This window comes from Erwinia billingiae Eb661 (genome assembly GCF_000196615.1).
Lineage (GTDB): Bacteria > Pseudomonadota > Gammaproteobacteria > Enterobacterales > Enterobacteriaceae > Erwinia > Erwinia billingiae.
In genome coordinates, this window is record NC_014306.1 from 3327054 (window position 1) to 3557739 (window position 230686).

Below are 230686 nucleotides of genomic sequence, written 5' to 3' on the forward strand. Positions count from 1 at the left end.
GAAATCGCTGCCGCATCGCCAGGTCGGTGTGGTGCTCGGTACGGCCAAATATTATCGCGGCGGCGGCATCAACCAATACTACCTGTATCGCATGCAGGGCGCGCTGAACGCCTATAACAGCGGCAAGGTCAATTACCTGCTGCTGAGCGGTGATAATGCCCTGCACAGCTACAACGAACCGATGACCATGCGCAAGGATCTGATTGCCGCCGGCGTCGATCCGGCCGATATCGTGCTGGATTATGCCGGTTTCCGGACGCTGGATTCGATTGTGCGTACCCGCAAAGTGTTCGATACCAACGATTTCATCATCATCACCCAACGCTTCCACTGCGAACGCGCGCTGTTTATCGCCCTGCATATGGGTATTCAGGCACAGTGTTACGCGGTTCCTTCGCCGAAAAACATGCTGAATATCCGGGTTCGCGAAGTCGGTGCCCGTCTGGGCGCGCTGGCCGATTTGTATGTGATGAAGCGCGAGCCGCATTTCCTCGGGCCGCTGATCCCGATTCCTGCACGGGTGGAAGTGCCGGAAGATACGCAAAGCTATCCGGCGGTCACGCCTGAGCAACTGCTGGAGCTGCAGGAGAAGCTTGAGGCTCAGGCGAAAGCTGCCGCCGCTGCCAAACTTCAGCAGCAGCAAACGCCGCCGCAACCGCCTGAAGACAGTGGCAAACCCGCAGAGCCCGACTCGCCAAAACCGGCGCCGCCCTCACCCGCACAGCCAGCCGAAGTCCCTTCCGGGCCGTAATAGCAGATTTAATCGAAGAGTCAGGGCACTGAGGCACCTTTTTGCTGAAATGGGGAGGGTTAAACGCCTTTCGCAATACGCTCAATCGCCACCTGAGCAAGGAAACCAGAACGGCTTTTAAACTCAGGGTGTGTGGCCACACAGCGATCTATACGGTCAATAAGTGACTTCGGTAAAGTCACGTTGATTTTCTCAGTGCCCCCTAAGAGCCGGGCCAGGTCCACATCGACAAGCGCCCAGGTATAGCCAGCATACTGACTATCGGCAACAAGAGCGCTCAGGGAGGATACGGCCGGAATATCGTCACCCAGCTCGATAAGCAATTCAATATGTCCAGTAATCGCCTCTTTGGCATTGTTCACGGCTTCTTCTAACGTTTCTCCGGCAGAAAAACAACCGGGCAAATCTGGCACGGTCACGCCGTAAGCATGGTGCTCGTCACCGTTCTCAATAGCAATTGGATATAGCATGAATTACCCTCTCTCGATGAAAACGAGGATTACATCCCCGCTTGTTTCTTAATACTCTTTATCGTTTTTATGGGTAAATCTTTCTTTGGATGGGGGACAGTCACTACCCCTTTTTTGGTAGGGTGCCTGAAATGATGATGACTTCCATTTACCCTAATCAGTTCCCAACCGTCAGCTTTGATTTCAGCGATTAACGTCCTGCTATCCATCCTTTTACCCCATTGCGTCCTGGCGCAAGAATAATAACTCCAATAACCCCAGCATGCAACGGCGTTACTGGGGTTATAAATTATTCTCATTCAACGCCATGGGCAAACTACGGTGAGGTTGAGATGCGCATTTGGTCAGATCAAACCCGGGCGGACTTACAGGCAATAAAAAAGGTCAGGCAGCTTGCGCTGCCTGACCTTTTGTCTGCCGGAGAAGGGTTACTTCTTACGGGCGTATTTCAGTGAATCCAGTGCCACGGCGAAGATGATGATGCCGCCCTTAATGATGTACTGCCAGTAAGGGTTGACGCCGATATAGGTCAGACCGTAGTTGATAACGGTGAAGATCAGCACACCGGTTACCACACCGGCCACGGTACCGACACCACCGGCAAACGACACGCCACCCACCACACAGGCTGCAATCGCATCCAGCTCATACATAAAGCCGAGGTTGTTGGTTGCCGAACCGATACGGCCCGCTTCCAGCATCCCGCCGAAGGCGTAGAACACACCCGACAGCGCATAAATCAGGATCAGGTTGAAGTTAACGTTAACGCCTGACACACGTGCCGCTTCCGGGTTACCGCCGATGGCAAAAATGTTTTTACCAAAGCGGGTTTTGTTCCACAGCACCCAGACAAAGAACACCGCAATCGCTGCATAGAAGGTGATGTAAGACAGCTTGAAATCACCTAAGCGCACAAAGCCCTGGGCAAAGGTCGAGAACTTCTCGTCAAAGCCGGCAATCGGTGAGGCACCGACAAAGTCGTAATACAGGGAGTTAATACCGTAAACGATGATCATCGTACCCAGCGTGGTGATAAATGGCGTCACCTTCAGGTAAGCGATGATCAGGCCGTTGACCAGACCAATGACGCCGCCGATCACGCAGACTGCCAGGATCACCAATGGAATTGGCACCGTGTCCATATGCGGGAAGACTTTGTTGGCATTGTCCATCGCCTGCAACAGCGTGGCGGCAACCACCGCGGCCAGACCCACCTGACGGCCGGCTGACAGGTCAGTACCCTGGGTGACGATTAACCCGGCCACGCCCAATGCAATAATAATACGCACGGAAGACTGGGTTAAAATGTTACTCAGGTTCATCAAACTTAAGAAAGTTGGGTCCTGGAAAATAATGATTGCCAGCAGTACCAGCAACACAACGTAGATCCCACCTTCTTTTAACCAGGTGAGTGCACTTTTTTTATTCACTGCTTTCATGGTAACAGCCCTTACCCTATTAAAGGTGCAACGATGCTAAACGTAAGATTTCGTTTTGCGTTGTCGTTTTTGTTTCTACTATGCCCGCAACCATGCCGTTACTCATTACCAGAATCCGGTCGGTAATGCCTAAGAGCTCTGGCATTTCAGAAGAGATAATAATGATGCCTTTATCCTTCTTCGCCAGCTCTGAAATTAACTGATAGATTTCGAACTTCGCCCCGACGTCAATACCGCGCGTCGGTTCATCCAGCATTAGTATTTCCGGCTGCGTTAATAACCAGCGACCGATAATCACCTTTTGCTGATTCCCTCCCGACAGTGAACCAATTGAGGTGTGATGGCCCGGCGTTTTTACGCGCATTGAGTCAATCACCCATTGGGTATCACTTTTCATCCGGTTATTATCCAGCAGGCCAATGCTGTTTTTATATTTACGGATATTGGAGATCAGCGAGTTAAAGCCGATATCCAGGAACGCGTAAATACCGGTCGCACGACGCTCTTCGGTCACCAGCGCAAAGCCATGGTTGATCGCTTCGTTAGCGCTGTGGTTATTGATCTTTTTGCCGTGCAGCTTGATGGTGCCGCCAGACTTCTCACGGATACCAAACAGGGTTTCAACGATGTCGGTACGCTTCGCGCCTACCAGCCCCGCTATGCCCAGAATCTCACCTTTGCGCAGGTCGAACGAGATATCCCGAATCGACGGCTGACGCAGAGAAGTCAGGTTACGCACTTCGAGGATAGTCTCACCCGGGACGTTGGTTTTATCCGGGAATCGCTGGTTCAGCGAACGCCCTACCATCATCGAGATGATCTTATCCATATCCAGCCCTTCAAGCGGCTGAGTCACGATCCACTGACCATCACGCAGGATGGTAATTTCATCACACAGCTGGAAAATTTCTTCCATCTTGTGTGAGATATAAACAATGCCGCAGCCACGATCTTTCAGTTTACGGATAATAGTGAACAGGTGGTTCACCTCTTTTTCCGTTAACGACGACGTTGGCTCATCCATGATCACGATTTTGGCATCATAGGAGAACGCTTTGGCGATTTCGATCATCTGCATCTGCGAGACGGAAAGGTTAATTACCTTGTCGCGCGGATCGATATCAATATCCAGTTCATCAAAAATGGCTTTGGTATCACGGTACATTTTATCGTGATCGACAAAGATCCCTTTACGTGGGTAACGTCCCAGCCACATGTTATCCATCACCGTGCGCTGCAGAACCAGGTTTAATTCCTGGTGAACCATTGAAACGCCGTTTTCCAGCGCCTCTTTCGAACTTTTATAATCGATTTCCTTGCCCTGGAAAAGGATGCTCCCCGTATCTTTACTGTAAATGCCAAATAAGCATTTTAATAACGTGGACTTCCCTGCGCCGTTCTCACCCATCAGGGCGTGAACAGAGTGGGGGCGAATTTTTAAATTCACATTGTCCAGTGCTTTAACCCCAGGAAATGACTTACTGACGTCCGTCATCTCCAGCAGATATTCGCGCTGTGTTGGCACTTTATCACTGCCCATAATTCTACCCGGCTGAAAGTGGCGTGAAATCAGGCGAGCCCGATAGCAAGCCTGGGAGTGGGCGCAGCACGCTGCGCCCGGTACAGGTAACGCTTATTATTTAACGAACTGAGACAGGTTTTCTTTATCAACCGGCACGTAAGCAACGCGAACCACTTTGCCGTCAAGCTTGTAGTTGGTGCCTTCGGTCGCAGGCTTGCCCGCTGCCAGGTTTTTCGCCATCTCGAAGGTCGCTTTGGCCTGGTTTTCCGCATCGTTCAGCACGGTTCCGGCCATTGCGCCCGATTTCACCATCGCCAGCGCTTCTGGCAAGGCATCCACACCGAATACCGGTACAGAAGATTTGTTGTGTGCTTTCAGCGCTTCTACCGCACCCATTGCCATCGCATCGTTGTTGGCGATAACCACTTCGATTTTGTTACCGTTCGGGCCAGACAACCAGGCATCCATCTTATCTTTCGCCTGAGCGGTGTCCCACATGGCGGTATCAAGATGCAGCTGCTGCGTTTTCAGGCCGTCTTTGTTCAGGGTATCAATAACGTATTTGGTACGGGCTTCCGCATCCGGGTGACCTGGCTCGCCTTTCAGCAGCACGAACTGGATCACGCCATCTTTGTTCAGATCCCAACCTGGGGTCGATTTCCAGTGCTTCTCAATCAGCTCGCCCTGCTTAACGCCTGACTCTTTAGAGTCAGTGCCGACGTAGTAAGCTTTGTCGTAGCTGGCCAGCGCTTTCGCGGTTGGCTCTTTGTTGAAGAACACGATTGGGATTTCGTTGGCTTTCGCTTTGCTGATCACCACGGCCGCTGCTGCCGGGTCAACCAGGTTGATGGCCAGCGCCTTCACGCCCTTAGCAACCAGTACGTCGATCTGGTCGTTCTGGGTAGACTGGCTGTTCTGTGAGTCATTCATCAACAGCTGCACACCCGGGCTGTCTTTCGCATCTTTCTCAATGTCTTTACGTACGACAGACATGAAGTTGTCATCGTATTTGTAGATGGTCACGCCGATACGGGTGTCCGCAGCGTGAGCTGTTGCACCAAACATCATGCTGGCAACCAGGGCAGTGAGCGTGAAAGCCTTCTTATTCATGGTATCTCCGGTTTTTTTGTAGGGTCTTACGCAACGTCCGGTGCGCTCCTGTAAGGGGAGGACCCGACGTTTATTTTTCCGGCAAGGCATAAGGTGGAAACGTTACGCAAAGCCGATTATTTGTTAAATCAAACCCGACTTCCCTGTACGGTAACGCTTCCTGAAAGCTGTGTAATAAACTGTTTCACAAGGGGTGAGGTTGCCGCTATAGCTGGCCCCATCAACGTTACATAATGTTTCACCCTTTGTAAGTTACTGTCATCATAGAGAAGCTGATGTTAATTAACTGTGAATTTACTCACAGATTGAAAACGGTTACACCGCAGAATCGGTTGAGTTAGTGATCGGGGCCACATTTTGCCGTGTGGCGACGGAATGACGGCGAACCAGCGTCGGCATAAAGCAGTGCTGTGCCGTTTCATCCAGTTCGCCCGCTGCACCCTTCAGCGCCAGCTCAGTGGCCAGTTTCGCCATAGAAACAATGGGATAGCGTACTGTCGTCAGCTGAGGGTCGGTGTAACGGGAAATTGGGATGTCGTCGAAGCCGACCACGGATAAATGCTGTGGCACCGCAATGCCGTTATCTTTCAATGCCGCAAGCGCACCGGCAGCCATGCTGTCGTTGTAAGCAAACACCGCCGTCAGGTGCAGATTGCGCCCTAACAGCTCAACCATCGCCGCTTCACCGCCCTGCATATCCGGCTCGCCGCTGGCGATCCAACTCTCGGAAGGCGTCACGCCCTGCTCTGCCAGCGCCTGCTGCCAGCCCTGGCGACGTTCGCCCACATCCTCAATCGGATGACTGGATCCCAGATAACCTATGCGCTGGTGGCCCTGCTGTTGCAGCATGCGGGTCGCCATCAGCGCGCCGCTGATATTGTCCAGACAGACGCAACGGTGGGCATAGCCGGGCACGGTTCGGTTGATCAGCACCATGCCGGGAACCTGATCCATTAATGAACCCAGTTCTTCATCGCCCAGCGCCTTGGCATGTACCACCAGCGCGTTACAACGCTGGCGGATCAGCACTTCAATCGCATGGCGCTCTTTGTCTGCCTGATGGTAGGAGTTATTGATAAGTACATGTTTTTGCATGCGTTGGGCAACGGTATCCACCGCTTTCACCAACGCACCAAAGAAGGGATCGGAAACGTCCATCACCACCACACCGATGGTGTCACTGACCTGGGTGGCCAGCGCCTGCGCATTGGCATTCGGCCGGTAGCCCAGCGTTTCTACGATATTCAGAACGATTTCGCGGGTTTCAGGGGTCACTGCGGCGCTGTTATTGAGCACGCGGGACACCGTTGCTACCGATACGCCGGCCTCTCGGGCCACATCACGAATGGTAATCATAGGGGATTACCGGTGGAGAATAAGATTTGCATAGCCCTTCCTGACACAGTGTTCTGGGGGCTATTCTGGCAGGGGTCAACGCGGGGCTACGTGAATCTCGTCACACTGATGAAAACGGTTACATACAAATCAGCAACATTTGTGACGGATGTCATCCTTCAGCCCGATTCAGCGGCTTACCGCCCGTCAGTTCGGTGAGTCGACGCCACAGCCATTCAACCGGGCCCTGACGGAAGTAACGCAGCCACAGCACTGACAACAGGATATTGACCGCCCACACTGCAGGCACCACCGCCAGCAACTGCAGTCGGTCCAGCTGGTTAAATAAGCCGAGACGATCGAACAGCGTGGTGCAAATCAGGGTTTGCAACAGGTAGTTGGATAAGGCCATCCGCCCCACGCAGCTGATGGCGTGAGTCATTTTCAGCCGGCTGAGCGTGGGCCAGAAGCCGTAACACAAGGCGGCATAACCGAGCGCCTGCAACGGCGCGCCGAGTTCGCGCGGCACCTGAAGGAAGAAAGCGGCCCAGCGGAAACTCCAGCCGGTGCTCCATTGCAGATACAAGCCGGGGAGTTGAATCAGCCACGAAAGGGAGATCAGCATTACCGCGCTGCGGCGATACTGTTGCAGGCTGCGCTCACCCTTCAGCCAGCCGTTGCCGATCAGCGCGCCACCTATCATCATCAGCCCGGCCAGTTGCCAGCCATATTGCGCCGCCAGCGCCATCAGGCTGCCGCTAAAGCGGTCCATCCGGCCCTGAATCGCCTGCCATCCGCCCTGAATATGCCAGAAGGTTTCGTACTGCACGTTGGCCATGCCGGGTAGCCACGAGCTGCTAGGCTCCGGCCCGGTGCCCAGCCCGAGGATCAGCAGCACACCGCTGCCGACGACGTACAGCATCACCCCGGTATTCAGCAGCAGTCGGGAAGAACTGACGTCGCGGATCATCCGCCAGACGGCCAGCCCGACCAGGCCGTAATCCAGCAGGATATCGCCATCCCATAACAGCAGATTGTGCAACAGCCCGATCGCCATCAGCCAGATCAGGCGTGACTGGAGCCAGCGCTTACCGCGTGGTTGTAACAGTTGCAGACTGGCGCCGAACAGCAACGCAAATAGCGAGAGGAATTTAACCTGGGCAAACAGATCGGTCGCGGCCCAGGTGATGATTTCGCTTAGCGGCGGCGGGGTTCCCTGCCAGGCAGGATTAAGATAGGCCGCCGACGGCAGCCCAAAGGCGACAATATTGAGAAGCAGGATCCCCAGAATGGCCAGGCCACGGATAAAATCCAGAGTATGAATACGTGGCATGCCGGGGATCTCTGTTTAAACCTTAGCTATGACGTACCGCACGCAAGAATTCCTGGCGGGTATTCTGGCTGGATTTGAACAATCCGCCCAGCGAGGTGGTCGTGGTGGCGCTGGTCGCATCACGGATGCCACGCGCCTTCACGCAGTAATGCACGGCATCGATGGAGACCGCGACATTATTGGTGCCCAGCAGGGTTTGCAGTGCCACCAGAATTTGCTGCGTCAGACGCTCCTGAACCTGCGGACGTGACGAGAAGAACTGCACGATGCGGTTGATCTTCGACAGGCCAATCACCGTGTCTTTCGGGATATAGGCCACGGTCGCCTTACCATCGATGATCACAAAGTGGTGTTCGCAGGTGCTGGTCAGCGTGATGTCACGCACTGTCACCATCTCATCCACCTTCATCTTATTCTGGATGACGGTAATTTTCGGGAAGTTGCCGTAATCCAGACCCGAAAACACTTCATCCACATACATCTTGGCGATGCGGTGCGGTGTTTCGGCCAGGCTGTCGTCTTCCAGATCGAGGTTGAGCAGTTGCATGATCTCGGTCATATGACCGGCAATCAGACGTTTACGGCTTTCGTCATCCATTTCACGCGCAGGTGGGCGTAACGGGGTTTCCAGTCCACGGGCTAACAGCGCCTGGTGAACGAGTGCGGCTTCCTGACTTAACGCAGCCATGGTGATTCTTCTCCAGCAGATGAAACTCCGGCCCCGAACGGGACCGGCATAAATTCTGAGGCGGTATTTTGGTACACAATGCGCCGTTAATCCAGTGAATCAATTTAAACAGCGGTGAAACAGTTTCACTCTGCGGCCGGATCGCGCCGCCAGACCAGCGCACCGGCGACCACCAGCCCTGCCCCGGCGACGTACAGCGCGGGCTCGAGCTGATGGGTCAACGCGGTCGAGATAGCCGACAGCAGCGGCCCCACCAGTTGCCCCACCGCGTAACCGGTGGTCAGCAGTCCAGCCATGTAGCGCGTATGGCGCGGTGCCAGCTCGCGGGCATACTGCAAAGAAAGCTGCACCACACAGAGGAAGCCGCCGCCGATCAACGCCGCGCCCAACGCCAGCCCGGTAATGCCTGGAATGATATCGGCACAGAATACGCCGATGGCCTGCGCCCACAGCGCCAGAGCCAACCGGCTGTTGGCGTTACCATAATGCCGGGTCGCAATGCCTAAGAGGATGCCGAGCACCGCTGCGCCGCCAAAAATCGGCCAGACGTACTGTGAAACCGGGCTGCCGGGAAAACGGGAAGCCGCCATCTGCGACAGAAAAGTGGCGGGCAGTATGTAGCCAAATCCGGCGAGGCTATAGCTCCAGACCAGCTTTTTCAGCCCTGAGGTCAGCACCAGCGGCTCCGGTGCCGTTTCCGGGCGATGAAGTTTTCCCCGGCGCGGCAGGTTACGGGCGATTAACAGCACCAGCAGCAGTGCCAGCACCCCATAGGCGCACCAGGCCCAGGCGGCATTGACCTGATGGGAATGCAGGATCACCGCCAGCATGCCGCTGAGGAAAATCCCGGTGCCCGGCCCGGCGAACACCGCCGCACTCAGGCCAGGGCGTCCCAGCTTGTGCAGCTGTTCATTGCTCCACGCCGCAATCAATACCATCGCCCAGCCGCTGGCCCAGCCGATAAAGAAGCGAATAATCCCATGCAGCCAGGGACCGGTGACGCAGGCCGACAGCAGCGTCAGTACTACTGCGCCCCAGATCCCCAACTTCAGGCGCAGCTCAACCTGTTGCGTTGCCCGCATGGCGTTCCACGAACCGCAGAGATAGCCAAGATAGTTAAAAGCGGCGACCACGCCCGCACTGGTCAGCGATAACTGATGTTCATCAATCATCAGCGGCACCTGTGGCGTAAAGGCGAACCGGCCGATCCCCATCGCCACCACCAGCGACAGAAACGCGCTAAACGCGACGCGAAAAGCCATAGTAACTCCCTTGATTCAGTTCAATCCGGCCTCAGTGCCGGGAAAGTGTTGCAGCTATCCTGCCTGATGGTTACACTCACGAAAAGTGAATAATAATCACCAAGTTGCTTACGGGAAGAGAAATAGTGGATCTGACCCAGCTGAAAATGTTCTGTTCGGTGGCCGAAACGGGTTCGCTGGCGCGTGCCGCGGAAGTGCTTCACCGTGTGCCGTCCAACCTGACCACCCGCCTGCGCCAACTCGAACAGGAGCTGGGTACCGACCTGTTTATCCGCGAGAAGCAGCGTTTACGCCTGTCGCCGATGGGCCACAACTTTCTCGGCTATGCGCAGCGGATTTTGGCGCTCAGCGAAGAAGCGATGAGTATGACCCATAGCGGCGAACCCGGCGGCAATTTTGCGCTCGGTTCGATGGAGAGCACCGCCGCCACGCGCCTGCCCGCGTTGCTGGCCGCCTACCATCAGCGTTTCCCCTCGGTGGCGCTGTCGTTGATTACCGGCACCTCCGGTGAAATTATCGAGCGCGTGCGCGAAGGCACCCTGGCGGCAGCGCTGGCCGATGGGCCGATCCGCGTTGATGAGCTTAACAGCTGCATCGCTTTCCATGAGCAGATGGTGTTGATCTCCAGCCTGGAGCATGCGGATATCCTCGAGCCAGCCGATGCCTCCGGCGACACCCTGTTCGCCTTCCGTCCCAGCTGCTCGTATCGCATCAGGTTTGAGAACTGGTTCCGCAGCACCGGCGTACAGCCGGGCACCTTTATGGAAATTCAGTCCTATCACGCCATGCTCGCCTGCGTCGCCAGCGGTGCCGGCCTGGCGTTACTGCCGGAATCGGTGCTGGAACAGATGCCGGCGAAAGATCGCATCAAGCGCCATGCCCTGCCGGCTGAGGTACGCGATGCTGCCACCTGGCTGGTCTGGCGGCGCGATGCTTTCACCCCTAACGTTGAAGCGCTGAAATACTTGATTATTGAACAGATTGACGATGCGCTAACAGGGGAAGACCTTCATTCCTGATGAAATTCGTCCATACTGACTTTTATCGTTTTTGATTTGACTAAACTCCCGAGCAGTAGCCGGATCACCTTCTAAGAGGAAAAATTAGATGCAAATGATTAAGACTCGCGCGGCGGTCGCCTGGGCTGCGGGTGAACCGCTTTCTATCGAGGAAGTGGACCTGATGCCACCGCAGAAAGGCGAAGTGCTGGTGCGTATCGTCGCGACCGGCGTGTGCCATACCGATGCTTACACCCTGTCAGGCAAAGATCCTGAAGGCGTGTTCCCGGCGATCCTCGGCCATGAAGGCGGCGGCGTGGTGGAAGCGATTGGTGAAGGCGTAACCAGCGTTGCCGTTGGCGACCATGTTATCCCGCTGTACACACCCGAATGCGGCCAGTGTAAATACTGTCTGTCAGGTAAAACCAACCTGTGTCAGGCGATCCGCGCCACCCAGGGCAAAGGCCTGATGCCGGACGGCACCACCCGCTTCTTTAAAGACGGTAAGCCTATCTTCCATTACATGGGCACCTCGACCTTCTCCGAATACACCGTTATCCCTGAAATCTCCCTGGCGGTGATCAGCAAAGACGCCCCGCTGGAAGAAGTCTGCCTGCTGGGCTGTGGCGTCACCACCGGCATGGGTGCGGTGATGAACACCGCCAAGGTGAAAGAAGGCGATACCGTTGCCATCTTCGGTCTCGGCGGCATTGGTCTGTCGGCGATTATCGGCGCAAAAATGGCGAAAGCCGGTCGCATCATCGGTATTGATATCAATACCAGCAAATACGACCTGGCGACCAAACTGGGCGCAACCGACCTGATCAACCCGAAAGATTTCGACAAGCCGATTCAGGAAGTGATTGTTGAGATGACCGACGGTGGCGTCGACTTCTCCTTCGAATGTATCGGTAACGTCAACGTGATGCGCTCCGCGCTGGAATGCTGTCATAAAGGCTGGGGCGAGTCGGTGATCATCGGTGTAGCCGGTGCCGGCGAAGAGATTTCTACCCGACCATTCCAGCTGGTGACCGGCCGCGTATGGCGGGGTTCTGCTTTCGGTGGCGTTAAGGGCCGCTCACAGCTGCCGGGCATTGTGCAACGTTACCTGGACGGCGAATTCCAGCTTAACGACTTTATTACCCATAATATGCCGCTGGAAGAGATCAACGACGCCTTTGAGCTGATGCATGAAGGCAAATCGATCCGTTCAGTGGTGCATTTTAAAAAATAAATCAGGAGGATTGATGCCATCCACTCTGGAGCTACTTGAAGAACACCGAATGTTTGGCGGCTGGCAGCAGCGTTATCGCCATCCGTCCACCTCGCTGAACTGCGCGATGACCTTCAGCATATTTCTGCCCGGGCCGAAGCGCGATGCGCCACCGCCGGTGCTCTATTTCCTGGCGGGTCTGACCTGTACCGACGAGAACTTCTCCACCAAATCAGGCGCTCAGCGCATGGCTGCGGAGTTAGGGATCGTACTGGTGATGCCGGACACCAGTCCGCGTGGTGAAGGTGTGCCGAACGATGAAGGTTACGACCTGGGCCAGGGCGCGGGATTCTATCTCAATGCCACCCAGGCGCCGTGGAATGCGCATTTCCGCATGTACGATTACCTGAATGAAGAGTTGCCTGCGCTGATCGCCGGTAACTTTAACGTCAGCGATCGTCAGGCAATAATGGGGCACTCAATGGGCGGTCACGGCGCGATTATGCTGGCGCTGCGTAACCCGCAGAAGTTCACCTCTGCCTCCGCGTTTGCACCGATTGTTAACCCGGCGGAAGTGCCGTGGGGACAAAAGGCGTTCAGCAGCTATCTGGGTGAGGATACTCAGGCCTGGTGTCAGTACGACAGCTGCTGGCTGATGCGTCAGACCACGGCGAAGGTGCCGATGCTGATCGATCAGGGTGACAGCGACCAGTTCCTCGCCGATCAACTGCATCCTGAGCGGCTTGATGATATTGCGCGTGAAAAGGGCTTCCCGCTGAACGTGCGCATCCAGCCAGGCTACGACCACAGCTATTTCTTCATCGCCAGTTTCGTTGAAGACCATCTGCGCTTCCATGCGCAGTATCTGCTGGCATAAAAAAAACAGCCGGGCATTGCCCGGCTGCTTATTCCTGTCATTCCGGCGATCAGAAGGTGTAATCCACCGCAGCAAAGTAACGACGGCCATCTTCGTTATAGCTGTAACTGTCTCGGTTCAAATCCTTATCCCCGAGGTTTAACACACCAGCCCGCAGCTTAACGGCTTTGCTGGCCTGCCACGATGCGCCGGTATTCCACAGCACATAGCCGCCAGGCGTTAAGCCATCATTATTCAACGTCCGCCGCTCGCCAGAATAGTTAGCCTGCAGATAGAACGACCAGTCCTGCACTGGCGTCCAGTCCAGCGTGCCGTTTGCGGTATGCAACGGCAGCTGCTCCAGCGGCTTATTGCCGCCGCCGCTGATATCACGCCCATCGGTATAGGTGTAATTCAGCGTCAGCTTCCAGGCATCATCAAACGGGATCTTCAGTTCCGTTTCCAGCCCGGTGATCCGCGCTTTGTCGACGTTGTAATAACGGAATACCGGCCGGCCACTGGCATCAAACCCAACAAAGTTGCTGTAGCCAGGTGCGAGGCTGACTGAAGACGTACGGGCGATATTGATCATATCGTCGATATTGTTCTGGAAAGCGGTAATGCTGCCGGTTACGCCATCCAGCAGTCCGTCTTCACCGGCGTAATAGATCCCCAGCTCGAAGCTTTCGCTGGTCTCGGGCTTCAGCTCAGGACTACCGACAATCGCGCAGCTGCCACGGCAGGAATTGGTCTGCCAGTCCGGGCTCAGCTGCAGCAGCGAAGGTGCTTTAAAGGCGTTGGCCCAGCCGCCTTTGACCGTCACGGTATCGGTGGCGTTATAGACCAGATACGCGCGCGGACTCCAGTGATCGCCATAGGTTTGGTGATCGTCCATACGTACGCCGGTGGTCAGCGCCAGCGAATCAAAGATCCGCCATTCATCTTCCACAAACAGCGCATACTGGCTGGCGGAGGTCGACCCGCTGCCGGACAGATTGACCGGATCCTGCAGTTTGTCGTGACGCACTTCCCCGCCAAAGGTCAGCAGCTGGTTAATTTCCGCCAACGGCAGGATCAGCTTGCCATCCAGCGAGTTGTTTTTAGCAATAATATTCTGCCCGCCGGTGTAGTTATCCACCTGGTCACCGTAAAAGCGCAGCTCGGTGTTGCCCCATCCCCAGCGGCCATCATGACCAACAGAATAGTTCTGCCGCTCCAGGCGGTTTTTGTCCAGCGAATCGGAATCACGATCCTGACGATCGAAGCCGTAACCGAAGGTCATGTTCTGGCTGTCGGTCGGCGTGAGTGCGAACTCCACGTTGCCATCACGGGCGGTGTAGCCTTCAATACGCGGGCTAAGGCCGGTGGCAGAGGTGGAAGACGGCTGCTGGGCATCCTTTTCACGCTTGCCCAGGCTGCCGTAAATTTTCACGCCCAGCAAATCATCAATCAGCGGTCCGCTGGTGAAGAAGTTACCGTTGTAGCTGTCGCCGCGATCGCGATGTTCCTGCACCGTGGTATCGGCGCTGAAGGTGCCATGCCAGGCTTTACCGACCTTGCGGGTGATGATGTTGACCACGCCGCCCAGCGCGTCCGAGCCATACAGTGAGGACATCGGCCCACGCACCACTTCGATCCGCTCAATGGCATCCGCGGGGATCCAGTTCAGATCGAAGTCGTTATGGCGGAAAACGGCATTGCGGGAATTGACGCGCTTGCCGTCAATCAGGATCAAGGTGTAGCTGCTGTCGAGGCCACGCAGGCTAATGCCTTTGCGGTTGTCCCCTTCGTTAGTGAGCTGAACGCCAGGCACATCACGCAATACGTCCCTGAGATTCTGCACCGGCCGGCGTTTTATATCGTCGGCGGTAATAACGCTGATACTGGCGGGAGCTTCTTTTAAATTCACTTCAACCGCAGAGGCCGTGACGACCATGGTGTCTTCTTCTTTCTTTTCCGCTTCTTCCGCGGCTACCGGAAAGGTGAAGGCCAGCGCAGACGCGCATAGCCCGCAGCGGACAACGGGATTCAACCTGAACATGCTATTCTCCATGAGGCGCATTTTAAAATAGTGTTATCAATACCTTTTGCTCACACGAAAACCGCAGAGTGTTCTCTGCTTAATCATCCCGGTATCTTCCGGTTTGTTTTTTATCTTTATAATAGTGGGCGGAAAGATTCCGCCCTTTGCAGGTGTCTTGCCAGACAGAATAATTACAGCATCGGTTCCGTCACCAGGCCATCAATCAGCACCTGCGGGGTTCCCCGCGTACAGCGCTCGATGCGCCCCTTGACGCCATAGACTCTGGCCAGGCTGGCCGGGGTGATCACTTCTTCCGGTAAGCCATCGGCAATTAACTCACCGTTTTGCAGCATTAATACGTGTTCACCGTGACGCAGGGCGATATTAATATCGTGCACCACCACCACCGTAATAATATTTCTTTTCTGCGTTTCTCTGCGCACCAAATCCATTACGTGAAATTGATAATTTAAATCCAATGCGCTGAGGGGCTCATCGAGTAATAACAGCTCCGGCCGACGAATTAAGGATTGCGCCAGACCGACCAGCTGTTTTTGCCCACCGGAAAGTTGATCCAGATAGCTTAAGGCCAGATGGGCAATCCCCAACTGCTCCAGCACCGACATCACTTCGGCTTCACTGGCGGCGCTGCTGCGACCACCGGAAGCACGCTGTGCCACGATGATTGATTCCAGCACATGCAGATGCACGCCGGCAGGCAGCGACTGCGGCAGATAAACCACCTTCTCTGCACGTCGGGCAAACGGCTGCGACATCAGTTCCGTGCCGTTCAGCCAGACTTCGCCTTCGGCGCGGTTGAGACCGGCCAGCGAGCGCAGCAGCGTGGATTTGCCACAGCCATTTGGCCCCAGCAGCACGGTGATTTTGCCTCGCGGCAACAGCGGCACGTTCAGGTCGCTGATAATTTTGCGTTTTGGGTAACCGGCGTGGAAACCACTGATACGTAAGCCTTCCATCAGACGGTCCCCCGGTGACGCAGAATAATACTCAGGAAGAACGGCACGCCCACCAGCGAGGTGACGATGCCCACCGGGATGATCACACCCGGGATCAGGTTTTTCGACACCACCGAAGCCATCGACAGGACCAGCGCACCGGTCAGCGCACTGGCTGGCAGATAGAAACGGTGGTCCTCACCAAAGATCATCCGTGCGATGTGCGGCGCGACCAGGCCGATAAAGCCGATCGGGCCAACAAAGGCCACCGCCAGCGCGGAAAGAATACTGATGCGCAGCAATGTCCCCAGACGCAGACGGCGGACATCAATGCCAAAGCTGACGGCGCGATCTTCACCCAGACGCAGCGCGGTCAGCTTCCAGGAACTCATCATTGAGAACGGCACCAGAATGGCAAAGGCCAGCGTCAGCACGCCCAGCTTATCCCACGAGGCTCTCGCCAGGCTGCCCATGGTCCAGAACACCAGGCCCTGAAGCGTGTCCTCGCTGGCGATAAACTGCATCATCGACACCAGCGCATTAAAGGTAAACACCAGCGCGATACCGAACAGCACCACCCCCGAGGTCGCTACCCGCGTCCAGCGCGTCACGCCATCCAGCATTAATGCGGCAAACAGCGCAAAGACAAAGGCGTTAGCCGAAATGAACCACTGATCGGGGATTCCCGGAAGACCGATACCCAGCACGATGGCCAGCGCGGCGCCAAAAGCCGCCGCTGAGGAAACGCCCAGCGTAAACGGGCTGGCCAGCGGGTTATTCAGGATGGTTTGCATCTCTGCACCCGCCAGACCCAGCGCCAGACCCACCACCACCGCCATCAGGGCATAAGGCAGACGAATGTCCCAGACGATAACGCGCGTGCCGGCATCAACCGATTCCGGTGACAGCAGCGTGTGCCACAAGGTGTCCAGCGTCAGGCCGGACGGACCGAGGGTAAAATCCAGCACCAGCGAGGCGAGGATTGCCAACACCAACACACTCATCATCAGCAGACGATGACGCAACATATGATGGTAACGGCCCATCACGCCTTCGGCTTGGGGCTTTTCGGCGTACTGCACCGGGTCGTGGGTCACACTCATTCTCAATACCTGTAATTACTCGGTTTCAGTCCAGTAAGTGCCCGTTGGTGGCACCGCCAGAAACTGCTGATACACCTGTTTCTCAGTAGCGGCCACATCGAGGTCAGCGAACTGCTCGGGGTATAACCATTTGGCAAACGCCTGGATAGCCAGGATGTTATACGGCGAATTGTAAAAATTATGCCAGATAGCGTAACTGCGTCCTTCTTTCACCGCGTCCAGCTGGTTAATGCCCGTGCGCTTCAATACGGTGGCCAGACTGGATTGCGCTTCTTGTTGGCTTACCTGCGCGCCAAGCTTAATGCCCGGTCCGGCAGCGCCCGGCGCTTTACCGCCGCTGGCGATATAAATCTTCGGCTGGCTGGCGATCACCTTTTCCAGGTTAACGGTACCCAGCGGGCCTGGTAACAGGTCGCGGGCGATATTGTTGCCGCCGGCGAGGTCAATAAAGTCGCCCATATTGCCTTTTCCTGCGGTACCGCAACACTCGGGCATCGAGGCCGCGCGCAGCTCAATAAACACCGAAGGCTTATCGGCCGCCGGGATTTTGCTGGTGATGTCGGTCACCCGCTTAAGGTTCTGCTGATAGAAGCTGATGTAGTTCTCGGCTTCCTTTTCGCGGTGCAACACTTTGCCGAGCACCCGCATGCTGGGCACGGTATTTTTAAGCGGATTTGCACGGAAATCGATAAACACCACCGGCACACCAGCGCTTTCCAGCTGACTGACCAGCTCGCTGCTGCGGCCCGGCCCATGGCCGGATAAGCCAAAAATGGCCACGTCCGGGTTCAGCGTCAGCACTTTTTCCGGGCTGATGCTGTCGGCGGTGGTGTGGCCAATCAGGGGAATATTATCAATTTTTGGGAATTTTTTGCGGTATTCCGCGTAAGTCTGGGTGTCCAGTTTACGGAAATCGCCCTGCCAACCCACGATGCGGTCAACAGGCTTCTGCCCTTCTAGCAGCGATACGGCGTAAAACAAACGCCCTTCGCCAAGCAGGATCCGGTCGGTTTTTTCCGGCAGCGTCACTTCACGTCCGGCAATGTCTGTGACGGTTGCAGCCCAACTGCTGCCTGCCGTCAGCGCCAGTAACGTCAACGATACTGCGATTTTTTTGATCACTAACCCGCTTAAATTTTCCACGCCTGATTCCTTAGCAAAGAAGAAAAAGTAACGGCGGTAACAATAAAGCAAATGATAATAGTTATCAATAATATTTGTAATAACTCCTTACAAACAAAAAAGGCGCGGGATCCGCGCCTTGTTCATTTTACGGCAACTACTTACCGGTATATTTCGGAAACTCCATTTCGCTGTATTTCACAAAACGGGTTTTCCGCGTCAGCTTGAAGCCGAACCAGATAATCAGGAACAGTGGAATACCGATGTAGGTCGCCGCCACGCCATACCAGTCAATGCGATCCGACAGGAATGCCTGATAGTTCTGCCCCAGCGTAATGATCAGGCACAGCACAAAGGCGAAGATCGGGCCCAGCGGGAAGAAGCCGGAGCGGTAAGGCAGATCGGCCAGATCAAGTCCCTGCGCAACATAGCCACGGCGGAAGCGGTAATGGCTGATGGCAATGCCTAGCCAGGCGATAAAGCCGGTCATACCCGAGGTGTTCAGCAGCCAGATATAGACGCTCTGGTTGCCAAACATCGAGGTCAGGAAGCACAACCCGGCAACCACCGTGGTGGCGTACAGGGCATTGCGCGGCACGCCGCCGGCGGACAGTTTGCCAAAGATGCGCGGCGCTTTGCCTTCGCGGGCCAGGTTAAACAGCATACGCGTGGAGGCATACATGCCTGAGTTACCGGCTGACAGCACGGCGGTCAGGATCACCGCGTTCATTACCGCAGCCGCAGACAGTAAGCCCGCGTGTTTGAACACCAGCGTGAACGGGCTGATGCTGATATCGGTCACGTTGTTACGCAGCAGGCTTGGGTCGGTATACGGAATGATCAGGCTGATCACCAGAATCGCAAAAACATAGAACAGCAGGATACGCCAGAACACCTGACGCACCGCCCGCGGGATGTTTTTCGCCGGGTCTTCAGACTCACCGGCGGCGATACCAATCAGCTCGGTGCCCTGGAAGGAGAAGCCGACGATCATCGCCACCCCGATCATCGCCGAGAAACCGCCGGCAAAGGGCGCATCACCAATCTGCCAGTTATGCCAGCCCGCCGTTTCACCGCCGCGCAGGATGCCAACAATCATCAGCACACCCACCACGATAAAGACGATAACGGTCACCACCTTGATTAACGAGAACCAGTATTCCGCTTCACCAAAGCCTTTTACCGAGATGTAGTTCAGCAGGAAGATTACGCAGAGGAATAACGCGCTCCAGATCCAGCCTGGGGTGTCCGGGAACCAGTAGGTCATCACCAGCTGCGAAGCCACAAGGTCAACAGCAATGGTCACTGCCCAGTTGTACCAGTAGTTCCAGCCCAGCGCGAAGCCGAAGCCCTCTTCCACATAGTTGGCGCCGTAAGTAGAGAAGGAGCCAGAGACCGGCATAAAGGCCGCCAGTTCGCCGAGGCTGGTCATCAGAAAATAGACCATCAGGCCGATCAGCATATAGGAGAGCAGCGCGCCGCCCGGGCCCGCCTGAGAAATTGTCGCGCCTGAGGCGACGAATAAACCGGTGCCAATGGATCCGCCGATGGCGATCATCGTCAGATGACGCGCTTTTAACTCACGCCTTAGCGCAGGTTGTTCTGTTGTTTTTGTGTCCTGAACCATCTTGAAATGCTGCGTCCTTGGAAAAATGAGGCGCGATTGTAGCAAACTGACCGGTCTCGCCTAGTGATTCCGCCACGTTATAAGATAGCTTCATGATTGCCGCCGGATTATTAGTTCCAGCGTCTTTTCCCCTGAAAAAGGCAGGCCAACTGGCTTTATCCCTTGGCTGAGCCGGGGACATAAGGGAAATTTTACTCGGTACAGTAACTCAAAAAACGCAGCAGCGACTTGGACAGATGCTTCTGCTTATGGTGAATGCGGTACAGCGTGCGCTTCAGTTTGGGTAACGGCACCGGCACTTCTTTTAAGGTGCCCACCGCCAGCTGTTCGGCAATCACCCGCCGTGAAAGACAGCTGATCCCCATTCCGTGGCGGACGGCATGTTTAATCGCTTCGGAGTTACCAAGTTCCAGCGCCAGCTTGAACTGCGGCAGGTGTGACAGCAGCAAATAATCAACGATTTCGCGCGTGCCGGAACCGTGCTCGCGTAAAATCCAGGCGGCAGCGGCCAGGGTTTCCAGGGTAACGGGTTGGGCAAAGATTTCCGCATCGGGCGCGGCAAACACCACCAGCTCATCTTCAAGCCAGGGTTCACTAATGATTTCACTCATATGGCACGGGCCTTCAATCAGGCCAATATCCACCCGGAAATCCGCTACCGCAGTGATCACATCCTGGCTGTTGCCAACGCTGAGTTCCAGCGGCAGATCGGGATAGTCCTTGCGCCAGCCGGCGAGCATGCCCGGCAGCAAATAGTTACCGATGGTGCTGCTGGCATACACACGCAGCGCCCCATTATCCTCGCGGAACAGCTGTTCGATTTCGGTTGCCTGCTCAAGCAGCGCCACGGTGCGGGGATACAGCAGGCGGCCATGTTCATTGACCACCAGCCGCTTACCCACGCGATCGAAAAGCTGTACGTTGAGCTGGCCCTCAAGATCGGCCAGTGCGGCACTCACCGCAGATTGCGACAGCGACAACACCTGGGATGCCTGGGTTGTCGACCCACTTTTCAGGACTTCGGCAAACACTTCCAGCTGCCGTAACGTAATGTGCATTGCTTCTCCTCGATCGCTGCCCTGCCCCGGCTGGCGGGTTATGCCCTTGCGCAACAGGGGGAAAGGTCATCTATCACTTATAGTGGTTAATTATAAATATATAATCAATTTCTCTTTTAAGCCACCTTTCTCCATGCTGTCCGTATTGAAAAGGAGCTTGCCATGACGACCCTGACGCTACACCACCCAAAACTTCAGCCTGGCCGTTATGCGGCCGGATTACTGTTAGCCTTAATGCTGGCAACGGGCGCAACCTGGCTGGGAACGGTGCCTTCCGTTGCCGCGCTCGGACTGGGTGCCCTGACGCTGGCTATTGTCGCCGGGATAGTCGCGGGCAACACCCTTTACCCGCGCCTCGCCGTCAGCTGCGATCCGGGCGTCATCCTCGCGAAACAGCAGCTGCTGCGATTAGGCATTATCCTTTATGGCTTCCGCCTGACGTTCCAGCAAATCGCCGATGTCGGTGTTAGCGGCGTGCTGATCGATGTGCTTACGCTGAGTTCGACCTTCTTTCTCGCCTGCTGGCTGGGACGCCGGGTGTTTGAATTAGATCGCGATACGGTGTGGTTGATTGGGGCCGGCAGCAGCATCTGTGGCGCGGCGGCGATCCTGGCCACCGAACCGGTGATCAAAGCAGAAGCCTCTAAAGTGGCGGTGGCTATCGCGACCGTGGTGATTTTCGGTACGCTGGCGATCTTTATCTACCCGCTGCTCTATCCCCTCGCGGCATCGCTGTTCACCAGCATTACGCCAGCCAGCTGGGGCGTGTTTACCGGCTCAACCATGCATGAAGTCGCGCAGGTGGTGGCGGCCGGACATGCGGTCAGCCCGGAAACGGAAAATACCGCGGTGATCGCGAAAATGCTGCGAGTGATGATGCTGGCGCCCTTCCTGCTGTTACTGAGCGCCAGAATGCGTCGCTCCGCTCCCGGTGGGAACAGCACCCTAAGCCCGTTACGCTTCCCCTGGTTTGCGCTGGTGTTTATCGCCGTGGCGATGTTCAACTCGCTGCACCTGCTGCCTCAGCCGGTGGTAAACACCCTGAACCAGATTGATAATATTGTGCTGGCAACCGCCATGGCCGCACTGGGCCTGACCACCCGACTCAGCTCGCTGAAAAAGGCCGGACTGAAGCCGCTGCTGTTAGGGCTGGTGTTGTTTATCTGGCTGATGGTCGGCGGTGGCGCGATTAACCTGCTGATCCCGCATTTGTTGTCATAACTTCCCACCGTTTCCGGTTATCATTGCCCGCTCGCGTCCTTTGATGCAGCCCAATAACAGGAGAACGGCATGAAATATATCGGTGCCCACGTCAGCGCGGCTGGCGGTGTGGATCAAGCGGTGCTGCGCGCACATGAACTCGAAGCCACTGCCTTTGCGCTGTTTACCAAAAATCAGCGCCAGTGGCGGGCAGCCCCGCTGACTGATGAGGTTATTTCCGCCTTCCGTGCGGCCTGCGAGAAGTATAATTACACTTCCGCGCAGATCCTGCCGCACGACAGCTACCTGATTAACCTGGGTCACCCGGTGACCGAAGCGCTGGAGAAATCCCGCGACGCTTTCCTCGACGAACTGCAACGCTGCGAGCAGCTTGGCCTGTCGCTGCTGAACTTCCATCCCGGCAGCCACCTGCATCAGATCGAAGAGGATGACTGCCTGAAGCGCATCGCCGAGTCGATCAATATTGCGCTTGATAAAACTCAGGGCGTGACGGCGGTGATCGAAAATACCGCCGGCCAGGGCAGCAACCTCGGCTTCCGCTTTGAACATCTGGCTGCGATCATTGATGGCGTGGAAGACAAGTCCCGCGTCGGCGTCTGCATTGATACCTGCCACGCCTTTGCCGGTGGTTACGATCTGCGTACCGAAGAAGAGTGCATCAATACCTTCGCCGAATTTGAACGTATCGTCGGTTTCCAGTATCTGCGTGGCATGCACCTGAATGACGCGAAAAGCGCCTTCGCCAGCCGCGTTGACCGCCATCACAGCCTCGGTGAAGGCAACATCGGCAAAACGGTGTTTAGCTGGATGATGAAAGATGCGCGTTTTGACGGTATCCCGATGATTCTGGAAACCGTAAACCCGGATATCTGGAAGGATGAGATTGCCTGGCTGAAGTCAGAGCAGCGTTCCGCCGGGTAGAAAAGGTGGATGTCACGGAGAAGCCGATTCTCCGTGAGCCAGAAATAAAAAAGCGCGGTCGCCCGCGCTTTTTTATTGCCTGTGGTTGAGTAATCAGGCTTTCGCTAATTCTGCCTCAGGGCGTTTCAACACCGCGTAAGACAGGCCAGCAACTGCCGTACCGATAATAATGGCCATCAGGTAACCGATCACCGGGGTAATCGCCCCTGGGATCAACAGGACGAACAATCCACCGTGCGGCGCCATCAGTTTGGCACCCACCGCCATGGAGATTGCGCCGGTCAGCGCACCACCAATGATACAACATGGCAGAACGCGCATCGGGTCACGGGCCGCGAACGGGATAGCGCCTTCAGAGATAAAGCACAGTCCCAGAACCAGCGCAGCCTTGCCGCCTTCCTGCTGACCTTTGTTGAACTTACGACGGGCCACCAGCGTTGCCAGCCCCATCGCCAGCGGTGGCACCATACCGGCCGCCATGATGGCTGCCATGGGTGCGTAGGTCTGCGAACTCAGTAAGCCAACACCAAAGGCATACGCCACTTTGTTCACCGGACCGCCCATGTCGGTACACATCATGCCGCCGAGGATTGCGCCCAGCAGGATGGCGTTCGCCGTCCCCATGTTCGCCAGCCAGTGAGTCAGGCCTTCCATGATTTTCGCCACCGGCGTACCCACCACGTAGATCATCAGCAGACCGGTGATCAGGCTGGCAACCAGCGGGATAATCAGGATCGGTTTCAATGCTTCCATACTTTGCGGAAGTTTGAGTTTGCTACTGATAAATTTCGCGGCGTAACCGGCAATGAAACCGGCGATGATCCCGCCGAGGAAACCGGCGTTGATGCTGGTGGCCAACATACCGCCGATCAGACCCGGCGTCAGGCCCGGACGGTCAGCAATCGAGAAGGCGATAAACCCGGCCAGCACCGGCACCATCAGCGCGAAGGCGCTACCGCCACCGATCTGCATCAGTGCGGCGGCCAGCGTGCCCTGCTCTTTAAAGGCAGTGATACCAAAGGCGAAGGACAGGGCGATACTCAGACCACCCGCAACCACCATTGGCAGCATATAGGATACGCCGGTCAACAGGTGACGGTAGGCACCCGCGCCCTCTTTCTTATCGTCAGAGGAAGAAGACTGCGCGCCGCCTTTCGGTTGATACGGTTTCGCTTCCGCGACGGCCTTATCCAGTTCCTGCGCGGTTTTCTTCAGCGCCAGACCGGTTGAGGTGCGGTACATCGGCTTACCGGCAAACTTCGCCAGGTCCACTTCGATGTCTGCCGCCACAATCACCAGATCGGCTTCTGCCACTTCTTCCGGTGTGATGGCGTTGCCAGCACCGACCGAACCCCGGGTTTCCACCTTCACCCACCAGCCGCGTTTTTTCGCTTCGGTATCGATGGCTTCAGCAGCCATAAAGGTGTGCGCCACGCCGGTTGGGCAGGCAGTCACCGCAACAATACGTTTAGGTCCTTTGGTGGCGACCGCGCTGGCCGGCGTTGCCGCTACCGCTGGCGCATGCCAGGGTTTGGCGTCGGTCTGCGCTTTCGCCAGTACCGCTTCCGGCTGACGCAGCAGCTGTTCAATGTCGGCCAGATAGATGGCTTTGCCATCCAGCGAGGCGTCCGCAGGGATGTTTTTCCCGGCCACAATTACCTGGTCAGCGTCGGCCAGGTTGTCGGTCAGCGTCAGGCCTTTACTGGCCGCCGCAGCCGTGGTGATATTTTTTGCCAGATAGCCCGTTGCCAGCCCCAGCGAAGAATCTATTATCAGCAGCGTTTTCATTATGCTCTCCTGCTGTCAGTTAAATGGTTGTAGGTCGACACGCGCCATCATCGCGGCCAACTGGGTACGGTCTTTAACGCCCACGTTGCTCTGGCTGACGGCCATGGCCGCCACTGCCGTTGCCAGACGCAGCGTGTGCTCGCTGGATTCGCGCATTAACAGGCCGTAAATCAGCCCGCCAACCATCGAATCCCCGGCACCTACTGTGCTGACGACTTCACAAGCCGGTGGTTTGGCGATCCATTCGCCTGAAGCATTGACCCACAGCGCGCCTTCAGCGCCCAGTGAGATCACCACGTGGGCAATACCCTGCTCGCGCAAGGCATGCGCCGCTTCAATCACGTCCTGCAAATCTGGCAGTTTACGTCCGGCCCAGATTTCCAGTTCGCGGCGGTTCGGTTTCACCAGCCATGGCGCAGCCTTCAGTCCGGCTACCAGCGCTTCACGGCTGCTGTCAAAGATGATGCACGGGCAGTGAGTGCGCAGCGCAGTCATCCACTCGGTAAAGGCATCCGGATCCACGCCCGCCGGCAGACTGCCGCTGACGCAAACCATATCGAACTGGCCCAGCCAGGTCAGAGAGTCGGTAGTGAAACGCTCCCAGTCCTGCGGCGTGACTTCAAAACCGGAGAAGTTCAGGTCCGTCACGTCGCCATCTTTTTCCGTCAGCTTGACGTTGATGCGCGTGCGGCCTTCAACCACCTGGAACCGGTTAGCAATGCCCAGCTCGCTGAACAGGTGCTGGAAGCCATCCTGATTCTCTTTGCCGAGGAAGCCGCCGACGGTGACATCAATGCCGAGGTCCTTCAGCACCTTGGCGACGTTGATGCCTTTACCGGCAGCGTGCAGGCCGGTGGTTTTCACCAGGTTGACTTCGCCCCGCTCAACTTCCGGGGTGTAACCCACCAGATCATAAGCCGGGTTCAGGGTAATGGTTGCAACGCGTCTGCTCATGATGCGCCCTCGCCCAGACCCGCTGAGATCGCCTCACCGATGGCGGTCAGGCAGGCTTGTGCATCTTCGCCACTGGCGGTGAAGCGCAGGCGGTGGCCTTTCTTCACGCCCAGCGCAACCACTTTCATCAGGCTGCGTCCGTTAGCCGGTTTGCCGCTGCCGTCGAGATTGGTGACGGTAACATCACAATTGAACTGTTTGATGACGGTGACCAGCGCGGTACCCGGACGGGCATGCAGACCATGCTCGTTGCGAATAGTGAACTCTTCGGTCAGCACGTCGGCCTGCTCGGAGACGTCGCTGGTCAGCAAGGCCAGAATGCCCGCCGCATCCGCACTCAACAGGCGATCGGCTTTCTGCTGGATCAGCAGGTCGCTGAGGTAATTCAGCACGCTCATTGGTTTATCGTCCGCCACCGCTACGGTCAGCAGCAGCGCGGCTTTCTCGCCATCAACATCAAAGGCATTCGCCACGCGGCTCACCGCCACTGCGCTACCCAGGTTGCCTTCGGTGCTGTCGCTGAGCCAGATGCCCTGTCCCAGATTCAGCGGCTTGCCAGAAATGACGCTGCTGACAAAGCTGGCATCAACCGCGCCAGCCTGCTGCAGACGACCGGCGTTCAGCGCCTGTAACGTCATTAAGTCGCTGGCCGCCACGTCGGTCGCAATCAATGAGGTGTCGAATTTAAATTCGGTACCCTGCTTTTCGCCCATTAACAGGGCACGCAGCGTTTCCGCAGAGTCGGTGGTTTTCAGCTCTTCAGCCACGCTGTCGTCACTGAGAACGTGCGTCAGCTGGCGAAGAAGCGCCAGGTGTTCATCAGATTTGGCGGCAATACCAATCACCACATACGCGGTCTGATCGTCACCCCAGGCAATCCCCTGTGGGAACTGGAATACCTGCACACCCGTTTGCAGCACCAGATCACGCGTGTCGGTGGTGCCGTGTGGGATAGCGATTCCGTTACCGAGGTAAGTGGAGGTCTGCTGCTCGCGGGCAAGCATCCCGTTGATGTACCCTTCCGCCACATTACCGGCTGAAGTCAGTGCAGCGGCAACCTGGTGGATGGCCTCTTCTTTATTACCGGCGGTGGCACCGGGATGAATGGCGTTCAATGCTAGCTGGAACATAGTTCTCCTCTCTGCTGAATTTGAATCGTTTCAGCTAATTTGAGAAAAAAAGCGCTGTCTGTGGAGTAACAAGCTGAACAGGCAACGCTGAAACGTTTCAATGAGTTTGGTCCCGATCCTCAATGGGTTGCAAGTTTTACCGCTAACGGCGTAGCATATTTTTGATGCTACGCACACTTTGCTGACCTTTTCAGGAAAATCCAGGCGGTTGCCGTTGCGTTTGCTGACGGCTGCTGAAATCGCCGTTTGCCTTAAGGAACTGAATTCAAACGGGAGGGTCTGCCAGGGACGCGTTTGGTGCAGAAAATGCGATTTTTGTCTGTGCTTTATTGGAACAAATGAAACGGCTTTTTAATTGCCTGTGCTGGGCGTAGAATTCAGCCGTTTTCCTTAAGATGAACAGGGTTTTTCATGCAAAATCCGCCGGTAAGAGTCCGCATTCTGCCCGATTCTCAGTCACTTGCCTTCCTTGTTGTTGCCTTTATTACCGGCCTGGCGAGCGCGCTGCAAACCCCGACGCTCAGCCTGTTCCTGTCTGGTGAAGTCCACGTGCGGCCGTTTATGGTGGGGCTGTTTTTCACCGTCAACGCCATCGCCGGGATCTTCGTCAGCCAGCTAATAGCGCGCTACTCCGATCGTCAGGGCGACCGCAAAAGCCTGATCCTGATCTGCTGTCTGGTCGGTGCCTTCGCCTCGCTGTTATTCGCCTGGAACCGCAACTACTTTATCCTGCTGCTGATTGGCGTGGTGCTGTCCGCCTTCGGCAGCACGGCCACGCCTCAGATGTTCGCGCTGGCACGTGAGCACAGCGATAAATTGGGCCGCAGCAGCACCATGTTTACCTCGGTGATGCGCACCCAAATTTCGCTGGCCTGGGCGATTGGCCCTCCGCTGGCCTTTATGCTGGCGCTGGGTTACGGCTTTAAGAACATGTATTTGTGCGCCGCCCTGGCCTTTATCCTGTGCGCGGTGATTGTGCGGGTAAAGCTGCCTTCGATGCGCAAAACCCGGCCGATCACCGCCACACGGTTACAGGCTCCCCGGGAAAATCGCCGTGACAGTTTGCTGCTGTTCGCCGGGTGCACCTTAATGTGGGCGTGCAACGGGCTTTACCTGATTGCCATGCCGCTGTACGTGGTCGGCACGCTGCATCTGTCTGAGAAACTGGCGGGGATGCTGATGGGCCTGGCAGCAGGCCTGGAAATTCCCATTATGCTGCTGGCGGGTTATTACGCTAAACGTTTTGGTAAGCGCCTGATGATGCGCATTGCGGCCCTGTCTGGGCTGCTGTTCTATTGCACCACGCTGCTGTTTACCAGCGAGATCCCGCTGCTGTTAAGCCAGATGCTCAACGCCGCCTTTATCGGCATTATGGCCGGGATCGGCATGATCTACTTTCAGGATTTGATGCCCGGACAGGCTGGCGCGGCAACCACGCTGTTCAGCAACTCCACCCGTATGGGCTGGATTATTGGCGGATCGCTGGCGGGTATCGTGGCCGAAATATGGGGATATGCTGCGGTGTTCTGGTTTGCGGTAGCGATGATGGTGCTGGCCACCGGCTGCATCTGGCGGCTGAAAGAGGTGCAGTCCGCGCAACCTCAGCGGGATCCAGCAGAAGCGACGCGGCCTTAAGGTGCCGTCTGGCGCTCAAGGTCCAACAGATAGACCATCGCTTCCTGATGGCTGGTTTTACACATCTCCCGCGAGGGCTTTAATCCGGCGCAAACCGCTGGCCGTAACGGAGAGTTAAAAATCTTGCAGCGGGACTGTTCGTCCAGCTCAATGCAGCGGGTATTCGCCGGTTTGCCGTTCGGCATCCCCGGCAAAGGCGATGAAATTGAAGGCGCGGTACAACAGGCCCCACAGGCAGCACGGCACTCCATTTCATATTCCCCTCAGCAATAAAGCGCGACAATAGCAGGCGGCGGTCAGGAAGGCTATTCTTTAGTGAAAGCCTGTGATGGCGCAAAGATCCGCGCTTTTTCTCCTGCATAAATCAGCTATGCACTTGCCTGAATTCTCAAGCCGGAGTAATTTGACGCGAGAATTTTTCACGGCCCTGTTATCGAGATAAAACCCATGCCAAGAGCAAATGAAATTAAAAAAGGGATGGCGGTCAGCCACAACGGCAAACTGCTGTTAGTAAAAGATATTGATGTGCAGAGCCCAAGCGCCCGCGGTGCTTCTACCCTGTATAAAATGCGTTTTACCGATATCCGTACCGGGCTGAAGGTAGAAGAGCGTTTTAAGGGCGATGAGATCATCGACACCATCTCCTTGAGCCGCCGCCAGGTCACCTTCTCTTATATAGACGGTGATGAGTACGTGTTTATGGATGATGAAGACTACACCCCGTACCTGTTTAAGTCGGAGCAGATCGAAGAAGAACTGCTGTTCCTGCCAGAAGGCGGCATTCCGGGCATTCAGGTATTAACCATGGATGGCCAGATTCTGGCGCTGGAACTGCCACAGACGGTGGATATGGAAATCGTCGAAACCACGCCGGGGATTAAAGGGGCGTCTGCCAGTGCGCGGACCAAACCTGCGACCATGAGCACCGGGCTGGTGGTTCAGGTGCCAGAATACCTGAGCAATGGCGATAAAATTCGCATTCATATCGCTGAGCGTCGCTACATGAGCCGCGCAGACTAACGATGTTAACCGGCGATGCGCAGCGCATCGCCGTAATTGTTATATTATAACAAATCAATTATAGTTGACGGTGAGTTCGCCAAACTTATGTGCCGGATCCAACCAGCGAAAATCCGATCGTCCCACCCCTTTCGGCAACGCCTGATTTGCCATCAATGAAGAGGTCGTCAGTTGGTTTTTTCCCTGCCGGTAGCAGAGGCTTTGAACCTGACTCTTCCGGACAGACATATCACAGCCAGACTCCACAATTGCGCCCTGGAATGTAATCACTCCTGAGGCGGTTCTCCCCGACGTCTCCTGTGCCAGAACATGACTCGTCCATGAGGTCAAAAGCACCATCACCACAACCGATTTAATGCCGTTCATAGAAACCTCATACTGTTGTTCTACGCCTGTTGAGCGTAGCTGGGCGTTGAGATAAACAGATCGGCACTATTGGCGAAAACTTAAATTTTTTAGTCTTAAATGTCTGGAGTGAGAGATGACCCGCGTAAACCTGATCACCGGCTTTTTAGGCAGTGGCAAAACCACAACCCTGCTGCACCTGCTGGCCAATAAACCCGAAAATGAGCAGTGGGCCGTGCTGGTCAATGAGTTTGGTGAAGTCGGCATTGATGGTGCCCTGCTGGCAGACAGCGGTGCGATCCTGAAAGAGATCCCGGGCGGCTGCATGTGCTGCGTCAATGGATTACCGATGCAGGTCGGGTTGAATATGCTGCTGAGGCAGGCGAAGCCCGATCGCCTGCTGATTGAACCGACCGGTTTAGGCCATCCCAAACAGATCCTCGATATGCTGTCCGCCGAGGTTTACCGTCCGTGGCTGACGCTGGATGCCTCTTTATGTGTGCTGGATCCTCGCCAGCTTGCCGACCCACGCGTGGTGGAAAATGAAAATTTCCGCGACCAGCTGGCGGCCGCGGACATTATCGTCGCCAATAAAGAAGATCGCTGGCAGCAGGCAGATAAAGACGCGTTGGCGCAGTGGCAGGCAGCCGATGAACATCAGCGGCCCGTTGTTACCACCCACTTTGGCAAAATTGATCACGCTCTGCTGGCCGAACCGCGCATCAATCTGCGTCAGCTGCCAGCAGGTCAGCATCACGCCCATTCGCGTTCACAACCGCAGTCGGGCCTCGCGGCGCTGGCACTGACCTCGGGCGCGCGTTGGCGGCGGTCGTTGAATGCTGGCCAGGGTTATCATGCCTGCGGCTGGATATTCGACGCGGATACGGTGTTCGACACCATCGGGCTGCTGGAGTGGGTCCGGCTGGCGCCGGTTTCCCGCGTGAAAGGCGTTATGCGCATTGCGGAGGGATTAGTCAGTGTGAACCGTCAGGGAGACGACTTTCATATCGAAACCCGCGCGTCTTCCCCACCGGACAGTCGTATTGAGATGATCCATGAAGGAGAAGCCGACTGGAATGAACTACAATCTGCCTTGTTGAAACTTCGTTTAACTTTCACGGGTTAATCTGCCCGGTTATTATTTCTTAATAAATCCTTAACACAAATGACCACTAAACGTTTACTGATGATCCTGCTGCTGAACGCGCTGGGATTTGCGCTGTTTTTCTCATGGTATCTGCCTGAAAACCATGGCTTTTGGTTCCCGATAGATAAAGACCTTTTCTATTGGTTCAACACCCATCTGGTGACCAGCAAGCCGCTGCTTTGGCTGTTGGCTATCACTAACTTCCGCGCGTTTGATGGCGTGTCGTTGTTAGCAATGGGTGCGCTTTACCTGCATTTCTGGCGCCGTGAAACGCCCGTCGGCCGTCGCCGCCTGTTGGCGATCGGCATTGCGATGCTTATTTGTGCCGTGGTGCTGAATCAGCTGGGCCATTTAATTCCGGTTTCCCATCCCAGCCCGACCAAATTCTTCCCGGATGTGAATCACGTGTCGAAATTAACCGGCATTCCGGCGAAAGATGCCTCGGCAGATAGTTTCCCTGGCGATCACGGTATGATGCTGATGATATTTGCCTGCTTTATGCTGCGTTATTTCAGCCGCAGGGCATTTATGCTTGCCGTGGCGATTGTGCTGATCTTTGCCGCGCCACGGATCATGATTGGTGCGCACTGGTTTACCGATGTGGTAGTCGGTTCGCTCTCAATCGTGCTGGTGGGCATGAGCTGGTGCCTGATGACGCCGTTAAGTGACTTTATTGTAAATGCGTTATATCGTCATTTGCCGGGTAAATATAAGCCTGTTCAGTCATCTTCTTAGCAATAACGCCAGCCGTTAATGGGATAACAGGAAATCGTCCTGCCATTAACGGCTTAAAAAATCGTTAGCATCCTAATTAAGTGACACTCAAAAGATTTCATTATGGTTACAGCCCTCTTAAAATGGTGACTTAACGCCATTGTCCAGCGTGATTAATCTCACTTTTTTAGCATAGCCTTTTTTTTACCCAATTTTTCTCATATTTCCCTCAAGCTTTCCTCACGATTGTCGATATTGTAGGCGCATTCTTACATTTCTGTTTCACATCATAAAATCCTATAAAAAAGTCGCTAAAACCCCTCGCCACGGGGCTTGTATTCGGGTAACCTCAATTTCCATTAGGCTGCATTCGTAGACTAATTCCAGGATTTACACTCAAAACTGTGCGCTTTTCCACAATTTCGGGTTTCAGGAATTGTCTTAGACTGTTGCGCTAATTAATCTCGTTCCGTTTTATCACTTATCTAGCGACCTCGTCGTTAAGGACCTCAAGGGATCACAAACATAATGGTCAAGTCTCAACCAATACTGAGATATATCTGGCGGGTGTTACCCGCGGTCGCGTTAGCGACAGTTTTATCAGCATGTAGCTCGACGAATACCAGCAATAATGCACAAACTGATACTCATGCAGTTAAGGGCCAGAACGGCTTTTTACTTCAAGCGTCTCAGGATGAATTCGAACAGATGGTCCAAAATGTGGATATCAAATCCCGCCTGATGGATCAGTATGCAGACTGGAAAGGCGTTCGCTATCGCCTTGGCGGTACCAGCAAGCGCGGCATTGATTGTTCGGCATTTGTACAGACCACCTTCCGTGAGCAGTTTGGACTCGATCTGCCTCGTTCAACTTACGAGCAGGAAGACACCGGAAAGAGCATTAATCGTGGCAAGTTACGCCCAGGAGATTTAGTACTGTTCCGCGCCGGTTCCACCGGACGCCATGTCGGTATCTATCTTGGCAACGATAACTTTGTACACGCATCGACCAGCAGCGGCGTGATGATTTCGAATCTGAACGACAGCTACTGGAAGACGCGGTATCGCGAAGCTCGCCGGGTCCTTAGCCATATGCCTGGCTGATTTCAATCCCTTGAAGTCCGCGGAAAAACGAGATAACAGAACGCTGCTTCGGCAGCGTTTTTTTTGGTTTACAGGGACATAAAAAACGGCGCTCCCCGGAGATCCCCACAATGCCACTGACAAAAACGATAACGCGGCATGTGACCAATCCGCGCAAGATTGCCCAGTTTAGTGCCGCTATTGGCGTCTTATTATTTTTTCTCTTTATTGTCATTACCCTGCTTTTGCTCTGGCACCAGCGCGCCAGAAATCATGACCGGCTGGCCAGCGAAACCCAAAATTACGTCATTCATTCTTTGACAGAGCTGCGGCAGACGCTGGCGCCGTTACTCTCAGTCACCACCCTTTCCTGCCCTGCGGTAAACAGCACGCTGACGCAGAAGGCCGCCTTTGCCGGTAATATCCGGGCCATTTTACTGGTCAGTGATAATATCGCCTTTTGCTCTTCCGCCACTGGCGCCATGCAGGTCGCCGTTTCCCGGCTGTCACCAGACACGCAAACCAGCCATGCGTCTGATATCCAGCTCCTTGCCGACACGCCAATGGTGCCCGGTAAACCGGCGATTGCCTTGTGGTTAAAAGGCCCCGGCGCGCAGGGAAGTGGTGTCCTGACCACGCTAAATATTAACCTCACAGATTATCTGCTGATGGCCGCAACGCAGCAGGAAGTCAGTGGTATGGCCATCGTGGCAGGGAATAACGCGCTGACCACCTGGCAGCGACGGGTCATTTCCGTTAAAGACCTCCCCGCTTCCCCACTTAAAACCATCGCCATTCCTGGCTATGACATGACCCTGCAACTGTATGGCAAAACCTTGCCGGCAAAGGATATCAATCTGATCCTGCTGGCGGGGTTACTGCTGGGTCTGCTCGGCGGCAGCGGCTGCTTCCTGCTGATGACGCTGAAAATAAAGCCCGGCAAGGAGATCCTGCTGGGTATTAAGCGCGGTGAGTTTCATGTGGAGTATCAGCCGGTGGTCGAAGTTTCCACCGGCAAAGCAGTAGGACTGGAAGCGCTGCTGCGCTGGACGCACCCAACGGAAGGCCCTATCTCGCCAGATACCTTTATCAGCTATGCCGAAGGGAAAAATATGATTATCCCGCTGACCCGTCATCTGTTTCAGCTGGTCGCCAGGGATGCGCACAAATTTCGCCATGCGGTGCCTGCCGGCGTGAGCCTGGGATTAAATCTTTCTCCTAAGCACCTTATTGATGCCGGTTTTATTCAGGACGTGAAAAACTGGCTGGCTTCGATGCCCGTTAACCACTTCAGCTACATTTTCGAAATTACCGAACGGACGATGGTGGAAAAGAATAATGCTGATGAAGTGTTCGACTGGATCCACCAGCAGGGGATCCGCATTGCCATTGACGACTTTGGCACCGGGCACAGCGCATTAATCTATCTGGAACAGTTTAAGTTCGATTATTTAAAAATCGATCGCGGCTTTGTGCAAAGTATTGGCCTGCAAACCGTTACCTCACCGGTATTGGATACCGTATTAACGCTGGGCAGAACGCTTAATCTGCGCACCGTTGCCGAAGGGGTGGAAACCCAGCAGCAGGTCAGGTGGCTGCTTCAGCACGGCGTCACCTATATGCAGGGGTTTTATTTCAGCCGCCCGCGTACGGTTTCCCAGCTGATTGAATATTTTAATGAAGAGCGGGCGCGGGGTCCTGTGTCCCTGCCGGCCAACGACTGTCTGGAAGCGTAAAGTGCGGGATTTACGCATTGCTTCGCCTGTTCTCCTGCTGCTACGCTTGCACAGTGCGTTTTTTTCTCCCGGAGCCGAATAACACCATGATATTGCGCTGGTTTACTTTTTTACTCTTCAGCGTGACGGCTGCCGTCGCCCAGGCTGAAAATATCAATGAGAGTTATGCCTTCGCGCAACTCGGTGAACCCAAATACGCCACCGACTTCACCCACTACGACTATGCCAATCCTGCTGCGCCCAAAGGCGGCAGCGTCACGCTGTCGGCGATTGGCACCTATGACAACTTCAACCGCTTTGCGATGCGCGGCAATCCCGGTGCCGGTACAGACACCTTATATGATTCCCTGTTCACCACCTCCGATGATGAAACCGGCAGCTATTATCCGTTGATTGCCGAGTTCGCCCGTTATCCGGATGACAGCCGCTGGGTGGAAGTGACGCTGAACCCGCAGGCGCGATTCCAGGACGGATCGCCGATCACCGCCGACGACGTTGCCTTCACTTTTCACAAATTTATGACCGAAGGCGTGCCGCAGTATCGCGTGTTTTATAAAGGCGTGACGGCGAAAGCCATTTCCCGCCTGACCGTGCGTTTTGAACTGCCTGAAAGCGATCGCGATAAAATGCTTTCCCTGCTCTCGACGCCGGTATTTCCAGAGAAATTCTGGAAGGATCACAATCTGGGCGAACCGCTCGCCAGCCCGCCGTTATCCAGCGGCCCTTATCGCATTACCGCGTATAAAGTGGGCCAGTCGATCACCTATTCTCGCGTGAAGGATTACTGGGCCGCCAATTTACCGGTGAATAAAGGACGGTTTAATTTCGATACGCTGCGCTACGACTATTACCTTGATGACAACGTGGCCTTTGAAGCCTTTAAAGCCGGTGCGTTTGATTTTCGCACCGAAGGGTCGGCCAAAAAGTGGGCAACGCAATATCGCGGCAAGAACTTTGAGAATCACTTCATTACCAAAGACGAACAGCCGAATGATGTGGCCACTGCCAGCAGCTGGCTGGCGTTTAACGTGCAAAAACCGCAGTTCAGCGATCGTCGGGTGCGGGAAGCGATCTCCCTCGCCTTTGATTTTGAATGGATGAATAAAGCGCTGTTCTACCATGCCTATAACCGTACCAACAGCTATTTCCAGAACACCGAATATGCCGCGCGAAACTATCCGGATGCCAAAGAGCTTGAGCTGCTGGGCCCCTTAAAAGGCAAAATACCGGATGAGGTGTTTTCACAAATTTATCAGCCACCGAAAACCGACGGCAGCGGCTATGACCGGGCGAATTTGCTTAAGGCGCTGGCGCTGCTGAAACAGGCCGGCTGGGAGCTTAAAAATCAGAAGCTGACCAATGTGAAAACCGGCAAGCCCTTTACCTTTGAACTGTTGCTGCGCAGTGGCGGCAACGATCAGTGGGTACTGCCTTTCCAGCATACGCTGAGCAGATTGGGCATCACGCTGAACGTTCGCCAGGTCGACAGCTCGCAGTATCTCGCGCGCCTGCGCAAAAGTGATTTTGATATGCTGCCCTCGCCCTACCCGGCGATGACCTTCCCGGACAGCAATCTGCAATTCTACTGGGCGTCCTCTTTTATCAGTTCCAGCTATAACCGCCCGCATGTGATGAACCCGGTTCTCGATGAGCTAATCGCCCAGATCAACCAGCATCAGGGCGATCGGGCCGCGCTTCTGCCGTTGGGTCGCGCGCTGGATCGGGTGCTGACCTGGAGTTATTACATGATCCCGATGTGGTATAACGCCACCAACCGGTATGCTTACTGGAATAAGTTTTCAATGCCATCGACCCGCCCGACCTATTCTCTGGGCTTCGATAACTGGTGGTATGATGTGAACAAAGCCGCGCAGCTGCCGGCCCAACGTCGTTAAGGAGTCAGGATTGGGCGCTTATTTACTCCGCAGACTGCTGCTGGTGATCCCCACGCTGTGGGCGATCATCACCATCAATTTCTTTATCGTGCAGATTGCGCCCGGTGGGCCGGTCGATCAGGCTTTGGCGAATATTGAGTTTGGCCAGACCACCGGCATGCCGGGCGGCAACAGCGGTGAAAGTCAGAGCCGGGCCAAACTCAGTGCTAATCCCGGTGACAGCCAGTATCGCGGCTCGCGCGGCTTAGACCCGGAAGTGATCGCTGAGATCACTAAACGCTACGGGTTTGATAAACCGCTGTATGAACGCTACTTCACCATGCTGTGGAACTATGCCCGCTTTGATTTTGGCGACAGCCTGTTCCGCAGCAGCTCGGTGCTCCAACTGGTCAAGGACAGCCTGCCGGTCTCCATCACCCTCGGGTTATGGAGCACGCTGATCATTTATCTGGTCTCCATTCCGCTGGGGATCAAAAAAGCGGTGCGCAACGGCAGCGCCTTCGATATCTGGAGCAGCACGCTGATCATTATCGGCTATGCCATTCCCTCCTTCCTGTTCGGTATTTTATTGATCGTGCTGTTTGCCGGCGGCAGCTATCTCGACTGGTTCCCGCTGCGCGGCCTGGTGTCAGCGCAATTTGATTCGCTGCCGTGGTACGGCAAGATTGGAGATTATCTCTGGCACATTACCCTGCCGGTGATAGCCACGGTCATTGGCGGCTTTGCCACCCTGACCATGCTGACCAAGAACTCGTTTATGGATGAGATTCGCAAGCAGTATGTGGTGACCGCCCGTGCCAAAGGGCTGGATGAGAAGAAAATTCTCTATCGCCACGTGTTCCGTAACGCCATGCTGCTGGTGATTGCCGGTTTCCCGGCCACCTTTATCAGCATGTTTTTCACCGGCTCGCTGTTAATCGAAGTGATGTTCTCACTCAATGGCCTGGGCCTGCTGGGCTATGACGCCACTATTCAGCGCGACTATCCGGTGATGTTTGGCACGCTGTATATTTTCACGCTGATTGGCCTGCTGCTGAATATCCTTAGCGATATCACTTATACGCTGGTCGATCCGCGCATTGATTTTGAGGGACGATAATGAGCCGCTTAAGCCCCGTTAATCAGGCGCGCTGGGCGCGATTCCGTCATAACCGCCGCGGTTACTGGTCGCTGTGGATTTTTGCCATGCTGTTTGTGCTCTGCCTGGGTGCCGAGCTGCTGGCCAACGACAAGCCGCTGCTGGTGCATTATCACGACCGCACCTATTTCCCGCTGGTCATCGATTATGAAGAAACCGATTTTGGCGGCCCGCTGGCCACCGCAGCGGATTATCAGGATCCCTGGCTGAAGTCGCGTATTGATAAGGAAGGGTGGGCGATTTGGGCGCCGATCCGCTTCGGTGACGGCACCATTAACTTTGCCACCACGGTGCCCTTCCCTTCCCCACCTTCAGCGCAGAACTGGCTGGGCACCGACGCCAACGGCGGCGATGTGCTGGCGCGCATCCTCTACGGTATGCGCATCTCCCTGCTGTTTGGCCTGATGCTGACGCTGATTTCCAGCGTGATTGGGGTGATTGTTGGCGCCTCGCAGGGCTATTACGGCGGCAAAGTGGATTTATGGGGCCAGCGCTTTATTGAAGTCTGGTCCGGGATGCCAACGCTGTTCCTGATTATTCTGTTGTCGAGCGTCATCCAACCGGGTTTCTGGTGGCTACTGGCAATTACGGTGGTCTTTGGCTGGATGCAGTTGGTGGGCGTGGTCCGGGTGGAGTTTCTGCGCACCCGCAACTTCGACTACATTCGTGCTGCGCAGGCGCTGGGCGTAAGCGACCGTAAAATCATGTCGCGCCACATGTTGCCCAACGCGATGGTCGCCACGCTGACCTATCTGCCGTTTATCCTCTGTGGCTCGATCACCACGCTGACCTCGCTGGACTTCCTTGGCTTTGGCCTGCCGCTCGGTTCGCCTTCGCTGGGTGAACTGCTGTTGCAGGGCAAAAATAATCTGCAGGCGCCCTGGCTTGGCATCACCGCCTTCTTCTCGCTGGCGATCCTGCTGTCGCTGTTAATTTTTATCGGTGAAGCGGTTCGCGACGCCTTTGACCCCAGTAAGGTGTACTGATGACGCTGCTGACCGTTAAAAATTTAAGCATTGCCTTCCGCCAGGCGGGCGTTGACCGCCAGGTGGTCAGTGACCTGTCGCTGTCGGTGGATGCTGGCGAAACGCTGGCGCTGGTCGGCGAGTCGGGGTCCGGCAAAAGCGTGACCGCACTGTCAATGATGCGTCTGTTGCCCACGCCGCCGGTAATTTACCCGCAGGGGGAAATCCTGTTTAACGGCCAGGATGTGCTGAAGGCCGATGAACGCACCTTGCGCGGGCTGCGTGGCAACCGCATGGCAATGATATTTCAGGAACCGATGATCTCGCTGAACCCGCTGCACAGCATTGAGAAACAGCTGTACGAAGTGCTGTCGCTGCATCGCGGGATGCGTAAAGAGGCGGCGCGCGCGGAGATGCTGAGCTGTCTCGATCGGGTTGGCATCCGCCAGGCGGCGAAACGGCTGAATGATTTTCCGCACCAGCTTTCCGGCGGCGAGCGTCAGCGCGTGATGATCGCCATGGCGCTGTTGACGCAGCCACAGCTGTTGATTGCCGATGAACCGACCACCGCGCTGGATGTGACCGTGCAGGCGCAAATCCTGACGCTGCTGCGCGAGTTAAAGCAGGAGCTGAATATGGGCCTGCTGTTTATTACCCATAATCTGCGGATTGTCCGGCAGCTGGCAGACAATGTGGTGGTGATGCGCAACGGCCAGGCGGTGGAAACCAATAGCACCACACAACTGTTCAGTGCGCCGCAACATGCCTATACCCAGGCGCTGCTGAACGCCGAACCGGAAGGTCGACCGGAGCCGGCAGACGTCGATGCTGAGCCCTTGCTGCGGGTTAAAAATTTGCGGGTGGCCTTTCCGATCAAACAGGGCTTTTTACGGCGCATCACCGGCTACCATCATGCATTGAAGTCGTTAAGCTTTACCCTGCGGCCCGGCGAGAGTCTTGGGCTGGTAGGCGAGTCTGGCTCCGGTAAAAGCACCACCGGGCTGGCGCTACTCCGCCTGATCCAGTCCGAAGGTGAGATCTGGTTTAACGATCGGCCGCTTCATCAGTGGGATCGTCGTCAGATGCTGCCGGTTCGTCGTCAGGTGCAGGTGGTTTTCCAGGATCCCAACTCGTCGCTGAATCCGCGCCTTGACGTGCTGCAGATTATTGCCGAAGGCTTGCAGGTGCATCATCCCGATCTGAACGCGGCCCAGCGCGAAGCTAGAGTGATTGCGGCGATGGAGGAAGTGGGGCTGGATGCGGAAACGCGCCACCGCTATCCGGCAGAATTCTCCGGTGGCCAGCGCCAGCGCATTGCGATTGCCCGCGCGCTGATCCTTGAACCGCAGCTGATCATTCTGGATGAACCGACCTCTTCCCTCGATCGCTCGGTGCAGAAGCAGATTCTGGCCCTGTTGAAAAAACTGCAAAACACCCACCGGCTGGCGTATATCTTTATCAGCCACGATTTACAGGTGGTGCGCTCGCTCTGTCATCAGGTGGTGGTGTTGCGGGAAGGAGAAGTGGTTGAACAGGGAGAGTGCGAACAGCTGTTCGCTGCCCCGAAAGCCGACTATACCCGCCAGCTGCTGTCACTGGCCTGAGTCACTCTCTGCCTGATACGTTCAGGCAGAAGAGTCTTTAAGGGTTTCTGCAATGCCCACGCCGAAGTTTTTCAGGCGACAGGTGGTGGTGCACTCATCATGACGTGAGACAAACAGGCAAGGTTCCCCTCCCCACTCCACCACGGCACAATCGAGCTGGATTTCAGCCAGCGCGTCTTTAATCATCTGCATAATGTCCCACGCCTGCGCGCCCTGATGGCTGAGCAGCGTCAGACCGACCAGATCGTCATCGGCAGTGATGCTGTTAAGAATAAGCGGTTCGACACAGGTGCCGGTTGGCCCTGCGCCCCAACGATAACTTTGCGGTAAACGGTGTACCACCGAATGTTGTAACGTATTCACCCGAACTCCCCAGACCGGTACTGCAGTCTTCCAGCGGCCAAAGCCGTAAACGTTGCCATGAGAATGGCTTATTTTTGAGAAGTACCTCTCATTTTAACGTTATATTTACCGCGTTAACGGCGTGATAACAACCCCTTTTGTTGCATGAAGGTAACTTTTCGTTGGGTTATTTTCACATATCTATAACATTAGTGCGGGTAAAGCATTCAGGCAAGGTCTGGAAAGAAGGGATGTGACAGGGAATAAGCTGTGCGCCTTGCGACGCACAGTCGGTATCAGGCAGCCGCGCCCTTACGTGGACGGGTGGCGTAGATGAACAGCAGGATGGACAGGGTCGCGCAGATAAAGATAGATCCCACCATTGGCCAGGCGCTCTGGAATGACAGCGTGGAAAGCAACGCCCCCACCAGCGCACCGACACCAAAGCGTAACGTCCCGGCCAGTGAAGACGCGGTACCCGCCATATGCGGAAACTCTTCGAGGATCACCGCCATTGCATTCGATGACACCATCGCCACGCAGCCGATAAACATTGCCACGCCAAACACCAGAGGCAGGAAGCCAAGGTTAAGCGCACTGACGATCACCATCCACACCGCCATGGTGAACTGCACCAGCAGCCCGAAGCGGAACATCGCCAGCGGGCCGAAACGGCGCACCGAACGGCTGTTCAGCAGGGTCATCAGGAACAGGAACACCACGTTAAGCGCAAAGTAGTAGCCAAAATCCTGCGGCGTGATGTGGTTCAGCTCAATATAGACAAACGGCCCGGCATTAAGGAAAGAGAACAGCCCGGCAAACGAGAAGCCGCTGGCCAGCATATAGCTGAATACCCGCTTATGGCGGAACAGCGACAGGAAGTTACCCATCGTGGTGCGCAGATGGAATTTTTGCCGCTTATCTTTGGGAAGCGTCTCTTTAATCTGCGTGACCACCAGCACGGTGGTGATGACAGCCGCGCCGGAGATGGTCCAGAAAATGGCGTGCCAGCTCCACAGCAACAGCAGCCAGCCACCGACAATCGGCGCCATCAGCGGGGCGATAGTGGTCACCAGCATCACAAACGACATCATGCGTGAAAACTCCTCTTTCGAGTAGGTATCACGCATTAACGCACTGATCACCACGCTCCCGGCCGCCGCCGACAGGCCATGCAACAGGCGCATAAAGATCAGCTGGTCGATGGTTTGCGACATCGCACAGGCCGCGGCCGCGACGGCAAAAATCAGCGTGCCGGCGGCAATCACCGGTTTGCGGCCAAAGCTGTCGGCCAGCGGGCCATAAATTAGCTGACCCAGGGCAAATCCAAGAATGTAGATATTCAGCGTCATCTGCACGCTGCCTGCCGACACCCCGAATTCACGAGCAATTTGCGGTAGCGCAGGCAGATACATATCAATCGACAACGGCATTAACATGGCCAACAGGCCGAGGATCACCACCAGTCCCACTGATGAGTTCTTGTCCTTACGCACCCTCATTGCTCCTCACTTCCGGTTTGCTCTTTAAATGTTATTAGCGGGGAACGACCACACTGGCAATTTCTTCTGCCGTCAGTGGGCGATATTCCCCTTCTCCCAGGTCTTCATCCATCACGATGGCACCAATGCGCTCACGGTGTAATGCCACAACGTGGTTACCCACCGCTGCAAACATCCGTTTCACCTGGTGATAACGTCCTTCGCTGATGGTCAGACGTACCTGGCACTCGCTGACCACTTCCAGCGTGGCGGGTTTAGTCAGGTATTTCTCGTTGTGCAGCTGTACACCCGCCGTGAACTGCGCGGCGGTGTCATCGGCAAGCGGTGACTCCAGCGTTACCAGGTAGGTTTTTTCGCAATGATGGCGAGGAGAAGTAATCCGGTGTGACCACTGACCGTCATCGGTCATCAGTACCAGGCCGGTGGTATCGATGTCCAGTCGCCCTGCCGCATGCAGTTTGTAGGCGGTGGGCTCTTCGAGGAAATACAGCACGGTAGGATGATCCGGATCGTCAGTAGAGCAGACGTAGCCTTGTGGCTTGTTCAGCATAAAGTAGCGCGGGCCGAACTGCAGGTGCAGCGGATTACCGTCATATTCTACCTGGTTTTCCGGCTTGAGCTTGAAGGCTCCCTGCCTGACCACTTCCCCGTCTACGGTGACTTTATGAGCCCGCAGCTCACGAAGGGCAATCGCCCGGCTGATTTCCAGTTGCTGAGACAAAAATTTATCAAGTCGCATTAAATCTGCACTGCCTGTTTAAATGAGAATGAAACCGACGCACCGCTAACCGGCACGTTTGAAGAGAGAATCTCGAAATGAACCCACAGTATATCGGGAGTTAGGCCTCAGGCACAGAGGCTGACAGGCATCAATGCTGCTTTCGTGGCATAATGCGGTTTTGCTCCCAGATTGCCTGAAAATTCATGTCGTTTACCCTACGCCCTTATCAACAGGAAGCGGTTGATGCCACGCTCAGCTACTTCCGTCGCTCCCATCAGCCCGCCGTTATCGTGCTGCCTACCGGTGCGGGCAAAAGTCTGGTGATTGCTGAACTTGCCCGTCTGGCAAAAGGTCGGGTGTTGGTCCTCGCGCATGTGAAAGAGCTGGTGGCGCAAAATCACAGCAAATATCAGGCTTACGGTCTGGAAGCCGATATCTTTGCCGCCGGGCTGCAACGCAAAGAGAGCCGCAGCAAAGTGGTCTTTGGCAGCGTGCAGTCCGTGGCACGCAATCTGGCGCAGTTCGATGCGGAATTCACCCTGCTGATCGTCGATGAATGTCACCGCATCAGCGATGCCGACGACAGCCAGTATCAGCAAATCCTCGCGCATCTGCGCCAGCGCAATCCTCACCTTCGTCTGCTGGGCCTGACCGCCACGCCCTACAGGCTCGGCAAAGGCTGGATTTACCAGTTCCATTACCACGGTATGGTGCGCGGCAACGAACGCGCGCTGTTCCGCGACTGCATCTATGAACTGCCGCTGCGCTATATGATTAAGCATGGCTTTCTGGTGCCGCCTGAACGGCTGGATATGCCGGTGGTGCAATACGATTTCAGCCGTCTGACCGCTAACGAGAATGGCCTGTTCAGCGAAGCCGATCTCAACCGGGAACTGAAGCAGCAACAGCGCATCACCCCGCATATCATTCAGCAGATCGTCGAGTTCGCGCAGGATCGCCAGGGCGTAATGATTTTTGCCTCAACGGTTGAACATGCGAAAGAGGTACTGGGCCTGCTGCCCGGCAGTAAAGCGCTGATCAGCGCCGGAACGCCCGGCCCCGAGCGCGATGCGCTGATTACCGCATTTAAAGCCCGCGAACTACGTTATATGGTCAACGTTGCGGTGCTGACCACCGGTTTCGATGCCCCGCATGTCGATCTGATCGCCATCCTGCGGCCGACGGAATCGGTCAGCCTCTATCAGCAAATCGTCGGACGGGGATTGCGCCTGTCCCCAGGAAAAACCGACTGCCTGATCCTCGATTATGCCGGCAATCCCCACGATATTTTCACCCCGGAAGTCGGCGCGCCGAAAGGCAAAAGCGATAACCAGCCGGTGCAGGTGTTTTGCCCTGCCTGCGGCTTTGCCAATACCTTCTGGGGAAAAACCACCGCCGATGGCACCATCATCGAGCATTTTGGCCGCCGCTGTCAGGGCGTGCTGGAAGACGATGACGGCGAACGCGAACAGTGCGATTTCCGCTTCCGCTTTAAAAGCTGCCCGCACTGTAATGCCGAAAACGATATTGCCGCGCGAAGATGTCACCAGTGTGACGCGATCCTCGTCGATCCCGACGATATGCTGAAGGCGGCGCTGAAACTGAAGGATGCGCTGGTGCTGCGGTGTGCCGCGATGGTGCTGGAAAGCGGTGCTGATGAGAAGGGAGAATGGCTGAAGGCGCGCTATTACGATGAAGAGGCAACGGAAGTCAGCGAGCGGTTCCGACTCACCACGCCGGCGCAACGAACCGCCTTCGAGCAGATTTTCCTGCGTCCGCATCAGCGTGCACCGGGCGTGCCGCTCGGCTGGAAAACCGCTGCGGATATCGTCGCCCTGCAGCCGCTGCTGCGCCAGCCGGACTTTGTGGTGGCCCGCAAGCAGCGTCATTACTGGCAGATCCGTGAGAAGATGTTCGATTATCAGGGCCGCTACCGCCGCGCCAACGAACTTCGTTAAGGCATCCGCTTTAATACATTGCCCGCACAGCCTTAGTTGGGCTATACTTCGCCCCGCTTTTGCTAATGCAAAAGTTGAACACTCCAACCTGTTGCTGGGTCGCCTGTAACAGGATCATCAGATAAAGAGATTGAACAATGTTCACTATCAATGTTGAAGAACGTAAAGAGCAGGGCAAGGGTGCGAGCCGCCGCCTGCGTTTAGCTAACAAATTCCCAGCCATCATCTATGGCGGTGAAGTTGCACCAATAGCTATCGAACTGGATCACGACTCAGTAATGAACATCCAGGCTAAGCCTGGTTTCTACACTGACGTTCTGACCCTGGTCGTCAACGGTAAAGAAGAAAAAGTAAAAGTGCAGGCTGTTCAGCGTCACCCGTTCAAGCCAAAACTGCACCACATCGACTTCGTTCGCGCTTAATCGCCTGACCGAAATCGTTTGAAGAAAACGCCGCTTATGCGGCGTTTTTTTTTGCCTTAACCGCCGCTGCTCCGACGCTGCAGCTGGTCGCGCAGGTTTGGTGGCGTGCCTTTAATGGTGAGCGTGTCGGTCGCCGGATCCCAAAAAATACGTTCGCCTAACAGCAATGCATCGAAGTTCAGCGTCATTCCGCCGCCGCTTCCGGCGAACTTGGTCAGCTGACGCAGCGTACCGCGATCGGCCGGGAAGCTCTCTTCCAGCTCGTAACCCTGCTCCTGAGTGAACGCCTGGAAAGTTTTCTCGCCCAGCGGCGCCAGCTCGTTGGACAAGCCTTCCAGCTCGATCTCTTCACCGGCTTTTAACTGCTCGCTGCAATAGCTGTGCACCTGCTGACGGTAGTTCTGCCGCTCGTTTTTATCGAGACTGGCCTCAGAACAGTAGTCATCAACCGCCTGCAACAGACCCCGGTTTTGCGCTTTGGTATCCAGACCGACGCTGGCACCGAGGAAATCCATAAAGAAGTCGGAAACTTTGCGGCCCACGCGACCCCGCAGGAAGGTCAGGTAGCGGGTGGATTCCGGATTGGTTTCCCATTCCGTCAAATCGATGCGTGCAACGATGTCCGCATGATTGATATCAAGATAATGGGTGCTGCTGATATCCAGCGCTTCATTGACGCGCATACTGTTCTGGCTGTTCAACACGGCAACCAGCAAATACTCAACCGCCAGGTAGCGATAATGGCCGAACAGCACGATGCCGCCTTCAGCGAACGGGTATTTGGCCAGCTCATCACGCAGGCGACCGGTGGCTGCCCGGCTGAAAGCCAGAAAATCGTCTTCGCCTTTGCGGCAGTTACGCAACGCATCCGCCAGTTCGCTCTCTTCATTAAACAGGCCATAAGCCTTGCTCTTGGCGCTGTAAACGCGGTGCAACTCTTCCATCATTTCGGTGACGGGCGCATTGGCAGGCAGCAGCGATTCGCGCAGCACCAGCTCAAGCGTCTGTTCATCGCGCTTGATCAGCTGGTGGAGGGCAATCTGCTCGATATCCAGACTCATGGTAGACTCTCCTTTTAACGTAGGCGCGTATTCAATCACCGAGTGTCGCTACGATCAACAGGCAACAACATTAACCTGATACTGACGATAAAAGTGCAGAAAAAATCCCGGTTTTACGGTAAGATGCCGCCCTTTAATACTCAATAAATTCGACGTTATGCCACAATCATCTCGCTACAGTGACGACCGCGTGGAGAAACTCCTCGCTGAACTGGCCCATGTACTTGAAAAAGACAAGGCCCCGACCGATCTTTCCCTGATGGTACTGGGAAATATGGTCACCAATTTGTTAAATACCAGCGTGGCACCGGCTCAACGCCGCTCGCTGGCACGCTCGTTCGCCGAGGCCTTACAGGCTTCCGTGCGCGATGATAAAGCCCATTAATTTGATGATCCTGACCCTGTTATGGTAACCAATCGGCAGCGCTACCGAGAGAAAGTCTCCCAGATGATTAGCTGGGGGCACTGGTTCGCCCTCTTTAATATCATCTTTGCCTTTATTCTTGGCAGCCGTTACCTGTTTGTCTCCGACTGGCCAGCCTCGCTGGCCGGGCGCATTTATGCGTTCACCAGTTGGATGGGTCACTTCAGCTTTATCGTTTTTGCCGCCTATCTGCTGATCGTCTTCCCGCTCACCTTTGTGGTGATGTCCCAGAGGTTGCTGCGCTTCCTTTCGGCCATTATCGCCACGGCTGGCCTGACGCTGATCCTGATCGACAGTGCCGTCTTTAACCGCTTCCACCTGCACCTTAATCCGGTGGTGTGGGAGCTGGTGGTCAATCCCGATCAGACCGAGATGGCACGTGACTGGCAGCTGATGTTTATCAGCGTGCCGGCTATTTTCCTGGTAGAGATGCTGTTTGCCACCTGGAGCTGGCAGAAGCTGCGCAGCCTTAACCGGCGCAGTTTCGGTAAGCCGCTGGCGGTGCTGTTTATTGTGGCGTTCTTTACCAGCCACCTGATGTATATCTGGGCTGACGCCAACTTCTATCGCCCGATTACCATGCAGCGTTCCAATCTGCCTTTATCCTATCCAATGACCGCGCGTCGCTTCCTTGAGAAGCACGGTCTGCTGGATGCTCAGGAGTATCAGCGCCGGCTGGTGCAACAGGGTAATCCTGAAGCGGTGTCCGTGGCCTATCCGCTGAACGACATCACCTTCCGCGATAAGGGCACCGGCAGTAATTTACTGATTATCACCGTCGACGGTTTGAATGAGTCGACGATAGCCAAATCGCTGCCGCATCTGGCGCAATTTGCTCAGCAGAACGTCCGCTTCACGCAGCATTACAGCTCCGGCAACAATGCAGACAGTGGATTATTTGGCCTGTTTTACGGTATTTCCGCCAGCTATATGGACGGCGTGCTCTCCAACCGCGTTCCTTCTGCGCTGGTGGATTCACTGGGCAAACAGGGCTATCAGTTTGGCCTGTTTGCTGCGGATGGCTTTGCCTCACCGTTATACCGTCAGGCGCTGTTAGCGGATTATTCATTGCCGCCTTCGCAGCCGCAGTCCAATGCGCAAACCACCGCGCAATGGCAACGCTGGCTTGAAGGACAGAAATCACAAAGCTCGCCGTGGTTCTCCTATCTTTCGCTGGATGGCAACGACACCCCGGACAATGGCGGCAAGAATATTGCCCGCCGCTATAACCGCACTGCGGCCGATGTGGACAAGCAAATCCAGCAAGTGCTGACCACGCTGCAGGAGAAAGGCCTGCTGGATAAAACCGTGGTGGTGATCACCGCCGAGCATGGCGTGGCGTTAGATGGCGATGACAGTCTGGGCAATCGCGCAAATCTTCAGGTGCCGTTGATTGTTCACTGGCCGAATACGCCAGCGCAGCAGGTGGACAAGCTGACCGACCATCAGGATATTATGACCACGCTGATGCAGCGCCTGTTGCATGTCAGCACCCCTGCGGCTGACTATTCTCAGGGTGAAGATCTGTTCGCAGCGCAGCGCCGCCATGACTGGGTAGCCAGCACCAACGAGCGCCAGTTGGTGATCACCACCCCTGACGTGACGCTGGTGTTGGATAACAGCGGTAGCTACACCGCGTGGGATAAGAATGGTCATCGCCTGAAAGACCATAAACCTCAGTTGGGCCTGCTGCTGCAGGTACTGACAGAAGAGAAGCGGTTTATCGCTAACTGACAGGCCTGAATGGCGAAGTTTACCGGCTATGTTGTGGGCCAGACACGCTTGCCCTTCTCGCCTGCAGTGCGATAAAGGTGTTTAAATTCATAGCACTCACACAACCGACCACTTGCAATCAACGTTGTTTTGAGTAGTATTAACCCCACGTGTCGGCACGTAGCGCAGCCTGGTAGCGCACGGTCATGGGGTGTCCGGGGTCGGAGGTTCAAATCCTCTCGTGCCGACCAAAAAATTCGCGCATTAGGTCATATTAAATTTTCGTGACCGCGCACCTTCAAGGAAAACCTGCTGGCATGGAAAGCCCAATCCGCATTTTTGTCATCAATTTAAAATCCTCAGTCACCAGGCGTGAATCCCTGCAAAGGCGTCTTGATGAGCTGAATCTGACGGCTGAGTTTATTGAGGCGGTCAATGGCCACAACCTCAGTGAAAGTGAGTTAGCTGAACATACCCTTCCCGTAAACTACGCTTATATGAAAGGTGAAGTCGGTTGTGCTCTGAGCCACCAACTAATTTATAAAAAAATGGTCGCTGGCAATATTGCTACGGCGCTAATTCTTGAAGACGATGTATACCTCCCTGATAATTTGCCAGTTATACTTTCTCAAATTAAACTCACAGCTCATCTACCTGAAGTTACCCTGTTAAGCAGAGTAAACAAGTTCTGCAACCGAAATCACCGCATCCTCACGCCAGACTACACATTGCACCCTGTTCATCAAGCGACGACGGCTCACGGCTATGTGATCACCAGACAAGCGGCAGCTAATCTACTCGCAGCACTCTATCCCATTTGGATGGTAGCGGATAAATGGAGGCTGTTTGAAGACTATGGCTGGATCAAAGTGAATGCTATCGTCCCCGCCCTTGTAACCCTGAGCGCTGCTTCTTCAGATTCAACGATTAATAGTCAGAAAGGCTCTGAAGAAGTTAACAATAAGAAAAAAGCCTTGTGGGAAGAGCTAATGCGAAAAAGGCCTTTGCGAGTGAAAGCAAAATGTCGTCTGCGCCGGGCTTTGGTACCGCTAATTTATGGTGTAACCGATCAAAAGAAAGGTCCCTAAGCCTGTTTACACCCTAAGAATCTCTCAAACCTCAGATTAAGCTGGTCGCACAATACGTGGCGAAAGTCTCAATCCACCACACTGAAACAAAACTGTCACACGATTAACATATGCTGTCGCTACACTTTTATGGCAAAACCAACACCACATACCGGGTGAATAAAATGGCGATAATCAAAGCAAGAAACTTTAGAGATGCAGAAGAGATGCTGCACTCCGGCATCAATAAAGTAGAGCTGGCGTATGATATTGATAGTGATGACTTTTTCAGGCTGGCAAGCCACTGGTGCGACCGGGGTGCGAAAATCTCCCGCGGCAACGAACACTTTGTCGTTTCCCTGAAAAACTTCGCAATCCCGTCTAACGAGTAGTCAGTTTTTGCTATCGTGAATCTAACCTGCTTAAATTACGCTTTATAAAGATAAGCAGGTTAGGTATTCGGTGACACCTCATAGCGCATTCCCCCTTCTGACAATCCCTTGTGGCGTTCCCCTTATTCCTGTTGCCTTGCCTGAATCCAATGGCTTTATTACCGATGTGTGTTTTTGCTCACCAGCAGATCGGCCAGAGACGGTGCTGATAAAAGCGGCTTTCGATCTCTCCCGCTTTGATGAGCGGTTATTTGTCGCATGTGATATCCCCAGCCCGACGCATTTAACTCAAGCGGTGCGCAAACGCCGGGCGGAATATCTCGCCAGCCGGGTAATAGTGCGTAATGCTTTGAGTCGGATGGGAATTGAGGCGGCGATACTGTCCAATGACGGCGATCGCGCGCCGGTGTGGCCGGTCGGCGTATCAGGCTCGCTGTCTCACAGCCATCAGAGCATCGCCGTGCTGCTATCCAGAGCAGAGCATCGGCTTCTGTTGGGGGTAGATTGCGAGAATATCCTGCCAGCGGAAACCGCGGAACAGATGCACAGTGTGATTGTGTCGCCGGCGGAAAAACAGACGCTGCTGGAGAGTGGATTGCCCTTCGCCACCGCGCTGACGCTGGCATTCTCGGTTAAAGAGAGCCTGTATAAGGCCCTCTTTCCGCTACTCAGACAGACGATGGATTTCAGGGCTGCAGAAATAACGGCTCTGCATCCGGCAACCGGCCAGGTACAGCTGCGCCTGACCGATACATTTGCCAGCGACTTCCCGGCTGGCAGAGTCTTTAGCGCTCAGGTTGAGGTGCAGGCAGAACAGCTACTGAGCTGGATTATTGATTGACGCCAACGCCCGGCTTTAGCTCACCACATCCGTGCGCTTCACCGCATCCAGCGTCGCCAGTTCACGCTCTTCGCCGGTCAACTCGCTGAGCTTACCTTCACGCATTTCCAGCAGGCGATCCGCGTGCAGGAAATAGTGGTCATCATGGCTGATAGCAAACACGGTTTTGCCCATCTCCTGCAGCCATGGCAGCAACTCCCGGTAGAAAATGCGGCGGAAATGCGGGTCCTGATCGGCGGCCCACTCGTCCAGCAGCAGGATATCGCGCTGCTCAGCGGTCGCCAGCAGCAGCGCCAGGCGCTTGCTTTGCCCTTTAGATAGCTTCAGGTTCAGGACTTTGTTCCCTTCCAGCTTCACTTTGTCCTGCATTTGCAGACGCGCCAGCCAGGCCTGAACTTTGGCCGGATCGGCAGCATGTCCCTGATTATCAATTAAGCGGTCAAACAGGTGGACGTCGGTAAATACCGCCGAGAACAGGCTGCGGTACTTCTCCCTATTCGCGCCGTCGATCTCTTCACCATCCAACAGGATCTGACCGGATACCGGGCGATAAAGTCCGGTCAGTAACATTGCCAGCGTCGATTTTCCGCTGCCGTTACCGCCGATCAGGAACACCAGCTCGCCGCGCTTCAGGGTCATGTTTATCGGCCCAACCTCGAATCCCTGCTCACCGTAATGGAACACCAGATTACGCAGTTCAAGCGTCTTCCAGTTGCTGGCAGCCTGAGGAACAATAAAGTCGGGATGGTATACCGTAAGTTGGAAAGTGTTCAGCTTGTCAAAAGCCACCTGAGCCGTCAGCAGTGTCGGCAACGCGCCCACCGCAGAAAGCAGCGGCGTGCGCAGGAACAGCAGGGTCAGTGAATAGGTTGCCGCAACGGCGGTGTTTGCCCAGCCGAGGCTGTTGGCCATAAAGAACACCAGCCCAATGGCACCCAGCATCATGATGTTCGACCAGTTTACCGCACTCAAATGGAAGGTATCGGCACGCACGATATGATGGCGATAATTACGGGCATCTTCCTGATAGACCGTTTCATAAATCAGCTGGGCACGCTGACGGTTTAACGCCAGCTCTTTGCGCCCTTCTATAATGGTCTGGAAATCGGTGTAGAGGTTATCCTCAATATCACGAAGTTTGGCCATGTGGCGGTACACTTTCGACACCAGCAGCCAGCCGCCAATAATGGTGATAGCAACCCACACCGCGGTGACAAACAGCATTTGTGGCGAGAGCCAGGCGAGGTAAGCCGCCGATCCGATGGTCAGGATGATCCCCTGAATCAGCTCAGGCAGACGGACAAAGGCGATGGTGATGGCCCGCACATCGCTGGTCAGTCCGGCTAACAGCTGGGCGCTGCCGATCTGCTCGATGCGTTCAACCTGGGTATCCAGAATACGTTTGATAAACTCGCCGCGCAGGCGGTAGACGAAATGGTGTCCCAGCACGGTTAATGCCAGTTGCGATGCCAGCGTAACGGCCATCAGCAGCAGCAGCAGTCCGAGAAATTCTGGCAATATCAGCAGAGAAGAGTTCAGAGCGACGATCAGCTCTTTATTAATAAAGGCGATCAGTCCAATACCCAGCGCGGCACTGAGCAGGCTGAGAGCAATAACCAAAATAAACGGCCAGCGATACTGCCGGTAAACAACGCGTAGCAACTCCATGACACCATCCAGGTAACAATAAGGCAGTGTGCAGTTTAATGAGTCGCCAGACGATATCAATAATAATTCTCATCTGACTCCGGATCGCTTACCGAAAAGCGCGCCGGAAAGTCAGATTGTAGCGAAAAGCGCCGGTTAAGGGGTGTATTCCGGGCTTCAGCGGCAATATGCCGTGAAAACGCAGACGTGAAGGACCGCCCCAAACCACGATATCGCCATGCTCCAGCAGAACCCGTTGCGTGGCGTCGCCACGATCGAAGCCACCAAACTGAAACACCGCCGGCAACCCCAGTGAGACCGAAACAATCGGCTGCTTTAAGTCCTGTTCATCTTTATCCTGATGCAGGGTTAATTTTGCCCCCGGCTCGTAGCGGTTGATCAGGCAGGCATCAGGATTGAACTGTGCAAAACCCGCCTCGTCAGCGCATTCTCTTGCCAGCTGGCGAAAACGATCCGGCATCGCTGGCCAGCGCAGACCGCTGGCATTATCGCGCTCGCTGTACTGATAGCCGCGTGAATCCGTTGACCAGCCAAAATCCCCACAGTTGGTCATCGCCACCGACATGCGGTGTCCACCAGGCGTAATCCGGTGGTGAAACGGATTGCGGGCAGAAACCTCTTCGACTAACCGCATCAGTTCGCCGGCGTGTTCTCTGGCCCGTCGGCGCAGGATCACCGCGCCCTCTGCCAGGGGTTCGGCCCACGGTGCTTCTTCACTAAACAAATCCAGCATGTTAATTCCTCAGGCCTGTCGCCCTACGGTTGCACGATAAACGCCTTAAACTGCGGTGACATCCAGCTACTGAAACCCTCGCCCTGCTTCTCTATCAGATAGACCGCCAGATTTTCTCGCAGCGCCAGCGCTTTGGCCTTCTCTTCGCCCAACACCATCAGTCCGGTGTCCCAGCCATCGGCCTCCAGCGCGGTGGTGGCAATAACCGTAGCAGAAACCAGCTTGTGCTGGATCGGCCGGCCGGTGACGGGGTCGATCACATGTGAGATGCGTTTGCCATTCAGCTCGTAATAGTTACGGTAGCTGCCGGAGGTGCTGATGCCATGCCCCTGCAGATCGACCACCGCCTGCACCGCATTTTCGCGATCGGTGGGCTTCTGAATAGCCACTTTCCACGGCTGGCCCTGGGCATTTTTCCCCCGGGTCAGCACGGCGCCGCCCACGGAAACAAGGTAGCTGTTAATGCCCTCTTTCTCCATCAGTCTGGCCAGATGATCGGTGGCAAAACCTTCTCCCACGGTTGAGAGATCAACATACAGGCCGGGCAAATCCTTTTGCAGATAAGCGCCTTCCGCTTTTTGGATCACCCGTAAATGCTGCAATCCCGTCAGCGCTTTTGCCGCATCGATCTGCGCCTGAGTCGGCTCTTTTACCGGCTGTTTATCCGGCCCGAATCCCCACAGATTGACCAGCGGCCCCACGGTGATGTCCATCGCGCCGGCGGTTTTCCGCCCAATGCGCAGGGAAAGGCTGACGATATCCGCCATATTTTCGCTCACCGGTTGTGGATCGCTGCCGCGGTACTGATTAAAACGCGACAGAACGGAGTCATTTTTCCAGGTTGAGAGCTGGCGATCGTCCTCGTCTAACTGCTGCTGAACCGCTTTTTGCAGGCTCGCTTTACGTTCTGGCGCCACGCCAGCGAGGCTAATTCGCCAGAATGTTCCCATTGTGCTTCCTTCCAGCACCATCGCCGAATTGTCGCGACTCTGGTTATGATCGTCACAGCCCGAAAGCAGGATAAATGCTGTCAGACCAGTACAATACAGCCAATTCTTCTTCATATAACTCACAACACCTGTATTAAATATTGGACCGAAAAATGAGCAAAACGGCCTCTACTGCGCTGAAAACTCACTTGATCTTGTGTGAAATGCTCACCAGGATAGGCGATGTACGCAGGCTATAAACGTCTGCCATTTAATGATTTCAAAGGAGATATCATGATTTATTACGCACTCCTTGCCGTATGTCTGGGGCTGATTATCTTTTCAGGCTACAAGCATTACAAGCAGACGCACGTCAAACAGCTCAATCGTCCACGTCACCGTCATCAGCGCGCAAGCCATTAAGAGAATAAAAGAAGGGATGAAGCGGAATACGAGGGATGGTAAACGAGGGAGCGCAGAGGCCTGCGCTCCCCAAACAGCTTAGAACTGGTAAACCAGGCCCAGTGCCACGACGTCATCGGTGTTGATGCCTGCTGCGTCGGTGAAGTTGTTGTCATCCAGCAGGTTGATTTGGTAATCAACATAGGTAGACATGTTTTTGTTGAAGTAGTAGGTCGCGCCCACATCAACATATTTTTTCAGGTTCTGAGAACCGTAACCTTCGATGTCGCTGCCGCGTGAGCTAACGAACGCCAGGGAAGGACGCAGACCGAAGTCAAATTGGTACTGAGCAACCAGTTCCCAGTTGTCCGCGGTGTTAGCATAACCGTAGGCATCAGAACCGCTTGAACCGAAGCGAGTGGCGTTCAGTGAACGGGTGTACATCGCCGCCAGGTAGATGTTATTCGCATCATATTTCAGGCCGCCGGTGTAAGCCGTTGCTTTGTCACCACGACCCAGAATGTCCTGAGTTGCTGCGCTGCCGCCATTCTGCTCATTGGTACGGTCAGAACTGAACATTGCTGCACCGATACCAAAGCCTTCGCCCAGGTCGTAAGTGGTTGACAGACCATAGCCATCGCCATTTCCGCCCAGTACGTCACGGCCAGTCGCAGATTCGGTATCGCTGTCATTTTTGCCCTGATACTGAACGGCAAAGTTCCAGCCATCGACCAGACCAAAGAAGTTGTTGTTACGGTAAGTCGCCAGGCCGTTAGAACGCTGGAACATAAAGTTGTCCGCGCCATAGGTGTCACCACCGAACTCTGGCAGGACGTCAGTCCAGGCGCCGATGTCATAGGCTACGCCGTAGTTACGACCGTAGTCGAAGGATCCGGCATCGCCGAACTTCACACCTGCAAAGCCAACACGGGTAAAGCTGTTTGCTGTCCCTTCAGACTCAGCTGTGTTCAGCGCTGCCTGATACTCCCACTGGCCGTAACCGGTCAGCTGATCGCTGATTTGGGTTTCGCCTTTAAAACCGAAGCGAACATAAGACTGGTCGCCATCAGAACCGTCGTTATCGGAGAAATAGTGCAGACCGTCTACTTTACCGAAGAGGTCAAGTTTGTTGCCATCTTTGTTGTAGATTTCAGCCGCGCCCGCTGAACCGGCGATCAACATCGCTGGGACCATCAGGGAAAGAACTCGAAGTTTCATTTTAATACCCTCTAGTTATGTGCCTTATTATGCCACTGCTTGCTGAACGTCGAATTTTCAGCCGGCAACCTCATACTAGAGTGCGGTGCGTAATAATCTATAAAGAAAATGATACTAAATTTCCGAAACTGTTTCAGAGTACAAAGTATATATTTCAAAATGTAAGTTTAGGGGAACTTTCATACAGCACGTATCGATAAAAAATATAGCATTTATCATCAAAATTCAGGCGATGCGTTGTTTTTCATCAAGTTATGTAAGGTTAGCTTGCTAAGCACTGAATGATAAAAATTTTCAGCCATCAGGGAATATAATGACCTCGCTATCATCATTTTATTTCAGTATTACCTTCATTCACCCCGAATGAGATTGTTTTACCCTATTTCCCGCCGAGCTTGATGCTCGGCATTTTTTTATTCTTTTTTCAACAAACCGTCAATTTAAGTAAAGATAATTACGGTGAAACAATAACCACATCCCCCTTGCCCGTTTTTTCCGCAATTAAGCACAAATAATCAAAAAAAAAGCCACTGATAAAGATGTTAATTATTCCGTGGAAATAACCCTCATCAACTATTCAGTGGCGTTAATTTCTAGCGTTCTCTCATCGATTCTTTAACTTTATTCAGCGGCTTAATCAGATAGTCCATGACCGATTTTTGACCCGTTTTAATTTCAACATTCGCCACCATTCCGGGGACAATGGGGAATTTCCGCCCGGCCTTGTTGGTTAACTCCGCTTTTTGCGTACGAACGTAAACCCGGTAGTAGTACTGATCGCGCTTCACCTCATCCTGAATGGTATCTGGCGAGACGGTTTCCACTTCGCCCGGCAGATCGCCATAGATAGACGAGTCATAGGCGGTGACCTTCACCGTGGCCGGCAGGCCGGGACGGATGTAGGCGATATCCCGCGGGTTGATGCGGGTTTCAATCAGCAGCTGATCCTCCAGCGGCACGATTTCCATCAGCTTGCCGCCCGGCTGCAACACGCCACCGACGGTGGTCACCTGAATGTCCTTTACGATCCCGCGCACCGGTGAATAGAGCGTCGCACGGGTGAGCTGATCCTCTTTACCGGTCACCACCTGCAGCTGAGCATCCAGGTCGGCGTTGTTTTTGACCTGCTCTTCCCTCGCCCGCACCGCGTAGTCATTTTTGGCTTCATCGATTTTGCCCTGCAGATCGCTGACCTGGCGGCGAAGACGAATGACTTCCACCTCACCCGCCGCCCCTTTTGCCACCAGCGGTGCGGTCATCCTCAGTTCGTCCTGCACCAGCTTTTTCGCATCTTCCAGGTTTTTAACGGTTTCCGACAGGTTACGGCGACGGGATTGATACAGCTGGGTTTCCCGCGCGACCAGCTCCGGCTCTTTCAGCGTCTCGGCACTGAAGGCCAGCGGCGCACCGGTCAGCTCGGCCTGTAAACGCTCTGCGGAAGCACGCAGCGTTCGGGCTTTGGAGGCAGCCTCACCGAAGTTCGACTGGAAGCGGGTAGGATCGAGTTTTGCCAGCACCTCGCCCTTCTCAACAATATCCCCTTCATGCACGTTGAGCTGGTCGACGATACCGCCATCCAGACTCTCAATCACCTGGGCGCGGCTTAACGGCGTCACTTTACCGGTGCCGACGGTGACCTCATCGAGAATGGCAAAATGGGCCCAGACAAAGAAAATCACCAGCGCGGCGGTACATAACCAGATGATGGCGGAGGTTTTGCGCTCGTTCTGCTTCATGCCGCGGTCGACCATAATCAGGCTCATGCTGCATCTCCCCGCGCCACGTTCTGTTTCGCCGTTTGCGCGGCGGCGTTGCGAATGATCTCATCGCGCGCACCGTCAGCAATAATGCGGCCGTTATCCATCACCACAATCCGGTCCACCAGCTTGAGTAACGCCGGTCGGTGCGTCACCAGCACCAGCGTGCGGCCAGAAAGCCAGCCCTGCATCTGACGGATCACATGGTCTTCAAGCTGCTCATCCATTGAGGCCGTCGGCTCGTCCATCAGCACCACCTGCGGCTGGCGCAGGATCATCCGGCTCAGCATCACCATTTGACGCTGACCACCGGACAATCCCCGGCCGCCTTCATTGATTACCCGATCGAGGCTGGCGGCATCCTGCTGCACCAGGCTCAGTGCGCCGCTGATCCGCAGTGCCTGCAGCATCTCCTGTTCGCTGGCATGAGGATTGCCCAGCATCAGGTTTTGCCGCAGCGTGCCAAAGAACAGGCGGGAATCCTGCGACAGCCAACCCAGCTGGCGGCGCAGGTCGACGGGATCGATATGGCGAATATCCACGCCATCGACCACCACTTTCCCCTGAGTGGCCATCGACTGTCCGGCCAGCAGCCGCAGCAGGGTGGATTTGCCCGCGCCCACCTTGCCGAGAATGGCGATACGCTCGCCGGGTTTGATTTGCAGCTGTCCAATATTGAGCACGTTTTTCGCGTTTTCTTCATCGTAGCTGTACTGAACGCCCTTCAATTCATACTGGCCGGTCAGGGTTGGGCAGTGGGCCATTTCCCCTTCATCCACCTGATCGAGCGGCTTTTTCAGCAGTTCGTCCAGTCCGGTCATCGCGCTTTTGGCATGCTGCCAGCGGGAGAACACCATCGTCAGCTGCATCAGTGGCGCAATGGTACGTGATGACAGCATGCTGCTGGCGACCAGCGTACCGGTGGTGATATCGCCATTCAGAACCAGATAAACCCCGAACACCAGCATGCTGGCATAGGTTAACTGCTGGACAGTGGAGGCCCAACCGGTCAGCCGCGCGCCCCACAGGCGTTGCTGCATGCCCACCGCCGCACTGACTTCATGGGTCTGTTCCCACTGACGCTGGAAGTAAGGTTCGGCCTGTAGGGATTTGATGTCTTCAATCCCTTCGATGGTTTCCACCAGCACCGCATTGCGCAGCGCGCCTTCGCGCAGCCCTTCTTTCGCCAGTTTCGCCATCGGGATCTGCACCAGCAAACCCGGAATGACAATCAGCGGGATCGCCAGCAGCGGCACAATCACCAGCGGGCCGCCGATAAAGGCCATGATAAACAGGAACAGGATCACGAAAGGCATGTCCGCTGCCGCACCGACCGTGGTGGAGGTCAGCAGTTCGCGCACCTGATCGATTTCGCGCAGTTGCGAAATAAAAGACCCTGTTGATTTCGGCCGGGCCTCATTACGGATATTCATCGCCCGGGCAAACAGCATGGAAGAGACTTTCAGGTCAATGCGCTTCCCCATCAGGTCGGATACCTGGGTACGCATCAGGCGGATCAGATATTCAAACACCGCCGCAATCAGCACCCCGGTAAACAGCACCCACAGTGTCGGTTCTGACTGCGCCGGGATCACCCGGTCGTAGATCTGCATCGAGAACAGGATCCCGGCCAGCGCCAGCACGTTACCCACCACCGACGCCAGCGAGATCTCGGCGATCTTGCGCCCCATGCCGCGGAAGTTTTCCCAGAACCAGTGCTTTTTATACGGCTTAACGAATTCATCGATGCGCGCATCACGCCCACGCGCCGCGACGCCAACAATCCCGACCTGCTCCTGACTTTGCGCCAGCAACAGCGCAAGCTCGCTTTCGCGCACCACATCACCACCGTCGCTCAGCCAGTAACGCGCTTTGCCTTCCGCATCAATGGTTTCGACCACCACCACGTTGCCATTTTCCATGATCAAAATGACCGGCGTTACTTCCTGCCGCCAGCGGATTTTGTCGCGCGGCATCATGGTCATATGCAGCCCCAACAGGCCTGCCAGTCTTTCCAGCTGCTGGGCTGGCGTCAGGTGTTCAAACCAGCGCATCTGCTGGCGTAAGGTGGAGCCGTCCGCAGGTTTGCCAAAACGCGCGGCGACACGCAGCATGGCGTCAATCCAGTTCTCAGTGCTTGCGGTTTGTTTGTTCATAGTACTGCCTTAAAAGTTGCGTGTGCTTCAAGCGTCACAGTGACGGCAAGGTTTGCCCACTGGTGGCTTCGCGATCAATCCCCATAATGTCCAGCAGATTGTCGACCGCTGCGGCATAACGAACCGTGGCATCCCAGCCATCATAAAGTGCCATCAGGCGACTGCTGTCGGCCTGGAATACATCCTGCTCCACGCTCAGCAGATCGTTGAGGCTGCGCTTATTCAACTTGTACTCATCGGCATAAACCGCGCGGGTATGATCGGCGCTGCCCAACTGGGCCTCGCCGGCGGTTTGCCGTTGCTGGGCACCGATCATGTCGGCATAGGCCGTGGAGGCATGCTGATTGATATCCAGTTTCGATTGCTGAATCGCGGCCTCGGCCGCTTCCCGGTCGCCTTCTGCGGCGCGGGTTTTGGCATTGACCAGTCCGCCCTGATAGAGCGGTGCCTCAACCTGCAGCTGCAACTCATCGTCCCAGTAGGATCGGCTGCTGTTTTCATAGCGGGTCCGGCCGGCCTGCACTTTGATGGTTGGCCAGTGGTTAGAAGAGGCCTGACGGACGCGCTCCATCGCCGCTTCCTGTTTGGCCTGCGCACTGCGTACCGCAGCGCTTTTTTCGTAGGCGATTTTGTCGAGGGTGATTTGCTGATTGAGCAACGACTGCGGCAGCTCCGGCAAATCGTTGGAGACCACGCCGGTCAGCACCGTCAGCTGCGCCTGTGCCGAACGTTCCTGCGCGCGGTACTGTTCGAGCGTGGCGTGCATGCCCGCAATGCGGGTTTCGGCCTGCAACACGTCGGATTGCGAACTCAGCCCGGCGTCAGCACGCAGTTTGGCAATGTCCTTGACGTGTTCAAGCGAGGCGACGTTATTGCGCGAGGCGTCCACCAGCGCCTTGTAGCGCTTGACCTCCAGATAGGCTTGCAGCGTGTCCTGCGCCACGGTGGTCATGGTGTCATAAAGGTCGTAGCGGTAGGCATCGGAGAGTTTATGCTGCTCGTCGATGGCGCCGCCGGTGCGGCCAAAGTCATACAGCAACTGGCTCAGCGTGATGCCGCCGGAACCATTATTGTTCAGGCTGCCGGCCGAATCGGTCTGCTGTGACCGCCCGCCGGTGGCTGAAAGGGAAATTTGCGGATACCACGCACTTTCGGCGGCATCGAGATCGGCTTCGCCAACGTGGATTTGCGCCGCCGCTTCGGAAATTTTGGGATTACGTGCAAAGGCGCGAAGGATGGCATCGCGCAAGGTTAAGGTGGCGATTTGCTCCTCGGTCGGTGCTGCACGCCAGTTGAATTGAGCTTTCGGCTCTTTTGCTGCCAGCGCAGCCTGTCCCATTGAAGCGCAGAGTGCGCCGATACAGAGTGACAGCCACACTTTCTTCAATTTACTGCCTGTATACACCATCGAAATTCCCTTGTGCACCGGATATTAGGTAAAGGCATGCGGTCGAAAGATAAAGCAGCGCTTTATTTTCCAGAAGCATAAGCTAGCCAGCGCCGAAGAGGGAGCTGAGCCTGACCCGGTGTCGGACGGATTACAGAGCAACCCGCCACAAGAGAAATGGTTAGAACAGCAGCCATGACATCTTGCATAAAAAAGAGGGCATCCCCTCTAAATGGCAAGATCGCCGTTCAAGGCGATCTTCTTATATTAGTATTATTGGTCTTTCTTTACGCAACGTTAACACATTGCGTTGACTGTCTTATTTTATAAGAACCTTTTTCAAAAGCCAGTAACTGTTAACCTCCTCTTAACCTTAGACGCCCTGCACGAGAATTTCCTCTCTCGTGCAGGGAAAGTCTTTATCAGACCACGTGAACCTGCAGATTGTGCTGTACCAGCACGTCGCCGAGCGTGTTGGCCGAAGAGAGCGCCGAGTTGTGATAAACGTCAAACGTTTGTCCATCAACGGTCCGCTGCCCTGAGGTTGCCCATACGCCGCCATCGCTGTTTGCCAGCGTCACCTGGTCACCGGTGGTCCCTTTAATCACCAGGTCGTTGGTCTGACTGTCGGTGATATTCAGCGCTTCGTTGAGATCCAACTTCACGCTGTTGGTGCCGGCTTTACCGAGGTCAATCACCTCGATGTGCTCGACTTTCAGCCCCAGTGAGGTGAGGTCGAGGGCCATATGCTCACCGTTCAGTACCAGCGTATCGGTACCTGCCCCGCCGTCGATATGGGTAAAGTTCAGCGAGTTCACGGTTACCGTGTCATTGCCCGTACTGCCGGTGACGGACGCCCCTTCCACCGTATGACCATCCGCCAGGGTGATCACCACGCCACCAATGGTGTAAGCACTGCTGTCTGCCACTGCCGCCGTGTCGGTCGCGGTCACTGCGGCGGCCGTCGCATCATGCGTGGTGGTGCTGGTATCCGTACTGCTGGTATCACTGCCGGTCACCAGAGTGGAATCTACCGTCGCGGCATGCGTCACCGCCGTAGTGCTGGTGTCCGTGGTAGTGGAATGCGTTGACGCCGCGGCAGCCGAAGTATCGTCGGCCACCACCGCCATCATCACCGAGGCGGTGGCGACAGAGGACGTGCTGACTGGCAACAGCGAACCCAACAGCAAGGTGTTGCTGGCTGATGCCGGGTTACCCGCCGCATCCACCGCCGTCACGGTGACGATGCTGCTCAGACTCAGCGCCGTCAGCAAGCCGCCGGTGAACTTCACGCTGTAGCGACCCAGCGCATCGGTGGTGGCCTGCAGCGTGGTGCCGTTCAGGGTGACGTTCAGTCGGGTGCCCTGCGCCAGGTTCAACGTGCCGCCCGATACGGTCAGACCGGTCACCAACACGCTAACCAGGCTGAGTATGGGGTCGACGCCGATGGCGGGCAGGTTATGGGTTACCGCCGTGAAGGCATCGCTGGCCGTCGAGGTATTGCCCACCGCATCGGTCAGCGTGACCGTCACGTTGGTCGAGCCATCCGCGATGTTTTTCAACGCTGCGGAAGGCACGGTGACGCTCCAGGTGCCGTTGGCCAGCACCGTGGTGGTATAAATATTCCCCGCCACGTTAACCGATACCGTACTCCCGACGCCATTGGTCGAGGTGCCGCTGATGGTCTCGGCGACATTGGCTTCGCTGAGGTTCAGATAGTGGTCGCCGCCAAACACGCTGCTGTTGGTGATCGCCACGGTTGGCAGCGTGTGGGTGCCCACCAGTACCGTGGTGGCTCCGCTACCGGCATTACCGGCGGCGTTGGTCAGGGTGGCGGTAACCGAATCCGTGCCGTCCGGCAGGGCAGCCAGCGTCGCGGCCGGGACCGACACGCTCCATGCCCCATTAGCACCCACGGTGGTGGTCAGCGTAGCCGTGCCGACTCTCACCGTAATCACCGAACCTTCGGCATTGGTTGAGGTACCGGAAATGGTCTGCGCACTGAGGGCATCCGTCGCGTTCAGCAAGCCATCACCAAAGACGCTGGAGATGGTTACCGTCGGCGGCGTCTGCGCAATCACGCTCAGCGAACCGGTATTGCTTGCCTGGTTGCCATACGCATCGGTGGCGGTCGCCGTAGCCGTCAGGGTGCCGTTGGCTAACGCGGTCAGGTCGGCTTTCGGTACGCTCAGGCTCCAGCTGCCACCGCTTCCCACGGTGGTGGTGTAGGTTTTGCCACTCAGCGACACGCTGACCGTGGTACCCGCCGTCAGGTTGGTCGAAGACCCGCTGATGGTTTGCGCCGCATTCAAATCGCTGGCACTCAGCACACCGTCACCAAACACCGTGTTGAGGGTCAAGGTTGGCGTGCTGTGAATCCCGACTTTCAGGCCCGCGCTGGTGCTGGCCACGTTACCCACCGCATCCGCGACCGAAACACCGACCGTCAGGTTGCCGTCCAGTAAGGTGCCGAGGATGTTTGGTGCAATCTGCGCGCTGAATACCCCACCCTGACCCACGGTTGCGGTCACGGTAGAGCTGCCCAGATTAATGGTCACGGTTGAACCGACGGCGACGCCGTTACCGACCGTACCGCTGATGGTTTGCGTCACCAGCGATTCCAGCAGGCTAAGCACGCCATCACCAAACAGCGGATTCAGGGTGATGGTTGGCACCTGCAGCCCAACCAGCGCGCTGGCTGACGACGCCGTGGTGTTGCCTGCGCTATCGGTCACGCTAACCCCAACGGAAAGATTACCGTCGGTGAGTCCCTGCAGAAGGGTCGGTGTCAGCGCCAGGCTGAAGGTGCCGTTGGCTGCGGTGGTGGTGACAAACTGCGTACTGCCGATGGTGACCACCACGCGGGATCCTGCATCCGCGCCGGTGATAGTTCCGCCAATGGTCTGACCCAGTACCGCATCCGCCACGTTCAGCAGGCCATCTCCGAACAATGGATTGATGGTGATAGAAGGCGCGGTCAGTTTGACCACCGCACCGGCGCTAACGACTGGCGAGGTGTTCCCTGCCGGATCGGTCACCGACGCGGTAACGGTCAGATTACCGCTGGTCAGGGTGCTTAACAGGGCCGGCGTGATGGTGGCGGTAAAGGCACCGTTGCTGCCGACGGTGGCATCCACCGTGGTATTACCGACGGACACATGGACGATGGATCCCGCCACGGCATTGTTAACCGTACCGCTGATGGTCTGATTGGTCAGCGCATCCGCAATGTTCAGGATGCCATCGCCAAAGATCGATCCGATCGACACGGTTGGCGTGGCGGTAAAGATGCCGACGTTCACCGCCGTTGAGCTGGTGTTCCCCGCCGGGTCGACAACCTTAACCCCCAGCGCCAGCGTGCCATCGGTCAGCGCAGCCAGATCCAGTGGTGGAATGTTGACGCTCCAGCGACCCAACGCATTCACCGTTGACTGGTAAGATTTGGTGCCCAGCGTGACGGTAACGGTTGAACCGGTTGCCGCCGTGACGGTGCCGCCCACCGTTTGGGTTAAGGCAGCCTCGGCGATATTCAGCAGGCCATCGCCGCCAAACAGCGTATCCAGCGCGCCGATAACCGGTGCGGTAAGGATTGTGGTGACGGTTTCGCCGATGGTTCTGCTGTTACCCGCCGCATCGGTCAGCACCAGTTCCAGTTCCGTACTGCCTGGCTGCAGCGCACCCAACAGGCTCGGCGGTACCACCAGCGCAAAGTTGCCGTCCTGGCCAACGTTAGCGGTCAGCGTGGTGCCGCCCAGCGTTAAGGATACCGTCGCGCCGACGCCAGCGGAGGTTGCCACACCGGTAATGGTCTGGGCAACAGCCGTGTCGGCAGCATTGAGGAAGCCGTCACCAAACAGTGAGTCGACCACCAGATTCAGCGCGCTGTTCACCACTTTATTAATGGTGACCGTGGCATCGGTCTGGTTACCGGCGGCATCGTCGACACGCAGGCCAAACACCAGCGTGCCGTCGGTCAGGCTACCCAGCACTTCCGGCGTCAGTTGAATGCTGAAGGTACCGTTAGGCTGCACGATGGCGGTCGCAATCGGTGCACCGTCGCCGAGATACAGACCAATGGTCTGGCCTTCGGCCCCGGAGGCGGTACCGGTCAACAACTGCGTGGTGAGGATATCGGTGGCGTTCAGCAGGTTATCGCCCAGCAGCGCCTCCACCTGAATCAGCGGTGCGCCGGTATCCACGGTGAAGGTATCCGTAGTGGTCGTGAGGTTACCCGCCGCATCGCTCAGGGTGGCGGTAATGGTATGACCGGTCTGCGTGAGCGCCTGCAGGTCACCAGAAGGCACGCTGGTGCTCCAGCTGCCGTTTGCCTGCACAATCGCGGTATAGGTTTTGCCTTCCAGCGTCACGGTGACCGCTCTGCCCGCCTCGGAAGTGGATGCGGTGCCGCTGATGGTCTGCGAAACCGCAGCTTCACTGCCATTCAGCACGTTATCGCCAGCAAATGCCGCGATGGTCAGCGTTGGCGCTACGCGGTCGACGAGGATTTGCTCGCTGGCCGTGAACGTGCCGTCGTCCACCGTGACCAGTTGCGCCTGAACAGTGTGGGTCCCGTCGGCCAGGTTCGCTGGCAGATTCGGGATAGTCACCGACCAGGTCCCTGCGGCGGTCGCTACCGGATAGGTGCCGACCGGCACACCATCTACCGTGACGGTAATGGTTCCCGCACCCGTTAAGGCTGGCAGATTGGCAAAGGTGCCGTTAATCGTCAGCGTGTCACCATCGGTGGCGTTCACGATATTGTCAGTCGACACCGGTGCCAGCGTTAACAGCGGCGTTGCCGGCAGCGTCAGGTCTATGGTGACGTCGGCACTGGCGGTGCCGATATTGCCTGCCGCATCGGCTACCGACACCCCGATGGTGCCGGTGCCGCTGGTGCCAAGCTGCGCAATCGCCGCTGGCGTAACGTTGACTGACCAGCTTCCATCAGCCTGCACCACGCCGGTCAGCGTGGAGGTACCGATGGTGACCGTCACCAGCTGTCCCGCGCTGGCACCGACGGTGGTTCCGCTCAGCGTCTGCGCAGACAGGCTTTCGACATAGGTCAGCGCATTGTCGCCGGTAAACGGCGTAATGGTGACGGTCGGTGCCTGGGTATCCACCGTGAAGCTGCCCGCCACGGTGGTGGCGTTGCCGGCACTGTCAGTGGCCACAACCGTGACCGCCTGAGTACCCTGTGCCAGCGCACCCAACTCGGCCGCGCCGAGACCCAGCGTCCAGACACCGTTGGTGCCGGCGGTAACGTCATAGTTAGTGCCACCGACGGTGACCCTCACCGCCTGGTTAGCGCCCGCCGTACCGGTCAGTGATGCACCGGCTGTGGCTTCCGCCAGATTCAGGAAGCTGTCGACAAACGGCGTCGCCAGCGTAGCCACCGGGGCCGTCAGTGCCGCGCTAAAGTCCAGGGTTTCCGTGGTGCTGTTGCCCGCCGGATCGGTGACCGTCACGTTGACACTGTGCGTCCCTGCGGTCAGGCCACTCAATGTGCCTGCTGGCAACGCCACCGACCAGTTACCGTCAGCATCGACGGTGCCGGTATAGGTGACGCCCGCCACGTCGATCCTCAGCTGCACGCCCTGGTTAGCGCCGGTGGCACCGGTGGTGCCGGTCAGCGTTAACGCGCCGGCCGCTTCCGCGATGTTCAGTACGCCATCGCCAAACAGGGTATTGATGGTCGGATCCGGTGCGGTCAGTACGGCGGTAAAGTCGAGTGCCGCGGTATCGCTGTTACCTGCGCTGTCGGTCGCGGTGACGCTGACGGTATGCGTGCCGTTGGCCAACGCGCCCAGCTGCGCGGGCGTCAGGCTCAGCGACCAGTTGCCGCCCGCATCGACGGTCGCCGCGACTGGGTTACCGTTGTTTAAGCCGCTGATAGAGACATTCACCGTCTGGCCCGCACCGAGTTTACCGGTAGAGCCACTGATGGCCTGCGCCAGGGCGGCTTCGCTGATATTCAGCTGGCCATCGCCAAACGGCAGGTTGATCGACACGTCAGGCAGATCGTTAATCGCCACCAGCAAGGCACCGCTGGTCGTTCCAACGTTGCCTACGCTGTCGGTGACGGTAACCGCAATTGGCCAGTTGCCATCCGGCAGCGTGGTCAATACGTTGGCCGGTAGTGCCAGACTCCATTGCCCGGTCGCCGTATCCACCGTCGCGGTATAGGCCGCGCCGTTAATATTGACGCTCACCGTCTGCGCACCGGTGATACCGGTGACGCCCGTCAGCGCACCGCCTGCTGCCGCTTCCGTGGCATTCAGCACGCCATCGACAAACGGCTGCACCAGCGTTGGTGCCGGCAGTCCGGTGATGATGGCGGTGAAGTCCAGCGAGTCGCTGCTGCTGTTACCCGCGCGATCGGTGACCACCACGTCAATGGTATGCGTGCCGTTGCCCAAATCCGCCGCCATTGACGGCGTCAGCGTGGCGCTCCAGTTGCCGTTAGCATCGACGGTTGCGGTGACGACATTATTATCAATCTGCAGCTCAACCGTCTGGCCCGCACCGACAATGCCGGTGGTGCCACTGATGATTTGATCGACACCGGCTTCAACCGCATTCAGTGCGCCATCGACAAACGGAACCGCTATATCGGCGACCGGCAGCGTATTGGCCAACACTTCAACACTGCCGTTGACGCTGGCCGGGTTGCCCGCCGCATCCGTAGCGGTGACGGAAACCTGCAGCGTTCCATCCGCAAGGCCGCTGAGCGCCCCGGCCGGGATGTTCGCCGACCAGAGGCCGTCAGCCTGAACGGTGCCCGCGAAGGTCAGGTTACCAATGGTCACCTGAACCGCCGTGCCGACATCCAGGTTAGTGGCGGTGCCGGTGAGGATCTGTGCCGCCGTGACTTCGGCTGCATTGAGCAGTCCATCCACAAACGGCGTCGCCAGCGTCAGCACCGGCAGCGTATTGATCGCCACGCCCAGATCCAGCAGATCCGTGGTGGTATTACCGGCGGTATCGGTGACCGAGACGCCGACCTGCGCGGTGCCATCAGGCAGCAGCAGCAAATCACCGGCCGGGATAGTCAGGCTCCAGGTGCCGTTATCCGTCACCGTGGTGGTGTAGGTTTTATTGTTCAACGTCACGTCAATGGTCAGTCCCGCTTCAGACGTCCCGCCCACCAGCAATCCTGCGACTGCTTCAGCCAGATTCAGGATCTGATCCGTTCCGGCACCTAAGGTGACGTCGAGGATCGGTGGATTGGTGTCGACGGTGAAGTTTTCGCTGCTGGTGGCAGGGTTGCCCGCCACGTCATTGCCGCTGGCCGTCACGCTGTTGGTGCCCTGATTCAGCGCCTGAACATCCGCCGCCGGAACGGTTGCCGTCCAGTTGCCGTCCGCATCCACCGTGGCGGTGTAGGTTTTGCTGTTGAGGGTAACGGTGATGTTATCCCCGGCGGCAATATGCTGGCTGGTGCCGGTGATCTGCACATCACTTCGGGATTCATTGAAGTTGATCACATCATCGCTGGTCACCGGATTAATGGCGATCACCGGCAGATCGGCTGCCTGAGCAATCACCGTCACCTGATGCGTTGAGCTGGCCGGATTGCCGGAGGTATCCGTCACCGACACGCTGATGGTCTGCGCACCGTCCGTCAGCGCGCCAACGTTGGCGGCCGGCACACTGGTGGTCCATGTGCCATCTGCCAGCACCGTGGCGGTATAGGTGACGTTGTTCAGGGTAATGGTGACCGTCTGTCCTTCCGCCACGTTAGTGGTGGTTCCCGCAATGGTCAGCGGCTGTCCGGCTTCGGCCTGATTAATGTAGTCATCACCGGAGACGATGCCCACGGTAATGGTTGGCTGGTTAGCCGGAGACGCATCCACCGTCACCGTCAGATTCTGCACGGTGCTGTTCCCGGCGCTGTCGGTCAGCGTGGCGATGACCGGATAGGTGCCATCGGCCAGGGTTTGCGTCACGCTGGAAGGCAGATCCAGCTTCCAGGTGCCATCACTTTGCACCGTTTGCTGATATGTCTGGCCATTAAAGGTAATGGTCACCTGCTGACCCGCTTCGCTCACGGACGCGGTACCGCTGATGGAGACTGGCTGCAGGATCTCAGCCGCATTGATGATGTTGTCGCCGGCAACCGGCGTCAGTGCCAGCGTCGGCGCAACCAGATCGACGGTAATGGTGGTGTCGATCGTACCGGTATTGCCCTGCGCATCGGCGGCGGTCACGGTGATGGTCTGGATCCCGTCGCCCAGGCCCTGCAAGGTCGCCGTGCTGAGTGGCAGGGTCCAGTTGCCGTTGGCATCCACCGTGGCGGTGAAATCAGCGCCATTGATGTTTACGGTGACGGTTTGACCGGCCCCGCTGACGCCTGTGGTGCCGGTCAGCGTCTGATCGGCCCCGGCTTCGCTGATACTCAGATAGCCATCGACAAACGGTGTGTTGATGGTCGGCTGCAGCGCTTCCGTCGCCACAACCACCGTGGTGGTGATGGTGCCGGTGTTACCTGCCGCATCACTGAGGCTGACATTCAGCGGATAGCTACCGTCTGCCGCAGCCTGCAGTAAACCGGCTGGCAGTTGCAGACTCCAGTCACCCTGGGCATTAACGGTGGTGCTGTAGCTTTGTCCATTGAGGGTGACCGTGACCGTCTGGCCTTCCTCTGCGCCCACGCTGCCACCGCTCACGGTGATTTCCGCGGCGGCTTCACCGTTGTTCACCACGCCGTCACCCGCGACAGGATTCAGAGACAGTGTTGGTGCAACCGTATCCACGCTGAACGGGATCGCCAGTATATTGCTGTTGCCGGCGACGTCGGTGACGGTCACCGGAATACTGGTATCACCCTGCGCCAGGGTTTGCAGGGCCACAGACGGCACGGACACCGTCCAGTTGCCATCCGCATCCACCACACCGGTATAGGTCGTGGTGCCAATCACTACCGAGACGGTCTGACCGTCGCCGGTGACGCCGGTGGTGCCGCTCAGGGTCTGCGTCAGCGCGGCTTCATTACCGTTCAGCACGCCATCGGAGAACGGTGTATCGGCAGTGGCCAGTGGCAGATCGTTGACGTGAACATTCAGGATGCTGCTTCCGGTGACGGTTGCGCCGGTATTGTCGGTGACGCTGGCGGTCAGCGTTACCGCCCCGTCCGGCAGACCGGCCAGTGAAGAAGCCGGAATAATGGCATTCCACACGCCATTGGCGCCCACCACGGCCGTAAAGGTCTGGCCATTAAAGGCCACGGTCACCGTGCTGCCTTCGGCGACGTTCGCCGTGGTACCTGAAACAATCAGCGCATCCTGCGCTTCTTCGGCATTCAGGTAGCCATCGGTGCTCAGCGGATCCAGGCTGATGCCTGCAGCCTCACTGTTAACCGTCAGGCTGTGGGTGGCAGTGACCGGGTTGCCTGCTGCATCGCTGACGGCCACGTTGAAGGTGGCGGTGCCGTCAATCAGTGCTGCCAGCGCGGCGGATGGAATGCTGACGCTCCAGCCGCCGCTGGCCTGTACGGTCGCTTCATAAACCTGACCGTTAAGGGTGACGGTGACAATCTGACCGGCTTCGACGTTAGTTGTCGAGCCGCTCAGCAGCTGCGCGGTCTGCTGTTCAGCACCGTCCAGAATGTCATTGCCGGCAAAGGTGTTGACGGTAAGCGTTGGCAGCGAAGCGGCATCGGCTTTCACCGCCAGCGTGCTGTCGACCGTGCTGCTGTTGCCTGCCGGATCGGTGGCGGTCACGCTCAGGGTATAGTTGCCGTTGGTCAGCGCAGCCAGGTCGCCTGCAGGAACGGTCACCGTCCATTCGCCGGTATCGTTAACCTCAGCGGTGTATTGCACGCCGTTCAGGGTGATCTGAACCGTTGCATTCGCTTCGCTGCTGCCATTGACCACCAGTGGAGCGCCCTGCTCAGCCGCATTCAAAATGTTGTCGCCGGCAACCGGCCCCACTGCAACCGCAGGTGGCAGACTATCAACCGCCAGGGTGAGATTGGCGGTCGCCGGATTTCCGGCCGCATCGCTGACGTTAACCACCGCAGTGGTATCGCCCTGAGGCAGCGCCTGCAAGGCATCAGCCGGAACGCTGACGCTCCAGTTGCCGTTGCCATCGACCGTACCGTTGTAGGTGACGCCATTAATGACGACGTTGACCGTCTGACCATCGCCGGTCACGCCGGTGGTGCCGGTCAGGGTCTGCGGACTGCCCGCTTCCTGTCCGTTAAGGGTGCCATCAACAAACGGCACATCGGTGGTGACCACCGGCAGATCGGTAATTGCCACGGTCAGCCCGGCAGTACTGGTCACCGGGTTGCCAGCCGCATCGGTACTGGTCACGGTGAGCTGCAGCGCGCCGTCAGGCAGGCCCTGCAGGGTTGCCGCCGGAACCGAGATGCTCCAGCTGCCATCCGCCGCTACGGTGGTTGGATAGGTTACGCCATTCAGCACCACGGTTAACGCGGCACCTTCCGCTACGTTAAGCGTTGTTCCGCTGATGATCAGCGGATCCTGGGCTTCGGCGAAACTCAGGTAGCCGTCGCCGCTAACCGGGTTAATCGCCACGCCGCTCAGGCTGCTGTTAATGTCAAAGTTGCCCGGCACGGTGCTGATGTTGCCGGCCGCATCGCTGACGGTGACGCTGTAGGTCTGGCTACCCTCAGCCAGTCCACCCAGCGCAGCCGCTGGAATGGTGACGCTCCAGTCACCACTCGCCTGCACCACGCCGGTGTAGCTGACGCCATTCAGGGTCACGGTGACCAGTTGGCCTTCCTGCACATTGGTGGTGGTGCCGCTCAGCAGCTGATCGACCTGCTGTTCAGCGCCATCAACCACGTCGTTTCCGGCGAACGCATTCAGCGTCAGCGTTGGCAGCGAATCTGCATCAACGACGACGTTCAGTGGTGCATCCTGCGTGGTGGTATTACCGGCCAGATCGGTAGAGACCACGGTCACGGTGTAATTGCCGTTGGTCAGTCCGGCCAGTGCATCGGCCGGAATGTCCAGGCTCCACTGGCCATTGCTGCCAACGGTGGTGAGGTATTCGGCTCCCTGGAAGGTCACGGAAATGGCCGCGCCGTTTTCCCCGGTCCCGCTGACGGTCAGGGGTTGCGCCTGTTCAGCCACATTCAGTACGCCGTCGCCAGCGATGGGGGCCACGCTCAGCGCCGGTGCGGTCAAATCCACCGCCAGCGAGGAATTGGCTGAAGTGCTGTTGCCCGCAACATCCGTTGCCGTCACGGTCACCGGATAGGTGCCGTTGGTCAGCGCCGTGGCATCGGCAGCCGGTACCGCAACGGTCCAGTTGCCATCGCCATCGACCGTGCCCTGATAGGTCACGCCATTCAGGGTGACGCGAATGCTGTCACCGACCTCGCCCGTACCGCTAATCGCCAGCGGCTGGCCCTGCTCACTGGCATTCAGCGAACCGTCGCCAGAAATCGTTGCCACAATCAGCGCCGGTGGGGTGAGATCCACGGTGACAGTTCGATCGACCGTCACCGGCTGGCCGGTGGTCGGCGTCGCGGTGACAGTCAGGGAGTATGGGCCATCCGTCACGCCCGTTAAGGCACTGGCAGGGATCGCTGCGGTCCACAGCCCGTCAGCACCGACCGTGGCGGTGTAATTCGTGCCGTTAAAGTTGACCACCACGGTGGTGCTGCCATCCGCCACGCTACCGGTGACGTTAACGCCCAGCTGCGCTTCGGCGGCGTTGACGATATCGTCGCCCGCCACGGTATTGACGATCACCGTGGTATCGATAGCGGTTTCGACGCTGACCGCAGGGGTCTGCACCGCGCTGTTACCCGCGGCATCGGTAACCGTCACCGTGACGGTATTGTTCCCTTCGGTCAGGTTGCCCAGCGTGCTGGCAGGCACGGTAACGCTCCACTGCCCGTCCGAACCCACGGTGGTGTTGTAGGTCTGTCCGCCCAGCGTCACCGTCACCGCATCGCCCTGCGTACCGGTACCGGTAATGGCCAGCGGCTGGCTCTGTTCAGCCAGGTCGATGATGTTATCGCCCGCAATGTCATTGACGGTAAAGGTTGGTGCAGCGGTATCCACGCTCAACGGCAGGTTTTGCGTGGTGGTATTGCCATAGACATCTGACGCCACGATCTGCAACGCATAAGGACCGTCGGCAAGACCGGCCACCACGGTTTGCGGCACCGTCACGCTCCAGTTGCCCGCATCATCCACCGTTGCCGCGTACGTTGTGCCATTCAGCAGCACATTAACGGTATCCCCCGGAGAGACCGTGCCGCTCAGCACCAGCGCGCTGGCCTGTTCTTCCTGATTAATAATATTGTCGCCGCCGGCCACGTCACCGGTAGTCAGCGTTGGCAAGGTGGTTGCCACGGTAATGTCCGGGACCGGCGTAATGGTGGCGGTATTGCCCGCGATATCGGTGACGGTCACGGTGACCGGCGTGGTGCCCTGCGGCAGCGCCTGCAATACGGTGCTCGGCAGATCCAGTGACCAGACGCCAGAGCTGTTGACCGTGGCGTTGTAATCCTGGCCATTAATATTGACGACAACGGTCTGACCGTCGCCGGTTTGGCCGGTGACCCCGGTCAGCGTCTGCGCCACGCCCGCTTCGGCATTGTTCAGCACGCCGTCGGTAAACGGCGGCGCCAGCGTCGGTGCCAGCGTGGGTTCGTTCAGAACCGTCAGCGAGCCATCGCTGGTAACGGTGGTGCCATTGCCTGCCACCACGCTAACGGCGGCATCCACTGGGCCTTGCGGTAACGCCGCCAGCGCAGTGGCCGGAACCGATAGGCTCCAGCTGCCGTCGGCACTGACGGTGGTGGTGTAGGCGACACCGTTAAGGGTAAAGGTGACCAGGCTGTCGACCGGGACGTTAGTGGTATTACCGGTGACGTTCAACGCGGATTCGGTCTCAACCGCATTCAGGTAGCCATCGTCGCTGAGCGGATTGAAGGCGATGCTGCTGAGGGTGTTATCCACGCTGAAGGTTTTGTCGGTGGTGCCGGTATTGCCGGCCAGATCGGTCACGCTGACGCTAAGGGTTTGCGAGCCATTGGCCAGCGCGGCCAGATCGCTGGCGGGCACGCTCACCTGCCAGCTGCCGCCGGTTTCAACGGTAGTGACATAGCTGACGCCGTTCAGCGACACGGTCAGCGTTTGCCCCGCTTCAACGTTGGTGGCGGTACCGGTGATCAGCTGGTTCACCTGCTGTTCGGCACCATCGATGACGTTATTGGCGGTGATATCCGAGACAAAGATGGACGGAATATTTTTATCCACCACCAGCGTGGTGCTGGTGTCGGTGGCATTGCCCGCCTGATCGCTGGCGGTAACGTTGAGGGTATAGCTGCCGTTCGCCAGACCGGCCACCACGTTGCCCGGAATAGTCAGCGACCACACGCCATCCGCATTGACCACCGCGGTGTAGTTAACATTGTTCAGCTCAACGCTGACCGTGTTGCCGACTTCGCCGGTGCCGTTAACCACCAGCGGTTGATTACTCTCGGCCGCATTGAGGTAGCCGTCAGAGGCCGGATTCACCGTAACCGTTGGCGGCGTTAAATCGACGTCCAGCGTGCGCAGGACAGACGTCGAGTTACCGGCAGCATCGGTGGTGGTGACCTGGACTTCATAGCTGCCATCGGTCAGCGCAACCAGCGCCGCTGCCGGGACATCCACACTCCAGTTACCGGTGCCGGTCACCGTGGCGGTATAGAACTGCCCATTCAGCGAAATTGTGACGGTATCGCCAAATTCACCGCTGCCGCTTAAGGTCAGTGGCTGGCCCTGCTCTGCCAGATTCAGGCGATTGTCTTCGGCGATGGCATCAACCGTTAAGGCCGGTGCCAGCGTATCAACCTGGAAGCTGTCGTTCAGCGTGGTGCTGTTGCCTGCCGAATCGGTCGCGGTCACCACCAGCGGATTGTTCCCCTGTGGCAGCGCCTGCAGCACGGCATTCGGCAGCGAGACCGACCAGTTGCCGTTGGCATCAACGGTGCCGGTGTAGGTGATGCCACCCAACACAATCGACACGCCCTGACCTGCGCCAGTCACGCCGGTCGATCCGGTGAGGGTCTGATCGGCGATCGACTCTGCACCATTTAAGGTGCCATCCACAAACGGCGTATCCACCACCAGCGCGAAGTCCGGATTCACATCGGAAGTCAGGCTGTGGGTGGTGGTAATAACGTTGCCGTTCACGTCGGTGGCGGTTGCCGTTACGGTCAGATCGCCATTCGGCAAGGTGCCCAATGCCGCAGCCGGCACGGTGACGTTCCAGCTACCGTCAGAGTTAGTGGTGGTTTCGTAATCGACGTTGTTAAAACGCACCAGGATCCGCGCGCCAAAGGCCACAAAACGGCTGCTGCCGTGGATCACCAGATCGTTTTGCGCTTCAACATTATTCAGCATGTTGTCATCGCTGATCGCGCCGATGGCGATGGCGCTGAAGGTGTTATCCACGGTGTAGTTGCCGGTGGTGGCCGCCGGGTTGCCGGCAACATCACTGACGTCGACGGTATAGTTTTGCGTGCCGTTCGCCAGCTGGTAGAAGGCGCTGGCAGGGACCAGGACGCTCCAGCTGCCGTCTGACTGCACGGTCCCGTTGTAGGTTTCGCCGTTCATGGTGACGGTCACAACCTGACCCGCCTGAACATTGGTGGTGCTACCGGTGACAAACTGAGACAGGCCTTTTTCAGCCCCATCCAAAATGCCGTCGCCGGTAAACGGTGCCACGCTGATGGTTGGCAGATCCGCCGCGTTGGCGATGACCTGCAGTGTCTGGGTGGTGGTGCCGACGTTACCCGCCGCATCGGTAGCCTGCACGCTGACGTTGTAGCTGCCGTCAACCAGCTGGGTGACCGTGGCCGCAGGAACGGTGACAGTCCAGTTGCCGTCAGCATCGACGGTAGCGGGGTAAATGCCGCCGTTCAGCGTTACCTGCACCGTTGAACCCAGTTCCGCAGTGCCGGTAAGGGTCAAGGCTGCGCCGTGCTCGACCGCGTTGAGATAGCCGTCACCCGAAACCGGCGCCAGGCTCACGTCAGGCGCAGCGGTGTCTTTGAGGATTGGCGTCAGTTCGGTGGTTTTATTGCCGCCCGCATCGGTGGCGGTGACGCTAAGGTCATATTTACCGTCTGGCAGCGTTTGCAGGGTTGAAGGCGACACGCTGACGCTCCAGTTCCCCGCCGCATCGGTGCCGGTATTGTAGGTTACACCGCCGACCACCACGCTGATGGTGCTGCCGGCTTCGGCGGTACCGCTGACGACCAGCGGCTGATTCTGGCTCTGGCCATTAATGGCGCCATCATTGCCGAACGGGGCGACCGTCAGCGCTGGCGGCGTGGTATCCACCGTCACCGGAACCGTAGACGAGATGCTGTTGCCCAGTGAATCTTTCACCGTCACTATCACGTCGGTGCTGCCGTCTGGCAGTGCCTGAAGCACGCCCGGTTGCAGCGTCAAGGTCCACACGCCGGTGTCAGGATTAACGGTGGCCGGATAATCGACGCCGCCAATGGTCACGGTGACCGACTGATCGGGGAAGGTTACGCCGGTATTACCGGTCAGCGTTTGTGGCGAATCCGTTTCGGTGCTGCTGAGAATATTGTCGCCAAACGGCGCATTCACTTCGATGTTGTTCGGGAACGTGGTGCGCACATCGAGGCTGGCTTCGTTGCTGACCGTGGTGCCACCCGCATCCACCCCGGTGACGCTCACGGTATAGGTATTGTTGGCGAGGCCAGACAGTGCCGCAGCCGGAACCGTCGCCGTCCAGCTGCCGTCTGCGCCGACGGTGGCCGCATAGCCGATGCCATTGAAGGTGACGGTCAGCGCCGTGTTCTCCGGCAGGCCCACGCTGACGCCGCCAATCAGCAGATCGCTGTTGGCCTCATTCGCATTCAGCGCGTTATCGATGCTGATTGCCCCAATGCTCAGCGATGCCACGCTGTTATCAACGTTCACATCCACGGAGCCCGTGGCGGTATTGACGTTACCAGCCAGATCGGTGACCTGGACGGTAAAGGACTGGGTGCCGTTGGTGAGGGTCTGCAGCTCGCTGGCTGGCAGCGTAATACTCCAGCCGCCACCTGCTGCCACCACGCCCTGATAGACGTTGCCGTCGGCCAGCGTGACCTGCACCTGGCTACCGGCCGGCGCATTGGTGGTCTGCCCGGTCAGGAATTGATCCTGAGTGACTTCAGCGGCATTCAGCACGCCGTCGCCGGTTAACGGATCCACGGTCACCGTTGGGCGATTGGCCGGATCGGCAGCGAAGGTCACGTCGGTATAGGTTTCGGTGCGGTTGCCGGCGGCATCGGTGGCGATCACCGTCACCTGATAGGTGCCATCGGCAATGCCGCCTTTGATATCGTCCAGCGAGACTGTCCAGGCGCCGGTGGTTGGATTGACGGTCGCGGTCAGATCCACACCGTTAATTTGCACCAGCACGGTATTGCCGACTTCCGTCTGGCCGTTGACTGACAGCGGCAGCGCCAGTTCGCCCGCGTTGACATAGCCGTCGGTGGAAATGGTTTCAACGCTGACGGTAGGCGCAATGGTATCCACGTCCAGGGTGGTGGTGGTTGGCGCGCTGGTATTGCCATAGGCATCGGTCGCGGTGACAGAAACGGTGGTACCACCCTGCGGGATCGTCTGCAAATCCGAGGCCGGAACGTTAACGCTCCAGGTGCCGTTCGCATTGACCGCGGTGGTGTAGGTGACGCCATTCAGGGTCACGGTGACGGTTTCGCTGCCGTTGCTTAAGCCGCTGATGGTCAGCGGCTGATTCACTTCCGTCTGATTCAGCAACGCATCCGACAGCTCAACGCTGACGGTGGGTGGCGCGGTGACCACATTGACCGGCGTGGTCGAGGTGGAGGTATTGCCCGCCGGATCGGTGACCACCACGGTGATATCGTTGCTGCCCTGCGGCAGATTCTGCAAGGTGGCTGGCGGCACGGTGACCGTCCAGCTGCCGTCATTGTTGACCGTGCCGGTGTATTCCGTGCCGCCAACGGTGACGGTAACCGTCTGCCCGCTGCCGGTTGATCCGGTATTACCCGTCAGCGTCTGTGGCGTCGACGCTTCACCGCCACTCAGCACGCCGTCACCGAACGGCACATCAATCGTGGCATTCGGTGGCGTGGTATGCACCTCAAGCGAAACGGCAGAGCTGTTTTGCACCACCGATCCATCCGCCAGCGTGGCGGTCGCAGTGACCAGATTCGAGCCTTGTGGCAACTGTTGCAGATCGGCGGCAGGCACGGAGGTGCTCCAGCTGCCATCTGCGCCAACGGTGGCGGAATAAGACTTACCGCCGAGCGTGACGCTCAACACGGTGCCGGCAGGAATGCCGGTGGCAAAACCAGAAATCACCAGCGAAGACTGGGATTCAGTGGCGTTCAGCTGGCCGTCGCCGCTGAGTTCACTGATGCTGATACTGCTGACGGAAATCGCCTGCACATCGAAATTATGCGAGGCAGAGACCGAAGCACCGGCGGCATTAGACACCGTCGCGGTGATGGTGCTCTCGCCATTGGCCAGGGCCTGCAAAGCCGAGGCGGGCACCGAAATACTCCAGCTGCCGTTAGCCCCAACCGTTGCGGTGTAGGTTTGTCCGCCCAGTGAAATGGTAACGGTCTGCCCTTGCTGAACGTTGGTGGTGGTACCACTCAGGGTTTGCGGCGTCGATCTTTCTGCCCCATCCAGCACGTCGTTTCCGGCAAAGGTATTAATCCCAATGGTTGGCGCGTTAGGCTGGGTGATTTCAGGCTGGACGGTGAACACATCGGTGCCGGTGGCGGTGTTGCCTTCGGCATTGGTGACGCTGACGTTGATGGTGTTGCTGCCGTTTGGCAGCGCCGCCAAATCTGCCGCAGGCAGAGAAATACTCCAGCTGCCATCGGCGCCCACGGTGGTGGTGTAGGTTTTGCCGTTCAGCACGATGGTCACCGTGCTGCCCGCTTCGGCGTTGGTGGTGGTGCCGCTCAGCGTCTGGTTACTGCCCTTCTCGGCCTGAGTCAGCACATCGTCGCCGGTAAACGCATTAACACTGACAGTTGGCGTTAGGGGAGTCGTTCCGCCGCCGTTGTTACCACCGTTGTTTCCGCCGTCGGTCCCGCCATTGTTTCCGCCGTCGGTCCCGCCGTTGTTATTATCGTCGCCGCCACCACCACCGCCGCCACCGCCGGCAATCGCGCCGACCGCCAGTCCAGCCAGACCCAGCGCACCAATACCTGCAGCGGTGATCACGCCGTTAGACGCGCCGGTATCCGCCAGCAGAAGCGGTTCGATCGATCCCAGAGATTCATATTCCGGGGTGACCGCCATGGCGGTCTGGGCATCGGCGAACTCATTGGTGATCGGGAACAGCGCGTGCTCAGGAGGATTAACGCCATCGTCGAAGACCAGCTCGCTGTGGTCACCATCGACGTCGTCGAAGAAGAATTGTTGATAGCGAACCACGCTACCGTCGCGCATGTGCAAAATCAGGTCGTTACCCTGGCGCTCAAACCCGGTCACCATGTCTCGGGTACCGTGAATTCTCACTACGCTGGGTTGATTCAGAAGGACGTTATGGGACAAGCCCGCATTGGCCTGTGACAGGATTTTTCCATCATCGCGTGAAACGATATCTACGCGGCCATCATTGAGCTCTGCCATGGGTAACCTCTATATGCACCAGAAATTTTCATTATGTGTTTCGCGCGAGAAAATGAAGAAAACCTTCACTATCAGACGCAAAGCAAGGGATAACCAACACTCGAAAGTGGTTTGGTTTTTACCTGGTGCATAACCGCTCCCACTGGAAGCGAAAAGAATTACCTGTGGCGCCCAGTCTGGCTGAGCGACTATTTTTTCTAGCTTTTCCTTACACATACTAAGAAAAATCTGTCACCTTTGCGTGATGAATATTTATCAGAAAGATAAAAATATTTAATCAAATACACAACTTCTTAACAAGGGAAGGTGCCAAAAATTGCTAAATAACTGTTGAGTATCGCAGGTAAAGATTTGATTTAACGTAAGGAAAATTCTTATCGATTTAGCGGATTTGAGGAGAAACCTAACCCAAACCGGCTTATTCCCGGATAATTCAGCGGCGTTACTATGCGAAAATTTCCATTAGATTCGTGATAATCAGCACAACCTGACCTACCCTGAACCGGATGAAATTTAATCACCGCCGGTTGAGGTTCCAGCGCGAAATCGCGATTTTTTCATGTAACACCAATGATTTGAGTTAAATCCAGATTTCGCTCCGTTTCGCTAGGAGTTATCTGTAAATTGGCATTTAGCCGACAAATCTGATTAACAGCTCTGTTTTTCCCTGTTATTAACCTGAAGGCCCTTATAAATCCGGCCTGCCTGCCGCAACGTTTTCGGCTCTGGCTGGCGGGAATCTTCTTTAATGTTGCTATTTGTGGTAAAAAGTAGCGCTACTCGTGGCAGATTTTTAACGGACATTATGACGACACTGGATGCTCGACCGGCCCTTGCCAGCGCAGTGACAACGCAACACGCAACGCGCACCATTTTCTTTATTGCCGGTATCGGCATGTCCGCCTGGGCACCGCTGGTGCCTTATGCCAAGGATCGTGCTCTGCTCAGCGACGGCGCGTTAGGGACCTTACTGCTGTTCCTTGGGTTGGGTTCACTGATTGCCATGCCGCTGACCGGCATGCTGGTGGGACGGTTTGGCTGTAAGCGCGTGATGGCCATCGCCTGCCTGTTTATTCTGCTGGTGTTGCCGCTGTTAGCGACCCTCGGAACGCCGGTGGGGCTGGGGCTGGCATTGATGGCATTTGGTGCCTCGATTGGCCTGGTCGATGTGGCGATGAATATTCAGGCGGTTGAGGTTGAGAAGGCCTCTGGCAAAGCCATGATGTCCGGCTTCCATGGCTTCTTCAGCGTCGGCGGTATCGCCGGCGCGGGCCTGGTCAGTGCCGGACTGGCGCTGGGGTTGACGCCTCTGCAGGCGGTCGGCGTTATCGCGGCGCTGATCGTGGTGCTGTGGTTGCTGTGCCAGCGCCATTTACTCAGCGGTCGTCTCCATCAGGATGATGCGCCGCTGTTCGTTATGCCGCATGGCTGGGTGCTGTTCCTCGGCATCCTGTGCTTTATTCTGTTTCTGACCGAAGGCGCAGTACTGGACTGGGGCGCGCTGTTCCTCACCCAGACGCGTGACCTGCCCCATTCGCAGGCGGGCCTGGGCTATGCGCTGTTCTCGGTGGCGATGACCATTGGCCGCCTGACGGGCGATCGCATCGTGAATTATGTTGGCCGTTTTCTGACGCTTTTCTGCGGCACATTATGCGCGTCAGTGGGCCTGCTGCTGGCGGTATTTGTCCCCAACACGCTGGTTACGCTGGCCGGATTTTTGTTGGTTGGGTTCGGGGCGTCGAACGCCGTGCCGATTATGTTCAGCGCCGCCGGTAACCAGAAAACCATGCCGGTAAATCTGGCGATATCTTCCATGACAACCATTGGTTATGCAGGTATTCTGGCAGGTCCGGCACTGATCGGATTTATCTCACAGTGGTACAGCCTGGCGACGGCATTTAGCGCCATTGCCATATTGCTGTTAGCCGTGGCCGCAAGTGCCCGGCTGATTACACGTTAACTGGGGTATCACGCTACGCTATGCTGCCATACAAATTTCCACTTACATCAGGAAACGTCACGCGCTTTTTTGTGATGTTTATTTTGGTGCTGTTATTAGCGTCGGGATTTATGATCCACAACGCGGTCAATGCCTGGCTGACCGATAAACGCTATGCGATGGCGGATATTGCCCATGCGATGCAGAAACGCATCGATACCTATCGCTTCGCCACCTGGCAGATTTATGAGAACCTGGCCGCCAATGCCGCCGGTTCACCACCGAACAGTCTGCAGGAAACCCGCCTGCGCCCGGACGTCTACTATCTTGAAAAGACCCGCCGTAAAACCGAAGCGTTAATCTTCGGTTCACACGACAGCAGCACGCTGGATATGACCCAGCGCATGTCCACCTATCTGGATACGCTGTGGGGCGCGGAAAACAGCACCTGGTCGATGTATTTCCTCAACGGCCAGGACAACAGCCTGATCCTCGTCTCCACCCTGCCGTTGAAAGATATGGCCACGCGTTATAAAGAGAGTGCCATCAGCAATATTGTTGATGCGCGCCGCGCGGAGATGTTGCAGCAGGCCAATGCGCTGGACGAACGTGAAAGCTTCTCACCGTTGCGCCGCTTCACCTGGCAGAACGACCACTACTTTACGGTACGCACCACCTTTAATCAGCCGGGGCATCTGGCGACCGTGGTGGCGTTCGATCTGCCGATTAATGATCTGATCCCGGTGAATATGCCGCTGGAGTATTTCCAGCTGAAGCAGGACGCGGCCAGCACCCCGGACAGTGGCGATGCGGATGATGCCACCCACAGCACCAGCGTGACGCTCGCCAATCCCAATATCGAGATTGCCGCTTCGCTGACCAGCACGCCGTTGCAGCTGGTTTATCGCGTGCCGTTGCTCGGTCTGCTGGTCGACACGCTGCACAACCTGATGTGGCCGCTGCTGGCCAACCTCGGACTGCTGCTGCTGTCCCTTGCCGGCCTGTTCCTGCTGCGCCAGCAGTCTTTGCGCCCCAGCGAAAACCAAAGCGCCGAGCTGGATTCCCTGCGCATCTTAAACGAAGAGATTGTTGGCAGCCTGCCCGTCGGTCTGCTGGTGTATGATTTTGCCAATAACCGCACCATCATCAGCAACAAAATTGCCGAACATCTGCTGCCACACCTGAATCTGCAGAAAATCATCAACATGTCCGATCAGCATCAGGGCGTGCTGCAGGCGACCGTCAATAACGAAGTTTACGAAATCCGCCACGCCCGCAGCGTGCTGTCGCCGAATACGCAGCTGTTTATGATGCGCGATCAGGATCGCGAACTGCTGGTTAACAAGAAGCTGCAAAAAGCGCAGCAGGTTCTGGATAAAAACCACCAGACGCGCCAGCAGCTGCTGCAAAATCTGGGGCATGCGCTGAACCGCCCGCTGGATAAAGTTATCGCCCATCTGCTGGAAATCAGCGAGGCGCATCCGGCGGAAGATCTGCGCGATACGCTGGAAGAGTCGCAGGCCTTAAGCCGGCTGGTCGACGATATCGTGCTGCTTAACCGGCTGGAAACCCATGACTGGGCGCCGGATTCTGGCTCATTCACGCTGCAAAGCGTGCTGGATGAGCTGGTGACCGAAGCGCTGCCGTCGATTCGTCGTAAAGGGCTGAATCTGGTGGTCAGCAACCGCCTGAACAGCGATGAGAGCCGCTATGGCGACCGTCGGGCGCTGTATAAAATCCTGACCACCCTGCTGCATTATTCGATCACCAGCACCAGCTGGGGCCGCATCAGCATTGAGGTCAGCCATCCTGCCGATCGTCCCGATCGCCTGGCGATAGAAATTGTCGACACCGGCGCGGGCCTGATGGTTGACGAGATGGGCAATACCGATTTCCCGTTCCTCGGCGAAACCAGCCAGGATCGGTTTGGCCAGGCTTCCGGGCTGGCCTTTTTCCTGTGCAAACAGTTGTGTAAGCAGCTGGGTGGGCATCTTGAAATTGTGGCGCGTCCCGATATCGGCACCCGCTACAGCATCCAGATCCACGCCCCGCAGGAACAGCAGCACGATCAGGAAGAGAAGTTGCTGGAAGGCTTAACTACCCTGATTGATATCACGGTAGATGAGGTAAGAAAAATAGTGGTTCATCAACTGGAAAACTGGGGCGCAAGCTGCATTACCCCTGATGAACGCTTTTCGGGCCAGGACCATGATGTGCTGGTCACCGACGATCCGGCACGCTTGACGCCATGGTCGTTACTGCTCACGGATGATGAAACAGGGTTTAGCGCACTGTCACACGATCAATACCGGGTCAATTTTAATATCAGCAGCGCGATGCAGGATGCCTTGCTCCAGCTGATTGAACAACAGCTGGCGCAGGATGAATTAACCGAAGACGTGGGTGACGAGCAGGATACGGCTCAACTTTTTGCTCCCGGTTACTTCCAGCTGTTCGTTGATACAGTACCAGATGATGTGAAGAGACTGTATAATGAGGCGGCGGAAGGGGACATGAGTTCCCTTGCTCAGACTGCGCATCGCCTGAAAGGCGTGTTTGCCATGCTCAATTTGACACCGGGCAAGCAGCTTTGTGAAACGTTAGAACAACACATTACTGAGTGTGACGATTCAAACATTAAAAATACCACCAGTGACATTGACCACTACGTCAATATACTGCTGCAGCAAGGTAACCAATAAAATGAACAACTTGAACGTAATTATTGCCGATGACCATCCGATTGTTCTGTTCGGTATTCGCAAGTCTCTCGAACAGATTGAATGGGTCAACGTAGTTGGTGAGTTCGAAGATTCCACAGCATTGATCAATAGCCTGTCCAAACTGGATGCCAATGTTTTAATCACCGATCTGTCGATGCCTGGCGAAAAATATGGCGACGGCATTACGCTGATTAAGTACATCAAGCGTCATTATCCAGATTTATCTATCATCGTTCTGACCATGAACAACAATCCAGCGATTCTGAGTGCCGTTCTGGACCTCGATATTGAAGGGATTGTTCTGAAACAGGGTGCCCCTACCGATCTGCCAAAAGCGCTGGCCGCTTTGCAGAAAGGCAAAAAGTACACCCCGGACAGCGTGGCAAAACTGCTGGAGAAAATCAGCGCGGGTGGCTACGGCGACAAGCGTCTGTCTCCAAAAGAGAGCGAAGTGTTGCGCCTGTTCGCAGAAGGTTTCCTGGTTACCGAGATTGCCAAGAAGCTGAACCGCAGTATCAAAACCATCAGTAGCCAGAAGAAATCAGCCATGATGAAACTGGGCGTGGAAAACGATATTGCACTGCTGAACTATCTCTCTTCCGTCAGCAGCATGCCGGTTGAGCGCGACTAAGTGACAGACAGTAAAAAGGCGGACTTCGGTCCGCCTTTTTTATTGCCCAAAATCCGCGTTATTCCCTGCCCTTCCTGACCCGCTCCGCGTAGAACGCCAGCGAAGTGTTTAAGGTATCCATGGTCACCGGCTTGGACAGACAGTTATCCATGCCCGCTTCCATACAGCGCTGCTTCTCTTCGGCCAGCGCATTGGCGGTGACGCCCACCACCGGGAAAGTCAGCCCCAGCTGGCGCAAACGCTGCGTCAGACGGTAACCGTCCATATTCGGCATGTTCACGTCGGTCAGCACAATATCAATCTCATTACGGCTCAGAACGTTAAGCGCATCCACGCCGTCCTGCGCGGTCTTCACGCGGTAGCCGAGCGATCCCAGCTGATCGGACAGCAGCATCCGGTTGATCGGATGGTCATCGACCACCAGGATCAGGATATCTTCATTGCTGGCGCGCTTATCTTCGATTTCCGGCACGCCTGGCAACGCATCTGGCATCGCCACTTCAACCCGGTAAATGCGGCCCAGCAGCGCCGGCAATTCATGTGGCGTGGTGGTGCCGTACACCCAGCGACCGGCAGCCTGCTCATGCGGCGCACCGTTATAGCTGCCGTCAAAGCGGATCACAGCCCGGAGCGTTTGCTGCGTCTGATAGTCGTAATCGGTGACGATCACATCGTCCGGGCCACAGCAGCCCTCCTGCAACCGTTGCACGGTGATGCCGTGCTCACGCAGCAGCTTTTCGAGGAACGCGGCCAGATCGTCATTACGCAGCTCCAGCCAGCACTGTTTGCCCTGCAACCCGTCGTGCAGCACCGGCGTCATCACCTGAGCGTTATACAGCGGAATGCGCACCACAAACTGGCTGCCCATCCCCGGCTCAGAATCGACCTCAATATCACCGTCCATCATATTGATCAGCTTTTCGCAGATCGCCAGGCCGAGGCCGGTTCCCTGGAAGTTACGCTGCACGCCGTTACCCACCTGGAAGAACGGGTCGAACAGTCGGGTGATCTCTTTTGCCGGGATGCCCACGCCGGTATCGCGTACCCGGAAGGCCAGATAGCCGTCCTTCACAAACACCTGCAGGATAATGCCGCCGGTATGGGTAAATTTAATGGCGTTGTTGAGCAGGTTGGAAATCACCTGCTGCAGACGCAGCGGATCGCCGTCCAGCGTGACCGGCACATCGCTGTCAATAAAGCACCACAGCGTCAGGCGCTTCTTGACCACCATCGCCAGATAGTTGGAGGAGATATGGGTGATCACTTCACGCGGGGAGAATTCCCGTGGCTCAATGCGCAGCTGCTCGGACTCGATTTTCGAGAAATCGAGGATATCGCTGATGATCTTCAACAGCAGGCTGGACGAGTTGTTCATCGCCGTGACCAGCGACTCCACGCCCTGCGGCAGAGATTTGGTTTGCAACAGATCGAGGTTACCGATGATGCCGTACAGCGGCGTGCGCAGCTCATGGCTGACCGTTGCCAGGAACATCGACTTGGACTGGCTGGCCTGCTCGGCCGCGTGGGCCATTTCCTGCAGCGATTCTTCCATCTTCACGCGCGCGCTGACGTCCACCAGCACGCAGATCGCCACGTTCTCATTGCGGTAACGTGAATGCACAAAACTGATTTGCAGGTTGGTATTGCTGCCGGTCAGCACGTCGACAAAGTTAACCTGCTGACCACAGATAATCTCGGTCAGCCGCTGCCGATCTTCCTGGGTCAACATGCTGAGATAGTTATGCGCCAGTTCGTTACTGAGGATATTGGTGCCGTCACTGGTTCGCAGAATACAGATCCCCACCGGCGCCGAGGCGACAATCTTGCGGTTAAACTGCTCGTGCTCTTCCAGGCGGTGGGCGTTGTCCTCGGCCGGTAAAAACATGCGGCGTTCAAACAGCCAGGCAAGGGTAAACAGGATAATGGCGCTGATGACGTTCAGCAGAATGGCGTTGATAATCAACACTTTCAGCTTGGCGACCAGCTCGTCGGTCTCGACCGAATAGACCACCGACAGTTCGGAAGGCGTCAGCGTTTTCTTCAGCACCAGCTGTTTGTAGCCGTTGATGTAGCCAAACCAGCTGTGGTCATCCGGCAGATCGTCCAGCGAGACGTTGCCCGCGGTGCGCGAGGTCGACATCAGCCGCTGATTATTGGCATCAATCAGCGTGGCGGTGACCGGGAAACTGCCTGGGGTAATGAAATCGTCGAGACGGATAGTTTGTTCGATGCCCAACAGTGCCGCCATTTTATTGGCCACATAGATCGGGGTAATTAAATAGTAGTAGCCGACGCCCTGCTGCGATGAAGGCGCAATCCACACAATGCTGCTTTTGCGCTCTTCTTCATTACCGTTACGGTATTTGAGAATGCGCTCGTGCAGGGATTTCAACGCCCGTTCGCGGTTTGCCGAGGAATTGCCAACGCCAAAATCCGCCATACACAGGCTTTCGCCGCCAACAAAGAACACCCGGTTCAGCTCATAGGCGGAAGCAAAGTTCTCTTTCCAGTAGTGCAGGAAGTAGCTGAGCGATTCCAGCGAGCTGCGCCAGGTATTGCTCATCGAGCTACAGTCGGAATCAGAGTACAGCGGGTAAAACTGCGGTAGCGCGGTTTTGCCTGGGAATACCCCGTTCAGCACGTCCATGTCGTTGGCCGACGAATTTAGCCGGTTTTCCGCAATGTATTTTAGCTCGCGCGTGACGTCAGAAGAGTGCCGCACATACCACTGCGCCTGCTCAAAGTTAGCGCTCAGCTCCTGACGAACCTGCGACTCTTTCTCATGCAGCACATTAATGATGTAAAAGGTGGTCAGCAGCGCGCCCAGCGTCCAGAGCATCAGTGCCAGCGCCCTGAACAGATAGCGGGAGATCCTTAACGTGGTTCTGAACGAGACAAGATATTTCAAGCGAAACCTATAAGTGGCGACGGGGCTTAGGGAGAAGTCAGATCCCGTTACAGTACCGTCAGAACAGGAAAAAAGCCAGTTGCGGCGGGCGGTCGCAGGCATAAAAAAAGGCCGGTTCACAGAACCGGCCTCAGGCACTAAACGCGATGACGATTATTCGTCCTCATCGCCTTCTGGTGCTTCGTCTTCATTGTCGACGTCTGCTGCATCGTCAACCTCAACTTCCGGGGCAATATCTTCATCCCCTTCTGCTACGGTGCCGTCAATGCCGTCCAGCTCTTCTTCAGCGACAGGCTCAGCCACGCGCTGCAGGCCGACCACGTTTTCGTCTTCGGCGGTGCGGATCAGAATAACACCCTGGGTGTTACGTCCGACCACACTCACTTCAGAAACGCGGGTACGAACCAGCGTGCCAGCGTCGGTGATCATCATGATCTGATCGCTGTCGACAACCTGTACCGCACCGATTACCGGTCCGTTACGCTCGGTCACTTTGATCGAGATAACGCCCTGGGTAGCACGGGACTTGGTTGGGTATTCGCTGGTGTTGGTACGCTTACCGTAACCGTTCTGGGTGACGGTCATGATCGCGCCCTCTTCCTGAGGAACGATCAGCGATACCACGCGGTCGTTTTCGGCCAGCTTGATACCACGCACGCCGGAAGCCGTACGGCCCATGGCGCGCACCGCGGTCTCTGCGAAGCGAACCACTTTACCCGCGGCGGAGAACAGCATGGCTTCGTCAGCACCGTTGGTCAGCGACACGCCGATCAGTTCATCTTCGTCACGCAGGTTGACGGCAATAATACCGGCGCTGCGTGGGCGGCTGAACTCGGTCAGTGCGGTTTTCTTCACGGTACCGCAGGCGGTAGCCATAAAGATGTTCCAGCCTTCCGCGTATTCACGTACCGGCAGGATCGCGGTGATACGTTCGTTCGCTTCCAGCGGCAGCAGGTTGACGATTGGACGTCCACGCGCGCCACGGCTGGCTTCTGGCAACTGATAAACCTTCATCCAGTACAGACGACCCCGGCTTGAGAAGCAGAGGATGGTGTCATGGGTGTTGGCCACCAGCAGGCGGTCAATAAAGTCTTCTTCTTTAATACGTGCGGCAGACTTGCCTTTACCACCACGACGCTGTGCTTCGTAGTCGGTCAGAGGCTGATACTTCACGTAGCCCTGATGAGACAGGGTCACCACAACGTCTTCCTGATTGATCAGGTCTTCGATGTTGATGTCCGCAGTATTGGCGGTGATTTCAGTGCGACGCTTGTCACCGAACTGATCGCGGATCAGTTCAAGCTCTTCGCGGATCACTTCCATCAGACGCTCTGAGCTTTCCAGAATGCGGATCAGTTCAGCGATCTGATCCAGCAACTCTTTGTACTCATCCAGCAGTTTTTCGTGCTCAAGGCCGGTCAGTTTCTGCAGACGCAGATCCAGGATCGCCTGAGCCTGCTGCTCGGTCAGGTAGTATTCGCCGTCACGGATACCGAACTCGTCTTCCAGCCATTCAGGACGCGCAGCATTATCACCCGCACGCTCCAGCATGGCAGCAACGTTACCCAACGCCCATGGACGTGCCACCAGGCCCGCTTTCGCTTCAGCCGGGTTAGCCGCATGGCGGATCAGTTCGATAATCGGATCCAGGTTAGCCAGCGCAATCGCCAGCGCTTCCAGGATGTGCGCACGGTCGCGCGCTTTACGCAGTTCAAAGATGGTACGACGGGTAACCACTTCGCGGCGGTGACGGACGAAGGCTTCCAGAATATCTTTCAGCGGCATAATTTTTGGCTGTCCCTGATGCAGGGCAACCATATTGATACCGAAAGAGGTCTGCAGCTGGGTCAGCGAGTACAGGTTGTTCAGCACAACCTCGCCAACCGCATCACGCTTCACTTCCACGACGATACGCATACCGTCTTTGTCAGATTCATCACGCAGGGCACTGATGCCTTCCAGACGCTTCTCTTTCACCAGTTCAGCGATTTTCTCAATCAGGCGCGCTTTGTTCACCTGGTAAGGAATTTCGTGAATGATGATTGTTTCGCGACCGGTTTTCGCATCGGTTTCGACTTCGCCACGGGCACGGATATAGATCTTGCCGCGACCGGTGCGATAGGCTTCTTCAATCCCACGGCGGCCATTGATGATGGCGGCAGTTGGGAAGTCCGGGCCTGGGATGTGCTCCATCAGCCCTTCAACGGTGATGTTCTCATCGTCGATGTAGGCCAGACAGCCGCTGATAACTTCAGTCAGGTTGTGTGGAGGAATGTTGGTTGCCATGCCCACTGCGATACCTGACGCGCCGTTGATCAGCAGGTTAGGCACGCGGGTTGGCATAACGGCCGGGATCTGCTCGGTGCCGTCATAGTTCGGCACAAAGTCGACGGTCTCTTTTTCCAGATCCGCCAGCAGCTCGTGGGCAATTTTTGACATGCGTACTTCGGTATAACGCATTGCTGCGGCGGAGTCGCCGTCAACGGAACCGAAGTTACCCTGACCATCCACCAGCATATAGCGCAGCGAGAACGGCTGTGCCATACGAACGATGGTGTCATACACGGCGCTGTCGCCATGTGGGTGATATTTACCGATAACGTCGCCGACAACACGGGCAGACTTTTTATAAGGTTTGTTCCAGTCATTGCCCAGCACGTTCATGGCGTAGAGCACACGACGGTGTACTGGTTTCAGACCATCGCGAACATCTGGCAATGCACGGCCAACGATGACCGACATGGCATAATCGAGGTAAGAGTTCTTTAACTCTTCTTCAATATTGACCGGTGTGATTTCTCTGGCTAGGTCGCTCATGGAGCCGCTATCCCTCTACGTTATACCCGGATTCAAAGGTGCGAAAGTATATCACCTTTAGCCATGGTGGTGAATGGAAAGCGTCTTTTTGGCTGCTTTAATACGCCTCAGGCATCGTGAACGCCTGGCGGTGCACATTCCTCTGAGAAAACAGATATACTGCCCGCAAACTTTTCGCGAGTGAGGGACCTATGAAGGCTGAACAAAACGCCACCACGGCTAACGTGGATCATAACGAAATTGCCAAATTTGAAGCAGTGGCTTCCCGTTGGTGGGATCTGGAAGGCGAATTTAAGCCTCTGCATCGCATTAACCCACTTCGTCTGGGCTATATTGCCCAGCACAGCAACGGCCTGTTCGGCAAGAAAGTGCTGGATGTCGGCTGCGGCGGCGGCATTCTGGCCGAAAGCATGGCGCGTGAAGGCGCTGAGGTGGTTGGGCTGGATATGGGCGCGGAACCGTTAGAAATCGCCCGCCTGCACGCGCTGGAAAGCGGCGTGAAGGTCGATTACGTGCAGCAGACCGTAGAAGAGCACGCCGAACAGTTTGCCGGTCAGTACGATGTGGTGACCTGCATGGAGATGCTGGAGCACGTGCCGGATCCGCGTTCAGTGGTTCACGCCTGCGCGAAGCTGGTGAAACCCGGCGGCGAAGTGTTCTTCTCTACCCTTAACCGCAACAGCAAATCCTGGCTGATGGCGATTATCGGCGCGGAGTACGTGCTGCGGATGGTGCCGCGTGGTACGCATGACATTAAGAAGTTCATCCGCCCTGCCGAGCTGTTGAACTGGGTCGACGAAACGCCATTGCGCGAACGTCATATGATTGGTCTGCATTACAATCCGCTGATGAACAGCTTCAAGCTGGCGCCAGGCGTTGACGTTAACTATATGGTGCACACCCACTCTGTCGTCGAATAACCTTCGCCGACGGCCCGCGCAGAGCATGTGGTAAAACTGCTCTGCGCATTTGATCCTTAAGTAAAATTCCCTTCTTCCTTAATCTGCCTGTCATAAGAATTTCTTAGCCTGAGGCTGAGGTCAGATCGTTTTCCTTTTGGACAGCGTTGCCGGTGCAGCGGCAGGATAACCCCGGTTAGCCATGAAAGTTTTTTTTCTAAGGTTATGAAGCGGCGATTTTTCGTCACTTCAGGGCTTTTTGTACGCAAAAAAAACGCCAGGTTTTCGGCGCTGAGCAAGAAACCCGCGCTTGATCAAATTTCTAAAAATTTCTTCAAACTGTTGACATGGCCCCTGGCCCTTGAGAAACGTGGACTTAGGAAATATGCCAGGCTCCGTTCAGTAATTTGTTCCGAAAATCAAGCCTTGTTGAGTGGTGATAAATGACTAAAATACTCACCATATTGTTACTCAATCTTCGTTTACCCCCTATATATAGTGTTTATCCACAGAGTTACTCACATAAGAGCATTCTGTGTATAAACGGGGGATATGTTTGATTTCTCCTTCAAGGATATTACGCGACATGAATCAAAGCCTACTTGTCACCAAACGCGATGGCCGTACCGAACGCATCAACCTCGATAAAATCCACCGCGTGCTTGACTGGGCTGCAGAAGGTCTGCAAAACGTCTCCGTCTCACAAGTAGAACTCCGCTCGCATATCCAGTTTTACGAAGGGATCAGAACCTCTGATATCCACGAAACCGTTATCAAATCCGCTGCTGACCTGATTTCCCGTGACGCGCCGGATTACCAGTACATGGCTGCACGCCTGGCGATCTTCCACCTGCGTAAAAAAGCTTACGGCCAGTTTGAACCGCCGAAGCTGTACGATCAGGTGAAGCGTATGGTCGATATGGGCAAATACGATCGCCACCTGCTGGAAGACTACAGCGCTGAAGAGTTCGAGCAGATGGACGGCTTTATCGACCACTGGCGTGACATGAACTTCTCCTATGCGGCAGTGAAGCAGCTGGAAGGTAAATATCTGGTGCAGAACCGCGTCAGCGGTGACATCTACGAAAGTGCCCAGTTCCTGTATATCCTGGTCGCCGCCTGCCTGTTCTCCGGCTATCCGCGTGATACCCGTCTGGATTACGTCAAGCGTTTCTACGATGCGATCTCGACCTTCAAAATTTCGCTGCCGACGCCAATCATGTCCGGCGTGCGTACCCCCACCCGCCAGTTCAGCTCTTGCGTGCTGATCGAGTGCGGCGACAGCCTGGATTCCATTAACGCCACGTCCAGCGCGATCGTGAAATACGTTTCTCAGCGTGCCGGTATCGGCATCAACGCCGGCCGCATTCGTGCGCTGGGCAGCCCGATCCGTGGCGGTGAAGCGTTCCACACCGGCTGTATTCCGTTCTACAAGCACTTCCAGACCGCGGTGAAATCCTGTTCTCAGGGCGGCGTGCGTGGCGGAGCAGCGACGCTGTTCTACCCAATGTGGCACCTGGAAGTGGAAAGCCTGCTGGTGTTGAAAAACAACCGTGGCGTGGAAGGAAACCGCGTTCGTCACATGGACTACGGCGTACAGATCAACAAGCTGATGTACACCCGTCTGCTGAAAGGCGGCGACATTACGCTGTTCAGCCCGTCTGACGTACCAGGCCTGTACGACGCGTTCTTCGCCGATCAGGACGAGTTCGAGCGCCTGTACACCAAATACGAAAACGAGCCGTCGATTCGCAAGCAGCGCGTTAAGGCCGTCGACCTGTTCTCACTGATGATGCAGGAACGTGCTTCGACCGGCCGTATCTATATTCAGAACGTCGATCACTGCAACACCCACAGCCCGTTTGACCCGGCCATCGCCCCGGTTCGCCAGTCGAACCTGTGCCTTGAAATTGCTCTGCCAACCAAGCCGCTGCTGGACGTGAACGACGAAAACGGCGAGATCGCGCTTTGTACGCTGTCTGCCTTCAACCTGGGTGCGATTAACAGCCTGGACGATCTGGAAGAGCTGGCGACCCTTGCGGTCCGTGCGCTGGATGCCCTGCTGGATTATCAGGATTACCCAATTCCTGCGGCGCAACGCGGCGCAATGGGCCGTCGTACGCTGGGTATTGGCGTGATCAACTATGCATACTACCTGGCCAAGCATGGCGTGCGTTATTCCGATGGCAGCGCCAATGACCTGACGCACCGCACCTTTGAAGCCATTCAGTTCTACCTGCTGAAAGCGTCAAACGAGCTGGCGAAAGAGCAAGGTGCCTGCCCGTGGTTCAACGAAACCACCTATGCGCAGGGCATCATGCCTATCGACACCTATAAGAAAGACCTGGATGCGATCAGCAGCGAGCCGCTGCACCTGGACTGGGACGGCCTGCGCGAGCAGATCAAGACCCACGGCCTGCGTAACTCCACGCTGTCTGCCCTGATGCCGTCTGAAACCTCTTCGCAGATTTCTAACGCCACCAACGGCATTGAGCCACCGCGCGGTCATATCAGCATTAAAGCGTCGAAAGACGGGATCCTGCGTCAGGTGGTGCCAGAGTACGAGCGCCTGAAGGACAGCTACGAGCTGCTGTGGGACATGCCGAACAACGACGGTTACCTGCAGCTGGTTGGACTGATGCAGAAGTTTATCGACCAGGCGATCTCGTCTAACACCAACTACGATCCAACGCGCTTCGCGAATGGCCGCGTGCCGATGAAGCAGCTGCTGAAAGATCTGCTGACCGCCTATAAGTTCGGCGTGAAAACGCTGTACTACCAGAACACCCGTGACGGTGCGGAAGACACGCAGGAAGATCTGGTGCCATCCATTCAGGATGACGGCTGCGAAAGCGGTGCCTGCAAGATCTAAGCACACTCTGCGGCGCGATGACCTCAACCATCGCCCGCCACAATCATGTGTCAGGGCCGCGTAGCGCGGCCCGCTCTCACTGGATTACTATTCATGGCTTACACAACGTTCTCGCAAAACAAAAACAACCAGCTGGATGAACCGATGTTTTTCGGTCAGTCGGTTAACGTCGCCCGTTTCGACCAGCAGAAATATGACATCTTTGAAAAGCTGATCGAAAAGCAGCTGTCGTTCTTCTGGCGCCCGGAAGAAGTGGACGTCTCACGCGACCGCATCGATTATCAGGGTCTGCCAGACCATGAAAAACACATCTTTATCAGTAACCTGAAGTATCAGACGCTGTTGGATTCGATTCAGGGACGTAGCCCGAACGTGGCGCTGCTGCCGTTGATTTCGATCCCGGAGCTGGAAACCTGGATTGAAACCTGGGCGTTCTCGGAAACCATCCACTCGCGCTCTTACACCCACATTATCCGTAACATCGTCAACGATCCGGCGATTGTGTTCGACGATATCGTCACCAACGAGCAGATCCTGTCGCGCGCCAAAGATATCTCTGGCTACTACGACGATCTGATCGAGATGACCAGCTACTGGCATCTGCTGGGTGAAGGCACGCACCAGGTCAACGGCAAAAGCATCACCATTAACCTGCGCGCGCTGAAAAAGCAGCTGTATATCTGCCTGATGAGCGTCAACGCGCTGGAAGCGATCCGCTTCTACGTCAGCTTTGCCTGTTCATTCGCGTTCGCTGAGCGCGAGCTGATGGAAGGTAACGCCAAAATCATCAAGCTGATCGCCCGTGACGAAGCGCTGCACCTGACCGGCACGCAGCATATGCTGAACCTGCTGCGCAGCGGTGAAGACGATCCGGAGATGGCAGAGATTGCCCGTGAATCCCGCCAGGAGTGCTACGACCTGTTCGTGCTGGCCGCGCAGCAAGAGAAAGAGTGGGCAGAATACCTGTTCCGCGACGGCTCGATGATCGGTCTGAACAAAGACATCCTGTGCCAGTACATTGAGTACATCACCAACATCCGCATGCACGCGGTGGGTCTGGATCTGCCGTTCAAGACGCGTTCAAACCCAATCCCATGGATTAACTCCTGGCTGGTGTCTGACAACGTTCAGGTGGCACCGCAGGAAGTGGAAGTGAGCTCTTACCTTGTGGGTCAGATTGACTCCGAAGTGGGCGAAAACGACTTCGACGACTTCCAGCTGTAAGATGGCGGGTTCGATGATTATCCTGCGTGCTTCCGGCACGCAGCTGCATTGTAAGAATGAACACCCTTCGCTGCTGGACGCGCTTGAAGCGCATCAGGTCTGCGTGGAATATCAGTGCCGGGAAGGCTATTGCGGCTCCTGCCGTACCCGGCTACTGAAAGGTGAAGTGTGTTATACCGCAAAACCGCTGGCCTTCGTTCAGCATGACGAAATCCTGCCCTGCTGCTGTAAAGCCAACGGCGATATCGAACTGGAAATGTAGCACGTTATAGCCCGTTCTAATGCCTGATACAGGGGGCGATCACCCCGCCCCTTCTGCCTTACATCAGCCTTTCAGCGTTTCCACCACATCAATCCAGCCGTGACCGGTCGACACTTCCATGCCGTTCATCCAGCGGCGCAGCATATTCAGCGCCATCATTGCCACCACATCCTGGCGGGATTTCAGCCCATGGCGGTTGACGTTAAACTTCACGCCCTGCGCCCAGCTGCCTTCCGGCGTATGCAGCGCAAACCCCAGCTTTTCATCCTGCAGCCCACCGACAATCAGCGACAGACTCGCTGCGGATTCGGCGGCCAGCTGTTTGCTGCGATCAAGCAACGTCTGTAGAGATTCTTCGCGCGCGGGAAGCACGTTACCGGCCGCTAACGGCGCGTCGACCGACGCCATCTGCCACTGCAACAGTCCGGCGGTGAACTGCTCGCTGATGGCCAGCGTGTAGCCCTTCTCTTTCAGACGACGGGAAAGCTGTGCCGGCAGGCCTTCGAATCCTTCAAAGATCATGCTCTCGCCGGCGATTTCACGCACCTGCTGCCAGAAGGTTTCCATCTCCGGCAGTTTGGAGGCCGGACCGTTCAGCTTCAGCTCAATGATGGGCATCGACGCGCGATAACCCATCACCACGCCATCCGGGATCGGCAGCGGCTCGATTTCTTCTGCCAGGTCGCTCTCGCCACGGCCAAAGGTGGTCAGGCGCAGGCACACCGGCGGCTCGGGCAGCTCAAAGCGCGCTTTCAGGCGCGGCAAAATCTGTTCCTCGACCATCACCTTGTATTCGGACGGTACGCCAGGGGTGAAGAACATCCAGCAGCGGTTCAGCTGCATCGCGAAGCCACAGGCGGTGCCCACCGGATTATCCAGCATCTCGGCACCTTCGGGGATTTCGGCCTGCTTGCGGTTGCTGGCTGCCATTTTGCGGCCACGTCCGGCAAAGAAAGCTTCCATCTTCGCCAGCCACTCTTCGTGCATCACCAGCTTGACGCCCGCCGCTTTGGCGGCGGCAACCGCGCTCAGGTCGTCACTGGTCGGCCCTAACCCACCGTTAACGATCAGCACATCGGCCACTTTGCTGCGCTCGATCAGCACGTTAACCAGCTCATCAAGATTGTCGCCATGGGTCTGGCGACTGGTCATCGGCAGGCCGTTCTCAAACAGTACGCCAGCCAGCCAGGCCGCATTGGTATCCACAATCTGACCGTGCAGGACTTCATCGCCAGTCGCGAGCATTTCCACTCTTATCATTTTTATCTCCAGTTCGGGCAGCGAACGTTAACTGTATGAACACACCCAGATAAACACAATGCTCTTTTCCAATAAGTTGTGTTTCAGAGATGGCAGCAATAGCCAGAGCCAGATTGTCGGGCAGCGGACGAACGGGGCACAATGGCGCTGATAATAGGAATAGCCGATTGATAACTGTTTTTTGATATTTAAACTAACGTTAACCAGAGAGAGACGCCCGATGAGCAAAAAAGGACTGACCACCGCTGCTGGCGCACCCGTCGCCCATAATAATAATTCGATGACCGCTGGCCGCCGTGGCCCAATGCTGTTACAGGATGTCTGGTTCTTAGAGAAGCTGGCGCATTTTGACCGCGAAGTGATCCCGGAACGCCGCATGCACGCCAAAGGGTCGGGCGCTTACGGCACCTTCACCGTCACCCAGGATATCACCGCCTTCAGCCGGGCTAAAATCTTCGCTGAAGTGGGCAAACAGACCGAGCTGTTTATGCGTTTTTCCACGGTGGCAGGTGAACGCGGCGGTGCCGATGCCGAACGCGATATTCGTGGCTTCTCGTTAAAGTTTTATACCGAAGAAGGCAACTGGGATTTGGTCGGTAACAACACGCCGGTGTTCTACTTACGCGACCCGATGAAATTCCCGGATTTGAACCACGTGGTGAAGCGCGATCCGCGCACCAACCTGCGTAACCCAACCTACAAATGGGACTTCTTCTCCCAGCTTCCTGAATCGCTGCATCAGCTGACCATCGACTTTAGCGACCGTGGCCTGCCGACCTCGTATCGTCATATTCACGGCTTTGGCAGCCATACCTACAGCTTTATTAACGACCAGCAGCAGCGCTTTTGGGTGAAATTCCATATGCGTTGCGAACAGGGTATTCAGAACCTGATGGATGACGAAGCGGCGCTGTTGATTGGCCAGGATCGTGAAAGCTCCCAGCGCGATCTGTTTGACGCGATTGAGCAAGGCAACTTCCCGCGCTGGAAATTCTTTGTGCAGATCATGCCGGAAGATGAAGCTTCGCAAACGCCTTACAATCCTTTCGACCTGACCAAAGTCTGGCCGCATGCCGATTATCCGCTGATTGAAGTGGGTGAATTTGAGCTGAACCGCAACCCGGATAACTACTTTGCCGAAGTGGAACAGGTTGCCATGAGCCCGGCCAACGTGGTGCCCGGCATTGGTTTCTCGCCAGACCGCATGTTGCAGGGCCGTCTGTTCTCCTACGGCGATGCGCACCGCTATCGTCTGGGCGTCAACCACCACCAGATCCCGGTGAATGCGCCCAAATGCCCGTTCCACAATTATCACCGCGATGGCGCGATGCGCGTTGATGGCAATAGCGGCAACGGCGCAACCTATGAGCCAAACAGCTTTAACGTCTTCCAGGAGCAGCCGGATTACAGCGAGCCGCCGTTGTCACTGGAGGGCGCGGCGAATCACTGGAACCATCGCGAAGATGAAGACTATTTCACCCAGCCACGCGCTTTGTTTAATCTGATTGGGGAAGAAGAGCATCAGCGCATGTTTAAACGCATCGCCGGTGAGCTGATCCAGATCCCTGAGTTTATCCAGCAGCGTCAGATTGCCCTGTTCCATCAGGTCGATCCGGCCTACGGCGCGGGCGTTGAGCAGGCGCTTAACGCGCTGAAGTAACCGGACAGGGGCGGCTTACTGCCGCCCTTTTTCCTGCTGCGCGACCCATTGCGTTAAGCGCTGACGGGAAAGCTTGATGCCGCCGCTATCCAGCTCGGGCAACGGATACCAGCTTACCGGACGCTGAAATCCGGCCAGCCGCCCTTTTGCCCATTCGGCTAATGCTGTCAACGGTAAATCCGCCGTCAGCGCCACCAGCGCCACCGGTCGCTGACCAAACTCCCGATCCTCGCGCGGCACGATAAACGCCTGGCTGACCGCCGGATGTGACATCAACAGTGACTCAATCTGCTCCGGCTGGATCCCCTCACCTGCCGAGAAAAACTGGTTGTCCAGCCGTCCGGTTAATACCAGTTCCCCCTGTTCAAGGTGCCCGCCATCTCTGCTGGCAAACCAGCCGTTCGCATCGGTTAAAGGCAACAGTTCGCCATCATGCCAGTAGCCACAGGCCAGCGCCGGTGATTTCAGCTGCACCTCGCCGTTTCTGATCCTGATCTGATGCCCTGCCAACGCCAGCCCTACGCCACTTCGCTTATCAGCCCGCTTTGCCGCCACCGTCGAGGCGGTTTCGGTCAGGCCGTAGCCACACCAGCAGGCAATGCCGCGCGCCTCTGCCTGTTGCGTTAAGCTCTGCGGGATTGCCGCGCCGCCCAGCAGCACATTGCGCAAACGGCCCGGAAGCTCTGGCTGTTGCAGCAGGCGCCAGAGCTGGGTCGGCACCAGCGAGGCAAAGGTGCAGTGTTCCAGCGCCTGGGGCAACGCGAGGCCATCCGCCAGCACCAGGCCCGCCCCGCGCCGTAGCCAGCGCCAGACAATGCCCTGGCCGGAAACATGAAACAGCGGCAAAGAGAGCAGCCAGCGGTCCTGCCGGGTAAAATTCATCGCGTCCACCACCCCTGCCGCGCTGGCAAGGTGCGCCGCAAAGGTATGCGCTGCCGCTTTAGGCTGCCCGCAGGAGCCGGAGGTTAAGGTGAGCGTGGCGATCAGCCGATCGTCCCATTGATGCCGTGGCGATCCGTTGGCAACGACCCACCGCAACGGGACCATGTCCGCCACAGGTTCACCGTCCAGCAACAGGGCAAAATCAGCGTTCAGTGCGGGAAGGATCACCGCCAGTTGCGTGGCAGGAAGTTGAGGGTTTAGCGGTATTATCCGCGCGCCACACTGCAGCAGAGCCAGATACGCCAGTAAGGCGGGCTGGCTGTTACGCGCTTTCAGCACCACACCACACCCGCTGCGCACGCCCTGCTGCATCAATCCGGTGGCAAGCTGGTCGATCTGCCTGGCCAGCTGCAACCAGCTAAACGTGGCACCCTGATTGATCAGCGCGGGTTCATCAGGCTGCTGCTTTGCCCAGTGCCGCCACGGCCAGTCGCTTAAAGCTGCCATATCACCTCCAACGCGTCTGAAGCGATTAGCGGCAGTTCGCAGCCCGGCCAGCGGCGCACCAGCTGATGTTGCATCAGATTCAAGGTATCCAGCCCCGGCGTGGTGCCGGGCGTTAACCCCTGCGCGATGCGTGCCAGCTGCGTCAGGCCGAGGCTCGACTCCAGAGACGAACTGATCACCACCGTTAATCCGGCCTGCTGTGCCTGTTGCGCCATGGCGCGCACTTTCTGCAGGCTGCCGAGCAGCGTGGGTTTAAGGATCACGGCACTGACATGCGGTTCTGCCCGTGGCTGGAAGCCGGCTTCGCGGGTGCTCTCATCCCAGGCGATGGCAATACCGGTTTCAGCGGCAAAATGCCTGGACTCCTGCGGATCGCGGCAGGGTTCTTCGAGGAAAGCGATACGGGAACGCAGCTGTTCAGGCACATAACGCGCGAAGGTCAGCGCTTTCTCCAGGCTCCAGCTGCGGTTGGCATCCAGCCTTAGCGTGAGCGCAGGAAGGGCTTCCAGCAGCAGATTAACCATCAAGCCGTCGCACACCGCCTCGTACAGGCCAACCTTCATTTTCGCCAGCGGCTCGGCCTGTTGCTGCAGACGCAGAAAGAGATCGTCGGGATCGCCCACGCACAGCAGCGCACTGTTAAAGTTGCCCTCGTCCGGCAGCTGACCGTTCAGTTCTGCCTGTGCACAGCTCAGACCGAACGCCACCGACGGCAAAGGACAGTCCGCCAGATTTTCGCCCCGACACCAGGCTGCCAGCCAGACCAGCGTGGCGTGCCGGGCGTCATCCAGCGACTCGGTGCTGAACCCCGGCAGCGGCGAGATTTCGCCCCAGCCTTCGCGGTCCGCCTCCGTCAGCCTGACCAGCAGGCCTGAACGGGTTTTTAGCCGGCGGTCGCGCAGCACCACACCGGCTTCCAGCGGGATTTCCCAGCCATACAGCCCCGCGCGGCGCATCAGGGATTGCGCTTAAATTGACTGAAGTCTGGCTGACGCTTCTGGTTAAACGCGTTGCGCCCTTCCTGCCCTTCTTCGGTCATATAAAACAGCATGGTGGCGTTACCGGCCAGCTCCTGCAACCCGGCCTGGCCATCGCAATCGGCATTCAGCGCCGCCTTCAGACAGCGCAGCGCCATCGGACTGTTTTGCAGCATTTCACGGCACCAGCGCACCGTTTCCTTTTCCAGCTCGGCTAACGGCACCACGGTATTGATGAGCCCCATCTCCAGCGCCTGCTGCGCATTGTACATCCGGCACAGGAACCAGATTTCGCGCGCTTTCTTCTGCCCGACAATGCGCGCCATATAGGCCGCGCCCCAGCCGCCGTCAAACGAACCGACCTTTGGTCCGGTCTGACCGAACCGGGCATTGTCCGCCGCAATAGTCAGATCGCAGAGCATATGCAGCACATGGCCGCCGCCCACCGCATAGCCTGCCACCATCGCCACTATCGGTTTGGGGCAGGTGCGGATTTGCCGCTGAAAATCCAGCACGTTCAGGTGATGCACGCCGGACTCATCCTGATAGCCGCCGTAGTTGCCGCGCACTTTCTGATCGCCACCTGCGCAGAAGGCCTCGTCTCCCTCACCGGTCAACACAATCACCCCAACCTGCTCGTCATGACGGGCATCGTTCAGGGCGATCATCAGCTCTTTCACCGTCTGTGGCCGGAAGGCATTGCGTACTTCGGGGCGATTAAGGGTGATTTTGGCGATGCCATCAGCGGATTTGTGATAGCGAATATCGCTGAAAAGCTGCGCAGAGTCCTGCCACTCAACCGGGGCATAAAGCAGGTCGTCGTCGGGATAAATCATCAGTGCTCCTCAGAATGAAGCCGCTGTGCCAGCAGTCCGGCAAAGGCGACAGGATTTTCACGGTGAGCGTTATGGCCCGCCGCAGGAATCGGGGTACAGGGAAGTGAAGCCTGTTGGGCAAGCTGGCGGAACTTTTGGTCGTGCTCGCCGCAGAAATAGCTGAAGGGCCGCTGTAAATGACGCAGTTCGGCCAGTAAACAGGGCTGCTGAGAGAGTGAGGTTGCCTGCAGCATCGCGGCGATCGCGGCGGGGTGATTACCGCTACGCGCGGCGATCAGCGCGGCCCGTTGCTGCCCGGTGAGTCCGGCAAAAATGGGTTGGCGATACCAGGCATCAAGCGTTTGCGCTAACGGCAAAGTGCGAAAGTCTTCTGCCCAACGGGCATCCTGCGCCTGCCGCTGCTGCCGTTGTGCCGGGTCGTTCAGGCCAAAATGCGCCCCTTCAACCACCAGTCCCTGCAGCGCTGAACCGGCATGGCGGCAGGCGTGATACAGCGCCACCCGACCGCCCAGCGAATACCCTATCAGCCAGTAACGCCCGACGTGATAACGGCGCAGCGTCTGATTAATGTTTTCTGAAAGCGGTTCAAAGCCGCCGACCGGATGGGCCTGCGATCCTCCGTGCCCCGGCAGGTCGATCGCCAGCTGCGGCCAGTCCGCCAGCAGCGACTGCACCGGCTGCCAGTCTCTGGCGCTTCCCAGCAAGCCGTGTAGCCAGACCAGCACTGGCCGATCGGGTCGGCGCTTACCCTGCCAGCAGGCATGCAGGATCATCGATAACCTCCCATCCCGGCGGCGGCCAGGGCCTGTGCGCCTTCGGCGCTATCTACCTGCAGTTCAATCAGCGTTGCCTGTCCTCGCCAGCCTTGTTCTAGCGCCGCGGTCAGCTCCTGAGCATTAGCGGGCCGGTGAAAGTCGAGCCCAAACAACTGCGCGGCGGCAGCAAAATCGACCTGCTGCGGAATTAAAAAGAAGCGCTCTCTTTCCGCTTCGGGCGTTGGCAGCAGCGAAAATATCTGGCCGCCCGCGTTATTGATGACGATCAGCACCACCGGCGCGCTGGCCTGCCGCAACAGCGCCAGGCTGTTCAGGTCGTAAAGGGCCGAGATGTCTCCGACGATCGCCAGCAGCGGTTTTCTGCTGCCGCGCTGAACCCCGGCGGCGGTGGCCAGCAATCCGTCGATGCCGCTGGCGCCACGGTTGGCAAACACCGGATAGCCCGGCGGCAGCTGGGCAAAAGCATCCACCAGCCGGATAGTCAGGCTGTTACCGAGAAACAATACGCCCTGTTCGGGTAGCAAAGCGGCCAGGTTTGCTGCCAGCCCGGCCTCGCTGAACAACGGCGGGTGAAGGCTGGCGGACAGTGTCTTCACCCGATCGGCCAGCGCCGGGCACCAGGCCGACTGAGGTGACGCCGGATGCGCTGCAAGCCACTGGCGGATATCGGCCACGATGCGTCTGCCACGGTGATTCGCCGGATCGCGCCGCGGCGGCATGGCTTCAATCAGCCAGAACTGCTCAGGCTGCAATGCCGCCAGCCAGCGGCATAACGCTTTACCAGTCAGGTGGCTGCCAAACTGCACCACTATTTGCGCCGCTGAAAGCCCCTCAATCGCCTGCGGATGCTGTAACCAGATCTCCGCAGCAGGCAGCGGCTGACCGCAGTGCGACTGCACATCGGCAATCAGCGGCCAGCCCAGCTCGCTGGCCCAGCAGGCCACGGCAATGCCCTCTTCCGGCGACATTTTCCCGGCAATCACCACGCCGCGCGCCTGACGCCAGCGCGACCATTCCGGCATTAGAGGTGTCGCTCGGGCGGCCACCTGCTGTAACCAGGGACCGTCATCCTGCCACCAGTCACCCAACGCCTCCTGCCAGTGCTGATACGCCTCCGGATCGCCGCCATACAAAGGTTCCGCAAACGGGCAGTTAATCTGCACGGCACCACATTCCTGCTGGCCGAGCAGCGAGTCAATGGCCGACACCAGCCAGCTGGCGGCAATATCGGGCGTCGGACGGGGAAGGTTCAGGGAAACGGCGTGGCTGGCAAACAGCCCGGTTTGATCGATGGCCTGGTTGGCGCCGCAATCAAGCAATTCTGCAGGGCGGTCGGCGCTGAGGATAATCAGCCGCTCACCGGTCAGGCGGGCTTCAATAATGGCAGGATAGAGGTTGGCAACGGCGGTACCGGAGGTGACGATAATCGCCACCGGCTGGCCGGTCGATTTGGCCAGACCCAGCGCCAGATGCCCGAGACCGCGTTCATCAAAGTGGGTGTGGCAAATCAGTTTTTCCCGACTGGCGGCCGCCAGCGTCAGCGGCGCAGAACGGGAACCTGGTGCGATGCAGATATGCTTAACCTGATGGCGTGATACCGCTTCAAGGATCACGCCGGCCCAGCGGCGGTTGAAGGTACTGTGTGACATAGCCCACTCCTGACCAAAGCAGGCAGGCAGTATAAAAGAGCCACCGCGTCGTCATTTTGATTTGGGGCAGGATCCGCTCGCTATTTCCACGCCGAGCAGGCTTGCCAGGCCGGCAGCCTTCTGATTGATCTCCTGCCACTCAAGGCTGGCCTCTGAACCGGCCACGATCCCCGCCCCGGCATACAATCGCACGCTGTTGCCTGACACCTGCGCCGAACGCAGCGCCACCGCAAACTCACTTTCTGCTGCCGATAACCAGCCGACCGATCCGGCATACCAGCCGCGTGAAAACGGTTCGTGCTGGCGAATAAACTGCTGAGCGGGCTGGCGCGGCAATCCGGCGACCGCCGCGGTAGGCTGCAGCCGTTGCAGCAGCGCCATATCGTCCTGCTGATAAAGCTGCCCCTGAATCTCGCGCTTAAGGTGCTGCACCTTACGCAGCCGCACAACGTGGGCCGGGGACACATCCAGACCCGACGTAATCGATTCCAGGCGCTGGCAGATATCTTCCACCACCAGGCCATTTTCCCGGCGGTTCTTTTCATCGTTTAACAGCGCGTCGCCCAGCTGCTGCGCCAGATGCGCGTCGCTGGCGTTCGCGCAGGTTCCGGCCAGCGCCTCCGTATTAAGCGCCAGCCCATGTCGATGGAAAAGCTGTTCGGGACTGGAGCCGACAAACGCCTGCTGCGGCGAGATCGCCAGCATAAAGTGATAGCAGTGGCGGTTGGCCTGACGGCTGGCATCAAGCAGTGCGGCCGCATTAACCGCCTGGGTGAAGTGTAAATCGGTGGCCCGCGCCAGCACCACCTTATCCAGATCGCCCTGACGAATCGCGGCAAGCGCCGCCGCAACCTGCTGCTGCCAGCCGCCAGAATCCGGAAAGTGTTGGCAGGCGCTCAGCCGTTGCGGAAGAGACTCAAAAGGGTGTGCCGGCAGCAGGCTAACGATCAGCCCGATCGCGGCCTGGGCATCTTCCCGCAGCACACCGTGCAGGAACACGCTGAGGGTGTTGCCCCGCAATAACACGCGTGGCAGGAACAGACAGCAATGCTGTAGCGCAAATTCATTGGATCCCACCAGACAGCCTTCGGCCGGCAGCGCGCGCAGAAGCTGACTGGCCTGCTGAAGCGTCTCTGCGCGCTGAACCTCGCCCAGCGCCATCAGCGTTTGCTCGCCGCCGCGGTGCTGCCAGTAAAACTTTGGCCATACGGGCTGCGCGTCCAGCCAGGCTAAGCCATCGGAAGGATCGGTGACCGTCGCCGACAGACGCAGAAAACCCGGTTGAGATGCGGTGACAGCGCGAAGCTGCTGTTGCAGGTTGTTTAAGGCGGAGGCAAATGACATTGGGCATTCCAGACACACTCACGTCAGGCCAGTGTACCCGCCGTGCCAACATCAATGTTTGATCTGGGCCAGGTGAGAGCAGGCCTGGCGGGCGGAAACAAAACGGGCGCCCCGAAGGACGCCCGCAACTTTTGCCTGGTGACGCAGACCTTAACGGCGCGCCAGCAGTAATCCTACAACCAGACCCAGGGTGGCACCAACGCCAATCCCCTGCCACGGTTTTTCATGCACGTATTCATCGGCACGATACACGGCTTGTTTCGCACGAACATAATAGGTGTCAGTTGCGTTGCTCACGCGGGACTTCACCTCGTTCAGCGACTTCTCAGCTTTCGCTTTCAGCTCGATGTATTTCTGGTCTGCCGGATCTCCGGAAGATTTAAGCACTTCTTCCAGCGTTTCACTCAACAGCGCCAGGTCGTCGTCCAGGCTGCTCTCTTCAGGTGCAATCGTTCTAGCCATAACATCTCCTTGTGCGAATAAGAATCTCAAATAACTATAGACAGTTTTCAGCAACCTGCTTGCTCAGACGACCAGGAATAGACTGATAATGTTGCCTTTAGTGGTAACGGGCTATTTCGCGAACATACTGCGGATGTCTTTGAACGCCTTGAACTCCAGCGCGTTACCACAGGGATCGAAGAAGAACATGGTGGCCTGTTCGCCCACCTGCCCTTTAAAGCGCACGTAGGGTTCAATCTCAAACTTCACCTGGAAGTCCTTCAGCCGCGCGGCCAGTTGCTCCCACTCTTCCCAGCTCAGCACCAGCCCGAAATGCGGCACCGGCACGCCGTGGCCGTCAACGTGGTTAGTATGAACCGCATCTGGCGCGGTCTTTTTCGGTGCCTGATGAATCACCAGCTGATGTCCATAGAAGTCAAAATCCACCCATTGTTCGCTGGAGCGTCCTTCAGCAAGATTGAATACGGTGCCGTAGAAATGGCGGGCAGCAGCAAGATCGTGAACAGGTATTGCCAGATGGAACGGGCTGAGGGCCATTGCAGTCTCCGGGGATCAAGAAAGGTCGTTGTGAACCCCCATTCTTCACGATAATATTTTTGGTGAAAAGCGAATATTATTACAACGATTCAACAATTATTTTGCTGAGTGGACACCATGATACGTGAACTGAAAACCTTTGTTGCGGTCAGCCAGTTTGGCACTTTCTCCGCCGCCGGACAGCGTATTGGCCTGACGCAATCGGCGGTCAGCGCGCAAATGCGCACGCTGGAGGAAGCGCTGGGTATGCGGCTGTTTGACCGTTCCGGCCGCGCCGTGGCGTTAAATGCTGATGGCACGCGGGTGTTGCCGATGGCGGAAGAGATACTGACGCTGTTTGCCCGCATGGCTCAGCCCGAAAATCTGGCCGAGTATCGCGGGTCGATTAAGATTGGGGCTATCGCGTCGGTGCAAACCGGCCTGCTGCCCGGCGTGCTGGTCAGCGTGCATCAACAGGCGCCCGCGCTGGAAACCAAACTGATCCCCGGCGTCTCCTCCAGCCTGCTCACCCAGGTGGACGCCGGCAATATCGATCTGGCGGTGATCATCAAACCCAGCTTCGCGCTGACCAAAGACCTGTACGCGGAGACGGTGCAGCGCGAGCCGTTTGTGCTGATCGCCCCAGCGGATGTGGCAGGCGATGATGTGGTTGAGCTGATCCGCCAGCATCCCTTTATCCGCTATGACCGCTCCTCTTTCGGTGGCCGGATGGTCAGCCAGTTCCTGCGCGAGCAGCGGCTCGATCCGCAGCTGGCGCTGGAGATTGATGAAATTGATGCCATTGTCAAAATGGTTGAGATGCAGTTGGGCGTTGCGCTGGTGCCGCTGGCAGGATTGTGGACCGATCGCCCGGCAAACGTCCGCATTCTGCCGCTTGGCGAGTTAACCTTCTATCGCGAACTGATTGTGGTGATGAGGCACGCTAATCGTCAGGCCCCGTTACATAAATTCTTTGTTGGCACGCTGATAAATCACGCCATTTCAAAACAGGAACCGTCTGATAAGGGCTGAAAAGCGCCGGCTATCAGCGGAAAACAGGGATTTTGTTAGATTTATCTGATAAATTTTTTGCTAACTGAATTTTTGATCTCACGGACTGTCGTACTTTGCTGTGATTTAGATCACGCATATGTCGACAAAGCTGCCCGTCAGCGACGGTGTGCAACACCACGACAGTCTCTACAAACTCCGTTCAGCAAAGGGAATGACTTCTGGCATGAATCGAAGAATGTTTATGAAAGCCTCAATGGCTTTCGCTACGGTAAGCGGCATGTCCGGCTTATCGACATTATTTGCACAGGCTGCCTGGGCTGATACCGATATCGCCGATGGCTCAGCGAAGAAATTTGATTTCGGCGTGCTTAAGCAAATGGCGGCTGACCTCGCGAAAAAACCTTACGGTGGCGCTCCGGCACCGCTGCCAGAAACCCTGGCAACCATGACCCCGCAGGCTTATAACGAAATTCAGTACGACGCCAACCACTCACTGTGGAATGACATTCCCAATCGTGAGCTTGACGTTCAGTTCTTCCACGTCGGCATGGGCTTCAAACGCCGCCTGCGGATGTTCTCTGTCGATGCGTCCAGCCGTGAAGCCCGTGAAATCCACTTCCGTCCGGAGTTGTTCAACTACAACAACGCCAAAGTGGATATGAAACAGCTGGAAGGTAAAACCGATTTGGGCTTTGCCGGTTTCAGAGCGTTTAAAAAACCCGAGCTGGCCAGCAAGGACATCGTTTCCTTCCTCGGCGCAAGCTACTTTCGTGCCGTTGATGAGACCTATCAGTACGGTCTTTCCGCGCGTGGCGTGGCGATCAACACCTTCGGCAGCCATGAAGAGTTCCCTGACTTCACCGCGTTCTGGTTTGAAACGCCGAAGGCAGATGACACCACCTTCACGGTTTATACCTTGCTGGATGGCGAAAGCTGCACCGGTGCATTCAAATTCATCGTCCACTGCGAAGATAAGCGCGTGGTGATGGAAGTGGAAAACCACCTGTATGCGCGTAAAGATATTGAACAGATGGGTATCGCGCCGATGACCACCATGTTCAGCTGCGGCAACAACGAACGCCGCATGTGCGACACCATCCACCCGCAAATCCATGACTCCGATCGCCTGGCGATGTGGACCGGTGTTGGCGAGTGGATCTGCCGCCCGCTGAACAACCCGCAGCGTCTGACCTACAACGCCTACAAGGATGAGAATCCGCGCGGCTTTGGTATGTTGCAGCTCAACCATGACTTCCAGGATTATCAGGATGTGATTGGTTGGTACAACAAGCGTCCAAGTCTGTGGGTTGAACCGGTCGGCAAATGGGGCAAAGGCGCCATTAACCTGATGGAAATCCCGACCACGGGCGAAACGCTGGATAACATTGTCTGCTTCTGGCGTCCTGAAGAGGCGATTAAGGCCGGCAGCGAACACAGCTTCAGCTACAAACTTTACTGGAGTGGTCTGCCACCGGTGCGCAGCGGCCTGTCCCGCGTGAACGCGACCCGTACCGGCATGGGCGGCTTCCCGGAAGGTTGGGCACCGGGCGAACACTATCCGGACGTCTGGGCACGTCGCTTCGCGGTCGACTTTGTCGGTGGCGATTTGAAAGCAGCCGCGCCGAAAGGCATCGAGCCGGTGATTACCACCACCTCAGGCACCATCAAACAGGTTGAAATCCTCTACGTGGAGCCTATCGACGGTTACCGTATTCTGTTTGACTGGTATCCGAACAGTGACTCGGTGGAGCCGGTGAATCTGCGCCTGTTCCTGCGCACCAAAGACGAGACGCTGAGTGAAACCTGGCTGTATCAGTATTTCCCGCCCGCACCGGACAAGCGTAAATATGTCGATGACCGCCAGATGACGGCAGGTTAACCGACAGCAAAAGGGCCGCACAGCGGCCCTTTTTTGTGGCTTCAGCTGGCTGGATAGGTCGAGATGATTTCCAGTATGCCGTTGATGATAAACTGCACGCCCATGCAAATCAGCAGGAAGCCCATCAGACGGGAAATGGCTTCAATTCCGCCTTTACCCAATACGCGCATCACCCCACCCGCACTCCGCAAGCATATCCACAGCAGCACGCCTATCGACACAAAAATCAACGGTGGTGCCGCAAAGATCACCCACTCCGGAAAATCAACGCCATGACGCAGGGTTGAGGCAGAGCTGATCACCATCGCAATGGTGCCCGGACCGGCCGTGCTGGGCATCGCCAGCGGGACAAATGCGATGCTGGCCTCGGGTTCACGCGCCATCTCATCGGCTTTACTTTGCGCTTCAGGTAAACTGACGCCCTTTGCCGGTGGGAACAGCATTCGAAAGCCGATAAAGGCGACAATCAGTCCACCGGCAATGCGCAGGCCCGGAATGGAAATGCCAAAGGTATTCATCACTATTTGCCCGGCATACCAGGCCACCATCAGGATAATAAACACATACAGCGAAGCCATCATGGCTTCTTTATTGCGTTCGGCACTGCTCATCTCCCCCGCCAATCCGAGGAACAGCACCACGGTGGTTAAAGGGTTGGCAAGTGGCAGCAGAACCATTAATCCCAGTCCAATCGCCCTGAGTAAATCCATCATAATGATGCTCCCAATGTGGAGAGAAACAGCCACAGAATGTAGCCAGGCTCACAGAGTATAGAGAAGGTTAACCAAACAAAATATGAATCACCTGTCAAAAATAGTCGTGAAGGCCATTAATTTCTCTGGTTTAAAATGGGACGCAATTATTAAGCTGGCAGATTTAATGGCTGGTCAGTAAAGTTAAGACTATATTTAAGCCAAATTAAATCACATCATTCGAGGCGAGTATGTTTCTTGACTACTTTGCGCTGGGTGTTCTGGTGTTCGTTTTTATCGTTATTTTTTACGGGATTATTATCCTGCATGATATCCCCTACCTGATAGCGAAATCACGTAATCATCCTCATGCCGATGCTATTCATGTTGCCGGCTGGGTCAGCCTGTTTACCTTACATGTCATCTGGCCATTTTTATGGATATGGGCCACCCTGTATCGTCCTGAAAGGGGCTGGGGAATGCAGAATGAAAGTGATGTTATCCAGCAATTGCAGCGACGCGTAACCGAGCTGGAGAAGAAACACCCTGACGTTAACGTGCCACCGCAGGAGTAATGTTATGGATCTGCTCATTATTCTTACCTACGTTGCGATTGCCTGGTCCATATTTAAAATCTTCAAGATCCCGGTCAATAAATGGACCGTGCCCACGGCGGTATTAGGCGGCGTATTTCTGGTTAGCGGATTGATTCTGCTGATGAATTACAATCATCCTTATACTTCCTTAGCGCAAAAAGCGGTGATTACCATCCCCGTGACGCCGCAGGTGACGGGTGTGGTCACTAAAGTCACCGACAAACAGAATGTCCATATTGAAAAAGGTGAAATGCTTTTTGAGATAGACAATACCCGCTTCCAGGCGCGGGTAGACCGGCTGCAGGCCGATCTGGTCAGCGCCATCCATAACACTCAGGCGATGAAGGGCCAACTGGATGAAGCGATTGCCAATACCTCTAATGCCACCGCCGATCGCGACCGCCTGTTCACAGACTATCAGCGCTATCTGCGGGGCAGTAAGGCCAAGGTCAATCCGTTCTCTGAAAGAGATATCGACACCGCGCGACAAAACTTTTTAGCGCAGGATGCGCTGGTAAAAGGGTCACTGGCGGAGCAGGCGCAGATTAAGAGCCAGCTGGACAGTGAGGTTAACGGCGAGCAATCGCAGATTGTCAGCCTCAGAGCCCAACTGGCGGAAGCCAAATATAACCTCGATCAAACGGTGGTTCGCGCCCCGAGCAACGGCTATGTGACGCAGGTGTTGATCCGCCCAGGCACCTATGCTGCCGCGCTGCCGTTGCGGCCGGTGATGATTTTTGTCCCCGAACAGACCCGGCAAATTATCGCTCAGTTCAGGCAAAATTCGCTGCTGCGCCTTGAGCCTGGGGATGAAGCAGAAGCGGTGTTTAATGCGTTACCGGGCGAGGTGTTCAGGGGCAAATTAATTCGCGTCCTGCCCGTGGTACCCGGTGGCGGTTATCAGGCGCAGGGTTCATTGCAGTCGCTTAACCTGACGCCCGGTTCCGATGGCGTGCTGGTGGTGATTGAGCTGGATGCCAATCCGCAGATAGATTCCCTGCCTGACGGTATCTTTGCGCAGGTAGCGATCTATTCCGACCACTTCGCCCACGTCTCGGTGATGCGCAAAGTGTTATTACGGATGACCAGTTGGATGCACTACCTGTATCTTGATCATTAATTAATAAGCAGGCTATGGAAATAAAACAGTATGATATTAATCAGCCTGACTATTTTGTCTGTGTTGTTGAGAAATAGTTATACAATAATATTTTACGCGTACAGATTAAAAGTATCCTTCATGTATTTAGGATGAAATAAATAAATTCATCACTGCATAATGGATGAAAAGCGGCTTTCATCACAAAACAAACAAATCGCATTAACGCTATTAGACAGTGTCGATTGGGCCAACTATATATTTATTAGCACAAATCATTATCCACCCACCATTCTGTTAAAAGGAAATTCCGATGAAGAAGATCGTTCTTGGCGTCGTGTTATGTGCATTTTCGATCAGTTCATTTGCTGCAGAATTGATGACGAAAAATGAGTTTAAAAAGGTTCATGACCAATATACCAAAGTAGGAAGTGTCACCACCGCAGGTGAGACCAGCGCTGCCGATGCCAAAACCGAACTGTCGAAAATGGCAGATGATAAAGGCGGCGACATCTATGTCCTGACCTCAGGAAATACCAATAAAAAGGTCCACGCTACGGCTGATGTTTACAAGAAAAAGTAACCGTCTCAACATTTCACTGAGAATGCCTGCTGCGTTAAGACAACCAATCGGGCATTCTCAGCCATCAACGCCCCTTTTCTCCCGCCGTTCCTGACCTTATCTTCGTTCCAGTCAGCGCTCAGGGACGTGTTGTGTCTATTTTTGCATATCAATGTGCGGGATATTATCTTCCAGATATTCTTCGCTGACCGGCTCAAAACCAAACCGACCATAGAAATCCTGCAGGTGGGCCTGCGCCGACAGGAAGATTTTGTGCTGCGGCCAGAAATGCTCGCAGGTGGCAACGGCCTGTTCCATCAGACGGTGTCCCAGACTCAGCCCCCGGGCTTCGCTTGAGACAATCACTCTGCCAATCTTCACCGGCTTGTCCGCCGACTCTGGCGCGAGGATGCGGGCATAGGCCAGCAGTTGCTGATCGAATATCGCCAGCAGATGGCGGTTCTCGCCCTGTAAATCAGCCCCGTCAAGATCCTGATACGGACAATTCTGTTCCACCACAAACACCGCATTCCGCAGCGCCAGCAGCTGATAAAGCTGAGCCACACTCAGCTCACTGTGGTGTAGATCCTGCCAGTACACTTCCATACTCTCTGCTCCATTATTCAGACATCTCAATAATGTACAGGTTTCTTTGCCAGAACACTGCTGCCCACTTAACAAGATTTCTTGCAGGCCACGACAGTCAGAACTTGTGGTTACATCTGGGTGTTATCCGATTTGAGTTTCTTACTCACCGCCCGCCGTAATGCCACCGCCTCGCCCAGTCGCTTATGCCAGGCGCGGCTCGTTTCGGGCTCGATCACCCTTTTCAGCAGCAGGACATAATCATGGACCAGCCCCGGCGTCCAGGTCATCTCTTCTGCCCTGCCCCTGACCAATCCGAGTAGCCAGAAGTTCGGGTCACACAGCATTCTCAGCCCGACGAGGGTTCTGTTGCCCAGCACTCCTTCAATCGCCACATCCAGCGCGTGGATCACCGTGGTTGAGCAGTTGCGCGAGGTGAGATTATAGGTGGTATCCGTCGCGTAGCGCTGCCAGTAGTTTTTTAACGCCTCAGCATTATAAATGCGAAAAGCGATCAGCCGGTCCGGTGCGCACCAGGCCACAATTTCCTCAGGCAGCGAGGGTAAAAACCGGCCGGGAACATCATTCTCTTCGCCGGCCCGGAGCACGGCACGGAAATTCCCGCTGTCGCGGTCAATCAGCTGCAGCGGGTAATGGCTGATATACAGCTCCCCCATCTCCAGCGCGGCATGTCCGGTCGAGATCACCCCGTGTTGATCGACGGCGGCAATATAGCGATCGATAACCAGCCGTCGATCCTTGACCACCGACGATCCCACCGGCGTCCAGACATGAATATTGAGCGGCGTGACCGCCGGCCGGTGGGGGAAAGGAGGATGGATATAATCGGTTGATTGCTGGCCACGCATTCCCTGAGCAGTGAACAGAGGCAGCGACATCACCGAGGCGTTCTCCCCTAACAGCCAGACATTCCGCGCCATCACCAGCAGCGAATAGCCGGACATCAGCAGCAGAAGGGCAAAGCACAACGGAACCGTGATGTGATGATGGAACGGCCAGTTGCTGAAGACGATCAGACTGAGGACGATTTCGATGCTGCCAATCAGCACCCCTCTGCGCCATCGCCGGCCTTGTAGTACCAGCGAAGAGGCAATCCGAAACAGGCCATCGCCTAGAAAGGCCACGCCAAACAGTAACGATGCCAGCAGGTTATTATCCCAGGGCACGTCAAACACCAGAAACGCAATAAACAGAAAGCCAATGCCTTTTGCCAGCGCAGGAAGATAAACGCGGGTGCCAATCAGCCAGCCGGACAGAAGCTGCACAATGCCCTCTACTACCAGCAAGATGGCCAGCGTATCCAGCGGCACTGAAAGACGTCCATCCCCGGCCATATCGATAAAAATTGCCACGGAGAGCGCAATCAGCAGCAGCCCCATCACGGCCAGCAGCAGCCATCGGGGGCGCAGCGCGCGGGCGCCCATCAGCAAAAAGATCAGTCTTATCACCCGCCGTCTCCGCAAGGAACGATGTTTTAAAGCTAGCATGCGGCGCGCTATTTACCCGAACGCAGGCGAAAAAAAACGGGCTCATGTGAGCCCGTTTTTCGGTGGTCAACGTTGATTACATCAACGGTTGCGCCATCTGCACCAGCGAAATCAGTGGCTGAGGATAGATACCCAGCAGCAGCACCATAATCGCGGAAATCAGCACCACCACACCACCGGCCGTGAAGGCCCAGTTAGCCGGCGTATCACGCTGCAACAGCTCTGGCGGATTCAGGTACAGGCTGACGGTAACGCGCAGATAGTAATAAAGACCAATCGCACTACCGACCACAACCGCACCCGTCAGCCACCACAGGTGTGCACCGACACCGACTGCGATGATGTAGAACTTACCAATAAAGCCCAGCGTCATCGGGATACCGGCCAGTGACAGCATCATCACCGTCATCACCGCTGACAGGATTGGACGGTGCCAGAACAGACCACGGTAAGAGTACAGCGAGTCAGCATCCGGCCCACGGTATGGGCTGGACATCAGGCTGACCACGCCAAACGCACCGAGGCTGCTGAACAGGTAACCGGCCAGGTAAACACCGGTAGCTTCCAGCGACATCTGGTGCGTCTGAATCGCAATCAGCGCCACCAGCAGATAACCGAGGTGAGCGATGGACGAGTAACCCAGCAGACGCTTAATGTTGCTCTGCGAGATCGCCATCAGGTTACCAAACAGAATCGAGGCCACCGCGATAATCGCCAGTACCGTCCGCACGGCTTCGCTATCCGCCACCGGCGCATAGAGGAACAGGCGCATCACCACACCGAAGATGGCAATTTTGCTGGCGGTTGCCAGGAAAGTTGATACCGGTGCAGGCGCACCCTGGTAGACATCCGGCGTCCACAGCTGGAAAGGCACCAGCGACAGCTTGAAGCCCAGTCCGACAATCATCATCCCCAGACCCGCCAGCAACAGCGGCGCATGGATAATGCCGTCGTTCAGGCTCTTGCCCAGTGCCACAAAGCTCAGGTTACCGGAGTCCGCGTAAATCAACGCCATCCCGAACAGCAGGAAGGACGATGCCACGGCAGACATGATGGTGTATTTGATACTGGCTTCCAGCGAGCGTTTTTGCTGGAAGGCATAGCCGACCAGGCCGAACAGCGGCAGGGAAATCAGTTCAATGCCGATAAACAGCGACGCCATATGATTGGCGCTGGCCAGCACGATGCCGCCCATTGCAGCAATCAGCACCAGCAGATAGAACTCTTCGCGGTTATCCGGGTAGCCCGCCAGCCATGGATAAGCAAAGGTGCAGGTCGCCAGGCTGGCAAGGATCACCAGTCCGGTATACAGCATCGAATACCCATCCACACGCAGCAGCGGCGTGACGTCCATCGGGCCAGCCTGGCCGACAAAGTACAGCGAGAACAGCGCAATGTTCAGGCCAATCACCGCCAGCGTGGCATTGACGAAGTGGTTGCGTCGCCACGCAATGGACAGCATCACAACTACCACCGTCAATCCGACGATCAGCAGCGGCAGAAGCGCGATCAATTGTTGAGGAGTTATTGTCATGGCGAATTACGGCCTTGTAGTTGTAATTGAAGCGGTATACCACTGCTGAATGTTACTCATCGCAGCATGTGAGGTGTCCAGAATCGGCTGTGGATAAACACCCAGCAGCACCAGCAGAACCACCAGCACCATAATCATCAGGAACTCACGGGCATTCATGCCGCGCAGAGGCGTTTCTGATTTTGGTGCGCCGTAATAAGCACGTTGCATCATGACCAGCGAGTAAACAGACGCGAACACCAGACCGAAGGTCGCGATAACGATAGTCACCGGCACGGTTTTGAAGCTTCCGGTCAGGATCATAAATTCCCCGACGAAGTTACCGGTGCCTGGCATACCCAGGTTGGCAACCGCGAAGAACAGTGACAGACCCGGTAACCATTTGATGCGTGACCACAGGCCGCCCATCTGACGCATATCACGGGTATGCAGACGCTCATACAGCTGACCACAAAGGATGAACAGTGCGGCGGCCGACAGACCGTGAGCAATCATCTGCACCACTGCGCCCTGGAACGCCAACTGGCTGCCGGTGTAGATAGCAATCAGCACGAAGCCCATGTGCGAAATGGAGGTGTAGGCAATCAGACGCTTAATGTCGTACTGCGAGAACGCCATCCACGCGCCGTAGAAGATACCGATCAGGCCCAGCACCATCGCAATTGGGGCGAAATCGTGCGACGCATTCGGGAACAGCGGCAGGGCGAAACGCAGCAGACCGTAGGCCGCGGTTTTCAACAGGATGCCTGCCAGGTCAACCGAACCGGCGGTTGGCGCCTGACTGTGTGCATCCGGTAACCAGCCGTGCAGCGGAACCACCGGCATTTTCACCGCGAAGGCGATAAAGAAGCCCAGCATCAGCAGATATTCAACGTGCTGCGACATCGGCGTTTTCAACAGCTCTTCGTAGTTGAAGGTCCAGACGCCGGTCGCGTTGTAATGCACAAACACCAAGCCCAGAATCGCAATCAACATAATCAGGCCGCTGGCCTGGGTATAGATGAAGAACTTGGTCGCTGCGCTGATACGCGTTTTACCGTCCGATGCTTTGTGACCCCACAAGGCGATCAGGAAGTACATCGGCACCAGCATCATTTCCCAGAAGAAGAAGAACAGGAACATGTCGATGGCAAGGAACACGCCGATCACGCCGCCGAGGATCCACAGCAGGTTCAGGTGGAAGAAGCCCTGCCATTTTTCAATTTCATTCCACGAACAGAGGATCGCCATCACGCCCAGCAGGCCGGTCAGCACCACCATCAGCAGTGAGAGACCATCCAGCGCCAGATGCACGTTAATACCAAAACGTGGGATCCACGAGACGAAGAATTCAGACTGCCACTGCGGAATGCCGGCGGCCTGAGTCAGTGAGTAGCCGCCCTGCAACCAGAGTTGCAATGAGAGCGCCAGCGTCAATCCCATTGAGATCAGGGCTATCCAGCGCGGAACTTTTGCGCCGAAGCGCTCAAGCTGCCAGCAAAGCAGGCCACCGATGAACGGGATTAATATAAGCCAGGGTAATAACATGGCGGTTTTCTTCCCTTCTTTAGTCCCCCGGTCAGGGGAATTTTTTCACAATTCTTTGATGGGGTAAGGCAGACCGCCTTACCCCGCTCACTAACCTTTAGATCGTCATCAGCAGCGCCAGTACCACCACGGCACCCACGCTCATTGACGCGACATACCAGCGCAGATAGCCGTTTTCGCTGACCACCAGCCCTTTGTTCGCCAGACGGGAGAACAGAGCAGGCAGACTCATCAGGCCATCGAGTGGATCGCGTTTCAGCACCCAGGCGACGAACAGATAAGGCTTAACGAACACTTTGTCGTACAGCCAGTCGAAGCCCCAGGCCGCAAACCACCAGGTCGAGAAGAAACGACCCGGCGCGCTTTTGGCGATGCTGGTTACCAGCGTGCGTTTGCCTAACCACAGGGCGGCCGCCAGCAGGATACCGACAATAGCCACCACGCCAGAGGTGATTTCCAGTGCCAGCACGCTGCCGTGCGCCAGTTCGGTGGTATCCGGCAGAACGCCTTTCAGCGGCGGCACGATCATTGCGCCAATAAAGGTTGAGAGGATAAGCAGCACAATCAGCGGCAGGTGATGGGTAATCCCTTTGCCGGCATGTGCATGAATTTTCTCTTCGCCATGGAAGGTGATGAAGATCATTCGGAAGGTATACAGCGAGGTCATAAATGCCCCCACCAGACCTGCCACCATCAGCGTCAGATGGCCGTTCGCCAGCGCGCCAGCAAGGATTTCGTCCTTACTGAAGAAGCCAGCGGTAATCAGCGGCAGGGCTGACAGCGCCGCGCCACCCACCAGGAAGCAGACGTAGACCAGCGGGATGCTTTTACGCAGGCCACCCATCTTGAAGATATTCTGCTCGTGATGGCAGGCGAGGATCACCGAACCGGAAGAGAGGAACAGCAGCGCTTTAAAGAACGCATGGGTCATCAGGTGGAAGATCGCCGCATCCCAGGCCTGAACGCCCAGTGCGAGGAACATGTATCCAATCTGACTCATGGTTGAGTAAGCGAGAACGCGTTTGATATCGGTCTGCACCAGCGCAGCAAAACCGGCCAGCACCAGGGTGATCGCGCCGACAATGCCCACTAAATGCAGCACTTCAGGCGTCAGCAGGAACAGACCGTGGCTACGTGCAATCAGATAGACACCGGCGGTCACCATGGTTGCCGCGTGGATCAGCGCCGAAACCGGCGTTGGACCGGCCATCGCATCCGCCAGCCACGTTTGCAGCGGCAGCTGTGCTGATTTACCGACGGCACCACCCAGCAGCATCAACGTTGCCCACTGCAACATATGATTGTCTGCAGCGAAGTGCGCAGGCGCCAGCTCGACCATTTCACGGAAGTTCAGCGTACCCAGCTCGTTGTAAAGAATGAACAACGCAAAGGCCAGGAACACGTCACCCACACGGGTGATGATGAAAGCTTTCATCGCCGCCGCGCCGTTTTTCGGGTCGGTGTAATAGAAGCCAATCAGCAGGTAAGAGCAGAGGCCCACCCCTTCCCAACCCAGATACATCAGCATCAGGTTATCGGCCAGCACCAGAACCACCATGCTGGCGATAAACAGGTTGGTATAGGCGAAGAAGCGGGAATAGCCCTCTTCTCCACGCATATACCAGGAGGCGAACATGTGGATAAAGAAGCCCACACCGGTCACCACCGACAACATGGTCAGCGACAGGCCGTCCAGCGTGAAGTTGACGTCGATCTTAAAGTTGCCAACCTGCATCCAGGTCCACAGCGCCTGAGTGTAAGGTGCCTGACCCTGACTGAAGAAGTCCATGCCAACGAAGACCGTGGTCAGCGCCGCCAGACCGACGGAACCCATACCCACAGTGGCCGAAAGATTTTCTGACCAGCGGCCGCGAGAAAAGGCCAGCAGCAGAAAGCCAATCAGCGGAAAAAGTACTGTTAAATAGAGAAGATTCATCCGCGCATCTCGCTCACTTTATCAATGTTGAGGTTCTGGCTGCGACGATGGAGCTGAAGCAGCAGCGCCAGGCCAATACTGGCCTCGGCAGCAGCAAGGCTGATCGCCAGGATATACATCACCTGTCCGTCTGCCTGTCCCCAGTAGCTGCCCGCGGCCACGAACGCCAGTGCTGCGGCGTTAATCATGATTTCAAGGCTAATCAACATAAACAGCAGGTTACGACGGATTACCACGCCCGTCAGTCCAAGGACAAACAGGATGGCTGCCAGAATCAGGCCGTGTTGAAGAGGGATCATGCGCGTTCCTCCTTGTTGCTTTTCGGTGCGTCACCCGGACGGTTGCTCAGGACTTCGCCCTGACGCTGTTCGCGTCCGATGTGGTAAGCCACCACCAGACCCGCCAGCAGCAGCATGGAAGCCAGTTCAACCGCCAGAACATAAGGACCAAACAGGCTGATGCCGACCGCTTTCGCGTCGATCATCGTGCCATCAATGCCCTGGTCGTTAACGGAGCGGATGGCGTAAATCATCACGCCCAGCAGCACCAGCGACAGGACGCCGGGTCCGATCCACACGGTCGGTTTCAGCCACTCGCGTTCCTGCGCTTGCACGCTCTCACCGAGGTTCAGCATCATGACCACAAAGACGAACAGCACCATGATCGCACCGGCATAAACGATGATTTCCAGCGCACCGGCAAAGTAAGCCCCGAGCGAGAAAAACACCCCGGCAACGGCCAGCAGGGAGATGATCAGATACAGCAGTGCGTGGACCGGGTTGGTGTGGGTGATAACTCGCAACGTTGTCAGCACCGCCACCAGTCCGCAAAGATAAAAAGCAAATTCCATGCCTGGCTCCTTAAGGTAACAAGCCCTTGACGTCGATAGGTTTGGCTTCGTTTTCAGCGTCGCCCTTGTCTTTCCCGTCGATCGCCATACCCGCCATCCGGTAAAAGTTATATTCCGGGTATTTACCCGGGCCGGAAATCAGCAGGTTTTCTTTTTCGTACACCAGATCCTGACGCTTAAACTCGCCCAGTTCGAAGTCTGGGGTAAGCTGAATCGCAGTGGTCGGGCAAGCCTCTTCACACAGGCCACAGAAGATGCAGCGCGAGAAGTTGATACGGAAAAATTCTGGATACCAGCGTCCATCCTGCGTTTCTGCTTTCTGCAACGAAATACAGCCAACCGGACAGGCTACCGCACACAGGTTACAGGCTACGCAGCGTTCCTGGCCGTCCGGATCGCGGGTTAACACGATACGGCCACGGTACCGTGGCGGCAGATAAACCGGCTCTTCCGGATACATCATGGTTTCACGCTTGGCGAACGCGTTCATCCCAATCAGGAAGATACTGCGAACCGTGGTGCCGAATCCCACCACCAGGTCTTTTAATGTCATTATCTTTACCCCTTACTGCGCGTTGTAAAGAATCACTGCGGCAGTTGCCAGCAGGTTCAACAGCGTCAACGGCAAACAAACTTTCCAGCCGAACGACATCACCTGGTCATAGCGTGGGCGCGGTAACGCAGCACGGATCAGAATGAACATCATCATGAAGAACGCCGTTTTGATGGCGAACCAGATAACCGGTGGCAACCATGGACCGTTCCAGCCGCCGAAGAACAGCGTTACGATCAGCGAAGAAACCGTCACGATACCGACATACTCACCGACGAAGAACAGGCCGAACTTCATACCGGCATATTCAATGTGGTAACCGTCGGCCAGTTCCTGCTCGGCTTCCGGCTGGTCAAATGGATGACGGTGACATACCGCAACGCCGGCAATGGCGAAGGTCAGGAAGCCAAGGAACTGTGGCACGATATTCCACAAATGTTGCTGGCTGTTGACGATATCGACCATATTGAACGAACCGGCCTGTGCGACAACGCCCATCAGCGACAGGCCGAGGAACACTTCGTAGCTCAGGGTCTGCGCCGAGGCACGCATCGCGCCCAGCAGGGAGTATTTGTTGTTACTGGACCAGCCAGCAAACAGCACCGCATACACCGCCAGACCCGCCATCATCAGGAAGAACAGCAGACCGATATTCAGGTCCGCGCCCATCCAGGTGGAGGTCACCGGCACGATAGCCATCGCCAGCAGTAAAGAGGTGAAGGCAATCATTGGCGCCAGGGTAAAGATCACCCGGTCGGTAAACGGCGGCGTCCAGTCTTCTTTGAAGAACATTTTGATCATGTCCGCCACCAGCTGAAGCGAGCCGCCCCAGCCAACGCGGTTTGGTCCGTAACGGTTCTGGAACAGACCAAGCAGACGACGTTCGCCAAAGCTCATAAATGCGCCACAGCCAACGACCACAAACAGGATCACTAACGCTTTACCTACGGCAATCAGAACATCGATAACTTCCGGTGTCAGCCAGCTCATTGTGCCGCCTCCTGCAGATTGTCAATGTTGGCACCCAACAGGAATGGCGGGATACCCGGCAGACCTAATGGCAGACCAACCTGCCCTGCCTGCAACGTTTCAGAGAAACGCACGGGAAGACGCAGGGTTTCACCGGCACAGCTGAACTCGACTTCCGTCCCGGCATTGACGCCAAGCGTTGCCGCATCCGCCGGGTTCACCATCACATAGGCCTCAGGCATGCGCTGCTGGATCACGCCGGAGCGCTGGGTCATCTCTTCACTGCCGAACAGGTGGAAGTAAGGCGCGACGCGGAAGTTATTTGCCTGACCGGCAAACACCTCGGGAACCGCATCAAACCAGTCAAGCTGCGCATCGCCGGCTTCAAACAGACGCACGCCCGGATCGCCGTTACGCAGTTTTCCGCCCACTTCGTCCTGGAATTTGTTCCAGGCCTGTGGGGAGTTCCAGCCTGGCGCCCAGGCAAACGGGATCTGCGAACGGGCGGCAGACGGCTGGTTGTTCCCTTCCATGGAGAAGGCGAACATGGTGTCTTTGTCCTGCGGCTGACGCGGTTCGTGCACGCTGATATTGGCGCGCATCGCGGTACGACCACTTGAACGCGCCGGGGAACGGGCCAGTTTCTGACCACGAATACGGAAGCTGGCATCCGGTGCCGCGTCCTTGATCCCCGCCAGCTGCGGCAGTGCCGCAATACAGGCATCAATCACGTGATCCAGTTGCGTCCAGTCCGGCTGACGGCTGGTGATGGTGCTGGACAGCGAGTGCAGCCAGCGCCAGCTTTCCAGCATTTCAACGGTGGTGTCATAGTAAGCCGGGTCATAAACCTGGAAGAAGCGCTGTGCGCGGCCTTCCTGATTCACCACGGTGCCATCGCTTTCCGCGAAGCTGGCCGTTGAGAGGATCAAACCGGCTTTTTCCGTGGTCGCTGTCCGCTGGTGATCGATGACGATCACGTTGGAGACGTTGCTCAGCGCCGCATCGACTTTTGCTTTCGGAGCCTGACGATAAAGGTCGTTTTCCAGCACGATAACCGCATCGGCTGCGCCGCTTTCCAGTTCGTCCAGCGCCGTTTCCAGCGGGTTACCGCCAATCAGGCCGAGGCCAACGCTGTTTGCCGCACCGGCCAGCAGCGTGATACCCACGTCCGATCCGCGTCCTTTCAGCGCTTTCGCCACGTTGGCCGCCGCCTGAATCATCGCTTCGCTGCCCGCATGAACGCCAGAGATAATCAGTGGCTTTCTTGCGCCGGCCAGCGCCTGAACGATCACATCAATTTTGCCTGCCAGTGAACGATCGATGCCGCTCACCGCCGGTGCCGTTTCGTCCAGCGCGTTAGCGATCGCGAAACCTAAACGCGCCTGATCTTCGACCGGCGCGCAGTAGGTCCACGCGGCGATGTCATCCAGACGGGTTTTATCGACATTAGTGACGAACAGCGGATGCTTGGCGTTCTGACCGATGTTGAGGATCGCCGCGATCTGCCAGTCTGCCACTTTCTGTGCCGCTGCCATCTCACGCGATTTCCCTTTCACCGCCTGACGCACCGAGAGCGCAACGCGCGCACCGACCTGAGTCAGATCTTCGCCGAGCACCAGCACCGCATCGTAGCTTTCAATTTCACGCAGCGCCGGGGTGTGGACACCACTGTCGCGCAGTACGTTCAGCATCAGCTCCAGACGCGCCTGCTCGGCTGCCGGAATACCGGTGGAAAAGTTTGCGGCACCGACCAGCTCACGCAGCGCAAAGTTGCTCTCTACGCTGGCACGCGGTGAACCGATACCGATCACTTTCTTCGCCTGACGCAACACGTCTGCGGCACCCTGCATGGCCTGATCGGCATTCAGCGCGATCCAGTCATTTCCGCGGCGCTGCATAGGATGGCGTGGACGATCTTTCAGGTTCACATAGCCATAACCAAAGCGGCCACGGTCACAGAGGAAATAGTGGTTGATGACGCCGTTATAGCGGTTCTCGATGCGGCGAATTTCGCCATAACGCTCACCCGGGCTGGTGTTACAACCGATACTGCACTGCTGGCAGATGCTTGGGGCGTACTGCATGTCCCATTTACGGTTATAACGCTCTGAGTGCGTTTTATCGGTAAACACGCCGGTTGGGCAGACTTCGACCAGGTTACCGGAGAATTCGCTTTCCAGCGTACCGTCTTCCGGACGACCGAAGTAGACGTTGTCGTGAGCGCCATAGACACCCAGATCGGTGCCGTCGGCATAATCTTTGTAGTAACGCACGCAGCGATAACAGGCGATACAGCGGTTCATTTCATGGGAAATGAACGGGCCGAGATCCTGATTTCTGTGAGTACGTTTAGTGAAGCGGTAGCGACGGAAGCTGTGGCCGGTCATCACGGTCATATCCTGAAGGTGGCAGTTACCGCCCTCTTCGCAGACCGGACAATCGTGTGGGTGGTTGGTCATCAGCCACTCCACCACGCTTTCGCGGAACTCTTTCGCTTCGCCATCGTCAATCGAGATGAACGTCCCGTCGGACGCTGGTGTCATACAGGACATCACCAGGCGACCACGGGTATCTTCGGCATTCTGGAATTGCTTCACCGCACACTGGCGGCAGGCACCGACGCTACCGAGCGCCGGGTGCCAGCAAAAATAAGGAATATCTAAGCCGAGGGAGAGGCAAGCCTGAAGCAGGTTGTCCGCACCATCAACATCATATTCTTTACCGTCTACATGAATTGTAGCCATAGTGAACATGCTTCCGTAAGGCTCGTCTGAGACGAGCGTTAATCAATTCAAATCTGCAGTGTTACCAGCGCGCCTTTAACAGGTTTGGCTGGATACCGGCAATCGCGTGCGCATTGCTATAGACCTGAGGCGCGATACCCGCCTCAAACTCTTCGCGGAAATATTTGATCGCGCTTTGCAGTGGCTCTACTGCACCTGGCGCGTGCGCACAGAAGGTTTTACCCGGGCCGAGCTGGCGGCAAAGTTGCAGCAGGGTTTCGATATCGCCCGGCTGCCCTTCTTTGCGCTCCAGCGCGCGGAGGATTTTCACACTCCACGGCAGGCCATCACGGCATGGCGTACACCAGCCGCAGGATTCACGGGCAAAAAACTCTTCCAGGTTACGCACCAGCGACACCATGCCGATTTCGTGATCGACGGCCATCGCCAGCGCCGTTCCCAGACGACTTCCGGCTTTACCAATGCTGGCAAATTCCATCGGCAGGTCGAGATGAGATTCGGTCAGGAAGTCCGTCCCTGCACCGCCTGGCTGCCAGGCTTTGAATTTCAGGCCATCGCGCATGCCGCCGGCGTAATCCTCAAGGATCTCACGGGCGGTGGTGCCAAACGGCAGCTCCCAGACGCCTGGGTTTTTTACCCGACCGGAGAAGCCCATCATTTTGGTGCCGGTGTCATCGCTGGTTGAAATGCCTTTGTACCAGTCAACGCCGTTGGCGAGGATCGCCGGAACGTTAGACAGGGTTTCCACGTTGTTCACGCAGGTCGGCTTGCCCCAGGCACCTGCAGATGCAGGGAATGGCGGCTTGGAGCGCGGGTTAGCGCGACGTCCTTCCAGCGAGTTAATCAGCGCGGTTTCTTCACCACAGATATAACGGCCCGCACCGGTGTGAACGATCAGCTCGAAGTCAAAACCGGTTCCAAGGATATTTTTCCCCAGGTAACCGGCTTCGGTCGCTTCCGCAATCGCCCGACGTAAGTTCACTGCTGCTTCGATGTATTCGCCGCGCAGGAAGATGTAGCCACGGTAGGTTTTCAGCGCGAATGCACTGATCAGCATGCCTTCCACCAGCTGGTGCGGCATTTGCTCCATCAACAGACGGTCTTTATAGGTGCCCGGCTCCATTTCATCGGCGTTACACAGCAGGTAACGGATGTTCATGGATTCGTCTTTCGGCATCAGGCTCCACTTCAAACCGGTTGAGAAGCCTGCGCCACCGCGACCTTTCAGGCCGGAGTCTTTTACCGCTGCCACAATTTCATCCTGTGACATGGTTTTCAGCGCTTTATCAGCACCGGCGTAACCGTTTTTGCTGCGGTATTCGTCAAAGAACACCGGCTGCTTGTCGTCACGCAGACGCCAGGTCAGCGGATGCATTTCGGCAGTACGAATGATCTGTTTGAATGTCATTGATACTGCTCCAGTAAGTTGACGATGTTTTCCGGCGTCAGGTGAACGTGCGTATCTTCGTCCACCATCATCGTCGGGCCCTTGTCACAGTTGCCGAGGCAGCAGGTTGGCAGCAGCGTAAAGCGGCCATCCGCCGTGGTCTGGCCAGGTTTGATATTCAGGTTGTCTTCTAACGCGGCCTGAATGCCCTGGAAACCGGTGATGTGGCACACCACGCTGTCGCAATAGCGGATCACGTGACGGCCGACCGGCTGACGGAAGATCTGGCTGTAAAACGTTGCCACGCCTTCTACATCACTGGCTGGAATGCCCAGCACATCAGCAATGGCATGGATCGCGCCATCCGGCACCCAGCCACGCTGTTTCTGCACAATTTTCAGTGCTTCAATCGACGCGGCGCGGGCATCTTCGTAATGGTGCTTCTCATGCTCGATAGCGTCACGTTCCAACGTGCTCAGCACAAAAGCGTTGTTATCCTCGATCGTTTCGATCGCAATTCTTTGATCGTGCATAATTAGCGGTCCACGTCTGACATAACAAAATCGATACTACCGAGGTATACGATCAGATCGGATACCAGGCTGCCGTTGATCACTGACGGGATCTGCTGCAGGTGCGGGAAGCTCGGCGTGCGCACACGGGTGCGGTAGCTCATGGTGCTGCCGTCGCTGGTCAGGTAGTAACTGTTGATCCCTTTCGTCGCTTCAATCATCTGGAAGGATTCGTTGGCCGGCATCACCGGGCCCCACGACACCTGCAGGAAGTGAGTAATCAGGGTTTCGATATGCTGCAGCGTGCGCTCTTTCGGTGGCGGCGTTGTCAGCGGGTGATCCGCTTTGAACGGGCCTTCCGGCATGTTGTTCAGACACTGTTCAAGAATGCGCAGACTCTGGCGCATCTCTTCCATCTTCAGCATCACACGGGTGTAAGCACAGCTCACGCCATCGCCAATCGGAATTTCGAAGTCGAAGTTTTCGTAGCCGGAGTACGGACGCCATTTACGCACATCGAAGTCCAGCCCCGTCGCACGCAGACCGGCGCCGGTGGTGCCCCAGGCTAACGCTTCTTCCATGTTGTAGGCAGAAACGCCTTTCGAACGGGCGATCAACACCGAGTTTTTCAGCGCGGTTTGCTCGTACGCCTTCAGACGTTTTGGCAGCCAGTTGATGAACTCACGCAGCAGGCCTTCCCAGCCTTTCGGCAGGTCGTGCGCCACGCCGCCAATGCGGAACCAGGCCGGATGCATACGGAAACCGGTGATGGCTTCAACCACGTCGTAAATTTTCTGGCGATCGGTAAAGGCAAAGAACACCGGAGACATCGCCCCAACGTCCTGAATAAAGGTCGAGATATACAGCAGGTGGCTGTTTATACGGAACAGCTCTGAAAGCATCACGCGGATAACGTCAACGCGCTCGGGCACCTTGATACCGGCCAGCTTTTCAACCGCCAGCACGTACGGCATTTCGTTTACGCAACCGCCAAGGTATTCGATGCGGTCAGTGTAAGGAATGTAGCTGTGCCAGGACTGACGTTCACCCATCTTCTCTGCGCCACGGTGGTGGTAACCCACGTCCGGCACACAGTCGACAATCTCTTCGCCATCCAGCTGCAGAATGATGCGGAAAGCACCGTGCGCTGACGGGTGGTTAGGCCCGAGGTTGAGGAACATAAAGTCCTCAGTCGCGTTGCCCCGCTTCATGCCCCAGTCTTCCGGCTTGAAGGTCATCTGCTCCATCGCCAAATCTTCCGTTTTCTTGGTCAGCTCAAACGGATCGAATTCGGTGGCGCGTGCCGGATAGTCTTTACGCAGCGGATGCCCTTCCCAGTCCTGCGGCATCATGATGCGCGTCAGGTGCGGGTGGCCATCAAAGGTGATGCCGAACATTTCCCAGGTTTCACGCTCGTACCAGTTGGCATTGGCGAAAATTTTGGTGACGGTTGGCACATGCAGGTCGTTTTCAGACAACGCCACCTTGAGCATGATGTCACGGTTACGTTCAATGGAAATGAAGTGATAGAAAACGGAAAAATCCGCGGCAGGTAAACCGGCGCGGTGAGTACGAAGACGCTCATCCATCCCATGTAAGTCATACAGCATCACATAAGGTTTTGGCAGCTTGCGTAAGAATTCTACGATCTCCAGCAGCTGTTCACGCTTCACCCACACCACCGGCACGCCGGTACGGGTAGGCTGAACGGTGAAGGCATCAGGCCCAAAACGGTTACGCAGCTCGCCGATCACCGGGTCATCCTGGTGATCACGGGTTTGCCATTCAGGCTGAGCGAGATCTTGCGTGGTCAAATCTGTCATAAGTTGTTCACCCTGTGGGCCTGCAGGCAGGCGCTCAGTATTGGCGTCAGGATGGACCGTGCGCGTGTTGTGATTTTTATACGCTGCCGGGCATCCATAAACTGCTCTACCTGCTGTTCTGACGCTGCGAAGGCTCGCAACGTCTTAATGGCGGTAGCGGTTAAATTTCGTCAGGTGTGCGCAGGTTGGTGACGGCAATACGTTCAGCCTGCTTTCTTTCGCGCTCGGACTGCATATTGGCGCGATAAACACCCTGATCGCCCACCACCCACGAGAGCGGACGACGCTCTTTACCAATGGATTCCTGCAGCAGCAGCAGTGCCTGCATGTAGGCTTCTGGGCGCGGTGGGCAACCTGGAATATAGACGTCAACAGGCAGGAACTTATCCACGCCCTGCACCACCGAGTAGATGTCATACATCCCGCCGGAGTTGGCACAGGCACCCATCGAGATCACCCACTTTGGCTCCAGCATCTGGTCATACAGACGTTGAACCACCGGTGCCATTTTGGTGAAGCAGGTTCCTGCAACCACCATAAAGTCGGCCTGACGTGGCGAGGCACGGATAACTTCCGAACCAAAACGCGCCACGTCGTGCACTGAGGTGAACGAGGTGGTCATTTCGACGTAACAGCAGGAGAGACCGAAGTTAAACGGCCAGAGTGAGTTTTTGCGTCCCCAGTTCACCATGTCGTGCATGGCATGTTCTAACTTGCCCATGTAGACGTTTTGATGAACGTGTTTTTCCAGGGGATCGGTGACGATCTCCTGTTTCTGTAATGGGTAACGGTCATTCTCGCCGTTCGGGTCCGCGCGGGTGAGCGTATAGTCCATCTTTAAGCCTCGCTTTTACTGCGTATGACGGTTGGAATGCGAGATGGTAGTGGGTTTGACAACGACACGACGAGGTGCAGGAGCCCAATCCAGCGCGCGGATCCGCACCAGATAAACCAAACCAGCCAGCAGTACCAAAATGAAAATTGTGGCTTCCACGAAGCCGATCCAGCCGCTTTCACGGATGGCAGTCGACCAGGCGTATAAATAGAGGGCTTCAACGTCGAAGATGACGAAGAACATGGCCACCAGGTAGAACTTGGCAGACATTCGAAGGTGGGTCGTTCCTACCGCAGGGGCTCCGGACTCGAAAGGCGTGTTGGTATAGCGTCCACGGGCTTTTCCGCCTAAAAACCATGCTCCGGCCAACATTGCGCAGCAAAGGCCAATTGCGACGATCAGGAATACGGCAAAAGCCCAGTGATGGGCGATAACTTCAGTAGTTGTAGACATACGCTCTGCTTAACTCAACTCGGGGTGCCCGGTATTCTGCTCTGTAATTGGCAGTTGACCTACCCCATCGATTCAAGGGAAAAATAAAAAACCTTATAAACTTTGCTGACTTTTTTGATTAGGCAGCGATTTTATGTGGTTTTTTACTCCTTTCTATAACCTTCTGTCAACTTTGACAAAAGTATCCACACATTAATTTACACCCGCAGCATTTATTTAACATATGATGCGCAGAAAGTGAGCTAAATCGAGTCAGTTCAGCTTCTCAGTCAAAGTGTAGCGGGTATTTCCCTGTGCGGATCGCGGATTTAACAACGCCTATTTTGGCAGGATTCTGCGGGTTTTCCTTCCCCTTATTGGGGCTATTTTTTTGATCCAGCACACACTTTTGCCTTTTATGAGTTAAAAAGCAGCGCAATTCAGTGCGCAAAATCAATTCACTAAATAGTTTCTTCGCTGACAGAAATTGTCCAAAACAGGGAAAATCTGTCGCGGAGGGTTTTTGCATCAGCAGAGAAATTTGCGGGGAATTTTGCGGCAAAAAAGGGCGAGAAAATTTCAATAAAAAAGCCCTTCAATGCAAAGATGCACTGAAGGGCTTTATTTCCGTAAATAGTTCTTATTAAGCGTTAAAAATTAACAACTAAAAATAAACTTTTACAGCGAAACTTACTCGTCTTCATCCGTCAGCGAAGCGGCATCCTGAGCGGCAAGCGTCAGGTTGTACGGATCGTTGCTTGATTCCATGGCATTGAAGATGGCCAGCGCCAGCTCGTTGTCACTTTCCGGATTACGACACAGCAGGTATTCGGTATCAGGCAGAACCGGCAGACCTTCTGCCGCACCCATTACGCGCAGTTCCGGACTCATCATCTCAACCGGACGTGCAGTCACGCCCAGACCCGCTTTCACCGCTGCGCGGACGGCCGCAAGAGTGGAAGCAACATAAGAGATGCGCCATGGGATGCCAGCCTCGTTGAGGTGGTCAATGGCCATATCACGGTACGGGCTTGGCTCGTCCAGCAGTACCAGAGGAATCGCTTCCCCGCGCTGGAAGATATAGTCAGCGGCGCAATACCAAAGGGTCGGAGAAGTACGCAATACCTGGAAGGCGAAGTTCATCGGGCTCGAGGTGGTCACAACTAAGTCCACTTCACCCTGATTTAACATCTCCATCATGAACGGATTGCGCTTCACCCGCACATCAATCGCCAGCTTGGGATAGACAGACGTGACGCGGTTCAGCAAGAAAGGCAGGATGGTATCAGACGTATCATCAGAAGCACCGATAGTCAGTACGCCCTGAATATTGCTGTACATCAACGAAGTACAGGCTTCGTCGTTGAAACGAAGGATCTTTCTGGCATAGCCAAGAAGCTGAATACCATGTTCCGTCAGTAATTTATTACGTCCATGTCTGGCAAACAGTTCTTTGCCAACCAGTTGTTCCAGACGCTGCATCTGCTGGCTAACCGCTGATTGCGTTCTGCAAACCGCAGCTGCCGCAGCAGCAAAGGTGTTCAGATCGGCAACAGCAACAAATGTTCTCAGCAGATCGAGGTCAAGATTGAGGATCGGACGATTTGCACTAGTCATGTTTTCTTCACTTTATAAGATTTATACGAACAGCTACCCTGGTGTCATTACCTTCTGTATCAATAGGATACAGTGATAACAATGGCGTAATGCGGTGCGCTGAACTGCACGTTGCACTACTTTTTCTCGCAGACGTCAAAACTCCATCAGCCTGAATGTCCCCGGTATTAACCGCAGGTGGAGCCGATGACAGTTTGTTCCATCTGATACATCACTTCGGTGTGCAGCACTGACTCATAAGAAACAGAAAGCGGCACTAATATGGTCAAATAACGCCGCCAGCCTGACAGTAATGCCTGACTACGGTGCTGATAGTGTAAAAAAACCATGTAAAATTGAAAAACCAGAACGCTGCAGATACAGCGGAAAAATGATAAGCCGTACTTAAGCTTACCGGTGACAGTATACGACGTAATATCACCTGAGAAACCTGCACGCACGGCGCAAGGTCCTCTGGTTATTATCCTGCCATACTGTCGTTTACTTTTTAAGCCCCAATCCTATTATTCTTATCAGTAAAGTAACATTTTATTGGCCGAAGCCCGGCTATCAGGCCTTCCGATACAAAAATTTATCATTCCGTGCCCGGGTGCCTGACTCAAGGTAAAGGTGGACCACTTCGACGCGGGTAACCCCCTGAAAATAGCCCCAAGCCAAACTGATTGATTTTTAACCAGTCAATTAAGACAATTTTGACAGTTACAGAGTTCATCAATCCATCGAATTTTACCAAATTCTTACATATCTAACTCTTTCAAGACCCATTAGTGCCCTTTCGCCTCAATAAGAAGACTCGCGGTTCAGTTTTTAGTTTCAGCATGATGAGAATAGTCAGCATTTTATGCCAACTCATCGGCTGCATCCCTTCCCTCCTCCCGGCCAAAACCGTTTTCTTCCGGTAAGCCACCAAAGCCTGCTGATGCCCTTCAAAAGCACCGCAGACAGGAGTACATTGTGCTGGTTTAGTTTTCCATGGCAGGAAGGCAGTTCTGCAAGTCAAAGGCGAGAGAAATGAATCCAATTGAAAAATCAAGCAAACTGGATAACGTGTGTTACGACATCCGTGGACCGGTGTTAAAAGAAGCAAAGCGTCTTGAAGAAGAAGGCAATAAGGTCCTTAAGCTGAATATCGGCAATCCAGCGCCGTTTGGTTTTGAAGCCCCCGATGAGATCCTGGTAGATGTGATCCGTAATCTGCCGAGCGCGCAGGGTTATTGTGATTCAAAAGGCCTTTACTCCGCCCGGAAAGCCATCGTTCAGCATTATCAGGCGCGCGGTATGCGCGACATGACCGTGGAAGATGTCTATATCGGCAACGGCGTTTCCGAACTGATCGTGCAGTCGATGCAGGCGTTGCTGAATATGGGCGACGAGATGCTGGTTCCGGCACCGGATTACCCACTGTGGACCGCAGCCGTGTCTCTTTCCAGCGGCAAAGCGGTGCATTACCTCTGTGACGAATCCGCCGGCTGGTTCCCGGACCTCGACGATATTCGCAGTAAAATCACCCCACGCACCCGTGGCATCGTGATTATTAACCCCAATAACCCGACCGGTGCGGTTTACAGCAAAGAGCTGTTGATGGAAGTGGTGGAAATCGCACGTCAGCATAATTTGATTATTTTTGCTGATGAGATCTACGACAAAATCTTGTACGACGCGGCACAGCATCATTCTATTGCCACGCTGGCCCCCGACCTGCTGACCATCACCTTTAACGGCCTGTCCAAAACCTATCGCGTGGCCGGTTTCCGCCAGGGTTGGATGGTGTTGAATGGCCCGAAGAAGCACGCAAAAGGCTATATCGAAGGTCTGGAAATGCTGGCATCCATGCGTCTGTGCGCCAACGTGCCTGCACAGCATGCGATTCAGACGGCATTAGGCGGCTACCAGAGCATCAGCGAGTTTATCGTCCCTGGCGGTCGGCTCTATGAGCAGCGCAACCGGGCATGGGAATTGATCAATGAGATTCCAGGCGTCAGCTGCGTTAAGCCTGACGGCGCGCTGTATATGTTCCCAAAAATTGACGCCAAGAAGTTCAATCTGCACGACGACCAGAAAATGGTGCTGGACTTCCTGCTGCAGGAAAAAGTGCTGCTGGTTCAGGGCTCCGCCTTTAACTGGCCGTATCCGGACCATGTCCGAATCGTCACCCTGCCTCACGTTAACGATCTGGAAATGGCCATCAGCAAGTTTGGTCGCTTCCTCGAAGGTTACCGTCAGTAATCTGTAGCAAAACCGCCACTGACGCCGTCATCAGTATGGCGTTATACTGGCAGCTTGGGGTACGGAGCCGTCCGTTCCCCGCAGTCACGCTACAGGAAATCGCCACACATGAACCAGAGCCATTTTTTCGCCCACCTTTCCCGTCTTAAGCTGATCAATCGCTGGCCTCTGATGCGCAACGTGCGCACTGAAAATGTTTCCGAACACAGCCTGCAGGTGGCAATGGTCGCCCATGCGCTGGCGGTGATCAAAAATCAAAAATTCAATGGCAACCTGAATGCTGAACGCATCGCGATGATGGCGATCTATCATGACGCCAGCGAAGTGCTGACCGGTGATTTACCGACGCCGGTAAAGTATTACAACGCGCAAATTGCCCATGAATACAAAAAAATCGAAAAGATTGCCCAGCAAAAGCTGATTGAAATGCTGCCTGAAGAGCTGCGCAATGCTTACCGGCCGTTGCTTGATGAGCATCAGCACAGCGAAGAAGAAAAAGCGATTGTGAAACAGGCTGATGCGCTTTGCGCCTACCTGAAATGTCTGGAAGAACTCTCCGCCGGTAACCATGAATTTCAGCTGGCAAAAGCCCGGCTGGAGAAAACCCTTAGCGAGCGCCACAGCCCCGAAATGGACTACTTTGTTGAGGTGTTTGTCCCGAGCTTCAGCCTGTCGCTGGATGAAATCAGTCAGGATTCGCTGTAACGTCAGAAGGGAAACAGTACCGGCACCAGCAATACGCTGACCACCATGATCATCAGGGTGAAGGGTACGCCAATTTTGACAAAGTCACTGAAGCGATAGCCGCCAGGCCCCATCACCAGCATGTTCACCGGTGAGGAGACTGGCGTCATAAAGGCGGCGGACGCGGCCACCGCAATAATCAGGGTAAACGGATAGGGAGACAGGCCCATCTGCTGCGCGGCGGCAATCCCGATCGGCGCCATCAGCACCGCCGTGGCGGTGTTGGAAATAAACAGTCCAACGGTGGCGCAAAGGATAAACAGGCACAGCAGCATCACATGCGGACTTTTGCCTCCCGCCAGATCCATCAAACCCTCGACGATCAACGTCACCCCACCGGTTTTCTGCAGCGCTAACGCAAACGGCATCATGCCGATAATCAGGATCAGCCCCGGCCACTGAATCGCCCGATAGGCGCTCTCCATATCTATACAGCGGAATTTGCCCATCAGCAGGCAGGCAATTATCGCGGCGATCGGATTTGGAATGGCGTTGGTTAGCATCATCGCCACCATCAGGGCCATACAGAAAATTGCGTGAGGAGCCTGACTTTTTGCCGGTGCAACCTCAAGGCTATCCACCGCCGTTTTTCTGAAACTCAGCGCTCGGCCTGTACCTTTCTGCCCGGGATCTGCCAGCCATTTGCGTGCCACCAGCATATAGCCAATGCCAAGGATCAGCGCCACCATGCCCACCGGCGTAACGTCGAAGAAGCGAAATCCCGTCAACCCCTCGCGCAGCAATTCGCTGTTCACCACCAGGTTGGGGGGCGTGGCGACCAGTGTCATCATGCCGCTGATCAGACCGGCGAAGCTCAACGGCATCATCAGCCTGGCCGGTGAACTGCCCATTCTGGCCGACACGCTGAGCACCACCGGAATAAAGATGGCAACCACCCCGGTCGAACTCATAAAGGCCCCGAGTCCGGCCACCGTCAGCATCAGAAAAACCAGCATTTTCGTTTCGCTACTGCCCGCGACCCTGACCAGCCATTCCCCCATATTCAGCGCGACGCCGGTGCGCACCAGGCCTTCGCCAATCACAAACAGGGCGGCAATAAGAATCACGTTGGGATCGCTGAAACCGAGGGTGGCTTCCTGCAGGGTAAGGGTTCCGCTGAGGACAAAAGCAACGATCACACACAGCGCAATTACATCCATGCGTAATTTGCCGGAGATAAACAACAGAATGGTGATCGCCAGCAGGCTGAGGACCCAAATCAACTCATTGTTCACGGGGATCTCTGTACAGGGGAATGGCGGTACAGATCATCGCATAAAAAAAACCCCGCTATAGCGGGGTTACATCATGTCTTAGTGCTTTCTGTGCACATCAATACTGCCGTCAGCATTTTTGTGGATCACCAATTCTTCCAGCGAATAGAGCAGCATATCGACATCTTCCAGCCTTGGCGATCCGGCCGGTGCGTTGACTGCCACCACATGGCAACCTGCTGCCAGGCCTGAAAGAATGCCGGCTGCGGCATCTTCCACCACCACGCACTCTTCCGGCTCAAGCTCCAGCAGCTGCGCGCCGAGCAGATAGGCATCGGGCTCAGGCTTGCCGTTCTGCACGCGTTCGGCAGTGACAAAGGCTTCCGGCTCCGGCAAACCCGCGGCTTTACGGCGGGCAGACGCCACCGGAACAGAGCCCGAGGTGACGATAGCCCACGGAATATCCAGCTCATTCAACCTTGCCAGCAGCTCAACCGCGCCAGGCAACGCAACGATGCCGTCGGTATCTTCCGCCTCAACCTTCTCCAGCGCGATGAACTCCTGCTGAATGGCCTCTTCAGAAGAACCGGCCATAAAGTGGCGCAATGAGGTGATAGCCTGCTTGCCATGAATGAAGTTCAACACTTCTTCGGCTGCTATGCCGTGGCGTGATGCCCAATTAGACCAGGCGCGTTCGACAACCGGTAATGAATCGACCAGCGTGCCGTCCAAATCAAACAGAAAACCTTTACACTTCACGACGCTTTTCCTTCTCAGGCGTTGATGATTTGCGCGATCTCATTCGCACTCAGATGGTACTGCCGCGGACAAGTGTGCCACACAGTCAGCATGCGTTGATACTTTTCCCACATCGGCGTTTGGGCATTAAAGCCATGCGTACCGGAATCAAAATGGGTGTAGCGCCCTTCCACATTCACCATAAAGCGCACATAGCCGAGATATCGGGCTTCTGTGGCGGCATCAAAACCGAGGAAGGTCAGGCGGCGTTCTTCAATGACGGTGGGATCTTTCAGATTTGTCCAGGACACATGCAGCGCGTGATGCAGCTCCATAATATCGATAATGCTGCGGCAAACCGCTTCGGTCAGCTCGCCAAATTCGCGGTCCAACTCACGCATCTGCAAGCCGTAGCCTCGCTCAATAATGGTTTGCTGACGGCGATAGCGCTCGGCGTTATCGGGATCAAGCATGGTCATCATTTTGTACTGATTAGAGAGGATCAAACGCTGGGCATTGGTCATTTCCATCATTAACTCCTGTGCCGCACTGGGCGTAACGAAATTTGAAGGGGATGACTAAGGATCGCACAACAGGCTTGAGGGCGGTACGGCAAGCAGACGCTTCTTTGATCCAGACCGGGTTTCGTCAGATAAATGCGCAGAAAACCCGGTCAGGAGGCTAAAGATCGTCGAGGAAGGTTTTATCAAGCTGCTTGAAAGCACGTTTCAGCACATCGGCTAACGACTGATACGTGGGTTTGCCTTCCACTGGCGCGATGGCCTGGCCGGCGGCCTGCAGTTTCTCGCGAACTTCATGGAACCAGTTGAGCAGCGTGGGCGGTAATGGCGTTACGGAACGCTTACCCAACCACCACAGCCCTTGCATTGGCAGGCTGCAGGCGAACAGCGCGGTCGCCACGGCAGGGCCCAACTGACCGCCCAGCGCAATTTGCCAGCTCATGGCGAAAACGGCCAGCGGCGGCATAAAGCGGATAGAAAACCGTGTTGCACGTGAAACACGGTTCTCCGGAAAAATGGCCGCCAGGCGCTTATCGGCAGGCCATGTTTTCATATAATGCTGCCCACACTGGAACAGTTTAAACCAACCGACGGTGCCGGATTCATTAGCCATGGTTGACCTCAACTTCGGAGATAAAATTTAAACAAAATAGACCACTCAACAACTTTACCTTACATCCTTCAAAATATTTTGTCTTTAACAGGCACACTGGTTATCCTGTGCGCGATTGTTGAATGGCTGTTACGAAGTTGCTATTAGCTAGCAGTAAGGCCAGTCAAAAATCACTCTACGTTCAAAAAAAGGCGTAAAGTTTATAAATTTTTTTTGCTTTTGGACAAAATTTGCCGTGAGCTTGACGTTCATCATTAATGTACCAGCTTTCATGCGCTACGCTGATAGTCTGATTGAGTTTTTTTTCGCCACTTTTAACCAATAGGACCTTCCATGTCGAGTAAGTTAGTTTTGGTTCTGAACTGCGGCAGTTCTTCACTCAAGTTTGCCATTATCGATCCGGCAAATGGTGAAGAATATCTCTCCGGTTTTGCCGAATGTTTCCACCTGCCAGAAGCACGCATTAAGTGGAAGATGGAAGGCGCTAAACACGAAGAAGCCTTAGGCGCTGGCGCGGCACACAGCGAGGCACTTAACTTCATCGTTAAAACTATTCTGGCACAAAAACCAGAGCTGTCTGCACTTATCACTTCGATAGGTCACCGCATCGTTCACGGTGGCGAAAAGCTGACCCAGTCCGTGATCATCGATCAGGATGTGATTCAAGGCATTAAAGATGCGTCGTCCTTCGCGCCGCTGCACAACCCGGCGCACCTGATCGGCATTGATGAAGCCATGAAGAACTTCCCGCACCTGTCAGATAAGAATGTGGCGGTTTTCGACACCGCTTTCCATCAGACAATGCCGGAAGAATCCTATCTTTATGCCCTGCCGTACAAACTGTATCGCGAGCACGGCGTTCGTCGCTATGGCGCACACGGTACCAGCCACTTCTATGTCACTCACGAAGCGGCCAAAGTGCTGAACAAGCCGGTTGAAGAGCTGAACATCATCACTTGCCATCTGGGCAACGGCGGTTCGGTTGCGGCTATCCGCAATGGCGTCTGTGTCGATACCTCGATGGGCCTGACCCCGCTGGAAGGTCTGGTGATGGGTACCCGTTCAGGCGATATCGATCCTGCAGTGGTGTTCTTCCTGCACGACACGCTGGGCATGAGCGTTGATGCGATTAACCGTCTGCTGACCAAAGAGTCTGGCCTGCTGGGTCTGACCGAAGTCACCAGCGACTGCCGTTACGTTGAAGACAACTACACCACCAAAGAAGATGCCAAGCGCGCCATGGACGTCTATTGCCACCGCCTGGCAAAATACATCGGTTCGTACACCGCGCTGATGGACGGTCGCCTGGATGCGGTCATCTTCACCGGCGGCATCGGTGAAAACGCCGCGATGGTTCGTGAACTGTCGCTGGGTCGCCTGGGCCTGCTTGGCTTCGAAGTGGATCATGAACGCAACCTGGCTGCCCGCTTCGGCAAATCAGGCTACATCAATAAAGAAGGCACACGCCCGGCTCTGGTCATCCCAACCAACGAAGAGTTGGTGATTGCCCAGGACGCCAGCCGTCTGACTGCATAAGCCCTTCCCTCCGTCAGCTCAGGCTGACGGAGTTGTTTTTGACACCAGTCACTCAGGATCGCGCAAGCCCGCGCTTCAGGGATCCTGAGCCAATTCGAGAGGTTCATTGTGTCTCGTACTATTATGCTCATCCCCACCGGCACCAGTGTCGGTTTGACCAGTATCAGCCTCGGTGTGATCCGCGCCATGGAACGTAAAGGCGTGCGCCTGAGCGTGTTCAAACCTATCGCCCAGCCTCGCACCGGCGGCGACTCGCCGGACCAGACCACCACCATCATCCGTAAAAGCTCCTCTATTCCCGCAGCAGAACCGCTGCAGATGAGCCGTGTGGAATCGTTGCTGGGTTCGAACCAGCAGGACGTGCTGATGGAAGAGATCATCGCGCGTTATCACGAAAACACCAAAGATGCCGAAGTGGTGCTGGTTGAAGGCCTGGTGCCGACCCGTAAGCACCAGTTCGCCTCTGCGCTAAACTATGAAATTGCCAAAACCCTGAATGCCGAAATTGTCTTCGTGATGTCACTGGGCAATGATTCTCCGGCTCAGTTAAAAGAACGCATCGAACTGACCCAGAGCAGCTTCGGCGGCAGCAAAAACAAAAGCATTACCGGCGTGATCATCAACAAACTGAACGCGCCAGTCGATGAACAAGGCCGTACCCGTCCGGATCTGTCCGAAATCTTTGATGACTCCAACAAAGCCAGCGTTGCCAATATCGATCCTAAGCAGCTGTTTGCCAACAGCCCGCTGCCGGTACTGGGCTGCGTGCCGTGGAGCTTCGAACTGATTGCCACCCGCGCCATCGATATGTGCCGCCACCTGAACGCTGAAGTGATCAACGAAGGCGATATTCTGACGCGCCGCGTGAAGTCCGTAACCTTCTGCGCGCGCAGCATCCCGCATATGCTGGAACACTTCCGTCCCGGTTCACTGCTGGTCACGTCAGCAGACCGTCCGGATGTGATCGTCTCTGCCTGTCTGGCGGCAATGAACGGCGTGGAAATCGGGGCCATCCTGCTGACCGGTGGCTACCAGATTGATGAGCCGATCCGCAAGCTGTGTGAGCGCGCCTTCGCCACCGGCCTGCCGGTGTTTATGGTGAAAACCAACACCTGGCAGACCTCCCTGAGCCTGCAAAGCTTCAATCTGGAAGTCCCAAGCGACGATACCCAGCGTATTGAGCGCGTGCAGGAATATGTCGCCAGCCATATCGACTCCGACTGGGTTGAATCGCTGACTGCGGCATCCGAGCGCAGCCGTCGTCTGTCGCCTCCGGCCTTCCGTTACCAGCTGACCGAGCTGGCGCGCAAAGCCGGCAAGCGCATCGTGCTGCCAGAAGGCGAAGAGCCACGCACCATCAAAGCAGCAGCCATCTGCGCCGAACGTGGCATCGCGTCATGCGTCCTGCTGGGCAACCCGGAAGAGATCCACCGCGTTGCCGCCGTGCAGGGCGTTGAGCTGGGTAAAGGCATCGAGATTGTCGATCCGGAAGTCGCGCGTGAGAACTATGTCGCGCGGCTGGTTGAGCTGCGTAAGAGCAAAGGCATGACCGAAGTGGTGGCCAAAGAGCAGCTGGAAGATAACGTGATGCTCGGTACGCTGATGCTGGAGCGTGGCGAAGTTGATGGTCTGGTTTCCGGTGCCATCCACACCACGGCCAACACCATTCGTCCGCCGTTGCAGCTGATCAAAACCGCGCCGAACAGCTCGCTGGTTTCGTCGGTGTTCTTTATGCTGCTGCCTGAGCAGGTTCTGGTGTATGGCGACTGCGCCATCAACCCGGATCCTAACCCGGAGCAGTTGGCAGAAATCGCGATTCAGTCTGCGGATTCCGCCCTCGCCTTCGGCATCGAGCCGCGCGTGGCGATGATCTCCTACTCAACCGGCACTTCCGGTGCAGGCAGTGACGTAGAGAAAGTGCGCGAAGCGACGCGCATCGCTCAGGAAAAACGCCCGGATCTGGTGATCGATGGTCCGCTGCAGTATGACGCGGCGATCATGGCGGACGTGGCAAAATCCAAGGCGCCAAACTCGCCGGTAGCGGGCCGTGCCACCGTATTTATCTTCCCGGACCTGAACACCGGTAACACCACCTACAAAGCCGTGCAGCGCTCTGCGGACCTGATCTCCATCGGGCCAATGCTGCAAGGTATGCGTAAGCCGGTAAACGACCTGTCTCGCGGTGCACTGGTAGACGATATTGTTTATACCATCGCACTGACGGCGATTCAGTCCAAACAGGCTGAAGGCTAAAGCTGGCTATTCTGTGCGTTAAATGACGCTGATGACCACGTAAAGGCGGATCCACTGGATTCGCCTTTTTTTTAACCTCTTTTTACTGACATCACAAATTTAAAATAATATTCACTGACTTTCCTTTCCTGTGCTTAGGAATTTTATGTCCCATGTATTTTTTCGCGCAGGGTCCATTTTCACATCTGGCAATAATTCAAAAGGGTTTAATTCGTTGAAAGCTATCTGTAATTTAGCGGCGTAATTATTTTATGGACAAAATGCAATCCAGGACTAGTCTTAATCAGGAAAGCCATCAGGAGCGTAAAAAGCTTAATAATAATATTAACTTGCTATCCCTACTTATAATCAGATTAAGAGAGAACAGTTATGAGCGACCATAATATCCATCCGGTTTACAGTGACGTTAATACTGGCGTCCCGCTTAAACGCATCTCGTGGAGTGCCATTTTTGCTGGCGTGATCTTATCAGTGGTCATTTATTTATTGCTGACCATTCTTGGTACCGCAATTGGTGCCACCACCATCGATCCGTTAAAAGAGCAAAACCCTCTGGATGGACTGGGCACAGGGGCCGCAATCTGGACGGGTTTAAGCATGCTGATTTCCATTGGCGCGGGGGCATTTATTACTGGCCGCCTGGCACAGCGTGAAGGCGCGTTACACGGCCTGCTGATGTGGGCGGTAAATACCTTGTTTGTGGTTTGGTTAGCTATCTCGCTATTAAGCAGCGCGGTGAGCGGTACCGCCAGCGTAATTGGTTCGGGCTTTAGCATGGTGGGCAACGGTATTTCTGCCATCGCGCCTTCCGTCGCCAATAAAGCGAAAGAAACGTTGAAGGAAAATAACTTCGATCTGGGAAATGTACAGAGCGAACTGGAAAAAACCCTGCAACAAACTGGCAAGCCAGAGTTACAGCCGCAGGCACTAAAAAATGATGCGAATAAGGAATCGCAGACGGCCCAGGATCAGGCGCAGAATACGGCGAATAATCCACAAAATGCCGATACGGATTTAGCAAACTGGTTCAAAGGCGTGCTGCAACGCAATCAGGATACGCTGCAGGCAGCCGATGTTGATGCGCTGAAAAATATCATCAAAGCGCGGACCGGAAAAAGCGATCAGGAAGTCGATCAGATCGTTGCGCAAACACAGAAAAGCTACGAGCAGGCGCGTCAGAAATATCAGGAACTGAAAGCTCAGGCCGAGCAGAAAGCGCGTGAAGCCGCTCAACAGGCTGCGGCCGCCACCGCCAAAGCCAGCTGGATGACTCTAATCGTCCTGCTGATTGAAGCTGCAGTTGCCGGTGCACTTGGCATGATGGGTCGTAAAACGCAGCCTCGTCAGGTAGTTGTTCGTTAATCCCTGACGCCCGTGATCGAAAAAGGCCGCCGAAATTGAGCGGCCTTTTTTTGTGGTTGCAGCCGTTACTGAATCATCACATCCAGCGCCCGCAGATGCGCTGGCTGCCAGGAAAGCGTTACTTCGCTGCCCGGTTTCCAGCTGCTGTCGACTTTAGCAGGCGTCAGCTTCACCATAAAATTGCCCTGCCCACCGACTTCGGTCAGCATTCTGACGTGATCCCCCAGATAGATAAACTGTTGAATTCGCGCACGAACCTGCTGGTCACCCGCTTCTGGCGCATTGACGTTGACGCGCTCAGGGCGAATGCTGAGCTGGATCTTTTTACCCGGCGAGCTTGGGCGTACCTTCAGCGCATCAAGACGCGTGCCGTCATCCAGCCGCACCTGATAGTAATCCCCTTCCGAGCCGACCTGAGTCGCCAGCAGGCTGTTATTCTCCCCGATAAACTGCGCCACAAAGGCATTCGCCGGCTGTTCGTACAGGCGGTTTGGGCTGTCCATCTGCTGGATCATGCCGTCGTTAAACACCGCCACGCGATTCGACATGGTCATCGCCTCGCTCTGGTCGTGGGTGACGTAAACAATCGTCAGACCCAGCATCTCGTGCAGCTGCTTGATTTCCATCTGCATATGTTCCCGCAGCTGCTTATCCAGCGCCCCTAAGGGCTCATCCATCAAGACCAGTTTAGGTTCAAACACCAGCGCTCTGGCCAGGGCCACGCGTTGCTGTTGTCCACCCGACATTTGCGCCGGATATCGATCGGCCAGCGAGGTCAGTTTGATCATATCGAGGATCCGGCTGACCCGATCCTTCACGTCCGCCTTGCTCAGCTTGCGGATCGACAGCGGAAACGCCAGGTTCTCGGCCACCGTCATATGCGGGAACAACGCATAGTTCTGGAACACCATGCCGATATCCCGCTGATGCGGCGGCAGCGTGTGCAGCGGCTTATCACGCAGGAAAATCTCGCCGTCGGTCGGCGTCTCAAACCCGGCCAGCATCATCAGACTGGTGGTTTTTCCGGAACCGGAAGGCCCCAGTAGCGTCAAAAATTCGCCTTCCTGCACGTCCAGATTGAGATTGCGCACCACCAGCTTTTCGCCGTCGTAGCTCTTTTTGATGTTCTTAAAACTGACCAGTGATCTCATGGCATTCTCTCGTCGAGGCAGGAAAGGGATCCAGTGCTCTGCGGACTATTCCGTCAGGCGCAATGGGTGGCTCCTTTTTAGCTCTACCACAACAAATTTCCTTCCCACAAGCAGAATTTGACAAGCTATCGACGCTGAATTCATTCTCAACACAATCAACGCAATGAATTTTAATCGTTTTTAATCACTGAAAATTTATTACCTGCATCACCCGCGTAGAATCAGGCAAGACTATGCGCACTATTATCGTGCATTCGCCCTGTTTTGAGGCAATACCTCAGCTGGGTTTCAGCCGCCGTTGCAAACACGCCAGCACCGGCGCGAAGGTTGCCACCATGTTCTGCTCCTCGACGCAGGCATAACCGAGGATCAAACCCCGGCGCGTGGTGCCCTGCAGGTAATACGCTGAAAGTGGCCGGGTCAGCACGCCCTGCTGTTCCAGTTCCGCCGCAACGGCCACATCGTCGATGCCGTCGGGAAGCGAGAGGATCAGGTGCAGCCCGGCGTTGCTTTGCTGCGCCAAAAACGCCGGTCCAAGGCTTGAGGTGATGGCGTCCACCAGCGCGGCACGGCGGCGGCTGTACAGCTGGCGCATCTTGCGGACGTGCGCGGCGTAGTGTCCTTCGCGAATAAATTCGGCCAGCGTCAGCTGCACTAGTCCGTTCCCGCCGCGATACAGTTCCGAATGGGCCATTTTCATCCGCGCGGCCAGCGGTTTAGGCACCACCATGTAGCTCAGCCGCAGGCCGGGATAGAGCGTTTTGCTGAAGGTGCCGAGGTAGATAACCGGCGCATCCGAAGACAATCCCTGCAGCGAAGGGATCGGGCTGTCGCCAAAGCGAAACTCGCCGTCATAATCATCCTCAACAACCCAGCTTCCGGCGTTTTTCGCCAGGTCCAGCAGCTGCTGACGCCGCTGCAAACTCATCACCGATCCCAGCGGATACTGATGCGATGGTGTGACGCAAATCAGCCTTGGCGGTCGGCTGACGTGGCTGAAGGCGGCAATATCCGGCAGCACCATGCCGTGCTCATCCACCGGCGTCGGCAGCAGTTCAACGCCGTTCACCGCCAGCACATTGCGAAATCCCCAGTAACCCGGCTCTTCAATCCACGCGCTGTCGCCCGGATCGCACAGCATTTTCGCCAGCAAATCCAGCGACTGATGCGTGCCAGCGGTGACCAGAATCTGATCCGCCGAACAGTTCAGCGAGCGAATAACCCGCAGGTATTCGGCCAGCGCCTGCTGCAGCTGCACGCAGCCGCCGTGGCTGGAGTAGCTCAGTGCCTCCACCGGCATCCGACGGCTCAGCCGTAACTGGATTTTGCGCCAGATATCGTGCGGCATATGGCTGACGTCGGGCACGCCAGGCATAAACGCGCCCCACTGGAAGGCGCCGGCACCGCTACGCGCCAACACGCGTGTGCCACGGCTGGACAGGCGGATGTAGTTAAACGGTTTTCCCGCCGGGACGGGTGACGCGTTGGCCTCCGGCGCCATCTCCGGCAGCCGCTCGCAGACGAAGGTCCCACTGCCGGTTTTGGTTTGCAGATAGCCCTCAGACTGCAGCTGTTCGTAGGCCGAAAGCACCGTGTTTCGCGAAACAGAGAGATCTTTTGCCAGATCGCGGGTGGCCGGTAAACGGCTGCCGGTGGCAATAGCCCCTTGCTGGATCGCCGACTGCAAAACATCGTACAAACGCTTGCCCAGCGCGCCTGCGGGAGCCTGGCTTAAACGGTGTGCGAGCAGGTCGCCAAGTAACGTTCGCAAAATTGGTACCTCGCAATAAAAAAAACTGGCTCTGGATTATAAAACCCACAAAACGGTAAAAACGAGTCAACCCAATACCACGTGGACCGTTCCACGCGAAGACATCTGATGAGGTACAACCATGAACAGTGAAGTGCAACAGCGTCGTTTAGCTGCCACGCCGCGCGGCGTTGGCGTGATGTGTGATTTCTACGCCGTTCGCGCAGAAAACGCCACGCTGTGGGATCATCAGGGACGAGAGTATACCGATTTTACCGCCGGGATCGCCGTTCTGAATACCGGACACCGTCATCCAAAAGTGGTTGAAGCGGTTCGCAACCAGCTGGACTGCTTCACGCATACCGCTTTTCAGGTCATTCCCTACGAGAATTATTTGCTGCTGGCCGAGCGCCTGAATCAGCGGGTGCCGATTGCCGGCCCGGCAAAAACCACTTTTTTCTCCAGCGGCGCGGAAGCGGTTGAAAACGCGGTGAAGATTGCCCGCGCGGCCACCGGTCGTCCGGGCGTTATCGCTTTCACCGGCGCTTTCCATGGCCGCACCATGATGACCATGGGCCTGACCGGCAAAGTGGTCCCCTACAAAACCGGCTTTGGACCGTTCCCGGGGTCGGTGTTCCATGCCCGTTACCCGAACGCGCTGCATGGGCACAGCATCGACGATGCGATGGAGAGCCTGGAATCCCTGTTCCGCTGCGACATCAGCCCACAGCAGGTCGCCGCCATTATCTTCGAACCGATCCAGGGCGAAGGCGGCTTCAATATCGCGCCAGTCGAGTTTGTCAGCAAACTGCGCACGCTCTGCGACCAACACGGCATTCTGCTGATTGCCGACGAAATTCAGACCGGCTTTGCCCGCACCGGCAAGCTGTTTGCCTGCGAATACTACCCGGATGCCAAACCTGACCTGATCACCATGGCGAAGAGCCTGGGCGGTGGTCTGCCGATCTCTGCCGTCTCCGGACGTGCCGAAGTGATGGATGCCCCACTGCCTGGCGGACTGGGTGGCACCTATGCCGGCAACCCGCTGGCCATTGCCTCTTCGCTGGCGGTACTGGAGGTGATTGACGAAGAAGCGCTGTGTGACCGCGCGCTGCGTCTGGGTGCTGAACTGGTTGAAACGCTCAACGGCTGCGGCAATCCGGCGCTGGTTGAAGTGCGTGCCCGAGGCTCGATGGTGGCCGCCGAATTCAACGATCCGGCAACCGGCAAACCTTCTGCGGAAATCGCCAAAAACATTCAGCAAAAAGCGCTGGAACACGGCCTGATCCTGCTGACCTGTGGCGTGCATGGCAACGTCATCCGCTTCCTTTATCCACTGACTATTCCGGACGCCCAGTTTAAACAGGCGCTGACGCTGCTCGACACGCTGTTGCGCGCGTAGCTCCGCTGGCACAAATACTGCAATAACGCACCGGCAGCGCTGGCTGCTGATAACAATAACGAGGGGAGTTTTGGCATGGTTAAGACGTTGGCATTAATGATTCTGGCTGCTTTTGCCGTACAGGCGCAGGCAGAAACCCTGACCGTCGTTTCTTTTGGCGGCACCAACAAGGATGCGCAGGAGAAGGCTTTCTACAAACCCTTTACCGCCGCAGGTAAAGGCACTATTGAAGCCGGCGAGTATAACGGCGAGATGGCGCGCATCCGCGCGATGGTTGAAACCGGCCAGATTGGCTGGGATGTGGTGGAACTGGAAACCCCGGAACTGCAGCGCGGTTGTGAAGAAGGTCTTTTTGAAACGCTGGACTGGAACAAACTGGGCAAAAAATCTGACTTTATCCCGGCAGCGGTCACCGAATGTGGCGCCGGTATTTTTGTCTGGTCGACCGTGCTGACTTACGACGCCACCAAGTTAAAGAAAGGACCAACCAGCTGGGCGGACTTCTGGGACACCAAAGACTTCCCGGGTAAACGTGCGCTGCGCAAAAGCGCCAAATACACGCTGGAAATCGCGCTGATGGCCGACGGCGTGAAGCGTGAAGACGTGTATACCGTGTTAGCCACCCCTGAAGGTGTCGATCGCGCCTTTAAAAAGCTCGACCAGATCAAACCGAATATTCAGTGGTGGGAATCCGGCGCTCAGCCGCTGCAGTGGCTGGTTTCCGGCGATGTGGTGATGAGCTCGGCCTACAACGGCCGCATTGGTGCCGCGCAGGCTGAAGGACATAACTTCAACATCGTCTGGGACAACGCGCTATACGACCTGGATAACTGGGCGATCGTCAAAGGCTCGAAGCACAAGGCCCTGGCCGAACAGTTTATTGCCTTCGCTAACCAGCCTGAAAACCAGAAGGTGTTTGCTGAAAACATTCCTTACGGCCCGACCAACCTTAGCGCCGGCAAGATGCTGGATCCTAAACGCCTGAGCACCCTGCCAACCGCGCCGGAAAACCTGGCGAAGTCGTTACAGGTGAGCAGTGATTTCTGGCTTGAGCACGGCGAAGATCTCGAACAGCGCTTCAACGCCTGGGCAGCCAGATAAGTTAAGCCGGCCGGGCCAGCATCGCGCCCGGCCGCACCTGAATTAAGGAGTCAGCAATGAGTCAAAATCCGGTTCTGGAGTCCAACATGCCCCCTGCACTGAACGGCGAGCTGTCCCTCAGTCAGCGTCTGCGCCGCGTGGACCGGGCGAAAACCCGCCGCTCACTGATGCTGATAGCGCCTTTGCTGATCTTCGTGGTGGTCTGTTTTCTTTTTCCGATCGTTTCCATTCTGAGTAAAAGTGTTGAGAACCCGGAGTTCCACGACACGCTGCCGGAAACCACCGCCGCGCTGGCGCAGTGGTCAGGCAACGCCCTGCCCGATGAATCCCTGTATGCCACGCTGGGCAAAGAGCTGAAGAGCGCCCGCGAGCAAGGCCAGATTGCGGCCATCGCCAAACGGATGAGCTATGAGGATCCCAGCTTCCGCCGGCTGATTGTGACCGCGCCGCGTCTGGTGCCCGACTCGGGAAGCCAGGTAAAAGAAGCGATGATCGCCCGTCAGCCGTTGTGGGGCGAACTGTCTACCTGGCAGACGCTGCAACGCGCAGCCAAACCGCTGACCAGCTACTATCTGCTGTCGGTCTTCGATCGTAAGGTGGATGTCAAAACCGGTGAGGTAGTGAAGATCCCGGCTGAGCAGGCGCTGTATGTTAACGTGCTGCTGCGCACGCTGTGGATGGCGTTGGTGGTGACCTTACTCTGCGTGGGCATTGGCTATCCGCTGGCGTACTGGCTGGCAAAGCAGCCCTCTAATCGCGCGAATCTGCTGATGATCCTGGTCCTGCTGCCGTTCTGGACCTCGCTGATCGTCCGCACCGCCAGCTGGATTGTGCTGTTGCAGTCAGGTGGGTTAATTAACCGCGCATTGATGGCAGTGGGCTTAATCGACCACCCGTTAACGCTGGTGTTTAACCGCATTGGCGTCTTTATCTCGATGACCCACATTCTGCTGCCGTTTATCGTGCTGCCGTTATATGCAGTGATGAAAGGCATTTCCCCCACCTATGTGCGCGCGGCTATTTCCCTTGGCGCGCATCCGTTCCTCGCTTTCTGGCGCGTCTACGTGCCGCAAACCTACGCCGGGATTGCCGCGGGTGCGCTGCTGGTCTTCATGATGGCGATTGGCTACTACGTAACGCCCGCCCTGCTGGGCGGACCGGATGACCAGATGGTCAGCTACTTTGTGGCGTTCTTTACTAACAGCACCATGAACTGGGGCATGGCCGCAGCATTGGGCAGCCAGCTGCTGATTATCGTGATGTTGCTGTATGTGGTTTATGTCCGCGTGACCCGCACCTCTGCCGAATCGGCAGCCCATTAAGGAGACGATGATGAGACAAAATGGAAGCCAACTGCTTCGCCTGTGGAACGCCTTCTTCACCTTTTATGGCGCGGCGGTACTGCTGTTTCTGATCGTGCCGGTCCTGGTGATTGTGCCGCTGTCGTTTAACTCAAGTTCGTTTTTAAGCTATCCCCTCAGCGGCTTCTCGCTGCGCTGGTATCAGACCTTCTTCCATTCAGGTGAGTGGCTGAATGCGCTCGGCAACAGCCTGATGATTGCGCCGATGGCCACCTTAGTGGCAACGGTGCTGGGCGTGCTGGCGGCGATGGGGCTGGTGCGGGGGGAATTCCGTGGCAAAGGGATCGTGATGGCCATTCTGATTTCGCCGATGGTGGCGCCGGTGGTGATCATCGCCGTGGGGATGTTCTTCTTCTTTGCGAAACTCTCGCTGCTGAACAGCTACCTCGGGCTGGTTCTTGCTCATGCCCTGCTTGGCGTGCCGTTTGTGGTGATCACCGTGGTGGCGGTACTTAAGAGCTATGACAGCAATCTGTCGCGCGCGGCCGCCAGTCTGGGGGCTTCGCCGCTGTATACCTTCCGCAAAGTGACGCTGCCGCTGATTGCGCCCGGCGTATTCTCCGGTGCGCTGTTCGCCTTCGCCGCCTCTTTCGATGAAGTGGTGGTGACGCTGTTCCTCGCCAGCCCGCGTCAGCGAACCTTGCCCATTCAGATGTTTGCCGGCATCAGGGAAAATCTTGACCCGACCATCGCCGCGGCGGCGACGTTGATGATTGGCGCGTCCTTGATCCTGCTGATCGTCATGGAACTGCTGAGAAGGCGCGGCGAGAAAATGCGTCAGTCGGCACCGGCTCATTAGACTCGATGCCAGAAAAGCAAAACGCCTGATGAAATTCATCAGGCGTTTTTTTTGCACTCAGGCGAGCCGCCGGAGGTTACTCCTGGCGTGAACTGCCAGAGCTGGAACGGCCGGACTCGTTGTTACGGCTGAGCCACAGTGACAGGGCTTTCAGTGAATCATCGGTGAATTCATCGCAACGGGCGGTGATCTCTTCCGGCGTCATCCAGGTGACCTCATCCACTTCTTCTTCCTGCATGGCAAACGGACCGTGTGAGACGCAGCTGAACAATCCGCCCCAGACGCGGCAGTGCTGATCTTCAAAGTAGAACAGACCGTGTTCAGCAAAAGGAACCGCCGCAATACCCAGCTCCTCTTCCGCCTCACGGCGCGCTGATTCCAGCATATCTTCGCCACTTTGCACCACGCCACCGGCGGTCGCATCCAGCATACCCGGCATAAAGTCTTTGGTTTCTGTACGGCGCTGTACCAGAATTTTGCCCATCCCATCGTGTACCACGATGTAGGTCGCGCGATGGCGCAAACATTGTGCCCGCATATGCGCACGGCTGGACTGTGCGACGACCTCGTTTTCTTCATTAACGATGTCTACCCACTCCGTGCCGCTCTCTTGCTCCACCATCCGTAACCCTTATTTGTTCTGGCGCATCAGCGCACGTTTACTCTTGCCCGCACAGTGTGCCACGGACCGTAAAAAAATTATAACCCGCGAGTGTGATTAACAGGCTGTCTTGGAGGATTCTGAGAGCCAAAGTTGCACGGATGCACGTTGCCACTGGAAATGGGCATAGTCAGCCACGCGATCGGGCACCGGATCGCCGTGCAGAGCCAGCCGATTGATCATCACCGCCAGGTCGGTATCAGCAATTGACCATTCGCCAAACAGGTTTTGCTGGCCCGGCGAGAGCCGACGCTCCACCGCGTCAAACAGCTTTTGCGCAGACGCCTGCGCATCTGCGGTTAAGGCCGGAAACTTTTCATCGGCAAACAGCACTTCCGTGGGGCGCTGCTGACGGATCGGCAGAAAATCGCTGCGCAGCCAGGCCTGAATTTCACGCGCTCTGGCCCGTTTTTCACGATCTTTAGGATAAAGGCGTTCATATTCCGGGGCAGGAAAACGCTCTTCCAGATATTCGGCAATCGCAGAAGATTCGGAAAGCAGGAAATCATCAATCTGTAAGGCCGGTACGCGACGCGTCAGCGAGATCTCGCCAAACGCATTTTCAAGGTGCTGCTGGCTGGCGAGATCAACATGCTGCATCGAGAACGGCACGCCCTTCTCGCTCAGCGCAACAAAGACCGACATCACATAGGGGCTAAAAAAACAGGCATCGGACCACAGCGTTACGTTTGGGTAATTCATCCTGATATCCTTACAAGGCGGCGTCTGCAACCTGTTTACCCATTTTTTCACATAAAGGCAATCCCCCAAACTTCACCTAAGCTGAAAGCAGGCTGTTGGATTTTTTATTTCTCTGATTAAGGACAGACAGCATGCATATTTTACTGACAGGCGGCACCGGCCTGATTGGCAGCCACCTTATTCCCCGCCTGCTGCATCGGGGTGAAACCGTCAGCGTGGTGACACGCGACGTCGCCGCAGCACGGGCGAAGCTGGGCCCGGAAGTGCACCTCTGGTCCGGCCTCGATCAACAACTGGATCTGAATGACGTTGATGCGGTAATCAATCTGGCCGGTGAACCGATTGCCGATAAGCGCTGGACCGAGCAGCAGAAGCGCCACCTGTGCGAAAGCCGCTGGCAAATCACCGAACGGCTGGTGAGCCTAATCCATGCCAGCAGTAACCCGCCTTCGGTGCTGATTTCCGGCTCCGCCACCGGCTTTTACGGCGATACCGGCGACCTGGTGCTGACCGAAGACGATCCCGGTCACGATGAGTTTACCCATCAGCTTTGCGCGCACTGGGAACAGCTGGCGCTGGCGGCGGCCAGCGAACATACCCGGGTTTGCCTGATGCGTACCGGCGTGGTGCTGGCGAAAGAAGGTGGCGCGTTAAGCAAAATGAAATTGCCCTTCAGAATGGGCATCGGCGGCCCGATAGGCATTGGCAAGCAGTATATGCCGTGGATCCATCTGGATGACATGCTGAACGCCATCCTGTGGCTGCTGGACAGCCCTGGCTTAAGCGGTCCGTTCAACATGGTGGCGCCGTATGCGGTGCGCAACGAACAGTTCGCTGCCACGCTGGGGCACGCCATGCACCGCCCGGCCTTTATGCGCACGCCGGCGACCGCCATTAAGCTGATGATGGGCGAATCGGCGATTCTGGTGCTGGGCGGGCAACACGTGTTGCCTAAGCGGCTGGAAGAGTCGGGGTTTGCCTTCCGCTGGTATCAGCTGGACGAGGCGCTGGCAGACGTGGTGTAAGCGCAAGCATCAACCCCGGAAACCGGGGTTGATGGCGGTGCGAACCGGTTACTTCAGCGCACCGGAAAGGAATTGCTGCAGACGGGTGCTTTTCGGATTATTGAACAGTTCCTGCGGCGGTCCTTCTTCCTCAATTTTCCCCTGATGCAGGAAGATCACATGGCTGGAAACGTGGCGGGCAAACTCCATTTCGTGCGTCACCACCACCATGGTTTTCCCCTCTTCTGCCAGCTTCTGCATAATCTTCAGCACTTCACCGACCAGCTCAGGATCCAGCGCAGAGGTGGGCTCATCAAACAGCAGCACTTCGGGCTCCATCGCCAATGCGCGGGCAATAGACACACGCTGCTGCTGACCCCCTGACAGATTCACCGGATATTTGCCGCGCGCGCGCTCATCAATCCCCACTTTATCGAGGTACTTGATCGCCCGTGACTGCGCTTCCGCTTTGCTCAGGCCCAGCACCTGGATTGGCGCTTCCATCACGTTCTGCAGCACCGTCATATGGCTCCACAGATTGAAGTGCTGGAATACCATGGTCAGGCTGGTGCGCAGTTCACGCAGCTGTTCTTTGTTGGAGACCTTCAACTGGCCATCGGTATCACGCACCAGGTTAATCATCTGGTTGTTCACCGCGATGGTGCCTTCGCTTGGCTTCTCAAGGAAGTTAATGCAGCGCAGGAAGGTACTTTTACCTGAACCGGACGAGCCGATAATGCTGATCACATCGCCAGCATTGGCCTGCAGCGATACGCCCTTCAGCACTTCATGCTCGCCATAACGTTTATGCAGTTCAGTTACGCTTAATTTATTGTCGGCCATAATTCTGCTCAATGAGTTGATGAAGGTTTAACGTGCTTCAGCCAGCGTTTTTCCGCCTTGCGGAACAGACTAATCAACACATACGAGATCATAAGATACAGCACCGCCGCAATGCCAAAGGCCACAAACGGCTGATAGGTTGCGGAGTTAATGTCGCGGGCAACCTTCAACAGATCGGGCACCGTGGCGGTAAACGCCAGCGCCGTCGAGTGCAGCATCAGGATCACTTCATTGCTGTAAGCAGGCAGCGCGGTGCGCAGTGCGGAAGGCATGATGATGCAGCGATACAGTTTGAAGGTGGAGAAACCATAGGCCCGCGCCGCTTCAATTTCACCGTGCGGCACCGAACGGATTGCCCCGGCAAAGATTTCGGTGGTGTAGGCACAGGTATTCAGCGTTAACGCCAGCAGCGTACAGTTAAGGCCGCTGCGGAAGAAGGCGTTGAGCAAATCGTTGCCCTTCACAATCTCCAGCGTGTACATGCCCGAGTAGAAGATCAGCAGCTGCACGTATAACGGCGTGCCACGGAAAATATAGGTGAACAGCCACACCGGGAAACGCACGGCGGTAATCGAGGAGACGCGCGCAATGGACAGCAATACCGCCAGGCAGCCGCCCAGCACCACGGAAATAATCAGCAGCCACAGCGTAATCGCCACGCCTGAAAAACGGTATCCGTCAGTCCACAGCAGGGCTTGCCAGTAGTCATGAATAATGTCGATCATAGGTCAGCCCTTCTTACACCCACCGAATAACGGCGTTCAAGCCACAACAGCACGCCGTTGGACAGCGTGGTAAACACCAGATAGATCACCCCGGCCACCACCGCAAAATAGAACGGCTGCCAGGTACTTTTCCCCGCCAGCTGGGTCGCTTTGACCACGTCTTCCAGCCCCAGCAATGACACCAGCGCCGTTGCCTTGAGGATCACCTGCCAGTTATTGCCGATGCCCGGCAGCGCATAGCGCATCATGCCTGGGAACAGGATCCGACGGAAAGTCTGGGAAGAGGTAAAACCGAACGCCGTCGCGGCCTCAATCTGGCCTCTCGGCACCGCCATATAGGCGCCGCGGAAAGTTTCAGTGAAGTACGCGCCGTAGATAAAGCCAAGGGTGATGATACCGGCAACCATCGGATCAATATCAAACTGATCGACGCCCAGTGCATCAGTAAGTTGGTTCAACGCAATTTGCAGACCGTAGAAGATCAGCAGCATCAGAACCAGATCCGGCACGCCACGGATCAGCGTGGTGTAACCTTCGAAAATCAGGCGTAACGCCCGATTGCTGGAGAGCTTGGCCCCTGCGCCAATCAACCCAAGGATAACGGAGAGCAGCACCGAGCTGAGAGCCAGCTCAAGCGTGACCAGCGCACCTTTAAAAATCACTTCAGAATAGCCATACAGCATAAGGATGTCCTGTCTTTGGATTAACTTCGCGTTTCATCCGCCTGTGGCGTACAAAACAGGGGCCGCAGTCTACCGACTGTCGGCCCCCATGACAGGTTTTACTTAACCGCCGTACACGTCAAAGTCGAAATATTTTTTCGCTAACTTATCGTAGGTTCCATCTTTACGCATGGAATCGAACGCTTTATCGATCGCGGCTTTCAGGTCGGCATCATCTTTACGCATGCCCATCCCGGTACCCACACCGAAGATTTTCTCGTCTTTTACTGCCGGACCTGCAAAGGCAAAGCCCTTACCGGCAGGCTGCTTCAGGAAGCCTTCGCTGGCGGCAACTTCATCCTGGAAGGCGGCATCGATACGTCCCGCGGTCAGATCCTGATACACCAGGTCCTGGTTCGCGTAAGGGGTAACGGTGATACCTTTTGGACGCCAGTTTTCGTTGGCATACGTTTCCTGCGTGGTGCCCTGCAGCAGACCGATGGTTTTGCCTTTCAGCGAATCCAGCGTCGGCATGATTTTCGAGCCTTTCGGCGCGATCAGACGGGCGTTAGCTGCGTACAGTTTTTCCGAGAAAGCGATTTCCATCTGACGCTTTTCGGTAATTGAGAGCGAGGAGATGATGGCATCAATTTTTTTCGCTTTCAGAGAGGGGATCAAAGCATCGAAATCACTTTCCACGTAGGTACATTTGGTCTCCATACGCTTACAGATCTCATTCGCCAGATCGATATCGAAGCCAACCAGTTGCCCCTGAGCGTTTTTAGACTCAAACGGAGCATAGGTCGGATCGGTGCCGATGCGCAGCGTTTTCGGCGCAGCAGCAAACGCGCTGCTTGCGCTGGAGAGAGCCAGCAGCAGAGAAAGAGCCAGGACCTGCTTTTTCATAGATTACCCTCGAAGATGATTTTTTATTATGTCAGTCGTGATGTTGTTAGCGCAGTTGGAACAGTTGTCTTTTGCAGATTTCATGCCAGTTTTGTGCTGCCCTGCCCCATTGCTGCGCAATCAGCGCGTTTCGCCTGTTGGCGGCGTAAACGCCTTGATTGTGGGGAAATATATAACAGGTTTGTACATTCGAGGTGGTAACAATGTTGCATTTTGGTGCACTCAATGCACGAAATGCGATTCAGCACCAATTAAAGCACCATGATGGTGCATAGCAGGCCGCTTTATGCACCCTGCCAGCGCGTAAACAGATCTTTATCGAGCGTGATCTCGAACTGGTCGAGCACGCGATTGACGGTCTGATCGACGATATCCATGATGCTTTCAGGACGATGATAGAAGGCGGGGACCGGCGGCATAATGATCGCGCCAAGTTCGGCGGCGGTGGTCATCATCCGCAAATGGCCGACATGCAGTGGGGTTTCACGCACGCACAGCACCAGCCGGCGGCGCTCTTTTAACACCACATCGGCGGCGCGGGTCAGCAGACCATCGGAGTAGCTGTGCACAATGCCCGAGAGGGTTTTCATTGAGCATGGCAGAATGGCCATACCGTCGGTTTTATAGGAACCGGATGAGATGCTGGCGGCAATGTCGCGCACGTCATGGACCACATCGGCCATCGCCTGCACGTCACGTACCGAATAATCACTTTCCAGTGCCAGCGTCTGGCGTGCAGCCGCGCTCATCACCAGATGGGTTTCCACCCCGCTGACCTGCTGCAAAATCTGCAGCGCACGGACGCCATAAATGACGCCGCTGGCACCTGAGATGCCAATAATAAGTCGTTTCATAAATATCCTGCGGGGGTAGCTAAAGACTGAAGTATGCCATCTGCGACGCTAAAATAGAAATGGGCCGGAATCTCTTCCGGCCCATCTGACCTGCCACACCATTCAGGGATTAACCTTCGTTGTGCATTTCCAGGTTTTCCACTTCGTTAACGCGCGCCATCGCTTTGGCATCATCGTTACGCAGCGACTGGAGATACTCCAGATATTGCTGATCGACATCTTTGGTCACGTAGATCCCGTTGAACACCGAGCACTCGAACTGCGCGATATCCGGGTTTTCTTCTTTGACCGCTTCGATCAGATCGTCCAGGTCCTGGAAGATCAGGCCATCAGCTCCAATCAGCTGACGGATCTCTTCCACTTCACGGCCATGGGCAATCAGCTCCGTTGCGCTCGGCATATCAATGCCGTACACGTTCGGGAAACGGATTTCCGGTGCCGCGGAAGCCAGATAGACTTTCTTCGCACCCGCTTCACGGGCCATCTCGATGATCTGCTCACAGGTGGTGCCGCGAACAATGGAGTCATCGACCAGCAGCACGTTTTTACCACGGAACTCAGCACGGTTCGCGTTCAGCTTGCGGCGAACCGCGCTGCGGCGCTGGTGCTGACCCGGCATGATAAAAGTACGGCCGACGTAGCGGTTTTTCACAAACCCCTGACGGTATGGCTTGTCCAGAATGCGGGCCATCTCCAGCGCGATATCGCAGGAGGTTTCCGGGATTGGGATGACCACGTCAATGTCCAGGTCTTCCCACTCACGGGCGATTTTCTCACCCAGCTTGGTGCCCATGCGAACGCGGGCGCTGTAGACGGAAATTTTGTCCAGGAACGAGTCCGGGCGGGCAAAATAGACGTACTCAAACAGGCACGGATTGCATTTCGGGTTCTCTGCACACTGACGCGTGAACAGCTGACCTTTCTCGGTGACGTAAACCGCTTCGCCCGGCGCAACATCACGCAGGAATTCGAAGCCGAGCGTATCCAGCGCCACGCTTTCAGAGGCAACCATATACTCATGGCGACCGTCTTTCATGCCACGCTTGCCAATCACCAACGGACGGATGCCGTTAGGATCGCGGAACGCAACCATGCCATGGCCGATGATCATCGACACGCAGGCATACGCGCCACGAACGTGCTGATGAACCGCTGCCACAGCGGCAAAAATGTTGTCTGCTTCCAGCGGGAAGTGCTGAAAACGATCCAGCTCCTGAGCAAAGATATTGAGCAGGATTTCAGAATCTGATGTGGTGTTAACGTGACGACGACCGCTTTCGAACAGCTGCTTACGCAGTTCGTGCGCGTTGGTCAGGTTACCGTTGTGCGCAAGCGTAATGCCGTAAGGCGAGTTCACGTAGAAAGGCTGCGCTTCGGAAGCACTGGAGCTTCCCGCAGTTGGGTAACGGACGTGACCGATGCCCATATTGCCTTGCATACGCTGCATATGGCGGGCTTCAAATACATCGCTAACCAGGCCGTTTGCTTTACGCAGGCGGAAGCAATTCAATGCATCAATGGTTACGATGCCTGCGGCATCCTGCCCACGGTGCTGGAGCACCGTTAACGCGTCATAAATCGACTGGTTGACCGGCATAAATCCGGCGATCCCGACAATACCGCACATGTGGTTATTTCCTCATAAGCCGCAACCCAGGTTCTATTACCGGGGCAAAAAACTCGACGTGCTTTTCAGGTAGTCAAAAAACCACCTGATGATGTAACTGAACTGGGGAACCAGCTGAGACTGTTGCCAGTCCGGACTTTTGGAAAATCCGGTGAATGTATCGAGGAAAAACAGAATGGCTGAGACTATCAGCACGCCACGTAATGCCCCGAAACAGACTCCCAACACTCTGTCGGTACCCGACAGGCCGGTTTTTTCAACCAGCGACCCAATAACGAAGTTGACGATAGCCCCAACTAACAGCGTGGCAACGAACAACACCGCAATGGCGATCCCATTTCGAACCAGTTCGTCTTCAAAACCGGTGAACCAGACCGCGAGGAAGGAGTAGTAATGACTGGCGACAAAAAATGCGCAACCCCAGGTGACGAGTGATAATGCTTCCCGAACGAACCCACGGATCAGGCTGACAAGAGCCGAAAAACTAATAACCGCAATAATGACGTAATCTATCCAGACCATGAACTCTTCCAGCGACTGTGCCCCTGCATCCAGTTCGGGGCGAATTCTAACAGAAAAAGAAAACGTTTGCGTAGGGTTTTCCTTTGCCAGTTTAATTAAAACAATTTGCTAAAAAAACCAGCAATCATGCGCGCTGGCGGCTATCCGACCTTGTCGGACAGCCCGGTACTGCAATCTTTTGATTTGCATCGGGTAAGCCGCCCAAAAGGCGGTTTTACCCGAGTGAAGCGCCTGGCCGAAAACGGCCGTTGGCAAGGCGCAGACTCTTACAGTAATAGCGACAGGCTAACGTTAGCGAGCGCTATATGGTTTCACCACGCCGCCCAATCCTGAGATGCCTTTCAGCTCTGAGATTGATGCCTGCATTTTCGCTTTCGACGCGTCCGGCCCGACATAAATACGGGTGATTTCGCCCTGAACCGGCGTGGAAGGCACGGTAAAGGCGCGATAACCGGAAAGACGCAGCTGGGCGACAACCTGGTTCACCTTGCTGGCATTCTTCAGTGCGCCGAGCTGGACGACGTAAGCCTGACCGGTTGGTGCGCTCTCCGGCTCAGCGGCCTGAGGTGCAGGTTCTGGCTTCGGTTCGGCCTTCGGCTGCGCTTTCGGTTTCTCAACCGTTTTTTCAACCGGCTTCGGCTTCGGTTTTTCCACCGGCTTCGGCTGCTGTACCGGCTTAGACTCGACCATCGGCGGCGGGGAAATCACGCTGGGCTTATTGGCGGATTTTGGCGCGGTTGAGCCACTTTCAGCCTGCGAGGTATTGCCCGGCGTTTTGCCTTCCACCGCCGTGGCTGCACCTTCTGGCGGCTGCGAAGGTAAAGACTGCGTTACCGGAGGAACCAGATCGTTCTCCTGCTGGTCGCCCGGTTTAGGCACCAGCGGGATCGCGGCAAACTCTTCTTTATAGTGCTTCTTCTTGCCGTCGAGCAGGCCTGGCAGAATGATGACACCCAGTGCAACTATTATGACGGTCCCGACTAAACGGTTCTGAAACTTACTGGCCACTGCCGTTCTCCGTTTCCCTCGTTTCCATAACCTGTGCCACGGTGTGGAACGATCCGCACACCAGCACAATATCCTGCGCTTCAGCCTGTTGCAGCGCCTGGCGATAAGCATCGGCCACGCTGGTAAAGGTCTGCGCTGTCGGCAAATGGGCCTTCAGCTGTTCAGCGCTGGCACCGCGCGGGCCGTCCAGCGGCGCGCAATACCAGTAATCCACTTCAGGTTGCAGACAGGCCAGCGTACCGGCAATGTCTTTGTCATGCAGCATACCGACCACCGCGTGAACCTTGCCGCTTTTTGGCAGTTCACTGAGTCGACCCGCCAGATAGCTGGCCGCATGCGGATTGTGCGCCACGTCCAGGATCACCCTCGGTGACTCGGCGACCGTCTGAAAACGGCCGGGCAGAATCGCCTTGTCCAGCCATTGGTAGATGATTGCATCATCCACCTGCAGCGAGGAACAGCGCAGCGCAGCCAGCGCGGTGGCAGCATTAGGCATCGGCACCTGCGGCAGAGGCAGTGCGCTTAGCGTGCCCTGCGCATCGGTAAACGACCAGCTGCCCTCTTCCACGGTGTAAGACCAGTCACGACCGCGCTTCACCAGCTGCGCGCCGAGGCTATCGGCTACTTCGGCGATGGTGTACGGCATATCAGGTTCACCGACCACCGCAGGCTTACCGCCACGGAAGACGCCGGCTTTCTCGCGACCGATGCTTTCACGATCCGGACCCAGCCAGTCGGTGTGATCCAGCGCGATACTGGTCACCACCGCGACGTCGGCATCGACGATATTGGTGGCATCCAGACGACCGCCCAACCCGACTTCCAGGATCACCACATCCAGCTTAGCGCGTTTAAACAGCCACAAAGCGGAGAGCGTCCCGAATTCAAAGTAGGTCAGTGAAGTGTCGCCCCGTCCGGCGTCAATATCCGCAAACGACGCGGTGTGATCGGCTTCGGGCAGCTCTTCGCCCTGAATGCGCACCCGTTCGGTATAGCGCAGCAGATGCGGGGAGCTGAACACGCCGACGCGATAGCCTGCGGCCATCAGCAGCGTTTCAAGGGTTCGACAGGTGGTGCCTTTGCCGTTGGTCCCGGCGACGGTGAAAACCACGGGAGCAGGCGTTAACAGGTCGAGCGACGTAGCCACGCGATGGACGCGTGTCAGCCCGAGTTCGATAGCTTGAGTATGGAGATTCTCAAGATAATGAAGCCACGTGACCAAAGGTGACGTGGCTTGAGGAAGATTATCCATTTGTCCCGTTCACAACGTTACGGTTCATTGGTAAAAGGGGCTGTGCGCCCCTTTCAATCGTTGATCAGGCCTCATGGCCCTGCGACGCGTCTTCGTCCTGGACCGCTTCTTTATGCGTATCTTCCACTGGCGCAGGGATATTCATCATCTTCGCCAGAATGCTGGCCAGCTTGAAGCGCATCACCGGACGGCGAACGATCATATCGATAGCGCCCTTCTCGATCAGGAACTCACTGCGCTGGAAGCCTGGTGGCAGTTTCTCACGCACGGTCTGTTCGATAACGCGTGGACCGGCAAAGCCGATCAGCGCTTTAGGTTCAGCAATGTTCAGATCGCCCAGCATCGCGAAACTGGCAGACACGCCACCCATGGTGGGGTCAGTCAGTACCGAAATATACGGCAGACCGCGTTCCTGCATCTTCGCCAGCGCGGCGCTGGTTTTTGCCATCTGCATCAGCGACATCAGCGCTTCCTGCATACGGGCACCGCCGGAAGCGGAGAAGCAGATCATCGGGCAGTTGTCTTCCAGCGCCTGTTCCACCGCACGAACGAAACGCGCGCCAACAACAGAACCCATTGAGCCGCCCATAAAGGAGAACTCAAACGCAGCAGCCACGACCGGCATGCCGTGCAACGTCCCTTTCATCACGATCAGCGCGTCTTTTTCGTTGGTCTCTTTCTGAGCCGCAACCAGACGATCTTTGTATTTCTTGGAGTCTTTGAACTTGAGCAGATCTTTCGGCTCCAGTTCGCTGCCCAGCTCTGTCATTGAGCCTTCGTCCAGCACGCTGTGCAGGCGGTCGCGACCATGCATACGCATGTGGTGATCGCATTTCGGGCAAACTTCCAGATTACGTTCCAGCTCGGCGCGGTACAGGACCTGGCCGCAGCTGTCGCATTTGGTCCAGACCCCTTCAGGAATACTGGCTTTACGCGATGGAGTAGTGGTGCTTTTATTGAGAATTCGTTCAATCCAGCTCATTGATGACCTTTCTGTTTGAACCTGGTGAAACCAGTTTTCTTTTTTCCACGCCGCAGGCAGCGCAGACCATAATGTCGCTCATTAAACCATAACCGCCCGATGCTGTGGATAAAAATCTGGTATCCGGGCGGCAGTTTAGCGATGTATTACTGCGATTTTTGCTGCTTTGCGGCCCGACGGTGACGCCAGACTTCAATCACACCCGGCAGAATCGACAGGACGATTATTGCCACGATCAGCAGCTTCAGATTCTCCTGCACAACCGGCAAATCACCAAACAGGTAACCCGCGTAGGAGAATAGCAGCACCCAGAGCAACCCACCCGAGATGTTATACAGGGCAAAGTGGCGATAGGACATTTTTCCCATACCGGCGACGAACGGCGCAAATGTCCGGACGATCGGCACGAAGCGCGCAAGAATAATCGTTTTCCCGCCGTGACGCTCGTAAAATTGATGGGTTTTATCGAGGTGGCTACGACGGAAGATTTTCGAGTTCGGGTTACTGAACAATTTATCGCCAAACAACCGGCCAATGGTGTAGTTCACCGCATCGCCGACGATAGCCGCCACGGCCATCAGCGCCACCATCACATGGATATTCAGATCGTTGGTCGGTAACGCCGCCAGTGCACCGGCGACAAACAGCAGCGAATCCCCAGGCAGGAATGGGGTCACCACCAGTCCGGTTTCACAGAACAGGATCAGGAACAAAATGGCATACACCCACATGCCGTACTGCGCCACCAGCTCCGCCAGATGGACATCAATATGCAGGATAAAGTCGACTACAAAACGAATCAGTTCCATACACCTTTCCTTAATTCGTAAGGCTTAAAATTAATCCTCGAGGAACAACGGTCCCATCGGCGGACGTGGTAATTCAAAATGGTCAGGATAATCGACTGACACCAGGTACAGTCCTTCAGCCCGTGCAGTCGCCGCCGCCAGCGTGCGATCTTTCGCTGCCAACAGCTCTGCTATCCAGCTTTCCTGCTGATTACCACAGCCTACTTCCATCAGGCTTCCGACAATATTGCGCACCATATGGTGGACAAAGGCGTTGGCTTTAATGTCCACGATCACGTAAGCGCCAAAGCGGCTGACGTTCAGGTGGAACACTCTGCGCCACGGCGTGCGGGACTGACACTGCACGGCGCGGAATGAGGTGAAATCATTTTCGCCCAACAGGCTCTGCCCGGCTCGCTGCATCCTTTCCACATCCAGAGGATGGTAAAAGTGCGTCACGCCGCCATGCAGAATGGCCGGACGCAAACGGCGGTTATAGATGACGTAACGGTAACGGCGTGCAGTGGCGCTGAAGCGGGCATGAAAATCGTCGCTGACCGGTTTTACCCAGCGCACCGCGATATCATCGGGCAAATTTGCATTCACCCCCAGCGTCCAGGCGGCATCTTTACGCAGCGAGGTGGTTTCAAAATGCACCACCTGACCGGTGCCGTGCACGCCCGCATCGGTGCGGCCGGCGCAAAAAACGCTGACCGGATGGTCTGCCACTTTCGACAGCGCCTTTTCCAGCTTTTCCTGCACGCTGCGGACTTCCTGCTGCCGCTGCCAGCCATAATAGTGGCTCCCGTCATATTCAATGCCGAGCGCCAGCTTATGCGTTTGCTCCGGCAAGGCTGCTTCTGACATCAGTACATATACTCCTGAACCAGTTTCTCGGCCGTTTTCACCGCCATCAACGCGCCGCCGAAACGGACGTTGTCAGACACAGACCAGAACTGCAGCATTTCCGGCACGCCGTAATCGTTACGCACGCAGCCGATGCTCAGGTGATCGTTGCCGGAGGCATCGCCAACCTGAGTCGGGTAATCCGTTTCGTCAGACAGCGCGATATCTTCCGCCTGAAGCAGCACTTCGCGCGCCTCTTCCGCTGACATCGGACGCAGGTTTTCCAGATGGATAATCTGCGCGTTACCGTAGAACACCGGTGCCTGTACGGTAGAAACCGAGACCGGCAATCCTTCGTCCTGCAGCACTTTGCGCAACTGATCCACCAGGCGACGCTCCTGCACCACGCTACCTTCCGCATCTGGCAGTAACGGCAACATGTTAAAGGCCAGCTGACGATCGAAGAAACCGGCTTCGACCGGCAGGCCGTTCAGCAGTCGGGCACTTTCACTGGCCAGGGAATCGACCGCGGCTTTGCCGTGTGCCGAGGCGGCAATCAGGCTGGTGACCTGAATGCGGCTTAAACCCGCCTGATCGACCAGCGGTTTGATGGCGCACAGCAGTTGGCTGGTCACGCTGTCCGCAACGCTGATGATATTGCGATTGCGGTAATCGCCGAGTACCTGCGGATTGACATCGGGCACCACCAGCGGCACATCCGGCTCCAGCGCGAACAGGTCGCTGCTGTCAATCACCAGGCAACCCGAGTTGGCCGCTTCTTCCGCATAGGTTGCGGAAGCTTCGCGTCCGGCGACAAAAAACGCCAGCTGCACCTGCGACCAGTCAAAATCTTTCGCATCCGTCACCAGCACGGATTTGCCATCAAAACGCAGGGTTTCGCCCGCGCTGCGTTCGCTGGCCAGCAAATGCAGTTCACCAACCGGGAACTGGCGTTCCGCCAGCAGTTCCAGTAAAGCTCGCCCTACTGCGCCTGTAGCGCCCAATAGCGCAATGTTCCAGCCGTCAGACATGTTGGTTAACTCCAGAAATGAAACAAAAAGAGAAGGCGGTGTTCACACCGCCCGCAGAATAAGACTATGGACTAAGGCTTATCCTAACCTTAGGTTGCCGGCTGAAAAACGGCGTTGAATCCGAGTTTTTTCAGCAACGCCGCGACCGGCTCCACGTCGCACTGCACCTGCAGTGACGACCATTCGCGACGTTCCAGATAATTCTTACGCAGGCGATCAAATTCGCCTGGGATTGCGGCCACGGCTCGCAGCGGCGCATCATCGCGGCGCACATCATACACCAGATGCACCAGTCTTTTTAGCGTTGGCTGATCCAGCTCGCCATGCAGGGTGATCTGGCCAAACTCAGGGGCCGGCAACAGCGTGTCCAGCGCCACCTGTTGGGGCTTGCCGAGGAACGCCGTCCAGGCTTCAAATACCTGCGTGGTGCCGCGCGCCTTGCCTTCCAGCGTATAGCCAGCAATGTGCGCGGTGGCGATGTCCACTTTAGCCAGCAGCGGCAGAGACAGCTCGGGTTCCGGCTCCCAGACGTCAAGGATTACGCTCAGATCGTCACGCTGTTCCAGCACCTTCAGCAGCGCGGCGTTATCAACAACCGGGCCACGACAGGCGTTGATCAGAATGCTGCCCGGCTTCAGCGCCTTCAGCAGCGCTTCGTCAGCAAGGTGCAGCGTTTTATAGTCACCCTGCTTATACAGCGGCGTATGGAAAGTCAGGATATCGGCGTCGGCCACCAGCGTGGAGAGCGGCAGAAACTCGCCGTCATCACCGCGATCGGCACGCGGCGGATCGCACAGCAGGGTTTTGATCCCCAGCGCTTCAAGGCGAGCCTGCAAACGGCCTCCCACGTTACCCACGCCGACGATACCGACCGTGCGGTCCTTCAACAGGAAGCCGTCACGCTCAGCCAACAACAGCAGAGAAGAGAACACGTATTCCACCACGGCAATCGCATTGCAGCCAGGCGCCGCAGAGAAGGCAATACCCTGCTCCTGCAGAAACGCCTCATCAATATGATCCGTACCGGCGGTGGCGGTACCGACAAATTTCACCGGTTTGCCGCTCAGCAGTTCCGCGTTCACTTTGGTGACGGAACGCACCATCAAACCATCCGCATCGTCCAGCTCGGCCTGCGGCACAGGACGGCCCGGCACGGCAACCACGGTTCCGGTGCGGCTGAACAGCTCGCGGGCGTAAGGCATATTTTCATCAACGAGGATTTTCACTATCGTGTTCCTGCTTGGGTCGGGTGGGGCAATATTCTGCCATAAACCCGCGGGCCGGATAACCCTCAGGTGCGGTGATTAGGATGTTGTCCGTTTACAAGGCCGTAATGCGTGGCGATAGCGCTCCGGCGTGGTGCCAGACTGCTGCTGAAACATGACAATCAATGCCGAGGCGGAGTTGTACCCCAGATCCAGTGCCGTCTCCTGCACGGTTTTTCCCTGTTCCAACAGCGAGATGGCATGCAGAAAGCGCAGGCGTTGCCGCCATTCGCTAAACGACATTCCCAGCTGTGCCTGGCAGCGCCGCGACAGCGTGCGCTCGGTGGTGAACACGCGCGTCGCCCACTGCGCCAGCGTGGTGTTATCCGCCGGATCCTGTTCTAACGCCAGCAATACCGGCGACAGGATTTTATCGTCGGAGGTCGGCAGATAACTCTCCTGCTCTTCCGCCAGCTTCAGCTGATCCAACAGCACCCCGCACAGTCGTCGATCTTCCTCACTGGCAGGCACCGAGACGGCGCGCTGCGCGAAGTCCTCCATGATCGCCTTAACGATCGGATTGACGTTCAGCAGGCAGGCGCTGGTGGGCAGGCCCGCGCAGAATTCCGCCGCCACGTTAAAGGTGTAGAAAAAGGCCTGTTTCGGATTAAAGCTGGTGTGTTCGACCCCTGGCGGGATCCAGATCGGGATCGCGGTGGGCGTCAGCAGGCGCTGTCCCGCCACCTGCATTTGTAGCACGTTGCTCTGGACGAAAATAACCTGTCCCCAGACGTGCGTATGCGGCAAATATTCGGTATTGGCGTTGGCATGCTCATAACGAAAGAAGTAGTGCAGGCTGCTGGCATCCACCGGGGCGGTGTAGGTAATTTGCGCGATCATTCTGTCCGGTCAGTAACGGTTATTGTCCGATATTCACTATCTGTCTTTAATGCGACAAGCGTACACTGTTTCCTCTGGCTTCCCAACCTGGTTTTACCGATGAATTTTCTGTTTCCCCTGCTGGCCGTGCTGATCTGGTCAGTGAACGCCATCGTCAGCAAAGTGTCGGCTGGCGCGATCGATCCTGCGGCGATCTCCTTCTATCGCTGGCTGCTGGCGTTGCTGACCCTGACGCCCTTTGTGCTGCCTTCCGTCTGGCGTAACCGACAGCAGATCCTCAAGGTGTGGTGGAAACTGTTGGTTCTCGGCCTGCTGGGCATGGTGCTGTATCAGAGCCTGGCCTATTACGCCGCGCACAGCGTGACCGCGCTGTTTATGGGCATCCTCAATGCGCTGATCCCGCTGTTAACGGTGTTAATCAGCATTGTGCTGCTGCGGGTGGCACCGACGGTGGGCATCGTTATCGGCAGCCTGCTGTCGTTTGGCGGTCTGGTGTGGTTGGTCAGCCAGGGGCATCCGCAACAGCTGCTGTCGCACGGCATGGGCCAGGGCGAACTGATGATGTTCGCCGCCTCAACCTCCTATGCGCTGTATGGCGTGCTGACTAAACGCTGGGCGATCCCACTGCCCAACTGGCAGAGTCTGTATGTGCAGATTGCGTTTGGCGTGCTGATGCTGTTACCGAACTTCCTGATGGCGAAGGACGTTTCGCTTAACCTGCACAATATTCCGCTGGTGCTGTTTGCCGGTCTGTTCGCCTCAATCCTCGCCCCGTTCCTGTGGATCCACGGCGTGATGCGGATGGGTGCCAACACCGCGACCATCTTTATGAATCTGGCGCCGATTTTTACCGCCATTATCGCCGTGCTGTTCCTGCATGAGCAGCTGCACAGCTATCACTATATCGGCGGTGGCATCACCCTGCTGGGCGTGATCCTGGCACAGCGTCTTCGCACCCCGTTACGGGTGAAGAAAACCGCCGCGGTTGACCCCGTTTTACCCAGGGCTGAATGAGCAGGTTAACCTCCGACGCATGATCGTCCCTGAAAGAATCATTAAGGCCGGAGATTTCCGGCCTTTTCTTTCCCTTGTGCCGATAAATTATTTCCCGCTGCCATGCCCTCGCCACTACCTATCACCGGGCGGGATTGTTATCATAGCCAATCATACTTTCTCCGGCGTGCCCCGGATGTTGACCTTTCAGTGAAGGATTTTGTCATGCAACCTCTTAGCGGCCCCGGTGCGCCGATCCCCGGCGACCGGACGACGGTCGATGCCAAACCTGGCACCACCCGCCCAGGCCCGGGAGATCAACCCTTATCACCCGCACAGCGCACCACGCTGGAAAGGCTGATCGTCAAAATCATGTCGCTGAGTTCGCTGAAGTCGCCTGAACTGTGGGCCGGAATGCGCCACGAAGTGGGAGTGAAAAACGATGCGGGTTTGCTGTCGCGCCATTTTCCGGCAGCGGAGCAGTTTCTCAATACGCGCCTGTCGCAGGTACAGAACACCCATGCGACCCGCCAGCTGTTCCAGCAGTTGACCGATCTGCTGCCGCAGGGAAATAACCGCCAGGCGGTCAGTGACTTTATCCGCCAGCAGTTTGGCCACACGGTGCTCAGCTCGCTGAATCCGGACCAGCTGCGCCAGGTGCTGACCATGTTGCAGAACGGCCAGATGGCCATTCCTCAACCGCAGCAGAGTCGCGTGTCCGATCGCACCCTGCTTCCGGCAGAGCATCACACCCTCAATCAGCAGATTTCCCGCCTGGCTGCCGCCACCGGCGAACAGCCGGTCAAGCTGTGGGCATCGGCGATGAAGATGGTGAATTTGCACAGCGGCGATCCCATCCCGTCACGCCTGTATCCGCTGCTGACGCAATACCTGCAGGCCAGCCAGACGCTGAGCCAGCATCCGGCCCCGACCTTACCGATGCTGTTAGCCTCGCTGAAAGTGCCGCCAGACCATGCCGAGCAACGCCTGCTGGAAGATGCCAGCCAGCAACGTTTCCAGCAGCCACCGCTGGCGGTGCTGACCACCTCGCAGGCGCAGGATCTGATGAACCTGCTGTTTGCCCGTCGTGCGGAACGCCTGCGCGAACAGCTACTGCCGGACAGCGAAATCAACCCTCAGCCGATTGTCGCTCCGCTGTCTGGCAACCTGCCGCCTGTGCTGCAGCCGCTGGTCAATCGTCCGGTCTTCACCGCCTTTGCGGTGCTGGTGCTGATTGTTTTCCTGATGTGGATTTTCCTCTAGGCCTTAGCAGCCACAATCTTCAGGCATTGTCTGCGCAGGCCATTCGCCTGCGGCTTCTCCCTGCGTGACCGGATGCCGGTCACGCAGCCAGAAATCCAGCCCGCCGATTAACTCTTTCACCCGAAATCCCGCCGCCGCCAGCTTCCAGGCCCCCTTGGTCGATCCGTTACAGCCAATGCCATCACAATAGGTGACGTACACCTTGTCGCTGTTCAGCTGTGACAAGGTTTCCGCCGTCATCGTGCGGTGTGGAAAGCTGACTGCACCGCAGATATGTCCGGCCTGATACTGCTCAGCGGAGCGCGTATCCAGCACCACGATGTCGCTGATACCGCGCGCTAAATCCTGCGCCACATCCCAGGCATCGGCGTAATACGCCAGCTTATCCCTGAGCCACGCCTCGCTTGTCGCTGCTGAGGGTGGCGGAAACTGTAAAACGGCTGATTGAGACATGCTAACTCCTGAGCATTGGGTGAACGCTGATGATACGATGAATGGGCCTTAGCGATAGTACCCATTCAGAGGAGAGGATAAGACCATTATGCCGCACGCCACGGTTGCCATTATTCAGCTGTTCGACTCGCTACAGGCCCAGTCCAAACGGGAAAAGCTCTGCACCACCTTGCGCCAGCTGATCCGCAGCGGCATGTTGACCAGTGGCGAGCGCCTGCCTTCCTCACGGCTGCTGGCCAGTGATTTGGCGCTGTCCAGAATCACGGTCGAGGCGGCTTACGCGCAGCTTGAAAGTGAAGGCTATCTGCAACGCCAGACCGGAAAAGGCACCTTCGTGTCGGTGAGTCTGGCAGACCATCCGCCACGCAAAAAACCGCCTGAGCCGACGGCGGCCACCCTTTCCGCCCGTGGCAACCGCATCGTGGCCACCGGCGGTTGCCAGGATCCGCTGTTTCCGCAAGCGTTTGCCGCCGGTTCCCCTGACCTGCACGCCTTTCCTCATGCCATCTGGCGCAGGCTGGTGGGTCAGCGCCTGCGGCACGCGCCGGAAGAGATGATGCGCTATGGTCATCCGCAGGGTTTGCCGCTGCTGCAGCACGCGGTGGCCCGCTACCTTGCACAGTCACGCGGCGTGCGCTGCGAACCGGAGCAGGTGATGATCCTCACCAGCTCCCAGCAGGCGCTGCAAATGCTGGCGCTGCTATTGTGCGATGCGGGTGATACCGTCTGGCTTGAGGAGCCCGGCTACAGCGGTGCCCGCAATGCTTTTATCAGCGCCGGCGCCAACGTCATCCCGATGCCGCTGGATGAAGAAGGAGCAACGATACCCGATAAAAAAGCCGCCAGGATGGTGTATCTGACCCCTTCCCATCAGTATCCCACCGGCGTGGCGATGACGCTCCAGCGCCGCCTGCAGTGGCTGGCTTTGGCCCGCCGCGAAGGCTGCTGGTTGCTGGAAGACGATTACGACAGTGAATTTTATTACCAGGATCAGCCGATGCCCGCGCTACAAGGGCTGGATGACAGCAATCGGGTGCTGTATCTCGGCACCTTCTCTAAAGTGCTGTTCCCTTCACTGCGGCTGGCGTATCTGGTGGTGCCGCCTTCGCTGGTTGATCCGCTGTCTAAGCTGCGCAGCGTGATGGACGGTCACAGTGCCCAACTGATGCAGGCCGTCACCGCCGATTTTATCAATAACGGCCATTTTCAGGCGCACCTGCGGCTGATGCGCAAGCTCTACGCCAGCCGCAGAGCATTATTACTGGAGCAATTAGCCAGCAAGCTGGGCGATAACCTGGTGCCGCTAAGCCACAGCAGCGGGCTGCAGCTGGCGGTGACGCTGCCGAAAGGTGGAGAAGCGCGATTGACTGAGGAAGCGTTGCAACGGGGGATAATCCTGCCGCGCCTGTCGCCGTTATATTCCGCAAACGCGCAGCAGGAAGGATGGATATTAGGCTTCTCTGCCCTGCAACGGGCAGAGATTATTCAGGCGGTAGAGAAGCTGGCGAAGCTGCGTTATTGATTGCGGGCAAAATTCAGCGTCACGGCGATACCCAACACGGCGCAGACGGCGCCGGCCAGATACACCGAGCCGTAGCCCATCGAGGTGGCCAGCAGACCGGTTAACGGGCCGCTGGCACCGTAGGCGATATCCTGAAAGGCTGAGAATCCTCCCAGCGCCGTGCCGCGCACCTGTGGCGCAACGCGCTTAACCACTTCCACGCCCAGTGAAGGGAACACCAGCGAGCAGCCGCTACCGGTCAGCGCCGCACCCAGCAACGCCATCCACGCCGAGGTGGATAAGCCCAGCACCATCAGGCCAACCGCTTCCACCGTCAGTGAAATCAGCGCCACTTTCAAACCGCCAAGGCGGTCCGGCATCCAGCCAAACAGAATGCGCACCAGCACAAACGAAAGGCCAAATGCGGTCAGGGCAAAACCGGCATTCCCCCACTGCTGGCTGGCGAAATAGAGTGAGGTGAAGGTGCCGATCACCGCAAAGCCCATGCCCTGCAACGCCAGCCCAAAACCTGGAGAGAGGATCTGACCCACCACCGTCCACAACGAAGGACGCTCGCCGCCGTGGGTGGGCACCGGCTTGACCCAAACGTTAAACAGCAGCGCGACAACGGGCAGGATCATGGTGGCAATGCCCATCGCCATAAAGCCCCATTTGTCATGCAGCATCAGGCCCAACGGGGCGCCCGCCGCCAGCGCGCCATAGATGGCCATGCCATTCCACGACATCACCTGGCCGGAACGTTTCGGGCCAACCAGCCCCATTCCCCAGGTCAGGTTGCCGGTCAGCAGCTGGCTTTCTCCAAAGCCCAGCAGTAAACGCCCTACCACCAGCAGCGCAAACTTACCCATCACCGGCAACGGCAGCACCGCCGCCAGCACATACGCCAGTCCGACCAGCGTACAGGCGAGCATGCCCTGTAACACCGAGCGTTTGGCACCGCGCTGATCCGCCAGCCTGCCGGCATAGCCGCGCGTCAGTAAGGTCGCAAAAAACTGAATACCGACCGCGACCCCGACCATCACGTTATTCAGTCCCAGCTCCTGATGCACAAACAGCGGGATCACCGGCAAGGCGAGGCCGGCAGTCAGATAGGTGAGGAAAACGGCAAAAGAGATGCTCGCCAGCGAGGTGGTTGGCTTGGCTGAGCGTTCAGAAAGTGTTGTCGACATGGTTGTCCTTGTTTTACGTAAGGGCTCGCCGGTTCAGACGCGCCCAAAAGTGCCATTGCCGGAGCAATGCCAGGGGCGCGTTGTTTGACGTTAGACGCTTACGCAACATCGTGGCGACGTTGAGGAGAGTAATCTTGAGTGGAAAGTGTGGAGGAAAGTCCGCCAACCGTCAACGTTTGTAAACGGGACGACTGTAAGCGAATTACGTCGTAAATTACCGGGAAATTGGGCCAACCCCGGGCTTGTTTGCCCTTCAACTGCGAAGAAACTCACAATTCCTGCATATCAAATGCGCACGGGCGTCAACAGTTGGCCATTTTTGAATCAGACCGTTAGCCTTGCCAGCAAATTGTTAATGAAAAGATATCAAATCACCTGAATTTAACAAAATAAAAACATTATTTTGGCGTATAAATCCAATATTTATAATTAACTAACAATTATTTAACTATATTTACGCTAAATTTTAACTAAAAAAGTCAGCGATCACACTTCACTCAGCTGGCTGCCAGAGTCCTGAAAATTGCTTGCTATCTTGCTCCGGTGGCTAACGCCATATCTGACCACTATAAGCTCGCGCCTGGCGGGTAACTAAAGCGGAGAGTCCGCGCCCTACAATAAGGTATTGCTATGAAATTCAACGTCGCATTACTCAATGCATGTGTGGTTTCTGCCTGCATGCTGTTTACAACACCCTCCTTCTCAGCTGAAAAACATGATATCGCTGTGGTGGCGAAAGTCACCGGCATTCCCTGGTTTACCCGCATGGAAGTGGGCGTGAAAGAAGCCGCCACCAAGCTTGACGTCAATGCCTATCAGGTCGGCGGTTCAACGCCCGATCCGGCGCAGCAGGTGAAGGTGATTGAAGATCTGATCGCCAAAAAAGTCGATGCCATTATCGTGGTGCCAAACGATGCCAAGGTGCTGGAGCCGGTGCTGAAGAAGGCCCGCGATCAGGGCATCGTGGTGTTGACCCATGAATCCCCGGATCAGCCGATTGGTCAGTGGGATGTGGAAACCATCGACAGCCAGAAATATGCCGAAAAGAACATGGATGAGCTGGCCAGTGCGATGGGCGGCAAAGGCGGTTACGCGATTTATGTCGGATCGCTGACCGTGCCACTGCATAACGCCTGGGCTGACGCCGCCATCAAATACCAGAAACAGAAATACCCGGATATGCATGAAGTCACTTCCCGCCTGCCTGTGGCGGAGAGTATTGATAAATCCTACGCCACCACCCTCGATCTGATGCGCACCTACCCTGACCTGAAAGGGATCATCGGCTTTGGCTCGCTCGGCCCGATTGGTGCCGGTCAGGCGGTGAAAAGCAAACGGGCGAAAAACAAAATTGCCGTAGTGGGTATCGCGATGCCAGCGCAGGCCGCGCCGTACCTGGCGTCTGGCGACATCAAAAAAGCGCTGCTGTGGGACCCGAAAGATGCCGGCTTTGCGCTGGTGAGTCTGGCCGACCAGATTCTGGATGGCAAACAGGTCACGCCTGACCTGACTATCGATGGCCTCGGTAAAGCCGATGTGGATATGAAAACCCATGTGATCCGCTTCAACCGCATTCTGGAAGTGACCAAAGATAACGCCAAAACGCTCGGATTCTGATGGCTGGGCCCGGCCGGTCACATCGGTGACCGGCAAGCGGGCCGCCTGCGGCTACAGTCCCTACGGTGAGTAAATTCTATGTCGCAAACCTTTCTCTCTCTCGACCATATCAGCAAATCCTTTCCTGGCGTTCAGGCGCTGGATAACATCAGCCTGACGCTGAATAAGGGCGAAGTACACTGCCTGGCCGGACAAAACGGCTGCGGGAAAAGCACGCTGATTAAAGTGATTTCCGGGGTGTATCAGCCCGATAAAGGCTCGCACATTGGCATCAATGGCAAGCTGTTCAACCATCTCAGCCCTTCCCTGTCGGCCTTTTACGGCGTGCAGGTGATTTATCAGGATCTGTCGCTGTTTCCCAATCTGACGGTGGCAGAGAATATCGCCGTGCATCGCTATCTGCCCGGCGGTGGCTTCTGGGTAAAAAGAGCGGCAATGCGCAAACTGGCGGTCGATACCCTGCAACGCATTGGTGTGACGCTGGATCCGGACCGCAAAGTCGAAAAGCTGTCGATTGCCGATCGCCAGTTAGTGGCTATCTGTCGCGCGCTGGCCGCGGATGCCAGCCTGGTGATCATGGATGAACCCACCGCTTCCCTGACCCGCCATGAAGTCAATGGCCTGCTGCGGGTGGTCAACGAGCTGAAAGCCGCCGGGATTTGCGTGGTGTTTGTCAGCCACAAGCTGGACGAAGTCATGGAAGTGGCGGACCGCATCAGCGTGATGCGCGACGGCAAACTGGTGGGAACCTTCCCGGCCAGCGAGCTGAACAGCGACGAACTGGCGTTCCTGATGACCGGGCAACGCTTTGCCTTCAGCCATCTGCCTGAACGGGCCGATAAAAGCGAAACGCCCCTGCTGGAAGTGCGCAACCTGTCGCGCAAAGGCCAGTATCAGTCGATCAATCTGAGCCTGCGCCGGGGTGAGATTACCTCAATTGTTGGCCTGCTCGGGGCCGGACGCACCGAGCTGTGCCTGTCCCTGTTTGGCATGACCCAGCCAGACAGTGGTGAAATCTGCGTTGAGGGCCAGCCGGTCAGCCTGCGCAGCAACCGGGATGCGATCCGCCACGGTATTGCCTATGTTTCCGAAGATCGGCAAACCCAGGGGCTGGTGATGCAGCAATCTATTTTCGACAACATGCTGGTGCCGATTTTTAACCGGCTGCATAACCGTGCCGGGCTGATGGACCAGAAAAAGGCCCGTCATCAGGTCGCCACCCTGATCCGCGAACTGAATATCAAGGTGTCGGACAGCCAGCTGCCGGTGCAAACCCTGTCCGGCGGCAATGCGCAGCGCGTGGCCATCGCCAAATGGGTGGCGACCCATCCGAAAGTGCTGATCCTTGACTCGCCCACCGTCGGCGTCGATATCGCCAATAAAGAAGGGATCTACCGGATTGCCCGCGATCTTGCCGAATCCGGCATGGCCGTGTTGATGATTTGCGATGAGATCCCGGAAGCGTATTACAACAGCCATCGCGTACTGGTGATGCGGAAAGGCGAACTGGTCGCCAGTTTTGCGCCGCACCAGTGCCAGGAAGACGAGATTGCCGGGGTGGTCAATGAATAACAAATTACGACATCTGATCGGCCACCATGAGTTCTGGCTGGGGATGCTGATCCTGCTGCTGGCTGCGGGCCTCAGCCTGCGCTCCAGCGAGTTTTTAACGCTCGGTAACCTGACCGATGTCGCCACCAGCTATGCCATCCTCGGTATTCTGGCCTGCGGCCTGTTTGTGGTGCTGATCGCCGGCGGGATCGACATTTCCTTCCCGGCCATGACCGCGATTGCGCAGTACGCAATGGCCAGTACCCTGCTGGCGCACGGCGGCAACTTCGTGACGATCTTCGCGATTGCCATGGGGTGCGGGCTGCTGCTGGGGCTGATCAATGGCGCGCTGGTCTACTTCTTACGCGTCCCGGCGATCATCATCACTATTGCCACGCTCAACCTGTTCTATGGCCTGCTGGTGTGGTTTACCGATGGCACCTGGCTGTACGGTTTCCCCGAGTGGTTTATGAACGGCATCAACTGGTTCTCTTTCACGGCCGCCGATGGCTATGAATACGGGCTGACGCTGCCGCTTTTATGCCTGCTGGCGGTGTTTGTGCTGACCGGCGTGCTGATGCGCTATACCCGGCTGGGACGGCAGATTTATGCGATGGGCGGCAACCGCGAATCCGCTTCCCGGCTGGGCATGAACCTGCTGACGCTGCACTTTTACGTCTACGGCTATATGGGACTGCTGGCCGGTGTTGCCGCCATCGTTCAGGCGCAGACCACCCAGTCAGTCGCGCCCAATTCGCTGGTCGGCTATGAACTCACGGTGCTGGCCGCCGTGGTTCTCGGCGGCACCAGCATGACCGGCGGTCGCGGCTCCTTATTCGGCACGCTGCTGGGGGTGCTGCTGTTGGCCTTCCTGCAAAATGGCCTGACGCTGCTCGCCGTCTCCTCTTACTGGCATATGGTGTTTAGCGGGCTGATTATTCTGGTCAGCATCAGCGCCACCGCGTGGAATGAAAAACGCAAACTGGCGAAGGGGATGTGAAATGAACGCCATAATCAAAATCCTTCCGGGCGACCGGATTATTCGCCTGCAGCTGCTGATGATTGTCATTGTGCTGGCGCTGTTCTCGCTGACGCTGGGTGGACGGTTCTTCAGCGCGGGCAACTTTCAGTCGATTGCCACCCAGCTGCCCGTTTTAGGCTTACTGGCGCTGGGCATGGGGCTGACCATGCTGACCGGCGGCATCAACCTGTCGATTATCGCCAGCGCCAACGCCTGTTCCCTGCTGATGGGCGCGATCATCGTTGCCCATCCGGGCCAGCCGCTGTTTCTGCTGCTGGCGCTCATCGCCGGTGCGCTGCTGGCGGTGCTGATCGGCACGCTGAATGGTCTGCTGATCGCGGTGATTGGGGTGTCGCCGATACTCGCCACGCTCGGCACCATGACGCTGATCGCCGGGTTGAATATCCTGCTCTCCAACGGCGCGGTGATTTCCGGCTTCCCACCGCTGATTCAGTTCCTCGGCAATGGCGAGGTGTTTGGCGTGCCTTTTGCCCTGCTGCTGTTCCTGCTGGTGGCCTTTGCGCTATGGGTTCTGCTGGAGCAGACCACGCTGGGCCGCAGCATTTATCTGCTGGGATCTAACGAACAGGCCACCCGCTTCAGCGGCATCAACACCGCGCGGGTGCAAATCACGGTGTATATCTTCTCTGCCCTGCTGAGCTGGGGCGCGGCGCTGCTGATGATGTCGATGTTCAACTCGGCGAAGGCAGGCTACGGCGAGTCCTGGCTGCTGGTGACCATTCTGGCCTCGGTGCTGGGTGGGGTAAATCCCGACGGCGGATTTGGCCGGGTGATTGGCATGGTGCTGGCGCTGATCGTCTTACAAATGCTGGAAAGCGGGCTCAATCTGCTGGGCGTGAGCAGCTATCTGACGATGGCGCTCTGGGGCGGTGTGCTTATCCTGTTTATTGCGTTACAGAATCGCAGAACCTGACGGTCGAGGCTAACAATGACAAGTTATTATCTGGGTGTGGATGTAGGGACCGGCAGCGCACGTGCGGGAATTTTCGACCTTAAGGGCCGGATGATGGGCCAGGCCAGCCGGGAAATTGCGCTGTATCGCCCGCAGGCCGATTTTGTCGAGCAGTCGTCAGACAATATCTGGCAGGCGGTGTGCCAGGCGGTGCGCGATGCCGTCAATCAAAGCAACATCAATCCGGTACAGATTAAAGGCATCGGCTTTGATGCCACCTGTTCACTGGTGGTGCTGGATAAAGAAGGCAAACCGCTGACGGTCAGTCCGTCGGGCCGCAGCGAGCAGAATATTATCGTGTGGATGGATCACCGCGCCATTTCGCAGGCCGAGCGCATCAACGCCACCCAGCACCGGGTGCTGGACTATGTTGGTGGGGTGATCTCACCCGAAATGCAGACGCCAAAGCTGCTGTGGCTGAAACAGCATATGCCCAACAGCTGGCAGAATATCGGCCATTTATTTGACCTGCCCGACTTCCTCACCTGGCGGGCCACCCAGGATGAAACGCGTTCGTTGTGCTCGCTGGTGTGCAAATGGACTTATATGGGCCATGAGAACCGCTGGGATGAGAGCTATTTCCGCCAGATTGGGCTGGAAGATTTGCTCGAGCATGACGCGGCGAAAATTGGCCGCGATGTAAAAACCATGGGTGAACCGTTGGGGCACGGCCTGACGCAGCGAGCCGCCAGCGAAATGGGCCTGCTGCCCGGCACGGCGGTGAGCGTATCGATCATTGATGCCCATGCGGGCAGCCTCGGCACGCTGGGTGCGGCGGGCGCGTCCGGGGAACATGCTGACTTTGACCGGCGCATCGCGCTGATAGGCGGCACCTCCACCGGCCATATGGCCATTTCGAAAGAGCCGCGCTTTATTAAAGGCGTCTGGGGCCCCTACTTCTCCGCCATTCTGCCCGACTTATGGCTGAACGAAGGCGGCCAGTCGGCCACCGGCGCGCTGATTGACCATATGATCCAGTCTCACCCCTGCTATGCCACGCTGCGCGATCAGGGAAAGGCTCAGGGCAAAACCATCTATGAAGTCCTTAACGACCTGCTGCGCAAAATGGCCGGCGAGCCCGAAAAGATTGCCTTTCTGACCCGCGATATCCATATGCTGCCCTATTTTCACGGTAACCGCTCACCGCGCGCGAACCCGAATCTGACCGGCATCCTCACCGGCCTCAAACTCTCGCGCACGCCGGAAGATATGGCGCTGCACTATCTGGCGACCATTCAGGCGATTGCGCTGGGAGCCCGCCATATCATCGAAACCATGAACCAGACCGGCTACAGCATCGATACCATTATGGCCAGCGGCGGCGGCACCAAAAATCCGATCTTCGTGCAGGAACATGCTAACGCCACCGGCTGTGCGATGCTGCTACCGGAAGAGAGTGAAGCGATGCTGTTGGGCAGCGCGATGATGGGCACCGTGGCCGCCGGGGTGTATGAATCCCTGCCGGAAGCGATGAATGCCATGAGCCGCATCGGCAAAACCGTCACGCCGCAAACCAATGAGATCAAACATTACTACGATCGCAAATACCAGGTGTTCCGCGAGATGTATCACGACCATATGAAGTATCGCCAGATGATGCAGGAGGCCTGATGGAGCACATCGACGCCTGGTCACAGGCCACCTGTGGCTGGCAGACCTATCGCGATGCGCTAACCACGCTGGAAAGCCAACTCGACCGTCAGCAGTGGCTGGCGGTACTCAACACGCTGGCACGCTGCGAGGGGAAAATTGCGGTCACCGGCATAGGTACTTCGGGCATTGCCGCCAGAAAGATCGCCCATATGCTTTCCTGCGTAGAGCGCCCCGCCACCTGGCTCAGCGCTGCCGATGCGGCGCACGGTGATATCGGTTTTCTGCGCGCCAGCGACGTGCTGATTATGCTGTCGCGCGGCGGCAATTCCGATGAGTTAACCCGCTTATTGCCGACGGTAAAAAGTAAAGGCTGCACGCTGGTAAGCGTCACTGAAAACGCAGGTTCAGCTATTGCGCAGGCGGCAGACCGACTGTTGCTGATACCTGAAACTCAGGAAATTGATCCGCTAAATATGCTGGCCACCACCTCGATAATCAGCGTGCTGGCGGTGTTTGACGCGATGATAGCGGTGTTAATGACGCAAAGTGGCTACAGTCGGGAAACGCTGCTGGCGGTTCATCCTGCGGGAAATGTCGGCAAGGTGCTGCGGGAGCAAGAATAAAATCGGGGTGAGCCGGAGGGTGCGGTTATGCTAGCCTTCCGGACAGAAATCCCCGCGATGGAGCCATACAATGGACGGAAAAGAGATTCAGCAACTGGCGGCTGACGTCGCACGTACCCTGCCTTCAGCCGAGCTTTGCTACCCGTTTGGCCCGGAATATGAGGTATTTAAGGTGCGCGGCAAGATGTTTGCCTTACTGGCACAGGTTCGCGGCGAGCGGATTGTGAATCTGAAGTGCGATCCCGAAAACGCACTGTTACAACGGGCGATCTACGACAGCATTCATGCGGCTTACCATATGAATAAACGTCACTGGATCTCGATTTATCCCGGCGAACAAATTAGTGAAGGCCTGGTACGGCAGCTGGTAGAGGAATCTTACGATTTGGTGGTTGCCGGCTTGCCGAAGCGATTGAGGCCGATGGAACAAAGAGAACGCTGAAGGGAAAGACAGGGGGCGACATTTCGCCCCCTGAAACTTAGTCGAGCTTACGCATCACCAGGGTGGCGTTAGTCCCGCCGAAGCCAAAGCTGTTAGACATAACGGTCTTCAGCTTCTGCTCGGTTGGCTTGGTCACGATGTTCAGACCTTTCGCCGCGGGGTCCAGCTCATCAATGTTGATGCTTGGCGCGATAAAGCCATGTTCCAGCATCAGCAGAGAGTAAATGGCTTCCTGCACGCCGGCGGCACCCAGAGAGTGACCGGTCATTGCTTTGGTCGCGGACATGGCAGGCATGTTCTCGCTAAACACTTCACAGATTGCGCCCAGTTCCTTTACATCGCCCACTGGCGTAGAGGTACCGTGGGTGTTCAGGTAGTCGATTGGGGTATCCACATCGGCCATTGCCAGACGCATACAGCGCATTGCGCCTTCGCCTGATGGGGCAACCATGTCAGCACCGTCAGAAGTCGCGCCGTAGCCAACCACTTCTGCATAGATGTGAGCACCGCGAGCCAGCGCGTGTTCCAGTTCTTCAACCACCACCATACCGCCGCCGCCAGCGATAACGAAGCCGTCACGGCTGGTATCGTAAGTACGGGAGGCTTTTTCTGGGGTTTCGTTGTACTTGGTGGACAGTGCGCCCATCGCGTCGAACTCACAGGACATTTCCCAGCACAGCTCTTCGCCGCCGCCAGCAAAGACCACATCCTGTTTGCCCAGCTGGATCTGCTCAACCGCGTTACCGATACAGTGAGCGGAAGTGGCACAAGCGGAGCTGATGGAGTAGTTCACACCGTGAATTTTGAACGGTGTTGCCAGGCAGGCAGAAACGCCGGACGCCATGGCTTTGGTCACCATATAAGGACCCACGCCACGCAGGCCTTTCGCACGCATACCATCAACGCTGGCAGCCTGGTTGTAAGGGGAACCGCCACCGGAACCGGCAACCAGACCCACACGTGGGTTGTTCTGGTACTGCTCGGCGGTCAGGCCGGAATCTTTCACCGCTTCCAGCATGGAGATGTAAGCATAAATGGACGCATCGCTCATGAAACGCAATACTTTGCGATCGATGAGAGCTGAGATTTCGTCTTTAGACAGTTTGACGTTACCCCAGACGTGACTACGCATGCCGGAATCTTTCAGCTCCTGGGAGAAGGTGATGCCTGAGCGACCCTCACGCAGAGATGCCAAAACTTCCTCTTGGTTATTACCAATGCTGGAAACGATACCCAAGCCAGTAATCACTGCACGTTTCATTCAATACCTCATTCACTACTTATATTAGGATTCGACAGGCACTTTAGCTTACAGTTGTACGCCGAACAAGTCCGATCAGCGCTTAACTTTTGTAAATTTGCGTGGGCCAGCTCACACCGTTACAATCGCGGCACCGCCTGATAACCGAGCTTCCCCCTTGAAAACGACCCCGATCGAGTATGCCGAATTAAGCTGGAATGAACAGGGTACACCTGTATCCCGAGCGTTTGGCGACGTCTACTTCTCCAATGAAAATGGTCTGGAAGAGACCCGCCATGTGTTCCTCGGTGGCAACCAAATACCCGATCGATTTGCTCAACATTCGCGCGATTTATTTATCGTTGCTGAGACAGGTTTTGGGACTGGTCTGAACTTTTTGACCCTTTGGCAGGCGTTCGATCGCTTCCGGGAAACGCATCCCGAGGCTAAATTACAGCGTTTACACTTCATCAGCAGTGAGAAATATCCTTTAAACGTGACAGATCTCGCCAGCTCGCTGGCCGTCTGGCCTGAACTGGCCGACTACGCGGCGGAACTTTGCCAACAGTGGCCGCAAGCGTTGCCGGGCTGTCACCGTTTGCTGTTGGACGGCGGTCGCATCACGCTGGATCTGTGGTTTGGCGATATTAACCAGCTGATCCACACTTTTGATGACAGCCTGCAGCATCAGGTCGATGCCTGGTTCCTGGATGGCTTTGCGCCGTCTAAAAATCCCGATATGTGGACGCCAGAACTGTTTGCCTGCATGGCGAAACTGGCCCGCCATGGCGGCACCTTTGCCACCTTTACCGCCGCGGGCTTTGTTCGTCGCGGTCTGAGAGATGCGGGATTTAACGTTATTCGCAGCAAAGGCTTTGGCCCGAAACGCGAAATGCTTTGCGGTTCAATGGACGCGTTAACGTCCCCTCAGGCAAACATGCCGTGGTACGCGCGTCCGGCTGCTGAAGGCGATGATATCGCCATTATTGGCGGCGGCATTGCCAGCGCGCTGCTGGCGCTGGCGCTGTTACGTCGCGGCAAAAAGGTCACCCTATACTGCGCGGATGCCCGGGCCGCCGAAGGCGCGTCCGGGAATCGTCAGGGCGCGCTCTATCCCCTGCTCAATCAGCACGATCAGGCATTAGCCACCTTCTTCCCACTGGCGTTCACCTTTGCCCGCCGGCTTTACGACAGCCTGCCGGTGGCCTTTGATCACGACTGGTGCGGCGTCACGCAGCTGGGTTGGGATGAAAAAAGCCGCGAGAAGATCGCCAAACTGCTGAGCATGGGCTTGCCTGAAGAAATCGCCCGCGAAGTATCGCAGGCTGAAGCGGAAGCCTTGTGTGGCGTGGAAACAGGCTGCGGCGGAATAAGCTACCCGCTGGGCGGCTGGCTCTCTCCGGGGCAACTGACCCCGGCGCTGTTTGAACTGGCTATGCAGCAAGGATTGCAGATCCACTGGCAGCATACGCTAACGGAAATGCGGTCCGAGGCGGATGGCTGGCAGTTACAGTTCCATGACCAGCCTGCTAAGCCACACCGCAACGTGGTGCTGGCCACCGGCCACACCCTGGCGTCCTTTGCCCAGAGCGAAATGCTGCCCGCTTACGCCGTTAGCGGCCAGGTCAGCCATATTCCCACCACGCCTGGGTTAAGCCCGCTAAAGCAGGTGCTGTGTTATGACGGTTACCTGACGCCGGCAAACCCGCACAATCAGCATCACTGTATTGGTGCCAGCTATCATCGCGCGGACACCTCAACCGACTACCGTGAAGAGGACCAGCAGGAAAACCGCGAAAGGCTGATCCGCTGCCTGCCACAGGCAGACTGGCCGAAAGAAGTCGACGTCAGCGCCGGTGAATCCCGCAGTGGCGTGCGGTGCGCCTCTCGCGACCATTTGCCGATGTTTGGTCCCCTGCCCGATTATCAGCAAACGCTGGAACAGTATGCCGATCTGTCACAGCATAAAGAGACCGCACAGGCAGCGCCGGTGCATAAAGGCTTGTTTGTGTTGGGTGCGTTAGGTTCACGCGGGTTGTGCAGCGGTCCGTTGGGCGCAGAAGTGCTGGCGGCAGAACTCTGTGGCGAGCCGATCCCGCTGGATGCCGACACGCTGGCAGCGATGCATCCGAATCGTTACTGGGTAAGGAAATTACTGAAAGGGAAAGCGATTAAAACGGCGTTCTGACAGGAGAATTAAGCCAGGCGGCACGGTGGCCGCCTAGTTTTCAGGAAGGTTTGCGCGCTTGCAGGAACAGGTTGTCCCACATGCCAATCACCAGCGCCTGATCGCGCGGAGAAAGTTCACCGGCCTGGATGGCGTTCTGCAGACTTCTCTGCACCTGAATCTGTAATGCTTCAGGGGTATGCTCGCCGGAGAGTTCAATCTCAGCCACGGCCAGCGTCAGATGCCCACGCAGATAACCACTGGCAAACAGCTCGTCGTCACTGGCGCTTTCCACCATGTCGTCGATCAGGGCCAGAATACGCGCCTCAAATTCATCGATCATAAAATTCCTTATTCGTTCCTGTCCCCACGATCACAGGTCTTCTGGCCAGGGAAACTGTGCCGCCGTCAGCGGGGGCGTTGAGTAATACGAGCAGAGTTCAGCAATCAATCGGGCTGGACGAGCAGGAAGGCCCTGTTCCAGATGCGTCATGACCTGAGCATGGACTTTGCGCTGAAACGCGATGCGATCCGGCTCACAATCTCCGTTGAGATTGTCACAACTTACATTGAAGGGAAACCCTGCCGCAACACAAAACATCCACTCCAGCGATTGCGGTTTCACTTCTACCGTTTCGAATTGGTTCTGCGTCATGGCATCACGGCCATCCGGGCAATACCAGTAGCCAAAATCAACCTGCTTGCGGCGTTCAGCACCGGCAATGCACCAGTGCGAGATTTCATGCAGCGCGCTGGCGTAATAGCCGTGAGCAAACACCACGCGGTGATAATTCACGTCGTCATCAGCAGGAAGATAGATCGGTTCGTCATCGCCTTTAATCAGGCGTGTCTGAAAATCGGCAAAAAAGCAGCGGTCAAAAATTTCAATCAGCTGCGTGTAGTGGTGGCTATCGTTCATTCTTTCTTTTCTCAACCCAACAGATGGTGACACCAGGCCGCAATCGCCGCGCCATGACTGTCGTAAAGCAGTTTTGCACTCATCACAGCAGACACGATCACCACCATCGGGCGGATCAACGTTTGCCCACGGCTTAACACCATGCGTGCACCTAACCGGGCACCACAGATGGCGCCCACCAGCATCACCAGTCCGGTTCCCCACACCACTTTGCCGCCAAACATAAAGAACAGCAGGCCACCAAAATTGGAGGTGAAGTTCAGCACTTTGGCATGGGCCGTGGATTTTGCGAGGTTATAGCCGCACAGGGTGACGAAAGCCAGCGCGTAAAAAGAGCCCGCGCCGGGACCAAAAAAGCCGTCATAAAAGCCGACGCAACCACCGGCCACCAGCGCAAATGGCAAGCCGTGGAGGCGACGCTGGCGATCCTCTTCGCCAATTTTCGGCAGCAGCAGGAAGTACAGCCCGATAGCGATCAGCAGGATCGGCAGAACCTGCCGCAGCAATTCGGCCTGCAAATGCTGGATCAGAATGGCGCCGGTCACTGCACCCAGAAACGTCATGCCGATATTCAGCCGCTGCTCGCGCAGATTGACCGCGCCACGACGGACAAAATAGAGGCTCGCCGAGAACGAGCCGCCGACTGACTGCAATTTATTGGTGGCAATCGCCTGCGCGGGAGAGAGGCCCACGGACATCAGCGCCGGCACGGTTAACAGCCCGCCGCCACCGGCAATCGAATCGATAAACCCGGCCAGCATGGCGACAAAGAACAGCAGCCCAACAAACAGTGGGCTGACGACGAACCAATCCATCTTCGATCCCTAAAGCAAATGTTTATCCAGTAACGCCTGACAGGATGGCGGTAACGGCGGCGGCTCGCGCTTCACTGGCGCACCACTGCCCGGTTTGGCAGGCAGGAACCAGCTTTGCAGCTCGGCACCACAGCCATCACCGGCCGGCGGCGCGGGCTGATCCTGACACTGTAAGCTGCCCGCTGGGCAACGCAAACGCACATGCATATGCGCGCGGTGACCGAACCATGGACGCACTTTGCGTAACCAGTCCCGATCGGCACCAGCATCGGCACACAGCTGCTTTTTAATCGCCGGATTGACGAAGATGCGCGTCACATCGTCATCTTTCGCCGCCAGTTTAATCAGGCTGTCGATTTCCGGCTGCCAGTGGCGCGCGACCACGTTTTTACCGTCCGCCGCCACCAAATCCAGTGGCTGAGGCTTTAACAGCATCGCTGAGGACCAGCGCGATTTAGGCAGCTGTAGCCAGATATCCACATCCAGTCCCGACTGATGGCTGGCGTGACCGCTGCTGAAGCGCCCACCGGCAGCCATGCCCATATCGCCAATCAACACTTCGCCGAGCTGCAGGTTATGCACCTGCGTACTCAGACGCTGAATAAACATGATCAGGTCCGGATGGCCGAAGTAGCGACGCTGATCCTGACGCATCACCTGATAGTCAGGCGCATCCAGCGGCAGTTGTTCTGCGCCAACGATACAGCCGTTAGCAAACTGGCCAATCGACTGCGGCGTGCCGCTAATCGGTTGGCGGATCGATTGCCAGGGCGTTGCCGCCAGCGAGGAAGCACTTATCAGCAGCGCACCAAGCGCCATCAGCGTCTTTTTCATTCGGTTACCAGCGAGGAATGTCCGTGTGCACATCAGCGTTCTGAGCGCGCTGACGCAGTAAGTGATCCATCAGCACGATCGCCATCATCGCTTCCGCGATCGGCACCGCGCGGATCCCCACGCAGGGATCGTGGCGGCCTTTGGTGATCATCTCGACTTCTTCACCAAAGCGGTTGATGGTTTTGCCCGGCACGGTAATGCTCGAGGTTGGCTTCATGGCGATATTCGCCAGAATCGGCTGACCGCTGCTGATGCCGCCCAAAATGCCGCCGGCGTGGTTGCTCTGGAAGCCATCCGCACGAATTTCGTCACGGTGCTGGCTGCCGCGCTGGTTGACCACCGCAAAGCCGTCACCAATCTCAACGCCTTTCACCGCATTGATGCTCATCAACGCATGCGCCAGGTCCGCATCCAGACGATCGAAAACCGGTTCGCCAAGGCCAACCGGGACGTTTTCGGCCATCACCGACACTTTCGCACCAATCGAGTCACCCGCTTTCTTCAGCCCGCGCATCAGTTCGTCCAGCGCCTCCAGCTTCGAGGGATCCGGGCAGAAGAACGGGTTCTGTTCAACCTGATCCCAGTCCTTCAGCTCACAGGCCACATCGCCAATCTGCGCCAGGAAACCGCGGACTTTGATGCCGTGCTTCAGTGCCAGATACTTTTTGGCAATGGCGCCAGCGGCAACGCGCATCGCGGTTTCACGGGCCGACGAACGGCCACCGCCACGGTAGTCGCGCAGGCCATATTTCTGCTCGTAGGTGTAGTCAGCATGGCCGGGACGGAACACGTCTTTGATCTCACTGTAATCCTGAGAACGCTGGTCGGTGTTCTCAATCAACAGCCCGATGCTGGTGCCGGTGGTCACACCTTCAAACACGCCGGAGAGGATTTTGACCTGATCCGGTTCGCGACGTTGGGTGGTGTAACGTGACGTACCAGGACGACGGCGATCCAGATCGTGCTGCAGATCGGCTTCGGTCAGCGGAATGCCGGGCGGCACGCCGTCTACAATACAGCCCAGCGCCAGTCCATGAGACTCACCGAAGGTGGTGACGCGAAACAGTTGCCCAATAGTGTTACCAGCCATGATGACCTCTTTTATTGTTCTTTATTAATCTTTGAAAATGCCAAAGTGGTGCTGCGCATCGACGATCTGCTGACGCGTCAGCATAAAGACGCCGTCGCCGCCGTTGGCAAACTCCAGCCAGGTAAACGGCACGTCAGGGTACTGGTCAATCATGTGCACCATGCTGTTGCCCACTTCACAAATCAGCACGCCCTGCTCGCTCAGGTAATCTGGCGCGTTAGCCAGGATACGGCGCGCCAGCTTCAGACCATCACGTCCGGCGGCCAGGCCCAGTTCAGGCTCATGGCGGTATTCGTTTGGCAAATCGTCCATGTCGTCTTCATCCACGTACGGCGGATTGGTGACGATCAGGTCGTAAGGGGTTTTTGGCAGTTCGCGGAACAGATCGGCGCGGATCGGCGTGACGCTGTGGGTCAGGCCATGCGCTTCAATATTCTGCTCGGTCACCGCCAGCGCGTCAGTGGAGATGTCGACCGCATCCACTTCGGCGTCCGGGAAGGCATAGGCACAGGCAATGGCGATGCAGCCGCTGCCGGTGCACATATCCAGAATATATTTCGGCTCATCCGGGATCAGCGCCGCAAAGCGATCGTTGATCAGCTCGCCGATTGGCGAACGCGGCACCAGCACGCGTTCATCGACATAGAACTCGTGTCCGCAGAACCAGGCTTTGTTGGTCAGGTAGGAGACCGGAATACGTTCGTTGATGCGGCGGATCACGCGCTCGACAATGCGATGGCGCTCGCTGGATGTCAGCCGTGCGCTGCGCATATCTTCCGGGATATCCAGCGGCAGATACAACGTGGGTAACACCAGCTGAACCGCTTCGTCCCAGGGATTATCGGTGCCGTGACCATACCAGAGCTCGGCGGCGGAAAAACGGCTTACCGTCCAGCGCAGCATATCCTGAATGGTGTGCAGCTCACTGACTGCCTCATCGACGAAAATTTTGTCCAAAGTGCCCTCCACAGGCCTTACTAAAACTCGGCAGCTAGTTTGCCATGAAGCGGGCCATAATTCAGCGCGGCGGTGTGAAAAAGCTGACATTTGTTTTTTGCCGCCACAACTCAGGGTAGACTGTCAGCATTTCCTGAAGACGACGTTCCGCGCCGTTTTGCCTTATAAAGCCGGACAATGAGAACCTGATGAGTAAAAAACAGCCCCTCAGCGCCGAAGATCAGGCGTTGTTTCGCGGATTAATGACCGGCACCCGAAAGCTGGCGCAGGACACCATTGTCCATAAACCGCAGAAGAAAAACCTCGCGGTGGTTCCGCAGAAAAAGCTGATTTCTGAGCAGATGGATGCCAGTCACTATTTTTCCGATGAATTTCAGCCTTTGCTGGCCGAGGAAGGCCCCACGCGCTACGTGCGCAGTGATGTCAGCCATTACGAGCTGAAAAAGCTGAGGCGTGGCGATTACACGCCGGAAATTTTTCTGGATTTGCATGGGCTTACGCAACGGCAGGCCAAGGAAGAGCTGGGGGCGTTGATTGCAGCGTGCCGACGTGAGCACATTTTTTGCGCCAGCGTGATGCACGGCCACGGCAAGCATGTATTGAAGCAGCAGTCGCCGCTGTGGTTGGCACAGCATCCGATGGTGATGGCATTTCATCAGGCGCCCAAGCTGTTCGGCGGCGATGCCGCGCTGCTGGTGCTGATTGAGGTGGAAGAGTGGATGCCGCCAGAATTACCTTAAGACGGCGTCAGGGCCAGATCGCCTGGCCCTGTAACATCACATCGCTTTCGCCAGTTTGGAAGGACTGACCTGCCACTCCAGCTTACCGGTGCCGTTGTCAGCATCGTAGTCGATACGGGCAATGGCCGAGGTCGCGAACATCGGCGGCGATTCCTGCGGGCAGAGCTCAGACACCAGGTAGCCCACCAACGGCAGGTGGGAAATCACTAATACAGATTTCACCCCTTCTTTCGCCAGCACTTGCAGGTAACTGGCCACCATCGCGGGATCGCCGCCAGGCGTCAGTTCAGGCAAGACCTCCTGCCCTTCCGGCAGGATCAGTGCTTCACGCACCGTAGCCAGCGTCTGTTCAGCACGCAGGTACGGGCTGACTAACACACGTTCAATATCTACTGTCTGGCCATTAAGCCATTTCGCCATCTGGCGTGATTCATCACATCCGCAATGAGTCAGAGGTCGTACAGAATCACTAGCCGCATCTAATGCCGCATCGCCGTGACGCATAATGAAAACTTGCATAATGCACCGCTGTTGTTAAACGTAAACGCCGGAAAACACAGCTTCCCGACTCTTCATTCAGTGAATGAACGCTGTGTTGTACCCTAATGCCTTGAGTATAGTCAACCGATTGTTTATTAAATGAGCGCTTTCCAGAACAGTGCTAAAGCGCCCCTGTTTTGCGGTAAAATCTAACCCCCTGAATCGGCATGGCTATTCGATTTTTCCGCCGTTTTGTAAAAACGTTCGCCGCTGGCTGCCCGTCGCTTCAGCGCCTCGCACGGGGCAAAACGTTCGCCGTGTGACTGCATCAGCCGCTCTAATGTGTTGACCACGTCCGCCGCCCCCAGACGATCCATATAGCGGAACGGGCCGCCGAGGAACGGCGGGAAACCGATGCCAAACACCGCGCCAATATCGCCATCGCGGGCGGAATGAATCACGCCTTCGTCGAGGGTTCTCGCGGCTTCGTTCAGCATCATCATCACACAGCGCTCAGCGACAGAATCGGCGCTGAGATGGCTTTTGGGGTCTAGCTTAAGCAGTTTATAAATACTCTCATCAACCGACTTTTTACGGCTGAAGGTTTTACGGTTGTAGAGATAGAAGCCACGTCCATTCTTGCGCCCTTTACGGTCATCATTCAATACCGCGGCAAAGGCGTCAGGCGTATTAAAGCGCTCGCCCCAGGCCTGTTCCAGCACCGGCATAATGTGCGTGCCGACGTCGATGCCCACTTCATCCAGTAACTGGATTGGCCCGACCGGGAAACCGAACTTCACCAGCGCCCGATCGATGCTGTCGATCGGCTCTCCTTCCAGCAAACAGCGCATGGCTTCAATAATGTACGGTGCCAGGATGCGGTTAACATAAAATCCGGCCCGGTCGGCCACCACAATCGGCGTTTTCCCCTGCTTTTTCGCCAGCGAAACCACGGTGGCGATGGTTTCGGCCGAGGTGGTGGTATGCGGGATCACTTCGACCAACGGCATTTTGTCTACCGGGCTGAAATAGTGCAGGCCGATGACGTTTTCCGGCCGGCTGGCGTTAGCTGCAATATCAGCAATCGGCAGCGAGGAGGTATTGGAGGCAAAAATCGTCTGGCCCGAAGTATTGGCTTCAACCTCTGCCACCATGATTTGCTTCAGCGTCAGGTCTTCGAACACCGCTTCAATGATCACGTCACGATGATGGAAGCCCTGGTAGTCGGTGCCGCCGCCAATCAGGGCCATTTGTTGCTGGCGCTCTGCCGGGCGCAGATGCCGACGCTGCACGCTTTTGCTCAGCAAATCCCAGCTGTATTTCATCGCATGATTAATGCCTTCCGGCTTAATGTCTTTGATGCGCACCGGCAACTTGCCACGCGTTGCGGTGACATAGGCAATGCCGCCGCCCATTAAGCCGCCACCCAGCACGCCAATCGCTTTCAGTTCACGCGGGCTGGCATCCGCACCGCGATCCTTTTTCATCTCGGTGGTGGCGAAGAAAATCGACCGTAACGCCTGTGATTCCGGCGTCATCGCCAGCTCGCCAAAGGCTTTGGCTTCTGCGGCATAGCCGATAATACTGCCCTTCAGCAGGCCGGTTTTCACCACCGACAATATTTTCCGGGTGGCCGGGTAATTGCCTTTGGTTTTGGCTTCCGTCTGTCTGGTCGCCATGGCAAACAGCAACGCGCGCCCTGCCGGAGCATTCAGCAGCCGCTCGCGCAGCGGTAAGGTTTTTCGCGGCTTACGGCCGTTCAGGGCCATCTTCACCGCCGTTTCCAACAGAATAGCCTGCGGCACGGCGTCTTCCACCAGCCCCATTTTGACGGCCTGCTTTGCCCGCAGGGTTTTGCCGGTGAGGATCAGATCCAGCGCTCTCGATGCGCCAATCAGTCGCGGCAGTCGCTGTGTACCGCCGGAGCCCGGCAGCAAACCTAACTGCACTTCTGGCAGCCCGAGCCGGGTTTTATCATCCAGCGAACACACGCGTTGATTGCAGGCCAGTGCCAACTCCAGCCCACCGCCGAGGCAGGCGCCATGAATCGCAGCAACTACCGGCACGGAAAGCGAGGCAATTTCGGCCATCACCTTCTGTCCTTCATGCGCCAGCGCTTCTGCTTCCTGCGCCGTTTTGCAGCGGTCGATCATCGAGATGTCCGCACCGGCAATAAACGAGTCCGGTTTGCCGGAAATCAGCACCAGTCCCGCGAGGTGCGAATTAGCGCGCGCCTGGGCGATCACCTCCCGGATCTGAACGGCAAACTCCGCCTTCAGCGTATTCATCTTTTCGCCAGGCACATCAATGGTGATTACCCCGACGTTATCCAGCCGCATCACCAGGCTGAATGCCGAGGCTTTTTCTGGGTTGTGCGTCATCATCGTTGTCATTCGGCCTCCAGAACCATTGCTGCGCCTAACCCGCCCGCGGCACAGGCGGTGACCAGCCCCAGCCCACCGCCGCGTCGACGCAACTCGTTCAGCGTCTGGGTAATCATGCGTGCGCCGGTCGCCGCAAAAGGATGGCCGTAAGCGATTGAACCGCCCATCACGTTAAATTTCTCTTCGTTCACTTCGCCCAGCGCATGCGGGCGTTTTAACACCTCGCGGGCAAACCGCTCGTCGGCAAACATTTTCAGATTAGCCAGCGTTTGCGCGGCGAATGCTTCGTGCATATCGATCAGCGTCAGATCGTCCAGGGTGATCCCTGCCCGGTCCAGCGCCAGCGGCGAAGCGTACGACGGCCCCAGCAGCATGTCCTGCCAGACGTCTATCGCGGTAAAGGCATAGCTGCGCAGATAGCCCAGCGGCACGATGCCCAGCGCTTTCGCCCGCGATTCGGTCATCAGCACCACAGCAGCGGCACCATCGGTCAGCGGCGTACTGTTGGCGGCGGTGACGGTGCCGTGCTGCCGATCGAAGGCGGGACGAAGACGCGCGTAGTCATCCAGCGTCGAGGCCATGCGCACGTTATTGTCCTGCTCAAACGCTTTGCGCCACGGCGGAACAAACGCGGTCATCACTTCACCCGCCAGGCGGCCATCTTCCCAGGCCCGGGCGGCACGCTGATGGGAACGGTGAGCCAGCGCGTCCTGTTGCTGGCGGGTAATGCCATGGGTTTTTGCCATCTGCTCGGCGGTGTCACCCATTCTGAGTCCGGTAGAGTATTCTGCCACGGCGGGCGGCACCGGCAGCAAATCGCGCGGGCGCAGCTGGCTGAACAGCGACATTTTCTGCGAGAAGGTTTTTGCTTTATTGAGATCGACCAGAATACGACCGAGCTTTTTGCTGACGCCAATCGGCAGCACTGAGGAAGAGTCCGCCCCGCCGGCAATTCCGGCCTGAATGGTGCCTGCCAGCATGCTTTCAGCAACGTTCGCTACTGCCTGAAAACTGGTGGCGCAGGCGCGGCTGACGCTGTAGGCATCGGTCGACACACTCAGGCCGCTGCCAAGGACGATTTCGCGGGCAATATTCGGTGCTTCGGGCATCTGCACCACCTGGCCAAACACCAGCTGTTCGATGACTTCGGGCGGCAGTTCGCTACGCGCCAGGAGTTCACTCACCACCATCCGCCCCAGCTCAATCGCCGGCACGCCGTGTAATGCCGTTGCCTGGCGGGCAAACGGGGTGCGGAGTCCGTGTGTAATAGCGATGCGATCGCCCTGACGCGTCAGCAAAGGAAGCGCTTTGCTCATTCTGATTACCCTTAACAGTCAAACGGCATCATTGCCTAACAGGTCTGACCTCTAAGGTTAACCAGATTTTAACAATGTGCACGCGGAATGAGAGAAAATTGCGAGAGCAAACACGCTTTAGAAAACAATGAGTGGGAAAACCCACTCATTGCGGAAGACGGGGGATTAACGCAGGCCGAGCTGAAAAATCATCGTTTCAGCCTGGCAGCTGAAGGTGAAATCAGCGTCAAGCAGCACACCCTCAGGCTGCTCGCTAAAGCGCGCGTCAATCTGGCAGGGATCGGATTCGACCTGACGCGCTTTTTCCGTCAGCTGGCTGAGCATGGCTTCCGCCTGCTGGCGAGTGCCGTACAGCTGGCTCCAGCTTGCGGTGCAGTCGGTATTGTCCATGATCGTACCAACATCGACACAACAGCAGGCGGCGGTTTCATTGGCGCTGCATTTATTAATGGCATGGGACATGGGAAATCTCCTGTTAGCCGCGCGGGTTGCGGCAGAAAGTGTATTCGCTGGCCGCTATGTTACCCCTGCGGCGAAAGGCTGTCTGGCAATTGCGCGATATAGCGCCAATAAGTGCCATATATCCACGTCAAATTTGATCTGAAACAAGCTAGACTCGATAGGTTCAATTCAGACACGCAGTTTTTTGTTAAGCAGATCGCTTTTCTTAGATCATTTCAGAAATATTTATAAAACAATATTGCAACATCGATACAGGTCGGACCTATACTGGTGCCACTGGTCTGATTTGTTAGCCGTACGTCAGTCCCTAAAATTCGTGAACCTTTGTTACATCCGTGACAAAGTTCAATAAAAATCAAATAAATGAGGTTGTGGTCATGAACCATAAAAACCTGTTTGCGAAGTCTGCTCTCGCAGCTGCAGTGGCAATTGTTTCTTCTAACGTTTACGCAGCCGGCTTTCAATTGAATGAATTTTCGGCCATAGGTTTAGGACGCGCTTATTCAGGCGAAGGCGCGATGGGGGATACCGCGGCATCTGCCAGCCGTAACCCGGCCACCATGGCGTTAATGGATCGACCGATGTTTTCTGTCGGTGCCGTATTTATTGACCCTGATGTCAATATCAGTGGCGACAGCCAGTCAGGACAAAGTCTGGATGCCAATAATATTGCGCCAACGCAATGGGTACCCAACCTTCATTACGTCCAGCCTATTAACGATCAATGGTGGTTAGGCGCGTCGGCAACCTCCAATTATGGCCTGGCAACCGAATTTAATGATGACTACACCGCGGGCGGATATGGCGGTAAAACCGATCTGCAAACGGTGAACTTTAATTTAAGCACCGCTTATCGTCTTAATCAGAACTTCAGTTTTGGTGTGGGCTTTGATGCGGTTTATGCCCGTGCCAAGATTGAACGTTATGCGGGTGAATCCGGTGCCGCCCTGGGCTTGCCAGCAGATACGCAGATTGCCCATCTGAAAGGGGATGAATGGGGTTACGGCTGGAATGCCGGTATTCTGTATGAAGTGGACCCGAATAACCGTTTCGGCTTTACTTACCGCTCTGAAGTTAAAATCGACTTTGACGGCGATTATAAGAGCAGCATCCCAACCTATATTAACCCAATTAATCAGGCGGGTAATTTCGGCCTGCCTTACGGTACCAGCGGTCAAACTGTTCCGGGCGCATTGACCCTGAACCTGCCTGAAATGTGGGAGCTGTCCGGTTACCATAAAGTGGCGCCGCAATGGGCCGTGCATTACAGCCTGACCTATACCAGCTGGAGCCAGTTCCAGGAGCTGAAAGCGACCGGCAGCAATGGCCAGACGCTGTTCTATAAAGATGAGAGCTTTAAGGATGCTTACCGCATCGCGCTGGGAACGTCCTATTTCTATGATGAAAACTGGACCTTCCGTACCGGTATTGCCTTTGATGACAGCCCGGTCCCGGCAGAAAACCGTTCCATCTCTATCCCGGATCAGGATCGTCTGTGGTTGAGCGCCGGTGCTTCCTACGCCTTTAACCAGGATGCTTCCGTCGACGTTGGCCTGTCCTATATGCACGGTCAGCATGTCACTGTAGAAGAAGGCCCTTACACCTTTAACTCTACCGGTAAAGCCTGGCTGTACGGCGCGAACTTTAACTACAAGTTCTGATATCACGCCGGCAACAAAAAAGGCCTGTCGCAAGACAGGCCTTTTTTTATATCACCGCAACGGTTAGTTAGAGTCGATATCGTTGAGATCGCCCTGAATCGCCGAGGCGTTAGGGTTTTCCTGCGGGATCAGCCTGCCATCGCTGGCGAGGAAATCATGATGCTGGAAGTATGCCGCACGCACAAAGGCATAAGGGTCCTTCGAGTTACGCAGCATCGCATCTGAATCGAGCAGCTGGGCACGGGTTTCAACCCCTTCCAACGCCCACTTCCCTGCCGACATCCACCAGGTCAGCCAGCTGAGCGGCGCATAAAGATCGTCAACCAGCCCACCGACATCCTCACGCGGGGTGAAGCCACCGTAGCCCGGCACTTCAACGTAAGGACCGTAGCCGACGCCGTAATTCCCCAGCGTACTACCAAACCCACGCGCCTCTTCTTTGGCCAGCTTTGGATTCGCCATGCTCGCCACGTCGATAAAGCCGCCCATCCCCAGAATGGTATTCAGGAAGAAACGGTTGAAGTGGATCATCGCTTTATAAGGTTTACCCTCAATAAAGTAGTTGACCATCGTCGACGGCTCATCAAGATTGCTGAAGAAGTTACTCAGCCCGGTGCGCGCAGGCACCGGCAGATAGTCACGCCAGGCCACCGCCACAGGACGAACCACGTACGGGTCGAGCACGTTGTAGTTAAAGTTGAACATCGAGCGGTTAAAGCCCTCGAACGGATCGGACCGCCCTTGTGGCTCATCTGCCGTATTCGAACTGGCGCAACCTATCAGCAGCACGCTGGCCAGCGCTACACCCGTCACGCGGTAGCTCATCTCTTACTCCCTGTCTTCTGTGTAATACCGCCTATGGCTGCTGCTGATTAATCTCAACAGACAGTTGCTGATGACCATCAAATGGCGTGACGGCACTGGTGCCGAACCAATCCCCGGACTGCGGGTTGGCGCTGCCATCACGTGAGATACGCACGCGTACCTGAACCTGATGCTGAGCAGAAAGAAGCCGCTCCGGCATCATGGCATTGCTGTCATCCAGCGTCAGCGATAGAGGAAAATGGCTTAACGGTAATTTTTTCACCGCCACCGGGACGGGAGAAACACCATCAGCAACGGAAATATACAACACTCCGCCAGCGGGTAACATTTTTTCTGCACCCGGGGCCAGAGTGACGGAAAGCGCCAGATGGCTGTTTTGCTTACCGGATTCCGTTTTTGCCTGCTCGATGCTGCGCTGGATCATTACCCCGCGCTTATCGTCAGCAGGTAACAATTGTAACATCTTTTGCCAAACGGCAATGGCCTCAGGATAGTGCTGCTGACTAAAAGCATTAAATGCCAACAGGCTCAGCACCCGCAGATTATCACCGTCCGCTTTGATCATCTCGTTCAGCATCACGCTCGCCTGACGATTATCTTCCGGATCGGGAGAACGCGTCAGTACGTCCGCGTAGCTGAGCTTCACTTCGGGATTATTGGGCGCCAGCTGCATCGCGCGCTGGAAGGCTTTGGTGGCCGTATCGGCATTATTCAGCACCATGCCGATCCGCCCCAACATTAGCCAGTCGTTGACGTTCTGCGGATCGTCCTGCAGCGAGCTGCGCACGCCAAGCCCCAGCCGCGCCAGTTCTTCCATGGTCAACGGTTTGGCAGCGGGATCCATCACCTGCGCACGCAAGGCCGGCAGATCGTTTTTCACCTGCTGCCAGGACATCACCTGCGCAAAGCCACCGGTTTTGAAGTAGAAGCCCAGGCTGACCAGGATCAGCACCAGCACGCCAGGCAGCAGCACCCAACGCCCTACGCTACGTTCAACGATCTCTTCATCTTTTGGGATATCGTGCAGCAGGGTTTGCTGTAACTCACGCACCATCTCTGGCCGCTCGCCCACCACACCCTGATCTTCATCTTCTTCCAGCTCTTTCAGACGCTGATGATAAAAGGCTTTATTCAGCGCATCGCGTTCAATTGAAACCGGGCGATGTTTGCGCCCGCCGGCAATCAGCAACAGCGCGCAGGACGCTATTAACAGCGCCAGAATGGTTAACCAGAATCCACCCATTATTGCTTCCTGTTATTCTTTAAGAGCGCATTCAGGCGCTGTTGCTGTTCCGCATCCATCTCGTCATCTGGCCTGCGCTTTTTACTGCGCAGTACGATCACCATCGCGCCAATAATCACAAACAGCGCCGGACCGGCCCACAAAATCAGGGTTGATGGCATTACCGGCGGTTCATAGGTAACGAAATTGCCGTAGCGCGCCACCATATATTGCTTAACCTGATCCGGCGTCTGGCCGTTTTGCAGCAGTTCATAGACCTTCAGCCGCATGTCGCTGGCGATCATCGCGTTGGAATCGGCGATGCTGTTGTTCTGGCATTTTGGACAGCGCAACGATTCCGTCAGGTGGCGATACTGCTGCTCCTGATCGACGGAAGAAAATTTATAGGTATCAATGTTGTCAGCCAGCACGCTGCCACTGAGAAACAGCACTAAAATCAGGACGATCCCTTTCATGCACCCGCCTCCTTGCTGTATTTATCCCATAACGGCTTCACTTCACGGTTCCACACGTCGTCGTTCAGATCCCCGGCGTGGCGATAGCGAATAATCCCTTTGCCATCGATCAGGAAGGTTTCCGGCGCGCCATAGACGCCCAGATCCAGCCCCAGCATGCCATCACCGTCATAGAGGCTCAGTGCATAGGGGTTGCCCAGCGTGTTCAGCCAGTTGATCGCCTTATTGCGATCGTCCTTATAATTCAGCCCGACCACGCGCACGCCCGTTGACGCCAGCGAATTCAGATACTGATGCTCGGCCCGGCAGGTCGGGCACCAGGTCGCCCAGACGTTCAGCAGGATCGGTTTGCCGTCAGTGAGTACTGACTGATTGTAGGTTTTACCCGGCTGATCCAGTGATTCCAGCTTAAACACCGGCACCGGCTTGCCGACCAGGGCCGACTCCAGCAGCGTGGGATCGTCACCGTGCGCATTGCGGTTCAGCTGCCACATCAGGGCCGCCGCCAGCAGCAGGAACAGCACCAGCGGGATATAAAGAATTTTCTTGCTCATGCCAGCTCCTTCTCTGCTTTTTTGCGTGAACGATAGCGCGGGTCACACAGGCAGAAAATACCGCCAACGGCCATAAACAGACCGCCGAACCAGATCCAGCGAACGAAAGGTTTGTAGTAAATACGCACCGCCCAGGCGTTATCGCCCAGCTCTTCACCTAATGCGGCGTACAGATCGCGGGTGAAGCCGCCGTTGATCGCGGCTTCGGTCATCATGGTGTGCGCCACGCTGTAGTAGCGTTTTTCCGCGTGCAGTGTCGCTTCGTGCTTGCCGTTACGCGTGACGTCGATAATGCCGACGCCGCCGGTATAGTTCGGCCCTTGCAGGTTGTGCACATCGCGGAAGGTGAAGTGATAGTTTTGGATGTCGACCGTATCGCCCGCGCGCATGCGCACATCGCGCTCAACGCTGTAGTTCTGGCTGAAGGCAATACCGATAACCGTCACCGCCACGCCCAGGTGACCCAACACCATTCCCCAGTGGCTGCGGGAAAGATGGGTTAACCCTTTAAGGAAGCTGTGACGGTGAGTGGCGCGTTCGTGCAGCTCCATCAGCGTCAGGAAAATGACCCAAATCGACATCAGCAGGCCGACGACCGCCATCGCTTCGATACGGTCCTGCATCAACCACGGCAGCAGGATCGACAGCACCAGCGTCCCCACTAAGGCCACCGCCAGACGCTTCCACAGTTTCTGCGGTTCATCACGACGCCAGCGCACCAGTGGGCCAATGCCCAGCATCAGCGCCATTGGCGCCATCAGCCAGGTAAACAGGGTATTAAAGAAGGGTTCGCCAATCGAGATACTGCCAAGGCCCAGCTGTTTGTGCACCAGCGGCAACAGCGTTCCCAGCAGGACCACCAGCATCGCGGCGATCAGCAGCACGTTGTTACCCAGTAAGAAGGACTCGCGCGACCAGACTTCATTCTGCACGCGGCTGCGGACTTTGCTGCCCTTCACCGCATACAGCAGCAGCGAGCTACCGATAACAATCACCAGGAAGGCGAGGATAAACATCCCGCGCGACGGATCGGATGCGAACGAGTGTACCGACACCAGCACGCCAGAACGAACCAGGAACGTCCCCAGCAGGCTCAGTGAGAAGGCGGTTATCGCCAGCAGCACTGTCCAGGCTTTAAAGGTGCCGCGTTTTTCGGTCACCGCCAGCGAGTGGATCAGCGCGGTGCCGGCCAGCCACGGCATAAAGGACGCATTTTCAACCGGATCCCAGAACCACCAGCCGCCCCAGCCAAGCTCATAATAAGCCCAGGCCGAACCCAGCACGATGCCGACGGTCAGGAAGACCCATGCTGCGGTGGTCCACGGGCGTGACCAGCGCGCCCAGGCGGTATCCAGCCTGCCCGCCATCAACGAGGCGATCGCAAACGCAAAGGCCACCGAGAAGCCCACGTAACCCATATAGAGTATCGGCGGGTGGAAGATCAGGCCGATATCCTGCAGCATCGGATTCAGGTCGCTACCGTCGATCGGGAAGTCCGGCAGCGTGCGGGTAAACGGATTCGACGTCAGGGTGATAAACAGCAGGAAACCGAGGTTAATCATTCCCATCACTGCCAGCACGCGCGCGATGGAATCCATCGGCATGCCGCGGCTGAACAGCGCGACGGCGAGCGTCCAGGTGCTGAGCAACAGCAACCACAGCAGCAGCGAGCCTTCATGCGCACCCCAGGTGGCCGCAATACGGTAGTAAACCGGCAGCAGCGTATTGGAGTTGGTCGCCACATAGGCCACGCTGAAATCGTTGACGATAAAAGCATGAACCAGTATCGCAAAAGCGCCAAGGATACAGGCAAACAGCGCGAAGCTCAGCGGGCGCGCCAGCCCCATTAAACGGCGATCCTGCCGGGCGGCGCCCCACAGCGGGTAGATACTTAACAGCAGCGAAATAGCCAGCGCCAGACAGAGCAGAAAACTGCCGATTTCCGGCATCATGACTGGCCACCTTGTACGGGTGGCTGATAGGCCGACTGCGGGCCTTTAGGATTGGTTTTCATCGCGTCCTCAATTTCTGGCGGCGTATATTTTTCATCGTGTTTTGCCAGCACTTCCTTGGCTTCCACCAGATTGCCGTTCTGCAGCACACCTTGTGCCACCACGCCCTGTCCTTCACGGAACAGGTCAGGAAGAATGCCGAGATAGCTAACGCTGATCACGCCACGGGCATCATACAATTTGAAGGAGACCTGAAGCGTCTGCGGATCGCGCTTCACGCTGCCCGGCATCACCATGCCGCCGACGCGCAGGCGCTGGCCGGGTTCGGGCTTCGCGTGGGCTTCCCCTTTACCGTCAATAATTTCACCGGGTGTGTAAAAAAGGTCGATGTTTGAACGCAGCGCGTACATCACCAAAGAGGTGGCCAGGCCGAGCCCTACCAGAATTGCTGTCACCATGATCAGGCGACTTTTACGGCGCGGATTCACTGTTGTTCTCCTGCGGCTTCACTGGCTCGTTTTTTACTTTTGGCGGCGCGGATGCGACTTTCCCGCGACTGACGCTGGCGAATGTCATGCAGCAGGCGATGACGCTGGATAACGGTGTGCAGCACCAGCCCGGCGAGGGCAATCAGCGTGCAGGCAACCGCCAGCCAGACATAAAAGGCGTAACCGCCCATGGCAAAGAATGCTGACCAGGATGAGAATGCTGGGGTCATGCTTTACGCCCTCCTTTCGCTGCCAGTTCAGCCACCCACGGGCGATGGCGTTCGGTAAACAGCAGCAGATTGCGCAAGCGCATCAGCGTCAGTGAGATGAACACCAGCAGATAACCGAGGATCGACCAGCGCAGCGGCGAGCGCATGCTGGGGTCAATCGACTGCTGAAGCATGCCGGAGGAACCCTGATGCAAGGTGTTCCACCACTGCACCGAGTAATGAATGATGGGCAGATTAACCACGCCGACCAGGATCAGGATCCCGGCGGCACGTCCCGCCATCCGGCGGTCGTCAAAGGCGTTGTACAGGGCGATGACGCCCATATAAAGGAACAGCAGAACCAGTTCAGAGGTGAGGCGGGCATCCCAAATCCACCAGGTGCCCCACATCGGCTTACCCCAGGCAGAACCGGTGATCAGCGCAATAAAGGTAAACACCGCGCCCACCGGCGCCATGGCGGCAGCAGCCAGGTCGGCGGTTTTCCATTGCCAGACCAGACCAATAAAGGCAGCGATAGCCATTGAGGCATAGATACCCATTGACCACATGGCGGCCGGGACATGGATATACATGATGCGGTAGCTGTTTCCCTGCTGATAATCGGCCGGGGCGAAACCAAATCCCCAAATCCAGCCCAGTAACAGTGCTGCGACGCCCAGCACCGCGAACCAGGGCACCAAACGACCGCATAACCGGTATAGCCGGTCGGGCTTACCGAGTTGATGTAACCATTTCCACATTATTATTTTGCTCACATAAAAAGAAAAAGCGTTCTGGTGTTTTTTATTAGAAATCAGTTAATGCACGCTAACCCGCAATGCTGCGGCGGTGGCGAACGGCGCCAAGGTGGCACTGCCCACCAACAGGGCTCCCAATATAGCCAGGTAGCCGTCAATCGGTAATCCCATGCCGGCAGCGTCTATGGCTGCACTGGCAAATATCAGCACCGGCACCGCCAACGGCAATACCAGCAAACTCAGTAATACGCCGCCGCGACGCAATCCGACGGTCAGTCCAACGCCGATGGCCCCAAGAAAACTCAGGGTTGGCGTACCCAGCAGCAGCGTCAGGGCAATGGCTCGCCAGCTGGCAAAATCCAGCGAAAGCAGTAAAGCAGCCAGAGGAGATAGCAACAATAACGGCAGGCCGGTTACCACCCAGTGAGCGGCCACTTTCCCCAAAACCGTTATCGGCAGTGGCGTCGGCAACAACAGCAGTTGTTCCAGCGAGCCATCAAGAAAGTCATCACGAAACAGGCGTTCAAGGGCCAGCAACGAGGAAAGCAATGCCGCCACCCAAACGATGCCCGGCGCGATACGCGCCAGCAATTTAGGTTCTGGCCCAATTCCCAACGGGAACAGGGTAATCACGATCAGGAAGAACCACAGCGGATTAATGATTTCCGAGCCACTGCGAAACGCAATGCGCAGTTCGCGCTTAAGGACACGCCAGAACATCAGACTACCTCCGAAGAGGTAAGACGAATTTTGCGAACTGTGCGATGTGCCGACGGTAAATCCTGATGGGTGGTTAAAATCACCGCCCCGCCGTTCTCAGCATGGAGGTTAAACAGCGCCATCAGCTTTTCCACGCCGGATTTATCAATCGCGGTGAGCGGCTCATCCAAAATCCATAAAGGCGAGCGGCTTAACCATAATCTGGCCAGCGCCACACGACGCTGCTGGCCTGCGGAAAGCTGGGAGACGGCGACATCTTCAAATCCGGTTAAATCCACCTCTTCCAGCGCCGCCATCAGTGACGCTTCAGACTGACTGGCATGATAAAAATGCAGGTTCTCGCGTGCGGTCAGTACCGCTTTCACACCGGGCTGATGCCCAAGGTACAGCAACGCGGCGTGCCAGGTTTCACGCTGGTGACGAATGGGCTTTTGCTGCCACAGAACCTCGCCCTGTTCGGCCCGGCTAAGCCCGGCAAGGATCCGCAGCAGAGAGGTTTTCCCTGCCCCATTCGCCCCTTCAATCTGGACAATATCGCCCGCTGAAACGGTAAAACTGAGATCGTTAAACAGCGTGCGTTCATCGCGTACGCAGGTCAGATTGTTGGCTTCCAGCATCAAAAAAATTCGCGCTTAGTAGAATTGGGCGAAATAGTACCACAGGCAATCAGTTCATCGCAGCCTGCAGTAGCCCTGCATTTTTCCCGGGTAAGGCATTATGCCTGTTACGCGTCACAAATCGCGCAAAAAAGCCTTGCGGTTAAAGGTTTGTTACGCTTCTTCTGAGGTTTCGTTACATTTCAACTTCCCGATAAACACGCTACGCTTAGAGAGTAATTACCACTGGGAACTAAAATAATGAATAAGAAACAGGATGATGGCGAAGTAGAAAGTCAGGAAAGTGAACAAGGCGAAGAGATCGAGGTGGATGAGGAGGCCCTGCCCTCACGCGCGGCGGCGGTACATGAGCAGATCCGTCAGGAGGGTGAAAAGGAGTTAGAACGTGATGGGCTGGCCCTGCTGTTTTCGGCCATTGCGGCAGGGCTTTCGATGGGTGCTTCGCTGATGGCTAAAGGGATTTTTCAGGTCAATCTGGAAGGCGTGCCGGGCGCGTTTATTCTGGAGAATCTGGGCTACACCTTTGGCTTTATCATTGTGATTATGGCGCGACAGCAGCTGTTTACGGAAAACACCGTTACGGCGGTATTGCCGATTATGCACAAACCGTCGGGCAGCAACCTGCTGCTACTGCTGCGTTTGTGGGGCATCGTGCTGGGCGGTAACCTGGTCGGTACGGCGCTGGCGTCACTGGCCTTCACCCATATGCCGATATTTGATCAAGCTACGCGGGATGCCTTTGTGGCCATCAGTCAAAAAGTGATGGAGAACTCACCGGGAGAGATGTTTGCCAATGCGGTGGTATCCGGCTGGATTATCGCCACCATGGTGTGGATGTTCCCTTCTGCCGGTGCGGCAAAAATTTGGGTCATTATCCTGATGACCTGGCTGGTGGCCCTGGGCGACCTGGCGCATATCGTGGTTGGTTCGGTGGAAGTGCTCTATCTGGTGTTTAACGGGGTGATCAGCTGGCATGAATTCCTCTGGCCGTTTGCCCTGCCAACCCTGGCCGGCAATATCATCGGCGGCACCTTTATCTTCGCGGTGATCAGTCATGCGCAGATCCGTAACGATATGAGCACCAAAGCTAAGGCTAAGGCGAAAGCCGAAGCAAAAGCCAAAGCGAAGAAAGAAGGCAAGGCTCAGCAGGCGGAGTAAGGCGGTTTTGTCACGCAGCAGACCTGAATGACAAAGGCCCCGATGGGGCCTTTTTTACAGGATAACCGGCGAGATTGGCATCCTGTCAGCGCTTAGTTGAACATCGACCAGGTGGCGGCGTAGAAGGTTCCGGCATAGACAACATAACCCACCCAGATCACTGTGATAACCGCAAGGGACAGTTTCATAGACATAGTCTTACCTCTTCAGGACGTTAGCGTAGAGCCGTGGATTTACTTTGCTTTACAGTAGTCCTGCACGATTAGGGCAATATTGATCCAGCGCATAAATTGCGGATTTAGCTGCTAAGGGGAAAATTGCGTTTGCGGGTGTTTTGCGGTAACCGGGCAGTTGCGGCAGGAAACTGGGGGTAACTGGCGACAAAACCAGCAGTTGACCGGGTAAGTGCTTAATCTGCGACTAAAAGCGCGCTATACTGCCGCCCGCTGTCTCCTTAGTTAAATGGATATAACGAGCCCCTCCTAAGGGCTAGTTGCAGGTTCGATTCCTGCAGGGGACACCATCTGACCGTTCGCTACCCTCCGTTTTAGTTCGTAAATCCCCAGCCATATCAGCACTCGCAAGAAATCATCGTTCGCATTAGTTCGCAATAGTTCGTTGACAGCCGCATAGTTTGGCGGGTAAAAAACGAGTAAATAAATTTACCCACCGGAATTTTACCCATGCTTACCGTAAAGCAGATCGACGCTGCCAAACCAAAAGACAAGCCTTACCGGCTTCTGGACAGTAATGGCCTGTATCTGTATGTCCCGGTATCGGGGAAGAAGGTGTGGCAGTTGCGGTACAAGATTGAGGGCAAAGAGAAGGTTCTCACTGTCGGAAAATACCCACTAATGTCTCTGCAGGAAGCACGGGACAAAGCATGGCTTGCACGCAAAGATGTTTCTGGAGGGGTTGACCCAATTAAGGCTAAGAAGCAGTTGGCCAGGGTAAACACCTTCGGAGCGATTTACAGGGAATGGTATGAGCATAAAAGGCAGGTGTGGTCTCTGAAGTACGCGGAAGAGCTTGGAAGGATGTTCGCAGATGATGTGTTGCCAATGATTGGCGACATGGAGATAAGCGAGATTGAGCCGATGCAGATCCTGTCTGTTATCCGGCTGTATGAGGAAAGAGGGGCGATGGAGCGTGCCAATAAGGCCCGCCGCCGCTGTGGTGAGGTTTTCCGTTATGCGATCATAACTGGCAGGGCAAAATACAATCCAGCACCAGACCTTGCTGATGCGATGAAGGGTTACCGCAAAAAGAACTACCCTTTCCTGCCTTCCGACCAGATACCGGCTTTCAACCAGGCTCTTGCAGGCTATTCGGGTAGCGTTGTATCCCGGGTGGCCACACAGTTTCTGCAGTATACTGCCCTGAGAACGATTGAGATGCGGTCGCTGAAATGGACGGACATCGACCTTGCAACGAAGACCATCACAATCCCTCCCGAAGTGATGAAGGGGCGACGGGCCCATATCGTCCCATTGTCTGACCAGGTCATCACACTTCTTGAATCACTGCGGCCAATCACACAACCCGTATCCCTGTTTGTGTTTGCTGGCCGAAATGACAAAAAGAAATCCCTTAGTGATAACGCTGTTCTGCAGGTGATCCGCCAGATTGGCTATGAGGGACTGGCAAGTGGACATGGATTCCGCCACCAGTTCAGCACCATCATGAATGAGCATGAGTGGCCAAATGACGCCATTGAGAGACAGCTTTCTCACCATGACAGCGGAACCATTCGGGGCATCTACAACCATGCTCAATACCTGGAGAAACGCCGGGAGATGATGCAATGGTGGGCCGACTGGATAGACGGAAAGGTTAGCTAAATTGTCGGCCGGCGCTCCCCGTAAACGCGTCGGGCGCAAAAGGTTACCTTGCCAATCACATTTAGCTCGTCCAGTACTTCCCCTCTATGCCCTCCAGATCCAGTCAATAATCAAGTCCAAAACCATAGCCACACCAGAAAAATCCGAACTTTGACTCCCTAAGAATATGCCTGGAGCCAGCATCAACTAAGAGTAGTAGGCTAAATGTTCTACACATGTGGATGATTATGCATGTGTGGTTCAAGAGCTTCGATCATTTTCCGGCCCTAGTGCCGGGATTTTTTTGTCTGAAATTCGGCTATAATGTTTGTGGGGCCGAAGAGCACCCTATATCAAAGAAGTATCCCAACACCGATTTTCCCGCCCAATCTGGCGGGATTTTTTTTTTGCATTTATTGCAATTTAGATTGGTACTACTATGATTGTATAGCGATATCCATCGCTATACTCATAAGACATTCCTGTGCACAACCAATATTCAGCCCGTCGCCAAAGCGGGCTCTTTTTATGCGTCAAATGACTAATACCCTTCTCTCAGAAACCTCTAAACTTTCGAACCCTAATAACATGCTAGAAGCCACGACTGGGTCCACGCAGTAGGTTAAATATTCAGGACATGCGGAATACGTATGTGTGGTTCAAGAGTAATAATGTCCTTTTTCCCGGCTCCACGGCCGATTTTTTCTGCCATCAATAACTCGAAAATATTGCTCAAGCTTTGACGCGCAGAACCGATAACTTCTGTACCGGTAGTTCATTACAGCGTCCTCTGTCGGGCTGTAGTGAGGGCACTAACGGAACCCAGGATTTTTTTGATGCACTTTATCTCCCGGCCATGATAGCCGGGATTTTTTTGCCTATAATTTGCAGTTTAGCGTGGCCCTACTATGGTTAGAGTAACGATATCCATCGTTAACCTCATTAGATCTACCAACCTGTGTACTACAAGGATTTAGCCCGCCGCCAAAGTGGGCTTTTTTTTTGTAATTTCTTAGCAGTTATATTATCGGCCGGCTGTCATCGTGGTAATTAGACACCATGAAGGTCAACTTACCCAGCACCACGATATCCTCCATAGCAGCCGCCCCCAGCGCCTCACCATCACGGGTGATGATTGACTGCCCAATCAGCTTGCCGACCGCCCTCTCGCCGTACAGCTCGAAACAGAGCATATCCCCTGAACAAGGCATCGCGCCCGAATCCATTATATGAATAACTCCATCAATCTCGAACAGGCTCACAGTTGGCCGTACCTGGCATATCTTATTAAGGTCGATCCGCGTTTCAACGTAGTCCTGCGCCGGTGATGGAAATCCCATGTCAGCGGCCCCCGTTGTTATGATTGAACAGGTGAAACATCCGCCGCTCACCCTCTTCAGTCGAGATGTCGCGGAAGCTGCCCTGATAGTGTTCAATCCACCGGTTGGCCTCAGCCAGGGTAAAATCGTGGTTTACCTTCATCAGATGCTCCACGAAGTCGACCGTAGTCACCGTGCGCTTGCCGTTCGGCGCTATTTTGATGCTTGCTCTGAATGCTGTCGCTATGTCGTCTCTGCGTGCCATGATGGCCCCCAATCAAATACTGTATGCATATACAGTGATATTGATCGGTGCAGGCTATCAAGGGGATTTTAGGTGGGCGTGTTAGTGGGTTGATGGTAAAGAGGATTTAGTTTTGCCCGGAAGATTCCGGGCTTATGTCAATATCAAACTGTTGATTTATAGCTCTAAGAATTGCTGATTTTACTGCGGTACTTATCAACATTCTTATCAATTAATCCATACAATATCAAAGAGAACAATATTGAAATGCATATCATAATTAATGACCACATCCAACTTCCGCGATGATTTGTAATCACGTAAGCTACAATCGGCCAGTGAATTAAATAAATAGGGTAGCTGAGTTCACCTATGAATCTATCAAGCTTACTGTTTTTAGTGAAGTGAAAAATAAATGCGACGGAAGCGGCAAACATTGAGAAGCAGATTATGTTAATATATGGATTATTGAAGTCATGTTGAATAATCGATATTAAAACGAATATCAACACACACCCCGACAATGACGCAGCCCACCACCTTATATTGACATCAATTAATTTCATTCTCAATAAACACCACAACCAATAAGAAATCATACCCAGAAGAAATAACCAGAATGAATTTAAGGCACTTCGGTGATCTAATGGATGATGAAAGAACAGCGTACTTTTAATGGTGACGTATACTATCGTGAAAATCACAAGCAATGATGCGGTGATCCTCCAACTCCTTGCAAACAAAGGGGCAGCTAAATAAAAGCAGATTTCAACGCCCACAGACCACATATGCTGCATATGCGCTGCATTTGTAAGTGGTTCAATATTTAGTGATTGCGCATGCTGGTTCAAAAAAACAAGGTGCCCAGAACCATCAATACCAAACCACCACAATATCTGCGAAAAAAGCATTGTTATTGATAAGAAGTAGACTAATGCTGATGCCAAGATATTTCTATAAACACCAGAATCTATAGGCGTTATGAAAACTACAACTAAAATGAATACAGATATGTAGCTCGGCCATAACCGGAGGATTCTCGCAAGATAGAATCCAGATGTATTGCCAACATACTTTTCATTTAGCACAAGTGCCATGTAGAATCCAGATATTATAAAAAAGGCCATTACTGCAAGATGGCCTTCAATACCAGGCACTCTAATTCCATTGTGAGAAAAAACAACTGATATTGCAAGTAAGAAACGAATTAATCCCATGATATCGCTCTTTGCCAAAATTTATCTTAATTCTATAATCATAGAAAACTAAGCAGACCATTAAAAAACAGCCTTAAAATCTTGCATAACAATATCACAGATTCTTTAGCAACTCATCATGAAATCATTCAATTTTTTTCATGAAATCAATCAACCTGTCGTCATCATCCTCAATAACGCCGAGGTTTGGGTAGTCCTCATCTGATTGCTCAGATGAAAATACAGATATCAATTCTTTTTCAGTTGAGTCTTTAAATTGAACAAATTTCATATCGTCATCCTATTTTAGAATTCGTATCCTGAACAGTAAATTGTGAACTGATATGCTGTAGGGCCATTTATCGTAGTATAGTAATAAATAGTTTGAGGCGTGATCATCTGGATAGGTATAGCCGCAGAGTCATAAGACACAGAGGCCTGCCCTGTCCCAATATAAATCCCTCCAGCAGTCCTTCCAATTCCGCTTGAATCGGCTGACAAAGCAAAACCAATTGATCCTGTGCCTGCTGATGCCCTTGACCTTGCATAAATGAAACAACTGCTGGCATTTTTAGGTACTGCTGATGAGATATTCAAGGCAGTAGCGGAGGTCGGTGTTGATGTTGAGTCAAGAGCAGTTATCTGCGTCGTCCTTACCGCTCTTTGGAACTGATATCCGGGAATAAGCTTGGAGCTTGAGTCAGTAGCCCATACTGAAACAAGGGCTGATGCGGTAAAGCCAGTTGGCATGTTACTCCCGCCATAAACTTCTGGCGCAACGGAAGCTGTTGCATTGACTGCAAGAAGTGATGAAGCTCCACTTGTAGGATTGTAAATGGCATACAAAGCGACAAAGCCGTTTACAGGCGCTGCGCCTGTGTCCATTCCCCCGGCGCCTAATGTTGTCAGGTTAACAGTTTTATTAAAGTTGCCTATACGGTATTGGCTTCCTCCCACTGCTACCCCAACAATTATTTCGTCAGAGGTGAATGTTGCCGAGGCAGATGCGGTTGAAAGTGACATTTTACTATTGCGAGAGCTACCAATTACCCCGGCAGCTAATGAAGATACTTGTGCCATGTTAACAGCATGATTGGTTTGAGTTGCCCCAGCCACAGGTAATGCACCGCCTGAGTTTCCGCACAAAACCCACGCCGTTAATGTGCTGTTCCACTCTACTTCAACCAAGCCATTTGCAATAATCTCGCCACCCTGCAATGCCTGATTTGCGTGTGAGTAAAGCGGGTATGCTGACCCACCGTTTGCTGAGAAAGTTGAGGATCCGGTATTGGCTGTTTTCGCCTTAAAAGTCAGGCGCGTTCCATCAATGAGCGTTGGCAGCGCCGGCACGAACTGGGCGACATAAGCATTGGCCGCTCCAGTATCAGCTGCATATGTCATAGAGCTTTGTTGAATGGCTGAAATCAATCCCGCTGCAGGCAGGAATGGAGCGTTTTGAGCTAAAGAGATATTCGCTGCCGATATCGCTGTGGTTCCCTGAGCAACAGTGATCACCCAGGCTGCAGTGTAACCAGTATCAACGGCGGGAGTTGTCTGAGTTCCGGTCGTGGCTGCAACTCCAGCCTTCAACGATAAGGTGCATACTCCAGAACGGACCGTATTCTGAGCGGCGCCTGAATTATTAGGACCACTATAGGCGACTGAGGGGTTTGCTGCGTTGTAATAAGGCAGAGTTACCGCGCCTGAATCAGTATCGTTATAGGTGGCCTGGATAAGGTAATTTATGCTCTGACCAGCGGTTACCGGTGCTGTCAGTGTAAATGCAGTTGAGCTGAGAATTACACCCTGCTTTAAAATAGTGTTCGCAGTATCTGCGGCGAGTGATGAATATGCAGAATTATCCACGTTCTGAAGACTATAAATTTGTCCTTTCGCTACGTTAACAACCATTGATGCGGGGCTGGATGGCGTGCAGGAAAGGCCATGAAGATAAGTGCTTGAGCCCATTATTGCAGCTGATAATTTAGCAAGACCCATCATGGCGTATTTGTTAGTGTTCAGTAAATCGGTCTCTAATGGGATTGCTCCCGGGTAGATGATCTGACGATCCATTGCTTTCTCCAGACGTGATTAGACGGCCGGGATTTATTCATCCAGGCTGGTTGTGTTCATTTTTTAATTAGTTACTGCAGGCGCACCCAAACAATGGTTCCTTCCATTTTCACCGAGGCTACGGCTTCGTAGACCTGTGCATCCGTGACAGTGCCGGTGACCATTTTTTGAGATGAATATTGTCCGCGTGAGGGAATGCTGAAACCGGAAGGAGTGGATGCGTAACCTGCGATGTATGGAACGCCACTCCCCTTTGGCCTTTGTGCCGTGACGAATGCCTGATATGGCAGAGACAGGGAGCCATACCCACCCGCCTGGCCATAACCAATAGTTGGACCACCATAAGCACCGGTATCCTGCGGCCGCTGAGGCTCGAAAATAATCGGTGCCTGACCGGTTAAATCCTCCAGAATATCGATAATCGCCTGGCGGGTTCCTCGCTCACGGAACAGGTTTATTTTTATCTGGTTCCTGAATAAATCATCTGCCTGCCCGCCGCTTCGCTTTAAATTATTCCCAAAGAAGTCATGCGCGGTGAGGTCAAGCCATCCATCGGTTGCAGTGCTCATTCGCGTCTGGAGCTTCGCGTAAACATATAGCGAATAACACCACGCAAGAGCACTTGAACAGGCGGTAAGCACGCCATTTAAAAATGGATTTAGCTCACCAAACCATGTTGGCGGAAGCAGCCCTTTCAGGCGGGTAAAGATGTCGTCCTGATCGCCTGTAGCCATTTAGCTCACCGCAATTGTTCCGGCGCGGATGACCTGCTTGCCTGAAGCTGCTAGGTCTGCCGTTCCTGAGTTTAGAGTTACAGAAGATACGTTTGTGACGAGAGGGCTGGCGCCGTATGCCACTGTGGCCAGCTGCGTGTAAGTTAGTAATTGGCCCAGCGACAAACTGGCGATGTACTCCTGTATAGCGGCCTGCGCCAGTGACACAATTGCAGAATGACTGCCAGACGGGTCAGAAGTAATCGTCATTGAGACGTTTGCGGTTAACACTGATGGCGGAAACACGCCGAACGTCGTGGTGAAGCCTCTCACAGCATCAATTGCTGAATATACCTGATCCAAAAACGTGCTCGTGGGGGTTCCGCTTCCATCATCAACTACTGCATAAAAGTATCCGGGCTGAGCAGTGCCGTTGTAGGCGATGTTTTCAGTCAGCGTATACGTCACGCCGCTCTGCATGCTGGAGATTGCATAGCCAATTGCCGCCTTGGTTGCTTTTGACAAAGAGGCAATCCAGAGGACAAATCGCGCCCTGAAATCAGTATCACTTTCAGCATCTTTGCCATTAGTGAATGTTGTACTGTTAGTCACCGTGTCCACATACTGGATTGAGCCTGAAATCACGGTGATGGTTCCAGCCTGAGCGTTGCCCGCGGCCCCGGCGGTATTGGCCTGCACAGGCACAGACAGGGAACTAACGCCGGCCGCAATGATGTATCCCACCTGTACTGAGTCGTAAGCGGCATTGGTGGTATCTGTTGTAACGGTAAATGCCTGGGTACCATCAGTGGTTGTTACCGAGGAACCCACAGCGATCAGAGCCTGATTTGTTGCAGTAAATCGGCTGAAGGTTACGGGACCGGTTGACTGTACCGCTGATAGCCTAGAAAAGCTGAAATCTGCCATCCACGTATCAAGGTCTTCACCGGAACACGTTGCTGCCCGGGTAGTAACCAGAAGATTGACGATCAGCTGCTGAATCCACATCGCCACGCCAGCATTTGATTCAGTAATTGAGCGAAGGATGCTGCCAATTACCAGGTCAACAAGCCCCGCCGCGCTGGCCTGCATAGCAGTTACCTGATCGCTAACCAGCGTTGCGAATGATTTAATATTGAGTGATGCCACGCGATTACCTCGTTACGTCAAAGCTTAATGTTGCAGGAGTGCCAGTGGTGGCGTCGGTGTACTTGATGTCTACAGTGACACCCATATCGATGATGGTCAGGTTCACAGCCGGTGCCGGGGTAGTGGCGACAACATCCTCAAGCAGCATTTGCCCAAGGATTAACGCTTTCCACTCATTAGGCCTAACGCTTTGCCCTACCTTCCGGCCCAGTCCGGCGCCATATTGAGGATGAAAGACGTAATCGCCTGGGTTGGTCATTAGTCTCCGAAGAATGCGCTGCTTTCCGCGTTCGGTGTCAGATGCAGGGCGCAGGTCTCCCGTCGGTGAGGTTGAAATATCCCCACCTATGTAGTGCCAGATGTCGTACATGATTCACCCTTAGGTTAGTTGCTGGTTCGGCTTGCTGGTTATGCCGCCGCCGTCACCGTTTTCTGGGTGCGTGTGTCCGTTATAGGTCAGGCGAATTTTCTGAACCGTGCCGTATAAACCATTGCTGTCGGTGATGTCCTTCACCACTTTCAGGTTTTCATCTATCAGAACGTCTCCGCCGGTAAAGTGATGAGCAGGGGCATCATAAGTTATCTTCACCGCCGAGCCGACCTGCACCTCTCCGGTGTTGAGAAACTTCAACATTGAGCCTGATTTGTGAATCAGCCAGAACTCCCCCGATGGCGGCCCCGGGCAGCGGTCCTCATCGTTATAGAACTGTCCCGCTGCCATGCCGGCGCCCATCAAGCCAGAATCAAACTCAACCTCAACTGCAGCGCCAATCATTGGCCCCGCTGCCAGCCCCCACCCATCACCAACCCATGGCGAACTTAGCTGTATCCAGCCCGTTTCCTCACCTGTTGGTTGAAGCTGAACCTTCACCGCATAATTAACCGGATCGTAAGCAGTAATAACGCCCTGCCGCGTGCTGCTTTGCCCTGCCCCGGATTGCTGCGCCTGCGCGGCCATTGCATTCAGTAATGCTCTCACTCTGATACCTCCAGTGCTGGGCTGTGATTCTTGCCTGATATGCTCATCGCATAACCGGACTCCCAGCTCAGAGTGCGTCGAACACTATCGCAGTAATAAAGCTGATCAAACGGACTCGCTGTGCCTTCGATACGCACCATAGTTTGTGGCATAAGAAAGTTATCGCCGGCGGTCGAGCCGCTGAATTTCATCTCATGCTGAATGACCTGCTGATATATGGTCTGCGCCAGTGCAGCAGCTGACTCCGGAGAGAGCCCATTGCGGATAACCCGGTAAATCTGAGTTTTGGCAGTTGCATTACCCGGTGTGGTTCCTTTGGCATTCTTAGGGTAGGAAGCAACGAATTGCTTATTCTTTCTCTTGGCGTTCCAGCTCAACACCTCAACAGTGACACCCTTTGATATCGTCAAGGCACGCGAGAAAGACAAGTCATCAGACATATTGCACTGCGGGTAAGCTAATGCCCCCGGCGGCTGCCAGCGAATTACGTAGTTATCGGCTTTTGCAGGGTCTTTCGTTGGCTGGAAATAGAGGGTTTCACCTTCCACCCAGACTGAGAAGTTTTCAATAGCAGCCAGCGTTGTCAGCAAGTCCCATTCGGTTTGTTCGCCGGTGAGGTGGGCTGAATCAATCTGGTAAAATTCACCGAAGCGCTGCGTTGTTGGGGTAACCGCCGCTTTCAGGCCGTGGCGCTCAGCCAGCATCGTTGCGATTTGCGAACTGGTGTAGTTTTTGAAGCTTTCACCGGCTGACTTGGCATCGATGAAGAGAGCAATGAAATCGCGGCCATCTGCAGTGATTTCGAAGCGCGCCGGGTCGTAATGCCAGTTATCGATATTCCCGATAATCAGCTTCTTTTCGTTCGTTCCTGATTTAGTAATTATTGAGGCAGACAACTCGACCTTAATCGTGGTTTGCACAGCCCAGTAATTCAGTAATCCCATAGTGGCAGGGAGCGCTGATATCGCCAGTACAAGATCAAAGGTAGAAGCCCCTCGAAAGCCATTACTCTCGACACTGAAGGATACAAACGGCACTTCAACCCCATTCAAAAGACAACGCCCGCTGATATGGCGGGCGCTGGATTCAGTTATTGCGTTGTTAACATCCATGGCTAACTCGTCGGATTAGAGGGTATGGTGAGCGTGTTGATGCCAGTTAGTTGCGGGTCAGTAAGGTTGTTGGCCGAAGCAATGCTGCTCCAGAGAGAGGCATCTCCGTACTGGTCAGAAGCAACCTGGTAAAGATTGCCGCCAGACAACGTTACCGATCGGACGCCATCAGCAGTCTGCCCTGAATCTACGTTTTTATTTAGCCGGCCAAGCACGCTTTGAAGATTGTAGAGCGCCGGTATTTTCATTGACTGATCAGCCTGCGATAACAGGTTGCTGATGGTCTTCGAAATCGGATTGCCCGGAACAAGCCCGCCCAGGGTCGTGATGTCATTAGCAGCGGATTCAAGTTGCCCGATTTGCTGCTGAATAATCACCTGCGCGGCTACGATCGGCCTGACAACAGATTGAACTTGCTCAACCGTGGCATGAGCGAAGTCAGTCACCTCTTTAACAGCGCTTTGTACGGTCGTGACAGCGCTTGTAACGCTATCAACGTCTATGATTTCAGCGAGGCCAAGGGATTTCCCTATATCGCTATCAATTAGTCCCTCAAGCGCCCCGGTTAATGCATCCACCTTCAGTGGCGAAGCATTGTTGCTAACGATCGCCACCTCAATCGTGAATGGTCGCCGGTAGATGAACTCATATACCGGAGTGAACGAGGTTATAACCACCGTGAAGCTGTAATTATCCAGCGTCAGGGTTAACTGCTCCCCGGCGTCACGCATCCGCTCGAGCGCGCTGACACGATCGCCGGACTGAGAACCGGTGATGATGCCAGACCATGATAGCGGGTCATATTCGATGCCGAGAACGTCAATAGTTCGCTTACCACCAATCATCTGGTGAAGAACGGTCTTCTGCCTGCCGGGTATGGCGATGCGCTCAGGGACTTCGAAATCCAGAAACTCGAAATCCCCAAGTACTACACGGGTCACAGAGGGGTCATAGCCCTGCGAGAAATTGTTCAGTGCGCTGATAAAAGACATATTTGCTTCCTTAAGAGGAATTTTAAGCACGCATTAACTGATCAAATGTCAGGATTACTTTCAACATCAGTTAAGAATATCTTTATTGTTCGGATAATTCTTAAGGATAAAAAATGTTACACACAGCTCACTTTTTATGCCCAGTAACAGCTCAAACTGTTTCCTTATTTCAGCAATGTTGCTTGCAGGCAATTGGCAATGGCGCCACCTCATTAAATGTGCATATTTCAAGCGGTGGAGGAGACCTCATTTCAGGTTTTACCGCCTATCATTTTTTGAAATCTCTAAGCATTCCGGTGATCACACATAACATCAGTAACGTCGAGTCAGTAGCAAACATCATTTTCATGGCTGGCTCAGAAAGACGTACAAACCCCGGTTCAAGGTTCCTGCTCCACCCCCTACATTGGGGATTCTCTACTCCCGCCGCCGATCATGCCAGAATCGCTGAATGGTCTAAGTGTCTTGATAACGATTTCGAGCGTTTTGTTGAGATTCTCAACAGCGAAACGCAAAGAAGCGATATCAATTGGGGCGACATGATCAACGCTGCCACTATATTGGACGCCGATGCAGCCACCTCTAGCGGTATGGCCACATCTGTGGCAAGAGCAACATTGAGAAATTCCGCTGCTAACTGGTCCGTTACCTGCTGATATAGATGTTCTTCATTTAAAAACCCGCCAAATGGCGGGTTACTGACTTGATAGCTTGCTTACCTGACCCGGATAGGCCATGAGCATGGATGAATCAAATGCGCTGGTTGAAGAAGGAGCTTTTGTTGCCTGCTTGCTCATACCCCCGATTACTGTTGCAACAAGTACCTGCCTGCCCTCATGGGTGAGTAACAGATTCACGGGTTGATTGCTGGCAGAAGACACTTTTGGTGGTACAGAAGGGTAGCGCCCCTTCTCTGCGTCGAAATCAGCTTGGGATGGACTCCAGGGTTTATAGCTCCCTCCATTAGCTTTCGCGTTCTCATGGGCAAGGCGATCGCGCTCTGACATTTCAGCGGACTGGGATGCAATTTGATCGTATCCCTTCCCTTCAGCCATTGCCTTAATGCGTCGATAAATTTCGACACCTGAACTTGCAATAGCATAACCAGCAGCGGTGATAACCGTATTTTGCAGGCCACTTAAAGCAGACCCGAGCTTAGGCAACCCCTCCGCGCCAGTAAGAAACTTAATCGGCGTGAAAAGAGCCGAGGCTGCATGCTTCATGGCCCAAATTCCACCGCGTAATATCGCCAAGCCAGTCACCGCAAGTGCTGCCTGAGCGACGAACTTAGCCAACTCTGGGTTCTTATGGGCAATATCAGTCATACGCTGCATAACTGACGTTAGTCCCTCAAGCCCTTTAGTGAACGTGTCCAGCAAGCCGCCGTCTTTACCCATGACCAACTGCAAGTTCTCCCATTTTTTCTGGAAGTCGATCATCTTGCCATTATAAGTCCCGCCCACCGCACCGTAAGCCGAGTTCAGCCCTCGAGCCTTGTCGTATGAGTCTACGGAGTGATGAATGGTCCCCATCTGTTTATCGATGAGGTTAAACATTTTGCCGCCGGTTCGGCCAAATATCAGGGCGTTCTCACGCTGAATTTGATCTTCGGTGTAGTTATTCTTTTGGTAGATTGGAAGAATCATCTTCTCGTAGTAATCAACCGGTGACTGGCTGAACAGTTGAGAGTTAATGAGAGGATTGCCGAGGAAGCGCTTTATGCCTCCCATTTTGTTCAGCTCGATTTTATTGGCGTCCCACACTCCCATTTTCATCAGGTCGTGCGTCACCTGATTAGGTAGCTTCACGATGCCGTTTAACCGGTTATAAGATGTCATGAGTGCATCACCGGCCGCACTGCCCTTCAACTCGCCGATAATCGGCTCAAGTTCAGCGAATAGTGCCTTATTGCTAAGGTTGAATGCTGAAGTCCCTGCCTTCGCCATAAATTGGCGGTATTGAGTGAAGTCGACGTTACCGCCAGAAGACTGGATCGCCTTAAATCCTGCATCCATCAATTCGTTAAATCGCTGCGGGCTCTTCAGACCACCTGCTGTTTCAACAAAACGGAGCATGTCCATCTGCTTAGCCGTGGTCATTTCTTTCGTGTGCTCATCAAGCCCCTGTGACGCAAAATTAATGCGTGCCAGGACGGGTGCGGCCAATTTTGCAGCCTTCAATTGCTCCTCAATGGAGTGAGCACCTGATTCACGGAATACACCCTGGGCCTCGGTGAAATACTTGAGCATGTCAGTGGTAGACGTGCCGAGTACTTTTGTGGTTTCTGAAAAATTCTGTGCATCCTTTAACGCCGCAGCCCCCATGCCGTATTGATTGAACTTCTCAGACATGGTTTCGTATTTTGCAGCCTCATTAACAAACCCATCCAGCATCTTGAAACCCAGATAACCGGTCGCAAGATTTGTCATGCCATCAGCATGAGAGCCAGGACCGAAGCCGCGATTGGATGAGCCATTGCCTCCGCCACCAGATCCGCCACCGCCCCAACCACCTGGTGGGACACCATTATTCCATCCGCCCCATTCGCTTCCCTGGCCTTGTGGCCCAGGCAAGGCCATTAGTCCATTACCCCGACGAGCTCCGCCACCGCCGCCAGCACTACCAGCCGATAATGCAAATGCACCTGCAGCCATTGCTGGGAATGCAGATCCGCTGCCATAACCACCGGTCAGCGCAGGAAGATTTCGGGTGGCAGTACTGGCTCTTTGTGCATGATCCGCTGCAGAACGCATAGCACTGGCATATTCATTCGCACCGCGCGTCGCACCTGAAAACTGGTTATTCATTACGCTGTTCATGGAGCGCATTGCCGAGGTAGCTTCTTTGGCTGCACTGGTTACAGTCTTGATATTTTTCGCCATCTCAACGAATTTCTTATTGAGCTGGATGGCATCACGGCTAACCTGCAGCATGTTTCGGGTGATCTGGTCATCAAGGGCGATGCGAACAGCTACGCGATAAGCCTGAACATCCATAGAAACCTCTTTGTTTGGGCATAAAAAAACCCAGCTCATTGGCTGGGTCTGAGATGTATTTAGCGAGAGCTAATTACTAAAGCTTAATCTCACATGCTGTAGCGAACTGGTTAACAGCTTTGCTGGAACCAGAAACATTTGCTGTTACTGAGTGTTGCCCGATGACATCGCTGGAAATCCCAACTATCATCTTCGATTTAGCCTTTGCAGCCTCTTTCAAAATTTGAGTTATGATGTCTTTGTCATCAACTCCAGCCTGAATATATTTATCATTTCTTTCTTCAAATGATGATTTCATTTTTTTTATATCACCCGAATCAATCTTGACAAACATATCTACTGGTAGATGGGAGGCTTTTTCAGGCTGATTAGAGCGCTCGATATACGCGAAGGAGAGTTCATTTTTTGTGCAATCAAATATAAGTGCGCTACTGTCGTTGTAATCTCCGATTGAAGCAACCATGGTCGCTTTCTTACCACCAGAGAAGATGTCGTCGTCTACACTAGTTGCCCATTGGGCGTGTGCCACACCTGTTATAGACGCCAATAAAATCACTAATCCTATCTTCTTCATATCCCTGCCCCAAGAGTAATGTTCGGAGTAATCCTAAAGGGAGTCTTATGCAAATGGAAGCAAAAAACCCGCGAGTGCGGGTTGTTTCAATCAATCTTGGAAATTCTTAGCCTAACAATTTCGCATACTGTGAGCCTAACTTTGGCACACAAATTCCTGGCATCATAGGACCTAGACCAGTGGCATAGCCAGTTTTCCAAATCTTCCGCGTCGTACTCTTTTTTTGCCATACCTTCAGCAATGGTCACTACTTCATGGTCGGGAGCCGTCAACTCGTAACCATTTATGAGCAAAAAGATGTAACCAGACATCATAGCTGTGCGCTTGTTGGCGTTAGCGAAAGGATGATTTTGAATGAGGCTTTCAATGAGTGCTGCAGACAGATGAAACATGTCATCTGTCTGCTCATAATATCTGATTTGGCTTGGTCTTGCTTGGGATGAACCTAATCCATTGAGGTTTAGGATTTCGATAGGCTCATTAGGAGTTTGGGCCTCGATCAATGACGTATTGATATAGACAATATCATCAACAGACAGGTAGTTAACTCCATCAACATGCTCTGCCATGTGTATTCACTTACACCTTAGATAGGTCTTCCATAGCTTTTTCGTAGCGCGCGAAACCAAAGCCAAAAGCATTTTTGACCTGATCAAGATGAGTCGTATCATCACTCATTGCCGCTTGCGGAGATGCTACGATGCTCTTGTCACGAGGCGGAATGTACAATCTCTCTACCTTTTTTTGTGCGTGACCCATGGGTATACCCTCTCAAATTACTTAAAGCAGCCGATGCATAATGACTCAGCTAGTTGGTATCGTTTCCGATACCGGATAGAAGTGATTCTATAGCTGCAACGTGCAAGTTGCAACCAGACAAGTTTTTATCACTGCGATAGAGACTCTGAATGGAAGTTTGAACACCCCATTTTTTACATATACCTAAAGCAGCATTCAAAATGGAACTCTCTACGGCCTTCTCATGAGCTTTAATGCCCATATAAAATCATCAATTTTTCGTAGTGCGAGATTTTTCTTGTAAGAGCCTCCTCGCCTTCTTCGCCATGTAGTCATCAGTAAGCTTTGAAGCCAGTCGTGATAGCCAGCCCAATTGCATCCATCAGAGGGTCAATCTTCCTGACGTATGCGGGGCCAATGAATGGCCTTGGCGGGATGCGGTCTGTGCCAACTTCCTGCCACAATCCGATTTCGCTTTTGGTCCCTACTATTGCCGCCAGCCCCACTACCTGACTTTCAATTGTGTCGCGAAGCTCTCCGGAACGAAGTAATGGCTCATTGGCTGAGTATCCAGCTGATAAACGCCCTGCCATTGTTGAGTCAGCGAGTTGCGCCCAGGCATCGAAAGAGCCAACGGCAGGCTGGTAAATGCCCAGCTCTTCTTTTGCCGTTTCCTCAATGTCCTTGACGATCAGCTTAAACTGACTTTCAAGGCCAATCGCAATTGCAGCGGAAGACTGAGCAATCTCTCTTGCGAACATATCAAGATCCATCACGTGCTCTCCTCCCACTGCCGGGTTGTCCAGTTGTAAACGCCGCCCTCAAACTCTCTGGTTACAACACCCATCGCTATCCGCTCATGAGGGAGTAATTCATTCAAGCCAGGGAAAATCACGCTGAAAGGAACCCCTGACTTCATCAGCCAGCACTGGTTAACGAAGCCGGGGTTCTGGGCTAGTTTTTTGCTGCGGCATCCACTGCGTCAGCTGCGCTTTCTTCTTCGCTCTTAACCCGGAGATATTTGGTGACGGCCTTCAAACCTTCCTTGCCCAAAATCGAAAGCATCGTTTCAACCTGCTTTGCGTTCTGCGGAACCGCATAATCATCGCCATCAATTTCAGCTACCGCGGCAACGGGGAATGCATACAGGTTCATATACATCACGTTCATTGCCATCTCCGCACCGACCGCAACGGTCAGGCGAGACTCCTGAAGCGGATCCAGTTCGCGCAGTGTGATTAACCTGCCTTTTGAGTCTTTCACCTGGTTATCTTTTACTGCCGGTGCCTTCACTTCTTCATCTTTGGTTTCGTGCACTGTTACCTGAGCCATTTATTTTCCCTTAGTTAACTTTTTTGCGGCGGTTTGCGGTGAATGCCAGTGTCTGGCTGACGGTCTTTTCACCCTGTTTGTTACCAGCATCGGTGAGGTGGAATGACACGCCTTCATAACGGTAAACGCTGAGGGTACCATTTGATTCAGTGATGCTTTCTGTGATGGTGCCGCGTTGCTGATCGATACCGTTGAAGTAGTTCTCTTCCCACTGCGCCCAGAAGTCATCCAGCGTGCCGTCCATACGCTCGGCGGTGATAGTGCCGTTCCAGCCGATCGGGATTTGCAACTCATCACTCACGCCATTCAGCGGGGTGATTTTCTGGTTGGAGACCTGTGGCTTAGCGTCGAAGGTCATAATTTTCGGGATGCGAAGCTTGCCGGTAGGCGTGTTGATATCAACGGCGACGTCGCGGCCCAGAGTGTAGCCAAGTTGCGGCATGGTAATTCTCCAAGAAGAAGCCCCGGATTAGCAGGGCTAAGGTTGTTAGCTGGATGGGGTATTGGAAACCGCGATTGAAACGCTGCCACCACCTTCCAGATTCACCAGGAAGTAGCGCACCACGTTGAGGTATTTGACCTGCACGTCAGCCACCATGTAACCCAGTGCAACGCGGGAATCTGGGTTATTAGAAGCATCCAGTTTCACGGAGAAGGCCGGGCCGCCGTTCGGGTCACCAATCATCTCTGCATCTTCGAGGGATGTGAGGAATGACTCGATGGTGCTCTTCGTTTCCCTGCGCAGTTCGGTTGTCTGGTTCTGGCCCACAACATCACCAAAGCTTGCCGCGATGGTCAGCGATAAGTAGTTGGTCATGCGGGTGTAAGTGTCATCGTTCTGGCTCTGCACTGAGCTGGTATTCCGGCCGGAACGCATGCCGAAATAGTTTCCGCCAGGGCACGGGTTTGTGATGACGTCCAGACGAGCAGAGTTGATCGCACCAATCTCAGGGATTGAGTAAGGCTGATTTGCCAGTTGGCGCTGCGTTGCGATGATGGTGCTGATCCGCTTATTCAGCGTGGAAATATGCGGTGACCGGGACGCGATATTAGCTGCTTCGAAAGTTGCCGGCGAAATCATCCGGTTCACACCGTTCACCGTGTCTTTCCAGTACGGCCAGTCACCGACGATCACTTTCATGTGCCAGTCATCAACACCGGAAGTGTTGAGCAGTGTTGAAAGTGCCGAATAGGTCGTACCAGCCACACCCTGACTGATACCAAATGAACCTTCCGCTGCAGCAAAAGTTGCCATAGTCGGCCAGGCCGTTGAATCAGTCAGATCTGCCAGGTTGATTACCTGAGAATTGGTGCCGCGCAGCGCATACATACCCTTACGGGTAGTACTGGTGCCATCCGTACCCAGAAGCGTGGTATCAGTGATGGTCGCAGTGCCATCGGTGCCGCCCGCCATGGTATAGCTTGCGACAACATTCGGCACTGCGGTACTGGTTCCGATCGTTGCAATCGCTAACTGACTTGCTCCACGAACGCTTGTTTGCCCGTTATTCACAGCACTCAGCATGTTTGCCCATAGAGTCGCGCCGGTACCGGTGATGTTATCGAACACTTCAGCACTCTGGCCCGGCAGGTTGATCGTAAGCTTGTAAGAACTTACTGCTGTACCAGCCGTTACTGCTGCCTGAATGCTATTCCCACGCGTACCGGTATAAATGGCGGTCAGTGTGATACCAGTCACTGGAGTTGACGCCGTATCCTTCAGAGCGATACTGGCTGCCATATCGGTGCCGTCGGTCACGCGAACGCAGTTAAGATTAGTCGCGCCCAACTGAAGAGAGATTGAGACGGCCGTTGAAAGGTCGTATTTACGGTTCTGCGGAGATCCGAGATAGAGCGACTGGTCAGTATCCGAACCAACCAGAAACGCGCTGTTAACCGGGCCCCAACTGCCAATGCCGACAATACCAAGGCCGTCAGTCGCAACGCCATTGATGTATCGCGTTTTCGGTGCCACAACCTGAACATACAAATCAGGGGCCGTGAGCGCCGTAGTGTTTAAACTGCCAGATTGGTAAATCGGCATGTTCTTCTCCAAATACAAAACCCGCCACATTGGGCGGGTTGGGATGTCACAGGGGGTGAATTACGCGGCGCGCTTGATCACGTACACGGCCTGCTCACCTTCGAGGATTTCTTTGATCGTTGCTGAGTCGCTAATCTCTTCACCAACCTGATAGTCAGCAAAGGCATGGCGAACCACCAGGATGTAGCCTGGCCCTTTCGTATCAGCCTTAGCGACTGGCGCTGTTTCTTCTGCAGAATCTGCCATTTCTTACTCCAGAATGGTTTTAATGAGGTTGCCTGAGGTGTCGGTAATATTCATCACAGGAGCGATAACCTGCGGCGCTGCAATGGTTTGAGTTGTGGCGTAGTTGACGGTGTAAATCAGGTCGCGGCGATAAACGAGGTAGTTCTCGCTGGCATCAGTATCAAACTGGCGCTTATAAAGTATGTAGGCCGGGGCAAAGTCGCCCAGTGAAACATTGCTCTCTTCTGACAAAGCAGAGTCAAGAGCCGGGCCTATCAGGGAGCGCATTTGTGGTGAAGGCGCCCAAACGGTTATCTGAAAGTCCTTCTCCTGCCTGCGAAGTTCTCTCGAAGCCGTGCCCACGCCGCCAGTACGCGCAATAATGGTTCTGGCATCAGGAATGCTAATGACCGGCCCTGCATTACTCGCGCCAGGTATCTGGGATGCCATGGCGGTAGCTACTGAGGTAAGTGAATCGCCCCCCTGAACCGGATAGTGATATCCAACGCCATCAATCAGAAAGTAAACGTTCGTCGGCAGCGATACGGCACCGGAAAGAGTCACCTGCTGACCTGATACCGTTGCGATCATCGGAGGTTCGCCTGTACTGATTACCCGGTAAGGGCGCCCCAATTCACTGCCAATCTTCCGCTCAGTTGGTAATGCCCATACCGAGATATGAGCCCCGCCGGCATTGATATCCTGCTGCAATATGTTGGGAACCGGCCAGCCAGGGTAAATCTTGATGACTGCATTTGCGATGCTTAGTGATGCAGTGCCATTCGGATATACCGTGGCAGCCACTTTCGCGGCGATCACATTGCTTACTTCTGATTGGTCAGCCATATCACACCATTGCCTGCATCGCGGTCACGCGCCAGCCCATATCGGTTAGTTCAGCACTTGAGATGACATAGCGGCGCTCAATATCGTCGGTGATAATGTCGCTGGTACGCAGAGTGATACCCGGATAAGCGGGAAACAGGATTGCATACCATGGCGTTTTTGCATCAGCCGGTAGATTCAGGGAGCTTTTCTCCCCTTTCGTACCCTGCAGGATGCTGGCAGGCCAGCCAGACATAATCGCCAACTCGTTAGCCGCGGTTGTGCCTCCATACCCCTGTAGCCCACCACTCCCCGGCTCCTGCGTTGTCCGAAGAACCTTTATGATTCTGTTGGTCTGAACGCAATAGATAGGGAGAGTGGTTTGCATTGCGGCCACAAAGAAAGTGCCATCCTGAGGGGAAACCAGAAAATCACCGGTTAGGAACTCACGCCCATCAAACACACCTAGCCACGTAGCCTGCCCGTATTTATTCGGTGCGCTGTATGAGAAATTCGTGGTGAAGGATGCCGGCAGCGTTTGAAGTGATTCATTTGCAAGCGGATCCGCTGCACTTGTTGCCCTGAACTGCTGAGCATCATAACCGATACGCTTCGCCGCTTTACCGTAGCCGATATAAACCTTACTTCTCAGCTTTGCAGCATCCATATCACCCCCTGATAACTTGAGTGATACCGTTGCCCAGTGATGGTCCCGGAGCTATGCCGATGAAACCACAGAGCTGGCGACGCCACTGCGTGTAAAGCTTGGTGCGGTCACGAACTTCGTTTTTGTTGTGATACCACACCGCAGCCTGGTCTGTATCGAGGTTGTCGCCAGACGCCGGGATTGCGTCCTCGAGAGTAGCCAGTGTCGTGAGGTATTTAACGACGATTGTTTCCTCTTCCGGGCGCAGAGTTTTAAGGCGATGAGCTAAAGTCTGCCATGCACCAGCAGAAACCCAGCCATAGGCTGAGTCGCTGTTGTCATCAGCAACTATATCGCCAAGCATTGAATAACCCATATATCGCCGCGTGTCGGCCAGTTGCTGATCGGTGAGCATTACTTCGCCTCGTCTTTCTTCTCTACCCAGCCGCCTGAATGGTAGTTTTGGACTTCATCAGGATGAACACTGGCTTCGTGGGGAGCTTCGTAGATATCCGGGTCACGCACCATCGTCACAAGCTTGACGTTCTCTTTTGCTTTTAGTGCGTCAGCGTTATCCACATTGGCGAGATCGGTGGTTTGTTTATTGGTCTGGTCGTTATTAGCTTCTGACTTGGTAGCCATGATATTTCTCCAGAGTTAAGCCGCCAGCTTCCCGGCGGCAGAGTTGTTAGCCCAGCATGATCGCGGTGTGAGCTGGCTTGATGTTCTGGCAGCCCCATGCGGCCGCAATTTCGTAGCGAACGCGACGGTACTGTTTGTACATCGAAACTTCGAACGCCATACCGGTACGCGGGTCGGTGATCATGATGCGGTCATCGGCCATATCGCCTTCTTCAGGCAAAGCAGGCGCGCGAGTTGCCAATACGATGGCAGAGCGGCTGAATGCGAAGTTAGCAGTGAAGTTGCTGGCAACGGTAATCGTCGCGCCGGTGGCAACAGCAGCACGCAGGCCAGGTGCACCGATGGTGAATGAACCACCAGAGAGCGTTGAGGTAACCACGTATTTGAATGCCCCAATGGTGACGACATCACCAACCAGAATGGTGCCTGTACCGGTCTGCGCCGGGATGACGGTAGCGCCGATCGCCAGCGCGCCATTGGTCACATAGCTCGCGCCAGTACCAGCGGTATGGGTTGCCACGCCAGCTGACTCACGAATGTTGAAACCATGCAGTTCCAGCAATGTGCCCTGGGCGCGTAACGCGGTAGTACCCGCTTCATTAGCCTTGGTCAGTTGAGCCAGGGTGCGAAGTGCGGCGCCAGAAGTCGTGTCGATAACACACTGCAGATCACTCAACGGTGCGCCGTTATCAGACAGGATTTTACGAGCCTGTGCGGTGTCGCTCAGGTTAGTAGCGAATGGCGTGGTGCCGGCGGTACCGGATGCGCGTGAAGACAGGTATGCCAGTTTGCCCAGGTCGGTTTCAATCTCGTTAACCAGCGTACGCATTGCCTGAGAAATCTGGTCGCGGCGAATGTTGCTATAACCTGGACCGTTATTGATTCCTTTCTGCTCTTCACCGCTCCAACGGAACGGAACCATACGTGATTTGGAGATAGTGAATGGTGTGTTACCAATCACCTGATCGCCGTCGTCTGGCGGAAGCTGGCCAGGGGCGACATCTTCTGCAGCTGAAGCAGGTGAGATCGGGATACGGATAGCCTGGTTAAGCGCAGCACGCTCAGCGGAAGCATCCAGAGTCACGGACGGGATAAAGCCTGCCAGTTCACGAGAAACAACATCCAGTGATTCGTACAGGTCAGGGATAAGGCCGGTGAGGGTGTTAGCCATCGAATTTGTTTCCTATTAATCGGTAATTTGAACGCCTGATTTAGCCTGGGAACTCTGCTCTGTTGGGCTGAGTGCTTCGAACTGGGCGCGGGAAATTGTTTTGCCACCCGTACCGCCATTGCCACCGCCAGAACCACCGCCTGATGCGCCGGTCCCTTTGAGGATTTGGTCTTTGTATGGGTAATGTTCGACGAGAATCCCCAGCGCTTCATCAAACCCGGCAGCTTCGCCTGGATTGCTTGCACTAAAGATTTTGTTGCCTGATTTGTCGTAGGCGATGACGTTGTCACCCTCGAGCTTGAAGTTATTACCAAAGCGGGCTTCCACCATGTCGGCGGGAATACCCATTTTTTCCGAGATAAACTTCGAGCGGGCGAAGCTTCCACCAACTTTTTCGGCGATCAGTTTGTTGCTGAGGTCATCACGTTCCTGAAGAATCGGAGCGTATTTGTCTTCAACCGCCTTGATCGCTTCAGCGCGGACTTTCTCGACTTCACCGGCATCCACCAGTTTTTTAGCGTCGAGGTTTTGAATGGTTTCGAGTGCCTTCATCGCTTCTTTTGGGTCTTTGATACCCTCAAAAGCTTTCACAGCCGTCTCAGCTGACTCCGCACGCTCACGGTGTGACTTTGCTTCACCGTTCAGGCGGGAAATCGTCTGGACAGTGCCAGGAGCGTCAAAAGCAACTTCTTTGCCATCGTCATGCACATAAACAGGCTTGCCATCGGATACAACTACATGGCCGTTTTCGTCGAGTTTCAGTTTCATATCTGGTCATCCAACCTTATCGTTAGGCCATCCGGCCCGGTGCGCCGCTCTGCATCCGCAGAATTTCGGCAATAAAAAAGGCCCACGCGTTAACGTGAGCCTGAGTCAGTCCAACCAGCGGGGTGCTAGCCGGTGAGAGTTGTGCTTACTTTGGAGGCTTTCGGCGGCTGGGATGCAATGCGCCCTTTCTCCTCCAGCCATTTAACATCGCTGTTGATCAGGCCGCGCCGCTGCATCTCGTAGAACAGAGTTTCATCTGAAAGCGTTCCGGCGACATTCATATCCATCAGCAACTCAGCGGATGCTTCGGCTAGTGTGGCCGCGCCGAAGTCACGGAAGATTGTGATAGAACCGCCTTCCTTTTCGCCTATCCACTCAGCCATATATTCGAGTGCGAGATTTGTAGCGTCTGTAAGGTCACCTACTATGCGCTGTAATGCACATGTACCGGCCTCATTATCAGCCACAGTCTGAACAACCGTTTGCCGTCCAGGCTTCACAACAAGTAGCTCAGCACCGATTTGCCGCATCTTGTCCTCAAGGTCGAGGATATCAACACGGCCGGCTTCAATGGCCTTGCCGGTATGTTCGACGTACTTAAGATCAGCGCCCTCTTCATCAGAAACTATCGCTGAGGCGGCACCTACCGTGATCGGCCCATCACCCAACTTTCTACCGAAGAGGACCGGTACGCGGGCAACGTGAAGGATTGTCTGCTGGTCGCTTTTAGACTGCCAGTGCTCAACATTCAGGAAGGCCAGTTCAGCCATTGGCGGCTTGGACTGCATGAATCCCAGTCGGTCACCATATACCGGAACGAAGGTTATCTTCTGCAGGCTGGTTGTGCCCTCCTGATGCAATGTCCACTCTATGGCGCCAGTCGTCTCGTTTTTCTTCTCACGATAGGTTCGCCACCGGCCGATATTCAACACCCTGACTTGCTCAATTTGTTTCTCAGCAAACTCATTTAGCGGATCACGTTCTGACACCACTTCAACGAAGCGGAGCATGGTGAATGTCTCCTGACCATCAATCCGCTTTGAGTCGAAGTCCAGCAAGCTGTTGCCGGCTATCTTGGCAAAGTAAGGCCTTAGCCCACGGCGCTTCTCCTCAGCTACCGTCAGGTTTCCTTCAGTGGGTGGATGCTCAACCAGAATCCCACTCAGGCCGTACCCCATTGCCTCCTCACAAACGCTTGCAAGGAATGAGTGCAGGTTTGTTCCCTGCATATCGATATCCGGGAACATTTTTTGAATGCTCTCAGGCACCTTCTTCTCATCCCAAGTAACCGGCCGGGAAAACGGCTTTCCACTAAGCACCTCGATCGTACGGGAGAAGGCTGGGAATAGCGTGGCTGACTTCAGGCGATTTTTATAAAAGCCTTCGTCCTCATTCGGCCACTGAGGAAGATAAACCTTTCCGGCATCGCGCATTGCAGACGTACCGCCGAGTAAGGCAGTAATCATCGGCCAGCAAGTGGCGATGGCCTCGACTTTTGCTGACCTCTTGCGAACGTCATTAGTCATTGTTTTATCCAGTTATCCAGAAAATGGGCGAACGGTAGTTTTGGGGACTTTCTTGTTGTGCTTGGCTGCGGCAAAGTAACGGAATCCGTCAGATCCATGTGAAGTGAAGTCGTGAAGCGGCTTATCTTTCCAGCAACCTCGCTTCTCATCCCATTCTTTCCGGTAGCCCTCAAGATGCGAGATGCCCTCCGAACATTTGGCCTCATCAAACACACACTTAGGAAGAATTTCACGTACAGACTCAATACCCGTGTCCACGCCCACCTTTGGCACAACCTTGAAGGTCATTGAATACTTGTGCCCATCTATCTCGTAGCCTTCTTTGGCAAGTTGATTGCGAGACTTGGCATCAGATCCGAACTCGCGGTTTTCGATATCGTGCGGCCCCCAGTGCTCACCGTATTCATAGCCACGGTCTTTCAGCACCTTCATGTAGTGGCGCAAGCCTTCACCGGAGTTTTCGTAGTAGTCGATGACGTGAAACTCTTCACCAACCTCGCGCACGAACCAGATAGCCGTTGAATCTCCCACACCAATATCCCAGAACGTGTGAACCGGTAGATGTGAATTATCAGGCAAGGTGCCAATGCGTTTGTTGGTATAGAGCCAGCGGAACTGCTTGGCGTAGTAAGCACCTTCAACGGATTGCTGGAATGCTTCAGCGGGGATAGTTGGATATTCCCGCTTCATATCGTCGCCCAGCGTTTTCTCTTTGGCGAAGTACCAGGCTTTCTGGCGCTCGTTGAGAATGACCCCGTGCTTGGCTTCCATCTCGTCGAAGTAATCAACCAAACGCTGCGGTAACGCCTCTACCGGGTCAATTGCGTACTGGGGATTCTTCCACCATGAGAAGAAGAAAAACTTCCAGTCGAGGGGTGAGAGTTTCTTACCCTGCAACAGTGCCTTTTCGGCGGTCTGGCAGTAATCGAAGAAGTAACCAGCCCTACCCTCAGCTGTGCTTTCGATAGTCGCAAAACATCCGGTCGATACCGCCTCAAACGCACCAGTGACAATCTCACGGGCTTTGTCTGGATACTTGGCGCATATCTTCCCGAACTCGGAAACATGCAGGTAGCGCAGCGTACCGCCACGGAATGACGTGCTGACGTATAGCGATCCGCCTTTCTTGAAAACTAACTCGCCTGCAGAGTCATTGCTGGCCGGATTGGCCGCTTTAATCTCATCGGGCAAGTTGTCATATGCGTACTTCACTTTTTCACGGAACAGGCGCTTGGCGTCATTCAGCGTGTGGGCGATCAGGGCGCATTTGGCAGACTCGAACAAGGCCGCATCCAGCTGGATTATGCAGACCTCAGTCGTGAATCCAAGCTGGCGAGCCTTGAGGATGATATTGCGTGTGTGGATACCCTCGAAGTACTCGCGCTGCTCAGGTGTCATCCTGAAGCGTGCCGGCTTGCCTTCTTTGTCGTTTATCCAGTAGAGGTTGTTCAGCCGCCAGTCTTTGTCAGCCAGCAATTTGAGGTGCTCAGGTTTCATTACGCCCCCTGAGACAATGAATCCATCAGGTCAGAAAGTTTCTTAACAGAGTTGTCGCCTTCCGGACCGTCGATATCGTATGCCTGCCGCTCAAGTCCGATGAGGTTCTTCAGCGCGTCACTCAGAGCCTTAACTGACTTCACGCGCTCTGGCATGCTTATCACCTTCTGATAAATCTCATTCAGACGGTCCTGCCCCTTATCGTCAGGGTTGAACATCAACTCGCCCAACTTCTCCAGCGCAGCAATGTCAGCACACTCAGCGCCAAGCTCA

The 230686-nt window shown here is 55.6% G+C and carries 199 protein-coding genes and 2 tRNA genes (2 of these 201 only partly in view); 65 read left to right on the forward strand and 136 right to left on the reverse strand.

The features are described from left to right. Positions 1–751, forward strand: the 3' portion of a protein-coding gene (gene sanA / locus EBC_RS16620) for an outer membrane permeability protein SanA (RefSeq protein WP_013202995.1). Its footprint begins 116 nt before the window's first position; 751 of the gene's 867 nt are visible here — the last part of the coding sequence; its start codon lies off the left edge, out of view; its stop codon occupies positions 749–751. Between the two features lie 59 nt (positions 752–810). Here the strand turns inward: sanA and EBC_RS16625 are convergent, their stop codons facing one another. From EBC_RS16625 to EBC_RS16665, 9 genes are all read right to left on the reverse strand, one after another. Beyond that, positions 811–1221, reverse strand: a complete 411-nt coding sequence (locus EBC_RS16625) for a type II toxin-antitoxin system HicB family antitoxin (protein ID WP_013202996.1) — start codon at positions 1219–1221, stop codon at positions 811–813. A gap of 29 nt (positions 1222–1250) precedes the next feature. Beyond that, complete coding sequence (locus tag EBC_RS16630) at positions 1251–1430, reverse strand: type II toxin-antitoxin system HicA family toxin (RefSeq protein WP_013202997.1); 180 nt, start codon at positions 1428–1430, stop codon at positions 1251–1253. A gap of 219 nt (positions 1431–1649) precedes the next feature. After that, on the reverse strand, positions 1650–2660 hold the full coding sequence (gene mglC, locus EBC_RS16635; RefSeq protein WP_013202998.1) for a galactose/methyl galactoside ABC transporter permease MglC: 1011 nt from the start codon (positions 2658–2660) through the stop codon (positions 1650–1652). Between the two features lie 19 nt (positions 2661–2679). Beyond that, complete coding sequence (mglA, locus tag EBC_RS16640; protein ID WP_013202999.1) at positions 2680–4200, reverse strand: galactose/methyl galactoside ABC transporter ATP-binding protein MglA; 1521 nt, start codon at positions 4198–4200, stop codon at positions 2680–2682. Positions 4201–4296: 96 nt separating this feature from the next. Next, on the reverse strand, positions 4297–5292 hold the full coding sequence (mglB, locus tag EBC_RS16645; RefSeq protein ID WP_013203000.1) for a galactose/glucose ABC transporter substrate-binding protein MglB: 996 nt from the start codon (positions 5290–5292) through the stop codon (positions 4297–4299). Positions 5293–5607: 315 nt separating this feature from the next. Continuing rightward, positions 5608–6648 carry an HTH-type transcriptional regulator GalS gene (galS, locus tag EBC_RS16650; protein ID WP_013203001.1) on the reverse strand — a complete coding sequence of 347 codons (1041 nt, stop codon included), beginning with the start codon at positions 6646–6648 and terminating at the stop codon, positions 5608–5610. 151 nt (positions 6649–6799) lie between these two features. Beyond that, positions 6800–7960: a DUF418 domain-containing protein YeiB gene (gene yeiB / locus EBC_RS16655; RefSeq protein ID WP_013203002.1), complete on the reverse strand. Its 1161-nt coding sequence runs from the start codon at positions 7958–7960 to the stop codon at positions 6800–6802. A 22-nt stretch (positions 7961–7982) separates the two neighbouring features. Next, entirely contained in the window at positions 7983–8648 is a 666-nt protein-coding gene (folE, locus tag EBC_RS16660) for a GTP cyclohydrolase I FolE (RefSeq protein ID WP_013203003.1), read from the reverse strand. Positions 8649–8773: 125 nt separating this feature from the next. Then, positions 8774–9910, reverse strand: coding sequence for a YbfB/YjiJ family MFS transporter (locus tag EBC_RS16665; protein WP_013203004.1), 1137 nt, complete (start codon positions 9908–9910; stop codon positions 8774–8776). Positions 9911–10035: 125 nt separating this feature from the next. Between EBC_RS16665 and ptrR the strand changes: the two genes are divergently transcribed. The 3 genes from ptrR (at position 10036) to fghA (ending at position 12998) form a co-directional block, all read left to right on the forward strand. Further along, on the forward strand, positions 10036–10929 hold the full coding sequence (ptrR, locus tag EBC_RS16670; protein ID WP_013203005.1) for a putrescine utilization regulator PtrR: 894 nt from the start codon (positions 10036–10038) through the stop codon (positions 10927–10929). Positions 10930–11017: 88 nt separating this feature from the next. Next, positions 11018–12142 carry an S-(hydroxymethyl)glutathione dehydrogenase/class III alcohol dehydrogenase gene (locus EBC_RS16675; RefSeq protein WP_013203006.1) on the forward strand — a complete coding sequence of 375 codons (1125 nt, stop codon included), beginning with the start codon at positions 11018–11020 and terminating at the stop codon, positions 12140–12142. A gap of 13 nt (positions 12143–12155) precedes the next feature. Next, a complete protein-coding gene (fghA, locus tag EBC_RS16680) occupies positions 12156–12998 on the forward strand; it encodes an S-formylglutathione hydrolase (RefSeq protein WP_013203007.1) in 843 nt (280 codons plus the stop codon). Positions 12999–13047: 49 nt separating this feature from the next. On the opposite strand, the gene cirA is transcribed toward fghA, so the two are convergent. The 6 genes from cirA to yieE all read right to left on the reverse strand — a co-directional run bounded on the left by cirA (position 13048) and on the right by yieE (position 20866). Next, positions 13048–15018 carry a catecholate siderophore receptor CirA gene (gene cirA, locus EBC_RS16685; RefSeq protein WP_013203008.1) on the reverse strand — a complete coding sequence of 657 codons (1971 nt, stop codon included), beginning with the start codon at positions 15016–15018 and terminating at the stop codon, positions 13048–13050. Between the two features lie 173 nt (positions 15019–15191). Next, entirely contained in the window at positions 15192–15980 is a 789-nt protein-coding gene (locus EBC_RS16690; protein WP_105760669.1) for an ABC transporter ATP-binding protein, read from the reverse strand. Beyond that, positions 15977–17059, reverse strand: a complete 1083-nt coding sequence (locus EBC_RS16695) for a FecCD family ABC transporter permease (RefSeq protein WP_013203010.1) — start codon at positions 17057–17059, stop codon at positions 15977–15979. Before EBC_RS16695 ends, EBC_RS16690 begins: the two co-directional genes overlap by 4 nt. 15 nt (positions 17060–17074) lie before the next feature. Beyond that, positions 17075–18202 (reverse strand): ABC transporter substrate-binding protein, encoded by a 1128-nt coding sequence (locus EBC_RS16700; RefSeq protein ID WP_013203011.1) that lies wholly within the window; start codon positions 18200–18202, stop codon positions 17075–17077. Between the two features lie 136 nt (positions 18203–18338). Then, positions 18339–19808: an amino acid permease gene (locus tag EBC_RS16705; protein ID WP_013203012.1), complete on the reverse strand. Its 1470-nt coding sequence runs from the start codon at positions 19806–19808 to the stop codon at positions 18339–18341. Positions 19809–19999: 191 nt separating this feature from the next. Continuing rightward, positions 20000–20866: a DNA-binding transcriptional regulator YeiE gene (gene yieE / locus EBC_RS16710; RefSeq protein WP_013203013.1), complete on the reverse strand. Its 867-nt coding sequence runs from the start codon at positions 20864–20866 to the stop codon at positions 20000–20002. Positions 20867–21028: 162 nt separating this feature from the next. Between yieE and EBC_RS16715 the strand changes: the two genes are divergently transcribed. Together EBC_RS16715 and nfo are read left to right on the forward strand one after the other, a co-directional pair. Then, the gene (locus EBC_RS16715) at positions 21029–22087 is read left to right on the forward strand and encodes a YeiH family putative sulfate export transporter (protein ID WP_013203014.1); all 1059 of its coding nucleotides are present in this window, start codon (positions 21029–21031) and stop codon (positions 22085–22087) included. A gap of 69 nt (positions 22088–22156) precedes the next feature. After that, positions 22157–23008 (forward strand): deoxyribonuclease IV, encoded by an 852-nt coding sequence (gene nfo / locus EBC_RS16720; RefSeq protein ID WP_013203015.1) that lies wholly within the window; start codon positions 22157–22159, stop codon positions 23006–23008. Between the two features lie 93 nt (positions 23009–23101). Here nfo and fruA read toward each other — a convergent pair whose 3' ends face one another. The 3 genes from fruA to fruB are packed head-to-tail and all read right to left on the reverse strand — an operon-like array spanning position 23102 to position 26880. Next, a complete protein-coding gene (gene fruA, locus EBC_RS16725) occupies positions 23102–24796 on the reverse strand; it encodes a PTS fructose transporter subunit IIBC (RefSeq protein WP_013203016.1) in 1695 nt (564 codons plus the stop codon). A 15-nt stretch (positions 24797–24811) separates the two neighbouring features. Continuing rightward, complete coding sequence (gene fruK / locus EBC_RS16730) at positions 24812–25750, reverse strand: 1-phosphofructokinase (RefSeq protein WP_013203017.1); 939 nt, start codon at positions 25748–25750, stop codon at positions 24812–24814. Beyond that, the gene (gene fruB, locus EBC_RS16735) at positions 25747–26880 is read right to left on the reverse strand and encodes a fused PTS fructose transporter subunit IIA/HPr protein (protein WP_013203018.1); all 1134 of its coding nucleotides are present in this window, start codon (positions 26878–26880) and stop codon (positions 25747–25749) included. The genes fruK and fruB overlap by 4 nt, the downstream gene beginning before the upstream one ends. A 411-nt stretch (positions 26881–27291) precedes the next feature. On the opposite strand from fruB, the gene EBC_RS16740 reads away from it, so the two are divergent. Next, positions 27292–28515, forward strand: coding sequence for a sugar efflux transporter (locus EBC_RS16740; protein ID WP_013203019.1), 1224 nt, complete (start codon positions 27292–27294; stop codon positions 28513–28515). On the opposite strand, the gene EBC_RS16745 is transcribed toward EBC_RS16740, so the two are convergent. Next, positions 28512–28766 (reverse strand): zinc/iron-chelating domain-containing protein, encoded by a 255-nt coding sequence (locus tag EBC_RS16745; protein WP_013203020.1) that lies wholly within the window; start codon positions 28764–28766, stop codon positions 28512–28514. The two genes, EBC_RS16740 and EBC_RS16745, sit on opposite strands and share 4 nt — an antisense overlap. A gap of 196 nt (positions 28767–28962) precedes the next feature. On the opposite strand from EBC_RS16745, the gene yeiP reads away from it, so the two are divergent. After that, the gene (gene yeiP / locus EBC_RS16750; RefSeq protein WP_013203021.1) at positions 28963–29535 is read left to right on the forward strand and encodes an elongation factor P-like protein YeiP; all 573 of its coding nucleotides are present in this window, start codon (positions 28963–28965) and stop codon (positions 29533–29535) included. A 54-nt stretch (positions 29536–29589) separates the two neighbouring features. On the opposite strand, the gene EBC_RS16755 is transcribed toward yeiP, so the two are convergent. Next, on the reverse strand, positions 29590–29901 hold the full coding sequence (locus tag EBC_RS16755; RefSeq protein WP_049789611.1) for a hypothetical protein: 312 nt from the start codon (positions 29899–29901) through the stop codon (positions 29590–29592). Between the two features lie 115 nt (positions 29902–30016). Between EBC_RS16755 and EBC_RS16760 the strand changes: the two genes are divergently transcribed. The 8 genes from EBC_RS16760 (at position 30017) to yejF (ending at position 40162) form a co-directional block, all read left to right on the forward strand. Further along, the gene (locus EBC_RS16760; RefSeq protein WP_013203023.1) at positions 30017–31006 is read left to right on the forward strand and encodes a CobW family GTP-binding protein; all 990 of its coding nucleotides are present in this window, start codon (positions 30017–30019) and stop codon (positions 31004–31006) included. Positions 31007–31045: 39 nt separating this feature from the next. Then, positions 31046–31762: a phosphatase PAP2 family protein gene (locus EBC_RS16765; RefSeq protein ID WP_013203024.1), complete on the forward strand. Its 717-nt coding sequence runs from the start codon at positions 31046–31048 to the stop codon at positions 31760–31762. Positions 31763–32269: 507 nt separating this feature from the next. Then, positions 32270–32845 carry a bifunctional murein DD-endopeptidase/murein LD-carboxypeptidase gene (gene mepS / locus EBC_RS16770; RefSeq protein WP_013203025.1) on the forward strand — a complete coding sequence of 192 codons (576 nt, stop codon included), beginning with the start codon at positions 32270–32272 and terminating at the stop codon, positions 32843–32845. A 110-nt stretch (positions 32846–32955) separates the two neighbouring features. Then, complete coding sequence (locus tag EBC_RS16775; protein WP_013203026.1) at positions 32956–34560, forward strand: cyclic di-GMP phosphodiesterase; 1605 nt, start codon at positions 32956–32958, stop codon at positions 34558–34560. Positions 34561–34646: 86 nt separating this feature from the next. Then, positions 34647–36455, forward strand: coding sequence for an extracellular solute-binding protein (locus EBC_RS16780; RefSeq protein WP_013203027.1), 1809 nt, complete (start codon positions 34647–34649; stop codon positions 36453–36455). Positions 36456–36465: 10 nt separating this feature from the next. Continuing rightward, positions 36466–37554, forward strand: coding sequence for a microcin C ABC transporter permease YejB (locus EBC_RS16785; RefSeq protein WP_013203028.1), 1089 nt, complete (start codon positions 36466–36468; stop codon positions 37552–37554). Then, entirely contained in the window at positions 37554–38579 is a 1026-nt protein-coding gene (locus EBC_RS16790) for a microcin C ABC transporter permease (protein ID WP_013203029.1), read from the forward strand. Before EBC_RS16785 ends, EBC_RS16790 begins: the two co-directional genes overlap by 1 nt. Next, a complete protein-coding gene (gene yejF, locus EBC_RS16795) occupies positions 38579–40162 on the forward strand; it encodes a microcin C ABC transporter ATP-binding protein YejF (protein WP_013203030.1) in 1584 nt (527 codons plus the stop codon). The genes EBC_RS16790 and yejF overlap by 1 nt, the downstream gene beginning before the upstream one ends. 21 nt (positions 40163–40183) lie before the next feature. Here yejF and EBC_RS16800 read toward each other — a convergent pair whose 3' ends face one another. From EBC_RS16800 to rsuA, 3 genes are all read right to left on the reverse strand, one after another. Further along, on the reverse strand, positions 40184–40525 hold the full coding sequence (locus EBC_RS16800) for a YejG family protein (protein WP_013203031.1): 342 nt from the start codon (positions 40523–40525) through the stop codon (positions 40184–40186). Positions 40526–40800: 275 nt separating this feature from the next. Continuing rightward, positions 40801–42000: a Bcr/CflA family multidrug efflux MFS transporter gene (locus tag EBC_RS16805; RefSeq protein WP_013203032.1), complete on the reverse strand. Its 1200-nt coding sequence runs from the start codon at positions 41998–42000 to the stop codon at positions 40801–40803. A gap of 40 nt (positions 42001–42040) precedes the next feature. After that, on the reverse strand, positions 42041–42745 hold the full coding sequence (gene rsuA / locus EBC_RS16810; protein ID WP_013203033.1) for a 16S rRNA pseudouridine(516) synthase RsuA: 705 nt from the start codon (positions 42743–42745) through the stop codon (positions 42041–42043). Between the two features lie 185 nt (positions 42746–42930). On the opposite strand from rsuA, the gene EBC_RS16815 reads away from it, so the two are divergent. Together EBC_RS16815 and rplY are read left to right on the forward strand one after the other, a co-directional pair. Continuing rightward, complete coding sequence (locus EBC_RS16815; protein WP_013203034.1) at positions 42931–44685, forward strand: DEAD/DEAH box helicase; 1755 nt, start codon at positions 42931–42933, stop codon at positions 44683–44685. 137 nt (positions 44686–44822) lie between these two features. Then, positions 44823–45107 (forward strand): 50S ribosomal protein L25, encoded by a 285-nt coding sequence (rplY, locus tag EBC_RS16820; protein ID WP_013203035.1) that lies wholly within the window; start codon positions 44823–44825, stop codon positions 45105–45107. A 56-nt stretch (positions 45108–45163) separates the two neighbouring features. Here the strand turns inward: rplY and yejK are convergent, their stop codons facing one another. After that, entirely contained in the window at positions 45164–46168 is a 1005-nt protein-coding gene (yejK, locus tag EBC_RS16825; RefSeq protein WP_013203036.1) for a nucleoid-associated protein YejK, read from the reverse strand. Positions 46169–46325: 157 nt separating this feature from the next. Here yejK and EBC_RS16830 point away from each other — a divergent pair, with 157 nt between their 5' ends. The 6 genes from EBC_RS16830 (at position 46326) to EBC_RS16855 (ending at position 50605) form a co-directional block, all read left to right on the forward strand. Next, positions 46326–46553, forward strand: a complete 228-nt coding sequence (locus EBC_RS16830; RefSeq protein WP_013203037.1) for a YejL family protein — start codon at positions 46326–46328, stop codon at positions 46551–46553. 21 nt (positions 46554–46574) lie between these two features. Next, positions 46575–48326: an LPS biosynthesis-modulating metalloenzyme YejM gene (gene yejM / locus EBC_RS16835; RefSeq protein ID WP_013203038.1), complete on the forward strand. Its 1752-nt coding sequence runs from the start codon at positions 46575–46577 to the stop codon at positions 48324–48326. Positions 48327–48479: 153 nt separating this feature from the next. Then, positions 48480–48556: transfer RNA gene (locus EBC_RS16840), tRNA-Pro, on the forward strand. Between the two features lie 66 nt (positions 48557–48622). Then, a complete protein-coding gene (locus tag EBC_RS16845) occupies positions 48623–49393 on the forward strand; it encodes a glycosyltransferase family 25 protein (RefSeq protein WP_013203039.1) in 771 nt (256 codons plus the stop codon). Positions 49394–49557: 164 nt separating this feature from the next. Next, on the forward strand, positions 49558–49764 hold the full coding sequence (locus EBC_RS16850; RefSeq protein WP_013203040.1) for a hypothetical protein: 207 nt from the start codon (positions 49558–49560) through the stop codon (positions 49762–49764). 202 nt (positions 49765–49966) lie between these two features. Beyond that, positions 49967–50605, forward strand: coding sequence for a 4'-phosphopantetheinyl transferase family protein (locus tag EBC_RS16855; RefSeq protein ID WP_157868028.1), 639 nt, complete (start codon positions 49967–49969; stop codon positions 50603–50605). 15 nt (positions 50606–50620) lie between these two features. Here EBC_RS16855 and EBC_RS16860 read toward each other — a convergent pair whose 3' ends face one another. The 3 genes from EBC_RS16860 to apbE form a co-directional block, all read right to left on the reverse strand. Beyond that, positions 50621–52273, reverse strand: coding sequence for a multidrug ABC transporter permease/ATP-binding protein (locus EBC_RS16860; protein ID WP_013203042.1), 1653 nt, complete (start codon positions 52271–52273; stop codon positions 50621–50623). 88 nt (positions 52274–52361) lie between these two features. Beyond that, entirely contained in the window at positions 52362–53006 is a 645-nt protein-coding gene (gene alkB, locus EBC_RS16865) for a DNA oxidative demethylase AlkB (protein WP_013203043.1), read from the reverse strand. 23 nt (positions 53007–53029) lie between these two features. Next, positions 53030–54070, reverse strand: a complete 1041-nt coding sequence (gene apbE / locus EBC_RS16870) for an FAD:protein FMN transferase ApbE (RefSeq protein ID WP_013203044.1) — start codon at positions 54068–54070, stop codon at positions 53030–53032. Between the two features lie 159 nt (positions 54071–54229). Here apbE and EBC_RS26260 point away from each other — a divergent pair, with 159 nt between their 5' ends. Then, a complete protein-coding gene (locus tag EBC_RS26260) occupies positions 54230–54358 on the forward strand; it encodes a hypothetical protein (RefSeq protein ID WP_256372240.1) in 129 nt (42 codons plus the stop codon). 78 nt (positions 54359–54436) lie between these two features. Here EBC_RS26260 and ompC read toward each other — a convergent pair whose 3' ends face one another. The 5 genes from ompC to EBC_RS16900 all read right to left on the reverse strand — a co-directional run bounded on the left by ompC (position 54437) and on the right by EBC_RS16900 (position 79481). After that, positions 54437–55555: a porin OmpC gene (gene ompC, locus EBC_RS16880; RefSeq protein WP_041692069.1), complete on the reverse strand. Its 1119-nt coding sequence runs from the start codon at positions 55553–55555 to the stop codon at positions 54437–54439. Between the two features lie 593 nt (positions 55556–56148). Next, positions 56149–57318, reverse strand: a complete 1170-nt coding sequence (locus EBC_RS16885; protein ID WP_013203047.1) for an HlyD family efflux transporter periplasmic adaptor subunit — start codon at positions 57316–57318, stop codon at positions 56149–56151. Beyond that, positions 57315–59468, reverse strand: a complete 2154-nt coding sequence (locus tag EBC_RS16890) for a type I secretion system permease/ATPase (RefSeq protein ID WP_013203048.1) — start codon at positions 59466–59468, stop codon at positions 57315–57317. The genes EBC_RS16885 and EBC_RS16890 overlap by 4 nt, the downstream gene beginning before the upstream one ends. Before the next feature lie 34 nt (positions 59469–59502). Continuing rightward, complete coding sequence (locus tag EBC_RS16895; RefSeq protein ID WP_049789663.1) at positions 59503–60807, reverse strand: TolC family outer membrane protein; 1305 nt, start codon at positions 60805–60807, stop codon at positions 59503–59505. A 470-nt stretch (positions 60808–61277) separates the two neighbouring features. After that, on the reverse strand, positions 61278–79481 hold the full coding sequence (locus EBC_RS16900; protein ID WP_013203050.1) for an Ig-like domain-containing protein: 18204 nt from the start codon (positions 79479–79481) through the stop codon (positions 61278–61280). Positions 79482–80286: 805 nt separating this feature from the next. Here EBC_RS16900 and EBC_RS16905 point away from each other — a divergent pair. Genes EBC_RS16905 through rcsB form a run of 3 tightly spaced genes read left to right on the forward strand, consistent with a single transcriptional unit; the run spans position 80287 to position 84774 of the window. Continuing rightward, the gene (locus tag EBC_RS16905) at positions 80287–81441 is read left to right on the forward strand and encodes an MFS transporter (RefSeq protein WP_013203052.1); all 1155 of its coding nucleotides are present in this window, start codon (positions 80287–80289) and stop codon (positions 81439–81441) included. Positions 81442–81461: 20 nt separating this feature from the next. Continuing rightward, complete coding sequence (rcsD, locus tag EBC_RS16910) at positions 81462–84122, forward strand: phosphotransferase RcsD (protein WP_013203053.1); 2661 nt, start codon at positions 81462–81464, stop codon at positions 84120–84122. 1 nt (position 84123) lies between these two features. Beyond that, entirely contained in the window at positions 84124–84774 is a 651-nt protein-coding gene (gene rcsB, locus EBC_RS16915) for a response regulator transcription factor RcsB (RefSeq protein ID WP_013203054.1), read from the forward strand. A gap of 58 nt (positions 84775–84832) precedes the next feature. On the opposite strand, the gene rcsC is transcribed toward rcsB, so the two are convergent. Then, entirely contained in the window at positions 84833–87682 is a 2850-nt protein-coding gene (gene rcsC, locus EBC_RS16920) for a two-component system sensor histidine kinase RcsC (RefSeq protein ID WP_013203055.1), read from the reverse strand. A gap of 153 nt (positions 87683–87835) precedes the next feature. Beyond that, positions 87836–90499: a DNA topoisomerase (ATP-hydrolyzing) subunit A gene (gene gyrA / locus EBC_RS16925; protein WP_013203056.1), complete on the reverse strand. Its 2664-nt coding sequence runs from the start codon at positions 90497–90499 to the stop codon at positions 87836–87838. Positions 90500–90690: 191 nt separating this feature from the next. Here gyrA and ubiG point away from each other — a divergent pair, with 191 nt between their 5' ends. The 4 genes from ubiG (at position 90691) to yfaE (ending at position 95756) form a co-directional block, all read left to right on the forward strand. Further along, positions 90691–91419: a bifunctional 2-polyprenyl-6-hydroxyphenol methylase/3-demethylubiquinol 3-O-methyltransferase UbiG gene (gene ubiG, locus EBC_RS16930; RefSeq protein WP_013203057.1), complete on the forward strand. Its 729-nt coding sequence runs from the start codon at positions 90691–90693 to the stop codon at positions 91417–91419. A gap of 565 nt (positions 91420–91984) precedes the next feature. Next, positions 91985–94270, forward strand: a complete 2286-nt coding sequence (nrdA, locus tag EBC_RS16935) for a class 1a ribonucleoside-diphosphate reductase subunit alpha (protein WP_013203059.1) — start codon at positions 91985–91987, stop codon at positions 94268–94270. Between the two features lie 93 nt (positions 94271–94363). Then, positions 94364–95494: a class Ia ribonucleoside-diphosphate reductase subunit beta gene (gene nrdB, locus EBC_RS16940; protein WP_013203060.1), complete on the forward strand. Its 1131-nt coding sequence runs from the start codon at positions 94364–94366 to the stop codon at positions 95492–95494. A 1-nt stretch (position 95495) separates the two neighbouring features. Further along, positions 95496–95756 (forward strand): class I ribonucleotide reductase maintenance protein YfaE, encoded by a 261-nt coding sequence (yfaE, locus tag EBC_RS16945; protein WP_013203061.1) that lies wholly within the window; start codon positions 95496–95498, stop codon positions 95754–95756. Between the two features lie 63 nt (positions 95757–95819). Here yfaE and EBC_RS16950 read toward each other — a convergent pair whose 3' ends face one another. Beyond that, positions 95820–97016: a nicotinamide mononucleotide deamidase-related protein YfaY gene (locus tag EBC_RS16950; RefSeq protein ID WP_013203062.1), complete on the reverse strand. Its 1197-nt coding sequence runs from the start codon at positions 97014–97016 to the stop codon at positions 95820–95822. Positions 97017–97236: 220 nt separating this feature from the next. Here EBC_RS16950 and EBC_RS16955 point away from each other — a divergent pair, with 220 nt between their 5' ends. Then, entirely contained in the window at positions 97237–98676 is a 1440-nt protein-coding gene (locus EBC_RS16955; RefSeq protein WP_013203063.1) for a catalase, read from the forward strand. 15 nt (positions 98677–98691) lie between these two features. Here EBC_RS16955 and menE read toward each other — a convergent pair whose 3' ends face one another. The 8 genes from menE to EBC_RS16995 form a co-directional block, all read right to left on the reverse strand. Continuing rightward, positions 98692–100065 (reverse strand): o-succinylbenzoate--CoA ligase, encoded by a 1374-nt coding sequence (gene menE / locus EBC_RS16960; RefSeq protein WP_013203064.1) that lies wholly within the window; start codon positions 100063–100065, stop codon positions 98692–98694. Further along, positions 100053–101021, reverse strand: coding sequence for an o-succinylbenzoate synthase (gene menC / locus EBC_RS16965; RefSeq protein WP_013203065.1), 969 nt, complete (start codon positions 101019–101021; stop codon positions 100053–100055). The genes menE and menC overlap by 13 nt, the downstream gene beginning before the upstream one ends. After that, entirely contained in the window at positions 101021–101878 is an 858-nt protein-coding gene (menB, locus tag EBC_RS16970) for a 1,4-dihydroxy-2-naphthoyl-CoA synthase (RefSeq protein WP_013203066.1), read from the reverse strand. The genes menC and menB overlap by 1 nt, the downstream gene beginning before the upstream one ends. Then, complete coding sequence (gene menH, locus EBC_RS16975) at positions 101878–102651, reverse strand: 2-succinyl-6-hydroxy-2,4-cyclohexadiene-1-carboxylate synthase (RefSeq protein ID WP_013203067.1); 774 nt, start codon at positions 102649–102651, stop codon at positions 101878–101880. Before menH ends, menB begins: the two co-directional genes overlap by 1 nt. Then, entirely contained in the window at positions 102648–104303 is a 1656-nt protein-coding gene (gene menD, locus EBC_RS16980) for a 2-succinyl-5-enolpyruvyl-6-hydroxy-3-cyclohexene-1-carboxylic-acid synthase (RefSeq protein WP_013203068.1), read from the reverse strand. Before menD ends, menH begins: the two co-directional genes overlap by 4 nt. Before the next feature lie 51 nt (positions 104304–104354). Then, a complete protein-coding gene (locus tag EBC_RS16985; protein WP_013203069.1) occupies positions 104355–105647 on the reverse strand; it encodes an isochorismate synthase in 1293 nt (430 codons plus the stop codon). Positions 105648–105797: 150 nt separating this feature from the next. After that, complete coding sequence (gene elaB / locus EBC_RS16990; RefSeq protein WP_013203070.1) at positions 105798–106109, reverse strand: stress response protein ElaB; 312 nt, start codon at positions 106107–106109, stop codon at positions 105798–105800. A 111-nt stretch (positions 106110–106220) separates the two neighbouring features. Continuing rightward, complete coding sequence (locus tag EBC_RS16995) at positions 106221–106646, reverse strand: VOC family protein (protein WP_013203071.1); 426 nt, start codon at positions 106644–106646, stop codon at positions 106221–106223. Positions 106647–106763: 117 nt separating this feature from the next. Between EBC_RS16995 and EBC_RS17000 the strand changes: the two genes are divergently transcribed. Further along, on the forward strand, positions 106764–107657 hold the full coding sequence (locus tag EBC_RS17000) for a LysR family transcriptional regulator (RefSeq protein WP_013203072.1): 894 nt from the start codon (positions 106764–106766) through the stop codon (positions 107655–107657). Between the two features lie 205 nt (positions 107658–107862). Continuing rightward, positions 107863–109518 carry a glucan biosynthesis protein D gene (locus EBC_RS17005; RefSeq protein WP_013203073.1) on the forward strand — a complete coding sequence of 552 codons (1656 nt, stop codon included), beginning with the start codon at positions 107863–107865 and terminating at the stop codon, positions 109516–109518. A gap of 41 nt (positions 109519–109559) precedes the next feature. Here the strand turns inward: EBC_RS17005 and EBC_RS17010 are convergent, their stop codons facing one another. Then, the gene (locus EBC_RS17010) at positions 109560–110231 is read right to left on the reverse strand and encodes a MarC family NAAT transporter (protein WP_013203074.1); all 672 of its coding nucleotides are present in this window, start codon (positions 110229–110231) and stop codon (positions 109560–109562) included. Positions 110232–110461: 230 nt separating this feature from the next. On the opposite strand from EBC_RS17010, the gene EBC_RS17015 reads away from it, so the two are divergent. From EBC_RS17015 to yahO, 3 genes are all read left to right on the forward strand, one after another. Continuing rightward, entirely contained in the window at positions 110462–110785 is a 324-nt protein-coding gene (locus EBC_RS17015; protein ID WP_013203075.1) for a DUF3302 domain-containing protein, read from the forward strand. 4 nt (positions 110786–110789) lie between these two features. Beyond that, complete coding sequence (locus tag EBC_RS17020; protein WP_013203076.1) at positions 110790–111926, forward strand: HlyD family secretion protein; 1137 nt, start codon at positions 110790–110792, stop codon at positions 111924–111926. A 292-nt stretch (positions 111927–112218) separates the two neighbouring features. Beyond that, the gene (gene yahO / locus EBC_RS17025) at positions 112219–112488 is read left to right on the forward strand and encodes a DUF1471 family periplasmic protein YahO (RefSeq protein ID WP_013203077.1); all 270 of its coding nucleotides are present in this window, start codon (positions 112219–112221) and stop codon (positions 112486–112488) included. A gap of 135 nt (positions 112489–112623) precedes the next feature. On the opposite strand, the gene EBC_RS17030 is transcribed toward yahO, so the two are convergent. The 17 genes from EBC_RS17030 to lrhA all read right to left on the reverse strand — a co-directional run bounded on the left by EBC_RS17030 (position 112624) and on the right by lrhA (position 131279). Further along, positions 112624–113073: a GNAT family N-acetyltransferase gene (locus tag EBC_RS17030; RefSeq protein ID WP_013203078.1), complete on the reverse strand. Its 450-nt coding sequence runs from the start codon at positions 113071–113073 to the stop codon at positions 112624–112626. A gap of 110 nt (positions 113074–113183) precedes the next feature. After that, positions 113184–114521: an HdeD family acid-resistance protein gene (locus tag EBC_RS17035; protein ID WP_041692070.1), complete on the reverse strand. Its 1338-nt coding sequence runs from the start codon at positions 114519–114521 to the stop codon at positions 113184–113186. 115 nt (positions 114522–114636) lie between these two features. Further along, entirely contained in the window at positions 114637–116094 is a 1458-nt protein-coding gene (gene nuoN, locus EBC_RS17040; RefSeq protein WP_013203080.1) for an NADH-quinone oxidoreductase subunit NuoN, read from the reverse strand. A 6-nt stretch (positions 116095–116100) separates the two neighbouring features. After that, entirely contained in the window at positions 116101–117621 is a 1521-nt protein-coding gene (gene nuoM / locus EBC_RS17045; protein ID WP_013203081.1) for an NADH-quinone oxidoreductase subunit M, read from the reverse strand. A 97-nt stretch (positions 117622–117718) separates the two neighbouring features. Continuing rightward, on the reverse strand, positions 117719–119557 hold the full coding sequence (gene nuoL / locus EBC_RS17050; protein ID WP_013203082.1) for an NADH-quinone oxidoreductase subunit L: 1839 nt from the start codon (positions 119555–119557) through the stop codon (positions 117719–117721). Beyond that, positions 119554–119856 carry an NADH-quinone oxidoreductase subunit NuoK gene (nuoK, locus tag EBC_RS17055; RefSeq protein WP_013203083.1) on the reverse strand — a complete coding sequence of 101 codons (303 nt, stop codon included), beginning with the start codon at positions 119854–119856 and terminating at the stop codon, positions 119554–119556. The genes nuoL and nuoK overlap by 4 nt, the downstream gene beginning before the upstream one ends. Continuing rightward, entirely contained in the window at positions 119853–120407 is a 555-nt protein-coding gene (gene nuoJ, locus EBC_RS17060) for an NADH-quinone oxidoreductase subunit J (protein WP_013203084.1), read from the reverse strand. Before nuoJ ends, nuoK begins: the two co-directional genes overlap by 4 nt. Before the next feature lie 10 nt (positions 120408–120417). Next, entirely contained in the window at positions 120418–120960 is a 543-nt protein-coding gene (nuoI, locus tag EBC_RS17065) for an NADH-quinone oxidoreductase subunit NuoI (protein ID WP_013203085.1), read from the reverse strand. 12 nt (positions 120961–120972) lie between these two features. After that, on the reverse strand, positions 120973–121950 hold the full coding sequence (gene nuoH, locus EBC_RS17070; RefSeq protein ID WP_013203086.1) for an NADH-quinone oxidoreductase subunit NuoH: 978 nt from the start codon (positions 121948–121950) through the stop codon (positions 120973–120975). Further along, on the reverse strand, positions 121947–124673 hold the full coding sequence (gene nuoG, locus EBC_RS17075; protein ID WP_013203087.1) for an NADH-quinone oxidoreductase subunit NuoG: 2727 nt from the start codon (positions 124671–124673) through the stop codon (positions 121947–121949). Before nuoG ends, nuoH begins: the two co-directional genes overlap by 4 nt. A gap of 61 nt (positions 124674–124734) precedes the next feature. Then, on the reverse strand, positions 124735–126081 hold the full coding sequence (nuoF, locus tag EBC_RS17080; protein ID WP_013203088.1) for an NADH-quinone oxidoreductase subunit NuoF: 1347 nt from the start codon (positions 126079–126081) through the stop codon (positions 124735–124737). After that, positions 126078–126593 (reverse strand): NADH-quinone oxidoreductase subunit NuoE, encoded by a 516-nt coding sequence (gene nuoE, locus EBC_RS17085; protein ID WP_013203089.1) that lies wholly within the window; start codon positions 126591–126593, stop codon positions 126078–126080. The genes nuoF and nuoE overlap by 4 nt, the downstream gene beginning before the upstream one ends. 2 nt (positions 126594–126595) lie before the next feature. After that, positions 126596–128395, reverse strand: a complete 1800-nt coding sequence (gene nuoC / locus EBC_RS17090; protein WP_013203090.1) for an NADH-quinone oxidoreductase subunit C/D — start codon at positions 128393–128395, stop codon at positions 126596–126598. A gap of 160 nt (positions 128396–128555) precedes the next feature. Continuing rightward, positions 128556–129230 (reverse strand): NuoB/complex I 20 kDa subunit family protein, encoded by a 675-nt coding sequence (locus EBC_RS17095; RefSeq protein WP_013203091.1) that lies wholly within the window; start codon positions 129228–129230, stop codon positions 128556–128558. A gap of 15 nt (positions 129231–129245) precedes the next feature. Next, complete coding sequence (locus tag EBC_RS17100; RefSeq protein WP_013203092.1) at positions 129246–129683, reverse strand: NADH-quinone oxidoreductase subunit A; 438 nt, start codon at positions 129681–129683, stop codon at positions 129246–129248. Positions 129684–129948: 265 nt separating this feature from the next. Then, positions 129949–130245, reverse strand: coding sequence for a hypothetical protein (locus EBC_RS25815; RefSeq protein WP_134824624.1), 297 nt, complete (start codon positions 130243–130245; stop codon positions 129949–129951). 107 nt (positions 130246–130352) lie between these two features. Then, complete coding sequence (lrhA, locus tag EBC_RS17105) at positions 130353–131279, reverse strand: transcriptional regulator LrhA (RefSeq protein WP_013203095.1); 927 nt, start codon at positions 131277–131279, stop codon at positions 130353–130355. Positions 131280–132290: 1011 nt separating this feature from the next. On the opposite strand from lrhA, the gene EBC_RS17115 reads away from it, so the two are divergent. Both EBC_RS17115 and yfbR read left to right on the forward strand, forming a co-directional pair. Further along, the gene (locus EBC_RS17115; protein WP_013203097.1) at positions 132291–133505 is read left to right on the forward strand and encodes a pyridoxal phosphate-dependent aminotransferase; all 1215 of its coding nucleotides are present in this window, start codon (positions 132291–132293) and stop codon (positions 133503–133505) included. Positions 133506–133613: 108 nt separating this feature from the next. Next, positions 133614–134210 (forward strand): 5'-deoxynucleotidase, encoded by a 597-nt coding sequence (yfbR, locus tag EBC_RS17120; RefSeq protein WP_013203098.1) that lies wholly within the window; start codon positions 133614–133616, stop codon positions 134208–134210. A gap of 2 nt (positions 134211–134212) precedes the next feature. On the opposite strand, the gene EBC_RS17125 is transcribed toward yfbR, so the two are convergent. The 4 genes from EBC_RS17125 to yfbV form a co-directional block, all read right to left on the reverse strand. After that, a complete protein-coding gene (locus tag EBC_RS17125) occupies positions 134213–135484 on the reverse strand; it encodes an SLC13 family permease (protein WP_013203099.1) in 1272 nt (423 codons plus the stop codon). A gap of 78 nt (positions 135485–135562) precedes the next feature. Further along, positions 135563–136222: a sugar phosphatase gene (locus tag EBC_RS17130; protein WP_013203100.1), complete on the reverse strand. Its 660-nt coding sequence runs from the start codon at positions 136220–136222 to the stop codon at positions 135563–135565. A gap of 14 nt (positions 136223–136236) precedes the next feature. Further along, the gene (locus EBC_RS17135; protein ID WP_013203101.1) at positions 136237–136731 is read right to left on the reverse strand and encodes a YfbU family protein; all 495 of its coding nucleotides are present in this window, start codon (positions 136729–136731) and stop codon (positions 136237–136239) included. Positions 136732–136882: 151 nt separating this feature from the next. Beyond that, entirely contained in the window at positions 136883–137335 is a 453-nt protein-coding gene (gene yfbV / locus EBC_RS17140; RefSeq protein ID WP_013203102.1) for a terminus macrodomain insulation protein YfbV, read from the reverse strand. A gap of 333 nt (positions 137336–137668) precedes the next feature. Between yfbV and ackA the strand changes: the two genes are divergently transcribed. The 3 genes from ackA (at position 137669) to EBC_RS17155 (ending at position 142486) form a co-directional block, all read left to right on the forward strand. Then, entirely contained in the window at positions 137669–138871 is a 1203-nt protein-coding gene (ackA, locus tag EBC_RS17145; protein WP_013203104.1) for an acetate kinase, read from the forward strand. A gap of 108 nt (positions 138872–138979) precedes the next feature. Next, a complete protein-coding gene (pta, locus tag EBC_RS17150) occupies positions 138980–141124 on the forward strand; it encodes a phosphate acetyltransferase (RefSeq protein ID WP_173363015.1) in 2145 nt (714 codons plus the stop codon). A gap of 369 nt (positions 141125–141493) precedes the next feature. After that, positions 141494–142486 (forward strand): TIGR04086 family membrane protein, encoded by a 993-nt coding sequence (locus EBC_RS17155; protein WP_013203106.1) that lies wholly within the window; start codon positions 141494–141496, stop codon positions 142484–142486. A 65-nt stretch (positions 142487–142551) separates the two neighbouring features. Here the strand turns inward: EBC_RS17155 and EBC_RS17160 are convergent, their stop codons facing one another. Together EBC_RS17160 and pdxR (EBC_RS17165) are read right to left on the reverse strand one after the other, a co-directional pair. After that, positions 142552–143637: an ABC transporter ATP-binding protein gene (locus EBC_RS17160; RefSeq protein WP_013203107.1), complete on the reverse strand. Its 1086-nt coding sequence runs from the start codon at positions 143635–143637 to the stop codon at positions 142552–142554. Positions 143638–143914: 277 nt separating this feature from the next. Further along, positions 143915–145408: a MocR-like pyridoxine biosynthesis transcription factor PdxR gene (gene pdxR / locus EBC_RS17165; RefSeq protein WP_013203108.1), complete on the reverse strand. Its 1494-nt coding sequence runs from the start codon at positions 145406–145408 to the stop codon at positions 143915–143917. Positions 145409–145529: 121 nt separating this feature from the next. Between pdxR (EBC_RS17165) and EBC_RS17170 the strand changes: the two genes are divergently transcribed. From EBC_RS17170 to EBC_RS17185, 4 genes are all read left to right on the forward strand, one after another. Next, the gene (locus tag EBC_RS17170) at positions 145530–146789 is read left to right on the forward strand and encodes a 4-aminobutyrate--2-oxoglutarate transaminase (protein WP_013203109.1); all 1260 of its coding nucleotides are present in this window, start codon (positions 145530–145532) and stop codon (positions 146787–146789) included. 75 nt (positions 146790–146864) lie between these two features. After that, positions 146865–147890, forward strand: a complete 1026-nt coding sequence (locus tag EBC_RS17175; RefSeq protein WP_013203110.1) for an ABC transporter substrate-binding protein — start codon at positions 146865–146867, stop codon at positions 147888–147890. A 56-nt stretch (positions 147891–147946) separates the two neighbouring features. Beyond that, a complete protein-coding gene (locus EBC_RS17180) occupies positions 147947–149212 on the forward strand; it encodes an ABC transporter permease (protein WP_013203111.1) in 1266 nt (421 codons plus the stop codon). A gap of 10 nt (positions 149213–149222) precedes the next feature. Beyond that, a complete protein-coding gene (locus EBC_RS17185) occupies positions 149223–150050 on the forward strand; it encodes an ABC transporter permease (protein ID WP_013203112.1) in 828 nt (275 codons plus the stop codon). 76 nt (positions 150051–150126) lie between these two features. Here the strand turns inward: EBC_RS17185 and yfcD are convergent, their stop codons facing one another. Together yfcD and yfcF are read right to left on the reverse strand one after the other, a co-directional pair. Further along, positions 150127–150672 (reverse strand): NUDIX hydrolase YfcD, encoded by a 546-nt coding sequence (yfcD, locus tag EBC_RS17190; protein WP_013203113.1) that lies wholly within the window; start codon positions 150670–150672, stop codon positions 150127–150129. A gap of 96 nt (positions 150673–150768) precedes the next feature. Continuing rightward, positions 150769–151413, reverse strand: a complete 645-nt coding sequence (gene yfcF / locus EBC_RS17195; protein WP_013203114.1) for a glutathione transferase — start codon at positions 151411–151413, stop codon at positions 150769–150771. Between the two features lie 131 nt (positions 151414–151544). Between yfcF and EBC_RS17200 the strand changes: the two genes are divergently transcribed. Next, complete coding sequence (locus EBC_RS17200) at positions 151545–152438, forward strand: TIGR01777 family oxidoreductase (protein WP_013203115.1); 894 nt, start codon at positions 151545–151547, stop codon at positions 152436–152438. A 48-nt stretch (positions 152439–152486) separates the two neighbouring features. Here EBC_RS17200 and hisP read toward each other — a convergent pair whose 3' ends face one another. The 15 genes from hisP to EBC_RS17275 form a co-directional block, all read right to left on the reverse strand. Continuing rightward, positions 152487–153260 (reverse strand): histidine ABC transporter ATP-binding protein HisP, encoded by a 774-nt coding sequence (hisP, locus tag EBC_RS17205; protein WP_013203116.1) that lies wholly within the window; start codon positions 153258–153260, stop codon positions 152487–152489. Between the two features lie 8 nt (positions 153261–153268). After that, positions 153269–153985, reverse strand: coding sequence for an ABC transporter permease (locus EBC_RS17210; RefSeq protein ID WP_013203117.1), 717 nt, complete (start codon positions 153983–153985; stop codon positions 153269–153271). Continuing rightward, positions 153982–154668, reverse strand: coding sequence for a histidine ABC transporter permease HisQ (locus EBC_RS17215; RefSeq protein WP_013203118.1), 687 nt, complete (start codon positions 154666–154668; stop codon positions 153982–153984). Before EBC_RS17215 ends, EBC_RS17210 begins: the two co-directional genes overlap by 4 nt. A 102-nt stretch (positions 154669–154770) precedes the next feature. Further along, positions 154771–155553, reverse strand: a complete 783-nt coding sequence (gene argT / locus EBC_RS17220) for a lysine/arginine/ornithine ABC transporter substrate-binding protein ArgT (protein ID WP_013203119.1) — start codon at positions 155551–155553, stop codon at positions 154771–154773. Positions 155554–155837: 284 nt separating this feature from the next. Beyond that, complete coding sequence (locus EBC_RS17225; RefSeq protein ID WP_013203120.1) at positions 155838–156407, reverse strand: UbiX family flavin prenyltransferase; 570 nt, start codon at positions 156405–156407, stop codon at positions 155838–155840. Between the two features lie 109 nt (positions 156408–156516). Beyond that, on the reverse strand, positions 156517–158034 hold the full coding sequence (gene purF, locus EBC_RS17230; RefSeq protein ID WP_013203121.1) for an amidophosphoribosyltransferase: 1518 nt from the start codon (positions 158032–158034) through the stop codon (positions 156517–156519). A 36-nt stretch (positions 158035–158070) separates the two neighbouring features. Beyond that, positions 158071–158556: a colicin V production protein gene (gene cvpA, locus EBC_RS17235; protein ID WP_013203122.1), complete on the reverse strand. Its 486-nt coding sequence runs from the start codon at positions 158554–158556 to the stop codon at positions 158071–158073. A 291-nt stretch (positions 158557–158847) separates the two neighbouring features. Then, positions 158848–159564 (reverse strand): cell division protein DedD, encoded by a 717-nt coding sequence (gene dedD, locus EBC_RS17240; RefSeq protein ID WP_013203123.1) that lies wholly within the window; start codon positions 159562–159564, stop codon positions 158848–158850. Then, the gene (gene folC, locus EBC_RS17245) at positions 159554–160816 is read right to left on the reverse strand and encodes a bifunctional tetrahydrofolate synthase/dihydrofolate synthase (RefSeq protein ID WP_013203124.1); all 1263 of its coding nucleotides are present in this window, start codon (positions 160814–160816) and stop codon (positions 159554–159556) included. Before folC ends, dedD begins: the two co-directional genes overlap by 11 nt. Positions 160817–160880: 64 nt before the next feature. Next, the gene (gene accD / locus EBC_RS17250) at positions 160881–161798 is read right to left on the reverse strand and encodes an acetyl-CoA carboxylase, carboxyltransferase subunit beta (protein WP_013203125.1); all 918 of its coding nucleotides are present in this window, start codon (positions 161796–161798) and stop codon (positions 160881–160883) included. Between the two features lie 146 nt (positions 161799–161944). Continuing rightward, the gene (locus tag EBC_RS17255; RefSeq protein ID WP_013203126.1) at positions 161945–162607 is read right to left on the reverse strand and encodes a DedA family protein; all 663 of its coding nucleotides are present in this window, start codon (positions 162605–162607) and stop codon (positions 161945–161947) included. Between the two features lie 30 nt (positions 162608–162637). After that, positions 162638–163453: a tRNA pseudouridine(38-40) synthase TruA gene (gene truA, locus EBC_RS17260; protein ID WP_013203127.1), complete on the reverse strand. Its 816-nt coding sequence runs from the start codon at positions 163451–163453 to the stop codon at positions 162638–162640. Continuing rightward, positions 163453–164463 carry an aspartate-semialdehyde dehydrogenase gene (locus EBC_RS17265; RefSeq protein ID WP_013203128.1) on the reverse strand — a complete coding sequence of 337 codons (1011 nt, stop codon included), beginning with the start codon at positions 164461–164463 and terminating at the stop codon, positions 163453–163455. Before EBC_RS17265 ends, truA begins: the two co-directional genes overlap by 1 nt. An 89-nt stretch (positions 164464–164552) precedes the next feature. Next, a complete protein-coding gene (gene pdxB / locus EBC_RS17270; RefSeq protein ID WP_013203129.1) occupies positions 164553–165689 on the reverse strand; it encodes a 4-phosphoerythronate dehydrogenase PdxB in 1137 nt (378 codons plus the stop codon). Positions 165690–165767: 78 nt separating this feature from the next. Then, positions 165768–166568, reverse strand: coding sequence for an AraC family transcriptional regulator (locus EBC_RS17275; RefSeq protein WP_013203130.1), 801 nt, complete (start codon positions 166566–166568; stop codon positions 165768–165770). Between the two features lie 99 nt (positions 166569–166667). Between EBC_RS17275 and EBC_RS17280 the strand changes: the two genes are divergently transcribed. Both EBC_RS17280 and flk read left to right on the forward strand, forming a co-directional pair. Further along, complete coding sequence (locus EBC_RS17280) at positions 166668–167582, forward strand: DMT family transporter (RefSeq protein ID WP_013203131.1); 915 nt, start codon at positions 166668–166670, stop codon at positions 167580–167582. 204 nt (positions 167583–167786) lie between these two features. After that, on the forward strand, positions 167787–168824 hold the full coding sequence (gene flk / locus EBC_RS17285) for a flagella biosynthesis regulator Flk (RefSeq protein ID WP_013203132.1): 1038 nt from the start codon (positions 167787–167789) through the stop codon (positions 168822–168824). 3 nt (positions 168825–168827) lie between these two features. Here the strand turns inward: flk and EBC_RS17290 are convergent, their stop codons facing one another. Further along, positions 168828–169277, reverse strand: coding sequence for a rhodanese-like domain-containing protein (locus EBC_RS17290; protein ID WP_013203133.1), 450 nt, complete (start codon positions 169275–169277; stop codon positions 168828–168830). A gap of 88 nt (positions 169278–169365) precedes the next feature. Here EBC_RS17290 and pdxR (EBC_RS17295) point away from each other — a divergent pair, with 88 nt between their 5' ends. Continuing rightward, positions 169366–170799, forward strand: coding sequence for a MocR-like pyridoxine biosynthesis transcription factor PdxR (pdxR, locus tag EBC_RS17295; protein ID WP_013203134.1), 1434 nt, complete (start codon positions 169366–169368; stop codon positions 170797–170799). Here pdxR (EBC_RS17295) and EBC_RS17300 read toward each other — a convergent pair. After that, the gene (locus EBC_RS17300) at positions 170793–171968 is read right to left on the reverse strand and encodes an MFS transporter (protein ID WP_013203135.1); all 1176 of its coding nucleotides are present in this window, start codon (positions 171966–171968) and stop codon (positions 170793–170795) included. The two genes, pdxR (EBC_RS17295) and EBC_RS17300, sit on opposite strands and share 7 nt — an antisense overlap. A 630-nt stretch (positions 171969–172598) precedes the next feature. Between EBC_RS17300 and EBC_RS17305 the strand changes: the two genes are divergently transcribed. The 7 genes from EBC_RS17305 (at position 172599) to EBC_RS17335 (ending at position 179788) form a co-directional block, all read left to right on the forward strand. Beyond that, positions 172599–173585: an autoinducer 2 ABC transporter substrate-binding protein gene (locus EBC_RS17305; protein WP_013203136.1), complete on the forward strand. Its 987-nt coding sequence runs from the start codon at positions 172599–172601 to the stop codon at positions 173583–173585. Positions 173586–173663: 78 nt separating this feature from the next. Continuing rightward, a complete protein-coding gene (locus tag EBC_RS17310; protein WP_013203137.1) occupies positions 173664–175157 on the forward strand; it encodes a sugar ABC transporter ATP-binding protein in 1494 nt (497 codons plus the stop codon). Beyond that, positions 175150–176136, forward strand: a complete 987-nt coding sequence (locus EBC_RS17315) for an ABC transporter permease (RefSeq protein ID WP_013203138.1) — start codon at positions 175150–175152, stop codon at positions 176134–176136. Before EBC_RS17310 ends, EBC_RS17315 begins: the two co-directional genes overlap by 8 nt. 1 nt (position 176137) lies before the next feature. Continuing rightward, positions 176138–177091, forward strand: coding sequence for an ABC transporter permease (locus EBC_RS17320; protein WP_013203139.1), 954 nt, complete (start codon positions 176138–176140; stop codon positions 177089–177091). Between the two features lie 15 nt (positions 177092–177106). Continuing rightward, positions 177107–178741 carry an FGGY-family carbohydrate kinase gene (locus tag EBC_RS17325; protein ID WP_013203140.1) on the forward strand — a complete coding sequence of 545 codons (1635 nt, stop codon included), beginning with the start codon at positions 177107–177109 and terminating at the stop codon, positions 178739–178741. Further along, complete coding sequence (locus tag EBC_RS17330; RefSeq protein WP_013203141.1) at positions 178741–179346, forward strand: KpsF/GutQ family sugar-phosphate isomerase; 606 nt, start codon at positions 178741–178743, stop codon at positions 179344–179346. The genes EBC_RS17325 and EBC_RS17330 overlap by 1 nt, the downstream gene beginning before the upstream one ends. A gap of 70 nt (positions 179347–179416) precedes the next feature. After that, positions 179417–179788: an MmcQ/YjbR family DNA-binding protein gene (locus EBC_RS17335; RefSeq protein WP_013203142.1), complete on the forward strand. Its 372-nt coding sequence runs from the start codon at positions 179417–179419 to the stop codon at positions 179786–179788. A 37-nt stretch (positions 179789–179825) separates the two neighbouring features. Here the strand turns inward: EBC_RS17335 and fabB are convergent, their stop codons facing one another. Then, positions 179826–181049 carry a beta-ketoacyl-ACP synthase I gene (gene fabB, locus EBC_RS17340; RefSeq protein WP_013203143.1) on the reverse strand — a complete coding sequence of 408 codons (1224 nt, stop codon included), beginning with the start codon at positions 181047–181049 and terminating at the stop codon, positions 179826–179828. 157 nt (positions 181050–181206) lie between these two features. Here fabB and mnmC point away from each other — a divergent pair, with 157 nt between their 5' ends. Next, positions 181207–183216, forward strand: a complete 2010-nt coding sequence (mnmC, locus tag EBC_RS17345; protein WP_013203144.1) for a bifunctional tRNA (5-methylaminomethyl-2-thiouridine)(34)-methyltransferase MnmD/FAD-dependent 5-carboxymethylaminomethyl-2-thiouridine(34) oxidoreductase MnmC — start codon at positions 181207–181209, stop codon at positions 183214–183216. A gap of 40 nt (positions 183217–183256) precedes the next feature. On the opposite strand, the gene EBC_RS17350 is transcribed toward mnmC, so the two are convergent. The 6 genes from EBC_RS17350 to prmB are packed head-to-tail and all read right to left on the reverse strand — an operon-like array spanning position 183257 to position 187810. After that, entirely contained in the window at positions 183257–183538 is a 282-nt protein-coding gene (locus EBC_RS17350; RefSeq protein ID WP_013203145.1) for a YfcL family protein, read from the reverse strand. 30 nt (positions 183539–183568) lie between these two features. Then, a complete protein-coding gene (locus EBC_RS17355; protein WP_013203146.1) occupies positions 183569–184114 on the reverse strand; it encodes an elongation factor P hydroxylase in 546 nt (181 codons plus the stop codon). An 11-nt stretch (positions 184115–184125) separates the two neighbouring features. Then, positions 184126–184929 (reverse strand): sulfite exporter TauE/SafE family protein, encoded by an 804-nt coding sequence (locus EBC_RS17360; protein ID WP_013203147.1) that lies wholly within the window; start codon positions 184927–184929, stop codon positions 184126–184128. Between the two features lie 9 nt (positions 184930–184938). Further along, positions 184939–185763, reverse strand: a complete 825-nt coding sequence (gene mepA / locus EBC_RS17365; RefSeq protein WP_013203148.1) for a penicillin-insensitive murein endopeptidase — start codon at positions 185761–185763, stop codon at positions 184939–184941. Positions 185764–185767: 4 nt separating this feature from the next. Further along, positions 185768–186853, reverse strand: coding sequence for a chorismate synthase (aroC, locus tag EBC_RS17370; protein ID WP_013203149.1), 1086 nt, complete (start codon positions 186851–186853; stop codon positions 185768–185770). Positions 186854–186877: 24 nt separating this feature from the next. After that, positions 186878–187810 (reverse strand): 50S ribosomal protein L3 N(5)-glutamine methyltransferase, encoded by a 933-nt coding sequence (gene prmB, locus EBC_RS17375; RefSeq protein WP_013203150.1) that lies wholly within the window; start codon positions 187808–187810, stop codon positions 186878–186880. Between the two features lie 188 nt (positions 187811–187998). Here prmB and smrB point away from each other — a divergent pair, with 188 nt between their 5' ends. Continuing rightward, positions 187999–188550, forward strand: a complete 552-nt coding sequence (smrB, locus tag EBC_RS17380; RefSeq protein WP_013203152.1) for an endonuclease SmrB — start codon at positions 187999–188001, stop codon at positions 188548–188550. A 36-nt stretch (positions 188551–188586) separates the two neighbouring features. Here the strand turns inward: smrB and sixA are convergent, their stop codons facing one another. From sixA to EBC_RS17400, 4 genes are all read right to left on the reverse strand, one after another. Further along, positions 188587–189069 (reverse strand): phosphohistidine phosphatase SixA, encoded by a 483-nt coding sequence (gene sixA, locus EBC_RS17385; RefSeq protein ID WP_013203153.1) that lies wholly within the window; start codon positions 189067–189069, stop codon positions 188587–188589. A gap of 170 nt (positions 189070–189239) precedes the next feature. After that, positions 189240–191414 (reverse strand): fatty acid oxidation complex subunit alpha FadJ, encoded by a 2175-nt coding sequence (fadJ, locus tag EBC_RS17390; protein ID WP_013203154.1) that lies wholly within the window; start codon positions 191412–191414, stop codon positions 189240–189242. 5 nt (positions 191415–191419) lie between these two features. Further along, positions 191420–192730, reverse strand: coding sequence for an acetyl-CoA C-acyltransferase FadI (fadI, locus tag EBC_RS17395; protein ID WP_013203155.1), 1311 nt, complete (start codon positions 192728–192730; stop codon positions 191420–191422). 165 nt (positions 192731–192895) lie between these two features. Beyond that, positions 192896–193192 (reverse strand): YfcZ/YiiS family protein, encoded by a 297-nt coding sequence (locus EBC_RS17400; RefSeq protein ID WP_013203156.1) that lies wholly within the window; start codon positions 193190–193192, stop codon positions 192896–192898. Between the two features lie 377 nt (positions 193193–193569). On the opposite strand from EBC_RS17400, the gene fadL reads away from it, so the two are divergent. Next, entirely contained in the window at positions 193570–194853 is a 1284-nt protein-coding gene (gene fadL, locus EBC_RS17405) for a long-chain fatty acid transporter FadL (RefSeq protein ID WP_013203157.1), read from the forward strand. A 63-nt stretch (positions 194854–194916) separates the two neighbouring features. Here fadL and mlaA read toward each other — a convergent pair whose 3' ends face one another. From mlaA to ccmA, 10 genes are read right to left on the reverse strand one after another with little or no spacing between them, the layout of a single operon-like run. Further along, complete coding sequence (gene mlaA / locus EBC_RS17410) at positions 194917–195678, reverse strand: phospholipid-binding lipoprotein MlaA (RefSeq protein WP_013203158.1); 762 nt, start codon at positions 195676–195678, stop codon at positions 194917–194919. 31 nt (positions 195679–195709) lie between these two features. Then, on the reverse strand, positions 195710–196921 hold the full coding sequence (gene ccmI, locus EBC_RS17415; RefSeq protein WP_013203159.1) for a c-type cytochrome biogenesis protein CcmI: 1212 nt from the start codon (positions 196919–196921) through the stop codon (positions 195710–195712). Beyond that, on the reverse strand, positions 196921–197376 hold the full coding sequence (locus tag EBC_RS17420; RefSeq protein WP_013203160.1) for a cytochrome c-type biogenesis protein: 456 nt from the start codon (positions 197374–197376) through the stop codon (positions 196921–196923). Before EBC_RS17420 ends, ccmI begins: the two co-directional genes overlap by 1 nt. Further along, on the reverse strand, positions 197373–197930 hold the full coding sequence (locus EBC_RS17425; protein WP_013203161.1) for a DsbE family thiol:disulfide interchange protein: 558 nt from the start codon (positions 197928–197930) through the stop codon (positions 197373–197375). The genes EBC_RS17420 and EBC_RS17425 overlap by 4 nt, the downstream gene beginning before the upstream one ends. Then, positions 197927–199882, reverse strand: coding sequence for a heme lyase CcmF/NrfE family subunit (locus tag EBC_RS17430; RefSeq protein WP_013203162.1), 1956 nt, complete (start codon positions 199880–199882; stop codon positions 197927–197929). The genes EBC_RS17425 and EBC_RS17430 overlap by 4 nt, the downstream gene beginning before the upstream one ends. Beyond that, entirely contained in the window at positions 199879–200370 is a 492-nt protein-coding gene (gene ccmE / locus EBC_RS17435; RefSeq protein WP_013203163.1) for a cytochrome c maturation protein CcmE, read from the reverse strand. Before ccmE ends, EBC_RS17430 begins: the two co-directional genes overlap by 4 nt. Further along, positions 200367–200600: a heme exporter protein CcmD gene (gene ccmD, locus EBC_RS17440; protein ID WP_013203164.1), complete on the reverse strand. Its 234-nt coding sequence runs from the start codon at positions 200598–200600 to the stop codon at positions 200367–200369. The genes ccmE and ccmD overlap by 4 nt, the downstream gene beginning before the upstream one ends. Next, complete coding sequence (locus tag EBC_RS17445; RefSeq protein ID WP_013203165.1) at positions 200597–201340, reverse strand: heme ABC transporter permease; 744 nt, start codon at positions 201338–201340, stop codon at positions 200597–200599. Before EBC_RS17445 ends, ccmD begins: the two co-directional genes overlap by 4 nt. 57 nt (positions 201341–201397) lie before the next feature. Beyond that, positions 201398–202057, reverse strand: a complete 660-nt coding sequence (gene ccmB, locus EBC_RS17450) for a heme exporter protein CcmB (protein ID WP_013203166.1) — start codon at positions 202055–202057, stop codon at positions 201398–201400. After that, on the reverse strand, positions 202057–202674 hold the full coding sequence (gene ccmA / locus EBC_RS17455; RefSeq protein WP_013203167.1) for a cytochrome c biogenesis heme-transporting ATPase CcmA: 618 nt from the start codon (positions 202672–202674) through the stop codon (positions 202057–202059). Before ccmA ends, ccmB begins: the two co-directional genes overlap by 1 nt. A 240-nt stretch (positions 202675–202914) precedes the next feature. On the opposite strand from ccmA, the gene EBC_RS17460 reads away from it, so the two are divergent. From EBC_RS17460 to EBC_RS17470, 3 genes are all read left to right on the forward strand, one after another. Continuing rightward, the gene (locus EBC_RS17460; RefSeq protein WP_013203168.1) at positions 202915–203832 is read left to right on the forward strand and encodes a formate/nitrite transporter family protein; all 918 of its coding nucleotides are present in this window, start codon (positions 202915–202917) and stop codon (positions 203830–203832) included. Between the two features lie 448 nt (positions 203833–204280). Continuing rightward, positions 204281–204355 (forward strand) — tRNA-Arg (locus EBC_RS17465). Positions 204356–204515: 160 nt separating this feature from the next. Continuing rightward, the gene (locus EBC_RS17470) at positions 204516–205673 is read left to right on the forward strand and encodes a tyrosine-type recombinase/integrase (RefSeq protein ID WP_013203169.1); all 1158 of its coding nucleotides are present in this window, start codon (positions 204516–204518) and stop codon (positions 205671–205673) included. 998 nt (positions 205674–206671) lie between these two features. On the opposite strand, the gene EBC_RS17475 is transcribed toward EBC_RS17470, so the two are convergent. The 11 genes from EBC_RS17475 to EBC_RS17515 all read right to left on the reverse strand — a co-directional run bounded on the left by EBC_RS17475 (position 206672) and on the right by EBC_RS17515 (position 215429). After that, complete coding sequence (locus EBC_RS17475; protein WP_013203171.1) at positions 206672–206992, reverse strand: S24/S26 family peptidase; 321 nt, start codon at positions 206990–206992, stop codon at positions 206672–206674. Position 206993: 1 nt separating this feature from the next. Continuing rightward, complete coding sequence (locus EBC_RS17480) at positions 206994–207236, reverse strand: DNA polymerase V (protein WP_173363016.1); 243 nt, start codon at positions 207234–207236, stop codon at positions 206994–206996. Positions 207237–207400: 164 nt separating this feature from the next. Next, positions 207401–208432: an acyltransferase family protein gene (locus tag EBC_RS17485; protein WP_013203173.1), complete on the reverse strand. Its 1032-nt coding sequence runs from the start codon at positions 208430–208432 to the stop codon at positions 207401–207403. 124 nt (positions 208433–208556) lie between these two features. Continuing rightward, positions 208557–208703 (reverse strand): hypothetical protein, encoded by a 147-nt coding sequence (locus tag EBC_RS25820; protein WP_013203174.1) that lies wholly within the window; start codon positions 208701–208703, stop codon positions 208557–208559. A gap of 14 nt (positions 208704–208717) precedes the next feature. Continuing rightward, complete coding sequence (locus tag EBC_RS26030) at positions 208718–210484, reverse strand: hypothetical protein (protein ID WP_013203175.1); 1767 nt, start codon at positions 210482–210484, stop codon at positions 208718–208720. Between the two features lie 71 nt (positions 210485–210555). Beyond that, complete coding sequence (locus tag EBC_RS17490; RefSeq protein ID WP_013203176.1) at positions 210556–211218, reverse strand: hypothetical protein; 663 nt, start codon at positions 211216–211218, stop codon at positions 210556–210558. Continuing rightward, positions 211219–212346 carry a baseplate J/gp47 family protein gene (locus EBC_RS17495; RefSeq protein WP_041692073.1) on the reverse strand — a complete coding sequence of 376 codons (1128 nt, stop codon included), beginning with the start codon at positions 212344–212346 and terminating at the stop codon, positions 211219–211221. Positions 212347–212350: 4 nt separating this feature from the next. Further along, positions 212351–212716: a phage tail protein gene (locus EBC_RS17500; RefSeq protein WP_041692074.1), complete on the reverse strand. Its 366-nt coding sequence runs from the start codon at positions 212714–212716 to the stop codon at positions 212351–212353. Between the two features lie 9 nt (positions 212717–212725). Continuing rightward, a complete protein-coding gene (locus EBC_RS17505) occupies positions 212726–213304 on the reverse strand; it encodes a phage baseplate assembly protein V (RefSeq protein WP_231853670.1) in 579 nt (192 codons plus the stop codon). A gap of 17 nt (positions 213305–213321) precedes the next feature. Beyond that, positions 213322–214437 (reverse strand): type IV secretion protein Rhs, encoded by a 1116-nt coding sequence (locus tag EBC_RS17510; protein ID WP_041692075.1) that lies wholly within the window; start codon positions 214435–214437, stop codon positions 213322–213324. A gap of 2 nt (positions 214438–214439) precedes the next feature. After that, on the reverse strand, positions 214440–215429 hold the full coding sequence (locus tag EBC_RS17515) for a hypothetical protein (protein ID WP_013203181.1): 990 nt from the start codon (positions 215427–215429) through the stop codon (positions 214440–214442). Between the two features lie 113 nt (positions 215430–215542). Between EBC_RS17515 and EBC_RS17520 the strand changes: the two genes are divergently transcribed. Further along, on the forward strand, positions 215543–216085 hold the full coding sequence (locus tag EBC_RS17520) for an ATP-dependent Clp protease proteolytic subunit (RefSeq protein WP_013203182.1): 543 nt from the start codon (positions 215543–215545) through the stop codon (positions 216083–216085). 39 nt (positions 216086–216124) lie between these two features. Here the strand turns inward: EBC_RS17520 and EBC_RS17525 are convergent, their stop codons facing one another. From EBC_RS17525 to EBC_RS17610, 18 genes are all read right to left on the reverse strand, one after another. Next, the gene (locus EBC_RS17525; protein WP_013203183.1) at positions 216125–218425 is read right to left on the reverse strand and encodes a phage tail tape measure protein; all 2301 of its coding nucleotides are present in this window, start codon (positions 218423–218425) and stop codon (positions 216125–216127) included. Between the two features lie 76 nt (positions 218426–218501). Next, positions 218502–218999 carry a hypothetical protein gene (locus EBC_RS17530; RefSeq protein WP_013203184.1) on the reverse strand — a complete coding sequence of 166 codons (498 nt, stop codon included), beginning with the start codon at positions 218997–218999 and terminating at the stop codon, positions 218502–218504. An 86-nt stretch (positions 219000–219085) separates the two neighbouring features. Next, a complete protein-coding gene (locus tag EBC_RS17535; RefSeq protein WP_013203185.1) occupies positions 219086–219568 on the reverse strand; it encodes a type II toxin-antitoxin system death-on-curing family toxin in 483 nt (160 codons plus the stop codon). A 10-nt stretch (positions 219569–219578) separates the two neighbouring features. Continuing rightward, positions 219579–219758, reverse strand: a complete 180-nt coding sequence (locus EBC_RS17540; protein ID WP_013203186.1) for a hypothetical protein — start codon at positions 219756–219758, stop codon at positions 219579–219581. A 314-nt stretch (positions 219759–220072) separates the two neighbouring features. Then, positions 220073–220510 carry a phage virion morphogenesis protein gene (locus EBC_RS17545; RefSeq protein ID WP_013203187.1) on the reverse strand — a complete coding sequence of 146 codons (438 nt, stop codon included), beginning with the start codon at positions 220508–220510 and terminating at the stop codon, positions 220073–220075. Positions 220511–220691: 181 nt separating this feature from the next. Next, the gene (locus EBC_RS17550) at positions 220692–221069 is read right to left on the reverse strand and encodes a hypothetical protein (RefSeq protein ID WP_013203188.1); all 378 of its coding nucleotides are present in this window, start codon (positions 221067–221069) and stop codon (positions 220692–220694) included. 10 nt (positions 221070–221079) lie between these two features. Next, positions 221080–221511, reverse strand: coding sequence for a hypothetical protein (locus EBC_RS17555; RefSeq protein WP_013203189.1), 432 nt, complete (start codon positions 221509–221511; stop codon positions 221080–221082). Between the two features lie 45 nt (positions 221512–221556). After that, positions 221557–223113 carry a phage tail protein gene (locus tag EBC_RS17560; RefSeq protein WP_013203190.1) on the reverse strand — a complete coding sequence of 519 codons (1557 nt, stop codon included), beginning with the start codon at positions 223111–223113 and terminating at the stop codon, positions 221557–221559. Positions 223114–223173: 60 nt separating this feature from the next. Continuing rightward, complete coding sequence (locus tag EBC_RS17565) at positions 223174–223359, reverse strand: hypothetical protein (RefSeq protein ID WP_013203191.1); 186 nt, start codon at positions 223357–223359, stop codon at positions 223174–223176. A gap of 3 nt (positions 223360–223362) precedes the next feature. After that, complete coding sequence (locus EBC_RS17570; protein ID WP_013203192.1) at positions 223363–224184, reverse strand: hypothetical protein; 822 nt, start codon at positions 224182–224184, stop codon at positions 223363–223365. A gap of 1 nt (position 224185) precedes the next feature. Beyond that, positions 224186–224830: a hypothetical protein gene (locus tag EBC_RS17575; RefSeq protein ID WP_013203193.1), complete on the reverse strand. Its 645-nt coding sequence runs from the start codon at positions 224828–224830 to the stop codon at positions 224186–224188. A 1-nt stretch (position 224831) separates the two neighbouring features. Next, positions 224832–225224: a hypothetical protein gene (locus tag EBC_RS17580; RefSeq protein ID WP_013203194.1), complete on the reverse strand. Its 393-nt coding sequence runs from the start codon at positions 225222–225224 to the stop codon at positions 224832–224834. Next, positions 225224–225451 (reverse strand): hypothetical protein, encoded by a 228-nt coding sequence (locus tag EBC_RS17585; protein WP_013203195.1) that lies wholly within the window; start codon positions 225449–225451, stop codon positions 225224–225226. Before EBC_RS17585 ends, EBC_RS17580 begins: the two co-directional genes overlap by 1 nt. Positions 225452–225497: 46 nt before the next feature. Next, the gene (locus EBC_RS17590; protein ID WP_013203196.1) at positions 225498–226622 is read right to left on the reverse strand and encodes a P22 phage major capsid protein family protein; all 1125 of its coding nucleotides are present in this window, start codon (positions 226620–226622) and stop codon (positions 225498–225500) included. A gap of 15 nt (positions 226623–226637) precedes the next feature. Continuing rightward, positions 226638–227390, reverse strand: coding sequence for a DUF6651 domain-containing protein (locus EBC_RS17595; RefSeq protein WP_013203197.1), 753 nt, complete (start codon positions 227388–227390; stop codon positions 226638–226640). Between the two features lie 125 nt (positions 227391–227515). Further along, the gene (locus tag EBC_RS17600) at positions 227516–228916 is read right to left on the reverse strand and encodes a DUF4055 domain-containing protein (RefSeq protein ID WP_013203198.1); all 1401 of its coding nucleotides are present in this window, start codon (positions 228914–228916) and stop codon (positions 227516–227518) included. 12 nt (positions 228917–228928) lie between these two features. Then, positions 228929–230413, reverse strand: a complete 1485-nt coding sequence (locus tag EBC_RS17605; RefSeq protein ID WP_013203199.1) for a terminase — start codon at positions 230411–230413, stop codon at positions 228929–228931. Next, positions 230413–230686, reverse strand: the 3' portion of a protein-coding gene (locus EBC_RS17610; RefSeq protein ID WP_013203200.1) for a hypothetical protein. Its footprint extends 329 nt past the window's final position; only the last 274 of its 603 coding nucleotides appear in the window; its start codon lies beyond the right edge, outside the window — the gene reads right to left on this strand; the stop codon is at positions 230413–230415. The genes EBC_RS17605 and EBC_RS17610 overlap by 1 nt, the downstream gene beginning before the upstream one ends.

Coding starts and splice junctions, on each gene's coding strand:
- ccmD (WP_013203164.1), bottom strand. CDS start 200,600: ATGACCCCAGCATTCTCATCCTGGTCAGCATTCTTTGCCATGGGCGGT.
- apbE (WP_013203044.1), bottom strand. CDS start 54,070: ATGAAGAAGAATTGGCTGTATTGTACTGGTCTGACAGCATTTATCCTG.
- folE (WP_013203003.1), bottom strand. CDS start 8,648: ATGGCTGCGTTAAGTCAGGAAGCCGCACTCGTTCACCAGGCGCTGTTA.
- nuoF (WP_013203088.1), bottom strand. CDS start 126,081: ATGACATTCAAACAGATCATTCGTACTGCCGAAATGCATCCGCTGACC.
- menD (WP_013203068.1), bottom strand. CDS start 104,303: ATGTCACACAGTACCTTCAACCGCCGCTGGGCCGGCGTGATCCTTGAA.
- rplY (WP_013203035.1), top strand. CDS start 44,823: ATGTTCACTATCAATGTTGAAGAACGTAAAGAGCAGGGCAAGGGTGCG.
- EBC_RS16895 (WP_049789663.1), bottom strand. CDS start 60,807: ATGGGACAGGCTGCGCTGGCAGCAAAAGAGCCGAAAGCTCAATTCAAC.
- elaB (WP_013203070.1), bottom strand. CDS start 106,109: ATGGCTAGAACGATTGCACCTGAAGAGAGCAGCCTGGACGACGACCTG.
- EBC_RS17360 (WP_013203147.1), bottom strand. CDS start 184,929: ATGGATTGGTTCGTCGTCAGCCCACTGTTTGTTGGGCTGCTGTTCTTT.
- EBC_RS17485 (WP_013203173.1), bottom strand. CDS start 208,432: ATGGGATTAATTCGTTTCTTACTTGCAATATCAGTTGTTTTTTCTCAC.
- EBC_RS16890 (WP_013203048.1), bottom strand. CDS start 59,468: ATGAACAAACAAACCGCAAGCACTGAGAACTGGATTGACGCCATGCTG.
- EBC_RS17590 (WP_013203196.1), bottom strand. CDS start 226,622: ATGGCTAACACCCTCACCGGCCTTATCCCTGACCTGTACGAATCACTG.
- nrdA (WP_013203059.1), top strand. CDS start 91,985: ATGAATCAAAGCCTACTTGTCACCAAACGCGATGGCCGTACCGAACGC.
- fadL (WP_013203157.1), top strand. CDS start 193,570: ATGAACCATAAAAACCTGTTTGCGAAGTCTGCTCTCGCAGCTGCAGTG.
- EBC_RS17290 (WP_013203133.1), bottom strand. CDS start 169,277: ATGTCTCAATCAGCCGTTTTACAGTTTCCGCCACCCTCAGCAGCGACA.
- EBC_RS17330 (WP_013203141.1), top strand. CDS start 178,741: ATGGAGCACATCGACGCCTGGTCACAGGCCACCTGTGGCTGGCAGACC.
- EBC_RS17470 (WP_013203169.1), top strand. CDS start 204,516: ATGCTTACCGTAAAGCAGATCGACGCTGCCAAACCAAAAGACAAGCCT.
- EBC_RS25820 (WP_013203174.1), bottom strand. CDS start 208,703: ATGAAATTTGTTCAATTTAAAGACTCAACTGAAAAAGAATTGATATCT.
- EBC_RS17030 (WP_013203078.1), bottom strand. CDS start 113,073: ATGGAAGTGTACTGGCAGGATCTACACCACAGTGAGCTGAGTGTGGCT.
- EBC_RS17555 (WP_013203189.1), bottom strand. CDS start 221,511: ATGCCGCAACTTGGCTACACTCTGGGCCGCGACGTCGCCGTTGATATC.
- EBC_RS17585 (WP_013203195.1), bottom strand. CDS start 225,451: ATGGCTACCAAGTCAGAAGCTAATAACGACCAGACCAATAAACAAACC.
- yeiB (WP_013203002.1), bottom strand. CDS start 7,960: ATGCCACGTATTCATACTCTGGATTTTATCCGTGGCCTGGCCATTCTG.
- EBC_RS17545 (WP_013203187.1), bottom strand. CDS start 220,510: ATGGATCTTGATATGTTCGCAAGAGAGATTGCTCAGTCTTCCGCTGCA.
- flk (WP_013203132.1), top strand. CDS start 167,787: ATGCAACCTCTTAGCGGCCCCGGTGCGCCGATCCCCGGCGACCGGACG.
- EBC_RS17400 (WP_013203156.1), bottom strand. CDS start 193,192: ATGTCCCATGCCATTAATAAATGCAGCGCCAATGAAACCGCCGCCTGC.
- sixA (WP_013203153.1), bottom strand. CDS start 189,069: ATGCAAGTTTTCATTATGCGTCACGGCGATGCGGCATTAGATGCGGCT.
- EBC_RS17160 (WP_013203107.1), bottom strand. CDS start 143,637: ATGAGATCACTGGTCAGTTTTAAGAACATCAAAAAGAGCTACGACGGC.
- EBC_RS17570 (WP_013203192.1), bottom strand. CDS start 224,184: ATGGCTGACCAATCAGAAGTAAGCAATGTGATCGCCGCGAAAGTGGCT.
- EBC_RS16830 (WP_013203037.1), top strand. CDS start 46,326: ATGCCACAATCATCTCGCTACAGTGACGACCGCGTGGAGAAACTCCTC.
- yfaE (WP_013203061.1), top strand. CDS start 95,496: ATGGCGGGTTCGATGATTATCCTGCGTGCTTCCGGCACGCAGCTGCAT.
- EBC_RS17575 (WP_013203193.1), bottom strand. CDS start 224,830: ATGGATGCTGCAAAGCTGAGAAGTAAGGTTTATATCGGCTACGGTAAA.
- nuoI (WP_013203085.1), bottom strand. CDS start 120,960: ATGACATTAAAAGACCTGGTGGTGGGATTCGGCACCACGGTTCGCAGT.
- EBC_RS17595 (WP_013203197.1), bottom strand. CDS start 227,390: ATGAAACTGAAACTCGACGAAAACGGCCATGTAGTTGTATCCGATGGC.
- folC (WP_013203124.1), bottom strand. CDS start 160,816: ATGGATAATCTTCCTCAAGCCACGTCACCTTTGGTCACGTGGCTTCAT.
- EBC_RS17505 (WP_231853670.1), bottom strand. CDS start 213,304: ATGGCCGCGCAGGCGCAGCAATCCGGGGCAGGGCAAAGCAGCACGCGG.
- EBC_RS16850 (WP_013203040.1), top strand. CDS start 49,558: ATGGCGATAATCAAAGCAAGAAACTTTAGAGATGCAGAAGAGATGCTG.
- fruA (WP_013203016.1), bottom strand. CDS start 24,796: ATGAAAACGCTGCTGATAATAGATTCTTCGCTGGGGCTGGCAACGGGC.
- galS (WP_013203001.1), bottom strand. CDS start 6,648: ATGATTACCATTCGTGATGTGGCCCGAGAGGCCGGCGTATCGGTAGCA.
- EBC_RS16955 (WP_013203063.1), top strand. CDS start 97,237: ATGAGCAAAAAAGGACTGACCACCGCTGCTGGCGCACCCGTCGCCCAT.
- nuoM (WP_013203081.1), bottom strand. CDS start 117,621: ATGTTATTACCCTGGCTTATATTAATCCCGTTCATCGGTGGCCTGCTT.
- EBC_RS17265 (WP_013203128.1), bottom strand. CDS start 164,463: ATGTCTGACGGCTGGAACATTGCGCTATTGGGCGCTACAGGCGCAGTA.
- EBC_RS16860 (WP_013203042.1), bottom strand. CDS start 52,273: ATGGAGTTGCTACGCGTTGTTTACCGGCAGTATCGCTGGCCGTTTATT.
- EBC_RS17300 (WP_013203135.1), bottom strand. CDS start 171,968: ATGTCGACAACACTTTCTGAACGCTCAGCCAAGCCAACCACCTCGCTG.
- EBC_RS17525 (WP_013203183.1), bottom strand. CDS start 218,425: ATGGATGTTCAGGCTTATCGCGTAGCTGTTCGCATCGCCCTTGATGAC.
- EBC_RS17225 (WP_013203120.1), bottom strand. CDS start 156,407: ATGAAACGACTTATTATTGGCATCTCAGGTGCCAGCGGCGTCATTTAT.
- EBC_RS17280 (WP_013203131.1), top strand. CDS start 166,668: ATGAATTTTCTGTTTCCCCTGCTGGCCGTGCTGATCTGGTCAGTGAAC.
- EBC_RS17275 (WP_013203130.1), bottom strand. CDS start 166,568: ATGATCGCGCAAATTACCTACACCGCCCCGGTGGATGCCAGCAGCCTG.
- EBC_RS16985 (WP_013203069.1), bottom strand. CDS start 105,647: ATGTCATTTGCCTCCGCCTTAAACAACCTGCAACAGCAGCTTCGCGCT.
- fadI (WP_013203155.1), bottom strand. CDS start 192,730: ATGAGCAAAGCGCTTCCTTTGCTGACGCGTCAGGGCGATCGCATCGCT.
- EBC_RS16630 (WP_013202997.1), bottom strand. CDS start 1,430: ATGGATAGCAGGACGTTAATCGCTGAAATCAAAGCTGACGGTTGGGAA.
- EBC_RS17255 (WP_013203126.1), bottom strand. CDS start 162,607: ATGGAACTGATTCGTTTTGTAGTCGACTTTATCCTGCATATTGATGTC.
- EBC_RS17335 (WP_013203142.1), top strand. CDS start 179,417: ATGGACGGAAAAGAGATTCAGCAACTGGCGGCTGACGTCGCACGTACC.
- mglC (WP_013202998.1), bottom strand. CDS start 2,660: ATGAAAGCAGTGAATAAAAAAAGTGCACTCACCTGGTTAAAAGAAGGT.
- lrhA (WP_013203095.1), bottom strand. CDS start 131,279: ATGACTAGTGCAAATCGTCCGATCCTCAATCTTGACCTCGATCTGCTG.
- EBC_RS17325 (WP_013203140.1), top strand. CDS start 177,107: ATGACAAGTTATTATCTGGGTGTGGATGTAGGGACCGGCAGCGCACGT.
- EBC_RS17475 (WP_013203171.1), bottom strand. CDS start 206,992: ATGGGATTTCCATCACCGGCGCAGGACTACGTTGAAACGCGGATCGAC.
- EBC_RS17305 (WP_013203136.1), top strand. CDS start 172,599: ATGAAATTCAACGTCGCATTACTCAATGCATGTGTGGTTTCTGCCTGC.
- fruK (WP_013203017.1), bottom strand. CDS start 25,750: ATGAGCAGACGCGTTGCAACCATTACCCTGAACCCGGCTTATGATCTG.
- rcsD (WP_013203053.1), top strand. CDS start 81,462: ATGCTGCCATACAAATTTCCACTTACATCAGGAAACGTCACGCGCTTT.
- EBC_RS16740 (WP_013203019.1), top strand. CDS start 27,292: ATGCAAAATCCGCCGGTAAGAGTCCGCATTCTGCCCGATTCTCAGTCA.
- EBC_RS17095 (WP_013203091.1), bottom strand. CDS start 129,230: ATGGACTATACGCTCACCCGCGCGGACCCGAACGGCGAGAATGACCGT.
- EBC_RS17215 (WP_013203118.1), bottom strand. CDS start 154,668: ATGCTGTATGGCTATTCTGAAGTGATTTTTAAAGGTGCGCTGGTCACG.
- nuoC (WP_013203090.1), bottom strand. CDS start 128,395: ATGACAGATTTGACCACGCAAGATCTCGCTCAGCCTGAATGGCAAACC.
- EBC_RS26260 (WP_256372240.1), top strand. CDS start 54,230: ATGATTTATTACGCACTCCTTGCCGTATGTCTGGGGCTGATTATCTTT.
- EBC_RS16905 (WP_013203052.1), top strand. CDS start 80,287: ATGACGACACTGGATGCTCGACCGGCCCTTGCCAGCGCAGTGACAACG.
- EBC_RS16755 (WP_049789611.1), bottom strand. CDS start 29,901: ATGAACGGCATTAAATCGGTTGTGGTGATGGTGCTTTTGACCTCATGG.
- EBC_RS17605 (WP_013203199.1), bottom strand. CDS start 230,413: ATGAAACCTGAGCACCTCAAATTGCTGGCTGACAAAGACTGGCGGCTG.
- EBC_RS16815 (WP_013203034.1), top strand. CDS start 42,931: ATGTCGTTTACCCTACGCCCTTATCAACAGGAAGCGGTTGATGCCACG.
- EBC_RS17520 (WP_013203182.1), top strand. CDS start 215,543: ATGTTACACACAGCTCACTTTTTATGCCCAGTAACAGCTCAAACTGTT.
- menE (WP_013203064.1), bottom strand. CDS start 100,065: ATGGCAGCTTTAAGCGACTGGCCGTGGCGGCACTGGGCAAAGCAGCAG.
- EBC_RS16765 (WP_013203024.1), top strand. CDS start 31,046: ATGACCACTAAACGTTTACTGATGATCCTGCTGCTGAACGCGCTGGGA.
- EBC_RS16885 (WP_013203047.1), bottom strand. CDS start 57,318: ATGAGCCTGATTATGGTCGACCGCGGCATGAAGCAGAACGAGCGCAAA.
- mepS (WP_013203025.1), top strand. CDS start 32,270: ATGGTCAAGTCTCAACCAATACTGAGATATATCTGGCGGGTGTTACCC.
- EBC_RS17005 (WP_013203073.1), top strand. CDS start 107,863: ATGAATCGAAGAATGTTTATGAAAGCCTCAATGGCTTTCGCTACGGTA.
- alkB (WP_013203043.1), bottom strand. CDS start 53,006: ATGCTGGATTTGTTTAGTGAAGAAGCACCGTGGGCCGAACCCCTGGCA.
- EBC_RS17020 (WP_013203076.1), top strand. CDS start 110,790: ATGGATCTGCTCATTATTCTTACCTACGTTGCGATTGCCTGGTCCATA.
- nrdB (WP_013203060.1), top strand. CDS start 94,364: ATGGCTTACACAACGTTCTCGCAAAACAAAAACAACCAGCTGGATGAA.
- EBC_RS17210 (WP_013203117.1), bottom strand. CDS start 153,985: ATGATCGACATTATTCATGACTACTGGCAAGCCCTGCTGTGGACTGAC.
- EBC_RS16790 (WP_013203029.1), top strand. CDS start 37,554: ATGAGCCGCTTAAGCCCCGTTAATCAGGCGCGCTGGGCGCGATTCCGT.
- EBC_RS17180 (WP_013203111.1), top strand. CDS start 147,947: ATGAGTCAAAATCCGGTTCTGGAGTCCAACATGCCCCCTGCACTGAAC.
- EBC_RS16845 (WP_013203039.1), top strand. CDS start 48,623: ATGGAAAGCCCAATCCGCATTTTTGTCATCAATTTAAAATCCTCAGTC.
- yeiP (WP_013203021.1), top strand. CDS start 28,963: ATGCCAAGAGCAAATGAAATTAAAAAAGGGATGGCGGTCAGCCACAAC.
- aroC (WP_013203149.1), bottom strand. CDS start 186,853: ATGGCTGGTAACACTATTGGGCAACTGTTTCGCGTCACCACCTTCGGT.
- EBC_RS17510 (WP_041692075.1), bottom strand. CDS start 214,437: ATGGATGTTAACAACGCAATAACTGAATCCAGCGCCCGCCATATCAGC.
- yfbR (WP_013203098.1), top strand. CDS start 133,614: ATGAACCAGAGCCATTTTTTCGCCCACCTTTCCCGTCTTAAGCTGATC.
- nuoG (WP_013203087.1), bottom strand. CDS start 124,673: ATGGCTACAATTCATGTAGACGGTAAAGAATATGATGTTGATGGTGCG.
- EBC_RS16780 (WP_013203027.1), top strand. CDS start 34,647: ATGATATTGCGCTGGTTTACTTTTTTACTCTTCAGCGTGACGGCTGCC.
- EBC_RS17135 (WP_013203101.1), bottom strand. CDS start 136,731: ATGGAAATGACCAATGCCCAGCGTTTGATCCTCTCTAATCAGTACAAA.
- ompC (WP_041692069.1), bottom strand. CDS start 55,555: ATGAAACTTCGAGTTCTTTCCCTGATGGTCCCAGCGATGTTGATCGCC.
- EBC_RS16950 (WP_013203062.1), bottom strand. CDS start 97,016: ATGATAAGAGTGGAAATGCTCGCGACTGGCGATGAAGTCCTGCACGGT.
- EBC_RS17600 (WP_013203198.1), bottom strand. CDS start 228,916: ATGACTAATGACGTTCGCAAGAGGTCAGCAAAAGTCGAGGCCATCGCC.
- EBC_RS16625 (WP_013202996.1), bottom strand. CDS start 1,221: ATGCTATATCCAATTGCTATTGAGAACGGTGACGAGCACCATGCTTAC.
- pdxR (WP_013203134.1), top strand. CDS start 169,366: ATGCCGCACGCCACGGTTGCCATTATTCAGCTGTTCGACTCGCTACAG.
- purF (WP_013203121.1), bottom strand. CDS start 158,034: ATGTGCGGTATTGTCGGGATCGCCGGATTTATGCCGGTCAACCAGTCG.
- smrB (WP_013203152.1), top strand. CDS start 187,999: ATGAGTAAAAAACAGCCCCTCAGCGCCGAAGATCAGGCGTTGTTTCGC.
- EBC_RS17015 (WP_013203075.1), top strand. CDS start 110,462: ATGTTTCTTGACTACTTTGCGCTGGGTGTTCTGGTGTTCGTTTTTATC.
- ackA (WP_013203104.1), top strand. CDS start 137,669: ATGTCGAGTAAGTTAGTTTTGGTTCTGAACTGCGGCAGTTCTTCACTC.
- ccmB (WP_013203166.1), bottom strand. CDS start 202,057: ATGTTCTGGCGTGTCCTTAAGCGCGAACTGCGCATTGCGTTTCGCAGT.
- yahO (WP_013203077.1), top strand. CDS start 112,219: ATGAAGAAGATCGTTCTTGGCGTCGTGTTATGTGCATTTTCGATCAGT.
- argT (WP_013203119.1), bottom strand. CDS start 155,553: ATGAAAAAGCAGGTCCTGGCTCTTTCTCTGCTGCTGGCTCTCTCCAGC.
- EBC_RS16760 (WP_013203023.1), top strand. CDS start 30,017: ATGACCCGCGTAAACCTGATCACCGGCTTTTTAGGCAGTGGCAAAACC.
- EBC_RS17460 (WP_013203168.1), top strand. CDS start 202,915: ATGAATAAGAAACAGGATGATGGCGAAGTAGAAAGTCAGGAAAGTGAA.
- ubiG (WP_013203057.1), top strand. CDS start 90,691: ATGAAGGCTGAACAAAACGCCACCACGGCTAACGTGGATCATAACGAA.
- EBC_RS17355 (WP_013203146.1), bottom strand. CDS start 184,114: ATGAACGATAGCCACCACTACACGCAGCTGATTGAAATTTTTGACCGC.
- EBC_RS17010 (WP_013203074.1), bottom strand. CDS start 110,231: ATGATGGATTTACTCAGGGCGATTGGACTGGGATTAATGGTTCTGCTG.
- EBC_RS16705 (WP_013203012.1), bottom strand. CDS start 19,808: ATGGTTCAGGACACAAAAACAACAGAACAACCTGCGCTAAGGCGTGAG.
- EBC_RS17350 (WP_013203145.1), bottom strand. CDS start 183,538: ATGATCGATGAATTTGAGGCGCGTATTCTGGCCCTGATCGACGACATG.
- EBC_RS17500 (WP_041692074.1), bottom strand. CDS start 212,716: ATGTACGACATCTGGCACTACATAGGTGGGGATATTTCAACCTCACCG.
- EBC_RS17320 (WP_013203139.1), top strand. CDS start 176,138: ATGAACGCCATAATCAAAATCCTTCCGGGCGACCGGATTATTCGCCTG.
- gyrA (WP_013203056.1), bottom strand. CDS start 90,499: ATGAGCGACCTAGCCAGAGAAATCACACCGGTCAATATTGAAGAAGAG.
- nuoN (WP_013203080.1), bottom strand. CDS start 116,094: ATGACAATAACTCCTCAACAATTGATCGCGCTTCTGCCGCTGCTGATC.
- mlaA (WP_013203158.1), bottom strand. CDS start 195,678: ATGAGCTACCGCGTGACGGGTGTAGCGCTGGCCAGCGTGCTGCTGATA.
- EBC_RS17310 (WP_013203137.1), top strand. CDS start 173,664: ATGTCGCAAACCTTTCTCTCTCTCGACCATATCAGCAAATCCTTTCCT.
- fadJ (WP_013203154.1), bottom strand. CDS start 191,414: ATGATGACGCACAACCCAGAAAAAGCCTCGGCATTCAGCCTGGTGATG.
- menB (WP_013203066.1), bottom strand. CDS start 101,878: ATGATTTATCCCGACGACGACCTGCTTTATGCCCCGGTTGAGTGGCAG.
- nuoJ (WP_013203084.1), bottom strand. CDS start 120,407: ATGGAATTTGCTTTTTATCTTTGCGGACTGGTGGCGGTGCTGACAACG.
- EBC_RS17100 (WP_013203092.1), bottom strand. CDS start 129,683: ATGTCTACAACTACTGAAGTTATCGCCCATCACTGGGCTTTTGCCGTA.
- nuoL (WP_013203082.1), bottom strand. CDS start 119,557: ATGAATCTTCTCTATTTAACAGTACTTTTTCCGCTGATTGGCTTTCTG.
- EBC_RS16665 (WP_013203004.1), bottom strand. CDS start 9,910: ATGGCTTTTCGCGTCGCGTTTAGCGCGTTTCTGTCGCTGGTGGTGGCG.
- EBC_RS16715 (WP_013203014.1), top strand. CDS start 21,029: ATGACGACCCTGACGCTACACCACCCAAAACTTCAGCCTGGCCGTTAT.
- rsuA (WP_013203033.1), bottom strand. CDS start 42,745: ATGCGACTTGATAAATTTTTGTCTCAGCAACTGGAAATCAGCCGGGCG.
- cirA (WP_013203008.1), bottom strand. CDS start 15,018: ATGTTCAGGTTGAATCCCGTTGTCCGCTGCGGGCTATGCGCGTCTGCG.
- menC (WP_013203065.1), bottom strand. CDS start 101,021: ATGCGCCGCGCGGGGCTGTATGGCTGGGAAATCCCGCTGGAAGCCGGT.
- EBC_RS17185 (WP_013203112.1), top strand. CDS start 149,223: ATGAGACAAAATGGAAGCCAACTGCTTCGCCTGTGGAACGCCTTCTTC.
- cvpA (WP_013203122.1), bottom strand. CDS start 158,556: ATGGTCTGGATAGATTACGTCATTATTGCGGTTATTAGTTTTTCGGCT.
- EBC_RS26030 (WP_013203175.1), bottom strand. CDS start 210,484: ATGGATCGTCAGATCATCTACCCGGGAGCAATCCCATTAGAGACCGAT.
- EBC_RS16675 (WP_013203006.1), top strand. CDS start 11,018: ATGCAAATGATTAAGACTCGCGCGGCGGTCGCCTGGGCTGCGGGTGAA.
- ccmA (WP_013203167.1), bottom strand. CDS start 202,674: ATGCTGGAAGCCAACAATCTGACCTGCGTACGCGATGAACGCACGCTG.
- EBC_RS17530 (WP_013203184.1), bottom strand. CDS start 218,999: ATGAAGAAGATAGGATTAGTGATTTTATTGGCGTCTATAACAGGTGTG.
- EBC_RS17000 (WP_013203072.1), top strand. CDS start 106,764: ATGATACGTGAACTGAAAACCTTTGTTGCGGTCAGCCAGTTTGGCACT.
- mglB (WP_013203000.1), bottom strand. CDS start 5,292: ATGAATAAGAAGGCTTTCACGCTCACTGCCCTGGTTGCCAGCATGATG.
- EBC_RS17420 (WP_013203160.1), bottom strand. CDS start 197,376: ATGAAAGGGATCGTCCTGATTTTAGTGCTGTTTCTCAGTGGCAGCGTG.
- mglA (WP_013202999.1), bottom strand. CDS start 4,200: ATGGGCAGTGATAAAGTGCCAACACAGCGCGAATATCTGCTGGAGATG.
- accD (WP_013203125.1), bottom strand. CDS start 161,798: ATGAGCTGGATTGAACGAATTCTCAATAAAAGCACCACTACTCCATCG.
- EBC_RS16775 (WP_013203026.1), top strand. CDS start 32,956: ATGCCACTGACAAAAACGATAACGCGGCATGTGACCAATCCGCGCAAG.
- EBC_RS16695 (WP_013203010.1), bottom strand. CDS start 17,059: ATGAGTGTGACCCACGACCCGGTGCAGTACGCCGAAAAGCCCCAAGCC.
- EBC_RS16995 (WP_013203071.1), bottom strand. CDS start 106,646: ATGGCCCTCAGCCCGTTCCATCTGGCAATACCTGTTCACGATCTTGCT.
- yfcF (WP_013203114.1), bottom strand. CDS start 151,413: ATGAATTACCCAAACGTAACGCTGTGGTCCGATGCCTGTTTTTTTAGC.
- yejK (WP_013203036.1), bottom strand. CDS start 46,168: ATGAGTCTGGATATCGAGCAGATTGCCCTCCACCAGCTGATCAAGCGC.
- EBC_RS17315 (WP_013203138.1), top strand. CDS start 175,150: ATGAATAACAAATTACGACATCTGATCGGCCACCATGAGTTCTGGCTG.
- fghA (WP_013203007.1), top strand. CDS start 12,156: ATGCCATCCACTCTGGAGCTACTTGAAGAACACCGAATGTTTGGCGGC.
- fruB (WP_013203018.1), bottom strand. CDS start 26,880: ATGTTCCAGCTAGCATTGAACGCCATTCATCCCGGTGCCACCGCCGGT.
- EBC_RS17200 (WP_013203115.1), top strand. CDS start 151,545: ATGCATATTTTACTGACAGGCGGCACCGGCCTGATTGGCAGCCACCTT.
- yieE (WP_013203013.1), bottom strand. CDS start 20,866: ATGCACATTACGTTACGGCAGCTGGAAGTGTTTGCCGAAGTCCTGAAA.
- EBC_RS17170 (WP_013203109.1), top strand. CDS start 145,530: ATGAACAGTGAAGTGCAACAGCGTCGTTTAGCTGCCACGCCGCGCGGC.
- yejF (WP_013203030.1), top strand. CDS start 38,579: ATGACGCTGCTGACCGTTAAAAATTTAAGCATTGCCTTCCGCCAGGCG.
- EBC_RS16900 (WP_013203050.1), bottom strand. CDS start 79,481: ATGGCAGAGCTCAATGATGGCCGCGTAGATATCGTTTCACGCGATGAT.
- yfbV (WP_013203102.1), bottom strand. CDS start 137,335: ATGGCTAATGAATCCGGCACCGTCGGTTGGTTTAAACTGTTCCAGTGT.
- EBC_RS17175 (WP_013203110.1), top strand. CDS start 146,865: ATGGTTAAGACGTTGGCATTAATGATTCTGGCTGCTTTTGCCGTACAG.
- EBC_RS17425 (WP_013203161.1), bottom strand. CDS start 197,930: ATGAGCAAGAAAATTCTTTATATCCCGCTGGTGCTGTTCCTGCTGCTG.
- nuoK (WP_013203083.1), bottom strand. CDS start 119,856: ATGATCCCTCTTCAACACGGCCTGATTCTGGCAGCCATCCTGTTTGTC.
- EBC_RS17535 (WP_013203185.1), bottom strand. CDS start 219,568: ATGGCAGAGCATGTTGATGGAGTTAACTACCTGTCTGTTGATGATATT.
- EBC_RS17580 (WP_013203194.1), bottom strand. CDS start 225,224: ATGCTCACCGATCAGCAACTGGCCGACACGCGGCGATATATGGGTTAT.
- hisP (WP_013203116.1), bottom strand. CDS start 153,260: ATGGCCGACAATAAATTAAGCGTAACTGAACTGCATAAACGTTATGGC.
- nfo (WP_013203015.1), top strand. CDS start 22,157: ATGAAATATATCGGTGCCCACGTCAGCGCGGCTGGCGGTGTGGATCAA.
- EBC_RS17430 (WP_013203162.1), bottom strand. CDS start 199,882: ATGATGCCGGAAATCGGCAGTTTTCTGCTCTGTCTGGCGCTGGCTATT.
- EBC_RS17560 (WP_013203190.1), bottom strand. CDS start 223,113: ATGCCGATTTACCAATCTGGCAGTTTAAACACTACGGCGCTCACGGCC.
- EBC_RS17155 (WP_013203106.1), top strand. CDS start 141,494: ATGAGCGACCATAATATCCATCCGGTTTACAGTGACGTTAATACTGGC.
- EBC_RS17565 (WP_013203191.1), bottom strand. CDS start 223,359: ATGGCAGATTCTGCAGAAGAAACAGCGCCAGTCGCTAAGGCTGATACG.
- fabB (WP_013203143.1), bottom strand. CDS start 181,049: ATGAAACGTGCAGTGATTACTGGCTTGGGTATCGTTTCCAGCATTGGT.
- EBC_RS17490 (WP_013203176.1), bottom strand. CDS start 211,218: ATGGCTACAGGCGATCAGGACGACATCTTTACCCGCCTGAAAGGGCTG.
- ccmI (WP_013203159.1), bottom strand. CDS start 196,921: ATGGGTGGATTCTGGTTAACCATTCTGGCGCTGTTAATAGCGTCCTGC.
- EBC_RS17515 (WP_013203181.1), bottom strand. CDS start 215,429: ATGTCTTTTATCAGCGCACTGAACAATTTCTCGCAGGGCTATGACCCC.
- menH (WP_013203067.1), bottom strand. CDS start 102,651: ATGATCCTGCATGCCTGCTGGCAGGGTAAGCGCCGACCCGATCGGCCA.
- EBC_RS17115 (WP_013203097.1), top strand. CDS start 132,291: ATGAATCCAATTGAAAAATCAAGCAAACTGGATAACGTGTGTTACGAC.
- EBC_RS16745 (WP_013203020.1), bottom strand. CDS start 28,766: ATGGAGTGCCGTGCTGCCTGTGGGGCCTGTTGTACCGCGCCTTCAATT.
- mepA (WP_013203148.1), bottom strand. CDS start 185,763: ATGAAAAAGACGCTGATGGCGCTTGGTGCGCTGCTGATAAGTGCTTCC.
- nuoE (WP_013203089.1), bottom strand. CDS start 126,593: ATGCACGATCAAAGAATTGCGATCGAAACGATCGAGGATAACAACGCT.
- EBC_RS17550 (WP_013203188.1), bottom strand. CDS start 221,069: ATGGCTCAGGTAACAGTGCACGAAACCAAAGATGAAGAAGTGAAGGCA.
- EBC_RS17445 (WP_013203165.1), bottom strand. CDS start 201,340: ATGTGGAAATGGTTACATCAACTCGGTAAGCCCGACCGGCTATACCGG.
- nuoH (WP_013203086.1), bottom strand. CDS start 121,950: ATGAGCTGGCTGACACCGGAAGTTATCGATGTTCTGATTGCCGTAGGT.
- EBC_RS17540 (WP_013203186.1), bottom strand. CDS start 219,758: ATGGGTCACGCACAAAAAAAGGTAGAGAGATTGTACATTCCGCCTCGT.
- EBC_RS17480 (WP_173363016.1), bottom strand. CDS start 207,236: ATGGCACGCAGAGACGACATAGCGACAGCATTCAGAGCAAGCATCAAA.
- yfcD (WP_013203113.1), bottom strand. CDS start 150,672: ATGGTGGAGCAAGAGAGCGGCACGGAGTGGGTAGACATCGTTAATGAA.
- yejM (WP_013203038.1), top strand. CDS start 46,575: ATGGTAACCAATCGGCAGCGCTACCGAGAGAAAGTCTCCCAGATGATT.
- truA (WP_013203127.1), bottom strand. CDS start 163,453: ATGTCAGAAGCAGCCTTGCCGGAGCAAACGCATAAGCTGGCGCTCGGC.
- rcsB (WP_013203054.1), top strand. CDS start 84,124: ATGAACAACTTGAACGTAATTATTGCCGATGACCATCCGATTGTTCTG.